Annotated in this window: 195 protein-coding genes, 3 tRNA genes, 1 other RNA gene and 2 pseudogenes (1 of these 201 cut by a window edge); 105 read left to right on the forward strand and 96 right to left on the reverse strand. The window is 65.5% G+C overall.

The genetic code is table 11. The features are described 5' to 3' along the window. The 9 genes from ACYVD7_RS07795 to asnS form a co-directional block, all read right to left on the reverse strand. On the reverse strand, positions 1 to 329 hold the 5' portion of the coding sequence (locus ACYVD7_RS07795) for a RidA family protein (RefSeq protein ID WP_460761257.1). It extends 112 nt beyond the left edge of the window; the window shows 329 of its 441 coding nt (coding positions 1-329); the start codon lies at positions 327 to 329; its stop codon lies off the left edge, out of view. After that, positions 326 to 991, reverse strand: coding sequence for a carbonate dehydratase (gene can, locus ACYVD7_RS07800; protein ID WP_460761260.1), 666 nt, complete (start codon positions 989 to 991; stop codon positions 326 to 328). The genes ACYVD7_RS07795 and can overlap by 4 nt, the downstream gene beginning before the upstream one ends. A gap of 50 nt (positions 992 to 1,041) precedes the next feature. Continuing rightward, on the reverse strand, positions 1,042 to 2,478 hold the full coding sequence (locus tag ACYVD7_RS07805) for an aldehyde dehydrogenase (protein ID WP_460761263.1): 1,437 nt from the start codon (positions 2,476 to 2,478) through the stop codon (positions 1,042 to 1,044). A gap of 58 nt (positions 2,479 to 2,536) precedes the next feature. Next, on the reverse strand, positions 2,537 to 2,980 hold the full coding sequence (locus tag ACYVD7_RS07810) for a PilZ domain-containing protein (RefSeq protein WP_460761266.1): 444 nt from the start codon (positions 2,978 to 2,980) through the stop codon (positions 2,537 to 2,539). Then, complete coding sequence (locus ACYVD7_RS07815) at positions 2,977 to 3,765, reverse strand: SDR family oxidoreductase (RefSeq protein ID WP_460761269.1); 789 nt, start codon at positions 3,763 to 3,765, stop codon at positions 2,977 to 2,979. Before ACYVD7_RS07815 ends, ACYVD7_RS07810 begins: the two co-directional genes overlap by 4 nt. Positions 3,766 to 3,768: 3 nt before the next feature. Then, positions 3,769 to 4,395 carry an FMN-binding negative transcriptional regulator gene (locus ACYVD7_RS07820; RefSeq protein WP_460761272.1) on the reverse strand — a complete coding sequence of 209 codons (627 nt, stop codon included), beginning with the start codon at positions 4,393 to 4,395 and terminating at the stop codon, positions 3,769 to 3,771. Between the two features lie 2 nt (positions 4,396 to 4,397). Beyond that, entirely contained in the window at positions 4,398 to 4,715 is a 318-nt protein-coding gene (locus ACYVD7_RS07825) for a hypothetical protein (protein ID WP_460761275.1), read from the reverse strand. Further along, positions 4,712 to 5,020, reverse strand: coding sequence for a hypothetical protein (locus ACYVD7_RS07830; protein WP_460761277.1), 309 nt, complete (start codon positions 5,018 to 5,020; stop codon positions 4,712 to 4,714). Before ACYVD7_RS07830 ends, ACYVD7_RS07825 begins: the two co-directional genes overlap by 4 nt. A 133-nt stretch (positions 5,021 to 5,153) precedes the next feature. Further along, positions 5,154 to 6,554, reverse strand: coding sequence for an asparagine--tRNA ligase (gene asnS / locus ACYVD7_RS07835; protein ID WP_460761279.1), 1,401 nt, complete (start codon positions 6,552 to 6,554; stop codon positions 5,154 to 5,156). 198 nt (positions 6,555 to 6,752) lie between these two features. Between asnS and ACYVD7_RS07840 the strand changes: the two genes are divergently transcribed. Beyond that, the gene (locus tag ACYVD7_RS07840; protein WP_460761282.1) at positions 6,753 to 7,085 is read left to right on the forward strand and encodes a HesB/IscA family protein; all 333 of its coding nucleotides are present in this window, start codon (positions 6,753 to 6,755) and stop codon (positions 7,083 to 7,085) included. Here ACYVD7_RS07840 and ACYVD7_RS07845 read toward each other — a convergent pair. Beyond that, positions 7,069 to 8,379 carry an MFS transporter gene (locus ACYVD7_RS07845; protein WP_460761284.1) on the reverse strand — a complete coding sequence of 437 codons (1,311 nt, stop codon included), beginning with the start codon at positions 8,377 to 8,379 and terminating at the stop codon, positions 7,069 to 7,071. The two genes, ACYVD7_RS07840 and ACYVD7_RS07845, sit on opposite strands and share 17 nt — an antisense overlap. Positions 8,380 to 8,527: 148 nt before the next feature. Between ACYVD7_RS07845 and ACYVD7_RS07850 the strand changes: the two genes are divergently transcribed. The 10 genes from ACYVD7_RS07850 to ACYVD7_RS07895 all read left to right on the forward strand — a co-directional run bounded on the left by ACYVD7_RS07850 (position 8,528) and on the right by ACYVD7_RS07895 (position 20,392). Continuing rightward, positions 8,528 to 10,279: a DUF885 domain-containing protein gene (locus ACYVD7_RS07850; protein ID WP_460761287.1), complete on the forward strand. Its 1,752-nt coding sequence runs from the start codon at positions 8,528 to 8,530 to the stop codon at positions 10,277 to 10,279. Positions 10,280 to 10,698: 419 nt separating this feature from the next. Further along, positions 10,699 to 11,118 carry a 30S ribosomal protein S6 gene (gene rpsF, locus ACYVD7_RS07855; RefSeq protein WP_460761290.1) on the forward strand — a complete coding sequence of 140 codons (420 nt, stop codon included), beginning with the start codon at positions 10,699 to 10,701 and terminating at the stop codon, positions 11,116 to 11,118. Positions 11,119 to 11,129: 11 nt separating this feature from the next. Then, positions 11,130 to 11,360 (forward strand): 30S ribosomal protein S18, encoded by a 231-nt coding sequence (gene rpsR, locus ACYVD7_RS07860; protein ID WP_031372470.1) that lies wholly within the window; start codon positions 11,130 to 11,132, stop codon positions 11,358 to 11,360. A gap of 127 nt (positions 11,361 to 11,487) precedes the next feature. Next, positions 11,488 to 11,940 (forward strand): 50S ribosomal protein L9, encoded by a 453-nt coding sequence (rplI, locus tag ACYVD7_RS07865; protein WP_460761292.1) that lies wholly within the window; start codon positions 11,488 to 11,490, stop codon positions 11,938 to 11,940. Between the two features lie 276 nt (positions 11,941 to 12,216). Beyond that, the gene (locus ACYVD7_RS07870; protein WP_460761295.1) at positions 12,217 to 13,629 is read left to right on the forward strand and encodes a replicative DNA helicase; all 1,413 of its coding nucleotides are present in this window, start codon (positions 12,217 to 12,219) and stop codon (positions 13,627 to 13,629) included. Positions 13,630 to 13,885: 256 nt separating this feature from the next. Next, entirely contained in the window at positions 13,886 to 15,013 is a 1,128-nt protein-coding gene (alr, locus tag ACYVD7_RS07875) for an alanine racemase (protein WP_460761297.1), read from the forward strand. A gap of 72 nt (positions 15,014 to 15,085) precedes the next feature. Then, a complete protein-coding gene (locus ACYVD7_RS07880) occupies positions 15,086 to 16,618 on the forward strand; it encodes a WS/DGAT/MGAT family O-acyltransferase (RefSeq protein ID WP_460761299.1) in 1,533 nt (510 codons plus the stop codon). Positions 16,619 to 16,872: 254 nt separating this feature from the next. Beyond that, positions 16,873 to 17,571 (forward strand): OmpA family protein, encoded by a 699-nt coding sequence (locus ACYVD7_RS07885; RefSeq protein WP_460761302.1) that lies wholly within the window; start codon positions 16,873 to 16,875, stop codon positions 17,569 to 17,571. Positions 17,572 to 17,786: 215 nt separating this feature from the next. Beyond that, positions 17,787 to 18,140: a transfer-messenger RNA gene (gene ssrA / locus ACYVD7_RS07890) on the forward strand. An 80-nt stretch (positions 18,141 to 18,220) separates the two neighbouring features. Next, a complete protein-coding gene (locus ACYVD7_RS07895; RefSeq protein WP_460761305.1) occupies positions 18,221 to 20,392 on the forward strand; it encodes a CHASE domain-containing protein in 2,172 nt (723 codons plus the stop codon). A 162-nt stretch (positions 20,393 to 20,554) separates the two neighbouring features. Here the strand turns inward: ACYVD7_RS07895 and smpB are convergent, their stop codons facing one another. After that, positions 20,555 to 21,085 carry an SsrA-binding protein SmpB gene (gene smpB, locus ACYVD7_RS07900; protein WP_460761307.1) on the reverse strand — a complete coding sequence of 177 codons (531 nt, stop codon included), beginning with the start codon at positions 21,083 to 21,085 and terminating at the stop codon, positions 20,555 to 20,557. 44 nt (positions 21,086 to 21,129) lie between these two features. Here smpB and ACYVD7_RS07905 point away from each other — a divergent pair, with 44 nt between their 5' ends. Continuing rightward, positions 21,130 to 21,576, forward strand: coding sequence for a type II toxin-antitoxin system RatA family toxin (locus ACYVD7_RS07905; protein WP_460761310.1), 447 nt, complete (start codon positions 21,130 to 21,132; stop codon positions 21,574 to 21,576). Next, positions 21,573 to 21,845 carry an RnfH family protein gene (locus ACYVD7_RS07910; protein ID WP_460761312.1) on the forward strand — a complete coding sequence of 91 codons (273 nt, stop codon included), beginning with the start codon at positions 21,573 to 21,575 and terminating at the stop codon, positions 21,843 to 21,845. Before ACYVD7_RS07905 ends, ACYVD7_RS07910 begins: the two co-directional genes overlap by 4 nt. Before the next feature lie 150 nt (positions 21,846 to 21,995). Here ACYVD7_RS07910 and ACYVD7_RS07915 read toward each other — a convergent pair whose 3' ends face one another. Then, positions 21,996 to 22,394 carry an outer membrane protein assembly factor BamE gene (locus ACYVD7_RS07915; protein ID WP_460761315.1) on the reverse strand — a complete coding sequence of 133 codons (399 nt, stop codon included), beginning with the start codon at positions 22,392 to 22,394 and terminating at the stop codon, positions 21,996 to 21,998. A 222-nt stretch (positions 22,395 to 22,616) separates the two neighbouring features. Here ACYVD7_RS07915 and fur point away from each other — a divergent pair, with 222 nt between their 5' ends. Further along, positions 22,617 to 23,018, forward strand: coding sequence for a ferric iron uptake transcriptional regulator (fur, locus tag ACYVD7_RS07920; protein WP_460761318.1), 402 nt, complete (start codon positions 22,617 to 22,619; stop codon positions 23,016 to 23,018). 56 nt (positions 23,019 to 23,074) lie between these two features. On the opposite strand, the gene ACYVD7_RS07925 is transcribed toward fur, so the two are convergent. Both ACYVD7_RS07925 and recN read right to left on the reverse strand, forming a co-directional pair. Further along, the gene (locus ACYVD7_RS07925) at positions 23,075 to 23,470 is read right to left on the reverse strand and encodes a hypothetical protein (RefSeq protein ID WP_460761320.1); all 396 of its coding nucleotides are present in this window, start codon (positions 23,468 to 23,470) and stop codon (positions 23,075 to 23,077) included. A gap of 136 nt (positions 23,471 to 23,606) precedes the next feature. Continuing rightward, positions 23,607 to 25,274 (reverse strand): DNA repair protein RecN, encoded by a 1,668-nt coding sequence (recN, locus tag ACYVD7_RS07930; RefSeq protein WP_460761323.1) that lies wholly within the window; start codon positions 25,272 to 25,274, stop codon positions 23,607 to 23,609. A gap of 223 nt (positions 25,275 to 25,497) precedes the next feature. Between recN and hrcA the strand changes: the two genes are divergently transcribed. The 18 genes from hrcA (at position 25,498) to ACYVD7_RS08020 (ending at position 50,721) form a co-directional block, all read left to right on the forward strand. Further along, a complete protein-coding gene (gene hrcA, locus ACYVD7_RS07935; protein WP_460761326.1) occupies positions 25,498 to 26,556 on the forward strand; it encodes a heat-inducible transcriptional repressor HrcA in 1,059 nt (352 codons plus the stop codon). 146 nt (positions 26,557 to 26,702) lie between these two features. Further along, positions 26,703 to 27,203 (forward strand): nucleotide exchange factor GrpE, encoded by a 501-nt coding sequence (gene grpE, locus ACYVD7_RS07940; protein ID WP_460761872.1) that lies wholly within the window; start codon positions 26,703 to 26,705, stop codon positions 27,201 to 27,203. Between the two features lie 108 nt (positions 27,204 to 27,311). Continuing rightward, positions 27,312 to 29,225, forward strand: coding sequence for a molecular chaperone DnaK (gene dnaK, locus ACYVD7_RS07945; RefSeq protein ID WP_460761329.1), 1,914 nt, complete (start codon positions 27,312 to 27,314; stop codon positions 29,223 to 29,225). A gap of 151 nt (positions 29,226 to 29,376) precedes the next feature. After that, the gene (locus tag ACYVD7_RS07950; protein WP_460761332.1) at positions 29,377 to 29,979 is read left to right on the forward strand and encodes a TMEM175 family protein; all 603 of its coding nucleotides are present in this window, start codon (positions 29,377 to 29,379) and stop codon (positions 29,977 to 29,979) included. 82 nt (positions 29,980 to 30,061) lie between these two features. Further along, complete coding sequence (gene dnaJ, locus ACYVD7_RS07955; protein WP_460761335.1) at positions 30,062 to 31,195, forward strand: molecular chaperone DnaJ; 1,134 nt, start codon at positions 30,062 to 30,064, stop codon at positions 31,193 to 31,195. A 185-nt stretch (positions 31,196 to 31,380) separates the two neighbouring features. Next, complete coding sequence (locus ACYVD7_RS07960) at positions 31,381 to 32,859, forward strand: diguanylate cyclase domain-containing protein (RefSeq protein ID WP_460761337.1); 1,479 nt, start codon at positions 31,381 to 31,383, stop codon at positions 32,857 to 32,859. 50 nt (positions 32,860 to 32,909) lie between these two features. Next, positions 32,910 to 33,620, forward strand: coding sequence for a 4-hydroxy-tetrahydrodipicolinate reductase (gene dapB / locus ACYVD7_RS07965; protein WP_460761875.1), 711 nt, complete (start codon positions 32,910 to 32,912; stop codon positions 33,618 to 33,620). Between the two features lie 135 nt (positions 33,621 to 33,755). Next, positions 33,756 to 35,990 (forward strand): DUF1631 family protein, encoded by a 2,235-nt coding sequence (locus ACYVD7_RS07970; protein WP_460761339.1) that lies wholly within the window; start codon positions 33,756 to 33,758, stop codon positions 35,988 to 35,990. 213 nt (positions 35,991 to 36,203) lie between these two features. Beyond that, on the forward strand, positions 36,204 to 37,328 hold the full coding sequence (gene carA, locus ACYVD7_RS07975; protein ID WP_460761342.1) for a glutamine-hydrolyzing carbamoyl-phosphate synthase small subunit: 1,125 nt from the start codon (positions 36,204 to 36,206) through the stop codon (positions 37,326 to 37,328). Continuing rightward, entirely contained in the window at positions 37,325 to 37,768 is a 444-nt protein-coding gene (locus tag ACYVD7_RS07980) for a DUF6973 domain-containing protein (protein ID WP_460761344.1), read from the forward strand. Before carA ends, ACYVD7_RS07980 begins: the two co-directional genes overlap by 4 nt. Positions 37,769 to 37,775: 7 nt before the next feature. Then, a complete protein-coding gene (gene carB, locus ACYVD7_RS07985) occupies positions 37,776 to 41,027 on the forward strand; it encodes a carbamoyl-phosphate synthase large subunit (protein ID WP_460761347.1) in 3,252 nt (1,083 codons plus the stop codon). A gap of 208 nt (positions 41,028 to 41,235) precedes the next feature. Further along, on the forward strand, positions 41,236 to 41,700 hold the full coding sequence (gene greA / locus ACYVD7_RS07990) for a transcription elongation factor GreA (RefSeq protein WP_460761877.1): 465 nt from the start codon (positions 41,236 to 41,238) through the stop codon (positions 41,698 to 41,700). Positions 41,701 to 41,703: 3 nt separating this feature from the next. Then, on the forward strand, positions 41,704 to 42,633 hold the full coding sequence (locus tag ACYVD7_RS07995; protein WP_460761349.1) for a phosphoglycerate mutase: 930 nt from the start codon (positions 41,704 to 41,706) through the stop codon (positions 42,631 to 42,633). Next, entirely contained in the window at positions 42,630 to 44,348 is a 1,719-nt protein-coding gene (gene recJ / locus ACYVD7_RS08000) for a single-stranded-DNA-specific exonuclease RecJ (RefSeq protein WP_460761352.1), read from the forward strand. The genes ACYVD7_RS07995 and recJ overlap by 4 nt, the downstream gene beginning before the upstream one ends. A 170-nt stretch (positions 44,349 to 44,518) precedes the next feature. Next, positions 44,519 to 45,647, forward strand: a protein-coding gene (gene prfB / locus ACYVD7_RS08005) for a peptide chain release factor 2 (protein WP_460761354.1) whose coding sequence is annotated in 2 segments (ribosomal slippage) — positions 44,519 to 44,593 and positions 44,595 to 45,647 — 1,128 coding nt in all. Because the reading frame shifts where the segments join, the coding sequence is not laid out codon by codon here. A 177-nt stretch (positions 45,648 to 45,824) separates the two neighbouring features. Further along, a complete protein-coding gene (gene lysS / locus ACYVD7_RS08010) occupies positions 45,825 to 47,333 on the forward strand; it encodes a lysine--tRNA ligase (RefSeq protein ID WP_460761357.1) in 1,509 nt (502 codons plus the stop codon). 161 nt (positions 47,334 to 47,494) lie between these two features. Beyond that, the gene (locus ACYVD7_RS08015; protein WP_460761360.1) at positions 47,495 to 48,556 is read left to right on the forward strand and encodes an HD domain-containing phosphohydrolase; all 1,062 of its coding nucleotides are present in this window, start codon (positions 47,495 to 47,497) and stop codon (positions 48,554 to 48,556) included. 14 nt (positions 48,557 to 48,570) lie between these two features. Next, a complete protein-coding gene (locus ACYVD7_RS08020) occupies positions 48,571 to 50,721 on the forward strand; it encodes an ATP-binding protein (RefSeq protein WP_460761362.1) in 2,151 nt (716 codons plus the stop codon). A 189-nt stretch (positions 50,722 to 50,910) separates the two neighbouring features. Here ACYVD7_RS08020 and ACYVD7_RS08025 read toward each other — a convergent pair whose 3' ends face one another. After that, on the reverse strand, positions 50,911 to 51,795 hold the full coding sequence (locus ACYVD7_RS08025; RefSeq protein ID WP_460761366.1) for a crotonase/enoyl-CoA hydratase family protein: 885 nt from the start codon (positions 51,793 to 51,795) through the stop codon (positions 50,911 to 50,913). Between the two features lie 195 nt (positions 51,796 to 51,990). After that, a complete protein-coding gene (locus ACYVD7_RS08030; RefSeq protein WP_460761368.1) occupies positions 51,991 to 53,667 on the reverse strand; it encodes a long-chain fatty acid--CoA ligase in 1,677 nt (558 codons plus the stop codon). Between the two features lie 230 nt (positions 53,668 to 53,897). Here ACYVD7_RS08030 and ACYVD7_RS08035 point away from each other — a divergent pair, with 230 nt between their 5' ends. Further along, the gene (locus ACYVD7_RS08035) at positions 53,898 to 54,344 is read left to right on the forward strand and encodes a YybH family protein (RefSeq protein ID WP_460761371.1); all 447 of its coding nucleotides are present in this window, start codon (positions 53,898 to 53,900) and stop codon (positions 54,342 to 54,344) included. 111 nt (positions 54,345 to 54,455) lie between these two features. Here the strand turns inward: ACYVD7_RS08035 and ACYVD7_RS08040 are convergent, their stop codons facing one another. The 3 genes from ACYVD7_RS08040 to acnA all read right to left on the reverse strand — a co-directional run bounded on the left by ACYVD7_RS08040 (position 54,456) and on the right by acnA (position 58,537). Then, positions 54,456 to 54,845 carry a VOC family protein gene (locus ACYVD7_RS08040; protein ID WP_460761373.1) on the reverse strand — a complete coding sequence of 130 codons (390 nt, stop codon included), beginning with the start codon at positions 54,843 to 54,845 and terminating at the stop codon, positions 54,456 to 54,458. A gap of 110 nt (positions 54,846 to 54,955) precedes the next feature. Continuing rightward, a complete protein-coding gene (locus ACYVD7_RS08045; protein WP_460761376.1) occupies positions 54,956 to 55,561 on the reverse strand; it encodes a pyridoxamine 5'-phosphate oxidase family protein in 606 nt (201 codons plus the stop codon). A 210-nt stretch (positions 55,562 to 55,771) separates the two neighbouring features. Continuing rightward, the gene (acnA, locus tag ACYVD7_RS08050) at positions 55,772 to 58,537 is read right to left on the reverse strand and encodes an aconitate hydratase AcnA (RefSeq protein WP_460761379.1); all 2,766 of its coding nucleotides are present in this window, start codon (positions 58,535 to 58,537) and stop codon (positions 55,772 to 55,774) included. 796 nt (positions 58,538 to 59,333) lie between these two features. Here acnA and ACYVD7_RS08055 point away from each other — a divergent pair. The 3 genes from ACYVD7_RS08055 to acnB are packed head-to-tail and all read left to right on the forward strand — an operon-like array spanning position 59,334 to position 62,680. Beyond that, the gene (locus ACYVD7_RS08055) at positions 59,334 to 59,600 is read left to right on the forward strand and encodes an AbrB/MazE/SpoVT family DNA-binding domain-containing protein (protein WP_460761382.1); all 267 of its coding nucleotides are present in this window, start codon (positions 59,334 to 59,336) and stop codon (positions 59,598 to 59,600) included. Beyond that, positions 59,597 to 60,010, forward strand: a complete 414-nt coding sequence (locus ACYVD7_RS08060; protein ID WP_460761385.1) for a type II toxin-antitoxin system VapC family toxin — start codon at positions 59,597 to 59,599, stop codon at positions 60,008 to 60,010. The genes ACYVD7_RS08055 and ACYVD7_RS08060 overlap by 4 nt, the downstream gene beginning before the upstream one ends. Positions 60,011 to 60,049: 39 nt before the next feature. Continuing rightward, on the forward strand, positions 60,050 to 62,680 hold the full coding sequence (gene acnB / locus ACYVD7_RS08065) for a bifunctional aconitate hydratase 2/2-methylisocitrate dehydratase (protein ID WP_460761388.1): 2,631 nt from the start codon (positions 60,050 to 60,052) through the stop codon (positions 62,678 to 62,680). A gap of 102 nt (positions 62,681 to 62,782) precedes the next feature. On the opposite strand, the gene ACYVD7_RS08070 is transcribed toward acnB, so the two are convergent. The 4 genes from ACYVD7_RS08070 to ACYVD7_RS08085 form a co-directional block, all read right to left on the reverse strand. Next, a complete protein-coding gene (locus tag ACYVD7_RS08070) occupies positions 62,783 to 63,205 on the reverse strand; it encodes a hypothetical protein (protein WP_460761390.1) in 423 nt (140 codons plus the stop codon). Between the two features lie 207 nt (positions 63,206 to 63,412). Further along, positions 63,413 to 64,012 (reverse strand): lysogenization protein HflD, encoded by a 600-nt coding sequence (locus ACYVD7_RS08075; protein ID WP_460761880.1) that lies wholly within the window; start codon positions 64,010 to 64,012, stop codon positions 63,413 to 63,415. Between the two features lie 95 nt (positions 64,013 to 64,107). Then, entirely contained in the window at positions 64,108 to 65,295 is a 1,188-nt protein-coding gene (gene mnmA, locus ACYVD7_RS08080; protein ID WP_460761393.1) for a tRNA 2-thiouridine(34) synthase MnmA, read from the reverse strand. Next, complete coding sequence (locus ACYVD7_RS08085) at positions 65,292 to 65,771, reverse strand: NUDIX hydrolase (protein WP_460761396.1); 480 nt, start codon at positions 65,769 to 65,771, stop codon at positions 65,292 to 65,294. Before ACYVD7_RS08085 ends, mnmA begins: the two co-directional genes overlap by 4 nt. A gap of 122 nt (positions 65,772 to 65,893) precedes the next feature. Here ACYVD7_RS08085 and clpS point away from each other — a divergent pair, with 122 nt between their 5' ends. Both clpS and clpA read left to right on the forward strand, forming a co-directional pair. Beyond that, the gene (gene clpS / locus ACYVD7_RS08090; protein ID WP_460761399.1) at positions 65,894 to 66,214 is read left to right on the forward strand and encodes an ATP-dependent Clp protease adapter ClpS; all 321 of its coding nucleotides are present in this window, start codon (positions 65,894 to 65,896) and stop codon (positions 66,212 to 66,214) included. A 139-nt stretch (positions 66,215 to 66,353) separates the two neighbouring features. Next, a complete protein-coding gene (gene clpA / locus ACYVD7_RS08095; protein ID WP_460761402.1) occupies positions 66,354 to 68,636 on the forward strand; it encodes an ATP-dependent Clp protease ATP-binding subunit ClpA in 2,283 nt (760 codons plus the stop codon). 103 nt (positions 68,637 to 68,739) lie between these two features. On the opposite strand, the gene infA is transcribed toward clpA, so the two are convergent. The 5 genes from infA to trxB all read right to left on the reverse strand — a co-directional run bounded on the left by infA (position 68,740) and on the right by trxB (position 73,015). Beyond that, positions 68,740 to 68,958, reverse strand: a complete 219-nt coding sequence (gene infA / locus ACYVD7_RS08100) for a translation initiation factor IF-1 (RefSeq protein WP_031372296.1) — start codon at positions 68,956 to 68,958, stop codon at positions 68,740 to 68,742. A 139-nt stretch (positions 68,959 to 69,097) separates the two neighbouring features. Next, positions 69,098 to 69,853, reverse strand: coding sequence for a leucyl/phenylalanyl-tRNA--protein transferase (aat, locus tag ACYVD7_RS08105; RefSeq protein WP_460761405.1), 756 nt, complete (start codon positions 69,851 to 69,853; stop codon positions 69,098 to 69,100). Positions 69,854 to 70,048: 195 nt separating this feature from the next. Next, a complete protein-coding gene (locus ACYVD7_RS08110; RefSeq protein ID WP_460761408.1) occupies positions 70,049 to 71,191 on the reverse strand; it encodes a GNAT family N-acetyltransferase in 1,143 nt (380 codons plus the stop codon). Positions 71,192 to 71,194: 3 nt separating this feature from the next. Then, positions 71,195 to 72,058 carry a hypothetical protein gene (locus tag ACYVD7_RS08115; protein WP_460761410.1) on the reverse strand — a complete coding sequence of 288 codons (864 nt, stop codon included), beginning with the start codon at positions 72,056 to 72,058 and terminating at the stop codon, positions 71,195 to 71,197. A 3-nt stretch (positions 72,059 to 72,061) separates the two neighbouring features. Further along, positions 72,062 to 73,015 (reverse strand): thioredoxin-disulfide reductase, encoded by a 954-nt coding sequence (trxB, locus tag ACYVD7_RS08120; protein WP_460761414.1) that lies wholly within the window; start codon positions 73,013 to 73,015, stop codon positions 72,062 to 72,064. 592 nt (positions 73,016 to 73,607) lie between these two features. Between trxB and ACYVD7_RS08125 the strand changes: the two genes are divergently transcribed. From ACYVD7_RS08125 to ACYVD7_RS08150, 6 genes are all read left to right on the forward strand, one after another. After that, on the forward strand, positions 73,608 to 75,962 hold the full coding sequence (locus ACYVD7_RS08125) for a DNA translocase FtsK (RefSeq protein WP_460761417.1): 2,355 nt from the start codon (positions 73,608 to 73,610) through the stop codon (positions 75,960 to 75,962). A 267-nt stretch (positions 75,963 to 76,229) separates the two neighbouring features. Beyond that, on the forward strand, positions 76,230 to 76,862 hold the full coding sequence (gene lolA / locus ACYVD7_RS08130) for an outer membrane lipoprotein chaperone LolA (RefSeq protein ID WP_460761419.1): 633 nt from the start codon (positions 76,230 to 76,232) through the stop codon (positions 76,860 to 76,862). Positions 76,863 to 76,975: 113 nt separating this feature from the next. Then, positions 76,976 to 78,322: a replication-associated recombination protein A gene (locus ACYVD7_RS08135; protein ID WP_460761422.1), complete on the forward strand. Its 1,347-nt coding sequence runs from the start codon at positions 76,976 to 76,978 to the stop codon at positions 78,320 to 78,322. A gap of 49 nt (positions 78,323 to 78,371) precedes the next feature. Further along, positions 78,372 to 78,761 carry a fluoride efflux transporter CrcB gene (gene crcB / locus ACYVD7_RS08140; protein WP_460761425.1) on the forward strand — a complete coding sequence of 130 codons (390 nt, stop codon included), beginning with the start codon at positions 78,372 to 78,374 and terminating at the stop codon, positions 78,759 to 78,761. Beyond that, a complete protein-coding gene (locus ACYVD7_RS08145) occupies positions 78,761 to 79,090 on the forward strand; it encodes a DUF190 domain-containing protein (protein WP_460761428.1) in 330 nt (109 codons plus the stop codon). The genes crcB and ACYVD7_RS08145 overlap by 1 nt, the downstream gene beginning before the upstream one ends. Then, positions 79,087 to 80,283: an MFS transporter gene (locus ACYVD7_RS08150; protein ID WP_460761430.1), complete on the forward strand. Its 1,197-nt coding sequence runs from the start codon at positions 79,087 to 79,089 to the stop codon at positions 80,281 to 80,283. The genes ACYVD7_RS08145 and ACYVD7_RS08150 overlap by 4 nt, the downstream gene beginning before the upstream one ends. Positions 80,284 to 80,448: 165 nt before the next feature. On the opposite strand, the gene galE is transcribed toward ACYVD7_RS08150, so the two are convergent. Continuing rightward, positions 80,449 to 81,510, reverse strand: a complete 1,062-nt coding sequence (gene galE, locus ACYVD7_RS08155) for a UDP-glucose 4-epimerase GalE (protein WP_460761882.1) — start codon at positions 81,508 to 81,510, stop codon at positions 80,449 to 80,451. A 208-nt stretch (positions 81,511 to 81,718) separates the two neighbouring features. On the opposite strand from galE, the gene ACYVD7_RS08160 reads away from it, so the two are divergent. The 11 genes from ACYVD7_RS08160 (at position 81,719) to ACYVD7_RS08210 (ending at position 95,199) form a co-directional block, all read left to right on the forward strand. After that, complete coding sequence (locus ACYVD7_RS08160; RefSeq protein ID WP_460761432.1) at positions 81,719 to 83,014, forward strand: nucleotide sugar dehydrogenase; 1,296 nt, start codon at positions 81,719 to 81,721, stop codon at positions 83,012 to 83,014. A 5-nt stretch (positions 83,015 to 83,019) separates the two neighbouring features. After that, a complete protein-coding gene (locus ACYVD7_RS08165) occupies positions 83,020 to 84,027 on the forward strand; it encodes an NAD-dependent epimerase (RefSeq protein ID WP_460761435.1) in 1,008 nt (335 codons plus the stop codon). Between the two features lie 84 nt (positions 84,028 to 84,111). Further along, entirely contained in the window at positions 84,112 to 84,729 is a 618-nt protein-coding gene (locus ACYVD7_RS08170; RefSeq protein WP_460761437.1) for an XrtA/PEP-CTERM system exopolysaccharide export protein, read from the forward strand. Further along, entirely contained in the window at positions 84,726 to 86,318 is a 1,593-nt protein-coding gene (locus tag ACYVD7_RS08175; protein ID WP_460761439.1) for an XrtA system polysaccharide chain length determinant, read from the forward strand. The genes ACYVD7_RS08170 and ACYVD7_RS08175 overlap by 4 nt, the downstream gene beginning before the upstream one ends. Further along, complete coding sequence (locus ACYVD7_RS08180; protein ID WP_460761441.1) at positions 86,315 to 87,064, forward strand: P-loop NTPase family protein; 750 nt, start codon at positions 86,315 to 86,317, stop codon at positions 87,062 to 87,064. The genes ACYVD7_RS08175 and ACYVD7_RS08180 overlap by 4 nt, the downstream gene beginning before the upstream one ends. Further along, positions 87,051 to 88,391, forward strand: a complete 1,341-nt coding sequence (locus ACYVD7_RS08185; protein WP_460761444.1) for a hypothetical protein — start codon at positions 87,051 to 87,053, stop codon at positions 88,389 to 88,391. Before ACYVD7_RS08180 ends, ACYVD7_RS08185 begins: the two co-directional genes overlap by 14 nt. A gap of 28 nt (positions 88,392 to 88,419) precedes the next feature. Continuing rightward, the gene (locus tag ACYVD7_RS08190; RefSeq protein ID WP_460761446.1) at positions 88,420 to 89,544 is read left to right on the forward strand and encodes a glycosyltransferase family 2 protein; all 1,125 of its coding nucleotides are present in this window, start codon (positions 88,420 to 88,422) and stop codon (positions 89,542 to 89,544) included. A 211-nt stretch (positions 89,545 to 89,755) separates the two neighbouring features. After that, the gene (locus ACYVD7_RS08195) at positions 89,756 to 90,955 is read left to right on the forward strand and encodes a glycosyltransferase (protein ID WP_460761449.1); all 1,200 of its coding nucleotides are present in this window, start codon (positions 89,756 to 89,758) and stop codon (positions 90,953 to 90,955) included. After that, the gene (locus ACYVD7_RS08200; protein ID WP_460761452.1) at positions 90,945 to 92,108 is read left to right on the forward strand and encodes a glycosyltransferase family 4 protein; all 1,164 of its coding nucleotides are present in this window, start codon (positions 90,945 to 90,947) and stop codon (positions 92,106 to 92,108) included. The genes ACYVD7_RS08195 and ACYVD7_RS08200 overlap by 11 nt, the downstream gene beginning before the upstream one ends. After that, positions 92,105 to 93,484 carry an O-antigen ligase family protein gene (locus tag ACYVD7_RS08205; protein WP_460761456.1) on the forward strand — a complete coding sequence of 460 codons (1,380 nt, stop codon included), beginning with the start codon at positions 92,105 to 92,107 and terminating at the stop codon, positions 93,482 to 93,484. The genes ACYVD7_RS08200 and ACYVD7_RS08205 overlap by 4 nt, the downstream gene beginning before the upstream one ends. A 137-nt stretch (positions 93,485 to 93,621) precedes the next feature. Next, on the forward strand, positions 93,622 to 95,199 hold the full coding sequence (locus ACYVD7_RS08210; protein ID WP_460761459.1) for a right-handed parallel beta-helix repeat-containing protein: 1,578 nt from the start codon (positions 93,622 to 93,624) through the stop codon (positions 95,197 to 95,199). Positions 95,200 to 95,337: 138 nt separating this feature from the next. Here the strand turns inward: ACYVD7_RS08210 and ACYVD7_RS08215 are convergent, their stop codons facing one another. Then, entirely contained in the window at positions 95,338 to 96,936 is a 1,599-nt protein-coding gene (locus tag ACYVD7_RS08215; RefSeq protein ID WP_460761461.1) for a phenylacetate--CoA ligase family protein, read from the reverse strand. A gap of 133 nt (positions 96,937 to 97,069) precedes the next feature. Here ACYVD7_RS08215 and ACYVD7_RS08220 point away from each other — a divergent pair, with 133 nt between their 5' ends. Next, complete coding sequence (locus ACYVD7_RS08220) at positions 97,070 to 97,660, forward strand: serine O-acetyltransferase (RefSeq protein ID WP_460761464.1); 591 nt, start codon at positions 97,070 to 97,072, stop codon at positions 97,658 to 97,660. A gap of 437 nt (positions 97,661 to 98,097) precedes the next feature. Further along, a complete protein-coding gene (locus ACYVD7_RS08225) occupies positions 98,098 to 100,302 on the forward strand; it encodes an NEW3 domain-containing protein (RefSeq protein WP_460761466.1) in 2,205 nt (734 codons plus the stop codon). 108 nt (positions 100,303 to 100,410) lie between these two features. Here ACYVD7_RS08225 and ACYVD7_RS08230 read toward each other — a convergent pair whose 3' ends face one another. From ACYVD7_RS08230 to ACYVD7_RS08260, 7 genes are read right to left on the reverse strand one after another with little or no spacing between them, the layout of a single operon-like run. Continuing rightward, positions 100,411 to 101,124, reverse strand: a complete 714-nt coding sequence (locus ACYVD7_RS08230) for a YdcF family protein (protein ID WP_460761469.1) — start codon at positions 101,122 to 101,124, stop codon at positions 100,411 to 100,413. Between the two features lie 58 nt (positions 101,125 to 101,182). Further along, positions 101,183 to 102,700, reverse strand: coding sequence for a lipopolysaccharide biosynthesis protein (locus ACYVD7_RS08235; RefSeq protein ID WP_460761471.1), 1,518 nt, complete (start codon positions 102,698 to 102,700; stop codon positions 101,183 to 101,185). Positions 102,701 to 102,738: 38 nt separating this feature from the next. Continuing rightward, the gene (locus tag ACYVD7_RS08240; RefSeq protein ID WP_460761474.1) at positions 102,739 to 104,511 is read right to left on the reverse strand and encodes a glucosamine inositolphosphorylceramide transferase family protein; all 1,773 of its coding nucleotides are present in this window, start codon (positions 104,509 to 104,511) and stop codon (positions 102,739 to 102,741) included. Then, positions 104,508 to 105,353, reverse strand: a complete 846-nt coding sequence (locus ACYVD7_RS08245) for an alpha/beta fold hydrolase (RefSeq protein ID WP_460761477.1) — start codon at positions 105,351 to 105,353, stop codon at positions 104,508 to 104,510. The genes ACYVD7_RS08240 and ACYVD7_RS08245 overlap by 4 nt, the downstream gene beginning before the upstream one ends. Further along, positions 105,350 to 106,153 carry an alpha/beta hydrolase family protein gene (locus ACYVD7_RS08250; protein ID WP_460761479.1) on the reverse strand — a complete coding sequence of 268 codons (804 nt, stop codon included), beginning with the start codon at positions 106,151 to 106,153 and terminating at the stop codon, positions 105,350 to 105,352. The genes ACYVD7_RS08245 and ACYVD7_RS08250 overlap by 4 nt, the downstream gene beginning before the upstream one ends. 60 nt (positions 106,154 to 106,213) lie before the next feature. After that, a complete protein-coding gene (locus tag ACYVD7_RS08255; RefSeq protein ID WP_460761482.1) occupies positions 106,214 to 109,537 on the reverse strand; it encodes a non-ribosomal peptide synthetase in 3,324 nt (1,107 codons plus the stop codon). Beyond that, positions 109,534 to 116,178, reverse strand: a complete 6,645-nt coding sequence (locus ACYVD7_RS08260; RefSeq protein WP_460761484.1) for an amino acid adenylation domain-containing protein — start codon at positions 116,176 to 116,178, stop codon at positions 109,534 to 109,536. The genes ACYVD7_RS08255 and ACYVD7_RS08260 overlap by 4 nt, the downstream gene beginning before the upstream one ends. A 236-nt stretch (positions 116,179 to 116,414) precedes the next feature. Between ACYVD7_RS08260 and ACYVD7_RS08265 the strand changes: the two genes are divergently transcribed. Next, the gene (locus ACYVD7_RS08265; RefSeq protein ID WP_460761487.1) at positions 116,415 to 116,834 is read left to right on the forward strand and encodes a hypothetical protein; all 420 of its coding nucleotides are present in this window, start codon (positions 116,415 to 116,417) and stop codon (positions 116,832 to 116,834) included. A gap of 159 nt (positions 116,835 to 116,993) precedes the next feature. Further along, positions 116,994 to 117,794, forward strand: a complete 801-nt coding sequence (locus ACYVD7_RS08270; RefSeq protein WP_460761489.1) for a hypothetical protein — start codon at positions 116,994 to 116,996, stop codon at positions 117,792 to 117,794. A gap of 153 nt (positions 117,795 to 117,947) precedes the next feature. Here ACYVD7_RS08270 and ACYVD7_RS08275 read toward each other — a convergent pair whose 3' ends face one another. Next, entirely contained in the window at positions 117,948 to 119,342 is a 1,395-nt protein-coding gene (locus tag ACYVD7_RS08275) for a TIGR03013 family XrtA/PEP-CTERM system glycosyltransferase (RefSeq protein ID WP_460761492.1), read from the reverse strand. Between the two features lie 249 nt (positions 119,343 to 119,591). Then, positions 119,592 to 120,278: a hypothetical protein gene (locus ACYVD7_RS08280; protein WP_460761494.1), complete on the reverse strand. Its 687-nt coding sequence runs from the start codon at positions 120,276 to 120,278 to the stop codon at positions 119,592 to 119,594. A 215-nt stretch (positions 120,279 to 120,493) separates the two neighbouring features. Between ACYVD7_RS08280 and ACYVD7_RS08285 the strand changes: the two genes are divergently transcribed. From ACYVD7_RS08285 to ACYVD7_RS08310, 6 genes are all read left to right on the forward strand, one after another. Beyond that, entirely contained in the window at positions 120,494 to 120,928 is a 435-nt protein-coding gene (locus tag ACYVD7_RS08285; RefSeq protein WP_460761497.1) for a heavy metal-responsive transcriptional regulator, read from the forward strand. Between the two features lie 40 nt (positions 120,929 to 120,968). Then, complete coding sequence (locus ACYVD7_RS08290; protein WP_460761499.1) at positions 120,969 to 122,762, forward strand: copper resistance system multicopper oxidase; 1,794 nt, start codon at positions 120,969 to 120,971, stop codon at positions 122,760 to 122,762. Beyond that, positions 122,759 to 123,658 carry a copper resistance protein B gene (locus ACYVD7_RS08295; RefSeq protein ID WP_460761502.1) on the forward strand — a complete coding sequence of 300 codons (900 nt, stop codon included), beginning with the start codon at positions 122,759 to 122,761 and terminating at the stop codon, positions 123,656 to 123,658. The genes ACYVD7_RS08290 and ACYVD7_RS08295 overlap by 4 nt, the downstream gene beginning before the upstream one ends. A gap of 124 nt (positions 123,659 to 123,782) precedes the next feature. Next, positions 123,783 to 124,505 carry a translesion DNA synthesis-associated protein ImuA gene (gene imuA / locus ACYVD7_RS08300; RefSeq protein ID WP_460761505.1) on the forward strand — a complete coding sequence of 241 codons (723 nt, stop codon included), beginning with the start codon at positions 123,783 to 123,785 and terminating at the stop codon, positions 124,503 to 124,505. 4 nt (positions 124,506 to 124,509) lie between these two features. Beyond that, entirely contained in the window at positions 124,510 to 125,943 is a 1,434-nt protein-coding gene (locus ACYVD7_RS08305) for a Y-family DNA polymerase (RefSeq protein ID WP_460761509.1), read from the forward strand. 43 nt (positions 125,944 to 125,986) lie between these two features. Continuing rightward, positions 125,987 to 129,085 (forward strand): error-prone DNA polymerase, encoded by a 3,099-nt coding sequence (locus ACYVD7_RS08310; protein ID WP_460761512.1) that lies wholly within the window; start codon positions 125,987 to 125,989, stop codon positions 129,083 to 129,085. Positions 129,086 to 129,161: 76 nt separating this feature from the next. Here the strand turns inward: ACYVD7_RS08310 and ACYVD7_RS08315 are convergent. The 4 genes from ACYVD7_RS08315 to ppsR form a co-directional block, all read right to left on the reverse strand. Beyond that, a tRNA-Glu gene (locus tag ACYVD7_RS08315) sits at positions 129,162 to 129,237 on the reverse strand. An 88-nt stretch (positions 129,238 to 129,325) separates the two neighbouring features. After that, positions 129,326 to 129,401, reverse strand: a tRNA-Ala gene (locus ACYVD7_RS08320). A gap of 45 nt (positions 129,402 to 129,446) precedes the next feature. After that, positions 129,447 to 129,944: a DUF1249 domain-containing protein gene (locus tag ACYVD7_RS08325; RefSeq protein WP_460761514.1), complete on the reverse strand. Its 498-nt coding sequence runs from the start codon at positions 129,942 to 129,944 to the stop codon at positions 129,447 to 129,449. A 205-nt stretch (positions 129,945 to 130,149) separates the two neighbouring features. Then, positions 130,150 to 130,971 (reverse strand): posphoenolpyruvate synthetase regulatory kinase/phosphorylase PpsR, encoded by an 822-nt coding sequence (gene ppsR / locus ACYVD7_RS08330; RefSeq protein WP_460761517.1) that lies wholly within the window; start codon positions 130,969 to 130,971, stop codon positions 130,150 to 130,152. A 144-nt stretch (positions 130,972 to 131,115) separates the two neighbouring features. Between ppsR and ppsA the strand changes: the two genes are divergently transcribed. After that, positions 131,116 to 133,488, forward strand: a complete 2,373-nt coding sequence (ppsA, locus tag ACYVD7_RS08335; protein WP_460761519.1) for a phosphoenolpyruvate synthase — start codon at positions 131,116 to 131,118, stop codon at positions 133,486 to 133,488. A 10-nt stretch (positions 133,489 to 133,498) separates the two neighbouring features. Then, positions 133,499 to 134,431, forward strand: coding sequence for a mechanosensitive ion channel family protein (locus ACYVD7_RS08340; RefSeq protein ID WP_460761522.1), 933 nt, complete (start codon positions 133,499 to 133,501; stop codon positions 134,429 to 134,431). 108 nt (positions 134,432 to 134,539) lie between these two features. Here the strand turns inward: ACYVD7_RS08340 and orn are convergent, their stop codons facing one another. Continuing rightward, a complete protein-coding gene (orn, locus tag ACYVD7_RS08345; protein ID WP_460761885.1) occupies positions 134,540 to 135,106 on the reverse strand; it encodes an oligoribonuclease in 567 nt (188 codons plus the stop codon). 64 nt (positions 135,107 to 135,170) lie between these two features. On the opposite strand from orn, the gene ACYVD7_RS08350 reads away from it, so the two are divergent. Then, complete coding sequence (locus tag ACYVD7_RS08350; protein ID WP_460761524.1) at positions 135,171 to 135,626, forward strand: DUF2721 domain-containing protein; 456 nt, start codon at positions 135,171 to 135,173, stop codon at positions 135,624 to 135,626. Between the two features lie 63 nt (positions 135,627 to 135,689). Here ACYVD7_RS08350 and tadA read toward each other — a convergent pair whose 3' ends face one another. The 9 genes from tadA to folD form a co-directional block, all read right to left on the reverse strand. Continuing rightward, on the reverse strand, positions 135,690 to 136,172 hold the full coding sequence (tadA, locus tag ACYVD7_RS08355) for a tRNA adenosine(34) deaminase TadA (RefSeq protein WP_460761527.1): 483 nt from the start codon (positions 136,170 to 136,172) through the stop codon (positions 135,690 to 135,692). Positions 136,173 to 136,254: 82 nt separating this feature from the next. Next, entirely contained in the window at positions 136,255 to 137,820 is a 1,566-nt protein-coding gene (gene guaA, locus ACYVD7_RS08360; RefSeq protein ID WP_460761530.1) for a glutamine-hydrolyzing GMP synthase, read from the reverse strand. Continuing rightward, positions 137,817 to 138,338, reverse strand: a complete 522-nt coding sequence (locus tag ACYVD7_RS08365; protein ID WP_460761532.1) for a hypothetical protein — start codon at positions 138,336 to 138,338, stop codon at positions 137,817 to 137,819. The genes guaA and ACYVD7_RS08365 overlap by 4 nt, the downstream gene beginning before the upstream one ends. Positions 138,339 to 138,362: 24 nt before the next feature. Next, positions 138,363 to 139,820 (reverse strand): IMP dehydrogenase, encoded by a 1,458-nt coding sequence (gene guaB / locus ACYVD7_RS08370; protein ID WP_460761535.1) that lies wholly within the window; start codon positions 139,818 to 139,820, stop codon positions 138,363 to 138,365. 115 nt (positions 139,821 to 139,935) lie between these two features. Next, on the reverse strand, positions 139,936 to 141,210 hold the full coding sequence (locus tag ACYVD7_RS08375; protein WP_460761538.1) for a TRAP transporter large permease: 1,275 nt from the start codon (positions 141,208 to 141,210) through the stop codon (positions 139,936 to 139,938). After that, positions 141,210 to 141,686 (reverse strand): TRAP transporter small permease, encoded by a 477-nt coding sequence (locus tag ACYVD7_RS08380; RefSeq protein WP_460761542.1) that lies wholly within the window; start codon positions 141,684 to 141,686, stop codon positions 141,210 to 141,212. The genes ACYVD7_RS08375 and ACYVD7_RS08380 overlap by 1 nt, the downstream gene beginning before the upstream one ends. Positions 141,687 to 141,755: 69 nt before the next feature. Beyond that, the gene (dctP, locus tag ACYVD7_RS08385) at positions 141,756 to 142,742 is read right to left on the reverse strand and encodes a TRAP transporter substrate-binding protein DctP (RefSeq protein ID WP_460761544.1); all 987 of its coding nucleotides are present in this window, start codon (positions 142,740 to 142,742) and stop codon (positions 141,756 to 141,758) included. Between the two features lie 9 nt (positions 142,743 to 142,751). After that, on the reverse strand, positions 142,752 to 143,621 hold the full coding sequence (locus ACYVD7_RS08390; RefSeq protein ID WP_460761547.1) for a TRAP transporter TatT component family protein: 870 nt from the start codon (positions 143,619 to 143,621) through the stop codon (positions 142,752 to 142,754). 22 nt (positions 143,622 to 143,643) lie between these two features. Beyond that, entirely contained in the window at positions 143,644 to 144,534 is an 891-nt protein-coding gene (gene folD / locus ACYVD7_RS08395) for a bifunctional methylenetetrahydrofolate dehydrogenase/methenyltetrahydrofolate cyclohydrolase FolD (RefSeq protein ID WP_460761549.1), read from the reverse strand. A 154-nt stretch (positions 144,535 to 144,688) separates the two neighbouring features. Here folD and ACYVD7_RS08400 point away from each other — a divergent pair, with 154 nt between their 5' ends. From ACYVD7_RS08400 to ACYVD7_RS08410, 3 genes are all read left to right on the forward strand, one after another. Further along, on the forward strand, positions 144,689 to 144,997 hold the full coding sequence (locus tag ACYVD7_RS08400; RefSeq protein ID WP_460761551.1) for a DUF1244 domain-containing protein: 309 nt from the start codon (positions 144,689 to 144,691) through the stop codon (positions 144,995 to 144,997). A 4-nt stretch (positions 144,998 to 145,001) separates the two neighbouring features. Beyond that, positions 145,002 to 145,811 carry an alpha/beta hydrolase gene (locus tag ACYVD7_RS08405; RefSeq protein WP_460761554.1) on the forward strand — a complete coding sequence of 270 codons (810 nt, stop codon included), beginning with the start codon at positions 145,002 to 145,004 and terminating at the stop codon, positions 145,809 to 145,811. A 184-nt stretch (positions 145,812 to 145,995) separates the two neighbouring features. Continuing rightward, a complete protein-coding gene (locus ACYVD7_RS08410; protein WP_460761556.1) occupies positions 145,996 to 146,205 on the forward strand; it encodes a hypothetical protein in 210 nt (69 codons plus the stop codon). A gap of 216 nt (positions 146,206 to 146,421) precedes the next feature. On the opposite strand, the gene ACYVD7_RS08415 is transcribed toward ACYVD7_RS08410, so the two are convergent. The 11 genes from ACYVD7_RS08415 to ndk all read right to left on the reverse strand — a co-directional run bounded on the left by ACYVD7_RS08415 (position 146,422) and on the right by ndk (position 157,681). Next, positions 146,422 to 147,510, reverse strand: a complete 1,089-nt coding sequence (locus tag ACYVD7_RS08415; protein ID WP_460761558.1) for a DUF2272 domain-containing protein — start codon at positions 147,508 to 147,510, stop codon at positions 146,422 to 146,424. A gap of 16 nt (positions 147,511 to 147,526) precedes the next feature. After that, positions 147,527 to 148,654, reverse strand: coding sequence for a molybdopterin-synthase adenylyltransferase MoeB (gene moeB / locus ACYVD7_RS08420; protein WP_460761561.1), 1,128 nt, complete (start codon positions 148,652 to 148,654; stop codon positions 147,527 to 147,529). 165 nt (positions 148,655 to 148,819) lie between these two features. Then, entirely contained in the window at positions 148,820 to 150,043 is a 1,224-nt protein-coding gene (locus tag ACYVD7_RS08425) for a molybdopterin molybdotransferase MoeA (protein WP_460761564.1), read from the reverse strand. Between the two features lie 59 nt (positions 150,044 to 150,102). Beyond that, positions 150,103 to 150,723: a molybdenum cofactor guanylyltransferase gene (mobA, locus tag ACYVD7_RS08430; RefSeq protein WP_460761566.1), complete on the reverse strand. Its 621-nt coding sequence runs from the start codon at positions 150,721 to 150,723 to the stop codon at positions 150,103 to 150,105. A gap of 138 nt (positions 150,724 to 150,861) precedes the next feature. Then, positions 150,862 to 152,262 carry a ribosome biogenesis GTPase Der gene (gene der / locus ACYVD7_RS08435; protein ID WP_460761569.1) on the reverse strand — a complete coding sequence of 467 codons (1,401 nt, stop codon included), beginning with the start codon at positions 152,260 to 152,262 and terminating at the stop codon, positions 150,862 to 150,864. Between the two features lie 177 nt (positions 152,263 to 152,439). Then, entirely contained in the window at positions 152,440 to 153,642 is a 1,203-nt protein-coding gene (gene bamB / locus ACYVD7_RS08440) for an outer membrane protein assembly factor BamB (protein ID WP_460761888.1), read from the reverse strand. A 2-nt stretch (positions 153,643 to 153,644) separates the two neighbouring features. Continuing rightward, a complete protein-coding gene (locus ACYVD7_RS08445; RefSeq protein WP_460761572.1) occupies positions 153,645 to 154,274 on the reverse strand; it encodes a YfgM family protein in 630 nt (209 codons plus the stop codon). Positions 154,275 to 154,370: 96 nt separating this feature from the next. After that, positions 154,371 to 155,159 (reverse strand): helix-turn-helix domain-containing protein, encoded by a 789-nt coding sequence (locus ACYVD7_RS08450; RefSeq protein ID WP_460761575.1) that lies wholly within the window; start codon positions 155,157 to 155,159, stop codon positions 154,371 to 154,373. Beyond that, the gene (gene pilW, locus ACYVD7_RS08455) at positions 155,159 to 155,992 is read right to left on the reverse strand and encodes a type IV pilus biogenesis/stability protein PilW (RefSeq protein ID WP_460761577.1); all 834 of its coding nucleotides are present in this window, start codon (positions 155,990 to 155,992) and stop codon (positions 155,159 to 155,161) included. Before pilW ends, ACYVD7_RS08450 begins: the two co-directional genes overlap by 1 nt. Beyond that, the gene (gene rlmN / locus ACYVD7_RS08460) at positions 155,979 to 157,241 is read right to left on the reverse strand and encodes a dual-specificity RNA methyltransferase RlmN (RefSeq protein ID WP_460761580.1); all 1,263 of its coding nucleotides are present in this window, start codon (positions 157,239 to 157,241) and stop codon (positions 155,979 to 155,981) included. Before rlmN ends, pilW begins: the two co-directional genes overlap by 14 nt. Before the next feature lie 14 nt (positions 157,242 to 157,255). Further along, a complete protein-coding gene (gene ndk, locus ACYVD7_RS08465; RefSeq protein WP_460761582.1) occupies positions 157,256 to 157,681 on the reverse strand; it encodes a nucleoside-diphosphate kinase in 426 nt (141 codons plus the stop codon). A 266-nt stretch (positions 157,682 to 157,947) separates the two neighbouring features. On the opposite strand from ndk, the gene ACYVD7_RS08470 reads away from it, so the two are divergent. The 3 genes from ACYVD7_RS08470 (at position 157,948) to ACYVD7_RS08480 (ending at position 162,398) form a co-directional block, all read left to right on the forward strand. After that, on the forward strand, positions 157,948 to 158,568 hold the full coding sequence (locus tag ACYVD7_RS08470) for a TetR/AcrR family transcriptional regulator (protein WP_460761585.1): 621 nt from the start codon (positions 157,948 to 157,950) through the stop codon (positions 158,566 to 158,568). 101 nt (positions 158,569 to 158,669) lie between these two features. Then, positions 158,670 to 161,045 (forward strand): 3-hydroxyacyl-CoA dehydrogenase/enoyl-CoA hydratase family protein, encoded by a 2,376-nt coding sequence (locus ACYVD7_RS08475; RefSeq protein WP_460761587.1) that lies wholly within the window; start codon positions 158,670 to 158,672, stop codon positions 161,043 to 161,045. A 144-nt stretch (positions 161,046 to 161,189) separates the two neighbouring features. Next, positions 161,190 to 162,398, forward strand: coding sequence for an acetyl-CoA C-acyltransferase (locus tag ACYVD7_RS08480; RefSeq protein ID WP_460761589.1), 1,209 nt, complete (start codon positions 161,190 to 161,192; stop codon positions 162,396 to 162,398). A 123-nt stretch (positions 162,399 to 162,521) separates the two neighbouring features. Here ACYVD7_RS08480 and ACYVD7_RS08485 read toward each other — a convergent pair whose 3' ends face one another. Together ACYVD7_RS08485 and ACYVD7_RS08490 are read right to left on the reverse strand one after the other, a co-directional pair. After that, positions 162,522 to 162,860: a tRNA-binding protein gene (locus ACYVD7_RS08485; protein ID WP_460761592.1), complete on the reverse strand. Its 339-nt coding sequence runs from the start codon at positions 162,858 to 162,860 to the stop codon at positions 162,522 to 162,524. 95 nt (positions 162,861 to 162,955) lie between these two features. Continuing rightward, complete coding sequence (locus ACYVD7_RS08490) at positions 162,956 to 164,251, reverse strand: NAD(P)/FAD-dependent oxidoreductase (RefSeq protein WP_460761595.1); 1,296 nt, start codon at positions 164,249 to 164,251, stop codon at positions 162,956 to 162,958. A 50-nt stretch (positions 164,252 to 164,301) separates the two neighbouring features. Between ACYVD7_RS08490 and ACYVD7_RS08495 the strand changes: the two genes are divergently transcribed. Continuing rightward, complete coding sequence (locus ACYVD7_RS08495) at positions 164,302 to 164,730, forward strand: hypothetical protein (RefSeq protein WP_460761598.1); 429 nt, start codon at positions 164,302 to 164,304, stop codon at positions 164,728 to 164,730. A gap of 23 nt (positions 164,731 to 164,753) precedes the next feature. Here ACYVD7_RS08495 and galU read toward each other — a convergent pair whose 3' ends face one another. The 8 genes from galU to cmk form a co-directional block, all read right to left on the reverse strand. Further along, on the reverse strand, positions 164,754 to 165,674 hold the full coding sequence (gene galU, locus ACYVD7_RS08500; protein WP_460761600.1) for a UTP--glucose-1-phosphate uridylyltransferase GalU: 921 nt from the start codon (positions 165,672 to 165,674) through the stop codon (positions 164,754 to 164,756). Then, positions 165,674 to 167,587 (reverse strand): polysaccharide biosynthesis protein, encoded by a 1,914-nt coding sequence (locus ACYVD7_RS08505; protein WP_460761603.1) that lies wholly within the window; start codon positions 167,585 to 167,587, stop codon positions 165,674 to 165,676. Before ACYVD7_RS08505 ends, galU begins: the two co-directional genes overlap by 1 nt. Continuing rightward, entirely contained in the window at positions 167,584 to 168,591 is a 1,008-nt protein-coding gene (locus ACYVD7_RS08510; protein WP_460761605.1) for an MraY family glycosyltransferase, read from the reverse strand. Before ACYVD7_RS08510 ends, ACYVD7_RS08505 begins: the two co-directional genes overlap by 4 nt. 3 nt (positions 168,592 to 168,594) lie before the next feature. Next, positions 168,595 to 169,770, reverse strand: coding sequence for a lipopolysaccharide assembly protein LapB (gene lapB, locus ACYVD7_RS08515; protein ID WP_460761609.1), 1,176 nt, complete (start codon positions 169,768 to 169,770; stop codon positions 168,595 to 168,597). A gap of 4 nt (positions 169,771 to 169,774) precedes the next feature. Then, complete coding sequence (locus ACYVD7_RS08520) at positions 169,775 to 170,038, reverse strand: lipopolysaccharide assembly protein LapA domain-containing protein (protein WP_460761611.1); 264 nt, start codon at positions 170,036 to 170,038, stop codon at positions 169,775 to 169,777. 115 nt (positions 170,039 to 170,153) lie between these two features. Next, complete coding sequence (locus tag ACYVD7_RS08525; protein WP_460761614.1) at positions 170,154 to 170,456, reverse strand: integration host factor subunit beta; 303 nt, start codon at positions 170,454 to 170,456, stop codon at positions 170,154 to 170,156. 174 nt (positions 170,457 to 170,630) lie between these two features. Continuing rightward, complete coding sequence (rpsA, locus tag ACYVD7_RS08530; protein WP_460761618.1) at positions 170,631 to 172,319, reverse strand: 30S ribosomal protein S1; 1,689 nt, start codon at positions 172,317 to 172,319, stop codon at positions 170,631 to 170,633. 170 nt (positions 172,320 to 172,489) lie between these two features. Next, positions 172,490 to 173,161 (reverse strand): (d)CMP kinase, encoded by a 672-nt coding sequence (gene cmk, locus ACYVD7_RS08535; RefSeq protein ID WP_460761620.1) that lies wholly within the window; start codon positions 173,159 to 173,161, stop codon positions 172,490 to 172,492. A gap of 331 nt (positions 173,162 to 173,492) precedes the next feature. On the opposite strand from cmk, the gene ykgO reads away from it, so the two are divergent. The 9 genes from ykgO (at position 173,493) to ACYVD7_RS08580 (ending at position 180,422) form a co-directional block, all read left to right on the forward strand. Beyond that, complete coding sequence (ykgO, locus tag ACYVD7_RS08540; RefSeq protein ID WP_010342887.1) at positions 173,493 to 173,618, forward strand: type B 50S ribosomal protein L36; 126 nt, start codon at positions 173,493 to 173,495, stop codon at positions 173,616 to 173,618. A gap of 196 nt (positions 173,619 to 173,814) precedes the next feature. Continuing rightward, positions 173,815 to 174,150 carry a hypothetical protein gene (locus ACYVD7_RS08545; protein ID WP_460761623.1) on the forward strand — a complete coding sequence of 112 codons (336 nt, stop codon included), beginning with the start codon at positions 173,815 to 173,817 and terminating at the stop codon, positions 174,148 to 174,150. A gap of 128 nt (positions 174,151 to 174,278) precedes the next feature. Further along, entirely contained in the window at positions 174,279 to 175,331 is a 1,053-nt protein-coding gene (locus ACYVD7_RS08550) for an agmatine deiminase family protein (RefSeq protein WP_460761625.1), read from the forward strand. 68 nt (positions 175,332 to 175,399) lie between these two features. Further along, on the forward strand, positions 175,400 to 175,873 hold the full coding sequence (locus ACYVD7_RS08555; RefSeq protein ID WP_460761628.1) for a DUF1697 domain-containing protein: 474 nt from the start codon (positions 175,400 to 175,402) through the stop codon (positions 175,871 to 175,873). Between the two features lie 33 nt (positions 175,874 to 175,906). Beyond that, positions 175,907 to 176,794, forward strand: a complete 888-nt coding sequence (locus ACYVD7_RS08560) for a carbon-nitrogen hydrolase (protein WP_460761631.1) — start codon at positions 175,907 to 175,909, stop codon at positions 176,792 to 176,794. A gap of 16 nt (positions 176,795 to 176,810) precedes the next feature. Next, positions 176,811 to 177,335, forward strand: a complete 525-nt coding sequence (locus ACYVD7_RS08565) for a GNAT family N-acetyltransferase (protein WP_460761633.1) — start codon at positions 176,811 to 176,813, stop codon at positions 177,333 to 177,335. Between the two features lie 166 nt (positions 177,336 to 177,501). After that, positions 177,502 to 178,092 carry a TetR/AcrR family transcriptional regulator gene (locus ACYVD7_RS08570; RefSeq protein WP_460761636.1) on the forward strand — a complete coding sequence of 197 codons (591 nt, stop codon included), beginning with the start codon at positions 177,502 to 177,504 and terminating at the stop codon, positions 178,090 to 178,092. 20 nt (positions 178,093 to 178,112) lie between these two features. Continuing rightward, entirely contained in the window at positions 178,113 to 179,051 is a 939-nt protein-coding gene (locus tag ACYVD7_RS08575) for an alpha/beta fold hydrolase (RefSeq protein WP_460761639.1), read from the forward strand. A gap of 153 nt (positions 179,052 to 179,204) precedes the next feature. Then, positions 179,205 to 180,422, forward strand: coding sequence for a TraB/GumN family protein (locus tag ACYVD7_RS08580; protein WP_460761642.1), 1,218 nt, complete (start codon positions 179,205 to 179,207; stop codon positions 180,420 to 180,422). A 247-nt stretch (positions 180,423 to 180,669) separates the two neighbouring features. Here ACYVD7_RS08580 and ACYVD7_RS08585 read toward each other — a convergent pair whose 3' ends face one another. Genes ACYVD7_RS08585 through ACYVD7_RS08595 form a run of 3 tightly spaced genes read right to left on the reverse strand, consistent with a single transcriptional unit; the run spans position 180,670 to position 188,384 of the window. Next, positions 180,670 to 183,774: an efflux RND transporter permease subunit gene (locus tag ACYVD7_RS08585; RefSeq protein WP_460761645.1), complete on the reverse strand. Its 3,105-nt coding sequence runs from the start codon at positions 183,772 to 183,774 to the stop codon at positions 180,670 to 180,672. A gap of 55 nt (positions 183,775 to 183,829) precedes the next feature. Continuing rightward, positions 183,830 to 187,309 (reverse strand): efflux RND transporter permease subunit, encoded by a 3,480-nt coding sequence (locus tag ACYVD7_RS08590; protein WP_460761648.1) that lies wholly within the window; start codon positions 187,307 to 187,309, stop codon positions 183,830 to 183,832. Between the two features lie 13 nt (positions 187,310 to 187,322). Then, positions 187,323 to 188,384: an efflux RND transporter periplasmic adaptor subunit gene (locus tag ACYVD7_RS08595; protein ID WP_460761650.1), complete on the reverse strand. Its 1,062-nt coding sequence runs from the start codon at positions 188,382 to 188,384 to the stop codon at positions 187,323 to 187,325. A 403-nt stretch (positions 188,385 to 188,787) separates the two neighbouring features. On the opposite strand from ACYVD7_RS08595, the gene ACYVD7_RS08600 reads away from it, so the two are divergent. Together ACYVD7_RS08600 and ACYVD7_RS08605 are read left to right on the forward strand one after the other, a co-directional pair. Beyond that, entirely contained in the window at positions 188,788 to 189,180 is a 393-nt protein-coding gene (locus tag ACYVD7_RS08600) for a c-type cytochrome (RefSeq protein ID WP_460761653.1), read from the forward strand. 11 nt (positions 189,181 to 189,191) lie between these two features. Next, entirely contained in the window at positions 189,192 to 189,638 is a 447-nt protein-coding gene (locus ACYVD7_RS08605; RefSeq protein WP_460761656.1) for a c-type cytochrome, read from the forward strand. A gap of 97 nt (positions 189,639 to 189,735) precedes the next feature. On the opposite strand, the gene ACYVD7_RS08610 is transcribed toward ACYVD7_RS08605, so the two are convergent. Both ACYVD7_RS08610 and ACYVD7_RS08615 read right to left on the reverse strand, forming a co-directional pair. Continuing rightward, complete coding sequence (locus tag ACYVD7_RS08610; RefSeq protein ID WP_460761658.1) at positions 189,736 to 190,071, reverse strand: hypothetical protein; 336 nt, start codon at positions 190,069 to 190,071, stop codon at positions 189,736 to 189,738. Next, positions 190,047 to 190,538, reverse strand: a complete 492-nt coding sequence (locus ACYVD7_RS08615) for an MBL fold metallo-hydrolase (protein ID WP_460761661.1) — start codon at positions 190,536 to 190,538, stop codon at positions 190,047 to 190,049. The genes ACYVD7_RS08610 and ACYVD7_RS08615 overlap by 25 nt, the downstream gene beginning before the upstream one ends. A 94-nt stretch (positions 190,539 to 190,632) precedes the next feature. Between ACYVD7_RS08615 and pdxR the strand changes: the two genes are divergently transcribed. Next, on the forward strand, positions 190,633 to 192,078 hold the full coding sequence (gene pdxR, locus ACYVD7_RS08620; RefSeq protein WP_460761663.1) for a MocR-like pyridoxine biosynthesis transcription factor PdxR: 1,446 nt from the start codon (positions 190,633 to 190,635) through the stop codon (positions 192,076 to 192,078). 90 nt (positions 192,079 to 192,168) lie between these two features. Here pdxR and ACYVD7_RS08625 read toward each other — a convergent pair whose 3' ends face one another. Then, positions 192,169 to 193,941: a transmembrane repetitive protein gene (locus tag ACYVD7_RS08625; protein WP_460761666.1), complete on the reverse strand. Its 1,773-nt coding sequence runs from the start codon at positions 193,939 to 193,941 to the stop codon at positions 192,169 to 192,171. Positions 193,942 to 194,007: 66 nt separating this feature from the next. Continuing rightward, complete coding sequence (locus tag ACYVD7_RS08630) at positions 194,008 to 194,601, reverse strand: NfuA family Fe-S biogenesis protein (RefSeq protein WP_460761668.1); 594 nt, start codon at positions 194,599 to 194,601, stop codon at positions 194,008 to 194,010. A gap of 199 nt (positions 194,602 to 194,800) precedes the next feature. On the opposite strand from ACYVD7_RS08630, the gene ACYVD7_RS08635 reads away from it, so the two are divergent. From ACYVD7_RS08635 to ACYVD7_RS08645, 3 genes are read left to right on the forward strand one after another with little or no spacing between them, the layout of a single operon-like run. After that, a complete protein-coding gene (locus ACYVD7_RS08635) occupies positions 194,801 to 195,142 on the forward strand; it encodes a 4a-hydroxytetrahydrobiopterin dehydratase (RefSeq protein WP_460761671.1) in 342 nt (113 codons plus the stop codon). A gap of 11 nt (positions 195,143 to 195,153) precedes the next feature. Next, positions 195,154 to 195,585 (forward strand): energy transducer TonB, encoded by a 432-nt coding sequence (locus tag ACYVD7_RS08640; protein ID WP_460761674.1) that lies wholly within the window; start codon positions 195,154 to 195,156, stop codon positions 195,583 to 195,585. A 29-nt stretch (positions 195,586 to 195,614) separates the two neighbouring features. Further along, on the forward strand, positions 195,615 to 196,028 hold the full coding sequence (locus ACYVD7_RS08645; protein WP_460761678.1) for an MmcQ/YjbR family DNA-binding protein: 414 nt from the start codon (positions 195,615 to 195,617) through the stop codon (positions 196,026 to 196,028). Positions 196,029 to 196,046: 18 nt separating this feature from the next. Here the strand turns inward: ACYVD7_RS08645 and ACYVD7_RS08650 are convergent, their stop codons facing one another. After that, complete coding sequence (locus tag ACYVD7_RS08650; protein WP_460761680.1) at positions 196,047 to 197,006, reverse strand: RluA family pseudouridine synthase; 960 nt, start codon at positions 197,004 to 197,006, stop codon at positions 196,047 to 196,049. A gap of 698 nt (positions 197,007 to 197,704) precedes the next feature. Between ACYVD7_RS08650 and ACYVD7_RS08655 the strand changes: the two are divergent. Continuing rightward, a pseudogene (locus tag ACYVD7_RS08655) lies at positions 197,705 to 200,605 on the forward strand (Rne/Rng family ribonuclease); the annotation flags it as partial. A gap of 871 nt (positions 200,606 to 201,476) precedes the next feature. On the opposite strand, the gene ACYVD7_RS08660 reads toward ACYVD7_RS08655, so the two are convergent. Continuing rightward, entirely contained in the window at positions 201,477 to 202,160 is a 684-nt protein-coding gene (locus ACYVD7_RS08660) for a response regulator (protein ID WP_460761683.1), read from the reverse strand. Between the two features lie 170 nt (positions 202,161 to 202,330). Here ACYVD7_RS08660 and ACYVD7_RS08665 point away from each other — a divergent pair, with 170 nt between their 5' ends. The 4 genes from ACYVD7_RS08665 (at position 202,331) to ACYVD7_RS08680 (ending at position 204,542) form a co-directional block, all read left to right on the forward strand. Continuing rightward, positions 202,331 to 203,284, forward strand: coding sequence for a M28 family metallopeptidase (locus ACYVD7_RS08665; protein WP_460761686.1), 954 nt, complete (start codon positions 202,331 to 202,333; stop codon positions 203,282 to 203,284). A 63-nt stretch (positions 203,285 to 203,347) separates the two neighbouring features. After that, positions 203,348 to 203,821, forward strand: a complete 474-nt coding sequence (locus ACYVD7_RS08670; RefSeq protein ID WP_460761689.1) for a hypothetical protein — start codon at positions 203,348 to 203,350, stop codon at positions 203,819 to 203,821. A 58-nt stretch (positions 203,822 to 203,879) separates the two neighbouring features. Next, a complete protein-coding gene (locus tag ACYVD7_RS08675) occupies positions 203,880 to 204,203 on the forward strand; it encodes a hypothetical protein (protein WP_460761692.1) in 324 nt (107 codons plus the stop codon). An 84-nt stretch (positions 204,204 to 204,287) separates the two neighbouring features. Continuing rightward, a complete protein-coding gene (locus tag ACYVD7_RS08680; protein WP_460761695.1) occupies positions 204,288 to 204,542 on the forward strand; it encodes a hypothetical protein in 255 nt (84 codons plus the stop codon). A 348-nt stretch (positions 204,543 to 204,890) separates the two neighbouring features. On the opposite strand, the gene ACYVD7_RS08685 is transcribed toward ACYVD7_RS08680, so the two are convergent. The 3 genes and pseudogenes from ACYVD7_RS08685 to ACYVD7_RS08695 all read right to left on the reverse strand — a co-directional run. Further along, entirely contained in the window at positions 204,891 to 206,312 is a 1,422-nt protein-coding gene (locus tag ACYVD7_RS08685) for a coniferyl aldehyde dehydrogenase (protein WP_460761890.1), read from the reverse strand. 180 nt (positions 206,313 to 206,492) lie between these two features. Beyond that, positions 206,493 to 206,580 (reverse strand) — tRNA-Ser (locus tag ACYVD7_RS08690). A 204-nt stretch (positions 206,581 to 206,784) separates the two neighbouring features. Next, positions 206,785 to 207,705, reverse strand: a pseudogene (locus tag ACYVD7_RS08695) (LysR substrate-binding domain-containing protein); the annotation flags it as partial. Positions 207,706 to 207,820: 115 nt separating this feature from the next. Between ACYVD7_RS08695 and ACYVD7_RS08700 the strand changes: the two are divergent. Further along, the gene (locus ACYVD7_RS08700) at positions 207,821 to 208,402 is read left to right on the forward strand and encodes an FMN-dependent NADH-azoreductase (RefSeq protein ID WP_460761698.1); all 582 of its coding nucleotides are present in this window, start codon (positions 207,821 to 207,823) and stop codon (positions 208,400 to 208,402) included. A gap of 616 nt (positions 208,403 to 209,018) precedes the next feature. Here ACYVD7_RS08700 and ACYVD7_RS08705 read toward each other — a convergent pair. Continuing rightward, complete coding sequence (locus ACYVD7_RS08705; RefSeq protein ID WP_460761701.1) at positions 209,019 to 211,874, reverse strand: M16 family metallopeptidase; 2,856 nt, start codon at positions 211,872 to 211,874, stop codon at positions 209,019 to 209,021. Positions 211,875 to 212,168: 294 nt separating this feature from the next. Next, positions 212,169 to 213,665: a serine--tRNA ligase gene (gene serS, locus ACYVD7_RS08710; protein ID WP_460761704.1), complete on the reverse strand. Its 1,497-nt coding sequence runs from the start codon at positions 213,663 to 213,665 to the stop codon at positions 212,169 to 212,171. Positions 213,666 to 213,788: 123 nt separating this feature from the next. Here serS and ACYVD7_RS08715 point away from each other — a divergent pair, with 123 nt between their 5' ends. Continuing rightward, complete coding sequence (locus ACYVD7_RS08715) at positions 213,789 to 214,421, forward strand: energy transducer TonB (protein ID WP_460761706.1); 633 nt, start codon at positions 213,789 to 213,791, stop codon at positions 214,419 to 214,421. A gap of 336 nt (positions 214,422 to 214,757) precedes the next feature. On the opposite strand, the gene aroA is transcribed toward ACYVD7_RS08715, so the two are convergent. From aroA to serC, 4 genes are all read right to left on the reverse strand, one after another. Further along, entirely contained in the window at positions 214,758 to 216,074 is a 1,317-nt protein-coding gene (aroA, locus tag ACYVD7_RS08720; protein ID WP_460761707.1) for a 3-phosphoshikimate 1-carboxyvinyltransferase, read from the reverse strand. Between the two features lie 73 nt (positions 216,075 to 216,147). After that, positions 216,148 to 217,302, reverse strand: coding sequence for a histidinol-phosphate transaminase (gene hisC / locus ACYVD7_RS08725; RefSeq protein WP_460761710.1), 1,155 nt, complete (start codon positions 217,300 to 217,302; stop codon positions 216,148 to 216,150). After that, the gene (pheA, locus tag ACYVD7_RS08730) at positions 217,299 to 218,510 is read right to left on the reverse strand and encodes a prephenate dehydratase (RefSeq protein WP_460761713.1); all 1,212 of its coding nucleotides are present in this window, start codon (positions 218,508 to 218,510) and stop codon (positions 217,299 to 217,301) included. Before pheA ends, hisC begins: the two co-directional genes overlap by 4 nt. Then, positions 218,510 to 219,595 (reverse strand): 3-phosphoserine/phosphohydroxythreonine transaminase, encoded by a 1,086-nt coding sequence (gene serC, locus ACYVD7_RS08735; protein WP_460761716.1) that lies wholly within the window; start codon positions 219,593 to 219,595, stop codon positions 218,510 to 218,512. Before serC ends, pheA begins: the two co-directional genes overlap by 1 nt. Positions 219,596 to 219,813: 218 nt before the next feature. Here serC and msrP point away from each other — a divergent pair, with 218 nt between their 5' ends. Beyond that, on the forward strand, positions 219,814 to 220,779 hold the full coding sequence (msrP, locus tag ACYVD7_RS08740; protein ID WP_460761719.1) for a protein-methionine-sulfoxide reductase catalytic subunit MsrP: 966 nt from the start codon (positions 219,814 to 219,816) through the stop codon (positions 220,777 to 220,779). A 251-nt stretch (positions 220,780 to 221,030) separates the two neighbouring features. Continuing rightward, positions 221,031 to 221,708, forward strand: coding sequence for a protein-methionine-sulfoxide reductase heme-binding subunit MsrQ (locus tag ACYVD7_RS08745; protein ID WP_460761722.1), 678 nt, complete (start codon positions 221,031 to 221,033; stop codon positions 221,706 to 221,708). Between the two features lie 43 nt (positions 221,709 to 221,751). Here ACYVD7_RS08745 and ACYVD7_RS08750 read toward each other — a convergent pair whose 3' ends face one another. Then, positions 221,752 to 222,558, reverse strand: a complete 807-nt coding sequence (locus ACYVD7_RS08750; protein WP_460761724.1) for an FHA domain-containing protein — start codon at positions 222,556 to 222,558, stop codon at positions 221,752 to 221,754. A gap of 100 nt (positions 222,559 to 222,658) precedes the next feature. Here ACYVD7_RS08750 and ACYVD7_RS08755 point away from each other — a divergent pair, with 100 nt between their 5' ends. Further along, on the forward strand, positions 222,659 to 222,934 hold the full coding sequence (locus ACYVD7_RS08755) for a polyhydroxyalkanoic acid system family protein (protein WP_460761727.1): 276 nt from the start codon (positions 222,659 to 222,661) through the stop codon (positions 222,932 to 222,934). A 323-nt stretch (positions 222,935 to 223,257) separates the two neighbouring features. Here ACYVD7_RS08755 and ACYVD7_RS08760 read toward each other — a convergent pair whose 3' ends face one another. Continuing rightward, positions 223,258 to 223,986: an FFLEELY motif protein gene (locus ACYVD7_RS08760; RefSeq protein WP_460761729.1), complete on the reverse strand. Its 729-nt coding sequence runs from the start codon at positions 223,984 to 223,986 to the stop codon at positions 223,258 to 223,260. Positions 223,987 to 224,088: 102 nt separating this feature from the next. On the opposite strand from ACYVD7_RS08760, the gene ACYVD7_RS08765 reads away from it, so the two are divergent. The 3 genes from ACYVD7_RS08765 (at position 224,089) to ACYVD7_RS08775 (ending at position 227,096) form a co-directional block, all read left to right on the forward strand. Beyond that, entirely contained in the window at positions 224,089 to 225,336 is a 1,248-nt protein-coding gene (locus ACYVD7_RS08765; RefSeq protein WP_460761732.1) for a patatin-like phospholipase family protein, read from the forward strand. A gap of 135 nt (positions 225,337 to 225,471) precedes the next feature. Then, the gene (locus ACYVD7_RS08770) at positions 225,472 to 225,972 is read left to right on the forward strand and encodes a phasin family protein (RefSeq protein WP_460761734.1); all 501 of its coding nucleotides are present in this window, start codon (positions 225,472 to 225,474) and stop codon (positions 225,970 to 225,972) included. Positions 225,973 to 226,154: 182 nt separating this feature from the next. Further along, positions 226,155 to 227,096 carry a restriction endonuclease gene (locus ACYVD7_RS08775; RefSeq protein WP_460761737.1) on the forward strand — a complete coding sequence of 314 codons (942 nt, stop codon included), beginning with the start codon at positions 226,155 to 226,157 and terminating at the stop codon, positions 227,094 to 227,096. A gap of 134 nt (positions 227,097 to 227,230) precedes the next feature. Here the strand turns inward: ACYVD7_RS08775 and ACYVD7_RS08780 are convergent, their stop codons facing one another. After that, positions 227,231 to 227,425 (reverse strand): hypothetical protein, encoded by a 195-nt coding sequence (locus tag ACYVD7_RS08780; RefSeq protein WP_460761741.1) that lies wholly within the window; start codon positions 227,423 to 227,425, stop codon positions 227,231 to 227,233. A 181-nt stretch (positions 227,426 to 227,606) separates the two neighbouring features. Then, positions 227,607 to 229,598 carry an SDR family oxidoreductase gene (locus ACYVD7_RS08785; protein WP_460761744.1) on the reverse strand — a complete coding sequence of 664 codons (1,992 nt, stop codon included), beginning with the start codon at positions 229,596 to 229,598 and terminating at the stop codon, positions 227,607 to 227,609. Positions 229,599 to 229,759: 161 nt separating this feature from the next. Between ACYVD7_RS08785 and ACYVD7_RS08790 the strand changes: the two genes are divergently transcribed. Both ACYVD7_RS08790 and ACYVD7_RS08795 read left to right on the forward strand, forming a co-directional pair. Next, the gene (locus ACYVD7_RS08790) at positions 229,760 to 230,017 is read left to right on the forward strand and encodes an acyl-CoA-binding protein (RefSeq protein WP_460761746.1); all 258 of its coding nucleotides are present in this window, start codon (positions 229,760 to 229,762) and stop codon (positions 230,015 to 230,017) included. 25 nt (positions 230,018 to 230,042) lie between these two features. After that, entirely contained in the window at positions 230,043 to 230,669 is a 627-nt protein-coding gene (locus tag ACYVD7_RS08795; RefSeq protein ID WP_460761749.1) for a TetR/AcrR family transcriptional regulator, read from the forward strand. Positions 230,670 to 230,686: the final 17 nt, after the last annotated feature.

The raw sequence follows: 230,686 nt of genomic DNA on the forward strand, positions 1-230,686 counted from the left end.
TCGGGGAAATGCTCGGCCCACACGGCGTTGTAGACCTTGAAGTCGCGCGCCATGTCGGTGAGGTACACGGTGACGTCGACCAGGTCATCCCAGCCGGCGCCGCTGGCCTCGAGCACGGCACGCACGTTGGCGAAAACAGCGCGGGTCTGCGCGGCGATGTCGTAGCGACGCACACGGCCGTCGGCGAAGTATTCGTTGCCGACGATCTCGTTCGTCGCGGGATCGCGCGGACCGATTCCAGACAGGAACAGCAGCTCGCCGACGCGACGCGCGTGCGGGTAGGTTCCGACGGGCTTGGGGGCGCTGGCGGCGCGGATGACTTCGCTCACTCTGCTTCTCCACGCTTCCCGCTCAGTCGCGCCAATGCGGTCGCATAGGCGACGGCAAGCTCGTCCGGCGAGGAAACATCCATGCCCATGTTGCGTACTCGGCCGTCCAGCAGGCTGTAGACCCAGCCGTGCACGGACACGGCCTGGCCGCGCGCCCAGGCGTCCTGCACGACGGTGGTCTGGCAGAGGTTGACCACTTGTTCGATGGCGTTGAGCTCGCACAGGCGCGCGTGCTTCATCGAGTCCGTTTCGACCTCGTCCAGCAGCGTCATGTGTTTCTGCGCCACGTCGCCAACATGCCGGATCCAGTTGTCCGCCAAGCCCACGCGCGTGCCGGTAAGCGCCGCATGCACGCCACCGCAGCCGTAATGGCCGACGACGAGGATGTGCTCGACCTTCAGCACGTCCACTGCGAACTGGACTACCGACAGGCAGTTGAGGTCGCTATGCACCATCACGTTGGCGATGTTGCGATGGACGAAGACCTCGCCTGGCGCGAGACCGAGGATCTGGTTCGCTGGTACCCGGGAGTCGGAACAGCCGATCCACAGGTAGCGGGGTGCCTGCTGCTGCGAGAGGCGCTTGAAGAACAGCGGGTCGTCGCGCCGGACCTGTTCGGCCCATTCGCGGTTGTTGCGTAGCAGTTCGTCCAGCGTCGTCATCGTGAACTCGTATGTGAACTAGTCATCTAGGGCCGGTCATCTGGGGCCGCTCATCTAGGGCTGGCCCCAAGGGCGATGCCCACGTTTTTGGCTTCGGTGAAGAAACGCATCGCTTCCAGTCCGCCTTCGCGACCGAGCCCGGATGCGCCGGTGCCGCCGAAGGGCGTGCGCAGGTCGCGCATCAGCCAGGTGTTGATCCAGACCATGCCCGCGCGCAACTGCGCGGCGACGTGGTGGGCGCGATCCAGGTCGCGCGTCCACACCGATGCCGCCAGCCCGTAGTCGCCGGCATTGGCCAGTCGCAATGCTTCGTCGTCGGTGTCGAAGGCCTGCAGGGTAACGACGGGACCGAAGATTTCCTCGCGATTGCTCGCGCACTCCGGGCCGAGGTTCTCGATCACCGTCGGCGCGACGAACCAGCCCGGGCGGTCCAGCGCGTTGCCCCCGCACAGCACGTGGCCGCCTTCCTCGCGCGCGCGTGCAATCGCGCCGGTGACTTTGTCGAAATGCGCCTGCGACACCAGAGGACCGAGGTTGTTGTCCTCGTCGATTGGATCGCCGATGCGCAGCGCGAGTGCGCGCTCGACCAGCGCGTCGCGGAATTCGCTGTAGATGCGGCGTTCCACCAGGATGCGCGAACCACACAGGCAGATCTGCCCGCTGTTCTGGAACGCCGAACGCACGATGGTGTCCAGGTGTCCGCGCCAGTCGCTGTCGGCGAAGACCAGCGTGGGATTCTTTCCGCCCAGTTCCAGCGACACCTTCTTGAGCAGCGGTGCAGCAAGAGCAGCGATGCGTTTTCCGACCGCGGTGCTGCCGGTGAAGGAAATCGCTTTAACTTCCGCATGCGTCACCAGCGGCTCGCCGACTTCGGGTCCCAGGCCGTGCACGATGTTGAGAACGCCACGCGGGAATCCGATCTGCGCCGCGAGCGCGCCCAGCATCGTCGCCGTTACCGGTGTGACTTCGGACGGCTTGGCCACAACCGTGTTGCCAGCCGCAAGCGCCGGCGCAATCTTCCAGGTGAACAGGTACAGCGGCAGGTTCCACGGCGAGATCGTCGCGACCACGCCCAGCGGCGCGCGCAGCGTGTAGTTCAACCCGGCCTGTCCATGGTGCGATTCGCTGGCGAACTGCGTCGCTGCGTGCGCGAAGAACCGCAGGTTGGAAATGGCGCGGGCAATTTCGACCTCGCGTGCCAGCCGGATGGGTTTTCCGCCGTCGCGCGATTCGGCGTGCGCAAAGTCGTCAAGGCGGGCCTCCAGTGCGTCAGCAAGCCTCTCCAGCCATCGGGCGCGCTCGCTGTTGGGCAGCGACGACCAGGCCGGGAACGCACGTTGGGCGGCGTTGATGGCGGCTTCGACATCCGCGGCGTCGCCACGGGGGGCCTGCGCGAAGGGTTGCGCATTGGCTGGATCGAAAACGTCCAGCCAGCGGTCATCCGCCGCCTGTTTTGCTTCGCCGTTGATCCAGTGAGTCAGACGCATCCAACAAGCTTAACCGGCGCGCCCTTGCGGCGCAGCCCCAGCGCGTGGTCTGGGGGGCTTATTTCGCCGGGTGTTCCGGGGGAATCGCCTGCGGGTCGTGGTATTCGATGCCGACCTGGGTCTTCGTCACCCGTGCGATGCGCCCGGGCACGATCACGGCGAGGCTTTCGTTGTCCTGGTAGAAGAACAGCCGCACGACCTGGTCCTCGATGAGGTCGCAGCCGTCCGGACGGAATATCCCGCAACCGCCCTCGGACATATCGAGCAACTGCGCGAACCAAGCGGATTCGCCGTGTACGACCATGACCCGCGCGGCGAACGGAACGCGTTCGGCATCGCGGCGATCGTCGGCTGACTCGGAAATCGTGGAGACGGCTGGCATGATCGGGACGTCCTTTTCCTGGTTCAGTACCGGCACGGCGTCGATTTCCATCGGCGTCGGCGTGTCCCGGGCGGCGACCGGTTTCGGCGCCGCACGCGACTTGTGCTTCTTTCGACTCATAGTGACCGGGTGCGGCCGCCATCGACGGGAAGGTTGATGCCGGTAATGTACGCGGCCGCCGGGGAACAGAGGAAGGCGATGGCCGCTGCGGTCTCTTCCGGTCGGGCGAAGCGGCCCATCGGAATCTCGCTGACCATTTCCTCGAAGATTTCCTGCGGGCTGCGGCCGGTCCTGGCCGAACGCGTGGCGATGATCTGATCGGTGCGCGCGGTCTGGGTCGCGCCGGGCAACACGTTGTTGACGGTGATGCCCTTGCCAGCCAGTTCGGTTGCCAGCGTCTTGGCCCAGCTGGCCACTGCCCAGCGCGTGGTGTTGGACACCCCCAGGCCACGCAGCGGTTCCTTCACCGAGGTCGAGATCAAGTTGACGATGCGGCCGTAACCATCGCGCTCCATGCCGGGGATCACGGCCTCGGCCAGCACGTGGTTGCCGAGGAGATGCTGGCGGTAGGCGGCTTCGAAGTCGCCGATTTTCGCGCCACGCAATGTGCCCGGTGCCGGACCGCCGCTGTTGTTTACCAGGATGTGCACCGGCTGGTTGGCGCACAGCGCGTCGACCTGGCTGCGCAGGTTGTCCAGGTCGGACGTGTCGGCGGCGATCCAGCCGTGAATCTGCGCGGCGTGCGGGCGCGGCAACTGCTTGTCGACTTCGCGCAGGACCTCGGCGCGGCGGGCGAGCAGGGTGACGTCGGCGCCCAGCTCGGCCAGCGCCTTCGCGGCGGCCAGCCCGATGCCCTGGCTGGCACCGCAGACGAGGGCGTGCTTGCCGTTGAGGTTGAGATCCATGGCTCAGGTTTCCGAAGGTGTACGGGCGCGCATCAGCGCGGCGATGTCGCGGCTGGCTTCGCGCGGTTGCTGGACGAGTTGCTCGGCCACGGCGATGCGGTTGGCGACGGGATGGTTCTGGTTGAGTTTGAACTTCTGCGCCACCGATTCGACGCGGAAGCGGAAGCCGACGATGCCGCGCAATTGCACGCGATGGTCGTCTCGACCGATCTCGAAGCGCCAGTCGCGCCCGACGCGCGCCTCGTGCTGGCGGGTGAGGCCATCGACAAGCGCCGCGAGCGAGGCCTCGTCGTCGAAGGTTTCCAGCACCCCCTGCAGGTGCGCGACGGCGTAGTTCCACGTCGGCACGCGCGCCTCGGCTTCCTTGTCCGGATACCAGGACGGCGACACGTAGGCGTTCGGACCGTGAACGATGACGGTCGCGGGACCAGCATGCGTTGCCTGCGGGTTCGGGCGCGCCCAGTGGCCCTGCAACTCGATGTCGTTGCCTTCGCGGCGAAGCAGCACCGGCAGGTGGCTCACCGCTGGCACACCGTCGCGCACGGTGATGAGGGTGATGAAGTTGTCGCGCTCGATCAGCGCGTCCAGTGCGGCCAGATCGGTCTCGACGAAGGACGCGGGCTGGTACATGGTCAATGCCGGGCAGGCAGCTGCACGATCATCTGGCTGCGCAGGGTCTCGTCATCGTCGCCCTGCGGTGGTGCCAGTTCTTCCAGCGCAAAGCCGCGGTCGGCGGCATCGTCCTCGTCCAGTCCGTCCAGCGCGACGAACTCGGCATCCATCAGCGCGGCGCGTGCGGTGTCCTCGCTGTCATAGGGCAGGGTGTTGCCATCGCTGTCGAAGACCTCCGCGGTGCCGGCTTCCAGCACGCGCAGACGCGCCCACACCACCGTGCGGCCGAGCGTGGCCAGCCACCATTCCAGATGCATCGTCTCTTCGCCGCGGCTCATGCCGTCACCACCGTCGAAAGCGCCCACAACAGTCCCGCGAGGATCAATGCGATGATGATCGTCAACAGCGACACACGTGCCGGTGCTGCCAGACCGTCCAGATTGCGGTCGTTGGCGTCGCGATAACCGGCACGCAGCAGCCAGCCCAGCGCGATCGGCTTGAGGAATGCGCCGCCACCGAACATCTCCACGATCGCCGGGTGGCGGTCGCGGATGTGCACCAGCGTCAGCGGCCAGAAGATGACGAACGCGCACGCGCCAGCGATGGCGGTGGCTACGAACAGCAGGGCGAGGAACAGGATCACGCGTCAGAACTCCGGGACTCCAACGCCGTCATTCCCGCGAAGGCGGGAATCCAGCGTCGTTCGTCAAACTCGCAAAATGCGTCAGAAAGCAACGTCCCTGGATTCCCGCCTTCGCGGGAATGACAGGCAAAAATCAGAACTCCGCACTACCCGGCGCACGCGGATACGGAATCGCATCGCGGATGTTGCTCAACCCGCACACGTACACGACGAGTCGCTCGAACCCCAGGCCGAAGCCCGCGTGCGGCACCGTGCCGTAGCGGCGGAAATCGCGGTACCAGCCGTAGTGCGCCGGATCCAGTCCGAACTGCGCCATGCGGGCGTCGAGCACGTCCAGGCGCTCCTCGCGCTGGGAGCCGCCGATGATCTCGCCGATACCCGGGGCCAGAACGTCCATCGCGGCGACGGTTTTGCCGTCGTCGTTCAGGCGCATGTAGAAGGCCTTGATGTGCTCCGGGTAGTTCATGACGATGACCGGGCGGCCGACGTGTTCCTCGGTCAACCAGCGCTCGTGTTCGGTCTGCAGGTCCAGGCCCCATTCGACCGGGAACTCGAACTTCTTGCCGGACTTCTGCAGCAGCGTGATCGCATCGGTGTAGTCGATGCGTTCGAACGGGGCGTTGACGAAGGCTTCCAGGCGCGTGATCGCATCGGGCTGGACGCGCTCGGCGATGAAGGCCATGTCGTCCATGCGCTCGTTGAGCACGGCGCGGAACAGGTACTTGAGGAAATCCTCGGCGACGTTGGCGTTTTCGGTCAGGTCGGCGAAGGCGATTTCCGGCTCGATCATCCAGAACTCGGCCAGGTGGCGCGTGGTGTTGCTGTTCTCCGCGCGGAACGTCGGGCCGAAGGTGTAGACCTTGCTCAGCGCGAGGCAATAGCCTTCGACGTTGAGCTGGCCGGACACGGTGAGGAAGGTTTCCTTTCCGAAGAAGTCGCGGCCGAAGTCGACATTGCCCTTGCCGTCGCGCGGCAGGTTGGCCATGTCCAGGGTGGAGACGCGGAACATCTGGCCGGCGCCTTCGGCGTCCGACGTGGTGATGATCGGCGTGGAAATCCAGTAGTAGCCGCGTTCGTGGAAGAAGCGATGCACCGCCTTGGCCAGGCAGTCGCGGATGCGCGTGGTGGCGCCGAACAGGTTGGTGCGCGGGCGCAGGTGGGCGAATTCGCGCAGATATTCCAGCGAGTGCTGCTTGGGCTGCATCGGGTAGGTCAACGGATCGTCGACCCAGCCGACGACCTCGATCTTCGATGCCTGGATCTCGAACGCCTGGCCCTGGCCCTGCGACTGCACCAGCGTGCCGGTGGCGATCACCGCGCAACCGGTGGTGAGGTGTTTTACTTCGGATTCGTAGTTGGGCAGGGCGGCAGGCGCGACGACCTGGATCGGCGCGAAGCAGGAGCCGTCGCTGACATTGACGAAGCTCAGCCCGGCCTTGGAGTCGCGCCGGGTGCGCACCCAGCCGCGGACCGTGACTTCGCCGCCGGCAGGCAGCTTGCCCGCGAGCGCATGTTGCACGCTAGTAATAGTCATGGGCTGACCACCGTCATGCCTTGAATCCTGGCCGTTGCGGGCCGATATGGGGAAAGGCGGCAGTTTACCCGTCCGGAGAAGAAATGAACCGGCGGTTCGCCACTGCCGCGCGCGCGGCCCGCGTTGCGACCGCGCGGAGGTTGCTCGACTTATAATTTTTCGGCCCCGGTCCGGGCCACAAACCAACGGAATCCCCAAATGGCTGTCACCCTCGCTCCCGCCGCACTTGCCCGCGTGCAGCGCTATCTCGTCGAATCGCCGCAGTCGCTTGGCCTGCGGTTCGGGGTGAAGCGCACCGGTTGCTCCGGCTGGCAGCACTTCGCCGACCTGGCCCAGGACCAGCGTGACGGCGACAACGTGTTCGAGCAGGAAGGCGTACGCATCTTCGTCGACGCCGACAGCCTGCCGATGGTCGATGGCACCGAAATCGACCTGATCAAGCAGCGCCTGGGCGAACAGTTCGTGTTCCGCAACCCCAACGCCAGCGCCGAATGCGGCTGCGGCGAGAGCTTCACTACCGAGGCTCAGTAAGCCCCAGCGTCTCGCGCATTCGCACGGCGACCACGACGCCGGAGCCGAACGTCAGCAGCGCCACCAGTCCCATCGCCGCTGTCAGGCCGAACGCATCGGCCGTCACGCCCGCGACCAGCGCCCCGGCGGCGTAGCCCAGGTCGCGCCAGAACCGGTACACGCCAACCGATGACGCCCGCCAGCCTGGATGGGCGACATCGCCGATCGCGGCGAGCAGGGTGGGGTAGACCATCGCCGTGCCGAGGCCCAGCAATGCCGCGCCCGTGGCGAAGCCGGCAAATCCGCCGGCCAATATGATCCCGCCGATGCCCACGGCCTGCACCCACATGCCACTGGCGATCAGCCACTTGCGCCCGACCCGGTCCGACCACGCGCCGGTGAAGAGCTGCGCGATGCCCCAGGTTGCGGGATAGATCGCCGCGAGAATGCCGATCGTCGCCAGATCCATTCCCGCCGCCGCGAAGAACAGCGGGAACAACCCCCAGACCATGCCGTCGTTGAGGTTGTTGACCAGCCCGGCCTGACTGACGCTGGAGAGATCGCGGTCGCGCAGGGTAGTGCGCCAGAAGACGTCCGCCGGTGTGGGGGCCGTTTCCGGAGTTGCAGCGACATCCGGACCGGCCGGACCTGCGCGGTCGCCGATCCCTCCGTGCAGGCGGGACTCCAGCGCGACGTGGTGCCGGGTGTCGCGCACAAGCAGCGTGGAAAGCAGCAATCCAGCAGCGACGAACCCCACGCCCAGGTAGAACGGCTCAGGCCGCAGGCCATATCGCGCGGCAATGAACCCGGTTGCCCACGCACTCACGGCAACCGCGAAATAGCCGGCGAATTCGTTCAATCCCATCGCCAGGCCACGCCGGTTGGGCCCGGCCAGGTCGATCTTCATAATCACCGTGGTCGACCAGGTGAGTCCCTGGCTCACGCCGAGCAACGCATTCGCGAACAACACCCACGACCAGGTCGGTGCCCACATCAGCAGGAAAGGCACCGGCGCCGCGATCAGCCAGCCGGCCACCAGCACGTGCTTGCGCCCGAAGCGGTCCGACAGGCGCCCGGCCAGGTAGTTGGTCAGCGCCTTGCTGATGCCGAACACGACGATGAAGGACAGCACCGCCGTTCGCGCGGCGAGATGGAATTCCTGTTCGGCGAGCGGCGAGAGCAGCGTGCGTTCCAGGCCAACCATCGCCCCGACGAACGCATTCACCAGCACCAGTAGCGAGAACTGCGGCAGGTTTTCGCGCAGCCCCAGGCGCAGGCGGGCAGGGTTGTCGGAGTAATTCCGTGTCGGTGTCATCGCGCCAATGTTGGCAAACAATTGCTATCTGCGCTGGCCCACGATGTCGCCCTTCCCGGGTCTGTGCGCTGCGACCCCCGACTTCCGACAGGGGCAGTTGCGACGACGCGCGCGCAGACTCGGGGCTTTCCGATAGGGGAGCCGCTCCATGTTCCTACGCTTTGCCGCTGCCGCGGCGATGGTTCTCGCCTTCGCGTCACCTGCGCACGCGCAGGCCAATGACGCCACCGCGACGCTCAACAAGCTGTTCGCCGACGAATGGGAGCGCGGCCTTCGCGAGAACCCGATCAACGCCAGTTTCCAGGGCGACAAGCGCTTCAACGACCGCTGGCCCGACGCCAGCAAGGCTGCCATTGAAGCCAGCAGTGCCGCCGATCGCGCCGCACTGGCGAAAGTGGAAGCCATCGACCGCAGCAAGCTGTCGACGGCCGACCAGCTCAACTACGACACCTTCCTCTGGCTGCAGCGCAAGGCAGTGGAGCGGCAAAAGTTCCATCCGTACCTGCAACCGATCAGCCACAGCGGTGGCGTGCAGACACTCGACGGCTTGGCCGAAGCGCTGCCCTTCGCGTCCACCCGCGACTACCGCGACTGGCTCAAGCGCATGGACGCTTTGCCGGTGTTCATCGACCAGACCATCGCGCTGATGCGTGAAGGCGTGAAGGCGGGCAACATGCCGCCGAAGGTGCTGATGCAGCGCGTTCCGCGCCAGATCGCCGCGCAGGTGGTCGACGACCCGACCAAGAGCCCGTTCTACGGCGCATTCCGCAAGTTCGGCGACGCCATCCCGCAGGCGGATCGCGCCAGCCTGCAGGCCGATGCGCAGCGGATCATCCGCGACCGCGTCGTCCCGGCCTACCGCACGCTGCAGACCTACTTCAACAACGAGTACCTGCCCAAGGCCCGCGATTCGATTGCCGCCGCCGACCTGCCCGACGGCAAGGCGTATTACGACTTCCTCGCCGCCTACAACACCACGACCAACCTCACAGCCGACCAGATCCACGCATTGGGCCTGAAGGAAGTCGCCCGCATCCGCCAGAAGATGGAGGCGATCCGCGAGGAAGTCGGCTTCAAGGGCTCGCTCGCCGAGTTCTTCAACTACCTGCGCACCGACCCGAAGTTCTTCAAGAAGACGCCCGACGAGCTGCTGACCGCCTATCGCGCGATGGCCAAGCGGATCGATCCCGAGCTGGTGAAGGTCTTCAAGCTCATCCCACGCCAGCCCTATGGCGTGCGCCCGATCCCGGACAACATCGCGCCCGATACCACCACGGCGTATTACAACGCCGGTGCCCCGGACGGCAGCCGCCCGGGCTACTACTACGTCAACCTGTACAAGCCCGAGGTGCGCCCGACCTGGGAAATGCTGCCGCTGTCGCTGCACGAGGCCGTCCCCGGCCACCACTTCCAGTTCGCCCGCTCGCTGGAGCTGCCGGACGCGCCGATGTTCCGCAAGACCGCCTATTTCGTCGCCTACAGCGAGGGCTGGGGCCTGTACGCGGAGCAGCTCGGCTTCGACATGGGCCTGTATGACGATCCGTACGACCGCATGGGCCAGCTGGCTTATGAGATGTGGCGTGCGGTGCGACTCGTCGTCGATACCGGCATGCACGCCAAGGGCTGGACCCGCGAGCAGGCGATTGCCTACTTCAAGGACAACGCCCCCAAGACCGACCAGGACATCGTCAACGAGATCGACCGCTACATCGGCGATCCCGGCCAGGCGCTGGCCTACAAGGTCGGCCAGCTGAAGATCTCCGAGCTGCGGGCACGTGCCAAGGACAAGCTGGGCGAGAAGTTCGACGTCCGCGAGTTCAATGACGAGGTGTTGTCGACCGGCTCGGTGCCGCTGGAGGCGCTGGAACGGCACATCGACGAGTGGATTGCCGGCAAGTGAGGGGTAGGGCGGGTCTCGACCCGCCATCGAGGCGCCGGTTCCCCCGTTCGTTTCTGTTCTGCGGGCGGGCCTGCGGGTTGAGCCCGGCCCCATCGTGAGCCGGGCACTGCGGTTCGGCGGGTCGAGACCCGCCCTAGGGCAGTCTGGGCTGAAGGCGGTAACCCCGGGTGTTGGCTGGATATCGTGGTTCGGCGGGTCAAGACCCGCCCTACGCGGGTTGGGGATTCGGTGGGCTATGCCCGGTCCCCGCACCGCTCGGGACCGGCCGGTTTGCACGTAACCCATTGACCCTGCCATAATTTCCGGCTCCCGCAGCTCAGGCCAGCGGGAGACCTTGCCCCACCGCGGCCATCCCGGCCGTCCGGGGGGCTGTCCGGAACCGGCATCGCCGGCGCCCGGCATCCACAAGGAAAACAACAATGCGTCATTACGAAGTCGTGTTCCTGGTCCATCCGGACCAGAGCGAGCAGGTGCCCGCCATGATCGAGCGCTACAAGTCGCTCATCGAAGCCGGCAGCGGCAAGATCCACCGTCTTGAAGATTGGGGCCGCCGCCAGCTGGCCTACCCGATCGAGAACCTGGTCAAGGCTCACTACGTCCTGCTCAACATCGAGTGCTCGCAGAGCGCGCTGAATGATCTGGTCGACGGTTTCCGTTTCAACGACGCGGTGCTGCGCCACCTGGTCATGAAGCGTGATGCGGCTGACACCGAGCAGTCCCTGATCATGAAGTTCAAGGACGAGAAGGGCGACAAGCCCGAGCGTCGTCGTCGCGACGATGAGAGCGACAGCGCGATCGGCAATGCCGATTCCGCCGCCGACGAAGCCGAAGCCGCCTAAGGAGCACTGACATGTCCAAGTTTTTCCGTCGCCGCAAGTTCTGCAAGTTCACGGCCGAAGGCGTCAAGGAGATCGATTACAAGGATCTCAACACCCTGCGCCAGTACCTGACCGAGACCGGCAAGATCGTCCCGAGCCGCGTCACCGGCACCAAGTCGAAGTACCAGCGCCAGCTGGCAACGGCCGTCAAGCGCGCCCGTTTCCTGGCCCTGATCCCGTACACCGACAACCACAACGCCTGATCCTTGCCTCCCTCTGCCGCATGCGGCGGAGGGTTGGGGTGAGGCCAGTCCTCACCCGTTCGGACAGCCAATTTCGGACAGCCACCGCTGCGGCGCCTCGCGTCGCTAACGAATACGGAGCACCACCATGCAGTTGATTCTTCTCCAGAACGTCACCAACCTCGGCAAGCTCGGCGACAAGGTCGACGTCAAGCCGGGTTACGGTCGCAACTTCCTCGTCCCGCAGGGCAAGGCCGTGCCGGCCACCGTCGCCAACCTGGCCGATTTCGAAGCCAAGCGCGCCGAGTACGAAGCCAAGGCCAAGGCCCAGCTCGATGGCGCCGAAGGCCGCAAGGCCGCGCTGGACGGCGTGGAAGTCACCCTCACCGCCAATGCCTCGACCGAAGGCAAGCTGTACGGCTCGATCAGCCCGCGCGACATCGCCGAAGCGCTGACCAAGCTGGGTCACAAGGTCGAGAAGTCGGAAGTCGTGCTGGGCGAAGGCCCGCTGCGTCGCACCGGCGAGCACGAAGTCGTCGTGCACCTGCACGCCGACATCAACGCCAACGTCAAGGTCATCGTGGTCGGCGAAACCGCCTGATCGGTACCTGAAGGTTGTGCGGAACGGGCGCCGCGAGGCGCCCGTTTTCTTTTGTTCGGGGAATTTCCTCCCGGCGGCGACCGTCCGTCGGCGGGCATGACGACGCGCCTGCCACACTGCGACAGTGTCTCAGGTTCTGCGATTCCCACCGGTTATCCACAGACTTGTCTGCAACGCATCGCATGCGGGACGACTAGGATGACCGCCCAGCTACATCCCGAATTACAACAAGAACCGGGCCGCAACGACGGTCCGACCAGGGGAGTCATTGCACCGATGAGCGCACGCCAGGGAATGCGCCCCGATCCCGCGTTTCAGACCCGCCGTGAACGCAACATCGAGCAGCTGCGCGTCCCGCCGCAATCGGTCGAGGCCGAGCAGGCCGTGCTCGGCGGACTGATGCTGTCGCCCGATGCCTATGACCGCATCGCCGACGCGCTTACGCCCAACGATTTCTATCGACGCGACCACCAGCTGATCTACCGCGCGATCTGCGAGCTGGCGGAAAAGAACCGTCCCTACGACGCCGTCACCCTGGGTGAGTGGTTCGACTCCATGGGCCTGGGCGAGGAAGTCGCCGGTGGCGCCTACCTGATTGAGCTGGCCAGCACCACGCCCAGCGCCGCCAACATCACCGCCTACGCCGACATCGTCCGCGACAAGGCCGTGCTGCGGCAGCTGATCGACGTGGGCACGGAGATCGTCAACGACGGCTTCATGCCTGAAGGCCGCGACACCAGCGAAATTCTGGAAAGCGCCGAAAAGCAGGTGCTCTCCATCGCCGAAGGCCATTCGCGCGGGCGCCAGGACTTCACTGCGGTCAACAAGGCGCTGTCGGAAGCCTTCGAAGTCCTCCAGTCGCGTTACGAGAACGGCGGCGGCGTCACCGGCATGCCGACGGGCTATACCGAGTTCGACGAGATGACGGCGGGGCTGCAGCCCACCGACCTGATCATCCTTGCCGCGCGACCGTCGATGGGCAAGACCACGCTGGCGCTGAACATGGCCGAATACGCGGCGATCAAGACGCGCAAGGCCGTGGCCGTGTTCTCGATGGAAATGTCGGCGAGCCAGCTGGCGTTGCGCCTGATTTCCTCGGTCGGTCGCATCAACGCCACGCGACTGCGCACCGGCCAGCTCGAGGACGAGGACTGGAGCCGCGTCACCAGTGCGATCCGCATGCTCCGCGACGTCAAGGTCTTCATCGACGACACCCCGGCACTGTCGCCGGTGGCGCTGGCCGCCAAGGCCCGCCGCCTCAAGCGCGAACACGACCTGGGCCTGATCGTGATCGACTACCTGCAGCTGATGCAGGTACCGGGCAACAGCGAAAACCGCGCGACGGAAATCTCCGAGATCTCGCGCTCGCTCAAGGCACTGGCGAAGGAATTGAACGTGCCGGTGATCGCGCTGTCGCAGCTCAACCGATCGCTGGAAACGCGTACCGACAAGCGCCCGGTGATGGCCGACCTTCGCGAATCGGGCGCCATCGAGCAGGACGCCGACGTCATCGTCTTCATCTACCGCGATGACTACTACAACAAGGAAAATTCGCCGGACAAGGGCCTGGCCGAAGTCATCATCGGCAAGCAGCGTAACGGCCCGACCGGGTCAGTGAAGCTGAAGTTCTTCGGCGAATACACGCGCTTCGACAATCTCTCCCACGATTCGGTGGGCAGCTTCGAATAGGGTGTCCGTAGTTCGCGGCAGAACGCGTAGGGCGGGTTTTAACCCGCCATTCCTGCTGAAGATCCGTCATCCCTGCTGAAGGCGGGTCAAGGCCCGCCCTACAAGCCAGTGGGCAGTGTGCAGATCCGCATCGGAGTGGAATCGCCTCGGCTGACGCTGGAGCCGCGTTTCCAGGTTTCCCGAGCCGCTTAGAATGGCGCCATGGTTCCGGCGATCTTCGCCACCGTCCCAGAGCGCCGTGCACACGACCCCGAACATGATGCCGCCCGCCGTCAGCGAACGACCCACCCGGATCGTGGTGGACCTCGATGCGCTCGCGCACAACCTGCACAGCATCCGCGCCCACGTGGGCGTGCCGGTGATGGCGATCGTCAAAGCCAATGCTTACGGACACGGCCTGGTGCGGGTCGCCCTGCACCTGCAGGCGCAAGGCGTGGAGCAGCTCGGCGTCGCGTTCGTGGAGGAAGGCGTCGCACTGCGCCAGGCCGGTGTCACCGTGCCGATCCTCGTGCTGGGCGGGATCTTCGGGCCGCAGGTCGCGCAGTTCATCGTCCACGACCTGGAGATCACGGTGTCCTCGCTGGACAAGTTGCGCCAGGTGGAAGCCGCGGCGCAGGCGCTGGGTCGCAAGGCGGTGGTGCACCTGAAGATCGACACCGGGATGGAACGCATCGGCGTGCACAGCTATTCCGCGCGCCCCTTCATCGAGGCCGCCATGGCGTCGACGTGGTGCACGATCAAGGGCATCTACTCGCACCTGGCCTGCGCGGATGATCCGGCGTCGCCGATGACGGGGGAGCAGCTGGAACGCTTCCTCGAAGCCTGCGCACACATCGAGCGGATCGGCGCGCCGATGCCGCTGCGCCACCTCGCCAACTCCGGTGGGATCCTGCATTTCCCGGGCACCCACCTGGACATGGTGCGCCCCGGCATCCTGCTGTACGGCGTACTGCCCGATCCCACCTCGCAGCGCACCGTCGACGTGCGCCCGGTGATGTCGCTGGTTTCGCAGGTGGTCTATTTCAAGGTGGTCAAGGCCGGTCATCCGGTCAGCTACGGCGCGACCTGGGCACCACAGCGCGATACGCGCGTGGTGACCATCCCGATCGGCTACGGCGATGGCTATCCGCGGGCGCTGTCGTCGCGTGGCGAGGTGCTGGTCCGTGGACACCGCTATCCCATCGTCGGCCGCGTGTGCATGGACCAGTTCATGGTCGATATCGGCCAGGACAGCGCCTTCAACGAAGACGAGGTCGTGCTGATGGGCACGCAGGGCGACGCGTCCATTTCCGCCGAGGCGCTGGCGCAGCGGGCTGGCGTGATCCCGTACGAGATACTGGTTGGCCTCAACGAGCGCATCCCCCGCGAATACAGGGGTGCCTGACGTTCGACTGTCTGCGCGCGTTGACCGTCCGCGCCTGGCCGTGATTCACTCGACGCGAACAGGGAGAAGCGCATGGCCACCGCACGACCGGGCAAGACGACCGTCGACGAAAAAGCGGTGAAGGCGCGCGCCAAGCGAATCCGCGCGAGCAGGCGCGATCCCATGGCCAAGGTCGACACTGCCTGGTTGCGCATGGAGCAGCCGACCAACCCGATGATGATCACCGGCGTACTGATGTTCGCCGAGCAGATGTCGGTGACCGACCTTCGCCGGGTGATCAAGCAGCGCTGGCTGGCGTACCGCCGCTTCCAGCAGAAGGCCGTGGACACGGCTGCCGGCGCGTTCTGGGAAACCGACAACGACCTGGACCTCGACTGGCATGTGCAGCTCACTGCGTTGCCGGGTCGTGGCGGCAAGCGTTCGCTGGAGCGGCTGGTCAGCCAGTTGTCCTCCACGCCACTGGATACCGGCCGGCCACTCTGGCAGTTCCACCTGATCGACCGATATGACGGCGGTTCGGCGCTGATCGCCCGCATCCATCACAGCTATGCGGACGGCATCGCGCTGGTCCAGGTGCTGCTCTCGCTCACCGACACCACCCGCGAACCTGCCAAAGGCAGCAAGCTGCAGGACGCCTGGCTGAAGAAGGACGGCGCCGATGTCGCCCGCCGCGTGGGCGCCGCCGAGCGCTACATGCAGCTGGGCAGCCGGATGGTCGAGAAGGGCATGGAGATGTACCGCGACCCCACACTCGCCGCCGTGCTGGCGAAGGAGGGCGGCGAGATCGGTCGTGAACTCTTGCATGCGGTGACCCTCGCCGACGATCCGCCTTCGCTGCTGCGCGGCAAGCTCGGCGTGAGCAAGCGCGTGGCCTGGGCCGAGCCGCTGGACCTCGAGGAGGTCAAGGCGGTCGGTCGCGCCTGCGAATGCACGGTCAACGACGTGCTGATGGCCACTGCCGCCGGTGCGTTGCGCGACTACATGATCGAACGCGGCGACAACGTCGATGGCCTCACCCTGCGCGCCACCGTGCCGGTGAACCTTCGCCCGCTGGAACACGCGAAGAAGCTGGGCAACCACTTCGGCCTGGTGTTCCTTGAGCTGCCCGTCGGCGAGGCCAACCCGATCCGTCGGGTGGAGCGCGTTGCCGAGTGCATGAATAACCTGAAGAATTCAAGGCAAGCCATTGTTTCATTTGGGCTTCTTGCCGCATTAGGCATGGCGCCTACGGCCGTGCAGGGCCTGGCGCTGGACCTTTTCAGCCGCAAGGCGACCCTGGTGGCCACCAACGTGCCCGGTCCGCCGCAGACGCTCTACATGGCCGGCTGCGCGTTGAAGGAAATGATGTTCTGGGTGCCGCAGACCGGTTCGATCGGCGTGGGCATTTCCATTCTCAGCTACAACGGCCGCGTGCACTTCGGCCTGATCGCTGACGCCAAGCTGATCCCGGATCCCGACCGGGTGATCCAGCGCTTCGGCAGCGAGTTCGACAAGCTGCTGTATCTGTCGCTGATGAGCGACTGGGATGAGCGGCTGGATGCGCCCTCCGCCGACGCGCTGCTCGCGGCAGACACGCGCCGGGCGATTGAATTCCTGACGACCTAGCGTAGTCGCTCGCGGCGGATTCAACAGAAGGCTGCGCGGTTTCCGTGCAGCCTTCGTTGTGCGTGCCGCGACGATCCATCGCGCGCGACGATTGCCTTGTATTGCCCGTGTGAAGCCTGCGTCATCGCCCACGCGGCGACAGTGTCGCCATCACCGTGCCACGACGTCGACATGGCTAGCGTTCAGTCCTGTTCAGCAAACAGGCGTCACCGTTCGTCCCCGCGAATGAGTCCGCCCCCCATGCAGGAGAACCCATGATGAAGACGCAGCTCAAGTACGGCATTACCGCAGTGGCATTGACCACGATGCTGGCCGCGTGCGCGACCACCGGCGGCGGCAGCTACGGCGACCAGCCACAGCAGCAGGACCAGCCCGGCATGAACAAGACGCAGAAGGGGGCCTTGATCGGCGCGGCCGTTGGCGTGGTTGCGGGACTGCTGAGTGGCGGTGATGCCACCGAACGTCGCCAGCGCGCGCTGGTTGGTGCAGGTGTCGGCGGACTCGCCGGTGGCGCCATCGGCAACTACCAGGACCGCCAGGAACGCGCACTGCGTGAACGCATGCAGGGCACGGGTGTCGGCGTGGTCCGCCAGGGCGACAACATCACGCTCAGCATGCCGGGCAACGTCACCTTTGCCTTCAACGAAGACAGCCTGCAGCCGCAGTTCTACCCGGTGCTGGACGACGTCGCGCGCACGCTCGCCGAGTACAACCAGACGATCGTCGAGGTCGCGGGCCATACCGACAGCGTCGGCAGCGATGCCTACAACCATGACCTGTCGGTGCGACGCGCGAATTCCGTTGCCAACTATCTCAGCAGCAGGGGTGTGATGCAGCAACGCCTGATCACCGTGGGTGCGGGCGAATCGCGTCCGATTGCCACCAACGACACTGACGCCGGCCGTTCGCAGAACCGTCGCGTCGAGATCACGCTGGTGCCGGTGCGCGGTTAACCCCGGCAGGCCGGATGAATGGAATGACTGGAAATGGGGCGGGCAACCGCCCCGTTTTCGTTGCGGTGGCGGAACGGGCCCTGCCTCGCTGCGGCGCGGCGCGGGGCACACCAGCGTCGCCTTCGCTCACGGCAGCCGGACGACGAGTTCACGTCGATCGCTTGTGAACCCGGCCTTCGCCCCTATACTGACCGGGTCAGCTTTTAGCTGTCCCCGGGGGTGCACTGGCTTCGACGGGGGTCGCAAAATCGCTTGGCGCATGCCGAGGGGGTAGCTTTCCTCGTAAATCCAGCTGCAAAACTCTAGTTGCCAACGACGACAACTACGCTCTCGCCGCTTAAGGCGTAAGCCCCGAAACTGCTTGTGTCCGTGCTCGCAGCGTAGGGTCATCATCACGGAATCGCTGGAAGTGGCTGCCTGTCAGCTTCCGGTCAACCTAAAGCAGGCTGGTCCCCGGGCGCGCTTTGCACGCCGTGCTGTCCGGGGACGAGACCTAACGGCGAGCTAAGCATGTAGTGCCGGGGATGGAGTGCCTTCGGACGGGGGTTCAATTCCCCCCACCTCCACCAACCTCGAAAAAGCCCGCTTCGGCGGGCTTTTTCCTTTTACGGCTTGCCCACGGCACCGTGGCAAGGCAGGCTGGCCCGCGATGGAAGCCGCCTCGTCCACACCTTCGAGCGCCCCTGCCGGATTGATTCCGCGCCGCGGCTACCTGTTGGCGTTGGCCGTGCTGGTCGGTTCGCTGCTGCTGGTGGTGACGGCCTGGTGGGTCGCGCGCGAGCGCGAAGTCCATGCCGCGGAAACCCGGTTTGGCGTCCGCACGGCGGAGGTCGCCGATCGCCTGCATCGGCGCCTGGTCAATTTCGAACTGGTCGCACGCGGCGGCACGGCGCTGTTTGCATCCATGGCACGACCGACGCCGCGGCAGTGGGCGGACTATGTCGATGGCATGAACCTGACGTCGCGCTTTCCGTCGGTGTCGGGATTGGGTTTCGCGGGCTACGTCAGCAACAACCGCCTGGACGACCTGCAGATCGAATGGCGCGATTCCGGTTACGGGCAGCTGCAGGTCCGGCCGCACGGAATGCGTGCGTACTACGGCCCCGTGCTGTACCTGGAGCCGCGAACGATGGACAACGTCGCGCAGGTAGGCCTGGACATGCTGGCCGATCCGCCACGCGGCACGGCGATGCGCACGGCCCAGGAAACCGGGACGGCGCAACTCAGCGGGCCCGCTACCGGTGTCCCGGCCACGATGCTGGTGCTGTACATGCCTGTGTACCGCTCGACGGATTCGCCGAAGACGCCGGCGGCGCGCGCACTGTCGATGCAGGGCTGGGTGTTCATTCCGTTCGACCTGGCGAAGTTCGTCGACGCATCGCTGGGTAGCAGCTTCAACGATGTCCGCTTCCGCATCCTCGATTCCAATGGTCGCTTGCTTCACGCGAGCCACGCGGAGGACAAGCGGACCCCGGCCTTCACCACTCACGCCGAGATGGAGTTTTACGGGCAACCGTGGCGGATCGACTTCGAATCGGCACCGAAGGGCGTGGCGGCGCCCGGTCTGCGCGCGTTGTGGGGCATGCTCGCGTTGGGCGTGCTGACGAGCGGCCTGTTGTTCGGCATGGTGTGGACGCTCGCTCGCACCGAGGATCGCGCGCACGCGATCGCCCTGCGCCTGACCGAGGATTACAGGCGCAGCGAGCAACGTTTCCGCCGGTCCATGCACTATTCCGCGATCGGAAAGGCGCTGTTGGACGGCGAAGGCCGCATCGTCGCCGCCAATCCTGCATTGGGCCGGATCGTCGGCCGCAGAGAGGACACGCTGGTCGGGCTCTCGTTCGAATCGTTGTTCGACAACGATGAGACATCCCTTCGCCCGCACGACAACGGCAGCACCGATACCGACGGCGTGCATCGGGTCACCCGGCACCTGAGCCGGGAAGGCGACTTGCCACGCCAGGCGCAACTCACGTATTCGCGGATGCCTGGCAACGTCGGAGAGGACGTCACCGGGCTGGTGCAGGTCGAAGACGTCACCGAGCGGGTGCGTGCGCAGGCCCAGGTGCAGGCGCTCAACCGCACGCTGGAGGCCCGCGTCGCGCTGCGCACGCGCGAGCTGAGCCAGGCGAACCACGAGCTCGAGGCCTTCGCCTACAGCATCTCCCACGACCTGCGTGCCCCGTTGCGGGCGATCGACGGCTTCAGTCGCATCCTGGGGGAGCGCTATTCCGGGCAGCTCGACGAGTCCGGTCGCGATTACCTCGCGCGCGTGCGCAAGGCGGCTTCCCGCATGGGCGAGCTGATCGACGCGATGCTGAAGATCTCACGCCTGAGCCGGGTGGAATTGCGCACCGAGACCGTCGACCTGAGCCGAATGGCCATAGACGTGCTGGACGAGTTGCGTGCAAGCGAACGCGCACGCGAGGTCGCAGTGCACATCGCGCCCGGCCTGCAGGCAGTGGGCGATGCGACGCTGCTGAGGAACCTTCTGGTCAACCTGCTTGGCAATGCGTGGAAGTTCACGCGCGGACGCGAGCGTGCGGTGATCGAATTCGGCGCCGTGCTGGGCGCGGGTGGAAACCGGGAGTTCTACATCCGCGACAACGGCGCCGGGTTCGCGCAGGCGTATTCGGAAAAACTGTTCCGCCCGTTCCAGCGGCTGCACTCGCAGGAGGAGTTCAGTGGGGATGGCGTGGGGCTGGCGTCGGTGAAGCGCATCATCGAACGCCACGGCGGCACGATCCGCGCCGAAGGAAAGGAAGGGGAGGGGGCCGTGTTCCGTTTCACGTTGCCGGGTGAGCGCAGCAGCGAAAATTGATTTGAAACTCCCGCCGAAGCGCGATTCTTCGTGAATTGCGCCAGATCCAGCCCCAAAGTCGGGGGCGATTCGCGCCACCGGCGCGAATGGGGATGAGGCACGGCTGGGACCCATGGTTTGCAACGCAAATCCTGGGGGGTTACCGGGCGTGCAGCCCGGTAACTACGCGTCCTTGTTGTGCCGTCGCATCACGCGCTGCTTCTCGCGCGCCCAGTCGCGCTCCTTGCTGGCTTCGCGCTTGTCGTGGTTCTGCTTGCCCTTGGCCAGCGCGACTTCCGCCTTGACCTTGTTGCCCTTCCAGTACAACGCGGTGAGCACGACGGTGTAGCCATCGCGCTGGATGCGTCCGATCAGGTTGTCGATCTCGCGCCGGTGCAGCAGCAGCTTGCGGGTACGGCGGTCTTCGGCAACGACATGGGTGGACGCGGAGATCAGCGGAGTGATCTGTGAGCCGTACAGGAACATCTCACCCTCGCGGATCATCGCGTAGGCGTCGACGATGTTGGCGCGGCCGGCACGGATGGCCTTGAGTTCCCAGCCTTGCAGGGCCAGGCCGGCCTCGAAGCGCTCCTCGAGGTGGTATTCATGACGCGAGCGCTTGTTCAGGGCGATCGTCTTGAGCACCGGGCCCTTTTCGCCTGCGCCGCCCTTTCCCTTATCCTTGCCGCTCTTGTTGCTCGAATTCTTCGCCATAGCGGGCCATTGTCGCTGATGAGGCCGCCCCAAGCGAAATATCCATGCCAACCATCCGCCGTTCCGCCCTGGTCGAACACTCCACCGCGCGCATGTTTGCGCTGGTGAACGACGTCGCCGCCTATCCGCGCCGCTTCGACTGGTGCGATTCCGCGCAGGTGCTGGAAGCCGACGAGTCGCACCTGGTGGCCCGACTGGACCTGGGCCTGGGGGCGCTGCGGACGTGGTTCACCACGCACAACACGCTGGTCCCGCCGCACCACATCGACATGAAGCTGGTCGACGGGCCGTTCCGGAAGCTGACCGGACGCTGGGAATTCCACGCGCTGGACGAGTCCGCCAGCAAGGTCACGCTGACGCTGGATTTCGAGCCGACGGTGAAGCTGCTGGCCCCGGCGATGGCGTTGGGATTCCAGAGCCTGGCCGACCGGATGGTGGATGACTTCGTGCGGGTTGCGGACTCGTCCGAAGAAGCCGGCGCCCCCGCGTGAAGATTGAGTTGCTGCGCGCGTGGCCGCGGCGTTTCGAGCGGGTCGAACTGGAGCTGCCGGAGGGGAGCCGGGTCCGCGACGCCATTGAAGTCGCCGGGTGGAGCACCGATGCCGAGGTGGTCGCCTATGCGGTCTTTGGCCAGCGCATCGAGGCCGACACGCAGCTGCGCGACGGTGATCGCGTCGAGCTGCTCAGGCCGCTGCAGGCCGATCCGAAAGATGCGCGTCGCCAACGTGTCGATGAACGCCGGCGGCAGGGTGGAAAGTAGTGCCGGCCGCCGGGATTGGCGCGCTGCGCAGTTGTCACCCGGTCGACCAGTGGATTTCCTGCCCCGCAAATGCAGAAGGACGAAGCCGGGGCTTCGTCCTTCCATTCGCAATCTGCGGTTACGCGGCGGGCCGCGTTCGCTCGCGCCAGGTCAGTGGCCGCGCTTCTTCTTGTCTTTGTCCTTGGCCAGGTTGCGTCCGAACTGCTTCGGTGCGGCCTTGGCCAGTTCCTCGTCCTGCTCGGGAAAGTAGTCGCCTTCCCAGCGGGCGAGGGTGTCGCCTTCGAAATGCAGGGTCAGGTTCTTGACCTCGGTGCGACCGATGCGGCCGACACGCTGGGTGGCGGTGTAGTCCCAGCGCTCGTGATGGAAGGGGTCTTCGATCGACGGCGTGCCCAGCAACAGGATCACCTGCTGCTTGCTCATCCCGGCCTGCAACTGTTCGACGTTGGTCTTCTCCAGCAGGTTGCCCTGGTAGATCGGCTGCTTGTAAAGAATGCCGCAACCGGCGGTGGACAGGGCAACAATGAGGACCAGCAGGAGCTTGCGCATCGGGTTCTTCGCGACAGGCGGGGCAGTCGAAACAGGGGCCGATGATACACTGAAGCACTCGCCGCGCGGCCCGGGCCGGGGCGTATTCATCCGCTGTTGCAAGCCTGCACTTGCAGGTTGGGCCGCCAGTGGATCGGCGATGCCGGTTCTTGGTCGCCCCAGGTGTCGATCGGCCATGTGTGGCCGGCGCGGGATGACAGGACCCGAAAACAGGAAGCCTCGATGGAATCGCAAGACCTTCGCAACGCCGGACTCAAGGTCACCCACCCACGCGTGCGGATCCTGGAACTGCTGGAGCAGTCCAAGCCCCGCCACATGACCGCCGAAGACATCTATCGCCACTTGCTGGACCACGGCGAGGACATCGGTCTGGCGACGGTCTATCGGGTGCTGACCCAGTTCGAGGCCGCCGGCCTCGTCCTCAAGCACAACTTCGAGTCCGGCCAGTCGGTGTATGAGCTGGACCGTGGCCATCACCACGACCATATGGTCGACATCGATACCGGCAAGATCACCGAATTCGAAAGCCCCGAGATCGAGGAGCTGCAGCGGAAGATCGCGGCGCAACACGGTTTCGAGATCGAGGAGCACTCGCTGGTGCTGTACGTCCGGAAGAAACGCTGAGGCGTGCTGGCAACAAAAAAGCCCGCAGATGCGGGCTTTTCTCTTGAGCGGATGGATCAGTGCTTTCCGGCGGCTTCCAGCAGGGCGTTACTGCTCTTGTCGGGGTGTTTGCTGGACTTGTCCGTGCTCCGCCGCTTGGTGCACTGCGCGGAGCTCATGACGTCCTGCCCGAGAGACATGATCTTTCCCAGTGCGCCACTACCCGGGTCCGCCACGTAGCAGCGGTACTGGGTGCCGTCGGCCAGCGTGGCCTTGTAGCGCGTTGCTGATCCATCCTTCTCCAGGTCGCTGACCTTGATCTCTTCCTCGTCGTAGCCCAGGGCGTCAGCCGTGGCCCGGATGAGCTTCTCCGGGTCCGCCGTCTTGCTGCCGAAGAGGTTTACCGCGCTTGCCGAGAAGGGAAGGGTGAGCGCGACGGCGAGCGCGAGGACAGGCAGTGCTTTGTTCGTCATTGTTCAAAGTCCTTTTCAAGTGGACGGACGTTGACATCACGTCGATCCCAACGTCCTTGTGGGTGCCAGCCGGACTCGGCCGACTGGCGGATTATTGCATGCATGTGTGATCGGCGGCTCATTCCGCCGACGGCGATTAGGCAACGTCGGTGATCAATCGCCGTGCGGCTGCGCGGATTTCGCTGCTCACTTCGACACCTCCCAGCATGCGCGCGATTTCCTCTTCGCGATCTTCTGCTGACAGCGCTTGCACAGCGCTCTGAGTGACGCCTTCGCTGGCCGCCTTGCTGACGCGGTAGTGCGCGTGGCCCTGCGCAGCGACCTGCGGCAGGTGGGTCACGCACAGTACCTGTCGCGATGCGCCCAGCGCGCGCAATTTCTGGCCGACGATTTCGGCCACGCCGCCGCCGATGCCGGAATCGACTTCATCGAAGACCATCGTCGGCACCGCGTCCAGTCCCAGCGCGGCCACTTCTATCGCCAGCGAAACGCGCGAGAGCTCGCCGCCGGAAGCCACTTTGCGCAGCGGGCGCGCCGGCTGGCCGAGATTGGCCGCGACCAGGAATTCGACGCGCTCGCCGCCTTGCGGATCGGGGCGATCGGCTTCAATAGGTTCGATCGCGATTTCAAAGCGTCCACCGCCCATACCCAACTCGCCGATGAGCTTTGAGGTGGCCGTCGACAGCGATGCGGCGGCTTCGCGGCGACGCGCGCCGAGGGTATCCGCAGCCGCGCGCCATTGCGAGCGCGCTAGCGTGAGCTGGGTTTCCAGTTGCTGCAGGCGTTCGTCGGCGCCGCGCAGGGATTCGAGTTCGAAAGCAATCGCGTCGCGCTGCGCAGCCAGCTGTTCCGGTGCGACGCGGTGCTTGCGGGACAGTTCGTGGATGCGTCCCAGGCGCCTTTCCAATCCGGTGAATGCGTCCGGATCGACGTCCAGGTCGCTGCGCACGCGATCGAGCAGGACCAGCGCTTCGTCGATCTGGATCGTGGCATTGTCGAGCATCGCGTCGACTTCGGTCAGGCGTGGCTCGTGTTCGGCCACGCGCTGCAGGTCGCCACGGACCTGATGCAGGCTGCGCGACAACGAAGGCCCTTCATCGCCACCCAGCTGCACGAAGGCGCCATCGCACGCCGCGATCAGTCCGGCTGCGTGGGCGATGCGGCGGTGGTCGGCTTCCAGCTTGGCGAGCGCTTCGGGTTCCAGCGTCTCGCGGTCGAGCTCGACGAACTGGTGTTCCAGCCAGCCGATGCGATCGGAGACATCGCCCTGCGCCAGCAGGGTTTCGCGTTCGCGCAGCAGATCGGCCCAGTGCTTGGCTGCGGCTTCCACGGCGGTGCGCTGTGTGTCGGTGCGGCCGAAGGCATCCAGCAAAGCCAGCTGGCTGGAGCGCGCCAGCAAGGCCTGGTGCTCGTGCTGGCCATGAATTTCGACCAGCAATCCGGCCAGATCAGTGAGCTGCGCGACGGTGACCGGGCGCCCGTTGATCCATGCCCGCGATCCACCATCGGCGCGGATGACGCGGCGGATCTGGCATTCGTCGGCTTCGTCCAGCTCGTTTGCGCGCAGCCAGGCGCGGGCGGGGGAGGCGTCGTCCAGCACGAAACCGGCCGCGAGCTCCGCGCGCTCGGCGCCGTGGCGTACCACGCCACTGTCCGCGCGAAGCCCCGACAGCAGGCCCAGTGCGTCGACCAACAGGGACTTGCCGGCGCCGGTTTCGCCCGAAATCACGGTCAAGCCGCTGCCGAAGTCGAGTTCGGCACTGTGGACGACGGCGAAATCCTTGATGGCGAGGTGGGCGAGCATGGGGTGCGATTGTGCCTTGCGGGAATTGGGGCGGGTAGCCGTCGCGGTCGCCTTGTGGCTCGGCGCGGCGCGCGACAGGACACCGTGTCGCCGTCGCGGAGGCTGAGATCGTGGGCCATTGCGGCGCGACGGACCCTTGAGAATGTCGAGCGATGCGGCCTTTTTCGTGACATATCTCAACAATCGGCTTGCGAACGGCCCTCGGGGTGCTTATATCGCCTCCATGAGTCGCCATCCCGCCGACATCGCCAGCCTGGATCCGCGCGCGCGGCAGCTGCTGCGCACGCTGATCGGTCGCTACATCCAGAGCGGCGAGCCGGTCGGTTCGCAGACGCTGGCGCGGCATGCCGGGTTGGACGTGAGTTCGGCGACGATCCGCAACATCCTCTCGGACCTGGAGGAAGTCGGCCTGCTCAGCGCGCCGCACACCTCGGCCGGGCGCATTCCCACGGCGCAGGGCTACCGGCTGTTCGTGGATTCGCTGCTGCAGGTCCGGCCGTTGCCCGAGGGCGAGATGGCGCGACTGCGCAGCGAACTGCCTGCCGGCTCGGGTACGCAGGCACTGCTGGGCAGCGCATCGGAGCTGCTGTCGGCGATGACGCATTTCGTCGGCGTCGTCAGCGTGCCGCGACGCGAACAGTTCGCCTTCCGCCGGATCGAATTCGTTCCGCTGGACGGTCAGCGCGTGCTGGCGATCGTGGTGTTCGCCGACAATGAAGTGCAGAACCGCATCATCCAGACGCGTCGGGTCCACGATGCCGGCGAGCTGGAACGCGTGGCGAACTACCTCAACACGCACTTCTCCGGCCGCACCCTGGCCGACATCCGCACCGGCCTGCTGCATGAGCTGCGCAGCGCCCGCGACGAGATGGAAAGCCTGCTGGCACAGTCGGTGGAGCTGGCCGAACAGGTCCTCGCCCCGACGCACGACGACATGGTCCTGGCCGGACAGACCCGCCTGATGGGCGTGCAGGAGTTGGCCGACCTGGACCGCTTGCGCGAGCTGTTCGACGCCTTCGCTCGCAAGCGCGAAATCCTGCAGCTGCTGGAACGCACGGTCCGCGCGCAGGGCGTGCGCATCTTCATCGGCGAGGAAACCGGGCTGGCGCCGCTGGAGGGCATGTCGCTGGTGACCGCGCCTTACACCGCGGGCGGTCAGGTGCTTGGCGTGCTGGGCGTCATTGGCCCGACCCGCATGGCCTATGAGCGGGTGATTCCCGTGGTGCAGGCCGCCGCCGAGGCACTGGGCGCCGCGATCCAGCCGGACCCGCAGGGCGGCTGAACTTTTGATCTTGTCGACGGATTGGTCGACCAGCCCCGGCGATTTGACCGCCGGGACGGTTGAAACCCCAATCGGCGGTCCCCATAGCTCCCCCGTTGCGCAACGTCGCGCAAGGATGAGCCACACGCCAGATGACTACCGAACCGATGCAGGCCAACGGCGAGACCCCGACCGTCGGCAATGAAACCCCTTCCCCGACCGCTGAAATCGAGAGCCTGAAGGCCGAACTGGCCCAGGTACGCGACGACTCCCTGCGCGAACGCGCCGAGCTGGAGAACCAGCGCAGGCGCCTGGCCCGCGATATCGACATGGCGCGCAAGTTCGCCAACGAACGCCTCCTCGGCGACCTGCTGCCGGTGATCGACAGCCTGGAAGCCGGTCTAACGGTCAAGGCGGACACCGCCGAACACCTGCGCGAAGGCATGGAACTCACGCTGCGCCAGCTGCTCAAGGTCGCCAACGACAACGGCCTGGTCGCGGTCGATCCGGCAGGCCAGCCGTTCAACCCCGAGCACCACCAGGCCATGGCCATGGTCGACGAAGCCGGGCACGCCCCGGGCCACGTCGTGCAGGTCTACCAGAAGGGCTGGCTGTTGAACGAGCGCCTGCTGCGTCCCGCACTGGTGACCGTCAGCAAGCACGACTGAATTTTCCGGGACGCCGGGCCTTGAACGGCACCCGGGCATCCCCCAGATAGCGCACATCAGCGGTCACGTACCGCCACCACGCACAAAGATTCGCGAGAGGAAACAGCAATGGCAAAGATCATCGGCATCGACCTGGGCACGACCAATTCGTGCGTCGCCGTCATGGAAGGCGGCAAGGCCCGCGTCATCGAGAACGTCGAAGGCGATCGCACCACGCCGTCGATCGTCGCGTTCACCAAGGACGGCGAAGTGCTGGTCGGCGCCTCGGCCAAGCGCCAGGCCGTGACCAACCCCAAGAACACCTTCTACGCGGTGAAGCGCCTGATCGGCCGCAAGTTCACCGACGCGGAAGTGCAGAAGGACATCGGGCTGGTCCCGTACACCATCGCCCAGCACGACAACGGCGATGCCTGGGTGTCGACCGCGGACGGCAAGAAGATGGCGCCGCAGCAGATCTCCGCTGAAGTGCTGGCGAAGATGAAGAAGACGGCCGAAGCCTACCTCGGCGAGACCGTCACCGAAGCCGTCATCACCGTGCCGGCCTACTTCAATGACAGCCAGCGCCAGGCGACCAAGGACGCCGGCCGCATCGCCGGGCTCGACGTCAAGCGCATCATCAACGAGCCGACCGCGGCCGCGCTGGCCTACGGCATGGACAAGAAGGGCGGCGACCGCAAGGTGGCCGTGTACGACCTCGGCGGCGGCACGTTCGACGTGTCGATCATCGAGATCGCGTCCGTCGACAGCGAAATGCAGGTCGAAGTGCTGTCCACCAATGGCGATACCTTCCTGGGCGGCGAAGACTTCGACAAGCGCGTCATCGATTACCTCGTCGACGAGTTCAACAAGGACCAGGGCATCGACCTGCGCAAGGATCCGCTGGCCCTGCAGCGCCTGAAGGATGCTGCCGAGCGCGCCAAGATCGAGCTGTCGTCCGCGCAGCAGACCGAAGTGAACCTGCCGTACGTCACCGCCGATGCGAGCGGTCCGAAGCACCTCAACATCAAGCTGACCCGCGCCAAGCTCGAAGCGCTGGTCGACGATCTGGTCAAGAAGACCATCGAACCCTGCCGCATCGCGCTGAACGACGCCGGCCTGCGCGCCAGCGACATCAGCGAAGTGATCCTCGTCGGTGGCCAGACCCGCATGCCCAAGGTGCAGCAGGCGGTCACTGACTTCTTCGGCAAGGAACCGCGCAAGGACGTCAACCCGGACGAAGCCGTCGCCGTTGGCGCCGCGATCCAGGGCGGCGTGCTGCAGGGCGACGTCAAGGACGTGCTGCTGCTCGACGTGACCCCGCTGTCGCTGGGTATCGAAACCCTGGGCGGCGTGTTCACCAAGATCATCGAGAAGAACACCACGGTGCCGACCAAGGCCTCGCAGACCTTCTCGACCGCCGAGGACAACCAGTCCGCCGTGACCGTGCACGTGCTGCAGGGCGAGCGCGAACAGGCCCGCTTCAACAAGTCGCTGGCCCGCTTCGACCTGTCCGGAATCGAGGCCGCGCCGCGCGGCATGCCGCAGGTGGAAGTGTCGTTCGACATCGACGCCAACGGCATCGTCCACGTCACCGCCAAGGACAAGAAGACCGGCAAGGAACAGAAGGTCGAGATCAAGGCCGGTTCGGGTCTGTCGGACGAGGAAATCCAGAAGATGGTGCAGGACGCCGAAGCGCACCGCGAGGAAGACAAGAAGTTCCACGACCTCGTGCAGGCCCGTAATCACGCCGATGGCCTGATCCACGCTGCACGCACTGCAATCAAGGACAACGGCGACAAGGTGCCGGGCGACGTCATCGGCCGTGCCGAAGGCGCGATCGCCGAGCTCGAAACCGCGATGAAGGGCGACGACCAGGCGCAGATCGAGGCCAAGTCGAAGGCGCTGGAAGAAGCCGCACAGTCGCTGTTCGCGGCGGCGTCTGCCGGCCAGCCGGGCCCGGAGACGGGCGCAGGCAACGCGGGCGGCAAGGCTGACGACGTGGTCGACGCCGAGTTCACCGAGGTCAAGGACGGCGACAAGTAAGTCGTCGCCCACCCCAGGACGATCGCCAGCATTGCTGGTTTGACCCACCGCCCGCGTGAACCGGCAGCCGCCGGTCAGCGCGGGCAGTGGCGTATCTGGGGCAGGGTGGTGTTGTCGAGTCGGAAAGCGAGTCGGGAGACGGGACGTAGCGATGACCAAAGGGCGACTCGAGGCATTCAGCGACGGCGTCATCGCCATCATCATCACCATCATGGTGCTGGAGATGAAGGTGCCGCACGGCGCCGATTTCGCATCGCTGCGGCCGTTGTGGCCGGTGTTCCTGAGCTACGTGCTGAGCTTCGTCTACGTCGGCATCTACTGGGCCAACCACCACCACTTCCTGCATACCGCGCGCCACGTCGATGGCCGAGTGCTGTGGGCTAACCTGCACCTGCTGTTCTGGCTGTCGTTGTTTCCGTTTGCGACTGGCTGGATGGGCGAGAATCACTTCGCCGCCGCGCCGGTCGCGCTTTACGGTGTGGTGCTGCTGATGGCCGCGGTGGCATGGCTCCCGTTCCAGCTCACGTTGATTGCGGCGAACGGCGGCCCGGACGCCGAACTGGCCCGCGCCATCGGCAAACGCGACTGGAAAAGCACGATTTCCCCGCTGTTGTACATCAGCGCGATCCCGCTGGCGTTCGTCCGCCCGTGGATCGCAGGACTGCTTTACGTGACGGTGGCACTGATCTGGCTGGTGCCCGACCGCCGCATTGAAACGCACATCGACAGGCACGAAGCGAACACGTCCGAATGATCTGACCTGAATAGTCTGGTCTGAATAAGCCGTCCTGAATGAGCACGAATGAACACGAGTACGCACGAATGAGCACGCCCGAATGAGCAAGCGCGACTATTACGAAGCCCTGGGCGTGTCCCGAGACGCCACCGACGAAGACCTGAAGAAGGCCTACCGCCGCTGTGCGATGAAATACCACCCGGACCGCAATCCGGGCGACCACGCCGCCGAAGCCTCGTTCAAGGAGTGCAAGGAGGCCTACGAGGTCCTGTCCGATGCGTCCAAGCGACGCATGTACGACCAGCATGGCCATGCTGCGTTCGAGCACGGCATGGGCGGCGGTGGCCCGGGTGGTCCGGGTTACGCCGACATGGGCGACATCTTCGGCGACATCTTCGGCAACATTTTCGGCGGTGGCGCCGGCGGCCGCGCACAGCAGCGTCGTGGCGCCGACATCGGCTATGTGATGGAACTGTCGCTGGAAGAAGCCGTCGGCGGCATCGAAAAGCAGATCGAGATCCCCACGCTCGACGAATGCGACACCTGCAAGGGCAGCGGTTCTGCTGACGGCAAGCTGGAAAGCTGCGGGACATGTCAGGGTCGCGGCCAGGTGCGGTTCCAGCGCGGCATCTTCTCGATGCAGCAGACCTGCCCGCATTGCGGCGGGCGCGGCAAGACCATCGCCAATCCCTGCGGCGACTGTCACGGCCAAGGTCGCGTCGAGCGCACCAAGACCCTGCAGGTGAAGATTCCTGCTGGCGTCGACAACGGCGACCGCATCCGCCTGACGGGCGAGGGCGAAGCCGGCCCGGCCGGATCGCCGCCGGGCGACCTCTATGTCGAAGTTCGCGTTCGTCCGCACGAGATCTTCGAACGCGACGGCGACGACCTGCATTGCGACGTGCCGATCCGCATCTCGCAGGCGGCACTGGGCGACACCGTGCGCGTCCCGACGCTCGACGGCGAAGTCGAACTGCGCATTCCCGCCGAGACGCAGACGGGCAGGAAGTTCCGATTGCGCGACAAGGGCGTGAAGTCGGTGCGCAGCCGCGCACCGGGTGACCTGTATTGCACGGCGGTGGTTGAAACGCCGGTGAACCTCACCACCGAGCAGCGCGAGCTGCTGGAGAAGTTCGAAGCCACGTTCGTGGGCGATGGTGCGCGCAAGCACTCGCCGCGGTCGTCGACCTTCATCGATGGTGTGAAGGGCTTCTGGGACCGGATGACGTCCTGAGGCTTGATGGAATTGCAGCCGAGGGGACGCAATCCCCCGGCCGCGATCCGGTCCATGCGTCGGCCCATGCTTCGACGTATGCGGCAATGACATCGCGCCGGCAACAAAACCGCTTGCGCGAACCTCCCACGCGCCGGTAGCGTTCAGGTATGGGGAGCGGCTTGGCCGCACGGAGTGCAAGGCGGGTGGAAGGACTCAACGACGCAGGCCTGCGGGTTCCAGGCTTTGACGAGCAGATGGGCGTCCCCGTGTCGGGGCTGCCGTTCGCGGCTTTCGTGTTCAGCGGTGACCGGTTGCGCGGAGTGAATTCCGCGGCGCTGCAGTTGCTGCGACAAGGGCCGGGCGCACGCCTCGAGGACATCCACGCGATCCTCGACCCGCATGACCGCCTTGGCGAAGCCATGCGCCGGAGCCCTTCGTCCTCGATTCCGCAACTACGCGTGGAAGCCGTCCTGCCGGATCGCTCGCGCCTGCCGCTGGAGCTCCACCTCCTGAAGCTGGCCGGCGGGCACATGTTGGTGATGGCGCACGACAACAGCGCCCACCGCGACGTGGAGCAACAGCTGCAGCGACGGCTGTTGTTTGAGCGCCTGCTCACCGAGGCCTCCGCCGCGCTGATGCGCAGTGGCGCGGACGAGCTGGACGGCGTGATCGTCGACATGCTCGGTTCGATCGGGTCGTTCTTCGGTGTCGACCGTTCCTACGTTTTCCTGATCGACGACGCCGCGCAGACCCAGAGCAACACCCACGAATGGGTCGCTCCCGGCATCTCGCGCGAAGCGCACAACCTGCAGGACCTGCCGCTCACCACGTTCCCCTGGCTGCTTGCTCAACTGCGCGCCGACCACGTGTTCCGCGTGGAGTCGGTGGCGAACCTCCCCGACGAGGCCATCAGCGAGCGCACCGAATTCGAGCGCGAGGGCATCCAGTCGATCCTCATCGTGCCGCTGCGGGTCGGATCGCGGTTGCATGGGTTTGTAGGGTTCGACGCCGTCCGTTCGCAGGTGCAATGGGGCGAGCAGTACGTCATCGGCCTACGCCTGATGGCACAGATGCTCGCCAGCTCGCTGGAAGCACGCACGTTGTCGCGTCGCCTCCATGAGCAGGCGTTCCACGACGCCCTGACCGGTCTGCCCAACCGCAAACTGCTGGAAGACCGCTACGCCCAGTTGTCGCGGCGCCTGCAGCGCGTGGGCGGCACGGTGATGGTGGCGTTGGTGGACCTGGACGACTTCAAGCAGGTCAACGATCGCTACGGCCACGCGGCGGGTGATTGCCTGCTCAGGTGCGCGGCCGCCCGGCTGGGCGCGGTGATGCGCGATGCCGACACGCTGGCGCGGTTGGGCGGCGACGAATTCGTCGTCCTGGCCGAGGAAACCTCCGTCGGGGCGACCACCGAACTTGCCCGCCGCCTGCTGGGCGCGGTCGAGGCGCCCTTCGTCTGCGAAGGCAATCCGCTGTCGATCGGCATCAGCATCGGGCTGGTGCGCGAGACCTCGCCCGACCAGGACCTGGGCAAGCTGCTGCGCACGGCCGATGTCGCGATGTACAAAGCCAAGGCCAAGGGCAAGAACAATTGGGTGGAAGCCACGCGCGTGCCACCGCTGCCAGCACAATCGTTGCCGTCACACTCCGTGCTGGACGAGCCACCGGTCGAATCCTGATGACCACCGTGGCTGTCCCTCCTTCACCAATGACTGACGCCACCCCCACCATGCCTGAACCCATTCGTCTCCTGATCCACGGTGCCACCGGTCGCATGGGGCAGGCGCTGCTGCGCCTGGCCGCGGAGCGCGAGGACCTGGCCGTTGTCGCTGCGGTTTCGCGCACGGGCGTGGCCAGCGAAGCCGGCGTCACCCCGTGGTTCGCCTCGACCGACCTGCCGAACGTGCCGGATTTCGACGTTGCAATCGATTTCAGCCTGCCGGAGGGATTCGACGCGGTCCTCGCGGCCTGCGTCGCGCGCCGCGCCGCGCTCGTGTCGGGAACCACCGGACTGGCCGATCCGCAGCGTGCCGCCCTGCAGCAGGCAGCGGGGGAGATTCCCGTTATCTGGTCGGCGAACTTCAGCCTGGGGGTGGCGGTCCTGGGAGATCTCGTCCAGCGGGCTGCGGCGGCGCTTGCAGGCTGGGACTGCGACATCGTCGAATCCCACCACGTGCACAAGAAGGACGCACCGTCCGGCACGGCGCTGGCGCTGGGCGCCTCGGCCGAGCAGGGTGGGGGGCGCCCGCGCTATGCGTCGCTGCGGGCGGGGGACATCGTGGGTGAACACCTGGTCCAGTTCACCACGATGGGTGAACGGATCGAGCTGGTCCATCGCGCCACCAACCGTGACATTTTCGCCCGAGGCGCCCTGCATGCCGCCGCCCGACTGGCCGGCCGGCCGGCCGGCAGTTACCAGTTACGCGACCTGCTGGGATGACGTCCCGGGTCACGTGACGACATGCACGGAAATAATGTGCCGACGGACGGCAACCGCCCGGTTCATGACGTGCGTCACCATGAACTTTGCATCAGTCGATAGGATGCGCTTTGGGGGAATCCACGGGATGTTTGTATGACGATTGAAGGCGAGTCATTTCCGGCAGGAAGCCGGGACCCGCAGCTCCTGCTGGCTGCGATGCAGCGCATCGCCCAGGAGCAGATTGGTGCGGCCCTCGATCGGGTCCTGCGCCGCACCGACGATTACCTCTTCGACTCCAGCAACAGCGGCGGCTCCGAGCTCACCGCCCTTCGTGACCTCCGTCGCGCCCGTTCGCAGATCGCCCAGCGTTTCGACCAGGTCATGGTCGTGGGCTTCCGCCGCCTGCAGGATTCGCCGATCGCAGCCAAGGCGATGGGCAGTTCCTCCCTCAGCCTGGTGTCCGACGACGCCCTCGAGGAGCAACTGGCCACCGAACAGATGGTGGAAAACCTCAACCGGGCGTACGCGCCGAACCTGGAGTTGCTCGAGAAGCGCCTCGCGGCGCTGACCGAGCGGCCGGTGCTGGCAGCCAAGGACAACCCGGTCGGCCCCAAATACCTGGCGGAATCGCTCAGCAACTCGATGGAGGCGCTGGATGTCTCCACCAACGTCCGCATCGTGCTGTTCAAGTTCTTCGAACGCGAATTGCTGACGTCGCTCGGCAACCTGTACGAACGCCTCAACGGCGGCCTGGTTTCGGCCGGAGTCCTGCCACACATCAAGGCAACCAAACGCGCCGAGCCCCCGGTGCGTCCGGCTGGATCGCCCGACGCCCCGGAACCCGACCAGCAGACGGTCGCCGTGGCGAACGCCGTGGCGTCCCAGTTCGGCATGACCGGTCCCGGCGACCAGGCGATGTTCTCCAACCTGCTGGGCTTGCTGCAGTCCTGGCGTACGGCCATGAATCCGCGTCCGGCTGAAGTCGGTCCGTCGATGAGCACGTCCGACGTCATGACTGTGTTGTCGCTGCTGCAGCGCGAGCAACCACAGGCTTTCGACACCGCTCCCATTGCTGCTGCCGCTGAAGGTGGACGTGCTTCCCTGGCCGACCAGCTGCGTCGCTCGTTGTTGTCGGGCGCGCGTCGCCTCGGGATGGGCGGCGAAAACCTCAGCCTTTCCAACGTTGACGAAGATGCCGTCGACCTGGTCGGCATGCTCTTTGACGTACTCCTCGACGAGCGCCATTTCGAGCCCGACGTCCGTTCCAAGATCAACAAGCTGCTGGTGCCGTACATCAAGGTCGCGGTGAAGGACCGCCGCCTGTTCCTGTACAAGGCGCACCCGGCCCGGCGCCTGCTCAACGTCGTCGCCGAGGCGAGCGAAGGCAACCGCGGCGAGAGCCCGCAGGAACGCGAGCTGATGTCCCGCGTCGACGGCACCATCGACAAGCTGGTCTCCGAATTCAACGAGGACATCGCGATCTTCGAAACGCTGGAGCAGGAGCTGCGTTCCTACATGGAGCAGCACCGCAAGCGGATCGAGGTGACCGAGCGCCGCGCCGCCGAAGCCCAGCGCGGCCGCGAACGCCTGGAGCAGGCGCGCGAAGGCGTGTCCGTCGACCTCGCCGTCATCCGCGATACCCGCCACCTGCCGCCGGTGTTCGACGGCTTCATCAACCAGTACACCGCGCACCACCTGGCCCAGATAGTTTTGCGCGATGGCAAGGACTCGCCGCGCTACGGCCAGGCCATCAACGCGGCCACCAGCCTGATGGTGGCCTTCGACCATGCCGAGCTGGGCGCCCCATTGTCATCGCTGCCGCCGCTGGATCGTCCGGTGCTGAACGAGATCCTGGAAAGCTCGGGGCTCCATGGGGCCGGCGCTGAGGAAGTCCTGGCAACCCTGCAGCGCGCACTGGCGCGATTGTCCGCCGGTGACAGCGCGGCGGCCGAAGCCGAGCAGTTGCCGACCTCGCCGGCTTTGCAGCCGGTCGCGGAAACCTCTTCGAGCGACTCGCCGGAACTCGAACTCATCGCCGGCAAGGACAAGCTGGATTTCGAGCCGGAAATGGCCGAGCGCATGCGCGCGCTGGAAATCGGCACCTGGATCCAGCTGACCAGCGAAAGCGGACGCGTGGAGCCTGCCAAGGTTTCCTGGGTCAGTCCGATCTCCTCGCGCCTGCTGTTCGTGAACCGCCGCGGCATCCGCGTGCTGGTCGCCTCGGCAGAGGAACTGGCCGCAATGGCCCTCCTGGGCCGTGTCCAACTGCGCGATGGTGGTCCGGCCTTCGACAGTGCCATGAGCCAGGTCATTGGCCGGCTGAAGGTCGCCTCGCTGCCGGAAATGCCGCCCAAATCCACGGAAAACGGGGCCGGCGCGGCCCACTGACACGGCCGGGCGCGTCCATGCGCCCCAAATCGGATGCAATTCGTGCTGGCGTATTCATGACGCCATCGCTACAATTCTCGCTCGCCTGAACCCCACCCGCCGGACCGGTCCTGACCCGAGTCCGCGGTTTGCTGCAACCTGAGTTTTCGTACTGCGAAAACACACGGTTGCCGGCCTGGTGGGGTCAGTCCCCCAGCTGCCAAGGCGATCTCCGTGACCCAACCCGCAATCCTTGCACTCGAAGACGGCACGATCTTCGAGGGCATTTCCGCAGGCGCGCCCGGCCTTTCCGTCGGCGAAGTGGTGTTCAACACCGCGATCACCGGCTACCAGGAGATCCTCACGGATCCGTCCTACGCCCGCCAGATCGTCACCCTGACGTACCCGCACGTCGGCAACACCGGCATGACCGACCAGGACGACGAGGCCCACAAGGTCTGGGCGTCCGGCCTGATCGTGCGCAACGTGCCGCGCCGCCCGAGCAACTGGCGCAGCCAGGTATCGCTGCCGGAATGGCTGGCGAAGCGCGGCATCGTCGCGATTTCCGACATCGACACCCGCAAGCTGACGCGCCTGCTGCGCGACACCGGCGCGCAGAACGGCGCGGTGATGGCCGGGGACATCAACGTCGAGAAAGCGCTTGAAGCCGCACGCAAGTTCCCGGGCCTCAAAGGCATGGACCTCGCGAAGGTCGTAACCACTTCCAGCGCGTACGAGTGGAAGGACGGCCAGCTCGATCTCGACAACAACGTCTTCGTGCAGGCCGATGCGAAGCACCACGTCGTCGCCTACGACTTCGGCGTGAAGCACAACATCCTGCGCATGCTCGCCGAACGCGGTTGCCGCGTGAGCGTGGTGCCGGCGCAGACGTCCGCCGCCGACGTGCTGGCGATGAATCCCGATGGTGTGTTCCTGTCCAACGGCCCGGGCGATCCGGAGCCGTGTGATTATGCAATCGCCGCGATCAAGGAATTCGTCAATCGCAAGGTGCCGACCTTCGGTATCTGCCTTGGCCACCAGTTGCTTGGCCTGGCCAGCGGTGCGAAGACGATGAAGATGAAGTTCGGCCATCACGGCGCGAACCACCCGGTGCAGGACCTCGACGGCAATCGCGTGATGATCACGTCGCAGAACCATGGCTTCGCCGTCGATGAGGCGACGCTCCCGGCGAACGTGCGCGTGACCCATCGCTCGCTGTTCGACGGCAGCAACCAGGGCATCGAGCTCACCGACGCGCCGGCCTTCAGCTTCCAGGGACATCCGGAAGCGAGCCCGGGACCGCACGACGTGGGTCCGCTGTTCGACCGTTTCATCGCTTCGATGCAACAGGCGAAGTGAAGGCTGTCGTCGCCAAGCCGCCCCGCAAGCGCCGCTGGCGCCGGTTGTTCGTTGTCGCGGTGTTGCTCGGCGTCTATCCCGCCTTCGTGATGGTCGCGACGTACTCGCACTTCTTTGCCGCCGATCTGCCCGGCGGTCGCAACGGCCCGGCCGATGCGTACCGTCATTCGCTCGCCAGCGCGATCGTCGCCTACACGCTGTCGCCGCGCTGCGTGGACTGGGTGACGGCAGTGATGGAGCGGGGTGGGGAAGGCAATGCTTCACGCGCAATGGATGCGCACAACAACCAGCTCGGCGCGCGCATCGGCGCGACTGCCGGCAGCTGGAATGCGATGCAGCAGGCCGTGCTTGCTGCCGTGAAGAACGGTGCGATCGATGCCCGATCGCCCGACCAGATCACCTGGCTCGCGCCCAGCGCGTGGCGGGACCGACTTTACTGAGGACACCATGCCCAAGCGCACCGACATCAAGACCGTAATGATCATCGGCGCCGGTCCGATCGTGATCGGACAGGCCTGCGAGTTCGACTACTCCGGCGCCCAGGCGTGCAAGGCCCTGCGCGACGAGGGTTACCGAGTGGTGCTGGTCAACAGCAACCCCGCAACGATCATGACCGACCCGAACATGGCCGACGCCGTGTACATCGAGCCGATCAACTGGCAGACGGTCGAGAAGATCATCGCAAAGGAAAAGCCCGACGCACTGCTGCCGACCATGGGCGGCCAGACAGCTCTCAACTGTGCACTCGACCTCGCCGACAACGGCGTGCTGGAGAAGTACGACGTGGAGCTGATCGGTGCCTCGCGCGACGCCATCCGCATGGCCGAGGACCGCGAGCTGTTCCGCGTCGCGATGAAGGAAATCGGCCTGGAATGCCCGAAGGCGGAAGTCGCCAGGACGCTGGAACAGGCGCTCGACATCCAGACCCGCGTCGGCTATCCGACCATCATCCGCCCGAGCTTCACCCTCGGCGGCAGCGGTGGTGGCATCGCCTACAACCGCGAGGAACTGGTCGAGATCGTCACCCGCGGCCTGGAGCTGTCGCCGACCACCGAAGTGCTGGTCGAGGAATCGGTGCTGGGTTGGAAGGAATTCGAGATGGAAGTGGTCCGCGACAAGGCGGACAACTGCATCATCGTCTGCTCGATCGAGAATTTCGATGCGATGGGCGTGCACACCGGCGACTCGATCACCGTCGCTCCGGCACAGACCCTGACCGACAAGGAATACCAGCGCCTGCGCGATGCCTCGATCGCGGTGCTGCGCAAGATTGGCGTCGATACCGGCGGTTCGAACGTGCAGTTCGGCATCAACGCCAAGAACGGCCGCGTCGTCGTCATCGAGATGAATCCGCGCGTGTCGCGTTCCTCGGCGCTGGCGTCGAAGGCCACCGGCTTCCCGATCGCCAAGATCGCGGCCAAGCTCGCGGTCGGCTACACGCTGGATGAGCTGCGCAACGAGATCACCGGCGGCAAGACCCCGGCGTCGTTCGAACCGACCATCGACTACGTCGTCACCAAGATCCCGCGCTTCGCCTTCGAGAAGTTCCCGCAGGCCGATGCACGCCTCACCACGCAGATGAAGTCGGTGGGCGAGGTGATGGCGATGGGCCGCACCTTCCAGGAGTCGCTGCAGAAGGCCCTGCGTGGCCTGGAAACCGGCAAGGTCGGGCTCGACCCCACCGGCCTGGACCTGGCCAGCGAAGACGGCATCGCCACGCTCAAGCGCGAACTGAAGGAGCCGGGCCCGGAACGCATGTTCCACATTGGTGACGCCTTCCGCGCCGGCATGAGCGTGGAAGACGTGCATGCGCTGTCCTTCGTGGACCCGTGGTTCCTCGACCAGATCGAGGAAATCATCGCGGCCGAGAAGGACGTCGCCATCGGCGGCCTGGCCGCGCTGGACGCCAAGCGCATGCGCGCACTCAAGCGCATGGGCTTCTCCGACGCGCGCCTGGCCCAGCTGACTGCAACCGACGAAACCGCCGTGCGCACGCTGCGTCGCGCGCTGAAGGTGCGTCCGGTGTACAAGCGCGTGGACTCGTGCGCGGCAGAATTCGCCACCAGTACCGCGTACCTGTATTCGACCTACGAGGACGAATGCGAGGCGCAGCCGACCGACCGTAACAAGATCATCGTGCTCGGCGGCGGTCCCAACCGCATCGGCCAGGGCATCGAGTTCGACTACTGCTGCGTGCATGCCGCGCTCGCCCTGCGCGAGGACGGCTATGAAACCATCATGGTCAACTGCAACCCCGAGACCGTGTCGACCGACTACGACACCTCCGACCGTCTGTACTTCGAGCCGCTGACGCTGGAAGACGTGCTGGAGATATGCGACCTGGAGAAGCCCAAGGGCGTGATCGTGCAGTACGGCGGCCAGACGCCGTTGAAGCTCGCGCGTGCGCTCGAAGCCAACGGCGTGCCGATCGTTGGTACGACGCCCGATTCGATCGATCTGGCCGAGGACCGCGAGCGCTTCCAGAAGCTGGTGCAGGACCTGGGCCTGGCCCAGCCGCTGAACCGCACCGCGCGCAACCCGGACGAGGCGCTGCTGCTTGCCTCGCAGATCGGTTATCCGCTGGTCGTGCGCCCGAGCTACGTGCTCGGTGGCCGCGCCATGGAAATAGTGCATGACGACGCCGACCTGACCCGCTACATCCGTGATGCGGTGAAGGTGTCGAACGATTCGCCGGTGCTGCTTGATCGGTTCCTCGACAACGCGGTCGAGGTCGACGTTGACGTGATCGCCGACAAGCACGGCAACGTATTGATCGGCGGTGTCATGGAGCACATCGAGGAAGCTGGCGTGCATTCGGGCGACTCCTCGTGCTCGCTGCCGCCGTACTCGCTGAGCCCGGCCGTGCAGGAAAAGCTCCGTGCGCAGGTGGTCGCGTTGGCCAAGGCGCTGAATGTCGTCGGCCTGATGAACACGCAGTTCGCGATCACCTTCGACGAACAGGGCAACGACACCGTCTACCTGATCGAAGTGAACCCGCGTGCCTCGCGCACCGTGCCGTTCGTGTCCAAGGCCACCGGCATGGCACTGGCGAAGATCGCCGCACGCTGCATGGTCGGCCAGACGCTGGCAGAGCAGGGCGCGACGAAGGAAATCATCCCGGACTACTACTCGGTCAAGGAAGCGATCTTCCCGTTCGCCAAGTTCCAGGGCGTGGATCCGATCCTCGGCCCGGAAATGCGTTCCACGGGCGAAGTCATGGGCGTGGGCCGCAACTTCGGCGCCGCGATGGCGCGTGCCCAGGAAGCCGGTGGCATCAAGGCGCTGCCGGAAACCGGCAAGGTCTTCATCTCCGTGCGCGACCCGGACAAGACTCGCGTGCTGTCCGTGGCGCAGGACCTGATCAAGCGCGGCTACACGTTGGTGGCCACCGAAGGCACCCACGCGTTCATGGCTGCGCAAGGCCTCGCATGCGAACGGATCAACAAGGTTGCCGAAGGACGTCCGCACGTCGTCGACCTGATCAAGAACGGCGAGATCGTCTACATCGTGAACACCACCGAAGGGCGCCAGGCGATCAACGATTCGTTCTCCATCCGCCGGGAAGCGTTGCAGCAGCGCGTCACCTACTCGACGACCGTTTCCGGCGCGCGTGCGCTGGTGAACTCGCTTGACTATCGCGGCACCGGTCCGGTGTGGTCGCTGCAGGAGTTGCACGCGGAGATCAACGGCGCGGCGTGACGCTGTAGCTGTTGTAGCTTTTGTATTGCTCGTCATTCCCGCGAAGGCGGGAATCCAGAGGCGTTGCCTTTGCCGCCAGTCGTGCAGAGAATCAAGGTCACTGGATCCCCGCCTTCGCGGGGATGACTATCTGATAGAGAATCCGGCTATCTGAAAGGTAGCCAGCCGCCAGGTCGGCCATAAGGAACAAAGAGAAATGCGAGCACCCATTACCCTGAAAGGCGCGCAACGCCTGCGCGCCGAGCTGGACGAGCTGAAGTCGGTCAAGCGTCCGGCCGTGATCAGCGCGATCGCCGAAGCCCGCGCGCACGGCGACCTCAAGGAAAACGCCGAGTACCACGCGGCCCGCGAACAGCAGGGCTTCATCGAAGGCCGCATCAAGCAGCTCGAAGCCGAGCTGTCGCATGCCCAGGTCATCGACGTGTCGTCGCTCAATGCCGGCTCGCGCGTCGTGTTCGGCGCCACCGTCGAGCTGGCCGATGCCGAGACGGACGAAGAAAGGAAGTACCAGATCGTTGGTGACCTGGAAGCCGACATCAAGCTGGGGATGATCGCGATTTCCTCGCCGGTGGCGCGCGCCCTGATCGGCAAGCACGAAGGCGACATCATCACCATCGAGGCGCCGGGCGGCACCCGCGAGTACGAAATCATCGGCGTCAGCTACCTGGGCTGATCGATGAACACGACGACGCTGCTGCTACCCGAACGTGCCAGTTTCGGCGCGCAGCGTCTGTCCGAGGAAGCCGCGAAATCCCTGGGGCGTGCCGATCGCGAGGCCGCCTCGGGCGACCAGCGCACCCGTGTCTTCGACATCCTGCCGCGCGGCTGGCCAGTCGCCGCCGTCACCCGTCAGCGCGACGCCGGCGACGCATCGATTTCCGCCTGGCTACGCGCCGATCCCGCATACATCCACCCGGACATCAACGGTGCGCGATTGCTGGCCTATGGCGAAGGCCTGTCGTTGAGCAACGACGAGTGCCGCGAACTGCTGCGGCCGCTACGCCCGCTGTTCGGTGACTCGGGTTTCCAGATCGACGCGCCGGTTCCTTCGCGCTGGTACCTGGCACTCCCGCGCGAAGCCCGCCTGCCGACGTTCACCGGTCCGGACGACGCGCTCGGCGCGGACCTGTTCGAACACCTGCCCGATGGCCCGGAAGGGCGCCGCTGGCGTGCATTGCTGAGCGAGGCGCAGGTCGTCCTGCACAACCATCCGGTGAATGCGCAGCGTGCCGCAGCGGGCAAGCCGCCAGTGAATTCGCTGTGGTTCTGGGGCGGCAGCATCCTGCCCGACCATGTGCGAACACCGTTCTCCGCCATGTCCAGCGATGACGACGCCTTCCGTGCATTCGCCGGTGTCGCCGGCGTGCCGGCGATGGCCTTGCCATCGCGATGGCAGCCGGGGGAGGGCGAACGCGTGTTCGACCTGCGCCACATCCGGGACCTGGCAGCGCTGCAGTCGCATTGGCTTTTGCCGATGCTTGGCGATGTTCGCTCAGGCGCGATCGCGCAGGCCACGCTCGACTTTGCCGACGGTACGCGTTTCGTGCTGCGCGCCAACCAGCGCTGGCGCTTCTGGCGCCGCCCGTTGCGCGCCATCGCGGCATGAAGGCCAATCCCAGGTTGCTGCGTCGCGAGCGCGTGGATGCGGGCGTCTGGCCGGAGGGATTCCCGAACCTGCTGGCGCGCCTGTATGCCGCGCGAGGCGCCGTCAACGCCGATCAGGCGCAGCCGCGGCTCGCCAACCTGCTGCCGCCAGACCTGCTGGGCGGGCTGGATGCCGCTACCGCGTTGCTGGCCGACGCCATGGCGAACGATCGCCATATCGTTGTGGTGGGCGACTTCGACTGCGATGGTGCGACGGCCTGTGCGGTGGGCGTGCGCGGCCTGCGCATGCTGGGTGCGCGTCGCGTCTCGCATGCGGTGCCCAACCGCGTTGTGCACGGTTACGGCATGACGCCGGGACTGGTCGAAGACCTCGCGGCGCTGCAGCCGGAACTGGTAGTCACGGTCGACCATGGCATCGCCTGCCATGCCGGGATCGCGGCAGCCAAGGCGCGCGGCTGGGACGTGCTCGTTACCGACCATCACCATCCCGCCGAGACGCTGCCGTCGGCGGATGTCATCGTCAACCCGAACCAGCGCGGCGACGCGTTCCCGAGCAAGGCGCTGGCCGGCGTGGGCGTGATGTTCTATGTGCTGCTCGCGCTGCGCCGCCGCCTGCGCGACGCGGGCCACTTCGCCGATGCCGTGCCGGACCTGTCGGCGCTGCTCGACCTGGTCGCGGTCGGCACGGTGGCTGACATGGTGCCGCTCGACGTCAACAATCGCGCCCTCGTTTCGGCCGGGCTGCGACGCCTGCGCACGGGGCAGGGCTGTGCCGGGCTGAACGCGCTGATCGAAGTCGCCGGCCGCGATCCGTCGAAACTCACCGCCAGCGACATCGGCTATGCCATCGCGCCGAGGATCAATGCCGCCGGCCGCCTCGAGGACATGGCCCTCGGCATCGAATGCCTGCTGACCGATGACGTGACGCAGGCGCGCGACATCGCCGCGACGCTCAGCGAGATCAACAGCGAGCGCCGCGCCGTCCAGCAGCAGATGACCGATGAGGCCGAGCGGGCACTCGACACGATCGCCCTGGACGACACGATCAGCGAACGCATCGCGGTCTGCCTGTTCGACGCCGATTGGCATCCGGGCGTCGTCGGCCTGGTCGCCTCGAAGATGAAGGAACGCCTGCATCGCCCGGTGATCGCCTTCGCGCCGGTCGAACCCGGCAGCGACCGCCTGCGTGGCTCGGCGCGTTCGATCCCCGGCTTCCACATCCGCGATGCCCTGGCTGATATCGACGCGCGTCATCCTGGGCTGATCGAACGCTTCGGCGGTCATGCGATGGCGGCCGGACTGTCGCTGTCATTGTCGGCACTGCCCGCGTTCGAACAGGCGTTCCGCGACTGCGCCGCCCGCTGGCTCACCGCGGAGCAGCTGCAGGCCGAGATCGTCAGCGATGGCGAGCTCCAGGTCGCCGAATTCAACCGCCGCCATGCCGAACTCCTGCGCGATGCCGGGCCTTGGGGGCAGGCGTTCCCGGAGCCCCAGTTCGACGGCGAGTTCGAAGTGCTCAATTCGCGCGTGATCGGCGAACGCCACCTCAAGCTGGAACTTGGCCATGCCGGCCTGCGCCTCAACGCCATCCATTTTGGCGGTTGGGACGGGCAGCGCCCGACGGGACGCATCCGCATCGCCTACCGCCTGGAACCCGACGACTACCGCGGCGGCGACGCCGTGCAGCTGGTAGTGGTCCACCGCGAGCCTGTGTAGGGCGGGTCTTGACCCGCCATCCGGGCAGCCAGCAATGTCTCGACTGTCCAGACAGGCCGAAACGGTTTCAATCCAGCGCCCCTGCACACGACCCACTGGCTCCGCCATGGCGGCGGGTCAGGACCCGCCCTACAATTAGCGGCTCCCCTCAGCCAACCAAGTTGCAACCCATGATCGAGCTGAATCCCGTCCGCCAGCGCATCGCCGACCTCCGGGACCGGCTCGATTCGCTCAGGGGGTATCTTTGACTACGACCACAAGGTCGAACGTCTCGAAGAAGTAAACCGGGAGCTGGAAAGCCCCGACATCTGGAACAACCCAGAAAACGCCCAGACCCTCGGCCGCGAACGCTCGCAGCTGGAGAAGGTCGTGAACGGCATCCGCGACCTCACTGATGGCCTGGTCGGCGGTAACGAATTACTCGAACTGGCCGAGATGGAAGACGACGAAGGCACCGCGCTGGCGGTGGTCGACGATGTCGAACGCTATGCCAAGGACGTCGAGAAGCTGGAGTTCCAGCGCATGTTCTCCGGCAAGATGGATTCGTCGAATGCCTTCGTCGACATCCAGGCCGGCGCCGGTGGCACCGAGGCGCAGGACTGGGCGGAAATCCTGCTGCGCATGTACCTGCGCTGGTGCGAATCGCGTGGCTGGAAGACCGAGCTGATGGAAGCCAGCGGCGGCGACGTTGCCGGCATCAAGTCCGCCACCGTCCGCGTCGAAGGTGATTTCGCCTACGGCTGGCTCAAGACCGAAACCGGCGTGCATCGTCTGGTGCGCAAGTCGCCCTTCGACTCCGACAATCGCCGACACACCAGTTTCACCTCGGTGTTCGTGTCGCCGGAAGTCGACGACAACATCGACATCGAGATCAATCCGGCGGACCTGCGGACCGACGTGTACCGCTCGTCCGGCGCCGGTGGCCAGCACGTCAACAAGACCGAGTCCGCGGTGCGCATCACCCACGTCCCGAGCGGGATAGTCGTGGCGTGCCAGACCGGCCGCAGCCAGCACCAGAACCGTGACAACGCGATGAAGATGCTCGCCGCCAAGTTGTACGAACTGGAAATCCAGAAGCGCAACGCCGAACGCGACGCAGTGGAAGCCACCAAGTCCGACATCGGCTGGGGCAGCCAGATCCGCAACTACGTGCTGGACCAGAGCCGCATCAAGGACCTGCGCACCGGCATCGAACGCAGCGACACGCAGAAGGTGCTGGATGGCGACCTGGACGAATTCGTCGAGGCCAGCCTGAAATCCGGACTGGAAGTCGGTGCGAAACGCAGCGACGCGGCCTGATCCCCAGGCCCGTCGCTATCCGCGCGCCCGCGGCGGCAACTGCACCAGTTCAAGGGGTCAATGCGATGCCGGTGTGAAGCGTCGGCATCATGCAAATCCGCCCGACGACCCGCCCCACTGTATAAAAAGCACTCCCGCCGTCGCGGGAAATGACGATCACAAGCGAACCCGACACCCATGACAGACGAAACGACCCTGCCGCCCGACGAGAACCACCTGATCGCCGAGCGTCGCGCCAAACTCACGGCGCTGCGCGGGCAGGGCGTTGCGTACCCGAACGACTTCCGTCGTGCCGACTACGCGGGCGACCTGCAGGCGCAGTACGCCGATGCGGAGCAGTGGTCCGCCGAAGCGCTCGAAGGCAAGGCCCACCGCGTCGCCATCGCCGGCCGCATCCTGCTCAAGCGCGTGATGGGCAAGGCCAGCTTCGTGCAGATCCAGGACGAATCCGGCCGCATCCAGCTGTTCCTGCAGTCGAACACCCTCGGCGACACCTACGAAGCCTTCAAGGGCTGGGACGCCGGCGACATCATCGCGGCCGAGGGCGTGCTCACGCGCACCAAGACTGGCGAACTGTCGGTGAAGGCAGACGTGCTGCGCCTGCTGACCAAGGCGTTGCGCCCGCTGCCCGACAAGTTCCACGGCCTCGCCGACGTCGAGCAGCGTTACCGCCAGCGTTACGTCGACCTGATCGTGTCGCCGGAATCTCGTGAGGTCTTCGTCAAGCGCTCGCGCATCATCCGCGCGATGCGTGCGTGGCTGGACGCGCGCCGCTTCCTCGAAGTCGAAACGCCGATGATGCATTACATCCCCGGCGGCGCTGCGGCCAAGCCGTTCGTGACCCACCACAATGCGCTGGACCTGCAGCTGTTCCTGCGCGTCGCCCCGGAGCTTTACCTCAAGCGGCTGACCGTCGGTGGCCTGGAGCGCGTGTACGAGATCAACCGCAACTTCCGCAACGAAGGCGTCTCCACCCGCCACAATCCTGAATTCACGATGCTCGAGCTGTACGAGGCCTACGCCACGTACAACGAGATCATGGACCTCACCGAGAACCTGATCCGCGACGTCGCCAGCGAAGTGCTGGGCACCACGGTGATGGAGTGGGACGGTGTCACCATCGACGTCGGCCCCGCGTTCCGCCGCTGGCGCCTGGACGAAGCCGTCCGCGAGAAGAACCCGGAAATCAGCGTTGCCGACTGCCGCGACCGCGATGCGCTGGCCAGGCACTGCGAGCGCCTGCGCGTCCCGGTGAAGGCCGGCTACGGCTGGGGCAAGCTGCTGCTGGAGATTTTCGAGAAGACGGTCGAAGGCAAGCTGGAGCAGCCGACCTTCATCACCCATTACCCGGTTGAGGTCTCGCCGCTGGCGCGCGAGAGCGACACGGAGAAGGGCATCACCGACCGCTTCGAGCTCTTCGTGAACGGCAAGGAGCTGGCGAACGGCTTTTCCGAGCTCAACGATCCCGAAGACCAGGCCGCACGTTTCCAGGCGCAGGTCGAAGCGAAGGAAGGCGGCGACGATGAAGCAATGCACTTCGACGTCGACTACATTCGCGCACTCGAAGTCGGCCTGCCGCCGACCGGTGGCCTGGGCATCGGCATCGACCGACTGGTCATGTTGTTGACGGGCTCTGCCTCGATCCGCGACGTGCTGCTGTTCCCGTACATGCGTCCGGAAGCCTGATTCCGCAGCCGCCCCGCGCCAATGCGGGCGCGGCTGCACATTCAACACGCAATCATTCGCGCAATATCCGCCCGGCCGTTCCTGTCACCTGGACGCCGGGCGCGCTATGCTCCGTGCAGGCCGCCAGGAATGCGGCATCGATCACACAAGGGGGATGATGCGTGGATGTCGTGATTGTCGATGATCAGACTTCGGCGCGGACGATGTTGCGCCACATCATCGAGGACATCGCAGCCGAGCTCCGGGTGCATGACTTCGGCGAGCCTGCGACCGCGCTGGACTGGTGCGAAACCAACCAGCCGGACCTGCTGCTGCTCGACTACCGCATGCCGGGCATCGACGGGCTGGAGTTCGCCCGCCGCTTCCGTCGCACGCCGCTGCATCGTGATATCCCCATCATCCTGGTCACGGTCGTCGGCGACGAACCCGTCCGCCAGGCCGCGCTGGACGCCGGCGTCATCGATTTCCTGGTCAAGCCGGTCCGCCCGCGCGAGCTGCGGGCGCGCTGCCGCAACCTGCTGCAGCTGCGGCAGCAGTCCGAGAACACCAAACAACGCGCCCTGTCGCTGGAGCAGCGCCTGCTGGCCAGCATGCACGAGGTCGAGGAGCGCGAGCGCGAGACCCTGCAGCGGCTGGCACGCGCGATCGAATACCGCGACGCCGGCACCAGTTCCTACCTGGAGCGCATGGCGCACGTCGCCGGGCTGATCGCGGAAACGCTCGGCCTGCCGGAAGACGAGGCGCGCATGGTCGAGATGGCCGCGCCGTTGCACGATGTCGGCAAGATCGCGATTCCCGACTCGGTGCTGCTCAAGCCGGGCCCGCTGACCGAGGAAGAAACCCGCGTGATGCGCCAGCATCCGTTGATCGGTTACCAGCTGTTGGGTGGAAGCCACAACCGTTTCATCCAGGCCGGCGCGGTGGTCGCGCTGCGCCACCATGAGCGCTTCGACGGCACCGGCTATCCCGATGGACTGGTGGGCGAGGAGATCCCGCTGGAAGCACGGATCGTGGCGGTGGCGGATGTGTTCGACGCGTTGATATCGCCACGTCCTTACAAGCATGCCTGGGACATCGACGAGGCATTGGCTTATCTGTGCTCGCAGCGCGGACGACTGTTCGACCCGCAGTGCGTCGATGCGTTGATGCGTGCCCGCGGCAGGCTGGACGACGTGTGCAGCCGCTATTCGCAACGGCAAGGACGGCCGGGCGTCCCAGGTTGATCATGGAGTAGCGGATGCTCGCTTTCCTGCGCCAGTTGAAGTCGCGCCTGTCGGATCGCAGCGACAGCGAGCACGGACAGGCCATCGTCCGCACGGTCATCACCGGACTGTTCGCGATCTACATGGGCTGGCGCGTGCTGAACCACGACGCCAGCCCGTCGCTGTCGCTGACCTGGCTGATCCTGCTGGGCGAACTGGTGGTGTCGGTGGTGCTGCTGGGCGCGATGCTGCGCAATCCCGGCATTTCGCATGTGCGCCGCGCGGTCGGAATGGTGGCGGACTACACGGCGCTATGCCTGGTGATGTGCCTGGAGGGCGAACCCGCGGCCCCGCTGTACTCGATCTACCTGTGGGTGACCGTGGGCAACGGCATGCGCTACGGCCACCGCTACCTGCGAGCGGCGACGGCCATGGCGACCGTGTCGTTCTTCTGCGTGATCACGTTTTCCGACTACTGGCACACCAACCCGTTCCTGTCGTGGGGCCTGCTGATCGGGCTGGTCGCGGTGCCGCTGTATTTCGATTCCCTGCTGCAGGCGCTCACTCGCGCCGTCGACGAAGCCCGCCGTGCCAACGAAGCCAAGAGCCGCTTCGTCGCCAACATGAGCCACGAACTGCGCACGCCGCTCAACGGCATCATCGGCATGGCCGAACTGCTGTCGACCGGCAAGCTGGACAAGGAGCAGCGCGAGTCCTCGGAAATCATCCACACCTCCGCGCAGGCGCTGCTGCTGCTGGTGGACGACGTGCTGGACATTTCCGCCATCGAAGCCGGCAAGCTGCGGACCCAGGCGCAGGACTTCGAACTGCGTGCCCTGGTCGACCGGGTACGCCGGATGGTCGCCCAGCAGGCCAGCGTGAAAGGACTGGAGTTGCGCTGCGAGTGCGACACCGGGTTGCCGCTGGTCCTGCGCGGTGACTCACAGCACCTGCTGCAGGTGCTCCTGAACCTGTTGAACAACGCGATCAAGTTCACTGCCAGCGGCGTCGTGGCCCTGCATGCACACGAACTCTCCCGCAATGCGGACGTGCTGCAGGTGCGTTTTTCCGTACGCGACACCGGTGTCGGCATTCCCAGCGAGGCGCGCGAGCGCATCTTCGATGCCTTCGAACAGGTCGACAGCGGCCGCGACCGGCGCTTCGGCGGCAGCGGGTTGGGCGTGACCATCGCCAAGACCCTCACCGAGCTGATGGGCGGCCGGATCGGCGTGGACGACAACACGGGCGGCGGCACGCACTTCTGGATCGACGTGCCGCTGGCGATGGTGGTGCAGGAAGTCCACGATGCGCCGGCGGACCCGCGCACCGGCGCGGCCAAGGTCATCGCCTTCGACGATCCCTTCGTGCGCCACCGCGCGCGCGTGCGCAGCCTCTCGATCCTGGTCGCCGACGACCAGCAAGCCAACCGGATCGTCCTGCAGCGCCTGCTCGAACGCGCGGGCCACCGGGTGACGCTCGTCGAGGACGGCGAACAGACCCTGGACCGGCTGGCCGAAGAAACCTTCGATGCCGTCGTGGTCGACCTGCACATGCCCGGACTGAGCGGCTTCGACGTGCTGCGACAGGGGCGGGTGCTGCAGGCGGGCGGACGACGCACGCCCTTCATCGTGCTGTCCGCCGACGCGACCGTGCAGGCGCGACAGGAATCGGAGCAGGCGGGCGCATTCGCGTTCCTGACCAAGCCCGTGGTGGTCGCGCGCCTGCTCGACACGCTGGCGCGGGCGGCGCTGGGCGCCAAGGAGCTGCGCGAGGCGGGCGAGGGCACCACAGTCGCGGGTTCGACAATCGCCACGGTGCTCTATGAACTGGCCTCGATGCAGTTGGGCGATGCGTTCCTGCGGCAGTTCGTGGAGCAGTGCCTGCGCGACGTGGGGCGCTGCATGGGCCAGATCCAGCAGGCAGCGGCGGACCACGATGGCGAGGCCCTGCATGAAGCCGCACACGCCATGCGCGGCGTCGCCGAGAACCTCGGCGCAAAATCGCTCGGCGACCGTTGCCGGCAGTTGATGGGGAACAGCGTCGCGGCGCTATCGCGGGATGGCGGGCGGTTGGTGGGCGACCTCGATCGGCTGGTCGAATCCACGGCGCAGCAGGCGCGCGTGGAGTTGCGACGGCTCACCACGTCCGGGGAAAGCCACGGCGATCACCAGCCCGGTGGGGACTGAGTCGATCGCGGCCGAACGGGCTTCCGGGCTCCTTGAGGCACGCAGCTTGAGGCAGGCAGCCTGAGGCAAGCCGTTCGAGGTACATGCCACTCAAGGGGTCAGGCGGAAGCCGACCAGTGCGCTGGCCGATTTCGACGCATGACCCCTGGACTCACCCAGGCCGAGCCTTGGCGCTTCACCAGGCCTTCCTCACGCAATCGCTTCATCCTGGCGACGGTACTGCGCGCGGACCAGGCGTTCCATCGTGCGCAGGGATTTCTCGCCCAGTTGCAGTGCGGTGTCCACCCAGATCTCGGTGATCCGCATCATTTCCTCCAGCGTCACCGGCTGCGATAGCGAGCGCACGCGCTGCATCGCGGCACGCGCATGCGGGATGCGGCGGTTCGTCTTCACGATCTCCTCGACGGCGCGGACGCCTTCGCCCTTGGGCACCAGCACGTCCACCAATCCCATCCGGTACAACTGTTCGCTCTCATAGACGTTTCCTTCGAGCATCAGCTTTTCCGCCTGCACCGCGGGAATGCGCTTGCACAGGAAGGAATAGGCGCCCATGCCGGGGAAAAGGTCGAAGAGCACTTCAGGCAGGCCCATCAGCGCGCCTTCCTCGGCGACGATGGTGTGGCAGCTCAGTGCGGCCTCGAACCCGCCGCCCAGCGCGTCGCCCTGCACCAGCGCGATGGTGTGCGCACCTGCGCCCAACCCGGTGTGGAATGCGTGCACGCCGCGCACGCACTGGCGCGCGTAGCCGAGCAGTCCTTCGCGATCGCCCTGGCGGATCAGCCGGCAGAACAGTTCAAGGTCGCCGCCCAGGTTGAAGGCGTTGTTTTCCGATGCAAGCACGACATGCGGAAGTCTCGTTGCTCCGCCACGCATGGTTTCAGTACGTAGGCGACGCGAGAGGTCGCGCTGGTAGTCGAGGATGTCGTCGACCAGGCGCGGCGAGAAACATGCCCGCCCCGGCGACTGCACGAGATGGGCATGCATGTACAGCCAGTGCACGGCGTTTTCTGCATCTTCGTCCGTGCGGAGGGTGGAGTTCCGGTCGTTGCGGAAAAACGGGTGAACGGCAGACATGGCAATCCCCTGGGAGAAGCCGTCCGGCCGGTCGCGTTTCAGGACGGCGTGGGTTTTAGATAACTCCGGTGCGTCCGACGCCCCGATTCTATGCCCGTAACGCAACACGCCCGCAAGGCGAGGCCGTTGCGGGCGTGGAAAATGCGAAAAAGCTGACGGAAGGCGCGGATCAGACTGCGAGATCAGGCTGCGAGATCAGGCTGCGGGCTTGTCCCGCAATTCGCGACGCAGGATCTTGCCGACATTGGTCTTGGGCAGTTCGGTCCGGAATTCGACGTACTTGGGATGCTTGTAGCCGGTCAGGTTGGCGCGTGCGTGCGCCTTCACGTCTTCGGCGGTCAGCGCCGGATCCTTCTTCACGATGACGACCTTCACCGCTTCGCCCGACTTCTCATCCGGAACGCCCACCGCGGCGACTTCCAGCACCCCGGGCATCATCGCGATGACGTCCTCGACCTCGTTGGGGTACACGTTGAAGCCGGATACCAGGATCATGTCCTTCTTGCGGTCGACGATGTAGAAGTAGCCCTTCTCGTCCATCTTCGCCATGTCGCCGGTGTGCAGCCAGCCGTCCTTGTCGATGACGTTGGCGGTCTCCTCCGGGCGCTGCCAGTAGCCCTTCATCACCTGCGGGCCGCTGATGCACAACTCGCCGACTTCGCCCATGGCGAGGGTCTTTCCGTCCTCGTCCTTGACGCAGGCATTGGTCGACGGGATCGGCAGGCCGATGGCGCCGTTGTACGCCTTCAGGTCCATCGGATTGATGCACGCCGCCGGCGAGGTCTCGGTGAGGCCGTAGGCCTCCACCAGCGTGACGCCGGTGACCTGCTTCCAGCGCTCGGCCACGGCGCGCTGCACCGCCATGCCGCCGCCCAGGGTCAGGTGCAGGTGCGAGAAATCGACCTGGTCGAAGCCCGGCGTGTTCAGCAGGCCATTGAACAGCGTGTTGACGCCGGTGATCGCGGTGAACGGGATCTTCTTGAGTTCCTTCACGAAGCCGGGCATGTCGCGCGGATTGGTGATCATCACGTTGAGGCCACCGAACTTCATGAAGACCAGGCAGTTCGCCGTCAACGCGAAGATGTGGTACAGCGGCAGCGCGGTGACGATGATTTCCTCGCCGTACTTCACGTTCGATCCCACCCACGCCGACGCCTGCTGCATGTTGGCGACGAGGTTGCGGTGGGTGAGCATCGCGCCCTTGGACACGCCCGTGGTGCCGCCGGTGTACTGCAGGAACGCGATGTCGTCCGACGCGATTTCCGTCGCGGGCAAGGTCTTGAGCTGGCCGAGCACCAGCGTGTCGCGGAACCGCACCGCGCCGGCGATCGCGTAGTCCGGAATCATCTTCTTCACGTGGCGCAGCATGAAGTTGACGATGGGGCCCTTCGGGAAGCCCAGCATGTCGCCCAGGCCGGTGGTGATCACCTGCTTGACCGGCGTCTCGGCGATCACTTCCTGCACCGTGTTGCCGAAATTGTCGAGGACCAGCAGCACGCTGGCGCCGGAGTCGACCAGCTGGTGCTTGAGTTCGCGCGCGGTGTACATCGGGTTGACGTTGACCACCGTCAGGCCCGCACGCAGCGTGCCGAAGATCGCGATCGGGTACTGCAGGCAGTTGGGCATCATGATCGCGACGCGATCGCCCTTCTTGAGACCGAGCTCGCCCAGCAGGTACGCCGCGAACTGCTTGCTGAGGCGATCGATCTCGCCGTAGGTCATCACCTTGCCGAGGTTGGCGAATGCAGGGCGGTCACGATAGGCGTCGATGGCCTTCTGCAGCACCGAGACAACGGATGGAAACTCGTTGACGTCGATCTCAGTCGGCACCCCTTCCGGGTACTCGGCCAGCCACGGACGTTCATTGCTCATCGCGATCCCCTTAGATTGGTGCGCCCAGGTTTGATGCGGCCTGTTCACGGCGTCCTTCCGTCGGCCGGCGTCGCGCCAAAGTTGCACGTGACGCGCGTACCGGCGAATGCGCTGCCGTACGGTTGACCCGATTGGAGCATAGGCCCCCAAGGCTGGCAAGGCGGCTACCCGGGCATCGTGATGGCGGTAGGCTGGCAACGATTGAAAGCCGCATCGTGAGGACGAAGCCGATGAGATTCCATCGCACGGGCGTGGCAGCGGCGGCACTGGCGCTGCTGATGATGGCGACCTGCCTGGGCGGATGCTCACGCACGCCACCGGAACAGGTGCTGCGCGACACGGTGGCTTCGCTGCAGCACGCCATCGAGAGCCGGGATGCCGGCGCGGTGGAGGACCTGCTGGCGGAGGACTTCATCGGGCCCGACGGCATGGATCGCAAGGCGGCGCGCAGGATGGCGCAGCTGATGTTCCTGCGTTACCAGGACGTCGGCGTCACCCTCGGGCCAGTGCAGGTGGAGCTGCGCGGCCGGCAGGCGACCGTACGTTTCACCGCCGCGCTGACCGGAGGCGCAGGGATGCTGCCGGACAGTGGGCGCCTGTACGACGTCGAGACCGCGTGGCGCCAGGTCGACGACGACTGGCGCCTGGTCAATGCGCAGTGGACGCCGAACCTGTAGCCGGGCGCCGTTCGGAGGAGCAGCGCCTCAGTTCCTGGCGCGTTTCGAAGCCGACAGCAACACCGCAAGCCGAGCGCAAAGCGGGTTGGTTGAAGTGAATTGAATGAATTGTCAGTCCGCGGACAGCGCGCTGATCGTCACGTAATACCCGTCCGGATCCCGAAGCGAAAACTCCAGGGTTCCCGTGTTCGGATTGACGTGGGGCTCTTCTTCCAGCGGGGAGACAAGCGCCCTTGCCCTTGGCAGGGCCCTGTCGAAATCGTCCACCCGAAAAAACAGCAGCAGCCCGTTGCCGGGCTTCGCGTGATCGGGGCTCAGCAGGGAAGGATGGTCGTGCGCACCCCATGCGTGGAGGCAGAGCAGGACCGTGCCATCCGAGTCGAGGATCTGCCCGAAGTAATCGTGGGCAGGCGGCGTTAATGGCTGGCCAAAGAGCGACTGGTACCACGTAGCACTGCGAGCCACGTCATCCACCCCAAGGATCGTCCACGTGCGCTTCATCGGGAGAGCTCCTGCAAGCCTGACACCGGGCAGGGCAGGGCTGCGAAGCCACCCCGGTTCGAATGAGCTACCAGTACCTTCTTCATGGGCAGGCGGACGACCACGACGGCTCAGTCCTGCGTTTCTTCGCGATCGCGCGCTGGTAGCGCATCGCGAAAGACTTCATACGTCTTCCATGCCGGGACCGGCGGCTCATGGTCCGGTCGAGGCGCGTGCACGGAGTGCTCCACCAGCTGCATCTTGTGCACATAGCGGGGGCAGTTGGGGAAGATCCTGTCGGCCGTGACGCGAACGATGAACACGCAGCCCGGGAACTCAGGGCGAAGCGGGTCATCCTCCGCGATCCGTGCCGTGCCGTTTACACGCAGTCGCTTTGGTTGCTCGAAATCCACGAACAACAATCCGATTTGCGGGTTGACGAGAACGTTTCCCCAGGTCCGGTACATGCCATTGCCGTCGTAATCCGGAATGGCCAGTGTCTGGTCATCCAGGACACGCACGAAACCCGGCAGCCCACCTTTGTACGAACAGTCCGGTTGGCCACCGGCGTCGGCGGTGGCGATGAAAAACATGCAACAGCGCTGGATGAAGGCTCGGTCCTCATCGGTGAAAGCCGAATGCACGGTGACCTGCTCTAGGCGGTCCGCGAGGGGTCGCGTTTCACGCGACGCCTGCAGTTTCCGCATGCCTTCGTGATACATCGGGGCGTTGGCCATGCGTCCTCCCGGTGTTCCTGTTGGAACCGTGCTTCCAGCCATTGCGAAGCCGGCTACGCCACCTTCTTCGACGCCAGCTGCCGCAGAACGTAATGCAGGATGCCGCCGTGGCGGGGGAAGCGGCGCGTTTATGCGGCACGGCCGCGTGCGCCGCTGAGCGCCCATGCGCGTGCCGCGCAAGGGCGGGGCTTCCGCCCGCTCCGGAAGCGACTACGCCACCTTCTTCGACGCCAGCTGCCGCAGCACGTAATGCAGGATGCCGCCGTGTCGGAAGTACTCGACTTCCTTCGGCGTCAGCATCAGCACCTTCACCTCGAACGTCGTCGTGGTGCCGTCGGACTTGCGCGCGCTCACCGTCGCCGTCTTCGCGGCGCCGTCGGCCAGCCCGGTGATGCTGACGACTTCGGAGCCATCCAGTCCCAGCGACTGCGCGTTCTCGCCATCCTTGAACTGCAACGGCAGCACGCCCATGCCGACCAGGTTGGAGCGATGGATCCGCTCGAAGCTCTGGGCCACGACGGCCTTCACGCCGAGCAGGTTGGTGCCCTTGGCCGCCCAGTCGCGCGATGAGCCCGTCCCGTATTCCTTGCCGGCGAACACCACCAGTGGCACGCCGTCGGCGCGGTACTTCATCGCGGCGTCATAGATCGCCAGCTTCTCGCCAGCGCCGCCGTCCTTTGCGTAATGGAGCGTGTTGCCGCCTTCCTCGCCGCCGAGCATCAGGTTCTTGATGCGGATGTTGGCGAAGGTGCCGCGCACCATCACGTCGTCGTTGCCACGGCGCGAACCATAGGAATTGAAGTCCGCCGGCTGCACGCCACGCGCCTGCAGGAAACGGCCGGCCGGGGAGTCCTTCTTGATGTTGCCCGCCGGCGAGATGTGGTCGGTGGTGATCGAGTCGCCGAACACGCCCATGACACGGGCGCCGTGGATGTCGTCGATCGAGCCGACCTGCATGCCGATGCCGTCGAAGTAGGGCGGGTTCTTGATGTAGGTCGACGCCTCGTCCCAGCGGAACGATTCGCCTTCGGGCGAGTCGATCTGGTTCCAGCGCGAATCGCCCTTGAACACGTCGGCGTAGTTCTGCGCGAACAGTTCCGGGCCGACGGTCGCGGCGATGGTGTCGCCGATTTCCTTGTTGCTCGGCCAGATGTCGCGCAGGAACACGTCCTTGCCGTCCGGCGTGTGGCCGAGCGGTTCCCTGGTCAGGTCGATATCGACCGTACCTGCCAGCGCGTACGCCACCACCAGCGGCGGCGAGGCGAGGTAGTTCATCTTCACCTCGGCGTGCACGCGGCCTTCGAAGTTGCGGTTGCCCGACAGCACCGATGCCACCGCCAGGTCGTTCTCGGCGATGCCCTTGGACACTTCGTCCGGCAGCGGACCGGAGTTGCCGATGCAGGTGGTGCAGCCGTAGCCGACCACGAAGAAACCCAACTGCTCCAGGTCGGCGAGCACGCCGGCTTTCTTCAGGTAATCGGTGACCACCAGCGAGCCCGGGCCAAGCGAAGTCTTCACCCACGGCTTCGCCTTCAATCCCAGCTTCACCGCGTTGCGCGCGAGCAGGCCGGCGCCGAGCATCACCGCGGGATTGGAGGTGTTGGTGCACGAGGTGATCGCCGCGATCACCACCGAACCGTCGTGCAGCTCGGCGTCCTGGTCCTTGATGCGGATCTTCGACTTCGGCTTGGCCGCGAGGTGTTGGGCCTGGGTCTGGTCGCCACCTTCGCCGACCAGCCGCGCCAGCGATTCCGCGCGCGGCTTGCGGTTGGCGGTCAGCCCTTCCAGGTTGGTGAGGAAGTTGTCCTTGACCGCTTCCAGCAACACGCGGTCCTGCGGGCGCTTGGGGCCGGCGAGCGAGGGCTTCACGTCGCCCAGGCTGAGCTCGAGCGTGGCGGAGTAGGTGGCATGCGGCGAGCTTGCGTCGTGCCACAGGCCCTGCGCCTTGGCGTAGGCCTCGACCAGCGCGATCTGCTCGGCGCTGCGGCCGGACAGGCGCAGGTAATTGATGGCCTCGACGTCGATCGGGAAGATGCCGCAGGTCGCGCCATATTCCGGCGCCATGTTGGCGATGGTGGCGCGATCGGCCAGTGGCAGGTGCTGCAGGCCGTCGCCGAAAAATTCGACGAACTTCCCGACCACGCCGAGCGAACGCAGCATCTGCGTGACGGTGAGCACCAGGTCGGTCGCGGTCGTGCCTTCCGGCAGCCTGCCGGTGAGCTTGAAGCCGACCACCTGCGGAATCAGCATCGACGAGGGCTGGCCGAGCATCGCGGCTTCGGCCTCGATGCCGCCGACGCCCCAGCCGAGCACGCCGATGCCGTTGATCATCGTGGTGTGCGAATCGGTGCCGAACACGGTGTCGGGGAAGGCCTGCATGACGCCGTCCACGTCGCGCGCCATCACCACGCGGGCGAGGTTCTCCAGGTTCACCTGGTGGACGATGCCGGTGTTGGGCGGCACCACCTTGAAGTTCTGCAGCGCCTTCTGGCCCCAGCGCAGGAAGCTGTAGCGTTCCTTGTTGCGCTCGAACTCGATCTTGCCGTTGAGTTCCAATGCGTCCGCGCGGCCGAACACGTCGACCTGCACCGAGTGGTCGATGACCAGTTCGGACGGGATCAGCGGGTTGATCTGCCTGGGGTTGCCGCCGAGCCTGCTCACCGCGTCGCGCATTGCCGCCAGGTCGACGACGCAGGGCACGCCGGTGAAGTCCTGCAGCACTACGCGCGCCGGCATGAAGGCGATCTCGGTGTCGGGTTCCTTTGTCGCGTCCCACTGCGCCACGGCTTCGATGTGGTCCTTGCCGACCGTCATGCCGCCGTCTTCATGGCGCAGGAGGTTCTCCAGCAGGATCTTCATGGAGTAGGGCAGCTTGGACAGGTCGAAGCGCTTGCCGAGCTCGGGCAGGCTGAAGTACGTGTAGGACTTGCCGTTGACCGCGAGTTGGGCGCGGGTGGCGAAGGAGTCGAGCGACATGGGGGGAGCTCCTTGTGGCGTGTTCGAGGGGGCGTTGTGGCGGGTCAAGACCCGCCCTGCGACGCAGTCCCGCGGCAGGACGGATCGATTATGAACGCGTCAGGGCGAAGGCTCGCGTCCACATCGTTACGGGAATGGGAAGGAGCGGACCGGGGTTCGTGAGCTGCACGGGTTGGGGCGGGTCTCGACCCGCCGCCCGCGAAGTCTGTCGAGGTCAGGAGCGAGGCGCTTGTCCGCCCGTTTGGTCGGTATGACGGGTAAGCGGTCTGGCGGGTCAAGACCCGCCTACGCAGGTATGCCGCGATACCTCCGAGTCGATTCCGGAACCCTCCGGAGGTATCAGCGGATACCTCGCGACCTGTCCGGGAACCCTCGCGAGATATGGATCGATACCTCCCGACCCATTCCGAAACCCTCACGAGGCCCGGGCGAACCCTCCGGACCTATTCCGGAACCCTCCGGAGGTATCGACCGATACCTCGCGACCCATCCGGAATGCCTCCGGACCCTTGCGCGATACCTCGGGAGGGATTCCGAGGCGACTGCGAGGTATCGGATGAACCCTCGGGAGGTATCGGGATACCTCCGACCGTCATCTCCGCGAAGGCGGGGGATCCCGCGCCTGCAGGTCGCTGAAGCCACGCCTCTGGATCCCGCCTTCGCGGGAATGACGAGTTCAGGTTTCCGGTTGTCCGCTGGTTACTTTGTTGTCGGCCCCCTGAATCCGTGCGCCGCGTCAATTGAGTATGAAGTCGCCGGTATGTAAAATTCATGCATACCTGACCGGAGCCCGCCCATGGAAGCGACCGTCGCCGAACGTGGCCAGATCACCCTGCCCAAGGCCGTGCGTGATGCCCTGGGGCTGACCAAGGGGAGCCTGCTGAAGGTGGAGCTGGAGGGCAACCGGATCGTCCTGCGCAAGAGCGTGGACGACGCCGTGTCAAAGGCCCGCGGCCGCTTCAGGCTCGACGGGTTCGATTCCACCGACCAGGCGATGCGCGCGATCCGCGCGCCCGCCGAGTCCGGCGAGCCGGCCGAACCCTCGGAGACGGCTGAGTCGTGAGCGCGACGACCATCGCCATCGATGCCTCGGTCCTGATCGACCTGCTGGCCAACGGCCCGCAGGCGGACGCTGCCGAGGCCTGCCTGCGCCAAGCCCTGAGCAATGGCCCGGTGGTGATCAGCGATGTCGCGCTGGCTGAAGTCTGCAGCGCGCTGCACGACGGCGCCGAGGCGCTCACGGTGCTCGAGGAAATGAGCATCCGTTTCAGCCCGATCGAATCCAAGTCCGCCCTGCGCGCCGGCGAGATGCAACGCCGCTACCGCCAGCGGGGCGGGGCACAGACCCGGGCGCTGCCCGATTTCCTGATCGGGGCGCACGCGCTGTTGCAGTGCGATGGCCTGATCACCCGCGACGACGCTTTCTATCGCCAGTATTTCAAGGGACTCAAGCTGGTCGTTCCTTCCGCTTGAATCCCGACCCTTTCAACACCGCCACACATGGAGTTCCTGATGCTCGCTTCCTACCGCCAACACGTCGCCGAACGCGCCGCCCTGGGCATTCCGCCCCTGCCGCTGACCGCGCAGCAGACCGCCGACGTGATCGAGCTGCTCAAGACCGTGCCGGTTCAAAGCGGGCCGGCGGGCGAGGGGGCGTCTTCTGAAGGCGAATTCCTGCTCGATCTGATCACCAGCCGCGTTCCGGCCGGCGTCGACGATGCCGCCAAGGTCAAAGCGTCGTACCTCGCCGCCATCGCCTTCGGCACCGAAAAGAGCGCGCTGATCTCGCGTGAACGCGCCACGCAACTGCTGGGCACCATGCTGGGCGGCTACAACATCCATCCGCTGGTCGAATTGCTCGACGATGCGCAGGTCGGCACCGTCGCGGCCGAAGCGCTCAAGCACACGCTGCTGATGTTCGATGCCTTCCACGACGTGCAGGACAAGGCCGAGAAGGGCAACGCCAACGCCAAGTCCGTGCTGCAGAGCTGGGCCGACGCCGAATGGTTCACCAGCAAGCCGGAAGTGCCGGAATCGCTGACGATCACCGTGTTCAAGGTCACCGGCGAAACCAACACCGACGACCTGTCGCCCGCACCCGACGCGACCACGCGTCCCGACATCCCGCTGCACGCGCTGGCGATGCTGAAGAACGCGCGCGACGGCATCGTGCCGGAAGAAGACGGCAAGCGCGGCCCGATCAAGTTCATCGAGTCGCTGAAAGACAAGGGCCACCTGGTTGCCTACGTCGGCGACGTGGTCGGCACCGGTTCCAGCCGCAAGTCCGCGACCAACTCGGTGCTGTGGTTCACCGGCGAAGACATCCCCTTCATCCCGAACAAGCGCTTCGGCGGCGTGTGCCTGGGGTCGAAGATCGCCCCGATCTTCTACAACACGATGGAAGACGCCGGCGCGCTGCCGATCGAGCTCGACGTATCGCAGATGGACATGGGCGACGTGGTCGAGCTGCGTCCGTTTGAGGGCAAGGCGATCAAGAATGGCCAGGTCATCGCCGAGTTCGCGGTGAAGTCCGACGTGCTGTTCGACGAAGTCCGCGCCGGCGGCCGCATCCCGCTGATCGTCGGCCGCGGCCTGACCGCCAAGGCGCGTGAAGCGCTGGGCCTGCCCACGTCGACGCTGTTCCGCCTGCCGCAGAACCCGGCCGATACCGGCAAGGGTTATTCGCTGGCGCAGAAGATGGTCGGTCGCGCCTGCGGTCTGCCGGAAGCCGGCGGCGTGCAGGCCGGCATCCGTCCGGGCACCTACTGCGAGCCGAAGATGACCTCGGTGGGTTCGCAGGACACTACCGGTCCGATGACGCGCGACGAACTCAAGGACCTGGCGTGCCTGGGCTTCTCCGCCGATCTGGTGATGCAGTCGTTCTGCCACACCGCGGCTTATCCGAAGCCGGTGGACGTCAAGACGCACCACGAGCTGCCGGCCTTCATCAGCAACCGTGGCGGCATCGCGCTGCGTCCGGGCGATGGCGTGATCCACAGCTGGCTCAACCGCATGCTGATGCCCGACACCGTCGGTACCGGCGGCGACTCGCACACGCGCTTCCCGGTCGGCATCTCGTTCCCGGCCGGTTCGGGCCTGGTCGCGTTCGCCGCGGCCACCGGCGTGATGCCGCTGGACATGCCCGAATCGGTGCTGGTCCGCTTCAAGGGCGAGATGCAGCCGGGCGTGACCTTGCGTGACCTCGTCAATGCGATCCCGCTGGCCGCGATCAAGCAGGGCCTGCTGACCGTCGCGAAGCAAGGCAAGAAGAACATCTTCTCCGGCCGCATCCTGGAGATCGAAGGCCTGCCGCAGCTCAAGGTCGAACAGGCATTCGAATTGTCCGACGCCTCGGCCGAACGCTCCGCTGCCGGCTGCACGGTGAAGCTCGACAAGGAACCGATCATCGAATACCTCACCAGCAACATCACGCTGCTGAAGTGGATGATCGCCGAGGGTTATGCCGACCCGCGTTCGCTGTCGCGCCGCATCAAGGCGATGGAAGGCTGGCTGGCCAACCCGCAGCTGTTGGAAGGCGATGCGGACGCCGAGTACGCCGCCGTCATCGACATCGACCTGAACGAGATCGTCGAGCCGATCGTGGCCTGCCCGAACGATCCGGACGACGTGAAGACGCTGTCCGACGTCGCCGGTGCGGTGATCGATGAAGTCTTCATCGGTTCGTGCATGACCAACATCGGCCACTTCCGCGCCGCTGCCAAGCTGCTCGAAGGCAAGCGCGACATCCCGACCCGCCTGTGGGTCGCGCCGCCGACCAAGATGGATGCGTCGGAGCTGACGAAGGAAGGCCACTACGGCACCTTCGGCACCGCCGGTGCGCGCATGGAAATGCCGGGCTGCTCGCTGTGCATGGGCAACCAGGCGCAGGCGCGCGAAGGCGCGACGGTGTTCTCGACGTCGACCCGCAACTTCCCGAACCGCCTGGGCCGCAACACCAACGTGTACCTGGGTTCGGCGGAACTGGCTGCGATCTGCTCGCGCCTGGGCCGCATCCCGACGCGCGAGGAGTACATGGCGGACGTCGGCGTACTCAAGGCCGATAGTGACAAGGTCTACCGCTACATGAACTTCGACCAGATCGAGGAATACCGCGAGGTCGCGGACAAGGTCGTGGCTGCGTAAGCGCGTCGAATCGGCCAGCAAAAAGCCCCGGCATGTCCGGGGCTTTTTTGTTTTATCTGGCGCCTGGTGACCGGAACCGCGCATTTCAAAGGTGTCTGTGAATCAGTATTCGTCGGTGCTTCCACTGATGGCCTGTTCCATCTCGTCGGCCGTCTGGCCGGCGACGATGACTGCGAGTTTCAGCACGTCGTCGTCCACCGAATCGGGCAGCTTCACGACGAACAGCAGGTGCTCGCCTTCGGCTTCCCAGCTGCCCATGCCCAGCTCGCTGCCGCGGTGCATCAGCTCCCAGAGTTCCCCGGGTTCAAGCCGGTCCTTGTCGATGGAAGCCGCGGCGGACACGATCCTGCGCATGCGCAGCACTCCCGTCGAGCCCGCCTCCTTGGCGATGTAAACCAGCTGCGAACGCTCTTCGAAATCGAGTCGCACGATCGACTCGCCGTTGACGCCGGTCTCGTGATCACCGAACGCCGCCTGTATCCGCGATTCGATCGGCTGCGGGTTCAAGCCACTGTCGATGACCATCGTCGCTTCCGCTTCCGCGTTCGTAACGGGCCCGGGTATGCGTCCGGGGCTCTCTGCCCATTCCTGTGTCGCGGGCGGTGCCTCAGCTGGAACAGCGGATTGGGCGTGCGCACTGGACGGAAAGACGAACGCACACGCAAGAAGCAGTGACACAGGAACGCAGGGGGACATCCAGGTCTCCGTTTGATGAAATCCGATGGCGGAAGATCAGGAGAGCAGCGCGTTGACTGTCGAACCCATCACCCGCTTGCGCAGCAGGAAATCCCACAGGCTGCCGCCCATCTGCCGCCACAGGACGGCAGAGCGCACCGCCGCCAGCAGCACCGCACGCACTTCGGCAACGACGGGCGCCTGTCCCAGGTAATGCGGGTTGCCCTGCACCAGCACGCGCGGGCGCAAGTGGCTCAGGGTGTCGGCGTACAGCGCGCCGAGGGCGTTGAGGACGTCCGGATGCGTGCTGCCCAGTTGCGCAGCGGTGCCGCCCTGTGCGCGGATGCCTGCCTGCACGCGCGACGCCATCTCGGCATCGCGCACGAAGCGGCGCTCCAGCTGGATGACCGCAAGCGCCAGTCGCTGCAGCTGATCGTCAGGCAACGAGCCGTCGAAGTAATCGCGCAGCACCAGCAAGCCAGGGCGTAGCGAGTTCGTGCCGCCGTAAACCTGCTCGGCCGTGCCCGCGTCGATGCGGAAGATCGAATCCAGCGCGGTGCCCATCACGTCGGCATGCGCCTGTCCGGTGTCGGCGATGCGGCGCACCTGTGCCAGCGCCTGCGCCAGACCGGCGAGCGCGAGCACGCGATCCGTCATCGGGTTGAAGGTGGGACTGGAACGGCCTTCGGTCATCTGTTTCGAGTCTCTTCGTATCGTTGTAGACGCCGGGTCACGGTGTGCAGGCAATCGCCTCAAGCCGCGATCCGGCGCTCGAGGATGGCGTCGGTCGAGGCGATGACCGCGCCACCGAGGCAGACATCGCCGTCGTACAACACCAGGGATTGCCCCGGCGTGACCGCGCGCTGCGGGTCGGCGAATCCGACATCAAGCGTGCCATCGTCGCGGACGGTGACTTCGCAGGCCTGGTCGGGCTGCCGGTAACGCGTCTGCGCCATGCATCGGAACTGTTGTGCGGGCGGCGCGCCGGAAATCCAGTGCGCGGTCTCCGAACGCAAGGCTTGCGAGAACAGGAAGCGGCTGTCCGGGCCCTGGTCGACGTAGAGCACGTTGCCGGCGACATCCTTGCCGACGACGTACCAGGGCGCGGCTTCGAACCCGCGCACGCCGCCGATGTTGAGGCCTTCGCGTTGCCCGAGGGTGAAATAGAAGACGCCAGGGTGCTCGCCGATGACGTGGCCGTCCGGCGTACGCATCTCGCCGGTACGGGCGGGCAGGTAGCGGGCGAGGAATTCGCGGAAGTCGCGTTCGCCGATGAAGCAGATGCCGGTGGAATCCTTCTTGGCGTGCGTCGGCAGGCCGGCGGCGCGTGCGAGTTCGCGCACGTCGGTCTTGATCATCTCGCCGAGCGGGAATTTCGTCGCGGCCAGCTGCGCCTGGCCGAGCTGGTGCAGGAAGTAACTCTGGTCCTTGCTGCGGTCGGCGGCCTTGAGCAGGCAGGCGCGGCCGTCGACCTGCACCACGCGGGCGTAGTGGCCGGTGGCGATGAACTCCGCGCCGAGGTCGCGTGCGGCGTCCAGGAAGTACTTGAACTTGATCTCGCGGTTGCACAGCACGTCCGGATTGGGCGTGCGGCCGGCGGCATATTCGGCGAGAAAATGGGCGAACACGCCGTCCCAGTACTCCCGGGAGAAATCGCGGAAGTGGATCGGGATGCCGAGCCTTCCGCTCACGGCCACGGCATCGCGGCGGTCGTCTTCGGCGCGGCAGTCGGTCGCTTTCGGCTTCCTGCCTTCAGCGACATTCGTGCTGTCCTGCACTTCGCCGCTGCCGTCGTCGGCCCAGTTCTGCATGAACAAGCCGGCGATGGGTTCACCCGCATCGCGCAGGCACAGGGCGGCCACGGAGGAGTCCACACCGCCGGACATGCCGACGATTGTGCGGACACCCGTACCTACGCCGCTGCCGGCCGCCTGACTCATGCCAGCTGCTGCATCAGGTCGAGCGAATGGCGGCGGCCGGAGAGGAAGTCCGCCACCGTGCGCCACACCAGCGGGCTGCGATGACGGTCAGACTGCGCCTGCAGTTCCGCCGGCGTGAGCCACAGGGCCTGGCGGATGCCTTCGTCGAGCGGACGCGAAGGATCGTGGCGGACGGGTTCGGCGGCAAACGCGAACCGGAGATAGTGGCGGCCGTCGCGTTCGCCCGGGCGGGGCGGTGCCTTCCACTGGTAGGCACCGACGAACGCGGTCAGGCGCACGTCCCAGCCGGTTTCCTCGCGGGTCTCGCGCAGCGCGGCTTCCTGCAGGCTTTCGTCGGGTTCCAGGTGGCCCGCCGGCTGGTTGAGCACCAGCTGGCCGCTGACGGATTCCTCCACGATCAGCAGCCGTCCCTCATTGACGACAACGGTCGCTACGGTGACATCGGGTTGCCAGAAGCGGCCTTCGCGATAACTCATTCCTGCTCCAAGGCGGGCCGGGCCCACCGATCCGGGATGCGCGGCGTCGCGCGGTCTGCGTTTCAATTCTGACGACTGCCGGCAACAGCGTCCAATTCCGCCACATTTCCTATAATCGCCACATGGCACGACAGACAGACCAAGAACAGCACCACGGCGTAATGGTGGAAACCGGAAAGCCGGAGGTGGCCCGCCCGCCGCTGTATTCCGTACTCCTGCTCAACGACGACTACACCCCGATGGACTTCGTGGTCGAAGTACTGATGCGGTTTTTCGCCCTCAACGCCGAAAAGGCGACGCAGGTCATGCTTCATGTGCACACCCGGGGGCGTGGGGTCTGCGGCGTTTTCACCCGCGAAGTCGCCGAGTCCAAGGTGGCACAGGTGAACGAATATTCAAGACTCAACCAACACCCCTTGCTCTGCACGATGGAAAAGGCCTAAAACGGAACGCGAGGACGTTGTAGTTGTTGAATGGCGCCAAACGCGTCACACAGCGTTCCGGTCGCCTGGGGGGGCTGGCATGGAAAAGCCGGTGACTGTCCCCATCTAGGGTCACAGTAGATCCGGAGGCCATAGCCCCATGTTCAGCAAGGACCTCGAGTACAGCATCGGCCAGTGCTACAAGCGCGCCCGCGAAGCGCGCCATGAGTTCATGACGGTCGAACACCTGCTGTTGGCACTGCTCGACAACCCCTCGGCGGAAGCAGTGCTGAAGGCCTGCCACGCCGACTTCGACCGGCTTCGCAACGACCTCGACCAGGCCATCGCCACGTCGGTGTCCAAGCTTGCCGACGACGACGGCCGCGATACCCAACCGACGCTGGGTTTCCAGCGCGTGCTGCAGCGCGCCGTCTACCACGTGCAGTCTTCCGGCAAGAAGGAAGTCACAGGCGCCAATGTGCTTGTGGCGATTTTTGGCGAGAAGGACTCGCACGCGGTCTATTTCCTCAACCAGCAGGACATCGCGCGCCTCGATGTCGTCAATTACCTCTCGCACGGCATTGCCAAGCACGGCGGCGAGGAGCCTTCTTCCCACCAGGAGGAAGGCGAGGCACGGCAGGGCGAGGCCGGGGAAAGCGAGGGCAAGGGCGACGCGCTGGCCGAGTTCGCGGTGAATCTCAACCAGCTCGCCCGCGAAGGTCGCATTGACCCGCTGGTGGGACGAGTCAACGAGGTCGAGCGCACCATCCAGGTGCTTTGTCGCCGCCGCAAGAACAATCCGCTCTACGTCGGCGAAGCCGGCGTGGGCAAGACCGCGATCGCTGAAGGGCTGGCCAAGCGCATCGTCGACGGCGAGGTGCCGGAGGTGCTGGCCGACGCGACCATCTATTCGCTCGACCTGGGCGCGCTGGTCGCCGGCACCAAGTACCGCGGCGACTTCGAGAAGCGCCTGAAGGCGGTGCTGGCGCAGCTGAAGAAGCTGCCCGACACCATCCTTTTCATCGACGAGATCCACACCATCATCGGCGCCGGTTCGGCTTCCGGCGGCACGATGGATGCGAGCAACCTGATCAAGCCGGCGCTGGCGACCGGTGAGCTGCGTTGCATCGGTTCGACCACGTTCCAGGAATATCGCGGCATCTTCGAAAAGGATCGCGCGCTGGCGCGGCGCTTCCAGAAGATCGATATCGTCGAGCCGACGGTCGGCGAGACGGTGGAAATCCTGCAGGGACTCAAGCCCAAGTACGAGCAGCACCACGGCGTGACCTACGCCGACGAGGCGCTGCAGGCGGCGGTCGACCTGTCGGTCAAGCACATCGGCGACCGGCTGCTGCCGGACAAGGCCATCGATGTCATCGACGAGGCCGGCGCGCGTCAACGCCTGCTGCCTGACAACATGCGCAAAACCCTGATCGACACCGAGGAAATCGAGACTATCGTCGCCAAGATGGCGCGGATCCCGACCAAGCAGGTGTCGGCGTCCGACAAGGACGTGCTCAAGAACCTCGAGCGCAACCTGAAGATGGTGATCTTCGGGCAGGATCCGGCGATCGAGACGCTGACGTCCGCGATCAAGCTGGCGCGGTCCGGCCTGGCCAATCCGGACAAGCCGATCGGCAACTTCCTGTTCGCCGGCCCGACCGGCGTCGGCAAGACCGAGGTGACCAAGCAGCTCGCGCTGCAGCTGGGCATCGAACTGGTCCGCTTCGACATGTCCGAGTACATGGAACCGCATTCGGTGAGCCGTTTGATCGGCGCGCCTCCGGGCTACGTCGGTTTCGACCAGGGTGGCCTGCTGACCGAGAAGATCGTCAAGACGCCGCACTGCGTCCTGTTGCTGGACGAAGTGGAGAAGGCGCATCCGGACATCTTCAACATCCTGTTGCAGGTCATGGATCGCGGCATCCTCACCGACACCAATGGTCGCGAAGCCAACTTCAAGAACGTGGTGATGGTGATGACGACCAATGCCGGCGCGGCTCAGGCCTCGCGGCGTTCGATCGGCTTCACCAAGCAGGACCATTCGACCGATGCGATGGAAGTGATCCGTCGCGCCTTCAGTCCGGAATTCCGCAATCGCCTCGACGCGGTGGTGCAGTTCCAGGCGCTGGGCTTCGACCACATCCTGCGCGTGGTGGACAAGTTCCTGATCGAACTGGAAGCGCTGCTCCACGAGAAGAACGTCACCCTGACGGCAACGCCGACGGCGCGCGACTGGCTGGCCCAGCACGGCTTCGATCCGCTGATGGGTGCACGCCCGATGGCCCGCGTCATCCAGGAGAAGATCAAGCGACCGTTGGCCGACGAGCTGTTGTTCGGCAAGCTGGTCGGCGGCGGCCGGGTCACCATCGACGTGAAAGGCGACGAACTGGTGGTCGATGCACAGGCCGAGCCTGAGAAGCTGCTGCCTGCGACGGTGTAGGGCGGGTTTTAACCCGCCGCAAGGTCGCGGCAAGGCAGGTCAAGACCCGCCCTAACAAAAAAGGCGGCCAATGGCCGCCTTTTTATTCAATCAGTTACCGCGATTACTTCATGCGGTAGGTGATACGACCCTTGGTCAGGTCGTAGGGAGTCATTTCGACCTTCACCTTGTCCCCGGTCAGGATGCGGATGTAGTTCTTGCGCATCCGCCCGGAGATGTGGGCAATGATCTCGTGGCCGTTCTCGAGGCGCACACGGAACATGGTGTTCGGAAGGGTTTCCGCCACCGTGCCCTCGAATTCGATCACATCATCTTTTGCCATGTGGTTCCTGGTTTCCGCAGAAGAACGGGCGCCAACGCGCCCGCGAAGCCGCGCATTCTGCCACAAAACCCTTGGGCAATTGCGATACGTTCCTGGCGGGGGCCGCTACATTCAGATGTAGCGACGCGAATCGAGCCAATCAGGGCTCGCGGGCACCCAGGCGGGTGGCGAGATCGCGGGAGGGGAGCTCCCCGAACCTCGCGCTCCAGCTACCGACGGGCTCCGGCTGGCGTCCCCACTGCGCGACTGCGGACAGGAAGCGATCCCGAGGCCACAACTGCGCACCCAAGGTCAGCAGATGGTCGTTCTCCACCTGGGCGTCGATCAGGGGCCAGCCCCAGTCATGCAGGCGCAGGGCGAGCCCCGCCAGCGCGACCTTCGAGCCTCCGGATTCGCCGCTGTACATGCTTTCCCCGAAGAACATCCGACCGACGCTGATGCCGTACAGGCCGCCGATCAGGCGGTCGCCCGCGTGGACCTCGATGGAGTGCGCGTGGCCGAGTTGGTGCATCCGCAGGTAGGCCTCCTGCATTTCCGCGGTGATCCATGTCCCACGCTGTCCCGGGCGTGGCGTGTCGGCGCACGCCTGGATCACCTGCGCGAAGGCGGTATCGGCGCGGACGACCCAATCGCTACCCCGCAACTGCCGGCGGAATCGCGACGACAGGCGGACACCATCGGTACTGAACACCGTGCGCGGGTCTGGACTCCACCACAGGATGGGCTGGCCTTCCGAGAACCACGGGAAGATGCCATTGCGATACGCGTTGAGCAGCCGGGCAGGCGAGAGGTCGCCACCAAAGGCCAGCAGTCCATCGGGCTGCTTCAACGCCGACGTCACCGGCGGGAAGGGTGCTTCGGGATCGTCGGGCAGCTGCGGCAGGCGGAGTGACATCGGCCGATCATTACCGCGGGCGCGATGGAGCTCAATGGGCGGTCGCGGCCGGCGTGGATACAGGAAGAGGAACAGCAGGTCCTTCGCTCTCTCGGGATGGCGGCTGGCGAACAAGGGAACTCGCGTCGGGTAACGGATAGCGACCTGGCGTGTGGCTTCCATACGCCTTGCGCCAGGAGCGTCAAACAGTCGCTGCTACCCCAGCACCGACTTGAACGGCGAGTGCGCTTGCAGCGAAGCCGAATAGCGACGGACGGATGCGGCTTCCTGTGCGCACCATTCGCGCAGGGCGTCGCGGAATCCCTCGTGCGCCAGCCAGTGCCGGCTTCGCACGAAGGTGGGCAGGAATCCGCGCGCGATCTTGTGCTCTCCCTGCGCGCCCGGTTCAAAGCGGGTGAGTCCTTCGCGCAGGCAGTACTCGATGCCCTGGTAGTAGCAGGTCTCGAAATGCAGGCCCGGCAGTGGTTCGTTCGCACCCCAGTAGCGTCCGTACAGCGTGTCACCGCCGCGCAGGCAGAGCGCACCAGCAATCGGTTCGGCGTCGCCTTCGGCGAGGACTCGTTCTGCGAAGAACAGCACCACCGACCGCGGCATGTGCGTCGCCAGGTGGCGCAGGAACGGCAGCGTCAGGGCAGGGTGATTGCCGTAGTCGGCGAAGGTATGGCGGTAGAAACGATGCATCGTTTCCAGATCTTCGGGACTGGCCTCATCGCCGTGGACGACGCGGAAGCGCACGCCCGCGCGCGCGACCTTCGCCCGCTCCTGGCGGATGTTCTTGCGGTGCTTGTGGTCGAAGTCCGCAAGGAAGTCGTCGAAGCTCCGCCAGCCTGCTTCATTGCGCCAGTGGTACTGCACGTCGATGCGCGCCAGCCACTGCGCATCGAACGCATCGTCATCGTCCGGCGTGTGGAAATTGACGTGGACGGAAGGCAACCCTTCGCGCGCGCCAGCATCCACGAGTGCCCGCGCGAGCAGGCGCCGGTGCTCGCCCGTACGCGCGAGCAGGCGAGGGCCGGTGACCGGCGAATAGGGCACCGCGCACAGCCACTTGGGGAAGTAATCCAGTCCGTGCTGCGCATAGGCGTTTGCCCACGCGTGATCGAAGACGAATTCGCCGTGCGAGTTGGTCTTCAGGTACCCAGGGGCAGCGGCCACGAGCCGTTCGCCTTCCCACAGCGAGAGGTGGCGCGGTGTCCACCCCCATTCCCCGCGCAGGCAGCCGCATTCCTCCAGTCCAAGCAGGAATGCGTGCGAGACAAATGGATTACGCCCGTCATGGAGGCCATCCCAGTCGGAAGCGGAAACCGCGGCTATCGACGGGAGTTCGACCTGGTGCACGCGTCACCGCCCGGCGAAGGGGTCCGGGTCGGGCGGGAATAGGGTCGCTTCAAGGACCTGCTGGTAGGGCTCGCCGGCATCGTCGTCGCAGGGCAGCCCCGCTGTCGGAACCTGCGCCACCAGCGACTGGAAAAACTGCTGCGTCGCAGCTGCATCGGCGCCGGTTGGCAATGTGGAGATAACCTCGGTCGTCGACGGGCAGGTTTGCACAGCGATCTCGACGGGAATGCCGTCCTCGAACCGCTCGCGTCCCGGAACGATCTGCGCCCAGGTAGTCGTGGGTCGAGTCGCCACCAATTCCTTGAGAACCGCGGTGAACACGTACGCCGCCCGCTGCTGTTCCGCCGGCGCCGAACGGATGTTCGCTTCCGCCACGAATTCCTCCAGGCTCGGGCGCCTGGCTGTTACGGCGTTCGCGCGTGCTGCTTCGAACTGGCGGTAGGCCGCTTCGGAATCGATCGGACCACCCCAACCCATCGCGGAGAACAGCGCAAGGAGCGTAAGGGTCTGGCGGCTGTCGCTGTCCTCGCCGGTCCGCAGGTACTCGATCGTCTTGCGCTGCTGGTCCGCGCCGAGCTTGCCTTCGCCCAGCTGGCAGATCGCCCACCAGCGTCCGATATGGTGTCGCGACTGCGGATCGCCTTGCGATGCCTTGCCCAGCATGGTCTCGTAGGACGCGAGCAGGCCGCGGTGGACGTCCCCGCGGTCTTCAAGCTTCCGGCGCGCCTTTCCGCCCAGGGCGGCCTTCCATGCGCTCAGTTCGGGTTCGTCTTTGCACAGGTAGCCGCCTGCGACAGCGCTGCCTGCGAAGCAGGTCAACACGGTCGCCAGGACCACTGCGCAACCGCGCGCTACGCGTCCCGGCATTACTCAGCCTTCCTTGTCCAGGAATTTCTCGGCGTCCAGCGCCGCCATGCAGCCGAAGCCCGCGGACGTGATTGCCTGGCGATACACCTGGTCGGCGACGTCGCCCGCCGCAAACACGCCCGGAACGGTCGTCGCGGTGGCTTCGCCGGCGAGGCCGGTGCGGATGGTGATGTAGCCGTTCTTCATCTCCAGCTGGCCTTCGAACAGCGTCGTGTTCGGCGTGTGGCCGATGGCGACGAACAGGCCGTGGATGGCGATGTCGCGGGTGGAACCGTCCTGCACGGACTTCACGCGCATGCCGGTGACGCCGGCATCGTTGCCGAGGACTTCATCGACGGTGTGGTGCCACACCGGTTCGATCTTGCCGGCCTGGATCTTGGCCTGCAGCTTGTCCTGCATGATCTTCTCGGCGCGCAGGGTGTCGCGGCGATGCACCAGGTAGACCTTGCGGGCGATGTTCGACAGGTACAGCGCTTCCTCGACCGCGGTGTTGCCGCCGCCGATTACGGCAACATCCTGGTCCTTGTAGAAGAAGCCATCGCAGGTGGCGCAGGCAGACACGCCGCGGCCCTTGAACGCGTCTTCCGAAGGCAGGCCCAGGTATTTGGCGGTGGCGCCCGTGGAGATGATCAGTGCATCGCAGGTGTACTCGCCGCTGTCGCCGATCAGCTTGAACGGACGGCGCGACAGGTCGGCGGTGTGGATATGGTCGAACACGACTTCGGTATCGAAGCGTTCGGCATGCGCCTGCATGCGCGTCATCAGGTCCGGCCCCATCAGGCCGTGCGCGTCGCCGGGCCAGTTGTCGACCTCGGTGGTCGTCATCAGCTGGCCGCCCATCTGCAGGCCGGTGATCAGCACCGGCTTGAGGTTGGCGCGGGCTGCATAGACGGCTGCCGTCCAGCCGGCCGGGCCGGAACCAAGGATGATCAGGCGGGAGTGCTTGGATGGGGTCATGGCTATTGATCGCGTGCTGTTGGACGCGCACGTACGGCGCGGAATGGAGGGTCAGGAGGAGTGCCCGACGTCGCGGATGGGCACGAATCCGGAGGTCCGTGGACGTCATAGAGTGGCGGTCGCGTCCCGGCATTACAAGGCAACGCGACGGATGCTTCGTTGCGATCAAGCTTCTGTTTGCCGCACGGCCTGGCCGCTCGTGCATTCGCGCCATGGCACTGCCCGGGGCGTGGCGATGGGTCGGAGGAGCCGATTAAAACCGCCGCCCTCGAAGGACTCGAAGGGACATGTCGTCGTGATGAAGGTGGTGGCTGGCAACCTCCGCAACGCGATTTCGCGGCGTGGCCAAGAGGCGCAGAGACTGCAATCCGCCCCGGCTGGACCGACCACCCGGGTGGTCATCCGAAGACAAACGAGTGCATGGCCCGAACGCGGGGAGCAGGCGCCCCCCTGCGTCCCCTGTTCATTCCCGGCTATGCTCCGGACCGATCGGTATGGGAGGCGGCTGATTTTCGCCCGCCAAGGTTCCAAGGAGCCGTTTTTTCCCGTATCTTCAACGACTAACAGAATCTAGCTCAGGCAGAACCTCACAGTGGCGCAAGCCCCCGCAGCAACCCGAAAGAAGGCGAAGGCGGAAAAGGCGCCGGTGTCACCGCGTCGCCAGCGGCTGATGCGCGACATCGCGCTGATCCTGATCACGCCGCTGCTGGTGTACCTGCTGGCGAGCCTTGTCACGTATTCGCCGACCGATCCGGGCTGGTCGCACTCGGGCAGCGTTACCGCGCCATTGCACAACATCGGTGGTCGGGTCGGTGCGTGGATCGCCGACGTGCTGCTGTACCTGACGGGCTATGTCGCGTTCCTGCTGCCGCTGATGCTCGGACTGATCGCGTGGATCGCGTTGTTCGGAATGGATGCGGATGGCGACGGCGATGCGGACCTCGGCCCTGCCTTGCGCCTGGTCGGCATCGTTGGATTTCTTGTCTCCGCCACGGGCCTGCTGGAACTGCGCGTGGCTGCGGCCGAAGCGTTTTCGGCGGGTAGTGGCGGCATCCTCGGCCAACTGGTCGGCAAGTCGCTGCTGCGCGGCTTCGGTCCGATGGGTGGAAACCTCTTCCTGTTGGCGCTGCTGCTGGTGTCGGTGACGCTGGCGACCGGGATTTCGTGGCTGACCGTCATGGACAAGGTCGGGCAATGGACGCTCGGCCTGGGCCCGCTGCTGAGCAAGCTGTTCCGTCGCGGCAGCCAGCAGGCGACCGAGTGGCAGCAAACGCGCGCCTTCAAGGAAGAACGCGAGGAAGCCCGCAAGTCCGACACCGAGCTGCGGGCCAAGCGCGCGCCGGTGAAGATCGAGCCGCCGCCGGCGCCTGTCGTCGAGAAGAGCGATCGCGCCAAGCGTGAGCAGCAGATCCCGCTGTTCCATGTCGGCGATGGCACCGGCATTCCGCCGCTGGCGCTGCTCGACGATCCCAAGCCGCAGCCGAAGGGCTACAGCGAGGAGACGCTCGAAACACTGTCGCGCCAGATCGAATTCAAGCTCAAGGACTTCCGCATCGATGCGCAGGTCGTCGGCGCCTATCCGGGCCCGGTGATCACGCGCTTCGAACTGGAACCCGCGCCGGGCGTGAAGGTCAGCCAGATCAGTTCGCTCGACAAGGACATCGCCCGCGGCCTGTCGGTGAAGTCGGTGCGTGTCGTCGACGTGATCCCCGGCAAGTCGGTGGTCGGCCTGGAAACGCCGAACACGACACGCGAGATGATCTTCCTCTCCGAGCTGCTGCGTTCGAAGGAATACGACAAGTCCGCCAGCCCGCTGACGCTGGCGCTGGGCAAGGACATCGCCGGTCGCCCGACCGTCGCGGACCTGGCGCGTATGCCGCACCTGCTGGTCGCGGGTACCACCGGCTCGGGCAAGTCGGTCGCGGTCAACGCGATGGTGCTGTCGCTGCTGTACAAGGCATCCGCCAAGGATGTGCGGATGCTGATGATCGACCCGAAGATGCTGGAACTCAGCGTCTACCAGGGCATTCCGCACCTGCTGGCTCCGGTCGTCACCGACATGAAGGAGGCCGCCAACGGCCTGCGCTGGTGCGTCGCCGAGATGGAGCGCCGCTACAAGCTGATGTCGGCCGTGGGCGTGCGCAACCTGGCCGGCTTCAACAAGAAAGTGAAGGACGCGCAGGACGCGGGGCAGCCGATGATGGACCCGCTGTTCAAGCCGAACGCGGAGCTGAGCGAAGCACCACGGCCGTTGGAACCACTGCCGTTCATCGTCATCTTCATCGACGAATTCGCCGACATGATGATGATCGTCGGCAAAAAGGTGGAAGAACTCATCGCGCGGCTGGCACAGAAGTCGCGCGCCGCCGGCATCCACCTGATCCTGGCCACGCAGCGTCCTTCGGTGGACGTCATCACCGGCCTGATCAAGGCGAACATTCCGACGCGCATCGCGTTCCAGGTGTCGAGCAAGATCGACTCGCGCACGATCCTCGACCAGTCCGGCGCGGAAACGCTGCTCGGCCACGGCGACATGCTGTACCTGCCGCCGGGCACCGCGCTACCCGAACGCGTGCACGGTGCGTTCGTCAGCGACGAGGAAGTGCACCGCGTCGTCGAACACCTCAAGCAGATCGGCGGCGGCCCCGACTACGTCGAAGGCGTGCTGGACGAAGTTCAGACGCTGGGCGAAGGCGTCGTCGTCGGTGCGACCGGCCTGCCGGAAAGCGGCGGCGGGGCAGGGGACGAATCCGATCCGCTCTACGACGAAGCCGTCCGCATCGTCACCGAGACCCGGCGCGCATCGATTTCCGGCGTGCAGCGTCGCCTGAAGATCGGCTACAACCGCGCCGCGCGCCTGATCGAGGCGATGGAAGCCGCGGGCGTCGTGACACCGCCGGAACACAACGGCGACCGCAGCGTTCTGGCGCCGCCGCCGCCGAAGTAATTGCAGTTGGCGGCGAAAAACCTTGCTCCCGCAATCCACTGACGAGCGATCCTCGGGGCATCGCGGTGTTCTTCGCCAGTTGACTGCAGGAATCGGCATCGCATGCCGACTTCGCCTGCGTCGGGCCCCATCAACACGCCATCGCCCCTGAGCCTCGGCGATAATTCCAGCTGAACGATCCACCGCCGAGGCGCTCTCCGCGAACCGGATCCATCCCTGTTCAGCCTCGTCGGGGCAGACTCGCCCCAGCTTCCATCGGAACCCACCATGCGACTGATCAATACGCGCCTTGTCGCCGCTGCCGTGATCGCCCTGTCTGCCGGCAACGCCTTCGCCGGCGCGCGCGACGACCTTGCGGCTTTCACCAAGGGCCTGAAGGGACTGGACGGCCAGTTCACCCAACAGGTGTTCACCTCGCAGGGCAAGTTGAAGGAATCCTCCAACGGCAAGGTCGCGTTGTCGGCACCGCGCCTGTTCCGCTGGGAATACGTGAAGCCGTTCCCGCAGCTGATCGTCGCCGATGGCAAGACCGTCTGGGTCTACGACCCGGACCTGCAGCAGGTCACGCGACGCCCGCAGGGTGCCGAAGAACAGAACAGCCCTCTGGCGGCGCTGATCGATCCCGGCAAGCTGGATGCGCAGTTCGTCGTGAAGGAAGCCGGAAGTTCCGACGGCATGGAATGGCTGAGCCTTGCGCCGAAGGACAATGGCGCCGACGCCGGATTCCGCACGGCCAGGCTCGGCTTTTCCGGCAATGCGCTGGTGAAGATGCAGGTGGTGGATGCGCTGGGCCAGCGCACCGAGATCAGCTTCAGCGGCTGGAAGCGCAATCCGACGTTCCCGAAGGACACCTTCAAATACGCACCGCCCAAGGGCGTGGACGTGATCGGCGAAGGCTGATTCACTGACGACAGCTTCCGGCGGTCATGCTCCTGCGGCCATGATCGCCGCCCAGGCTGGCCGCACAGCCAAGAAGCGAAGCCGCGGCCGCACCCGCGCCCTACAATGGGCCGATGCCACGCACGCCTTCGAAAACCGGCTCGCTGGAGCTGGAAACCCACCAGGACGACCTGCGCCCGCTCGCCGAGCGCATGCGACCGCGCACGCTGGACGAGATGGTCGGGCAGCGCCGCCTGCTCGCCGCCAATTCCGCGCTGCGAAAGGGCATCGAAGCGGGCCACATCCATTCGATGGTGCTGTGGGGACCACCCGGCTGCGGCAAGACCACGCTGGCATTGCTGCTGGCGCAGTACGCGAACGCGGAGTTCCAGGCGATTTCGGCGGTGCTCTCGGGCTTGCCGCAGGTTCGCGAAGTACTGGCCGAGGCCGCCCAGCGCTTTGCCGGCGGTCGGCGCACCGTGCTCTTCGTCGACGAGGTGCATCGCTTCAACAAGGTGCAACAGGATGCCTTCCTGCCGCATATCGAACGCGGCACGATCATCTTCGTCGGCGCGACCACCGAGAACCCGTCGTTCGAACTGAACTCCGCGTTGCTGTCACGCTGCCGCGTGCACGTGATGGAAGCGGTGTCGGCCGACGACATCGCCATCGCATTGCGGCGCGCCCTGTCGAGCGACGAACGCGGGCTCGGTACGCGCCAACTCCAGATCGACGATGACCTGTTGCAGCTCATCGCTACCGCCGCCGATGGCGATGTACGCCGCGGCCTGACCTTCCTCGAAATCGCTGCCGACCTGGCAGGCGAGGGCGGGGCGGTCACGTCGTCGACGCTGGAGCAGGTGCTGGCGGACCGCACGCGCCGCTTCGACAAGGGCGGCGAGCAGTTCTACGACCAGATTTCCGCCCTGCACAAATGCGTGCGCAACTCCAATCCGGACGCCGCGCTGTACTGGCTGGCACGGATGCTCGATGGCGGCGTCGACCCGAGCTACCTTGCGCGGCGCCTCACGCGGATGGCGGTCGAGGACATAGGCCTCGCCGATCCGCGTTCGCTGCAGATGGCGATCGATGCCTGGGAAACATGGGATCGCCTCGGCAGCCCGGAGGGCGATCTCGCCCTGGCGCAACTGACGATCTATCTCGCCACCACTGCGAAATCAAACGCTGCGTACGCCGCTTTCAACACGGCTCGCGACGACGTGCGCGAGTACGGCACGCAGGAAGTCCCGCTGCACATCCGCAATGCGCCGACGCGGTTGATGAAGCAGCTCGGTTACGGCAAGGGCTACCAGTACGACCACGACGCGGAAGGCGGCGTAGCGCTTGGCCAGACCGGCTTTCCCGACGCGATGGGCGAGCGCGTGTACTACCAGCCAGTCGAACGCGGGCTGGAGATCAAGCTGAAGGAAAAACTCGATGCGCTGCGGGCGGCGAGGGCGAAAGCGCGGGGCGCTGGCTGACGCCATTCGCCGACTCCGGCCACAGCACATCGCATGGCATGATCGCGGCATGAACTGGCAGGCATTCATCGCGGTAGGCGGGGGCGCGGCCCTTGGCGCGTGGTCCCGATGGGGACTCGGGCTGTGGCTCAATCCGGTGTTTCCGGCGGTACCCATCGGGACGCTTGTGGCAAATGTCGCCGGCGGCTACGTGATCGGCCTGGCGATGGCGTGGTTCGCGCTCAATCCTGGCGTCTCGCCGGAAACACGCCTGCTGCTGGTCACTGGATTCCTCGGCGCGCTGACCACGTTCTCCACCTTTTCGGCCGAAGCCGTGACGCTGCTGCAACGGCAGCAGTACGGCTGGGCCGCCTTGCACGTCACGCTGCACCTCGCCGGTTCGCTGCTGGCGACCGGGCTGGGGCTGTGGACGGTGCGCCTGTTGCGGGGGACGAGCTGATGCACGCCTGTGTGTACCTGAAGTTCTTCGTGCTGGAATCCCAGCGCATCCACGCCAAGCTGGCGTACGACTGGCTTCTGGACGAAGCCAAGGCACTCGGATTGCAGGGCGGTTCCGCCTTCCGCGCCATCGCCGGATACGGACGACACGGCATCCGCCACGAAGCGCATTTCTTTGAACTCGCCGGCCAGTTGCCGCTCGAAGTCGTCTTTGTCGTAAGTCGCGAGGACGCGCAGCGACTCCTCGATCGTGTCGGCGCAGAAGGCGCATCGCTGTTCTACTACCTGCTGCCTGCGCAGTGCGGCACGACGGGCAGCAACGACGCGTGAGCAGGCCAGCGCTCGGCTCCGCCTTGCGCGCGTTGCCCGGCAGCGTCTGGCTGCTGGGTTGGATCAGCCTGCTGAACGACAGCGCCAGCGAGATGATCTATCCGCTGCTGCCGCTTTTCCTTGCCGGAACACTCGGCGCCGGGCCTCGCGTGCTGGGCCTGATCGAAGGATTGGCGGAGGCGGTGAGCAGCCTGTTGAAACTGGCATCGGGTGTGTGGTCGGACCGGACGCGGCGCTCGAAGCCGTTCGTGGTCTGGGGCTACGGCGTTGCGGGACTCGCACGCGTGTTGATCGCCGCAGCCACGGGGTGGGGGTTCGTGCTGTTGTGCCGACTGGCCGATCGTATCGGCAAGGGCCTGCGCAGTTCGCCCCGCGACGCGATGTTGGGTCGCAGCGTTTCGCCTGGACAGCGCGGACTGGCGTTCGGCGTGCATCGTGCGATGGACAACGCAGGTGCCGTATTGGGGCCGCTGGCGGCTTCGGCATTGCTCGCGCTGGGGCTGGAACTACGCACCGTGTTCTGGTGCGCCGCAGTGCCGGCGGTATTGGTGTTTTTCGCCACCTTGCGGTTGCGCGAACCGCAGGTCGAAAGCACGGCTCCCAGACAGCAGTTCAACTGGCGCCTGCGCGATTTTCCGCCTGAATTCCGCCGCTATCTGGTGGTGCTCGGGCTGTTCATGCTGGGCAATTCCTCCAACCTGTTCCTGCTGCTGCGGGTACGCGAACTCGGCTTCGCCCAGCAGTCGATTCCATTGCTGTGGGCGCTGATGTCGCTGGTGGCGGCAGTGTTCCTGACGCCGCTGTCGGCGCTGTCGGATCGGTTCGGCCGGCGTCGCCTGATCGTCACGGGGTGGATCGCGTACGCCGCAATCTATCTGCTGCTGGGTGCAGTCGCAGTTCCGGTCTGGGGCGTGTGGGTTCTGTTCGCGGCGTACGGCCTTTTCATCGCCGCGACCGAGGGGGCGGAGAAGGCCATGGTTGCCGACCTGGTGGCGAGCGACCAATTGGGTGCCGCGTTCGGTTGGTACCACCTCACGCTGGGCGTGACGCTGCTGCCGGCGTCGCTGTTGTTCGGCTTGTTGTGGGATTCGGTTTCGGTGTTGTCCGCGTTTGCGTTTGGGGCAACGTGCGCGCTACTGGCGGCGGTGCTGCTGGCCACGTGGGTAGTACGGAGGCCGTGGACTGCGCGCTGACGAGGCAGGCTGAGAAAGCTGCCGAGATTGGCTGGTTCGGAACGCATTCTGGAAGGGGATTTCGGCGGAAAGGGTGTCTTCTCGGCACTTCCACAACTTCGCATAATGTATATTATGTAAATGTCAAAACCATTGCTTCGCCAAGCATCCGCGCCCCGACCCGATTCATTGCGCTTTGGAGGCGCGCTGCGGCCGAGTCCGAACAACTCCCTTTCCCCGCAGGTATCCCGCCGGATTCATCGACTGCCACCGCCAAGCGTCCCGGCACATCGCGTCGACGTCGAACTGGGTCCGCCATCCAAGCAGGCTGTGCGCGAGTGATGGATCCGCATAGACCTGCGCGACGTCGCCCTGGCGACGCGCAACGATTTCATAGGGAATGCTGCAGCCAGATGCCCGTTCAAAGGCATGCACCAGCTCCAATACGCTGATTCCGCGGCCGGTCCCCAGGTTGATGGTCAGGTTTCCGTCGCCGCGCATCAGGTAATCCAGCGCGTCCACGTGTGCCTTTGCCAGGTCCATGACGTGTATGTAGTCGCGGATGCCGGTGCCGTCTGGTGTCGGGTAATCGCCGCCGAAGATGCTCAACTTACTTCGCCGGCCTGCGGCGACCTGGCAGATATAAGGCATCAGGTTGTTAGGAACGCCCGCAGGATCCTCGCCGATCAGGCCGGAAGGATGCGCGCCCACCGGATTGAAGTAACGCAGGTTGGCGGCGCGGAAAGAACCATACGCCTGGCACACGTCGTTGATCAGTTGCTCCATCACCAGCTTGGTGCGGCCATAGGGATTGGTCACGTCCAGCCGGGCTTGCTCGTTGATTGGAACGCTCTGTGGATCGCCATAGACAGTGGCCGACGAGCTGAATACCAGCCTCTCCACGCCTGCTTCCTGCATTGCCTGCAGCAGGTTGATCGTGCCGGAAATGTTGTTCTCGAAATACGCCAGCGGGCGCGCACACGACTCGCCAACGGCCTTGAGCGCGGCGAAATGCATCACGGCATCAAACCGATGGCGTGTGAACAACCTGGTCACGGCTGACTTGCTTCGGAGGTCCAGGCGCTCGCACTCCACCGGTGCACCCGTGACGCGTTGCAAGCGCAACAGGACGCTCGGCGAACTGTTCGTGAAGTTGTCGGCGATGACGATGCGATGCCCCTGCTCTGCCAGCGCAACGCAGGTATGGCTGCCGATGTAGCCGGCGCCGCCGCATACAAGGATGCTCATTGAAGTCTGGCCGGCCATCTGGATTTGCCGAGTTGCCCCTGTCTCTAGGACAACGCGGAAAGGAGGCCCGGGCGTCCAGCCCTGCGGCCGCCGATCCCCTTCACGGCCCCGCCCGTCGCGCTTGTCCGCGATGCGGCGTGATTGGCGTTAACAACTAGACCAGATGCCGCACCACGGGCACGAAAGTCGACCCTCAGGGGAGGTCTGCTTGGCAAACAATGCCCCGTTAGCCTCGCTGGACGAGGCCCGCATCGCGATCCTTGGCCTGGGCTACGTAGGCCTGCCGCTCGCCGCGGCGTTCGGCAAGCGGTTCCCGACCGTCGGGTTCGACATCGACGCCGCGCGCGTGGCCGAACTCAAGGCCCATCGCGACCATACCCGGGAGGTCTCGGCAGAAGAGCTGCGCGAGGCCGCCCTGCTGGAGTTCAGCAGCGATCCCTCGTCGCTGGTCGGCTGCAACGTGTTCATCGTGACCGTGCCGACTCCCATAGACGAGTACAAGCGTCCTGACCTGCGCCCGCTCGAATCAGCCAGCCGGACGGTGGGCCGGGCGATCGGACGCGGCGGGATCGTGATCTATGAATCGACGGTCTATCCAGGTGCGACCGAGGAAATCTGCATTCCCATCGTCGAACGCGAGTCAAACCTGGTGTTCAACCAGGATTTCTATGCCGGCTATAGCCCCGAGCGCATCAACCCGGGCGACCCGCAACACCGGCTGGAAACCATCATGAAGGTCACCTCGGGGTCGACTCCGGAGGCGGCCGGGCTGGTCGACACCCTCTATGGGCGGATCATCAAGGCAGGCACCCACAAGGCGTCCAGCATCCGCGTGGCCGAAGCGGCGAAGGTCATCGAAAACATCCAGCGCGACGTCAACATCGCCCTGATCAACGAACTGGCCCTGATCTTCCATCGCCTCGACATCGACACCCACGAGGTGCTCGAAGCCGCTGGCACCAAGTGGAACTTCCTGCCGTTTCGCCCGGGCCTGGTCGGCGGCCACTGCATCGGCGTGGATCCCTACTACCTCACACACAAGGCGCAGCAGATCGGCTACCACCCGGACATGATCCTGGCAGGACGCCGCATCAACGACGGCATGGGCAGCCACGTCGCACGCCGGGTGGTGAAGCTCATGCGCCAGCGCAACCAGGACATGACCCAGGCACGCGTGCTGGTCCTGGGTCTGGCGTTCAAGGAAAACTGTCCGGACCTGCGCAACACCAAGGTGATCGACATCATTCGCGAACTGCGCTGCTACAACGCCAACGTCGACGTGCACGACCCATGGGTCAACGCCGAACACGCGCATGCCGAATACGGTGTGGACCTGATCGATGAACTCGTCGCCGGCCGCTACGACGCGGTTGTGCTCGCGGTGGCCCACGGCGAATTCGTCGCGATGGGTGCCGAGCGGATACGAAACCTCGGCGTACCCGGGGCGGTATTGTTTGACGTCAAACGCGCGTTGCCGCGCGCCAGCGTCGATGGGTGTCTGTAACTGCGATGCGCGTACTCGTCACCGGTGCAGCAGGTTTCATCGGCGCGAAGCTGAGCGAGGTGCTGCTTGCGCGCGGCGATGAGGTGCTCGGCTTCGATGACCTCAACGCCTACTACGACCCGCGCCTGAAACAGGCACGGCTGGCACGCCTGCTACCGCGCATGAATTTCCGTTTCGTGCGGGGCTCGCTCGAGGACCGCGCAGCTGTGGACGATGCCTTTGCCTCGTTCGGACCGCAGCGGGTCGTGAACCTGGCGGCGCAGGCCGGCGTGCGTTACTCGCTCGAAAACCCCCGCGCCTACGTCGACAGCAATGTCATCGGTTTCCTGAACGTACTGGAAGCCTGTCGTCATCGCGCCATCGAACACCTCGTGTATGCCTCCTCCAGCTCGGTGTATGGCGCCAATCGCAAGCTTCCGTTCTCGGTGGACGACAACGTCGACCATCCGGTGAGCATGTACGCCGCGACGAAGAAGGCCAACGAGCTGATGGCGCATACCTACAGCCACCTGTTCGGGCTGCCGACGACGGGGCTGCGCTTCTTCACCGTCTACGGCCCCTGGGGACGGCCGGACATGGCGCTGTTCCTGTTCGCCCGCAGGATCCTTGCCGGCGAACCGATCGACATCTTCAACCACGGCCGCCACAGCCGTGACTTCACCTACATCGATGACATCGTCGAGGGCATCGTCCGCACGCTTGACCGGGTCCCAACCCCGGCCCTGGACAACGCTTCGGCGTCGCCCTCGCCCGCCAGCTCCAATGCCCCCTATCGGGTCTACAACATCGGCAACCACCAGCCGGTGGAACTGTTGCGTTACATCGAAGTGCTCGAGGACTGCCTCGGACGCAAGGCCGAACGCCGGTTGCTGCCCATGCAGCCCGGCGACGTGCCCGACACCTGGGCCGACGTCGAAGCATTGCGCCGGGATGTCGGCTATTCGCCGTCCACGCCTATCGAAGTCGGGGTGGCGCGATTCGTCGACTGGTACCGCCAGTACCACGGGGTCTGAGGACAGGCGCCCTCCCCCATCAGAGTGGCCGGGTGCATTTGCGCTTGGCGTTGGTTCAGAACAGGGGTCAACCGGAGAATCGCCATGCGCGCTGCATCTGCCCTCAGGGCATTGGGTCTGTCGTTCCTGCTCGCCGGCTGCGCCAGCTCAGGGAGCCTCATGTCAGGCGCCCCGCCGGCCGCCGCTTCTGCCGTGGATGACTACCAGATCGGTGTCGACGACATGGTGCAGGTGTCGGTCTGGCGCAATCCCGACCTGAGCATCACCGCCCCGGTGCGGCCCGACGGCAAGATTTCGGTGCCGCTGGTCGGCGACATCGTCGCCGGCGGCCGGACGCCCGATGCCGTCGCCAAGGACCTGCAGGAGAAGCTGGCCGCCTACGTGCGCGAGCCGCAGGTCACCGTCATCCTCACCGAGTTGCGCAGCCACGAATACCTGTCGCGGGTGCGGGTCACCGGCGCTGTGCGCCAGCCTGTTTCGATTCCCTATCGCCAGGGCATGACCGTGCTGGACGCGGTTCTCGCCGCGGGCGGTGTCACCGAATTCGCTGCGCCTGGTCGCTCCAGCCTGCACCGGAAGACCGGCGACAGCGCGCAGGCCTACGGTGTCCAGTTGGACGACATTCTCAACAGTGGCGACCTCAGCACGAACTACAAGGTCGCTCCCGGCGACGTGATCACCGTGCCGGAGCGCGTTTTGTGAACAACGCGTACGGGCAACCGAGTCTGCCCGGCCCTGTAGCCGAACGCTTGCCGGCGTTCGTGATGCTGCCGCTTGCGTTCAAGGAATTCCGCCGCTACCTGCTGCCGTTGGCCACCATCTTCGCGTCCATCGCGCTTTTCTTCCTGCTCTGGGGGCTGCTCAATCCCTCCACCTACAAGTCGTCGGCGACGGTACTGGTCCAGGACAACACGCCGATCGCCCCACTCATGGAGGGGCGCACGGCGGCACCCAACGAAGCATCCCGCGCCATCATTTCGCGTGACGTGCTGTTCGGCCACCGGGTGATGGACGAAGTGCTACGTGCCGGTGGCTGGCTGGAAGGAAAACCCAGCCCGCTGGAGAGGGAACGATTGGTCAACGGCATCATCGGCCGTACGGAAATCGCGGTCACCGAACGCACGCAGACCCGTTCGACGGATCCGAAGCTGAGCCTGGTGAAGATCACCTACTCGGACTCCAACCCCAAGCGCGCCTACGCGGTCACCAAGCGCTTCTCCGAGGCATTGATCGAGCAGGTGCTGGAATCCAGGTCGCGTGCAAGCCTGTCTGCCTACCAGTTCATCGATGCGCAGGTGGAGAAGTACCAGCGGGCACTCGGCGACGCGGACAGCAAGCTCCAGGAGTACCGGAGCGCCAATCCGGACGCGATGCCAGGCGTGACCACCGACGTTTCCGCCCGCATTTCGGAATTGCGCAGGGCGACCGACAGCGCAAGCATGGACCTTGCGGACGTGGGTGCACAGGAACACCAGGTGATGGCCCAGTTGTCGCGCGAAAGCCAGCTCACCACCATTTCGCGTTCCGCCCAGGTCAATGTGCAGCTTGCCGGACTGCAGGCCGAAGAGAGTCGCCTGATGCTGAGTTACACGGACCAGCATCCGGATGTCGTCCGGGTCCGGAACCAGATCCGCGATCTGCAGGCGCAGATGCGAAACGGAGCCGGCGGCGGAACCACCGTCCTGCCCGGCTCAACCCCATCGATGAATCCGGTCTACCAGCAGCTGCGGACGCAATTGGCGGAGGTCCGGCGCCAGGGTGCCGCCGCCGCATCCCGTCTCGCCACCGCCCAGGCCCTGCTTGGCCAGGAATTCGAGCGCAGTCGAAAGATCATTGGGTCTGAAAGCACCGTCACTGCACTGACCCGTGCACACGACGTCAACCAGGAAATGTACGAGGACCTCCTCAAACGCCGCGAAAACGCTCGCGTTTCCATGAGCCTGGATGCGGACGGACGCAGCCTGGGCTTCCAGATTCAGGAACCCGCTTCGGTTCCGTTGATGCCCACGGGATTGCGCCTGATGCATTTCGCCGTGATCGGGCTGCTGCTGGCAATAGCAGTGCCGTTGCTGCTGTTGTCGATGCTGGTCAAACACGATCCCCGCGTGCGTACGCCGCTGCAGATCGAGCATGAGGCTGGTTTGCCGGTACTGGGCAGCATTCCCCTGCACCTCACGTATCACCAGCTCGATCAGCGCGCGAAGCAACACAGGTTGGGGTCGGCGTTGTTCGTCGCGGTGCCACTGATCTATGGACTGGTCCTGATCCTGAAGGTGGTGGATGTCCTATGAATGACTTCATCAGCCACCAGGAAATGTTGGCCAACGCGACTGACGTCGAACATGGAAAGCGCGTCGTGCGGCACGGTGAGACGACGGCCCTCACGCCCACGCAGTTGGCCGAACGCTCGATCATTCCCTATGTTGACGGCTCCAACCGGCAGCTGGTCGACTCCTTCAGGGACCTGCGCACGCGCTTGCTGGCGACTTCGAATGAAAACTTCATCACGCTGGTCGCGCCGGTCAGTGCGGCGTGCGGAGGCGGCTTCGTGGCCCGCAACCTCGCGCTGGCGGTCACATTCGACCCGACCCGGAGTGCGCTGCTGATCGACTGCAACCTTCGCCACCCTTCACAGCACCTCGCGATGAAGATCGACACTCCCAAGGGCGGCCTGATCAACTATCTCGAGAATCCGGACGCCGAAGTCGAAGGCATGCTTTACAGCACCGGGATCCCGCGCCTGAAGCTGATTCCGGCCGGCCAATCGACCTACGGCGCCACCGAGACGGAGTATTTCTCATCATTCCGGATGCGCCTGCTGCTGGACTCGCTGCGCAGCAGTTATTCGGACCGCTACATATTCCTCGACAGCCCGCCGGCCCTGGGGGCGCCCGATGCGCGCATCCTGTCGGAACTGGCGGATGTGGTGATCCTTGTCGCGGGCTACGGCCGCAATACGCCGGCCGACATCGTTGCCGCTGCGGGCAACTTCGATCCCAGGAAATTCGCCGGCGTGGTCTTCAATGAAAACGCCTGATCGCAGCGATGCCCAACCGTTCCCGCGGGTGCGTCCACGCCCTGCTGCGCTGTACGTGGCGGTCCTGGCCGCAGCGTTCGGGGGCAGCGCACAAGCGGCTCCCCACATCAACTACCAGATCGAGGTAGAGGCACTCCACAGCGACAACATCAACCTCAGCGAAGACAACCAGGCGGTGGAAACAGTCCTCATTCCCCGCTTGAAGTTCGACGTCAAGGAGGAAGGATCCAGGGTCGAGTTGCAGGCGCGAGGCGAATTCGAGCGCCGCCATTACAGCAGCAACCGGTTCTCCGATGAAAACCGGAGCGAATTCGCCGGGCAGCTCAACTGGTCGCTGTTCCCCGAACGCCTGAACCTCGTGTTCGAGGATTACCTCAGCGAGGAATCGATCAACCTGCGTGATGGCCGCTACCCGGGCAACCTGCAGCGGGTGAACGTATTCATCGCCGGCCCCAGCTACTTCGCGCGGCTTGGCGACGCCACCCGCTTCCAGCTCGACCTGCGTGCCGCCGACAGTTATGCCGAAGTGTCGCCAGGATTCGACGGCAAGCGCTACAGCGCGGCCGCGGCCCTGCAGCGCGACCTGAGCAGCACGTCGAAAGCATCGCTCAACCTGGTCTCCACAGAGGCGGACTTCGACGATCCAACGACCGTCGACTACAACCGCGAGGATGCATTTTTCCGCTATGACGGCATGCTCCGCGACATCGAGTACCAATTGGACTTGGGGCACTCACGGCTGAACCGCGAGTCAGGCAGCGATGCCTCGACTTCCATAGTGCGGGCTACCGTGCAATGGCAGATCAGTCCGCAAAGCCGGCTTCGCTTCCGTGGCCGCCATCAGTTCGCCGATGAGGTCCAGGACCTGGTCGTTCGGCTGAGCGATCCGGATGAGTCGATTGTTCCCGACCTCGTGACGGCCTCGTCGTCCCTCGTGACCGCCGGCGTCTATCGCCAACGCGATATGCAACTGGATTACCGGTTTACCGGGGAGCGTTTCGACTTTCGCCTGCGTCCGCAATACCGACGACTGCTCTACATCGACCGGCCGGATGGCGATCGCACCGAGCGCGCCGTGTTCTACCAGGTCGACTATCACCTGCGACCCAGGGTTACCGTGTACTTTAGTGGCGCCATCCGGAAGCGCGAGTTCCTGTCGCGGGATGAGCACGATCTTGATCACGTCTATCGCCTGGGCGTCGACTGCCAACTGACCCGGCACTGGGGATGGCGTGCAGAAGCAGTCAGGAACGAGCGCGACTCGAACCTTTCCGACCCGCGCTACAAGGAAAACGCGGTGATGTTGACGGTCTGGTGGAAACGCTGACAACAGGGTCCGCAGAATGTTCGAAGCATTGCTCTGGATCGCAATCGCCCTGCTGGCGTACATCTACGTGGGTTACCCGATCCTTGCAATCGCGTTCGCACGCATCCGGCCGCGCCATGTCGACAAAAGGGCCGTCTCCGCATCGGTGACGACCATCATCACCGCATACAACGAAGAGAAACACATCGAGCAGAAGATCCGCAATGTCCTGGCGCTGGATTACCCGAAGCACCAGATCGACATCATTGTCGCTTCGGATGCTTCCAGCGATGCGACCGACGGGATCGTGCTCGGCTTCAATGCCCCGAACGTACGCCTGCTGCGGGTAGAGGGGCGCCAGGGGAAGACCGCTTGCCAGAACGCGGCGGCGGCAATTGCGACGGGGGACATTCTGGTCTTCACCGATGCCACGACGTCGATCGAAGCGCATGCCCTGCAAGCGATGTCCAGCAATTTCCACGACCCGTCCGTGGGCTGCGTCGCCGGGCGCCTGACTTATGTCGCAAAGCAGGACGACGCCACCGGCCATGGCGGCACGTCCTACTGGAACTACGAAATCATGCTGCGAATGGCGGAGAGCATGCTTGGCTCGTTGATCGGAGTCTCCGGCTGCCTGTACGCCATCCGCCGCAGTGCCTACCGTGCCATCGCTCCTGGCTTGATCAGCGATTTCGTCGTCGCGATGATGGTGCGCGACCAGGACCTGCGCACCGTTCTTGAGCCCGATGCCGTGTGTTACGAACACACGCTTGATCATCCCGACCGCGAGCTGTCCATGCGCGTACGCGTTGGCATGCGCAGCCTGTCTGCGCTGGCGGCGCAGAAGCGGTTTCTCGATCCATTCCGTTTCGGAGCGTTCGCCTGGCAGTTGTGGTCGCACAAATTGCTGAGGTATCTGTCTCCGGTCTTCTGGATGGCCGCATTGCTGGCGAATGCGGTCCTCGCATCGCAGGGACGCTACCTTTGGTTGCTGGCGATGCAGCTGGCGTTGCTGCTCTCAGGGTTGCTCGGTTTCACGCCGCTGCGCCTGTTCACGAATTCGCGCCTCCTGGCGCAACCGTACTACTTCCTGCTGACCAACCTGGCGTCCGCCGTAAGCCTGTACCGGTTCCTGCGCGGGGAACGCATCGTGACCTGGACGCCTTTGCGCTAGGCCTGCTAACGCTATCCGTGCAGTCGCACCAGCTGGCCGTCGGCGGTGCCCCGTGGCGTTTAACTCAAGACCAGGTATTGGATTAATGCCGATGCAGTCGTGGGCTGACAATTGCCTTACCGGTCCCGACGGCTTTCCGGCCCCAGCCCCGCAAGCACCCTGCGCGGAGGCGCAGGAACCGTGGGGTCCTCCCCTGCGACGCGTGGTGTACGTGGTCTCCCAGTTTCCCAGCTGGTCGGAGACTTTCATCGTCCGTGAAATCAGTACGCTGATCGACGAAGGTGTCGACGTACGCATCCTCTCGCTCAAGCGCGGCTCAGAAACCATGGTCCAGGCGGACGCCGCCGCGTTGCTGGATCGCGTGCGCCAGCCACCCGGCTTGCCGGCGACGCTCTGGAATGTATTGCACGCCCTGTCGGTTCACCCGCTCCGGATCGCCGCGGCAACCGCAACCATCGTGGCCGATGCCTGGCGAACGCCGACGGTGTTGGCGAAGTCGCTGGCGACGCTCTTCCGGAGCCTGTGCCAGCTACGGTGGCTGCAAGGGTTCGATCCGCAGTTCATCCACGCGCACTGGTCGACCTATCCGGCAACCGCGGCCTGGACGCTGGCGCAGGTCACGGAACGTCCGTTCGGATTCACCTGCCATGCGCACGACGTATTCAGGAACCACCAGCTGCTGCCACGCAAGATCGAGGACGCCGCGCTGGCCGTGACCATTTCACGGCACAACATCGACTGGCTCGGCCGCCATGTCTCAGCGCTCGCGCCGCGCAAGCTGAAGGTCGTGCATTGCGGGGTCGACCTGCGACAGATTTCCTGGCAGCCCGGGGAGCGCTCTGGAAACCGGATTCTTGGCGTGGGGCGACTGGCTCCCGAGAAGGGGTTCCACACACTCATCGATGCGCTGGCATTGCTGCGCGACGGCGGCGCGGCGTTCCATTGCACCGTGATCGGCGAGGGCCCGGCGCGGCAGGACCTGCAGGCGCTGATTGATCGCCATGGTCTGCAGGAACACGTGGACCTGGCGGGAGCGCAGCCGCAGGAAGTCGTGCGGGAAGCGCTGGAAAGGGCGACAGTGTTCGCCCTCCCCTGCCAGATCGCGGCCAACGGCAGTCGCGATGGCATTCCGGTCGCCTTGATGGAAGCCATGGCGGCCGGTTGCCCGGTCGTCAGCTGTCCGGTCTCGGGTGTTCCGGAGCTGATCGCTGACGAAGTGCACGGCCTCCTCGCCCATGAAGGCAATGCAGTTTCGCTCGCCCAGGCGCTCAAGCGCTTGCTGGATGACACCGCGCTGCGCGAGCGACTGACGATCGCTGCACGCCAGCGCATCGAACTGGAGTTCGACGCGCGAAAAGAAGCGATCAGGCTCCATGGCCTGATGCGGAAGGCCATCAGCGATGCCGCGTGAGCGCCTCCTGGTGGTGATCGACGGCATGGAGGTTGGCGGCAGCCAACGCCAGGTCCAGCAACTGCTCAAAGGACTGGACCGGAAGCGGTGGGAACCCGAACTCGCCTACTTCCGCGAAAACTCCTTCCTGGTCGATGCGATCCGGCGCGACGGCATCCCCGTGCACTACCTACCGAAACGTCGCCGGGTGGACCTGCGGTTCCTGGCCGCTTTCGCGCGCCTGTTGCGCCACCGCAACTATGCGCTCATCCACGCATTCTCATTGACCGCGGAATTGTCCTCGGTGCTCGCGCGCGCGTTGTCGGGTCGTCGCCCGCTGCTGGTTGCTTCCGAGCGCAGCTTTGCGCTCGACCGACCGGCGTGGTTCTGGCGACTCAAGCGTTTCGTACTGGGTCAAAGCGCGGCCGTCATCGCCAACTCCAGCGCCGGTGCGCGCGCTACCGCCCGGCGTACCGGGATGCCTGACGCGATGTTCGCGATCGTCCCCAATGGCGTCGACATTCCCGCGCCCTTGGCCCCCGACGAGCGGGTTGCGATCCGACGCTCGCTCGGCGTGCCGGACGGACGCCTGCTGGGCGTGTTCGTGGGGCGGCTGGTGCCGGTGAAGAACCTGCCATGCCTGCTCCGTGCGCTCGCTGCGCTGGAATCCGGGCAACGTCCGCGCATCGCGCTTGTCGGCGGCGGTCCCTTGCTGGCATCCACCGAACAACTGGCGACCGAGCTTGGCGTATCAGCGGACCTGTGCTTTCTCGGCGAACGGACCGACGCGTCACAGCTCATGCAGGCGGCGGATTTCCTGGTGTTGCCATCCCACTTCGAGGGACTATCCAACGCATTGCTTGAAGCCATGGCCGCAGGCTGTCCCGTGATCGCGTCCGCGGTGGGAGGCTGTCCTGAGCTGATCGATGATGGACGCACAGGCCTTCTGTTTACTCCGGACGACGCCAACGCCCTGGCGGCAGCGATGTCGCGCATGAGCGACGCCGCACTGCGGTCGCGGCTCGCGCAAGGCGCCAGTGAACACGTGAAACAGCACCACAGTCGGGATGCGCTCGGGGCCGCGACATCAGCCGTCTACGAGCGTTGCCTTCGCAAGGCAAACCCCACGGACGCCCACGTGCTCGCGCACCCTGCCGGCGGTCAGGCGAAATGAACCTCGCGTTCCCGCCTCCGCAAGCAAGGCGAACCGAACCGGCGAGGCGAGCCGAACCGTTTCTCCTGTTCTATGCCATCCCGATCGCGCTCCTGCCGAACACCGCGCACCTGCCCTCGGATGTCAGCGTCGGCGTTTCGACCGCGCTGCTGGTGCTCGCCATGCTCCTGGGGCGGCGCGATCCATCGCACCTGCAGCGACCGGGCATGCTCGTGCAGCCGCTGGCCGCGCTGTTCCTCGCGATGCTGATCGGCTTCATCGCCGCGCAGTGGCACGACCTCTCGCACGCGGGCAAAGACCTGCGCGAAGCCAAAGTCGCGGTTCTCTTCCCGTTCCTGTACCTGGCATACCTGCGCTGTGGACTGGACCTGAGAGGCACCCGGCAACTGATCGTATTGGTGTTGCTGGTCGCCGTGGGCGCCGGACTCGAAGCCGTCTTACAGGGACTCCACTTCAACCTGGGTGCATTCTCCGAAACGCAGCGTGCGACCGGCCCGTTCGGCCAGATCAAGATGGCCAACCGCGCCGGCGTGTTCTTCGCGATGTTCCTCCCCATGCTGGTGGCGATCACGATCCAGCCGCGTCAGCGCCTATCCGTCCGTTTGGTGGCGGTTGCCGGCAGCGTGATCCTGGCGACGGCGATCATGTTCACCTTCTCGCGCCAGTCCTACCTGATCGGACTGTTCGTGATCATGATCCTGCTGGTGTGGCGCAGCATTCCCATCGCATTGCTTGCCGCTGCATTGCTGGTGGCCACTTCCGCCAGCTTCCTGCCCAAGAGTGCCGTCGAACGCGTCCAGCAGACACAGCAGGTCGACGCCAGTGGCGCAGTGACATTCGACATGAGCACTACCAGCCGCTTCACCATCTGGAATGGCACGATCGACATGTTGCGCGACCATCCCGCCGGCGTAGGCCTGGGACGCTTCGGCGACCATATCGGCGACTACACCACTTACGCAGGGAAGGACGCGCACAACGGATTCCTGTTGACCCTCGCCGAATGCGGTCCGCTGGGTCTGCTGGCGCTGCTGTGGGTGTTCTGGCGGTTGTGGCGATTGGCGCGCTGGCTGCGCCGTTCTCCCGCCGCCGCACGACCGGAAGCGCGTACGTTCGAACTGGGTTTCACGCTCGCCGTCGTTTCGATGGCCTTGGGCAACATGTACGGCAGTCCGTTCTTCGACAGCCTGATCATGGCCAACTTCTGGATCCTGTGCGGTCTGATGGAACGCTACGGCACCCTCAAGGCACGGGCTGCCGCGCTGGTAGCGGCGCATGAAATGCCCAGGGTCGTCCCGAAACCAGCCGACGTTCGCTTCCCGCTCGCGGCCCGCGCGCTGCCGGCGCTTGTCCGGAACAAGGCCTTGCGTCGCTGATGCTCGAGGCCGTGCCCGTGTCACGGAACCAGGAGGAAGGCGCCATCAACCCAGGTCGTCGCCATCGTGGTCGCCGGTGCAGTCGTGCGCATCACGGAAGGTGGCGGCTGGCGATCGCAGCCTGGGCCTTTGCGTGCATGGCTGCGTGCGCCGATGAGTTCGCCCCCGAAGCCGGTGGATTGGCCCCGTCAGGATTGCAGCCGTCTACAAGGGAACCATGTCCTTCGGATCGCCCCGGCAAAACGGATATCCCGATTGCAGCGACGGCAGCGCCGGATGCAACGATCTACTACGTCCGCACCGATGGCGGCGATGCGACCCAATGCACCGGCCGCGCCGACGCAGCCTATTCCGGCAGCGGCATTGCCCAAGCCTGCGCCTGGAAAAACCCCGACATCGCCCTGCCCCCGTCGGGTCCCGCGCGAATCGGCGGTGGTGACACCCTGCTGATCGGCGCCGGCGCCTACGAGATTGGCAGCGACGGCTACATGCAGCCGATTCCCAGCGGCCCCAGCACCTCCATGCCGACCCGCTTCCTAGGCAAGACCGGCACCCGCCTGGTCGGCGTTGCCGGCGTGCATCGCGTGCTCAATCTCGAAGGCAGTTCCAACGTCGAAATCGGCAACCTCGAGGTCACCGACGACAGCGATTGCGTCTACAAACATTCAGACCAAACGGTCGCCTGTAACGATGCAGCCCAATGGGCACGCGTGGGCCTCTACGCCCACAGGTCAAGCAACGTGTGGCTGCATGACCTCAACATCCATGGCATGGCCGCGCGCGGCATGAATGCCGGTGGGCTAAACAACTGGACGATGGAGCGCATCAAGCTCAACAGGAATGGCACTGCCGGCTGGGACGGCAATGTCGGTGACGATGGTTCCAACTCTGGAAGGATCGTCCTGCGTGATATCGAGATTGCATGGAATGGCTGCGGCGAGCGCGTCGCCACCGGCGAACCATGGGCCTGCTGGGCGCAGCAGAGCGGCGGCTACGGTGATGGCCTGGGCACCACCGACACCGGCGGCCAGTGGCTGATCGAAGACGCGTACGTTCACCACAACACCTCCGACGGCCTGGATCTGCGTTACATGGACGGCGCCGACGCGACCAACGTGACATTGCGCCGCATCCACGCGGTGGCCAACGCCGGCAACCAGGTCAAGGTCAAAGGCAATGCACTGATCGAGAGCTCGGTTTTGGTCGGCCACTGCAGTTTCTTCAAAGGCAAGTACGACATGCTTGAGGGCGACCTCTGCCGCGGCGATGGCAGCACGCTGCAGCTGGTGATGACCGGCCACGACACCGCGATCGTGCGCAACAACACCTTGGTCGGTGAGGGCGCCACGCAGATAGGTCACAGCGAGGGCGATTCGACCGACAGGATCTACATCCAGAACAATGTCGTGATCGGCTTCCCCTACTACCTCGGTCCCGGTTCGCAATCCATGTTCGACGGCGGCAAAGCCAAGGCTGCCAGGCACTTCTCCGGCAACCTGGCGTGGAACACCCGCTCCTGCCCGGCCAACACCACCTGCAACCAGAATCCAAAGCTGACCGGCATGGCCCTGGACCGCTTCGACGCCGAACCGCTTGCAGGCAGCCCTGTGATTGGCACTGCAGTTGCCACCTCCTGTGCAGGCCTGGACTTCCGGCGACGCTCGCGCCCCGCCACCAACGCCGACGTTGGCGCGATTCAGGCCAAACGCCCCTAGCGCAAACTGAAATTGCACCGCCCGGATTGCGGCGTCGGTGTCAGCACTGGTTGAGGGCAATGTAGTAGTGACGCACACGCCGTGCTGCAAATCGGGATCGACGCGTCGCGAAGATCAGGATGCCGACGCCAGCACTCGCTACTTGCCGATCAGGTTCACGACGGCGCGGAACTTACCGTTTGCCGAGCGCGGAATCTCGGCCACCTGGAAGACTTCTACCGTCACCGCACCCATGCGGTCCCTGATCCGCGACGCGATCGACTCGGCATCAGCATCCGAGTATCCCGGCGCGGGCACGACCTTGACGTGGACTTCGTCGAGTGCGACTTGGATGATCTGCGCCTCAAGCAGGCGCATGCCGCCCTTGAATACTGGATCCAACCGACCGACGTGCCGGCCATCGCTAGTCACCAGCACGTCATCGGCGCGACCCTCGATCGTCGCGAGCGACGGCGAATGGCGACCGCAGCTGCAAGGGGATTCGTTTGCACGCAAGGAGCCCCGGTCACCCGGGCGATAACGGATGAAGACCTGGTCGAAGTTCAGCAGCCCGGTGCACGCGAACTCGCCAGCTTCACCTGCAGGACAAGCGCGCCCGTCGTCGCCGAGCACTTCGACCACCGCCACGTCCATAGACAGATGCATGCGCCGGGCCTCGCATTCGAAAGCCGCGACCGACAGTTCGGTGTTCCCGTACGTGTCGCGAACATCGCATGAGAAGGCCTGGGCGATCCGTTCACGCTGGTGATCGAAGAGCGGTTCTGCGTTCGACGTCGCCACCTTCAGCCGCACGTCCGTGCGCCCACCTTGCAGCGCGTGGGCGGCAAGCGCGTCCATTGCCGAGGCGTAGCCGTACAGGTGGACAACCTTCCGGCGAACGATTTCGTCCAGGTACGCGTCCATGAACTTCGGGCTCAGGTGGTACGCGGACATGTAGAGCTGTTTCACCGGCGCGTTGTACACCCAGAACGGCGGACGATCGGTTTCGACCGGCACCACGAGTTGTCCGCCGAGCATTGCGTACCTGTCCGCCTTCGACACGCCACTCCACTCGCGGGCGCGACGCTCGAAGCATGCATACCAATCGCGGATCGTCTCGGTGGAGCGATACAACTTGAGTGGCATGCCGGTCGTGCCACTCGTGTACAGGACGTGCAGCGGTTTCGCGTTTGTCGCCACGAACGCATCCGGATCCTTGCGGATCGCCTCCTTGTCGAGGACCGGCAACTTCGCCAGGTCTTCGGTGGTCTTTACGTCCTCGATCGGGAACTCGCCCTTCGCGCGCAGCCGCGTGTAGTAGGGAACATGCGCGACCGCGTGGCGGAGCAGGTCCTGGAGTTTCGCGTTCTGCCATTCGACCAGGCGATCGTGCGACCAGCTGTCGCGCTCACGATATTCCTCAAGGTGCCGCGCGAACGAGCCGCCGTACCGCAGCTGGAGGACCTTCAGGCCATAGGCGCTGGCAAAGGCGTCTTTCACGCTCGCTGGCGCCGTGTTGTAAAGGCGGGAGAGCGGCCCGCCGGGCGTGAGCAGCGCCATGGGTGTCCTCATCTGCGAGCTGAGTGGCAGCTTGCACGACCCCGGCCATCGTTGGCAAACGCGAACAGGGCTGCGTCGCAGGTTAAAAGTACAAGCGGTCACCGGGATTCCTGCAGTGTGCTCAAGCCCCGGCAGTCGGCTGCCATCACCGCGATCCGGCGCTACGGGAACATGCGCGACCTCGACGACGTCGCGCATCGTGGCCGATTGGACTTGCGTGACACGTTGTCCGGAACGATCGACCATGTTGCTGCACACGCGGATGTCGAGGTCGTTGGTGTCGATGCACGTTGGGCCAAGGGGGCAAAGCCATGACAGCGCGGGAATGCCAATGAACTTCAACGAATACAAATTCCTCGTGCGCTCCGATCTCTACCGCATTACCGGGAGCGCCAGATGGACTCCTCTCCTGGGGTATGTGTTCCGGGGCGAGTCCTACCGATACAACTTCTGGCTGCGCACCTGCGCGTACGCGAAGGGCAATCCGTTGCTCAGGTACACGCTCTATCCATTCGCGCGCCTCGTGCTTGGGCACCTGGTGTACAAGCTGGGAATCTCGATTCCCTCCGGGACCCGCATCGGCAGTGGGTTCTACATCGGCCACTTCGGCGGAATCGTCGTCAGCCAGAAAGCCACGATCGGCCGGAACTGCAACATCTCCCAGGGCGTGACGATCGGCCGCGCCAATCGCGGCAGGAACCAGGGCTATCCGATCCTTGGGGACAACATCTACATCGGTCCCGGTGCGGTGATTGCGGGCAGCGTCCGCATCGGCAACAACGTGGCCATTGGCGCCAACTGCGTTGTCACGATGGATATCCCGGACAACTCGGTGGTGGTCGGCGTGCCAGGTCGGATCATTTCCCAGGAAGGCGCCGCGGGTTACGTCAACAGAACCGACTACGACGACAAGCTCGGCTGACCGACACGTTTGCGACTCAGCCCGCCCCAGCTCCGGGCCGCTGAATGCGGCCCGCGACCAACCGCTTGGCCCGCCGGCGGCAGAAAAGCTGGCACGGTTTAAGCCAGAACTCCGTCCGTGTGACACAGCTCTCACTTCAATGACCCGCATTTTTCTCGGGTGAAGGCTAATATTCGCGCGCGCGTCGCGCGCGCGAGAAAACCTGAATAGGGAAAGCCCTGTTCATGATTTTCACTTCCCCGAATCCCAGCTGAATCTGACGCCCAACGTCAGGCGCTTAAGCGCCTCAGACGCGCTTGGTCAGCTTCTGACGCGTGAAAACGGCATGAAGTGTGGGCGGTCGCACAAATCCCCCTCCCCCCCCTCCGTAGAGTCCGCCCCGGCCAAGGGAGGGACCTCTTGGCCACCTCCCCCTGTCATTACGGAGCAGTGCCCAGATGTCTACGCCCCTCGCCCGCGGTTGCAACCTGTCCAAGCTTTTCCTTTCGCTCTCGCTCGGCTTTGCTGCCATTGGCTCTGCCCAGGCCGCGATTTACTACGTCCGCACCGATGGTGGCGATGCCACCCAATGCAACGGTCTCGCCGATGCAGCCTATCCGGGCAGCGGCACCGCCCAGGCCTGTGCCTGGAAGAATCCCAACATCGCTATGCCCAATTCGGGCGCCGCGCGCATCGCTGGTGGTGACACCCTGCTGATCGGCGCTGGCAGCTTCCAGATCGGTAGCGGCGGTTACATGCAGAAGGTCCCGAGCGGTCCCAGCGCGACCTCGCGCACCCGCATCCTGGGCAAGGCCGGCACCAAGCTGGTCGGCGTCGCCGGTACCCATCGCGTGCTGAACCTCGAAGGCAGCTCGAACGTCGAAATCGGCAATCTCGAAATCACCGACAACAGCGACTGCGTCTATAACCACTCCAATGCCGCCGCGACCTGCACCAGCACGATGGCCTGGGCCCGCGTGGGTGTGTACGCCACTGCCTCCAACAACGTGTGGATGCATGACGTGAACGTGCATGGCATGGCGGCGCGCGGCTTCAACGCCGGCGGCCTGTCCAACTGGACCCTCGAGCGCGTCAAGATGAACAAGAACGGCAGCGCCGGCTGGGACGGCAATGTCGGTACCGGTTCGAACTCGGGCCAGATGATCCTGCGCGACATCGAGATCTCCTGGAACGGTTGCGGCGAGCGCGTTGCGACCGGCGAAGTGTGGGCCTGCTGGGCCCAGACCACGGGCGGCTACGGCGACGGTTTCGGCACGGTCGACACCGGTGGCCAGTGGCTGATCGAAGATGCCTTCATCCACCACAACACGTCCGACGGCCTCGACCTGCGTTACATGGACGGTGCCGACACGACCAACGTGACGCTGCGCCGCATCTACTCGGTCGCCAACGCCGGCAACCAGGTCAAGATCAAGGGCAACTCGCTGATCGAAAACTCGGTCCTGGTGGGCAACTGCACCTACTTCCGCGGCAAGTACAACATGGCCGAAGCCGACCTGTGCCGCGCCTACGGCAGCACCCTTCTGCTGATCCTGACCGGCAACGACACCGCGACCGTGCGCCACAACACCATCGCTGGTGAAGGCGATGCGCAGATCGCCTATGGCGAAGGCGCTTCCACCGACAAGGTCTATATCCAGAACAACCTGGTGGTCGGCTTCCCGTACTACGCCAACACCACCACGGCCACGCTGTTCAGCGGCGGCAGTGCCCCGGCGGCCAAGTCCTTCTCCGGCAACATGGGCTGGAAGGTTCGCACCTGCCCGACGGGAACCACCTGCACCCAGGACCCGAAGCTGACCAACATGGCCCTGGCCACCTTCGATGCCGAACCGCTCACCGGCAGCCCGGTGACCGACAAGGCCCCGATGATCAGCGGCATGTCCACCGACTTCCTGCTGCAGCCGCGTCCCTCCGGTGCCGCCAATGACGTGGGCGCCTACGAAATGCAGGCCGATGGAACCACGCCGCCCCCGCCGCCGCCCGCTCCGACCTGCACCCGTGCAGCGCCGACCGTGACCATGACGGGCCCGACCGCCGCGGTCGCCGCCGGCACGACGAACAACTACACGCTGAGCCTGAAGAACAACGACAGCAGCGCGTGCGCCAACACCTCGTTCGCCCTCGCCCGTAGCGTTCCGGCTGGCTGGACCGGCAACCTGTCGACCACCGCAATCGCACTTGCTCCTGGTGCCAGCGGCACTGCGACCCTCGCCGTGATCTCGAGCACCACCGCTGCTGCCGGCAACTACGGCATCGGCGTGGGCGCCAGCAGCGCCGTCGGCACGATCCACACCGGAAGTGCTTCGGCCACCTATGCGGTCGCCGCTCCTGTCGTCCTGACGGAAACCGTCAGCACGAGCAAGGCGACCTACAAGGCCGGTGAGACGGTGTCCATCACCGCTCGCGTCCTGAAGGGTGGCGTTGCGGTCTCGGGTGCGAGCGTCAGCTTCGACGCGCTGAAGCCGAACAACATCAACCACGTGATCCTGAGCGCCACCACCGACGCCAACGGCTACGCCCGCGTGTCCTTCGTCTCCGGCAAGGGTCCCAGCTCGATCGGTACCTACAAGCTGACCACGACGGCCACCAGCGGCAGCCTGACCACGAAGACGAACAGCACCTTCTCGGTCTACAAGTAAGTTCCTTCGTACCAACAAAGAGCCCCGGGAATCCGGGGCTCTTTTTTTGGCCGAACGCCGCGGGCTTGGCTCGGCGCATCTGGCCCACCAGCGGATAGGACTTCGCACTCACCGTCGCACCGCTGGCTCCTTCCGATCGCGCCAGCGGTAGTAAGCCAGCCCCGCCCATTCGTGCAGCGCGACTTCCGCGTTGGCCAGGGCAACAGTCCGGGGAACCAGCGCCCACGGCAGGCGCGATGGCAGGCGGCGGGCATCGGTGCCCAACGGGCAGACCTCGAAGCCGGCACTGGCGAATGCCCGCTGCGCGCGCGGCATGTGGATCAGCGACGTCACCAGCACGATGCGTCCAGGCAGGCGTGGTGACAGCAACGCGGCATGGCGTGCATTGCCCCAGGTGTCGCCCGACTCGGTTTCCACCCGCAGCGCGGTCGATGGAACTCCCTGCATCTGCGCATACGCCGCCATCAGTTCAGCGAGCGTCGCAACCCCGGGATGCGGCGCCCCTCCCTCCAGCACAAGCACGCGTCCTTCGCGTTCGTGCCACCAGGCCACGGCGCGATCCATGCGTCGTCGGCTGGCCAGGTTGAGTGCCGAGAAATCCGCGCGGCTGCGTGGCCTTCCAACGAGGCCTCCACCCAGGACGACCGCAATCGATGGCGGCTTATCCTGGCAAGCGCGTGGCATCGGGATCGGCCGCTCCAGCGGGCCGGCCAGGGCGTTCGCCCCGAGCGGTGTCATGACCACCAGCGCCGTAGCCGCCAGCAAGCCACAAGCCGCAACCACCCAGGGCCTGTGCCGACGATGAATCCAGGCCCAAGGCATGAGTACACCCGCGACCAGCAGCCATGCGAGCGGAGATAACAGCCACGTCGTCACGACGTTACGGCCGCTTTCTCAAACCCAACAGCATCCCACGCAGCCTTGAATCCAGCGCAAGTACTGGCAGCGCGAACAACACCACGAATAGCCCCCCCGCGGCGAACAACCGCGTCCAAGCGGCGTGCAGACCGAACAGGTCGCTGCCACGCGCCACCGCCACCAACACTGCCGCGCAGCACAGTGCCACGGCTGCCGTGCGCAAATCCGGAAGGCGCGCCAGTCCCTTCGGGCAAACCAGGAACTGTGCCGTGCTCAGCGCGCCGTAACTGATCGCGGTGGACCAGGCGGCCCCCATGTAGCCCATGCGGGGAATCAGGATGAAGTTCATGGCGATGTTCAGGAGCGCCGCGCCAAGCGTGATCGCCAGCACCTGCATGGTGCGCTTCTTCAACTGCAGGCCGTAGTTGGCGATGGCGAACAATGCATATGTGGACGCGGTGATTCCGATCACGATGAACACTTCGCCGGACGCCGCCTTGTCGGGTCCGCTCAACGCCACCAGCAGGTCCTGTCCTGATACCAACAGCATTGCGACGATCGCCACCACGGCATACGTCATCGGCAACAGGACGCGTTCCTTGAGCGCGCGCACGGCACTGCCGCCACCCGTCTCGTAGGCACGCATGACTACCGGCGTGAACGCTTCCGACAGCGTCGTGTCGATGAACACGGTGAGCTGCATTGCCAACGAATAGCCGATGGCGTAGATACCCACTACCGCGAAGTCGCCCGTGATGTGCTTGATCAGCACGCGATCCATGTTGGCCAGGACGCTGAAGGCCAACTCGTGGGCCATCAGCGGAAAACCGTAGACCAGCCCGTCACGGAACGCATGCATGTCGATCGTTTCGCGCGAGACATGCACGTTGCGGTACATCCAGTGCGCCAGCCACGCCAGCAACAGCACCGCCGCAACCATCTTGCCGCCGTACACCGCCAGTGCGCTGTGCTGCACCAGGACCACCGCGCCCAACACCAGCACCAGCTCGAGCATGCGACCAACGACGCGCGTGACCATGACGATGTCCGAACGCTCGCTGGCGCGCACGACCATCTGCACGATGTTGATGCCTACCAGCATCGGGACCATCGTGACCGCGCACCAGAAGAGCGGCGGGAATGTCCCCTCGCCCGCCCAGGACCACAGCACGAGTCCGGTCGCCCCCAGCGCCCATACCGTCCCGGACATGACCAGGGGCAACAACACCATGTTGGTGCCGAAGGCCCGCATCCGCTGCGCATCGCCGTCGTAGGGATAGAACCGCACGATCGCGTGCGGCGTTCCGAACTTGATGATCGCTACCCCAAGAAGCATCAGGGTGTCGTAGTACCTGAGGATGCCGAACTGCGTGTTGTCGAGGAACCGGGTCAGGATCGGGAACGAGATGAAACCGGCGAGCATCACCAGGCCATTCGAGATCGAGTAACGCAGGTAATGCGTGGCGATGCCCGGCCGCTGCCTGGGCAGCTCGAGCGTGTCTTCATCGACGCCCTGCGTGATTTCCGCTTGGCTACTCATCCCGCGCGACCAAAACCGCCATTGAGGTTCCTTTTGCGTCACTGCGGTGGCAGGCCACGATGCACCGTGCCGCCCGTGGCGGGCAAGGTGGCGGTGACCATCGGATCCAGTCGATCCGGGGGAGCGCCATTGTGCACATCGTGGTTTCCAGGACCGTCGGATACGTGCAGGTATGCGGTCCGGTTCGGCGGACGTCCCAGGACATCCAGGATCTCGACGCCCCCATCGACGTTGTAGGTATGGCATCCATCGACGCTACGCGTCAGATAGGGGGCCAGTCGCGAGAGCTGTCGTTCGCGATAGACCTTCGGCCCCAACTCCAGCACCTCGTTGAACACCAGGGCATTGCCGTAACCGGGTCCGCAATCCTGGGCCGGACGGATCAGGCGACCTTGATGGTGGAACAGTCGACCCGCCATCCGGGCACGGCGAACGTCGCAGGCAATCGGGGAAGCCGGATGCGGCACGAATGGCCCCTCCAGGTTGTCGGCAACGAAGAGGAACAATTCATCGCAGGTGTTGTTGCCGTTCTCGGCGACATTGGCGAACAGGTACCAATGGCCGTCGTGGTGATGCAACGTCGGGTCGACGCAAACCCACCCGGTGACCAGATCGCGTACGCGGGTCCACTCCATGGGAAAGCCGGTGGCCCGGTACAGGCTGACGCGCCGGTCATAGCCGGTTTCCACCGTCAGGTACCACTGCCCCTGCCACAGGAATGCCTGCGGGAACGACAGGTGACCCGGCTCATCAAGGGCGATACCCAGGCGGCGAGCGCCGCCGCCGGTCAATTCCAGGCAGGCGATGTTGGCCTTCTTGAGCTTCGGCTCGGCCATTTCCTCGACAAATACCAGCTTTCGCCCTTCCGCAATGACCACGAAAGGATCGCCCCACCAGCCCTTCGGCGCTTTCAGGAGGGCGTGCGACCCAATCGCCGGCGCTTGCGGGTCGAGTGCGGTTCCGCCCAGCCGCAACACCAGCGTCCAGCCGATGCGATCGTTCCGGAACCAACCCGTCAACCAGCGATGAGAGGCCCGCACGATCGACAGTAGCGCACGCACGCCGACAGCGCCTCCCATCGATGACGGCGACTGCAGCTGTACTGTCGCCACCGCGTGGAGATTTGCGGGCACATAACCCCCGGCGAGGCGGTGCAAGGCGCGCAGCAGCAAAGCGGGTAGCTTGCGGAAGGCATCTTCCCGTTGCACCAGGAACGAACTCTTCCGGGTCCGGCCCCAACTGACGGCCAGGTCGATCGGCGCCTGATCCTGTTCCTGCAGCATCAATGCCATCTGTGTCGCGGTTTCACCGCGCACCATCGGTGCAAGCAACGAGAGTCCAGCATGGCGCTGGTCGACGAGGCTCGCGTCCAGGCACCAGCAACCCCACGGCGCCGAGCCGGCCAGCGTCGCGGCCCATGCCGGCGGTCCGACCAGGATGACGAGGTCGGGATGCAATGCACTGATGCGCGCAGGCAGCGGCATGTCGTACGCATGCCATGCCTCTGCATGGCTTCCGGGATCGGTTGGCATCGGAACCGGGGCCAGACTCCGGTTGCCACTGAGCAATGCATGCTCGAGCGCGACGAAAGCGCGCACGTCCATGGCCACGCCTTGAACCTGCGGAAGGACCGCGGCGGAATCGGTAAGCGTGACCAGTTCAATCCAGTCGTAAACGGTCGCCAGTGCATGGAACGCGCTCACCCACCCGGGGACCTGCGGCGGTCCAACCAACACCACCCGCAGCGGTCGCTCGAAGCCTTCGGGGGCTGGATAGAGTGGCGTTTTCGCGGGAGTGTCGACGTCTTTCACGAAGGCTCCCGCCTTGGCAGCGTGCCCATCCAGCGCGTGATTGCGTCGATCAGGCGATCGCGTTGCCCACGCCCGAAATAGGTATGGTCGCAATCGGGCCAGTAATGCATGGCGACGCGCGGATCGCGCGCCGGAGGCCCGAACGTCCATTCGAACTGGCGCGGATGCAGGAACCGGTCGGCGTATCCTCCGCTGAAGATCCACAGCAATCGCACGTCACGCGCTACCAGACTCGCGAACTGCTCCCGTGCCTGCACATGGCTGGGCCAGGTGCGGAATGCATTCGAATCGAGGCTGGCATTCCCGCGCACGCGCCCCGATACCTTGCGAGCGAAATGCTTCCATTCCTTCGGCAGGCGGCGCAGCAGGCCCAGGATGCGTGCATAGCGGTACCACGGCCCGGCGAAACAGATGCCATCCAGCAACAGGACCGCGGTTACACGCGGATCCACGTTGGCGACATCCCACCCGGTATCGGCCGCACTGCAGATGCCGCCGACTGCAAATGTATGGCAACCGTGCAGTGCTTCGAGCTGGTCGATCGCCGCCATCGTCGCTTGCGTAGCGTCGCAGGCGGGCAGGCGCGGCGCTTCTCCCACGCCCGGGATGTCGTAACGGAAGCTGCGAATGCCGTGCGCGGCAAGGTGCTGCGCTAGCACGGCATGCAACCGGAACGGGCCTGCGCGCGGTTGCAGGCCGGCGCTCGGCAACAGCAGCGTCGGACCACCGGCGTGCATGCCGCTGAGAATGCCGATCAACTGCCCTTCCGGGCCGAAACGCACGAGCACGTCGTTCGTTGTCGTCGACGCGACACCTTTATCGATCTCCAGCACCGCATTCATGCCGGGACCTCCGCACGCATGGCCTGCCCCAGCTCACCGACCAGACTGCGCACCGGTGGCGTGAGGAAGAAAGTCGCATCCATCGCGGCACCCATGTTGAAACTGGGAGCGCCTGCGGGGAGGTGCAGCACGCGGGCGACATCCGTCGGAAGCTCGGCAAGATCCGCACGCACGATGGCCCACACGGGCGCGTCGCCGCGTCGCGCGCCGACATCCAGGCGCGCTTGCGCAAGGTCACCACGCAGGCGTTGCGATGCCGCAAAACCCATCAGCTGGCCATCCCCAGGATCGGTCAGGCGCGGCACGCCGCTGCGCGGTGGCGGACGGAGAGCCCGCTCGCCGACATCGCCGTCCACGAGTTCCTGCAACCACGATCCGCCATCGACGATGGGCTCCCAGAGCACGATGAGGTCGGCAACACCACCACGATCCAGCCAGCCGCGCAGCGCCAGCGCGCTCCCACGCCAGGCCAGCAGCACCAATCGCGTGATTCCGGTTCTCTCGCGCAACGCCGCTGCGGCCAGGTCGAGATCACGATGCATGGAAGCGAAGTCGAAATCCTCCCCGCTGCCTGACGAATCGCCCGTGCCGTGAAAATCGAAGCGCAGCGTGGGCAGCCCCATCGCCGCAAGCGCTCCGGCCACTTCGGCGATGAAGCGACGGCTGCGTGGCATCTCATGCAACAAGGGCGGCACCAGGACGACGCCCGTCGAAGGCGTCCCGGGCACGCCGTGGAGCGCCGCGTACAACTGGCGCGACGGCGGCCCCAGCCAGAAAGGTTCCCAGGCAGAAACGCTCATTGCGCCCACCTCCACCAGCAAGTTATCCGCGATGCGCAAGGCGATACGTCGCTCATGGACTCATCCTTCAGAACGTCCGAACAGCCGCTTCAGCCCGCTGCTGATGCGTACGCCGACTCCGGCCTTCACCGGTTGTACATCGGTGGGAACAGGCAGCGCTGCTGCAACCTGCGCCAGCGTTTCCACGCCCAGGCGGATCAGCTTGATGCGATGGCCCGTGTCGTGCTCGACCCGGGCAGCCATCTGCACAGCGAGCATCGAGTGGCCGCCCAGTTCGAAGAAGTTGTCCTCGGGGCCGGCGGGGGAGCCCAATAACTCGAACCACAACGCGGAGAGATAGCGGACACGCGGATCGACGTCGGCCTCCTGCGTGGGTTGCGGACGCGGAGCCGGTTCTTCCCTGGCAATGGGCGGCGGCAGCGCGTTCCGGTCGACCTTGCCGTTGGGCAACAGTGGAATCTCGGCGAGCACGACGAAATGCTGCGGCAGCATGTAGGCCGGCAGCAGGTTCCGCAGGTGCGCCCGCAAGGCCGCTTCTTCGATGACGACGCCCGGCGTGGCAACGAGGTAAGCCACGAGGCGCTGATCGTTCGCACGATCCTCGCGCACGATCACCAGGGCGCGTGCGATCTCCTCGCGTCCGGCGAGGTTGGCTTCGATCTCGCCCAGCTCGATGCGGTAGCCGCGCACCTTGACCTGGTGATCGAGACGGCCGAGGTGTTCGAGGTTGCCGTCCGCACGCCAGCGGCCGCGATCTCCGGTGCGATACAGCAGGCCGGGCACCGCGTGTCCGATCGCGCTAGCAGGCGCCGCGGTGAACCTGTCGACCAGGAAGCGTTCCGCAGTCAGTTCGGGGCGTCCCAGGTATCCCTTGGTGACACCCTCACCGCCGATGCAGATTTCGCCGGGGACACCAAACGGGCACAACTCACCGTGCGCATCGAGGATCCACACGCTGGTGTTGCCAATCGGCCGGCCGATGTGGATGTCCGGCGCCACCGCAGCGGGTGCAAGTGCGATGCGTGCGCACGTCGACCACACCGTGGTTTCCGTGGGTCCGTAGACATTCCACAACGAGCCACAGCGCGCCAGCAGCGACGCGGCCAGGTCGGGCGCCATTGCTTCGCCACCGCACAGCGCCTTGAACCCGGGTGAACCGGCCCAGCCGGCATCGACCAGCAACCGCCAGCTGGAAGGCGTGCCCTGCATCACCGTGACGTCGCTGCTTTCCAGCAACGTCCGCAACGCCGCACCGTCGCCAGCTGTCTCGCGATCGGCGAGCACGACCTGCGCGCCCACCGCCAACGGCAGCAGCAGTTCCAGCACGGCGATATCGAACGACAGCGTCGTCACCGCCAACAGCCGGTCGTGCGCATCCAGCCCGGGTTCGCGCCGCATGCTGTCGAGGAAATTGGACACCGCGCGATGCGGCACGATCACGCCCTTCGGACGCCCGGTCGAACCCGAGGTGTAGATGACGTACGCGGGATCTTCTGGCTGCGCCGCGGCGTCATCGCGTTCGAGCCGCGTGGCAGGCGCTGCATCGAGGCCTGCTGCGTGCTCATCGAACAACAGCACCGGCCGGCCGCGCAGGTCGAAGTTGCCGGCGTGTTCGCGCGTGGTCAACAGCATTGCCAGCCCGGCATCGGCCGCCATGTAAGCCAGGCGCTCGGCAGGAAACTGCGGATCCAGTGGCACATACCCGGCGCCGGACTTGAGGATACCCAGCAGCGCGGCAAGCATGTCCGGACCGCGATCGAGCGCAAGGCCGACGAGTGCGCCGCGCCGCACACCATGATCGCGCAGCACGTGGGCGATACGGTTCGCGCGGGCTTCGAGTCCGGCATAGTCGAGGGTGAGATCACCCGCCAGTAGCGCAATCCGCGCCGGTGTGCGATCGCATTGCGCCTCGAAGTGCTCATGCATCCTGCATTCGCGGTCATAGGCGACCGACGGAGGCTGCAGTGCAGCCAGTTCCTCGCGCGCCACCGCGTCGACCAAAGGCAGGCTCACGAATCCCGCGGCCTCGCGCTCGACCGCGGCGCGGAGCAGGGTTTCAAACGCGCGCAGCCAGCGGCGGATCGTCGCGGCATCGAACAGGTCGCGGTTGTACTGGCATTCGATCCTGAGCTGGCCGTGTGTCTGCACGGCGTTCACGAACAGCTCGAACGTCTCGAAGCTGCGCGGATTGCTGTCGAACTCCATGGCCACGCCAGTGAAGGCCGTGCTCTCGTGGTCGAGCGCCTGGTCGAGGTTGAACAGCACGCTCACCAGCGGCATCCGCGCGGGATCGCGCCGGACGCGCAGCTTCTTCAGCAGCGTGCCGAAGGTATGGCGCTGGTGTTCCAGTGCATCGAGCAGCGTGGCCTGTGCGGCATCGAGGAAGTGCGTGAAAGGCTGCGACGAGTCGATGTCGAAGCGCAGCGGCAGCGTGTTGACGCAGTGTCCAACCAGATCGTCACTGCCGACGATCGGCTGCCCTGCCGCAGGAATGCCGACCACCACGTCCGCCTGCCCGGTCAGGCGCGACAACAGTCCGGAAAAACCCGCGAGCAGGGTCGCGAACAGGCTCACGCCGCGACGCGCGCCCAGCCGGCGCAATGCGGTCAGGAGCGCTTCGTCCAGCACATGGTCTTCGCGTGCGGACGCAAAGCTTCGCAGTGCGGGCCGCGGATGGTCGGTGGGCAGCTCGAGTACCGGCGCCTCGCCAGGGAAACGGGACAGCCAATAAGCCGCGTCCGTCGCGTGCGCGGCGTCGGATTGCTGCTCCACCTCGTTCGCGGCGAATGTCGCGAAGCTGGACGCTGCCGGCAGCGATGCCCCCGCTGCACCGCGGTATTGCCCATACAACGCTCCGAGCTCACGCACCAGCACCCACCACGACCAGCCATCGCAGACGATGTGGTGCGCGGTCAGCAGCAGGAGATGTTCGGCTTCCGCCAGCCGCAGCAGCTCGGCGCGGAACAGCGGATCGCTGCCCAGCGCGAACGGTGTCTCCACGGAATTACGCAGGCGCTCCTCCACCGCCAGGTTTCGTGCCGCTTCATCCAGCATCGCGAGGTCGAGGAACGGGAACGGAATCTCGAATCGCTGCAACACGCCGAGGCTCTCGCCATCCGGTCCCACGTTCGCGCGCAATGCATCGTGCCGGTCGACCAGCGCCTGGAGCGCCGCGTGCAACGCGTCCACGTCCAGTGCGCCGTTGAACCGCAGCGAGACGGACAGATTGAACGACAGGGAGGCCTCGATCCCCAACTGGTCGGCAAGCCAGATTTCACGCTGCGATTCGGTCGTGGGTACGACCAGGGCCAGTTCGCCGCCGGCGAACGGGTCGTAATCGACCGCCTCGAGCACCAACGCGGTATCGGAAGCAACTGCGTTCATGTGCCCACCTTGAGGAACTTGCCCGGGCGGCCTGGATCGGCGACGAACCAGGCCGGACGTCCATCGGGCTCGCGGCCCAGTCGCGCGCCTGCGGTGATCGGACGCATCGTATCCATCAATGCGCGCAGCGACCGGCGTGGCAGGATTTGCATTTCCTGCAGCTCGAGCACCGACGCCTTGAACGCTTCGACGATGAGCCGGCAATCGCCCTCGTCGTGCGCGGTGGTGAGGAAACTCGGGAAGTTGTCGAGGATGTGCACGCCACGATTGCGCAGCATCGCGAACAGCAGGTCCTGCAGCGGGTGGTCCTCAAGGAACCGGATCTTCCACATCGAGGCGAAACGCGGCACTTCGATGGGGGCACCCACCGCACTGCAGAACGCATTGAGTTCGTCCGTCATCGCGGCAGTTCGCGCATTGAGCGCTTCCTGCAATGCCGGACCAGCATCGCGCATGTGTTCCAGAGACGCCTTGGCGGCAGCCAGCGCCAACGGATGCCGCACGAACGTGCCGGCGAAATAAGTGACGCCCACGCTCGGTGCCGAAGCGTCGCCGAACTGCCATGAGCCGCCGTCGATCGCATCCATGTATTCGCGCCTGCCGGCGATGGCCCCTATCGGATAACCGCCGCCGATCACCTTGCCGTAGGTCGCGATGTCCGCATGCACGTCGAACAGCGCCTGCGCGCCTCCCGGATGCGTGCGGAAACCGGTGACGACTTCATCGAATATCAGCGCCGCGCCATTGCTGCTGGTGATCTCGCGCAACTCGCGCAGGAACTCGACCGGCTGGAAGTCGGGACGACGGCTCTGCACCGGCTCTACCAGCACTGCCGCCAGTTCGTGCGCGTGTTCACGGATGATCTGCAGCGATTCGGCCGTGCCGTAGTCGAGCACGATGACGTGCTCGGCCGTGTTGGGCAGGATGCCGGGCGCCGCCGGCACCGCGCGCAGCTTCTTCGTGCCGCGCACGATCATCTCGTCGATGATCCCGTGATAAGAGCCGCTGAACAGAACAACGGTTTCGCGCCCGGTGACGGTGCGGGCCAGGCGCAACGCACCGAGCACCGCTTCCGAACCGGTGTTGCACAGCGCGGCGCGATCGTGCCCTGTGGCATCGCACAGAAGCCTCGCCACGTCACCGGCCAGCGGATGCTGTGGCCCGATGTCGTAGCCCGCCTCGAGCTGGCGCCGCACCGCGGCCAGCACGAAATCGGGCTGCCAGCCGAGCAGGCTCATGCCGAAGCCGTTGGTGGCGTCGACGTACTGGTTTCCATCGAGGTCCCACAGGTGAGCACCCTTGGAGCGCTCCACCACGACCTGGTAGACGATTTCCTTCAGCAGCGGCCGGAAGCCGTTGACCACCCGCGGGTCCGCCAGGTGCGGACGATGGAGTTCTGTGTAGGCCTTGGAACGCCGGGTGCGTGCGACGTAGCGATCGATAAAAGCATCCAGTTGCTCGCGTTGTCGCGGGCTCAGCTCCTGCCTGGCAGAGGTATCGATCCGCGCAATTGCACCGAACGCCTGCTTGACGTCGTAACGCGAGTGCGCGGGTTTCGCTGCTTCTTCCCCTGCAGCTGGCGTCGCGACTGCGGCACCATTGGCAGGCATCGGCAGCGCGGCGATTTGCTGCTGCAGGAGTTGCATCTGCTGCTGCAATAGCCGGCGCGCCAGGTCGCCATCGGATCCTGTCGGAGCAGCGTCACCAGACTCAGGCAAGAGCGGCTTCACCGCCACCGGAATCGACGTGGGCACGGCAGTCGGCTCGGGGGGCAGTTGTTCGTCGAGCATCGCCGCAAGGCGATGGAGGCTGCCGCAGTCGCCCATCAGCTGGCGGAAGGTCAGCTTGACCGTGAATCTCTTCTGCAAACGCAGCGCAACCTGCGTCAGCATCAAGCTGTCGAGGCCGAGCTCCATGAAGTTCGCTTCAGCATCGACGTCGGAGAGATCGAAGCCGGTGACGTCCTCGAAGATATCCTTGAGTTGCAGGACCAGGCTTGCGAAGCGATTGGGGGCTTCGCCCGTGGCCGGGTATGTGGCCGTGGCCTCAGCCGGTTCCTCAGCGACGACTGCCGCCGGTACCGCATGCACGGTGGCACCGGCTGGGTGCTGCACGACATTCGAAGCATTCGCTGCTTCCACCCAGAAACGCTGGCGCTCGAACGGATAGGTCGGCAGACGCACGCGCCGGCGCACGCTGCGCCGGTCGAACGCGGTGATGTCAACCGCTACGCCACGACACCACAACTGCCCCACCGCCGACCGGAAGCTGGAAGCCTCCACATCGGGAGCGTCGGCCAGCGACGCCACTGCCGCAGCCTGCTGCTTCTGAACCATAGGATGCTGGCGCGACAAGGCGCTCAGTGTGTTACGCGGGCCGACCTCGAGCAGCACCCGTGAGGATGCGGCGAGCAGCGTGCCCAGTGCCGCCGCGAACCGAACCGGCTCGCGCAGGTGCGATGCCCAATAGTCGGGCGAGGTCGCGCTGTCTGCATCCAGCCACTCTCCGGTCGCGGTCGAGACGATGGGAGTCGCCGGTGCGGAAAGCTTCAGCGCCGCCACCTCGGAGCGGAACGGCGCCACCACCGGCTCCATCATCTGCGAGTGGAACGCATGCGACGTGCGCAGTGCACGGCAGGCGATGCCATCTGCTTCCAATTTCGCCTGGAATCGTGCGATCGCTTCCAGCGGACCGGACACGACACAACTGCCCGGTGCATTTTCAGCAGCCAGCGACAGGTCTGGTGGCAGCCGTGCAAGCAGATCGTCCAGCGCCATCCGCACCGACAGCATGCCGCCCGCCGGTTGCGCCTGCATCAGCGCGCCGCGTCGGGCGACCAGCCGCAACGCATCTGGCAAGGTGAACACGCCGGCAAGCGTCGCGGCGACGAATTCACCAACGCTGTGGCCGATCATCGCCGTCGGCACGATGCCCTGGCTGATCCACAACTGCGCCAGGGAATATTCGATCGCGAAGGTCGCCGGCTGCATGATTGCAGTCGGCAGCAGCGCTTCAGGATCATCGGAGAACACGCGCTCGCGCAGGTCGAAATCGAGTTCGTCGCGCAATGCATCGGCACATTCGTCGAAGGCCACGTGGAAGGCGGCCTCGGTGTCGTACAGGCCACGGCCCATGCCCGGATAGGTTGCACCCTGCCCCGGGAACAGGAACACCACGTCGCCCGGTCGCGCCGGTTTGCCACGCGCGGCGGCCGCCGCGATTTCCGGGCTGCGCAACTGCGCGGCTGCACCGGCGACATCGTCGGCGACCAGCGCGATGCGATGCGCGAATGCCTTGCGCCCGGCGGCGAGGGTCCATGCCACGTCGGCCAGGTTGGCCTCGGGGTACGCATCAAGGTGTTCGGCAAGTTGCGCGGCTGCGCGCGAAAGCGCCGTCGGCGTACGCGCGGAAACCACCAGTAGTTGCGGCCCGTGCGCCGGTTCGGACGCGGGCAGCTCCGGGGCCTCCTCAAGCACCACGTGCGCATTGGTCCCGCCGACACCGAACGAACTTACGCCCGCGCGACGCGGCAGGTCCGTCGTTGGCCAATCCGCGTGCGTGGCGTTGACAACGAACGGCGAGCCGGAAAAATCGATCGACGGATTGGGCGATTGGAAATGCAGGGTGGCGGGAATGGTTTTCCCGTCGAGCGCAAGCGCGGTCTTGATCACGCCGGTAGCGCCGGCGGCGATCACCAGGTGGCCGATATTGCTCTTCACCGAGCCGATCCGGCAGAACTGGTTGTCGTCGGTGCCGCGGCGGAATGCCTTGGTCAGCCCCTCGATCTCGATGGGGTCGCCCACGGGCGTCGCGGTGCCGTGGGTTTCGACGTAGCTGATGCTGCGCGGGTCGACCTGTGCACGCGCGTGGGCCATCGCGATCACGGCGGCCTGCCCTTCGCTGCTCGGCGCGGTGAAGCTGGCCTTGCCGCCGCCATCGTTGTTAACCGCACCGCCGCGAATCACGGCGAACACGTGGTTGCCATCGGCTACGGCATCGGACAGGCGCTTGAGCAGTACGATCGCCGCGCCATCGCTGAACACCGTGCCTTTCGCATCCGCATCGAACGGCCGCGTGTGGCCATCGGGCGAGAGCATCGATCCTTCCTGGTAGAAATACCCGCTGCGCGGCGGACAGGTCACCGTGATGCCGCCGGCCAGCGCCATGTCGCAGTGACCGAGCCGCAGGCTGTCGACGGCCTGGCAGATGGCCACCAGCGACGTCGAGCAGGCGGTATGCACGCTGATCGCCGGACCGGTCAGGTTGAGCTTGTGCGCGATCCGCGTGGCGATGAAATCCTTCTCGTTGTCCAGCATCACCTGGAAGGCGCCGACCTTGTCGATCAGCTCCGGATGCGCCGAGACGTGGCGCTGGAAGTAGCTGGCGTTGAACATGCCGCCGAACACGCCCACCGGCACTGTTGTGGCATCGGGCACGTGGCCGGCCCGCTCCAGGCATTCCCATGCGATCTCCAGGAAGATCCGCTGCTGCGGATCCATCAGTTCGGCTTCCTTCGGGCCAATGCCGAAGAACGCCGCATCGAATTGCTCGACGCCGTCGATCACGCCGCGCGCCTTCACGTACGCCGGATCGTCGCGTTCGCCTGCGCTTACAGACGGATCGAGGTCGTCCGCGGCAAAGAAGGTGATCGAGTCGCGTCCCTCGCAGAGGTTGCGCCAGAACGCTTCCACGTCCGCTGCGCCGGGAAAACGCCCGGCCATGGCGACGATGGCGATGGGCTCGGCTACTTCGCCCCGCTGCGCGGCGGGGAGTCGTGCCGGCTCGATGCCGGCGGCGTCGCGACCTTCCAGCGATGCCGCGAGCGTTGCCGGCGTCGGATTGCGGAACAGCAGCGACGTCGGGATCACACTGCCCTGCCCGTCGGCCTGCCTGATCCGCTGCAGCAGCCTGGCCGCGAGCAGTGAGTCGCCACCGATCTCGAAAAATCCGTCGTGCCGGCCAACATTGTCGATGGCGAGCAGCTCACCGAAAGCTGCGCACAGGGACGCCTCGTACGCGCCCACTGGCGGCTCGTAGGCGTGCGCCAGCTCCGGGCGCAGGCGCGCAGGCGCCGGAAGCGCACGGCGGTCGAGCTTTCCGTTTTCGGTGAGCGGCAGCGCCTCAAGTTCGACGAATGCGCTGGGAACCATGTAGTCAGGCAATGCTGTCGCCAGGTGCGCGCGCAGTGTCGCCTGCGATGCTGGTGTGCCGGAAGGAACGACATAGGCCACCAGACGCGCTTCGCCACCGGCACCGTCGTCGCGTGCGATCACCGCACAGGCACGAACCGATTCATGCCGGGCGAGCACGCTTTCGATCTCGCCGGTCTCGATCCGGAAGCCGCGGATCTTGACCTGATGGTCGCTGCGACCGAGATACTCCAGATCGCCATCGGTCAGAACGCGCGCAAGGTCGCCGGTCTTGTAGAGGCGCACACTCCCGCCATCGGGGGAGTGCCAGTCGAAGAAGCGCTCTGCGGTCAATTCCGGCCGGTTGAGATAGCCGCGTGCCAGGCCGGCACCTGCGACATGGATCTCGCCGACCTCGCCAACGGCGACCGGTGAAAGTCCGGGATCGAGCACGAACAGCCGCAGGTCCGGGATGGGCTTGCCGATCACGCTACCGGCGTTGCGTTCCAGATCCGCGCTGCCGACCGGGCGATAGGTGACATGGACGGTGGTTTCGGTGATGCCGTACATGTTGATCAGCTGCGGGCGCTGGTCGCCATGCCGTTCGAACCATGGACGAAGCATCTGCAACTCGAGCGCTTCGCCACCGAAGATCACGTAGCGCAGGGACAATTCGGAAGGCGCAGTGGCAGAAGCGAGGTCGGCATGGATCAAGCTGCGGAACGCCGAAGGCGTCTGGTTGAGCACGGTGACGCGCTCGCGCACCAGCAGCTCATGGAACATCTCCGGCGAGCGGCTGAGCAGGTACGGCACCACCACCACGCGGCCGCCGTAAATCAGCGCCCCCCATATCTCCCACACCGAAAAGTCGAATGCGTGGGAGTGGAAGAACGTCCAGACGTCCCCGGGTCCGAAATCGAACCAGTCCCGGGTCGCGGTGAATAGACGTGCGACGTTGGCGTGCGTGACCTGGCAGCCCTTCGGCTTTCCGGTCGAGCCGGAGGTGTAGATCACATAGGCGAGGTTTTCCAGCTGCGCCAACGGCTCCGGATCATGGGCAGGCTCCGTCGCGAATTCAGCCCAGTCGCCATCCAGAATCAGGGTCGGAACGTCGGCTACGGGTAACGACGCGCGTTGCCCTGATGACGTCAGCAGCGCTGCCGGGCGGGCGTCCTCGAACATGAACTGCACGCGTTCCCGCGGGTATGCGGCGTCGACAGGAAGGTAGGCTGCGCCCACCTTCAGGATGCCCAGCAGCCCCACGACCATCTCCAGCGAGCGCTCCAGGCCGATCGCCACCAGGGTTTCCGGACCCACGCCCAAGGCGCGCAATCGGTGGGCGAGCTGGTTGGCTCGCGCATTGAGTTCGCGATAACTCAGGCTGATGCCTTCACAGGTAACTGCGATCGTATCCGGCCTGTCTGCGGCCTGCTGCTCGATCTGCTGCGGAATGCACTGCACAGGGTCAAATGGGCAGCTGCGCGGCAAAAGACCGTCGGATTGCTTGTTCATGCCCACCTTCCCATGCCCGCGCTCGCATCACCCAGGCGTCACCTGTCGTCCGTGGTGCGCACCCCTCCGGTCCGCTGCCGGCAGGCGGCCATGAAAGTCGCGCTGATGTGTAAGCAAACGTCGTGGGAATGGCCGTGCGGCCATCGGCGGGCCGCCTGCCAGCCTTTTCAGGGCTTTTCCAAGGGCTCTTTGCAGAGCCCGGCTGCTTGCTACGATAGGCCGATGGATGGCGCGCAATGAAAACCGACCTGACGCTGCTCTATTCCCAGCTTGGGCTGAGGCCGAACTGCAGCCTGGCGGAATTCCAGCTTGCCTACCGCCGGCGAATCTCCGAACTGCAACCCAACCGCCAGGCGGGCACTCCGCCACCTCCGGAGTCCTTGGCCGCCCTGCGCGATCTGATCGGGCTGTACACCACGGCCAGCCGTTTCCATCGCCGCTACGGGCGCCTGCCCGGTGCAACCCCGCATCGTCCCGGAGCGAGCAATCCACGGGGCACCAGCATCCAGCGAACCTACGCGGATTACGGAGCGCGCCCTTCCGACAATCGCGCATCACCATCACCGGCACCCCGAGTTGCGTTGGGACTGGCCGTCACGCTCCTCATCCTCCTGTTTGGCTTGCTGGCCCTGGCCTCGGGCGAATGGCTGAGGTGAGCAATCGCAAGCAGCGACTCAACACGGAAGCTTCGCCCCACGCGTGGGCAGGCCTGAAGCGCGTGGCCGCAGATGTGCCGACGCGCCGTTTCCCACCAGATAGGACGCTATCGCCAGGCCAAGGGTGAACGGCCGCACGCACAGGCAGCGATTCGAACCATGGACATCAAGAAGATCACGCTCGACCCGCGGACAATCACGTGGCGGCTGGCCCTGGTGGCGATGTTGCTGGTGGCCACCAACATGGGCATGCAGGCGTACAGGCTCTTCATGCATCGCGAGCATGTTTTTGGCCTGGCGATGATCAGCCTGGACGGTGAACACAACCTTCCTTCGCTGTTCTCCACCGCACTGTTGTTGTCCGCGTCCGGGCTGCTGGCCCTCATCACGATGCTCACGCGCGCGCACAAGGCGCCCGATGTATCGAAGTGGGCCATCCTGTCCATCGGCTTCCTGCTAATGGGTTTGGACGAAGACTTGGCGCTGCACGAACTGTTGATTGCGCCCATGCGTACCCTGCTCGGCGGCCAGCATCTTGGAATCTTTTTTTTCGCATGGGTGATCCCAGGCATCTTCCTGGTCGTGGGCCTGGGTTTGTTCTTCCTGTCCTTCATGCTCCGTCTTCCCCGCAGGACCGCGATCGCATTTGCGATTTCCGCCGCGATCTACCTGGGCGGCGCCTTGGGGGTCGAGCTCGTCGAGGGGTGGTGGCGCGAAAACCACGCATACAGGGACCTGATCTACCAGGCGATGGTGAGCTTGGAAGAAGGCATGGAAATGGCGGGCGTCATCGCCTTCATCCACGCACTGCTGCGTTATGTCGCCGGGCGCTATGGAGAAGTGCGGATCGGTATCGAAGGCGCCCATGCAGTGGCAGCGGACTCATTCGAATCCGTCACGAAACCTGCATCCGGGCTGCAGGAGATGTCCCAGACAGTACTTCGCCCAACGGGTGAATGACCCCTGCCGATGAAGCCCCGTTCTCGATGTGAAGCCCTGCTCGCGGCGGTTTGGAGCGCGTCACTCCGCCACCTTCCGGCAGTTCCGATTGACCGGTTGCCGGTTCCAAGTACGCCTCCGCAGCCCGGCGCACGGGCGGGCTCTTGACCCGCGTCAGCGCGAGCCGCGATGGAACAGCACGACTTCCACCGTCTGCAGCAGGATCATCAGGTCGAACACCAGACCGTGGTTCTTGACGTAGAACAGGTCAAACGTCAGTTTTTCCTCTGCATCGCTCACGGACGCGCCGTACGGATAACGCAGTTGCGCCCAGCCGGTCAGGCCAGGCTTAACGCAGTGGCGGACGTTGTAATAACGCACCTCCTGGCTGAGCATGTCGACGAACTGCGGCCGCTCGGGTCGTGGACCGACGAAGCTCATGTCGCCACCCAGGATGTTGAACAGTTGGGGGAGCTCGTCAAGGCGCGACAACCGAATGATCCGCCCAACGCGGGTACTGCGATCGTCATCCCGACTGGCCCATCGCGCCACGCCGTCCGCCTCGGCATCCACGCGCATGCTGCGGAACTTGATCAGCTCGAAACTGCAGCCATTCTCGCCAATGCGCGTCTGCCGGTAGAGGATCGGGCCCCGTGACTCAAGTGCGACGCATGCAGCCACCACCAGCATGAAGGGCCAGGCGAGCAGCAACAGCGTGCCAGCCGCGGCCAGGTCAAAGAACCGCTTGATTAGGCGGCGAGGCATCGAGTGGTCGAACCCTCCCGAAAACGCAAGCCACGAAGGATCCACGACATTCAGCTTGACCATGCCCGCCTCGCGCTCGAAAAACGTCGAGATGTCGGTGACGGTGATGCCCCGCTGCGCGCACTTCAACATCTCTTCCATCGGCAAGGCGCCGCGTCGTTCGTCGGGCGCCACTACTATTTCGTAGACCTGCAACCATTCCACGATTTCGGTCAAGGAAAAATCAGTGTTGAGCAGCAATTTGTCCGGCACGAGCACGGGCTGGCCGGGCAGAGGAAGGAATCCCACTACCACGAACGATTGCCTGTCGGAACGCCGTCGCATGCGGCTGTTGATGAGATCGGCATTCTTTCCCGCGCCCAGCACCAGCACGCGGCGCCTGAACACATCCGTCTTGAACACGCGATAGACGACCATGCGCAATGCCGTCACGCCGATGAAGCCAATCACCAACGCCATCGCCAGCACGCCGCGGCCGATGTAGGCAGCCGGAAGCAGGTAATACAGCACCAGCAACGCGATGCCGCCAAAAGCGAAAGACAGCAGCAGGCGGATGAGGAATTCCACGCGGGTGTGGCGCACATGTACCTGGTACAGGCCGAACGCCACCATCGACACGGTAATGAATGCGGCAAATATGAGTGATCGTGTCGGCGCCGACTGGAAGAAGACCACAAAGCCTTCCGCATTGCGCAGGAACCGCAGCCAGGCCGCGGACACGACCGCGAGCATCAGCAACCCCGTCTCGGCCAACCAGAGCAGCAAGAGCGCACGGCTCTTGCGACTGGCCGTGGCGATGCTCATGGCTTGGCATCCCGTGCGTGAAATGCGGAAAAAGCCGCCCTTGCTTGCCGACGCATACGCCCCCCTGCTCTTGGCTGCCACTCCGGGCATACAACGGCCATCCAACAGGTTGGCTCAATCAATGCAACGGAGAAATCGCGGCATCCCGGCCTCTGGACGATGTCCAGCCAGGATTCGACTGCCGAAAGATCGATCTTCGGACGGTTCAGCTACAACCACGAGGACGGACACAGAACCTGCAACAGGACTTCATCGCGGATCCCCTTCAACGCCCAGGCCATACTCAAGCTTCGGCCAGGAATCATCGGACCGGTCGTAAATGGCTTCGATCGCCAGCGGGGTACCGGGGCCATCACGGTCGATATAGACAACCCCCTGCGCATTGATCCGCAGGTATTTGCTGCCTCCTTCGACAGTGGCAACCCTGTCGAGCCGAAGCCATGCCGACGGCCTGCGCGATCCGTGCGCGAGCGCCGCAATCACGGTGTCCTCGAGTTGCTGCAACAGATGCGCATCGTTGGGGACCTGGTGCTCGCCCGCTGCGACGCCACCGATGCTGACCTCGGGACGGCTTACCCGCCGCAGCCGATTGTTGTATTGCAACCGGAAACGAAAACCGACCCAGTCGCCCGCGCCATTTACCAGTACGTCACCGGTGCCGCTGATGGCGTGACTGCCTGAATTGACTTCCTGAACGTCGAAGGCATCCAGTCGCATGTCCAGGGTGCGGACGCGGAGTTGCTTCGAAATCGCGTCGACCAGGGGGCCAGCGATCGCGTCGCTGATGGTGTCTCGGTCCCTCAGGATGATGCCGGACGCAACCGGCGGGCCAGGGGATGCGGCTGTCGCGACGTCTTGCGATATCCCCTGCGAATACACGTTGCCAGCGGCGCAGGAAGAGGCCAGCAGGACGGCGGCGACAATGTTGTAGTGCATCGCGTCACCCGGTTCACGTGGCGTGGCGAGGCGCCCATGATCAATGGGGACAACGCGATCCGGCTGCATTCCCGGCCCGGATGGAGGTCCTGTTCAGACGGAGCCACACCTGTGACCTCTCCAAATTGGCCAAAGCTAAGGGTGCGGGCGACAGATTGCTTGACTCTGGACCAAGGTCCAGAGTCCATACTGACCCGGCTTCCAGGGAAACCGCCATGCAGATTGGACAACTCGCGCACCAGACCGGCGTCGCCATCGACACGGTGCGCTACTACGAACGCCAGGGGTTGTTGCCGCCGCCGCAACGCCGCGCATCGGGTTACCGCGAATACGGGACCCAGGACGTGTCGCGACTGCGCTTCATTCGTCGTGCCAAGGATCTTGGGTTCACGCTGCAGGAAATCCAGGACCTGCTGGCGCTCAGTGCCACACGGCATGCCGATCGCGCTGAGGTCCGTGCACTGGCCAAGCATCGCCTGGCTGACATCGAACATCGGCTCCGGGAGCTCGAAGCCATGCAAGCGGCGTTGGCGGGCCTGATCCGGCACTGCTCCGGACATGGCCCTGTCGACAACTGTCCGATCATCGAGAACCTGCTCGCCGAGACCGAACCTCCACCGACGCCCAGAACCTCCTCCGACGCCCCCTGAAAATTACGTTGGAACAACCCGCTTTGGTGCCATTCCCCGCATGACTTCAAGTCCGTTCGATCCTTCCGCGTTTGACCTGCCCGACTCTGCGCGTCGCCGCTTGCTGCGCAACATTGCAATCGGTGGCGCCGCTGCGGGCCTGGGCCTGTGGCGCGCACCGGTATGGGCATTGGCCAGCGAAGGCCAGGCCACCGTGCTGGCTGGTACCGAATTCGACCTGAGCATCGGCAGCACGCCTGTAAACCTCAGCGGGCGCCCTGCCCGTGCCTTCACCGTCAACGGCTCCTTGCCCGCGCCCATCCTGCGCTGGCGCGAAGGCGACACGGTCACGCTGCGCGTTCGCAACACGTTGCCGACGATGAGCGCGATCCATTGGCACGGCATCCTGCTGCCGGCCAACATGGACGGCGTGCCGGGATTGAGCTTCCACGGCATCGAGCCCGGTGGCGACTATCTCTATCGTTTCCGCGTGAAACAAAGCGGCACCTACTGGTATCACAGCCATTCCAGCCTGCAGGAGCAGGCCGGCGTGTACGGGCCACTGATCATCGATCCCCGCGAACCAGAACCCTTCACGTATGACCGCGATTACGTGGTGATGCTGTCGGACTGGACCGACATGGATCCGCACCGCCTGTTCGCACGCCTGAAGAAGCGTAGCGACTACGACAATCTCCACAAGCGCACGCTGGGGGATTTCCTGCGTGATGCGCGCGAGCACGGCCTGGCGCAGACGATCGATGATCGCAAGGCCTGGGGTGCGATGCGCATGAGCCCCACCGACCTGGCCGACGTCAGCGGCAACACGTACACCTTCCTCGCCAACGGGCATACCTCGCAGGACAACTGGACCGCGTTGTTCAAGCCAGGCGAACGCGTGCGCCTGCGCTTCATCAATGGCGCGGCGATGACCTTCTTCGACGTTCGTGTTCCTGGCCTCAAGCTCACCGTGGTGGCCGCGGACGGCCAGAACGTGCACCCGGTGACTGTCGACGAATTCCGCATCGCACCGGCGGAAACCTTTGACGTGATCGTGCAGCCGGATGGCGACCAGGCCTACACCGTGTTCGCTCAGGCGATGGATCGCAGCGGCTATACCCGTATCACGCTGGCGCCGCGCATGGGCATGCAGGCGCCGGTTCCTGCACTCGACAAGCGTGCACTGTTGACCATGAGCGACATGGGCCACGGCGGCCATTCCATGAAAGGCATGGAAGGTGGCTGTGGTGCTTCGATGAAAGGCATGGAAGGCAGTTGCGGAGCCAATATGAACCAGGGTTCGCACGACATGTCGCACGGCAGCGGCACGATGCTTGCCCATCCCGCCAGCGAGTCGCACAACCCCGCGGTCGACATGCAGACCATGTCGCCGGAGCCGCGCCTGGACGATCCCGGAATCGGTTTGCGCGACAACGGCCGTCGCGTGCTGCGCTATGCGGACCTGCGCAACCTGTTCGAGGACCCGGATGGACGTGATCCGGGCCGCGAGATAGAGCTCCACCTCACCGGAAACATGGAGCGCTTCATCTGGGGCTTCGACGGCATCAAGTTCTCCGATGCGGAGCCGGTAAAGCTGAAATACGGCGAACGCGTACGCGTCACCCTGGTCAACGACACGATGATGGAGCACCCGATCCATTTGCATGGCATGTGGAGCGATGTCGAGGACGCCAGCGGCGACTTCATGGTGCGCAAGCACACCGTGAGCATTCCTCCGGGCACCCGGCGCAGCTACCGCGTCACCGCCGACGCATTGGGCCGCTGGGCCTTCCACTGCCACATGCTGATGCACATGGAAGCCGGCATGATGCGCGAAGTGCGGGTGGAAGAATGAGCGCGCTGCGGATCATGCTTCTACCGATTGCGCTTGCAGCTTCCGGGATCGCGCAAGCCCAGGATCACTCGCAGCACCAGAGCCACGTGCAGCAACAGCAATCGCAGCCGTCATCGGCCGATACGGTGAACGCGCATCCTCTACACGGAGCTGAAGCGACGCAGCAGGACGCAGGCGCTTACCATCCCCCTGCCCTCACCGATGCCGATCGCGCCGCCGCGTTCCCCGACCTGGGCGGCCACGACATGGGCAATCACATGGACGACGATCCGTTCGTGTGGATGGTGCTGGTCGATCGCCTGGAATGGCAGAAGAGCGACGACGCCCGCACCCTGGCCTGGGACACGAAAGCCTGGTTTGGCCACGATGACAATCGCCTGTGGCTGCGCAGTGAAGGCGAACGCGAGCACGACCGTACTGAAAACGCGGATATCGAAGCGCTGTGGGGCAAACCCGTTTCGCCCTGGTGGGATGTGCTGTTCGGCGTGCGCCATGACTTCGAGCCCGGTCCATCGCAGACCTGGGCCGCCATCGGCGTACAAGGGATGGCGCCGTACAAGTTCGAGGTCGAGGCCACCGCATACCTGGGCGAGCACGGACAGACCGCAGCGCAACTGGAAGTCGAATACGACCTGCTGCTCACCAACCGGTTGATCCTGCAGCCACGCATCGAAGCCACTTTGCACGGCCGGGATGACGAAGCACGCGGGATCGGTTCGGGCTTGAGCGAAGCCGACGCCGGGCTGCGTCTGCGCTACGAGATCCGTCGAGAGTTCGCGCCTTATGTCGGCGTCGAGTGGAGTCGCCGGTTCGGCACGACGGCCGACTTCGCCCGCGCCGCCGGTGATGGCATCGAAGACACTCGTTTCGTAGCTGGGGTCCGGATCTGGTTCTGAGCCGGATCATCGACTTCAATAAAGGCCCATAACTTATTGAATATGTGAGTCTTAATGAGTGAGACCGCATTGTTAGTATTATTACTAACATGCACTCGCCCTGCCCCAGCCGAAGCTTCCACCCATGGGCGCGCTGATCGCCCTCGACAGCCTGCTTGCGCAGCGTCGTGTCTGGCGCGGACAGGCCGCGATCGCATCGCCTGCACCGGCGCATCCCACGGGTCTGCCCGAACTCGATGCCGTCTTGCCGACGGGGGGCTGGCCGGATGCCGCATTGACCGAATTGCTGTTGTCCGCCGATGGCATCGGCGAACTGCAATTGCTGTGGCCAACGCTGGCACGCCTGAGCCAGCCCAAAGACGGCCTCATCGCGCTGGTCTCACCGCCCTATCACCCTTACCCGCCCGCCTGGCATGCCGCTGATATAAGGCTGGGCGCGTTGCAGGTGATAGCAACAGCCAACCCGCGCGAAGCCTTGTGGGCCACCGAGCAATGCTTGCGTTCCGGCGCATGTAGCGCGGTGCTGTGCTGGCCGCAGCAAGCCGATGACCGTGCGCTGCGGCGCTTGCAGGTTGCAGCGGAGACTGGCCAGGGGCTGGGCTTCGCCTTCCGGCCGATGAAAGCTGCAGCGAATCCTTCGCCCGCCGCCCTGCGCATCGCCATCGATTCCGCGCCGCGACAACTGCGCGTGCTCAAGTGCCGTGGCGGTCTGGCCCCGACACGACCCATCGCCTTGTGCGGCGCCAAGCCTGCTCGACACGCTTCTGGTGCCATCGCCGAACCTCCTCGACACGCTGCTGGCGTCGTCGAGAAGCTGCCAAGCAAGTTCGGCATTACGAGGGCATGACGCCATGCGCTGGGCCTGCCTGCTGCTGCCGCAATTGGCGATCGATGGTGTCCTGCGGCGTCATCAGGACCCTGATGCGCCGCTGGCGTTGATCAGCGGCCCCGCGCAACGGCGCGTGCTGCATGCCATCAATCCGGCGGCGCGTGCGCTGGGGCTGCGTCCCGGCTTGTCGCTCGCGGCCGCACAGGCCTTGAGCAGCGCTTTCGCCACGATCGAATACGACCCGCTGGATGCCAACCGCTGGCGTCAATTCCTTGCCGCCTGGGCCTACCGCTTCAGCTCGCAGGTCAGCACCGATCTCGACCACGCCATCGTGCTCGAAGTCGGCCGCAGCCTGCAGTTGTTCGGGCCGTGGCCGCAATTCGAGGCACGGCTTCGCGAAGAACTGCACGAACTGGGTTTTCGCCATCACCTCGTCGCCGCGCCCAATCCACATGCGGCGCGCGTGCTGGCCAACGTGCATGACGGATTGGCAGTCAGTGACAACACCCTGCTCAATGCATTGGGCCAGCTGCCGATCGAACGCGCCGGCTTGCCGCACGAGGTGGCGTTGGCGTTTTCGCGCATGGGGCTGCGCAAACTGCGACAGGTATTCGCCTTGCCGCGCGACGCCGTGACCCGGCGTTTTCCACCGATCGTGCTGCAGCACCTGGACCGCCTGCGCGGCGAGGAAACCCCGCTGAAGTGGTACCAGCCGCCGGATCTGTTCGAGGGCCGCATCGAGTTCGAGCACGATGTCGAATCCAGCCAGGCCCTGCTGTTCCCGTTGCGCCGGCTCACCGCCGATCTGGCCGCCTTCCTGGCCGGTCGCGATGGTGGCGTGCAGCGTTTCACACTGGTTCTGGAGCATGAGCGCATCGCCCACAGCGAGGTGGCCGTCGGTCTGCTCGCACCGGAACGCGAGCCGGCGATGCTGTTCGAACTCGCCCGCGGCCGCGTGGAGCAGGCGAAGGTGCCCGCACCCGTGCGAGGCATGCAGCTGATCGCGCACGAGCTGCCACCGTTCGTGCCAGCCGAGCGCGACCTGTTCGATCCACGCCCGCAACAGGCCGTGCCGTGGGTGCAACTGCGCGAGCGGTTGCGCGCGCGCCTGGGCGACACCGCCGTACACAACGTGGGCTGGCATACCGACCACCGTCCCGAACGCGTGCTTTGCAGAGCCGAGCCTGCCCGGCCTCTGCCTTCAAAAAAGCAACCGCTGAGCAGTGCAAAGCCGCCGTTCCGTCCCGGTTGGTTGCTGCCGCAGCCAGCACCCCTGCGCGATTACGTACAACGCATCATCGCCGGCCCCGAACGCATCGAATCGGGCTGGTGGGACGGCGAGGACGTGCGTCGCGACTACTATCTGGTGGAAACCTCGCAAGGCCAGCATGCCTGGGCCTTCCGGATTGCCGGCGAGCAAGGTGGTCCTTTCATGCTGCATGGATGGTTTGCGTGAAGCGGTCAGCCGCCACTGCAGCTGCAGCACGGGAGAGCGCGGCATGACCGCCCTCCCCGCTTACGCCGAGCTCCACTGCCTGTCCAACTTCAGCTTCCAGCGTGGCGCCTCCAGTGCGCGTGAATTGTTCGACCGCGCAAAGCAACAAGGCTACTCAGCGCTCGCCATCACCGACGAATGCACGCTGGCCGGCATCGTTCGCGCGCATGAAGCATCGCTCGCCACGGGATTGCCGCTGATCATCGGCAGCGAAATGCAGCTCGAGGACGGCCTCAAGTTCGTCCTGCTGGTCGAGAATGGCAACGGCTATCAAACCCTGTGTGGGTTGATCACCCAGGCGCGCCGTCGTGCCGACAAAGGTGCATATCGCCTGCTCAGGGAAGATTTCAACAGGCCCATGGATGGCTTGCTGGCGCTGTGGATTCCCGGCGCATCGCCCGATCCCGCCGACGGCGCCTGGCTGCAGGCGAGGTTCCCGCAACGCAGCTGGCTCGCTGTCGGGCTTCATCGTGGGCCCGACGATGAAGCCCAATTGCAGGCGTCGCTCGCGCTTGCGCGGCAGGTGGGAATGCCTGCGATGGCCTGCGGTGATGTGCACATGCACGCGCGCAGCCGTCGCGCCTTGCAGGACACCATGACCGCCATCCGGCATCACGTCACGCTGGTCGACGCTGGCCATGTCCTGTTCCCAAACGGCGAGCGGCATCTACGTACGCGCCGGGCACTGTCGGCGATCTATCCGGACGAACTGCTGGCCGAGTCGGTACGCATCGCCGAGCGCTGCCACTTCAAACTGAGCGAGCTGCGATACGAATACCCACACGAGCTGGTGCCGGCCGGGCATTCGGCAACCTCCTGGCTGCGCCAGCTCGCCGAGGAAGGCATTCGCAGACGCTGGCTGGAAGCCGACTCCACGGTGCAGCAGAAGCACAAAGCCTGCGAACTGATCGAGAAGGAACTCGCGCTGATCGCCGAGCTGGGATACGAATCCTATTTCCTCACCGTGCACGACATCGTCCGCCATGCACGCGAACAAGGAATCCTGTGCCAGGGCCGCGGTTCGGCGGCCAATTCGGCCGTCTGCTACGCCTTGGGAATCACCGAACTCCAGCCTGGCCTGATGGACATGCTGTTCGAGCGTTTTATCTCCAGGGAACGCAACGAACCGCCCGATATCGATGTCGATTTCGAGCACGAACGCCGCGAGGAAGTGCTGCAGTACGTGTTCAAGCGCTACGGCCGCGAACGCGCCGCGTTGACGGCGGTCGTCATCCGCTATCGCGGCCGCAGCGCGATCCGCGATGTCGCCAAGGTGCTGGGGTTGCCACCCGACCAGGTCGACGAACTCGCCAAGACCATGGACAGCTGGGGCGGCACGCCAATCCCTGAATACCTGCGCGAACGCGGTTTCGACCCGGATTCACCGCTGATGCAGCGCGTGATCGTGCTCACGACGCAACTGCTCGACTTCCCACGACACCTCTCCCAGCATCCGGGCGGATTCGTGATCTCCGAGCACCCGTTGTCTTCGCTGGTGCCGGTTGAAAACGCGGCAATGGACGACCGCACCGTCATCCAGTGGGACAAGGACGACCTTGATCTCGTCGGCCTGCTCAAGGTCGATTGCCTGGCGCTTGGCATGCTGACCGCCGTGCGCAAGACGTTGCAGCTGCTCGATGCGCATGGCCATCCCGGGTTGTCGATGGCGAGCATCCCCCCGGAAGATCCGGCGACCTACGAAATGATCTGCCGCGCCGACACCGTGGGTGTGTTCCAGATCGAATCACGCGCACAGATGGCGATGCTCCCGCGTCTGCAACCGCGCAAGTTCTACGACCTGGTGATCGAAGTCGCGATCGTGCGACCCGGCCCCATCCAGGGCGACATGGTTCATCCCTACCTTCGCCGCCGCAATAACGAGGAACCGGTCAGCTACCCGTCGCCGGCACTGGAAGAAGTATTCAAGCGCACGCTCGGTGTGCCGCTGTTCCAGGAACAGGTGATGCAGGTCGCCATCGTCGCGGCGGATTTCACTCCGGGCGAAGCCGATGCACTGCGTCGCTCGATGGCCGCCTGGAAGCGCCACGGCGGACTGGAACCGCATCGCGAACGACTGCTCAAGGGCATGCTCAAAAACGGTTACAAACTCGAATTCGCAGAGCGTCTGTTCGAACAGATCAAGGGTTTTGGCAGCTACGGCTTCCCCGAATCCCACGCCGCCAGCTTCGCCCTGATCGCCTACGCCAGCAGCTGGCTCAAATGCCATCATCCGGCGGCCTTTGCCTGCGGCCTGATCAATTCGCAGCCGATGGGCTTCTACACGCCCAACCAGATCGTGCAGGACCTGCGTCGCCATGGCGTGCGCGTGCTGCCGGTGGATGTGCGCCATAGCGAATGGGATTGCACCCTGGAGCACGCGAATGCCGGTTCATCCGAACTGGCACTGCGCCTGGGGATGCGCCTGATCAACGGCTTCAAACTGGACGTCGCCGAGCGAATCGAGATGGCACGCGCATCGCAGGCTTTCACCGATATTGCCGACCTGTGCGATCGCGCCCACCTGGACGAACGCAGCCGCAGCCTGCTCGCGGATGCCAATGCCCTGCGCGCCCTGACCGGCCATCGGCATCGCGCACGTTGGGCAGTGGCTGGCATCGAAGCACCACGTCCGCTGTTTGCGGGCATCGCCAGCCACGAGGCGGCCATCGCCTTGCCGCTTCCCAGCGCAGGCGAAGACGTCCAGACCGACTACGCACTCACCGGCATGACATTGGGCCGCCACCCGGTCTCGCTGTTGCGTCAGGCGCTCCATGCCCGCCGCTGCCAACGCTCGTCGCAGCTGGCCAAGGTGCCGCACGGAAAACAGGTGCGCTTCGCAGGGTTTGTCACGATGCGGCAGCGTCCGCAGACTGCCAGCGGCGTCACCTTCGTCACCCTCGAAGACGAAGACGGGCTGGTCAACGCGGTGATCTGGCAGCACCTGGCCGAGCGCCAGCGCCGTGAGTTGCTCGAATCGCGATTGATGGCCATCGATGGCCGCCTGGAGCGCAGCGATGGTGTGCAGCATCTGATCGCCACGCGGCTGGAAAATCTGACGCCGCTACTCGGCAGCCTGAGCACCAGTTCGCGCGACTTCCGCTGAGTCAGGCAATTTTCCGGATCAAGTAGACGCAGAAAAGAAAAAGGGCCCGGTTTCCCGAGCCCTGTTTCCTGAAAAGTGGCGTCCCCACGGGGATTCGAACCCCGGTCGCTACCGTGAAAGGGTAATGTCCTAGGCCTCTAGACGATGGGGACGCTGTAAAACTTTGCTTTCACCGAGATGCATTTCGCTGAAAGCCGGCCTGTTTTTTGAAACGTTTCCTGGAGCGCTATTTCCAGAAGTTGGTGGAGCCAGCCGGGATCGAACCGGCGACCTCCTGCATGCCATGCAGGCGCTCTCCCAGCTGAGCTATGGCCCCACGGCGCTGGAAAGACCGCAAGTTTAGGGGGGCGATTCAGGACCGTCAAGCCACCTTTTCGATTTTTTTCACATCCGCTGCCGCGCACAGACGCAAGGTCGCAACACCGTGCCCACTTTCGGCGAGGTACTGGAGCCACTTTCCGAGGAAGGTGTTCATCTTCAGGCGATGGCAGATCACTTCCGCCGGCGGTGGATACATGCCGATCACGTCCTGCCAGCGTCGACCGACGTAGCAATGCGTCGCTTCCAGCTGGTCTGCGTCGTGGTACAGGCGTAGATGGGCGGACGGGTCGGGTTCGCCGGTCACTGGATCGCGCATCGCATAGGTCATGCGCAGTTCGGTGGTGTAGCGGTGCTGCTCGATCACGTCCAGGTACAGCGGGACGCCGTCGCCGATGTCGGATTCGTAGTGACCCGGGGCAAGATCCGCCGGTTCGAACAGTCGCGTCAGGCGCGCATGGTTCTCGGTATAGAGCGCCATCAGCCAGCCGAACCGGCTCAGTCTCGGGATGCGCGCAGCGTGGGAAACCAGATGCACCATGGCGCCGATGCTACACATACCGGGCGCTTCGCGGCAGCGTTGACCCGCGCTACCAACGGGCCTATGGTCAGTGTTCTTCCCGGTGCTTTCCCGCCCCTGTCCGGCCTGGCTGAATCACGGTTCAGGTAGCGACCTCATCGCAATATCGCGATGACTATCGCACGGTCACCTGGCGCCATCGTCGCCTCCGCACCAGCAGGCGCCCTCAGAACATCTCGCGATGGATCCCCAGCGTCGTCAGCACTTTGCTGGCGATCTCCTCGATCGAGGTATGCGTGGTGCTGAGGGTTGGAATTCCCTCACCACGAAACATCATCTCCGCAGCCGCAACCTCGCGCTTGCAGGTATCGAATTGCGCATAGCGCGAATTCGGCCGGCGCTCCTGCCGGATCTGCTGCAGGCGGACAGGATCGATGGTGAGTCCGAACAGCTTGCTGCGATACGGCCGCAGGCGCGGCGGCAGGCGATCGTGTTCGAGGTCTTCCTCGGTCAACGGATAGTTGGCGGCGCGGATGCCGTAATGCAGGGCCAGATACACGCAGGTAGGCGTCTTGCCAGCGCGGGAAACGGCCACGAGGATCACGTCGGAACCGGCGTAATCAGTAGCCGCGCCGTCATCGTGGGTCAGCGCGAAATTCATCGCGTTGATGCGGCGGTGATACGTATCGAAATTCACCAGGCCGTGCGCCTGGCCGATGCGACGTTCGCGCGCCTCGCCCAGCTCCCGTTCCAGCGGCTCGATGAAGGGGGCGAACACGTCCAGCATCAGCGCCCCGCTCTCGGCCAACGCTGCGCTCACAGTGCCGTCCATGCAGGAATTGATCACCACCGGGCGCACGCCATGCTGCTCGCCGGCGGCCCGGACCTTGGCGGCGACTTCCTGAGCACGCTCGACGCTGCCGACGAAGGAATAGCGGTCGGTGACGAACCGGGTCTGGGTGAACTGGGTCAGCAGGCTGTGGCCGATGGTCTCGGCGGTGATCCCGGTGCCATCGGAAACATAGAAAACCGGCCGCACTCCAGGCATCACCCACCTCGCAAGGACTTGTAGTTACGGGAAAAACCATCTGCCCCGGTTTGTCTTGGGCGCGATGCAGCAGCGATAATAGCGGTTTGGCCTTGCCCGGCAGCCGCACCCCCGCAGGCCGCCCTTCCCCCTCGGAGATCCGCCTTGAACGAGAACATCCTCTGGCTGCACGCGCTTCGCCTGTCGGACCTGGCCCGCGTGGGCGGCAAGAACTCCTCGCTCGGCGAGATGATCGGCAACCTGGCCAACCTCGGCGTCTCCGTCCCGGGTGGCTTCGCGACTACGGCGGAAGCGTTCAAGGACTTCATCGCCCACAACAATCTGCACCAGCGCATCTTCGACAAGCTGGCGACGCTGGATGTCGAGGACGTCGCTGCACTCACCGCCGCCGGCGGCGAGATCCGCGGCTGGGTCATCGACGCACCGCTGCAGGATGAACTGGATGCGGACATCCGCAAGGCCTACAAGCAGCTGTGCGAGGAGAACGGTGGCAGCGATGTCGCCGTGGCGGTGCGTTCGTCCGCAACAGCCGAAGATCTCCCGGATGCCTCCTTCGCCGGCCAGCAGGAAACCTTCCTCAACGTCACCGGCGCAGACGATGTCGTGCACAAAGTGAAGGAAGTCTTCGCTTCGCTCTACAACGACCGCGCCATCGCCTATCGCGTGCACCACGGCTTCAAGCATGAGGACGTGTTCCTCTCCGCCGGCGTGCAGCTGATGGTGCGTTCGAACGTGGGTTCCTCGGGCGTATTGTTCACGCTGGACACCGAATCGGGTTTCCGCGACGTCGTCTTCATCACCTCCAGCTACGGCCTGGGCGAGATGGTCGTGCAGGGCGCGGTGAATCCCGACGAGTTCTACGTCTACAAGCCCACGCTGCAGCAGGGCAAGCCGGCGATCCTGCGTCGGTCGATCGGCGCCAAGCAGCTGCGCATGGTCTATTCCGACACGCCCGGCGAGCGCGTCCGCACCGAAGACACACCGGCCGAGCTGCGCAATACCTTCTCCATCAACGACGCCGACGTGCATGAACTGGCCAAGCAGGCGCTCGTCATCGAAAAGCACTACGGCCGCCCGATGGACATCGAGTGGGCGAAGGACGGCGTCAGCGGCAAGCTGTTCATCGTCCAGGCGCGTCCTGAAACGGTGAAGTCGCGCGCCAAGGCCACGCAGATCGAGCGTTACGCGCTGCTCAAGCGCGGCGAAGTGATCGCTGAAGGCCGCGCCATCGGCAACAAGATTGGCAGTGGCACCGCCCGCATCGTGCGCTCGCTCGCCGACATGAGCCGCGTGCAGCCGGGTGACGTGCTCATCGCCGACATGACCGATCCCGACTGGGAACCGGTGATGAAGCGCTCCGCTGCAATCGTCACCAACCGTGGCGGCCGCACCTGCCACGCCGCGATCATCGCGCGCGAACTCGGTGTCCCGGCGGTAGTCGGCACGGGCAATGCACTGGACACGATCAAGGACGGTGAGGAAGTCACCATCTCCTGCGCCGAAGGCGACACCGGCTTCATCTACTCCGGCGCCCTGCCCTTCGAGCGTAACGTCGCCGACCTCGACAAGATGCCGCCCGCGCCGCTCAAGGTGATGATGAACGTCGCCAACCCGGAGCGCGCGTTCGATTTCGCGATGCTGCCCAACGCCGGCATCGGCCTGGCGCGACTGGAAATGATCATCGCCAGCCATATCGGCATCCATCCCAAGGCGCTGCTCGAATACGCATCGCAGGATGCCGAGACGAAGAGGAAGATCGACGCGAAGACCGCCGGCTACGGCGACCCGGTCGACTTCTACGTGGACCGTCTTGCCGAAGGCATCGCGACGATCACCGCGTCGGTCGCGCCGAATCCGGTGATCGTGCGCCTGTCCGACTTCAAGTCGAACGAGTACGCCAATCTCATCGGCGGCTCGCGCTACGAGCCGCACGAAGAAAACCCGATGATCGGCTTCCGTGGCGCCAGCCGTTACGTGGATCCGAGCTTCGCCGAAGCCTTCGCACTGGAATGCCGCGCGGTGAAGAAGGTGCGCGAGCAGATGGGCCTGACCAACTGCTGGGTCATGATTCCGTTCGTGCGCACGCTCGATGAAGGCCGCAGGGTGATCGAAGTGCTGCGCGCCAATGGCCTGGTGCAGGGCGTCGACGGCCTGAAGATCATCATGATGTGCGAAGTACCGTCGAACGCGTTGCTGGCTGACGAATTCCTCGACATCTTCGACGGCTTCTCAATCGGTTCGAACGACCTGACCCAGCTGACGCTCGGCCTGGACCGCGATTCGGCGATCGTCGCCAACCTCTTCGACGAACGCGATCCGGCGGTGAAGAAGCTGCTGTCCATGGCCATCTCCGCGGCGCGCGCCAAGGGCAAGTACGTCGGCATCTGCGGACAGGGCCCGAGCGACCATCCGGACCTGGCCGAGTGGCTGATGCAGCAGGGCATCGAGTCGGTGTCGCTCAACCCGGACACCGTGGTCGATACGTGGCTGCGCCTGGCAAAGGCCAAGGCAGGCTGATCGCATCGCCATGGAACAGGAAGCCGCTGCAGTCACCCTGAAGGAACTGCACTCGCTGGAGCACTGGCGCGCGCTGGCCGAAGCCTATGGCCTGCGCCTGCTTGGTGCCGTGCTGATCCTGCTGGCAGGCATGTGGCTCGCCAAGCGGCTCGCGCGCGGGCTCGACCGCATCCTGGAGCGCACGCACACGGAAGCCACGCTGCGTGGCTTCCTGCGCAACATCGCTTACGGCGCCATGGTCGTGGTGGTGATCCTTGCGTCGCTGCAATTCCTCGGTTTCGCACCGGCATCGCTATTCGCGGTACTCGGCGCGGCGGGCCTGGGCATCGGCCTGGCGCTGAAGGACTCGCTCTCCAACCTGGCGGCCGGCCTGCAACTGATCGTGCAGCGTCCGTTCCGCGCCGGCGATCACATCATCGCCGCCGGACTGGAAGGCACGGTCGAGCAGGTCAAGGTATTCCAGACCCGCCTGCGCACGCCGGACAACCGTGTCCTGATCCTGCCCAACAGCCTGATCACGTCGGCAGCGATCACCAATTTCACCGCGGTGATGAAGCGGCGCATCGACATCACCGCCAGCGTCGGCCATGCCGAAGACCTGCAGGCGGCAAGGACACGCCTGAACGAAATCGCCCGCGCCAACCCCAAGGTGCTGCAGGAACCCGAACCCGCCGTCATCATCACCGGACTGGTGGCCGACAATCGCGTCACCATCGAGTTACGCGTCTGGGTACGTACCGCTGATGTGCAGCAGGTACGCAGCGACCTCACCGAAGCCGTCCGCGGGGCGCTGATCGAAATGGGCGTGGGACTACCCGCAGCGTATCGGGATGTGCGGATATTCCACCACGGTGGCGATGGCCGACCGCTGGACTCGACTCCAATGCTGCCGAGCGGCGCGCTGCCGACCGGCGTGACGGACGAAACACCCGACAGGCGCTAACGACAGTCGCGTTCCACGGGACGCAGATGGGCACGACGCCAGTCGATTCGCCCGCACTCACGGTTGCACAGCTCCGACGCATCGCACTTTCGCGATGCGACCAACTGATTATTCGTTGCCGCCCAGCTTGCCCATCGCCGCGCGGTAGTGCCGCAGCTCGACGATCGAATCATGGATGTCGCTCAGCGCGGTGTGCTTGCTCTCCTTGCGCACGCCGTTGAGCACCGTCGGCGCCCATCGCCGCGCCAGCTCCTTGATGGTGCTTACATCAAGGTTGCGGTAATGGAAGTACTTCTCGAGCTTCGGCATCTGCCGGTGCAGGAAGCGACGATCCTGGCAGATCGAGTTGCCGCAGATCGGCGAGGCGTTCGCAGGGACCCATTGCGTGAGGAATTCCAGCGTCTTGCGCTCGGCTTCCTCCATGCTCACGCCCTGTTCCAGCGCGCGCTGCCAGAGGCCGGAACGACGGTGCTGGTTGCGGTTCCACTCATCCATCGCCTGCAGGCGTTCCAGCGGATGGCTGATCGCGAACTCCGGCCCCTCGGCCAGCGTCTCCAGTTGCGCGTCGGTGACGACGGTGGCGATCTCCAGGATGGAGTCGTTGTCGGTGTCGAGCCCGGTCATTTCGAGGTCGATCCAGATCAGTCTCTGTTCCTTCTGGAAGTTGGCTGCCATGCGCTCGCACTGTTCGTGGGGACGTCGCATGATAAGCCCCTGCCCCGTCCCCAGCCCAGCGGCCATGCCCACCAACCCCGTCTACCACTACGCGATCCTCACCTCGATGCTGGCGCCGGCGTTCTTCCTGACCGCCACGGCGGCAATGCTCGCATCGGCCAACACGCGGCTGGCGCGCGTCGTGGATCGGTTGCGTTCGCTGATCGTGGCATGGGAGGAAACCGCTCCGGACCGCGTCGAGCGCGACGCGCAGATTTCGCGGCATCGTCAGCGGGCGCACCTGGTCCTTCGCGCGTGCCAGATGCTCTACGCGGCGTTGGGAAGCTTCGTCGGCACCAGCCTGACCTTGGCGATGGACGCGTTCCTCGGCTTCCGCCTGGGCGTATTGCCGACGTTACTTGCGGTGTTCGGCGTGCTGTTCCTGTTGGCCGCCAGCTACGCGCTGTGGCGCGAGGTGAGCCTGGCGGTGCGCAGTTTCGACGAAGAGCTCAACCACGAACTCGCCCGCAAGCGCGGCTGACCGGAAACCACCCGCTCAATCGACCGGGTCTCTCGCAGCACCACAGGCCGCTACGGCAGCGGATCAGATCGGCAGCTGGCCCCGCTTCACGCGGAAGTAGTTGGTGAGGCGCATGCTGGCTTCCTCCGCCAGCACGCCGCCGAGGACTTCGATGCGATGGTTGTGTCGCGGATCTGACAACAGGTCGAACACGCTGCCGGCCGCTCCGGTTTTCGGGTCATTCGCGCCGTAGACCACGCGACCGACCCGGGCATGGATCAGCGCCATTGCGCACATCGCACATGGCTCCAGCGTCACGTAAAGCGTGGTACCGAGCAACCGGTAATTCCCAATCTTCGCACCGGCCGCGCGCATCGCGACGACCTCCGCATGCGCGGTCGGATCGTTGTCGCTGATGTTGCGGTTCCAGCCCTCTCCGAGGATCTCGCCCTCGGAGGAAACGAGTACCGCCCCGACCGGAATCTCGTTGTCCTCATGCTGTGCGCGCTGCGCCAACGCCAGCGCGTGGCGCATCCAGTGTTCGTCGCGGGCAGTTTGTTCTGTCATTCCGAACGCAGTGAGGAATCTGGTTTACAGGCTGACGTCAGGGGAGAAGCAGGTCCCTCGCTGCGCTCGGGACGACACCGCTTTACTCCCATTCGATCGTAGCCGGCGGCTTGCCGCTGATGTCGTAAACCACGCGCGAAACGCCGCGCAGTTCGTTGATGATGCGGTTGGAGACCGTGCCGAGCAGCTCATACGGCAGGTGCGCCCAATGCGCGGTCATGAAGTCGATGGTCTCGACTGCGCGCAACGCGATCACCCACTCGTATGCGCGCGCGTCGCCGACAACGCCGACCGATTTCACCGGCAGGAATACCGCGAACGCCTGGCTGGTCTTGTCGTACCAGCCGGCCTTGCGCAGCTCGTCGATGAAGATGTGATCGGCCTTGGCCAGCAGTTCGGCATGTTCGCGCTTCACTTCGCCGAGGATGCGCACTCCCAGGCCCGGGCCCGGGAACGGATGGCGATAGACCATCTCGCGCGGCAGGCCGAGCTCGACGCCCAGGCGACGCACTTCGTCCTTGAACAGCTCGCGCAGCGGCTCGACCAGCTTGAGCTTCATGTCTTCCGGCAGGCCACCGACGTTGTGATGGCTCTTGATGACGTGTGCCTTGCCGGTCTTGCTGCCGGCGGACTCGATGACGTCGGGATAGATCGTGCCCTGCGCGAGCCATTTTGCGTTCGCGAGCTTCGAGGACTCCTCATCGAAGATCTCGATGAAGAGGTTGCCGATGATCTTGCGCTTGGCTTCCGGATCGTTGACGCCCTTGAGCTTGTCGAAGTAACGATCCGCCGCGTTCACGCGGATGACCTTGACGCCCATGTGTTCGGCGAACATCGCCATCACCTGGTCGCCTTCGTTCCAGCGCAGCAGGCCGGTATCGACGAACACGCAGGTCAGCTGCGTGCCGATGGCCTTGTGCAGCAGCGCGGCGACGACGGATGAGTCGACACCACCGGACAGGCCAAGGATCACTTCGTCCGAGCCGACCTGCTCGCGCACGCGCGCAATCTGGTCCTCGATGATGTTCGCGGCCGTCCACAACGTCTGGCAGCCGCAGATATCGGCAACGAAGCGGCGCAGCAGCGCCTGGCCCTGCTTGGTATGGGTGACTTCCGGGTGGAACTGCACGCCGTACCAGCGCTTGTCCTCGTTCGCCATCGCGGCGACCGGGATGCGGTCGGTAGTGGCGGTGATCGTCCAGCCCGGCGGCGCCTTCGCGACATGGTCGCCGTGGCTCATCCACACATCGATGCGCGGCTCGCCGTCGTGGTCGCTCAGGCCGCCCAGCAGGGCGTCGTGCACGATCAGGTCGACTTCGGCATGGCCGAATTCGCGCGCGTCGGCGGCCTCGGTCGCGCCGCCCAGCTGCGCGGCCAGCGTCTGCATGCCGTAGCAGATGCCAAGGATCGGCAGCCCGCTGTCGAAGACTTCCTGCGGCGCTTTCGGCGCGCCGAACTCCGTCGTGGATTCCGGGCCACCCGAGAGGATGATGCCCTTAGCCCCGTACTTCGCGATCTCCGCCGGGTCGTGGTCCCAGGCCCAGATTTCGCAGTACACGCCGATCTCGCGGATGCGGCGGGCGATCAACTGCGTGTACTGCGCGCCGAAGTCGAGGATCAGGATCTTGTCGTTATGGATGTTGGTCATGGCGAAGCGGGCGTCGTTGTCGTCGCCGGGGAAACGCCAGGCACGTTGGTGACAATTCTTGAGCGGACGAATTCCATCGAAGGCTGATCCTTGATCGCCGGCCATGCAAAGAGTTCGCCATCGTCGTGGCGCAGGATGGTGTTCACAATCGCCCCGCCGTCCAACTTCAAATGATCCTTGTTGAAGTAGTAGTAGATGTACGGTGCGCGGCTGGAATCATCCGGCACGTAGATGCCGCCTTCGTAATAGGCCGCGGGCGCGAATCCCTCGCGCCCCGTGCTTGCGCAATCGCCGGGGCCGCGATAGTAGACCCCGTGCGCGTCACGAAATTCCGGCACGTACTCACCCGCTTTCAGCGAATACGCGGCGCGGATCTTCAGCAGGCCTTGAACGATCGTGTAATGGAAATCCTCGTCGAATCGGATTCGCTCCGAGGACGAGACGGCGGACACCTCGACAGCCTTCCCGTGGAACCTGGGCTGCGGGACGGGCGTGGTCGTGGCTGCGGCCAGCGCCAACCCCAAAATCCAATCAAGCATGGTCTACCCTGCGCGGTAATTCGGCGGTTCCTTGGTGATCTGCACGTCGTGCACGTGGCTCTCGCGCGTGCCGGCGCTGGTAACGCGCACGAAGCTGGGCTTCTTGCGCATTTCCTCGATGGTCGCGCAACCGACGTAGCCCATCGTCGCGCGCAGGCCGCCAGCGAGCTGGTGGACGACGCCACGCAGCGAACCACGATAGGGAACGCGGCCTTCGATGCCTTCCGGCACCAGCTTGTCGGCGTCGCTCGCGTCCTGGAAGTAGCGATCCTTGGACCCCTGTTCCATCGCGCCCAGCGAACCCATGCCGCGGTAGCTCTTGTAGCTGCGGCCCTGGAACAGCTCGACTTCGCCGGGGGCTTCCTCGGTGCCCGCGAACAGGCCGCCGATCATCACCGTGGACGCACCAGCCACGATCGCCTTGCCGATGTCGCCGGAGAAGCGGATGCCGCCATCGGCAATCAGCGGGATGCGGTCCTGCAGCGCCTCTGCGACCATGTCGACGGCGGTGATCTGCGGCACGCCGACGCCCGCCACAATCCGCGTAGTGCAGATCGAACCGGGGCCGACACCGACCTTCACCGCGTCCGCACCATGGTCCATCAGGGCCAGCGCCGCATCGCCGGTAACAATATTCCCGCCAATGACCTGCAGCTGCGGGAACGTCTTCTTCACCCACTGCACGCGATCGAGCACGCCCTGCGAGTGGCCGTGCGCGGTATCGACCACCACGACATCGACGCCGGCCGCGGCCAACGCCTCAATGCGGGCCTCGGTATCGCCGCCGACACCGACGGCAGCACCCACCAGCAGGCGTTCGCTGCTGTCGTAGGCGGCGTTCGGGTTGTCGGACTTCTTCTGGATGTCCTTGACGGTGATCAGGCCACGCAGCTCGAAGAGGTCATTGACCACCAGCACCTTCTCGATCCGGTGCCTGTGCAGCAGCTGCACGACTTCCTCGTCGCTGGCGCCTTCGCGCACGGTGATGAGGCGATCCTTCTTGGTCATGATGTGGCGGACCGGATCGTCGAGCTTGGCCTCGAAACGCATGTCGCGGCTGGTGACGATGCCGACCAGCTGGCCGCCGTCCACCACCGGCACGCCGGAGATGTTGCGGGCGCGAGTGAGCTTGAGGACCTCGCCAATCGTGGTCTCGGGGCCGACGGTAAACGGCTCCTTGATCACGCCCGCCTCGAACTTCTTGACGTGGGCGACCTGCGCCGCCTGCGCCTGCAGGCTCATGTTCTTGTGGACGATGCTGATGCCGCCCAGTTGGGCCATCGCGATGGCGAGGCGGGCTTCGCTGACGGTGTCCATCGCCGCCGAGACGATCGGCAGGCGCAGGGTCAGGTTGCGGGTAAGACGCGTGGCAAGCGACACGTCCTTGGGCAGAACGGAAGAATGCGCGGGGACGAGCGAAACGTCGTCGTAAGTCAGCGCTTCAGCCTGGATTCGCAGCATGGGCGGTTCCGGGGTGGATGAAGCGCGCCATTGTAACCCATGAACGATGAGACGCGCCCAGCCGGGACGCTCGCGTTGCGGCACCGTGGCCGCAACGCCGCGTCCCAGCACTCGCCTACAGCAGGGCCAGCGACAGCCCCGGCCACCAGGTGATGATCGCCAAGGCCAGCGCCATCAGCAGGAAGAACGGCAAGCAGGCCTTGACCAGTTCGACCATCGGCTTGTTGAAGCGGTAGGCGGCGATGAACAGGTCCATGCCCACCGGCGGGGTGAAATAGCCGATCTGCAGGTTGGCCAGCATCACGATGCCGAAGTGCACCGGGTGGATGCCGTACTGGATCGCCACGGGCACCAGCAGCGGCGTCAGGATCACGATCGCCGAGAAGATGTCCATCAGCATGCCCACGATCAACAGCAGGCCGTTGAGCAGCAGCAGGAATACCCAGCCGGAATGGACGTGGGCATTCATGAAGGCGAACAGCTTGTTCGGCACTTCTTCGTAGATCAGCCAGTTGGACAGGGCCAGCGCCGCACCCAGGATCAGCAGGATGGCGCCGACCAGACGCATGGACTCGGCCATGACATCGGGCAGTTTCTTCCAGCTTATTTCCTTTTTAATCAAAACGGTTACGACGAAAACATAAAGTGCGGTGACAGCCGCCGCCTCGCTCGCGGCGAACTTGCCCGAATAGATGCCGCCCAACACGAGCACCGGCAGCGGCAGCTCCCAGCCGGCATCCTTCAGCGCCGCCCACAACTCGCGGCGATCGAAGCGATGTCCCTGGCGCGGAACGCCCCGGGCCACCCACACCGCATGCACGGCCAGGATCAGCAGCATCAGCAGGCCCGGCAGGATGCCCGCCAGGAACAGGTCCTTGATGGTCACCGGCGTCGCCAGTTCCAGCTTGCCGGCGATGAACCCGTACAGGATCAGCGGCAGCGACGGCGCGAACAGCAGGCCCAGACTGCCCGAGGAGGTGACCAGGCCGAGGCTGTAGGACTCCGGGTACTTCGCCTGTCGCAGTGCCGGGTACAGCAGCGCGCCCACGGCCACGATGGTCATGCCCGAGGCGCCAGTGAAGGCCGTGAAGAACGCGCAGGCGATCGCCGCGACCATCGCCAGGCCACCCGGCAGGTCGCCGAGCAGCGCGTTCGACAACCGCACCAGCCGCTTGGGCGCATTGCTCTCGCCCAGCAGGTAGCCGGCGAAGGTAAACAACGGGATCGCGCTGAGCCCGGCCATGTCGCCGAGCTGGTAGTAGTTCACCGCGACCGCGGTCAGGTCCACGTCGGCGACGTGGAAGCCAATCATCGCCACCGCCGCGATCACCGCGAACAGCGGCATGCCCATCGCCGCGAAGACAAGAACGACCAGGAGGCCCCAGAGCATCATGCGCCCACCTCCGGCGGCTCAGTGAGAGCCGCAAGAAGGAAGCGCACCGTCATCAGCGCGAAGCCGAACGGGAACACCAGCATCGGCCACCAGCTCGGCACGCCCGGCATGAACACCGTCGGCGCCTCGCGTTCGAGCTCGACCATGCCCCAGCCGTACCAGGCCAGCAGGCCGCTCACGACCGCGGCACCGACCTGCGAGATCGCCCAGACCACGCGATGCGGGATCGGCGGCAGCAGTCGCGGCAGCGCATCGATGGCGATGTGCTTGTGTCGGCGGGTCGCACCCAGCGCACCCAGCAGCGCCAGCCACAGCACGCCGATGCGGCTGACCGGCTCGGCCCACTCCAGGCCGCTCTCGAAAAATACCCGCAACCCGATCTGCGCAACTGCCACCAGCAGCAGCACGCCGAGCAGGGTCGCGAGCAGGAAATCCTCGGCGCGATGGAACGCGCCCAACAGCCGCTTAGGCACAGGGTGATCCTGATTCGTTAGGGAAGTTGAATGGCTTCGTCAGAAGCGGCGTCGGCAGAACCGGTACCGTCAGTTAGTGCCGTTGGCGGCCTTGCGCATCAGCGTGACCAGCGACGGCGACACCGATCCGTCAGCGCTCATCTGGTTGGCGACGATCTCGCCCACCTTGCGCCAGCGGGCGGTTTCGGACGGATCGAGCGGGCCAACGGTCAGGCCCTGCTTCCTCATCGCGGCAAGCGCGGCGTCGTTATCGTGATGGGTGGCAACGTCCAGGCGCTTTCCCGCAGCCGTGAAGGCCTTGCTGGCGACCGCCTGGTCGGCCGGGGTGAGTTTGTTGAAGGCCTTCAGGTCCATGACCATGTAGCCCACGACGAAGCTCAACGGCAGGTCGACCATGTGCTTGATCTTGCCGTTCCACTGCATCGCCACCGCGCCGCTGGGGGTGTTGGCGACGGTGTCGACCAGGCCGGTCTGCAGGCTGGTGAAGACGTCACCCAGCGGCAGCGGCGTCGGGCTCACGCCACCGGCCTTGAAGGTGCGGATCGCGATCTCGTCGTTGGCCGGAACCCACAGCTTGGCCTTCATCGCATCGGCATGGGACTTCACCGGGTGGGTGCTCATCAGGAAGGCGAAGCCCACGTTGGACGTGGCGAGCAGCTTGAGGCCCTTGCCTTCGAAACCCTTCGACAGCACCGGATCCACCTTCGCCCGCGCCCTGTCCACCTGCGACCAGGTGTCGAAGAAGAACGGCAGGCTGTAGATCACCGCATCGGGGTAGACCGCGCCCAGCTCACTGGACGTCAGCACGCCACCCTGCAGCTGGCCGAGCTTCATCTTGCGCAGCACGACCGAGTCGTTGCCCATCACGCCGGCGGGGAAATACTTCACCTGCACCCGGCCCTGGGTGCCGGCCTGCACTTCGGCAGCGGCCACGCGCAGTTCCTTCATCCATGCCGAACCTTCCGGCGCGATCGTGGCGATGCGGATGACCTGCTGGGCGCTGGCCGGGGCGATGGCCGCGAAGGACAACAACAAGATTGCAAACAGACGGTTCATGCGTGTTCCTCAGAAGTAGTCTTTGCCGCTTTCAAGCAGCTGTTTCGCGCGGTCCTGCGCCAATGTGTTCATCAGGGTGTAGCCAGGCGACTTGGGATCGGTGGCGATGACTTCGTTGAGCAGGCGGTCGTGGAGTTCCTGGTCGAACATCAACCGGGCGTAGAACTCCGCCATCAGCGTCTTGGCGTAGAGGTTGCGGCCCTGCGAGAGCTCGATGGCCTTCTCGAAATAGCCGCGACCCTTCGCGGGCTGGCCGCCGATGGCTTCCGGGCGCAGGGAATTGATCACGCCCAGGTAGACGTAGGGCTGACCCTGTTCCAGGTTGGGGTTGATGGCGATCGCGCGCTGCAGCAGCGCTTCGATCTTGGGCAGTTCGATGATCGCGCCCCAGTCCTCGGAGTTGGACTGCAGGAAGCCGGCCCAGCTCGAAGCCAGCGCGTAAAGCAGCTCGGCATCCTGGCTCTTGCCGACGGCCGCGGTGAACACGTCCAGGTCCTTGTCGAGCGCATCGCACAGGCCGGCGTCCTTCAGGCATGCCGCCGTTCGTGCGTAGTCCAGCGCCTTCTTCGACATCCGCTGCGCACGCAGCTTGTCGGTGCCGGTGAAGTTGCCGGCGTAGGCGCCATTGAGCTTGGCGGCGGCAAGGAGCGTGCCGGCGTTGGCAGGCTCGCCCGGCTTCTGGCCGACGATCAGGCTGTCCAGCAACAACAGGTAAGCCGGCAGGCCGTCGCGCACGGTGCCCGGATCCTCGCTGTTGAGGATTGCAGTGCCCAGGTTGCTGGCAAACCTGCTGCTCGCCTTGTCCACCAGCGAGGCGCAGCCCGCCAACAGGCATGCAGGCAACAGCACGAGGACCAGCGGGAGTCGCTTCGAAGTCATGGCCGGGGATTTTCCTGTTGGGTTACTGAACCGTCGCCGCGTCGGAGGCGTGGGCGGCCTCCAGGGTGTTCTGCATCAGCGTGGCCACGGTCATGGGCCCCACGCCGCCCGGCACGGGCGTGATCCAGCTCGCGCGCCGGGCCGCTGCGTCGAAGCCGACGTCGCCCACCAGCCGTCCGTCGTCCAGCCGGTTGATGCCCACGTCGATGACGACGGCACCCGGCTTCACCCATTCCCCGGGAATCAGCTGCGGCTTGCCGACCGCCACCACCAGGATGTCCGCGTTGCGCACCGACTGTTCCAGCACGGCCGGCGGAGTGAATTTGTGGCAGCTGGTCACGGTGCAGCCGGCGATCAGCAGCTCGAGCGCCATCGGCCGCCCGACGTGGTTGGAGACCCCAACTATCGTGGCGCTCTGCCCGCGGACCGGTCGGTCCGTGTATCCCAGCAAGGTGGTGATGCCGCGCGGCGTGCATGGACGCAGGCCGAACTGCCGCAGCGCCAGGTGGCCGACGTTTTCCGGGTGGAAACCGTCCACGTCCTTGCGCGGGTCGATGCGGTGGATCAGCTGGGTGGCGTCGCGATGCCCTGGCAGCGGCAGCTGGACCAGGATGCCGTGGACCTGCGGATCGGCATTGAGCCGGTCGATCAGGGCCAGCAGCTGTTCGTCGGTGGTGTCGGCCGGCATGTCGTAGTCGATGGCGCGGATGCCGACTTTCTGTGCCGCACGACGCTTGTTTTTTACGTACACGGCCGAAGCCGGGTCGTTGCCCACCAGCACCACCGCCAGCCCAGGAGACGCCTTGCCTGCCGCCACGCGCGCATCGACCTGTGCCTTGAGATTGTCGAGGAGGTCTTCGGCGATGCGCTTGCCGTCGAGGATCCGGGCGGGGCTGGATTCGGTAGGGGTCATGCCGGAAATGGGCTGCTGCGCTAGAGTCGGGGCGGCGCATTATCGCCGATTCGCGGAATCAACCCCGCTGTCAGGAAGCACACGCGAAACCGCGCCGCCCAGGGTCATGCGCCCGACGCCCCTCCCCCGACCGGCAAGCCCGGAAGCACCCGCCATGTCCGAATCCGATTACGAAACCATCCAGATCCAGGCCGCCGTCTACCGGCGCCTGCTCCAGCACCTGCTCGCCGACCGCCCGGACGTGCAGAACATCGACCTGATGATCACCGCCGGCTTCTGCCGCAACTGCCTGTCCGACTGGTATCGCGAAGCCGCCGAGCACCGCGGCATCAGCATGACCAAGGACGAATCACGCGAAGCCGTCTACGGCGAACCCTTCGCGCAGTGGAAGGCCAAGCACCAGCGCGAGGCCTCGCCGGAGCAACTGGCGGCATTCGAAGCCGCCCAGAAGCGGCGCGGCTGAGCGGATGCTCAAGTCGGTGCTGTGGATCCTCGCGTTGATTGCCGCGGCCTACCTGGCCGTGTGCGGCTTCATGTACACGCAGCAGCGCAACCTCATCTATTACCCGCAGCCCACTCGCACCGACGCGGCGCGGACCGATTTCGCGCTGGTTCGCGGCGACGTCACCCTGCGCGGCTGGGTCGTCAACCCGGGGCAGCGCGACGTGCTGCTCTACTTCGGCGGAAATGCCGAAGCCATCGAACGCAACCGCGACGATTTCCGAAGCTGGTTCCCGCACCACACCGTCTACCTGCTCGCCTACCGCGGCTACGGCGCCAGTGACGGCACCCCGGTCGAGGCGGACCTGTTCGCCGATGCGCTGGCGCTCCACGACGATGTCGTCGCCCACCACCCCGGTGCGAACGTCGATGTCATCGGCCGCAGCCTGGGGTCCGGTGTGGCTGCCCAGCTGGCCGCGCGACGGCCGGTTCGACGGCTGGTGCTGGTCACGCCCTACGACAGCATGGCCGAGGTAGGACAGTCGCTTTACCCGTGGCTACCGGTGCGGTGGCTGGCCCGGGACCGGTTCGATTCGGTTGCCTGGCTGGCCGATCACAAGGGACCGGTGCTGGTCGTCCGCGCGGGAGTGGACGCCGTAGTGCCCTTCGCCAGCACCCAGCGACTCATCGATGCCCTGCCCCGGCACCCCGACGTACTGGAGCTCCCGGGTGCCGACCACAACAGTGTCGGGGCCGACCCGCGTTACCGGGACTCGCTAAAAGCGTTCCTGGGGCCTGTTGACGCTATCGGAGCAGATCGCGTTGCGCCCCAGTGACCGCCAGGTGGTGTTGCGTGGCGCTGCGCCTTGCTGGTTGCAAGGTCAAGCCGCGCGACGCCGCATGGCGGTCACTGGGGCGCAACCCGAAGGGCCGGGCCAGGAGGCCCGGCGCGAACTGCTCTGATAGCGTTGGCAGGCCCTTGGCGAGTAATAATCGCAACGCGTCCCAGAGGAAGCAGACATGATCAACCAAGGCGAGTGCCCGAAGTGCGGCAAGCGGCTCCTGCATGTCCGTATCGAGAGCGTGTTCGGGGAATCCGGCGGTGTCAGCGACGTGCGCTGCCTCAGCTTCAGCTGCATCCACTGCAACACCGTGGTGAGCGTGCAGCTGGATCCGCGCAACAAGCCGCGCACGCGACGCAAGACCGGCGCGGAAGAACGCACCACCTGATTTCTTCGACGCGGAGGACGGTCCGCTATGCGGCGGACCGTGCGGTTGGGGCTTCAGTCCTGGACCTGGACGCACGCGGCGCCTGCTGCGTGCGCTGTCTTCGTGTCCGCGCCACGACGCGTCGCACGCGTTGCGTCAAATCAGTCATCGATACCCAGCCTTCGCGCGCCAATCGCACGGCAGAGCGTGCGCCACGCAATGAGCCGTGTTCCTTCGTCACTGACGCGGCACGTTCAACGCCGGGTCCGTGCCTTGCGCCGGACAACGCTGCATGCCTTCCGGCATCGGTAGCGGACACACGTCGCAACACTGCATGGGCGTGGGCTGCGAGGGCGCCAATGTCATCGGCGAAACCGGCGCGGGCAGCGCCTTCAGCTTGAGCAGCGCCACCCAGTCCTGGCGGTTGAAGCCGCAGGCTTCCTCGTTGCCGGCGTGGCAGTCGCTGGGACCGCGTCGCGGCAATCCCCATACCAGACCATTCCGGTTGAGCGGCAGCACGCGCATCGTCACGCCTTGCAGCACGTTGCCACCGACCAGGTAGACCTTGCTGTCGCCGCCGGGATTGACCGCAACGACGATGTCGCAATGCATGTTCAGGCCTTCAAGCGGGTGCTGGGCGAGGAAATCACGCAGCCCCTGCGGCCCGAGCGACGCCCGCATCCGCGCGAAGCAGAGCATGTCGCCCAGCGCTGGCGGTGTGGTGTCGGGATCGGCCAGCGTGTATGGACTGGACTCCGGGCGCTGGTAGGCGTCGCGCACGTAGTCGACATGGCTGGCCGAAGGACGGAAGCCCGGCACGCCTGCACGATTCATCACGTACGACACGAACACCGCCGACCAGGGGTTGTCTACCAGGAACGCCCGGCACGATGCCGACTGCATACGCGGTGCGTCGGGATAGCCGCAGTCGCCCGCGCCGGCGAATCCGGACACGCGCCAAAGCAGTCCACTGCCCTTCCAGTACTCGACCACGCGCTGCCATGCCGGCGTGCCGCCGTCGCGCAGGCGAGCGCCTTCGGCCTCGGACACCGCCATGTTGGCCAGTCGGCCATTGATGTCGATGAAGGGCGAGAACCACAGCGTGTTCTCGTTGCACGCCACGGCGGCGATGCGTCCGGCGTAGGTGCCTTGCGCCTGCGCTGCCTGGGAGCAGACCTCCCCGGCCTGCGCGCTGCTGGCGAAGGCCATGCCGATCAACGCCAGCACGATCAACTGTCCGACAGATTGCAACCGGGCTGGTCGCCGCTCAGTTGATTGCGATCCGATGAACTCCAACAGCGCCTTGCGGATGCCTGTCTTGCCCATCGGTCCCTCCCCAGGGTCAGCCGACTGCGCAGAACCTCGCGTAGTCGATGTAGCCGGGGAATTCATGCCCCGGCGCGCACACCGTACAGTCACTGTCAGGCCGCAGCCGCGTCTCGCGGAACCGCATGCCCAGAGCATCGAAGTTAAGCAGGCGTCCGGTCAAGGGTTCGCCGATGCCCAGGATGAGTTTGATCGCCTCGGTCGCCTGCAACAGGCCGATGACACCGGGCAGCACGCCCAGTACGCCGGCTTCGGCGCAGTTGGGCGCGGCTTCCGGCGGCGGCGGCTCGGGGAACAGGCAGCGATAGCACGGCGCCTGGCCGCGATGACGCCCGGCATCGAACACACCCACCTGCCCCGAGAACCGGTGCACGGCGCCGTACACCAGCGGCTTGCCCAGCTTCACGCAGGCGTCGTTGAGCAGGTAGCGCGCGGGGAAGTTGTCGGCGCCGTCGACCACCACGTCGGCGTCGCCAATCAGGCGCTCGACGTTCGTGGCGCTGATGCGCTCCGGGAAAGCTTCGATCCGCAGCCGCGGATTCAACGCCGACAGCGCGACGCGCGCCGATTCCACCTTCGGCATCCCGATGCGTGCGTCGGTGTGCAGGATCTGCCGCTGCAGGTTGCTGCGATCGACCACGTCATCGTCAGCGATCACCAGCGTGCCGATTCCCGCCGCCGCCAGGTAATACGCGGCAGGCGAACCCAGGCCGCCCGCACCCACCATGGCGACGCGCGCGGCTTCCAGCTTCCGTTGCCCGGCCTCGCCGACTTCCGGCAATCGCAGGTGACGCGAATAGCGGTCGTAGAAATCGGTGTCGATGTCGGGACGGGTGATCGGAAGGCCTTCCGCGATCCAGCGTGTCGTGCCGCCTTCGACCGAAGCGAGGTTCACGTAACCGCCTGCTTCCAGCGCGAGCGCCGCCTTCATCGAGCGTACGCCGCTCTGACAGATCAGCAGGACTTCGGTGACGCGGTCGGGAATCGTTGATGCGGGGTCCGCTTCGAGTTCGCCACGAGCGATGCCGGCGGCGCCCGAAGCGAATCCCGTCGCGCGTTCGTGCGACTCACGCACGTCGATCAGCAGCGCGCCGGCTTGCTGGCGCCGCAGGGCTTCGGCGGGGGAAATCGTTTCGATGCTCATGGCAGGCATTATCGCTCCGGGAAGCGATTTCTCGACGCGTTGCGGTAGGGCGGGTCTTGACCCGCCGCGCGGCAACGCGCCGGAATCGTGGTGCTTGTTCGGCGAGTCGAGACTCGCCTTACCGGCTGGAGTCGCGGGTGTTCGTTCGGCGGGTCGAGACCCGCCCTACAACGGCAGTACGTCCACCACTTCGCCCGCCGCGTAGCGACGCGGACCTTCCGGCACCACGATCAGGGCATTGGACTGCGCGGCCGCATTCAATCGATGCGAGCCCGTCGCGGGGTTGGCATCCACGTGCAGCACCCCGTTGTCGCCGGAAGACAGATGCCCACGAATGAACTCGCGCCGGGGATGCAACTTGTCCAGCGGAGCGACGAGTTGCGCCCGCCAGAGCGGACGAGCGTCCGCCCTGCCCTGCAGCCCGTCGATCAACGCGCGGCCGAACGTCAGGTAGGTCGCCAGCACCGATACCGGATTGCCCGGCAGTCCCAGCACGCGTGCCTGGTCCAGGCTGCCGAACAGCAGTGGCATGCCCGGTTTCATCTTCACTTTCCACAGATGGGTTTGCCCAAACTGCGCCAGCACCGCCGGCAGATGATCCTTCTCGCCCGCCGAGACGCCACCGGCGGTGATGATCAGGTCGAATGCGCAGCCGGCATCGCGCAATGCGATTTCGACCTGTTTCGGATCGTCGGGCAAGCGCGGCCACGCGGTGGGCTCCAGTTCGTCGGCGCGCAGCAGGCCCATCAGCAGTTCGCGATTGCTGTCGTAGATCTGGCCATGCGCCAGCGGCATGCCGGGCGGCACCAGTTCGTCGCCGGTGGTGAAGACGGCCACGGTTGGCCGACGCGAAACCGCAAGCGACGACTCGCCCAGCGATGCCGCCATCGCCACGCGCGCCGGCGTGAGTACGTCGCCTGCATGCAGTACGCGCTCGCCTTCGCGGACATCCTCGCCGGCGCGACGCACGTTCGCACCGGGCGGCGTGTCGGTCGGGATGACGACGTGGCCGCCTTCAACGCGGCAGTTCTCCTTGATCGCGACGGTATCGGTGCCCCGAGGCATCGGCGCACCGGTGGTGATGCGGACGCACTCGCCGGGTTGCAGTTCCATCTGGATGGCGACGCCGGCGAACTGCTCCGCCGCCAGTCTCAGCGGCACCGCATCGGCATTACCGGCGAGGTCGCCATGACGGAACGCGAAGCCGTCCATCGCACTGTTGTCGAACGATGGCAGCGCCAGCGATGCGTCGATGTCCCGCGCGAGGATGCGGCCGTGGCAGCGGGACAGCGGCAGCGATTCGGTTTCCAGGCGATGTTGCGCGGCGACCTCGCGCACGATCGCCATCGCTTCATCGAACAGCAGGCCGGTCGGAAAGGGGGATGTCATGGATCTGGATTCCTGCCGTGGGCATCGGGGATCGGAAACCAATCACCCGGAAAGCAACTTCATTGCGTCCCGGATGCATCGGGATTGCGTGCAGCGACCACGCCCGCAGCCATCAGGTCATCCGGAGTATTGAGGTTGCCGAAGCGTACTCCAGCGAAACGTACCGCGGGCATTGCGAGCATTGCCTGCAAGGCATGGATGGCCGTGTTGCCGCGGTGGATCGCATCGTCGATGGCCTCGCGGAGCGCGTCCACGTGCCAGAGCGCGACCAGTGGTTGCGGCCCGTCGTCGTCATGCGCGAACGCGCCATGTTCCGCCCGCTCGGCGATGAGCGTCCGCAGCAGGCAATCGTTGGTGCCTACGAGGTCGACGGGAATCGTGAGCAGCCACGGAGTGGTGCAGGCAGCGGCCAATGCATCCAGTCCCGCGATCGGGCCGTGATCGCCTGGAATGCGATCGGCGACCGCGTGCAGTCCAGCCAATGCATAGCGCTGCAGGTCGCGGTTGGCGCTGATCAGGGTCGCGGCAACTTCGTCAGCGAAGCGACGCTGCCAGCGCAGCACCTGCGGGAGACCGTCGCGTTCCAGCCATGCCTTGTCCGCGCCACCCAGCCGCGAGGCGCGGCCTCCGGCGAGGATGCCGAGGGTGATGAGCGACGGCGGAAGCACGGTGTCTTTCAAGCAACAGTCTCGGGTTGCCCAGGAGCGGATGACGACAGGCGATTCGCCCATGGGACGTCTCAGGCCGCAGCGGAGCACATGCCGTCTCCGCATATTTTCGCCGGCCAGGTATCGCCGGCCAGCTCTCACCTTCGAGACTTACTTCCCGCGCTTCACGTGCCGGATCATGCGCCGCTTCTTCGCCACCTGGCGCTCGGTCAGGACGTTCTTCTTGCCTTCGTACGGATTGGTGCCTTCCTTGAAGATGAAACGTACCGGCGTGCCCACCAGCTTGAAGCGCTTGCGGAAGAAGTTTTCGAGATAACGCTTGTAGCTGTCAGCCAACGTACGCAGGCGCGTGCCGTGGATGATGAACGTCGGCGGATTCACGCCGCCCGGGTGGGCGAAGCGCATCTTGGCGACGTGACCGCGCACCACCGGCGGCGGGTTGGTTTCGTAGGCGATTTCCATCGCTTTCGTCACTTCGCTGGTGCCGATCTCGGTCGTGGCGGACTTGTGCGCACGGTGGATCGCGTTGAACAGTTCGCGCAGGCCGGAGCCGTGTTTCGCGCTGATGCGCACCGCCTCGGCCCATTCGACGAAGGCGAGCTTGCGCATCAGCAGGTTTTCGGTCTGCTGGCGCTGGTACTCGGTCTGGCCGTCCCACTTGTTGACCGCGACGACCAGCGCGCGACCGGCGTCGAGTGCGTAGCCCAGCACGCTGGCGTCCTGGTCGGTCACGCCTTCGCCGGCGTCGAGCATCACCACGGCGACCTGACACTCTTCGATCGAGGCCAATGTCTTGACGATGGAGAACTTCTCAACCACTTCGTCCACCTTCGACTTGCGGCGAAGGCCGGCGGTGTCGACGAGGCGGTACAGGCGGCCGTCGCGCTCCATGTCGATGGAGACGGAGTCGCGCGTGGTGCCGGGCACCTCGGACGCGATCATGCGTTCCTCGCCCAGCAGGCGGTTCACCAGCGTCGACTTGCCCACATTGGGGCGGCCGATGAAGGCGATGCGGATGCGGTTCGGATCGTTGTCGAGCTCGACCGAGCTTCCCGCTTCCGGCAACCGCTTCTGGATGTCCTCGAGGAGTACGTCCAGGCCGACGCGATGCGACGACGAGATCGCGATGACGTCGGCGAAGCCGTAACGCGCGAATTCCGCCATCGCCGTGCGGACATCGAGACCGTCGGTCTTGTTGACCACCAGCACGGTCGGGCGCGCGGCCTTGCGCAGCCATTGCAGGATGTCGTCGTCGAGCGATGACGCGCCTTCGCGACCGTCGACAACGAACAGCACCAGATCCGCTTCTTCTGCCGCGGCGCGGGCCTGGCGCGCGGTGGCGCCGGCCAGGCCTTCGTCCACGCCGGCGATACCGCCAGTGTCGACCACGGCGAACGGGCGCAGGCCTTCGGGACGGCATACACCGTAGTTGCGGTCGCGGGTCACGCCCGGCTGGTCGTGCACAAGCGCGTCGCGCGTGCGCGTCAACGCATTGAATAGCGTCGACTTGCCGACATTGGGACGTCCCACCAGGGCGACGAGGGGAAGCATGGACAGGACCGGAAGGGGAATCAGGAAGGAGGAATCGTAAACGCTATGGCGCAAGCGCCCTAATGGGCGGCATATGGCCATCCGCGAACGCGCATTGACGGCGTCGCCGGGACCGCAGAAAAGAAAATCGGGAACCGCTGTTCGCGATTCCCGACTCAGTGGCCTGGGACTACGGGCTTACTGGCCCAGCCGATAGGCCGCCAGCTCGCCGTCGGTGTCCTGAGCGATCAGCACGCCGTCAACAACCACCGGGGTCGCGCGAAGGGCATGGCGGCTCACGCGGGTGCGGGCGGCAAGTTCGCCATTGTCGAGCTTGAGCCAGTGCAGGTAGCCGTCGAAGTCGCCAGTGACCGCGTAGTCACCCTGGACAACCACACCGGTCAGGTCACGGCGCGCCAACGCCGGCTGCTGCCAGAGCGAGCCACCATTGTTCTTGTCCAGCGCGTGTACAGCACCCGCGGCATCGGACAGGACAACGCGGTCGCTGCCCAGGCCGAGGCGGCTGTAGCCACCCTGGGTTGCGAGCCACAGCGGCTGGCCGCGGGGAGCATCGATGGCGAGCGTCTGCTTCTTGAAGCTGCTGACATACAGCGTGCTGCCGTCGAGCACCGGACGGCCGTCGACATCGGCCATGCGATCCAGCTCGGTGCGGCCTTCGGGTTGGGCAACGGGCAGGTTCCACAGGGTGTGGCCATCGGTCGCCGACAGCGCGCTCACGGTGCCATCGTCGTTGCCGACGAAGACAAAACCGGGGCCCAGGACGACCGCGTCATTGCCGCGAATGCTCAGGGTCGGGAGGTCGTGGATCCAGAACCAGCGGCGCTCACCGGAAGCGGCATCGAACGCTGTCACGCGACCGTCGCTGGAGTGCACGAACACGCTGCCCAGCCCGATCGTCGGTGCGGCGATCACTTCCGCCGGGACCTTCGCCTGCCACTTCTGCGCGCCGGTGCTGGCATCGAGCGCGATCACTTCGCCCTCGAGACCACCGACAACGACCAGGCCGTCGCCGGCGCCGGGGCCGCCGGAAAGGCGCAATTCGCTTTTGTAGTGCCAGATAGATGCGCCCGTCTGCAGGTCGAACGCGTGAACGCCGCCTTCGAGCGCGGCGGCATAGACCCGACCATCGGCGACCGTGGGGCCCTGATGGGCACCGATGCGACCTTCACCCTTGCCCGCCTGCGCCGACCACAGCCGGGTCACCGTTACCGACGGTGTGAACTCGGCGAGCTTTGCCGGTTCGTTCGGCTTGCTCTTTTCCTTGTCGCTGCCGAACCAGCCCTTCATCGTCGAGCAGCCACCCAGCGCAAGGGCGCACAGGAGTACGGCAGAAGCGCGAAGCACCGTCGCCTGCAGGCGCGGCTTCTTGGTCGTCAGCATCATCAGGACTGGGTCTCGGACTTGGGCGGCGTACCGCCAGCTTCGGTGAGTTTGAATTCGAGCAGGCGGCGTTGCGGCGTACCGACTTCGGATTTCAGCAGGGCCTTGTCGTAGGACTCGCGAGCCTTGTCGCGCTGGCCCAGGGCAAGCAGTGCGTCGCCACGGATTTCCAGAGCCACCAAGTCATCGGAACCGTCGACCAGCTTCAGCGCGGCATCAGCCTGTTTTGCGTCGACCAACAGGCGCGCTAGGCGCTGGTTGGCGACCGTGGCAAGCGTGGCGTCAGCGCTCTTGACCGCGCGCAGGGTGGCGATGGCGGCATCGCGCTGGCCGGCGTCGACTTGCGACTTGGCGAGTTCGAGCTGGGCCAGCGTGCGGAACGTGCCTTCCGGAAGCGCCTTCACCTTGGCGTCCGCAGCTTTGTCCTTGGCATCGATGGCGCTGATGGCGGCGGTGTAGTCCGTCGCGGCCAGCAGTCCCTTGTTCTGCTGCTGGTGCTGCCACCATTGCCAGCCGCCGATGGCGGCCAGGCCCAGTGCGATGCCCATGGTGAGTGCACTGCCGTTGCGGCGCAGCCATTCGCGGACGCGCTCGCCCTGTTCGTGTTCGTCTAGAAGTTCGTCGATCGCCATTCGTCAAATCGCCATGGAATCCCGCCCCGCCCGGAAGGCAGGGTCGTCGCTGATGGCCGGCTGCGAGCCGGCGGCTGGAATGACCCGCGACGCGGGTCAGTTGGCGACCGGCGCGAGGGAACCGTCAGAGGATAGCGTAAAGCGCGCCACATTCGCGCGGCTGAACGGCGTCAGGTCTACGACGGCGCCCTTCTGCCTGACTTCCACGGCACCAATATTGCCCAGCACGAGGCGGCCCACTTCGCCTGCGGCGTAGTTGCGCTGTTGTCCTGCAGCGAGCAGGCCCTGCTCGATCTGGTGGCCATCCGGCGCATACACCTGGACCCAGCTTTCGCCGTTGAAGCTGATCGACAACGCCGGCGTCGCAGTGGACGGCAGGGACGCCAGCGATGCCGCCAGCGGTGTGCGCTGCGATTGCGACGCGGCTGGCTCGACCTGGGTTTCCGTGGCCGAAGCCGGGACGTCCAGCGACTGCACCGCCGAGTTGTTGGTCAGGTGCGGACGCGCACCCAGCCACACCGAAATGGCGATCAATGCCGTGATAGCGACATAGACGACGCGACGACCGACCTGCTCGGCGAAGCGCTGGTAACCCGGGGTATGGGAATGGCTGACCAGGGTGGACGGAGCGACGCTGGCCACCGGGGTCTGCTCGATGAAGGATTCGATGTCGATGCCCAGCAGGCGGGCATAGCTGCGCAGCTGGCCGCGCGCGAAGACCGGTGCGCCCAGGGAGCTCCAGTCATCAGATTCCAGGTTGACGACCGCGCGCACGGTCATCTTCAGCTGGGACGCCACCTGTTCGATGGACAGTCCAGCCGCTTCACGCGCCTGTCGCAGCGCTGCGCCGCATCCGGAAGCCGGCGTCGTTTCGTCGAAGAGCATCATTGCCTTCCACCATCCCCTGTTGCGGAGTTTCGTGCTTCCGATGCATCGGGAAACTCCGTTTTCAGTCGCGCAACGTACTTCGCAGCGGCAGTCCTGTCGCCCAGTTTTTCTTCGATCTGTGACGCAAGCAACAACGACTGCGGGTCCGCTGGTGCAGCAGCGAGACGCCGTTCCGAAAATGCGCGCGCCTCGAAAGCGTTGCCTGCGCGGAATTCACGCTGCGCTAACGTTCCCAGCGCAACGGCATTGTCGGGGTCCAGTGCGATGGCCTGACGCAGGCTCAGGTCTGCACGGTCGCCCTGCCCCGCCTGGTCGGCGCAGGCACCCATGTTGGCCAATGCGCCCGCCGGGGAAGGATTGTTGGGCATCGAAAGCGCGCGATCGAAGATCGGCAGCGACTGCGCCGCCTGTCCCTGCGAGCACAGCCAGGTAGCGTAATTGGCCACGATGCCCGGGTTGGTCGGCGCGAGCTCCGCGGCCTGCCGGTAGTACTTGCCGGCGCCGGCGGTGTCACCCGAATTCGCCAGCACGACCGCCATCATGGTGTGGGCATCGGCTGACTTTGGATCTTGCTTCAAGGCCGACAGGGCGAACTTCTTCGCTTCGGGAAGGTTTCCGGCCGAGAGCTCCTCCTCGGCGAGCTGCAGCACCCGGCGGGAGTCCTGGTTGAAGTTCCGCTTCGTCTCGCTGGCAGTGACGTCGGGCGCGGTGCGGATGAACCCTCGCTGGTTCTCCAGACTGGTGCTGACGTAGGGATCATGGCGGCAACCCACCGTCGCGGCGGTGGCCACGAACAGCAGGCCCAGCATCAGCACGTCACGCTGCCGCATTACCTGCTCCCGGAGAGGTGGAACCTTGCGCCTGCAGGCGCTTGTTGAACTCGGCCTGGCGACGGGTCTTGTCCATCACCTGGCCCTTGAGCTGCCCGCAGGCGGCATCGATGTCGTCGCCGCGGGTGCGTCGCACCGGCGCGATCATGCCGGCGTTGTTGAGCAGCTTCTGGAAGCCGCGGATCGTCTCGTCGTCCGGGCGCTCGAAGCGCGTGCCGGGGAACGGATTGAACGGGATCAGGTTGACCTTCGCCGCATCCTTCATCTGCACGGCGCGGTCGAATTCGCGCATCAGCTTGACCAGGCCGCGAGCGTGCTCCGGCTGGTCGTTGACGCCCTTCATCAGGGTGTACTCGAAGGTCACCGACGTACCGCGCTTGCGCAGGGCATAGCGCACGCAGGCTTCCATCAGCTGTTCGATCGGATACTTCTTGTTGAGCGGAACGAGTTCGCTGCGCAGCGCGTCGTTCGGAGCGTGCAGCGACACGGCCAGCGAGACGTCACTCACCTCGCCCAACTTGTCGATCATCGGCACCATGCCAGCCGTCGACAGCGTCACGCGCTTGTTGGCCAGGCCGTAGCCGAGGTCGTCGCGCATGATGCTCATGGCGCGCACCACGTTATCGAAATTCGCCAGCGGCTCGCCCATGCCCATCATCACCACGTTGGTGAGTTTGCGCTGCTGGTGTGGGACGTTGCCGAGATGGCGCGCCGCGATCCAGACCTGGCCGATGATCTCGGCGGTCGACAGATTGCGGTTGAAACCCTGCGTCGCGGTCGAGCAGAACTGGCAGTTGAGCGCGCAGCCCACCTGCGAGGAAACGCACAGCGTGCCGCGTCCCTTGTCGGGGATGTAGACCGTCTCGATCGCGTTCTTCGGATCCATGCCGAGCAGCCACTTGTGCGTGCCGTCGGTGGATTCCTTGTCGAAAATCAGCTGCGGAGCGTGCACGACAGCGCGCTCCTCCAGCTTGGCGCGCAGCACCTTGCCCAGATCGGTCATCTCGGCGAAGTCGGTGACGTAGCGGTGGTGGATCCACTTCATCACCTGGTGCGCGCGGAACTTCTTCTCGCCGAGTTCTTCCTCGAAGAAAAGCTCGAGCGAGGCGCGGTCGAAGTCGAAGATGTTCGTCTTCGACTCCGACCGTGCAGTGTTGCCAACAGACTCGCGCAAAGCCGCCTGCGTAGCCTCGTCGGCAGCGGCGCCGGCGGGCATGAGGTCGAGGGCGATGTCGCGGGTCTGGTTCATTGCTCTACTTCAAATCAACGGGTGTAGACGTCGGTCGCCGGGAAGAAGTAGGCGATTTCGATCGCCGCGTTCTCCAGCGAGTCCGAACCGTGCACCGCGTTGGCGTCGATGCTGTCGGCGAAGTCGGCGCGGATCGTGCCCGCGGCGGCGTCCTTCGGATTGGTGGCGCCCATCAGGTCGCGGTTCTTCAGCACGGCGCCTTCGCCCTGCAGGACCTGGATCACCACCGGGCCGCTGATCATGAACTCAACGAGTGCATTGAAGAACGGACGCTCGCGGTGCACGGCGTAGAAGCCTTCAGCTTCGGCGCGCGAGAGCTGCTTCATCTTCGAGGCGGCGACCTTCAGGCCGGCCTTCTCGAAACGCGAATAGATTTCGCCGATGACGTTCTTGGCGACGGCGTCGGGCTTGATGATCGAAAGGGTGCGCTCCAGCGCCATGGGAAGTCTCTCCGGATAGGCGGGCCGCGGGGACAATCCGTGTTCGCGCCCGAGAATAACAGAAAAACCCGCGTCGAATCGCGGGTTTAGCCGAAATGGCTGGGGGAAATTCTAACGGATTGGCGACGGCTTTGCAGGACGCTCAGTCCGGGGGCGGACTGCCCGGCAGTTGACAATGCGGACCCGTATGGTCCAGCATCAAACGCACGTTTGAATCAACCCGTTGAACCCTCGCTTCGAAGCCCCGCGACTCGCACCCGGACGACATGGCTACCCCCCACCCCTTCTCCACCAAGGACCGCATCCTCGGCGCCGCCGAGGAACTGTTCGCCCAGTTCGGCTTCGCCGGGACTTCGCTGCGGCAGGTCACCAGCCGCGCGGACGTGAACATCGCGGCGGTCAATTACCACTTCGGCAGCAAGGAAAACCTGGTCAACGAGGTCTTCCGCCGCCGCATGGACGAGATGAGCCAACAGCGTCTGGCGGGCCTCAAGGTCGCCGTGAAGGAACATCCGGGCGAGCTGGAGCCGATCCTCGCCGCCTTCGTCGAACCCGCCCTGGCCATGGCCCAGGACCGCCACAACGGCGCATTCGCCCGGATGATCGCCCGCGCCTACGCCGAGAAGAACGACGCGCTGCGCAAGTTCCTGTCCGAGCACTACGGCCACGTCCTGCGCGAATTCGCCAAGGCGATCGCTGCCTGCATGCCAGGACTGAGCAAGGAATCCCTGTACTGGCGCCTGGACATCGTGGTCGGCGCGCTGACGTATGCGATGGCCGATTTCGGCCTGATCAAGCGCCCCGCCGGTGTCACCGAAGCGGCGCATCGTGACCGCGCCGCGCGCGAACTGATCGAGTTCGCGGCAGCCGGTTTCCGCAGTTCGTAGGGCGGGCTCAAGCCCGCCGCTGCTCTTTCCGACCAGCATTTCCGTTGTTCCATTTGTTGAAAACGGCGGGCTTGAGCCCGCCCTACAAGGACTTACGAAACATGTCTAACAAACTACTTGTCCGGCGCGCAGCCGTCCTGGGCGCTGGCGTGATGGGTGCGCAGATCGCCGCCCACCTGACCAACGCGGGCGTCGACACCGTCCTGTTCGACCTGCCGGCGAAGGAAGGCGACCCAAATGGCGTCGTCACCAAAGCCATCGCCAACCTGGCCAAGCTCAGCCCCGCCCCGTTCGCCGACAAGGCGCTGGCCGACCGCATCGTGCCGGCCAACTACGAGACTGGGCTGGAACTACTGAAGAGCTGCGACCTGATCATCGAGGCCATCGCCGAGCGCATGGACTGGAAGCAGGACCTCTACAAGAAGATCGCTCCGTTTGTGCCGGCCCACACTGTGCTCGCCAGCAACACCTCCGGCCTGGGCATCAACAAGCTGGCAGAAGTCCTGCCGGAAGAGCTACGCCACCGTTTCTGCGGCGTGCACTTCTTCAACCCGCCGCGCTACATGCACCTGGCCGAACTGATCCCGGCCCGCACCACCGACGCCGCCGTGCTCGAAGGCCTGGAAACCTTCCTGGTCACCACGCTGGGCAAGGGCGTCGTCTACGCCAAGGACACCCCGAACTTCATCGGCAACCGCATCGGCGTGTTCTCGATGCTGGCCGCGATGCACCACACCGAACAGTTCGACCTGGGCTTCGACACCGTCGACGCGTTGACCGGCCCGGCGATCGGCCGCCCGAAGTCGGCGACCTACCGCACCGCGGACGTCGTCGGCCTGGACACCATGGCCCACGTCATCAAGACCATGGCCGACACCCTGCCGGAAGACCCGTGGCACAAGTACTTCCAGGCGCCGAAGTGGCTGGCTGGCCTGATCGAGAAGGGCGCGCTGGGCCAGAAGACCGGCGCCGGTTTCTATACGAAGAAGGGCAAGGACATCCTCGTCCTCGACCTGAAGGCGCAGGATTTCCGCGTCTCCGCCGGTGAGCTCGATGCCGATATCGCCGCTCTGTTGAAGGAAAAGGATCCGGCGAAGAAGTTCGCCGCCCTGCGTGCCAGCGAGCACCCGCAGGCGAAGTTCCTGTGGGCGTGCTTCCGCGACACCTTCCACTACTCCGCCTATCACCTCGAATCGATCGCCGACACCGCGCGCGATGTCGATTTCGCGATCCGCTGGGGCTACGGCTGGTCGCTGGGCCCGTTCGAAACCTGGCAGGCCGCGGGCTGGAAGCAGGTCGCCGAGTGGATCGCCGACGACATCGTGAAGGGCTTGGCGATGAGCAATGCGCCGTTGCCGGACTGGGTGTTCGACGGCCGCGACGGCGTGCATGGCACCGCAGGCAGCTACAGCCCGGGCCGCAATGCGATGGTGCCGCGCTCGACCAACCCGGTGTATGCGCGCCAGCGTTTCCCGGATGCGCTGATCGGCGAGAAGTTCTCGCCGGGTCGCACGGTGTACGAGAACGACGGCGTGCGCCTGTGGGCGGACGAAAGTGACGACATCGCCGTGGTCAGCTTCAAGACCAAGCTGCACACGGTCAACGACCACGTGCTCAACGGCCTGCAGGAAGCCATCGCCATTGCCGAGCGTGACTTCCGTGGCCTGGTGATCTGGCAGCCGAAGGAGCCCTTCTCCGCTGGCGCCGATCTGTCCGGTGCGTTGGGCCTGCTGCAGGCCGGCGATCTCAAGGGCTTCGAGGCGATGGTCGCCAACTTCCAGAAGACCAGCCAGGCGATCAAGTACGCACAGGTGCCGGTCGTGGCCGCGGTGCGCGGTCTGGCGCTCGGCGGCGGCTGCGAATTCCAGATGCATGCGACGCGCACCGTGTTCGCACTGGAGAGCTACATCGGCCTGGTCGAAGCCGGTGTCGGCCTGCTGCCGGCCGGTGGCGGCCTGAAGGAGTTCGCCGTGCGCGCCTCCGAAGCTGCTGGCCCCGGCGGCGATGTGTTCGCGCAGCTCAAGACCGCCTTCGAAAGCGTGGCGATGGGCAAGGTGTCTACCTCGGCGTTCGAAGCGCGTTCGCTGAAGCTGGCGCGCGATTCCGATGTCGTCGTCTTCAACGCCTTCGAACTCCTGCACGTGGCGAAGCAGCAGGCACGCGCGCTGGCCGAGTCCGGCTACCGCCCGCCCCTGCCCGGCCGCCGCATCCAGGTCGCCGGCGATGTCGGCATCGCCACTTTCAAGATGATGCTGGTGAACATGCTGGAAGGCCGTTTCATCTCGCCGCACGACTACGAGATCGCCACGCGCATTGCCACCGCCCTGTGCGGCGGCGAAGTCGACCGCAACACGCTGGTCGACGAGGAATGGCTGATCCGTCTTGAGCGCGAACACTTTGTCGCGCTGGCGCAGATGCCCAAGACCCAGGAACGCATCGCGCACATGCTCAAGACCGGCAAGCCGCTGCGGAATTAGTAGTGAAGAAGATCGGGCATCCTGCCGCGACTTCTTCGCCTCTGGCGAAAAGCGTGGTTTTCGCCAGAGGCCGCGACGTCGCTTCGCGACGCCGCGCCGGCACATCCATGTGCCGGAACACCACCCTGCATTCGGAGTAATTCCATGATCAAACAAGTACAAGACGCCTACATCGTCGCCGCCACCCGCACTCCGGTCGGCAAGGCCCCGCGCGGCGTGTTCCGCAATACCCGCCCTGACGACATGCTCGCGCACGTGCTGCGCAGCGTGGTCGCGCAGGCGCCGGGCATCGACGTCAACCGCATCGACGACGCCATCATCGGCTGCGCCATGCCCGAGGGCGAGCAAGGCATGAACGTGGCGCGCATCGGCGTGCTGCTGGCGGGCCTGCCCAACACCATCGCCGCGCAGACGATCAACCGCTTCTGCTCGTCGGGCCTACAGGCCGTCGCGCTGGCGGCCGACCAGATCCGCCTGGGCAACGCCGACCTGATGCTGGCCGGCGGCACCGAATCGATGTCGATGGTGCCGATGATGGGCAACAAGGTCGCACTGTCGCCCAGCGTGTTCGCCAACAACGAGAACGTCGCCATCGCCTATGGCATGGGCATCACCGCCGAGAAGGTCGCCGAGGAATGGAAGGTCTCGCGCGAGGACCAGGACGCGTTCGCCCTCGCCTCGCACCAGAAGGCCATCGCAGCGATCCAGGCTGGCGAGTTCACCTCGGAAATCTCGCCGTATGAAGTCGTTTCCCACCTGCCGGACCTTGCCGGCAACACCATCCGCCTGAAGAAGTCGCTGGTGGAAATCGACGAAGGTCCGCGCGCGGACTCCTCGCTCGAAGGCCTGCTGAAGCTCAAGCCGGTGTTCCGCAACGGCCAGTTCGGCGGCACGGTCACGGCCGGCAACAGCTCGCAGATGTCCGACGGTGCCGGCGCGGTACTGCTGGCATCGGAACAGGCGATCAAGGACTACGGCCTGACCCCGCTCGCGCGCTTCGTCAGTTTCTCGGTCGCGGGTGTGCGTCCGGAAGTGATGGGCATCGGTCCCATCGCGGCGATTCCGAAGGCACTCAAGCAGGCTGGCCTGACCAAGGATCAGCTCGACTGGATCGAGCTCAACGAAGCCTTCGCCGCGCAGGCGCTGGCGGTGATGCGCACCAGCGAACTCGACCCGTCGAAGGTCAATCCGCTCGGCGGCGCCATCGCCCTGGGCCATCCGCTCGGCGCGACCGGCGCGGTTCGCACCGCGACGATCGTGCACGGCCTGCGCCGTCGCCAGCTCAAGTACGGCATGGTGACGATGTGCATTGGCACCGGCATGGGTGCGGCGGGGATCTTCGAAGCACTGTGATCGTGCGGTGACTCCATGATTCCGCGATCGCTTGCGGACGCGTTCTCGACAAAAGCAGAAACGGCCCCGCGGGGCCGTTTTTGTCATGGACTGCCATCCCGCAGAGGCCGCGCGCCTGCCGCATCAGGCCATCCGGGCGCCATTGGGCACCACGCGCTCGATGGTCGTGATCACCACGCCTTCGTCAGTGTGGAACCCGGTCAGCAGGAACTCCGATACGAACGGGCCCACCTGCTTTGGCGGGAAGTTGATGACCCCGACGATCTGGCGTCCCACCAGTTCGTCTGCGGCATACAACGCCTTCACCTGCGCGCTGGTCTTGCGAACGCCATGCGGACCGAAATCCACCCACAGCTTCCAGGCGGGTTTCCTGGCCTCGGGAAACGGCTCCACGCGCAGGACGGTGCCTGCACAGAGCATCACCTTCTCGAAGTCTTTCCACTCGATGGTCGGCGTTTCCACTTCATGTTCCCGATCAATTTGGCGGGTGACATGGTGACCCGCCGTCGATTCCGCAGCGTCATCGCCATTGGAACGCCGTCGCGCCATCGGCAGAGTCAGTGGTCGCGACCTTCGCGCACCGCTTTCCACGCATCCTTGAACTCCGCCCACCAGTAGCTGAGCTGCGCACCGACGAAGCCGGCGGGCTTGAGCGCGGATACCAACCCGTAGTCGGCGAATTCGCGCCAGCGGGAGTCGTTTTCGGCGATGGCGGAAGCAACCACCTCACCGGCAAATGTCGTCGGCGCCACCCCATGCCCGCCAAATGCCTGGGCCAGCCACAGCCCTTCGTCGATGCGACCAATCTGCGGCATCTGGTGGCGCGCGTAGCTCATCAGTCCGGACCACGCGAAGTCGGCGCGCACGCCGTCCAGCTGCGGGAATACCTTGAGCAGGTCACTTCGCAGCAGGCGCTCGACGGCATCCGGCGCGCGATCCAGGATCGAGATCCGCCCACCCCAGAGCAGCCGCGAGTCCGGGAGCGGCCGGTAGTAGTCGAAGGCGAAACGCGTGTCGTACACCGCGCTACGGGTGGTCATGATCTCGTCCATCCGCGATCCCAATGGCTCGGTGACCATGACGTAGGTCGCGATGGGCAACACGCCGGCATCGACCTTGCGCCGCAATCCGGCCAGATAACCGCCGCAGGCCAGCACGACCTGCTCGGCTTCGACCTCGCCCGTCGGCGTGCGTACGCGCCACCCGGCGCCGGCCCGATCCAGCGATACGACCGGGCTGCCCTCGAAGACCGACACGCCCTGCCCCACGGCCGTCGCGGCAATCCCACGGGCGTACTTGAGCGGGTGGAAGTGAAAAGCGTCCGGCTCGAACAGGCCGTCGTGGTATCGCGTGGTCCTGAGGCGCTGGCGGAGTTCCTCTTGCGGAAGCCATTGCCAGTCGACGCCGTAATTGTCGGCCAGCAGCTTCTGGCGTGACCGCAGCACTTGCTGGTCGCGGAACCAGTTGGCCCAGATCACGCCGGAATCGCTCACGTCGCAGTCGATGCCGTGAAGGTCGATGCGGCGACGGATCAGTGCGACGGCATCGGTGGTTCCTGCATACAGGGCGCGGGCGCGATGCGGGCCCAGTTCGCGCAGCAGGGCGTCCTCGCCGCGCGAGAAGCCGCCGAAGACGAAGCCGCCATTGCGTCCGGACGCACCGTGTCCGACCTCATCGGACTCCAGCACGACCACGTCGCGGACACCGCGCTCAGCCAGGCCCAACGCGGTGTTCAGACCAGCGAAACCGCCGCCGACGATGCAGACCTTCGCGACGCGCTTTCCCGCAAGCGGGGGCGACGGGGCCCGTTCTGTGACGGTAGCGCGGTAATAGCTGACGGGTGGTCTGGACATCGCGGGCACTCAGCGGGTTTGATGGCAACGGTCCACGAGAGGTCGCGTCCTTGGAAATCCATCGCGCCGATAAAGCCTATCGCAAGCGCGCCCTGTGGCTGCTGGCTGGCATCACGGTGCTGTGCGCCGTGCTGCTGTGGCTGCTGCAGGCGTGGCTGCAGGACCTCACCACGCGCCTGGATCGGGTGGACCCGCAGACCGCGAAACAATGGGTGCGCATGCTGCTCGCCGGACTGGGCATCGGTCTGTCGATGCCGGCGATCGCACTGGGCCTGAACCTGCGGCAGATCGGGCTTGCCTCGCGCCTGCAGGGCCGCTTCCCGCCGGCAGAATGGAAAACCTTGCGCGACGTACGCGTATTGCGCGACGCAGCGGCGCTCGCCTGGGCACGCAAGGTGGAACTGGCGGGCTCGGCGGTACTCGCGCTGGCCGGTCTGCTGATCGTTTGGGCGATCTGGTCCTGGTGGCGCTTCAGCTAGCTCGGCACCACGCCAACAGCGACTTACTCGAGGTCTTCGACGCCAAGTTCGTCCAGCGCGTTCTGCATCAGCTTGCGGGCCGAGTCACTCAGCTTCTCGTGGTCCAGCGCGTAGCGGATGGTCGCTTCGATCAGCCCGAGGTGCGTGCCGCAATCGAAACGCGTGCCCTGGAAGCGGTAAGCGTTGACCGTCTCCTCCGCCAGCAGCGTACTGATGGCATCGGTGAGCTGGATTTCGCCGCCGGCGCCAGGCTGCGTGGATTCCAGCAGCTCGAAGATCCGCGGACTCAGCACGTAGCGGCCAACGACCGCGAGGTTGCTCGGCGCGACCTCGGGCTTGGGCTTTTCGACGATTGCCGTGATCCGGCCCTGCCGGTTCTGGAAGGTCTGGGTCGCGACGATGCCGTAGTTGCTGGTCTGCTCGCGCGGCACGTCCTGCACGGCAATGACGCTCTGCTGGGAGGCCTCAGCCACGTCCGCCATCTGCTTCAGCGCGCCAGGGCCGCCCCGGTTCCAGATCAGGTCGTCAGGAAGCAGCACCGCGAAAGGCTGGTCGCCGACGATGGGCTTGGCGCACAACACCGCGTGGCCCAGCCCCAACGCTTCGGCCTGGGTGACGAACACGGCGCGCACGCCGCGCGGCAGGACATTGCGGATGAGTTCGAGCTGCTCGGTCTTGCCGGAACGCTCGAGCTTCTGCTCCAGCTCATACGCCTTGTCGAAATAGTCCGCCACCGCATGCTTGTAGCGATTGGTGACGAACACCAGGGTTTCGCAACCCGCTTCGACGGCCTCATCGACCGCGTACTGGATCAGCGGCCGATCGACGATCGGCAGCATTTCCTTGGGCACGGTCTTGGTTGCCGGCAGGAAGCGCGTACCGAGTCCGGCCACTGGGAAAACGGCCGTGCGGATGCGGCCTTGCTTACTGACACCCCGGGACATCAAACCTTCCTGGCATTGCGAGTTGGGAAGGCAACCACGGTCGATGCGGTCTGCAACGGCCCATGCTCACCGATGGGTTGGAATTCTGGCACGGTCGCGCGCAACAAGGCAGCCAGTGCCTCGGTGTCGTAGCGCGAACAGGCATCACGCATCTGCGCAATCGCGCTTTCCAGGTTGACCGCGGATACCTGGCGTGGCTCGGCCTGGAGGATTTTCGGGTGCGCAGTGGGGCGGTAACGCTCGTCGGCGTGGAAGAGCGTTTCGTGCAACTTCTCGCCGGGACGCAAGCCGGTATAGACGATGGCGATATCGCGACCCGGCAGCTTGCCGGCAAGGCGGATCATCTGCTCGGCCAGCATGCGGATCGGCACGGGCTCACCCATGTCCAGCGTATAGATCGCTTCGTGCGTGCCGATAGCGGAGGCCTGCAGGATCAGCTGGCAGGCTTCGGGGATCGTCATGAAGAAGCGGGTGACTTCCGGGTCGGTGACGGTCACCGGGCCACCGGTGCGGATCTGCTCGCGGAACAGCGGAACCACGCTGCCAGCCGAATCCAGCACGTTGCCAAAGCGCACCGTTACGAAGCGCGTGGAGCGGCGATCAGCCATCGACTGGCAGGCCATCTCCGCCAGGCGCTTGGTGGCGCCGAGCACGTTGATGGGATCGACGGCCTTGTCGGTGGAGATGAGCACGAAGGTACCCACGCCATTGTCGCGGCAGGCCCGCGCGACGGTTTCCGTCGCCAGCACGTTGTTGCGCACGCCCTCGCGCAGCTGGGTTTCCAGAAGCGGGACCTGCTTGTATGCGGCGGCATGGAACACGGCGTCGGGTTCGGCCAGGCGCAAGGCGTACTTGATCACTGCCGGGTCGCCGCAGTTACCCAGCACCGGGATGTATTCGAGGTCGGGGAAGTCGCGGCGCAGCAGCGACTCCGTGGTGGTCAGTGCGAGTTCGTCGATCTCGACCAGCGCGATGCGGCGTGCGCCGTGACGCGCGCACTGGCGACACAGCTCCGAACCGATCGAACCACCTGCCCCCGTGACCAGCACGGTGCGTGCGCCCAACCAGCTGCGGATCGCCTTCCAGTCCGGCATCACCGGCTTGCGGCCGAGAAGGTCCTCGATCGCGACTTCCTTGAGTTCACCCGGCAGCGATCGGCCTTCGAGCATGTCCTGCAGGCGCGGCACCATCCGGAATGGCAATCCAGTGCGCTCGCACGCGGCGAGCACGCGCTGGAGCTGGCTCGCATCCGCCGACGGCATCGCGATCACCAGCAGCTTGGCTGCGGTCTCACGGGCGATTTCCGCGACGTCCTGCACCTTGCCGAGCACCGGCACGCCCTGCACCTTGCTACCGCGCAGGACGGAGGCGTCATCCAGGAAGCCCACCGGGTGGTAGGTACCGACGCGGCGCAGGTCGCGGACCAGTGCCTCACCCGCGCGGCCGGCGCCGAGGATCAACGTACGCACGCTCGCGGATTTGTTGCCGCTTTCCAACCGGCTGTCTTTCCACGCGCGATAGAGCAGACGCGGCGCACCCAGCATCGCCATCAACCCGAGCGGATACAGGACCAGCACGGTGCGCGGGACCATGTCCAGGCGGTTGTAGAGGAACAGGCCCAGCACGATCGCGAACAGACCGAGCACGCAGGCCTTGAAGATGTTCCACAGGTCCGGAACGCTCGCGAAGCGCCACAGGCCGCGATAGAGGCCGATCTGCCAGAACACCAGGCCCTGCGCCGCCAGCACGAGGGCGATTTCGGTCGACCACAGGGGAATTTCGGGCGGGTGCGCGACGATGCCCCAACGCAGCCGGTGGAGGCCCTGCCATACCAGCCAGACCATTGTCAGGTCATGGATGATCACGGCCTGGCGCGGCAGAGCGTTCTTCCATCGTTCGAGCCAGGAACTCATTCCCCGTCCTTTTCCAGTTCAGTCCGGATTCTGATCTTTCCGGGCCGGCAGGAGTATTGCAACGCCCACCAGAGCGCCATTGCCAATACCAGCCAGGCCAACGCAATTCCCTTCGCCTGCGTCGTTGGTCGTGACTGCAGCCCCCATGCCAGCAGCCACGCAACCGCCGTCCAGCCTGCGTATGCGAACGTCACGATGGCGTGAGTGCCGGACCGCGCGGCCCATGCCTGGTAGGCATGCTGGGCATGTGCAGTCCACCAGCGCTCTCCCCTCAACACGCGTCGAGCCAGCGTCAATCCACTATCGACGAGGAACGCCGACAGCGGCAACAGCAACAGCAGCCAGGCGAAGCGCGGCATCCCTGCCGCCGCCACAATCAGCAGCGCAGCAAGGGTAAAACCCAATGCACCGCTGCCGACATCGCCGAGGAATATCCGTGCCCGGGGAAAGTTGAAAGGCAGGAAGCCAAGACACCCGGCGACGAGCGCCAAACCCAGCCATGCGAAAGCTCCGCCGCCCAGCACCGACAATCCACCGGCCACCAATGCGGCCTGGCTGGCAGCGATACCGTCGATGCCATCCATGAAGTTCCAGACGTTGGTCAACACCATGACTGCAACAAACGCGGCAATCGCCAGCAACAGGTCACCCCAGGTCGCGGCAACGCCCAGTGCCAGCACACCCGCGGCAATCGCCTGTACGCCCAGTCGCACCCAGGCGGATAACGGCCGGTGGTCGTCCAGCCAGCCGATCGCGGCCACCGCGACCATGCCAATCAGATAGGCCGCGAGCAACACGATCTGCTGCGGATAGCGCCAGGCCAGCGCGCAGGTAGCGACCAGTAGTGCGACGACAATCGCGATGCCACCGCCACGCGGCGTAGGCACGACATGCGCCCTGCGTTCGCCCGGATGGTCGACCAGGTTGCGTTGCAGCGCGTAACGACGTGCCAGCCAGGTACCGATGAAGGCGATGGTGAAATTGAGGAACAGCCAGAACGTCATTCCTCACACCACCGCATAGTTCAAGAGCGGTTTCACAGTGCCCCATTCCTTGCAGCTCGGACACTGCCAGTGGTGGCTGCGCGCACCGAAACCGCATCGCGTGCAACGGTAACTCGGGTTGCGTACCAGCAACTGGTCGGTGATGTGCTTGAGGTCGTGCAGCGTCGCCAGCGGATCCGCCGCTTCGGCGATGGTGAGGTCGATCAATGCCGCTTCGCCGCGCACCGACGGACGATCCTTGAGTTGCCGGGCCAGGTACGCGCGTGCCGCGGGGACGCCTTCATCGGCTTCCACCATCCGCGTGAGTGCGAGCACGGGCGAGATGCCACGGTAGTGCTCGCACATCTCCGCGAGGAACGCGCGTGCACCGGGACCATCTCCGACACGTTCGTAACTCGACAACAGCGACGGCAGGATTTCGGGAAGGTAGTCCGGATCGTTGCGGGCAACGCGTTCGAATGATCGGATGGCGCCTGCGTCATTGCCGGCATCCAGCTCGATGCGTCCCTCGATCATGCCGGCACGCACCGAGTTGGCATCGGCCTCGTAGGCGCGGGCGACGGCTTCGCGGGCGGCATCCGTTTCACCGGCTGAGCGATGACGGTCGGCCAGTTCGCATTCGAACTGCGCCACCAGCTTGCCCATCGGCTCGCCAGTGGCGGCTTCAAAGCGGCGCGCGTTCTCGATCGCCTTGCCCCAGTCGCGCTCGGCCTGGTAGATGCCGATGAGGTGCTTCAGTGCCAGCGGCGCCATGTCCAAGGCAACCAGATCGCTGAAGACGGTCTCCGCGCGATCCAGCAGGCCCGAGCGCATGTAGTCCTCGCCCAATGCAAGCAGCGCCTGCACCTTCTGCTGGTCGCTCAGCCCGGGACGCTGCACCAGCGCCTGGTGCAGGCGGATCGCGCGATCGACTTCGCCGCGTCGGCGGAACAGGTGTCCGAGTGCGACCTGGGTTTCGAAGGTGTCCTTGTCCAGTTCGGCGATGTGCAGGAACAGTTCGATCGCCTTGTCCGGCTGCTCGTTGAGCAGGTAGTTCAGGCCGCGGAAATAAGTCGTGGAGAGCTTGCTTACCTGGCTGTCGCTATGGCGCTCGCCACCGCGGCGCCCGATCACCCAGCCGCTGACCGCCGCGATGGGCAGCAGCAGGAAGAACCAGAACCACTCGTTGATGAATTCCATCCGATCAGGGCCCTGGCTTGGCGGCGGTGGACGACGTCTGGCGCTCGGCGCGCGCGACGCGGCGACGCAACGGCAACACCACGCTGGCGGCGATGGCCAGTCCACCGAGCAGCACACCGAGCAGCAGCGCAACCAGCAGTGCCACGCCTAGCGTCGTGGAGAGCTGGACCGGGCCGAAATCGATGATCGCCGTCTGGCGATTGAGCGCACCCACGATCGCGCCAAGCGCGATGCAGGCCACGGCAATGAACAGGCGAATCAGGCGCATGACGTCCTCCGGACGGCATTCCGTCGTCGTGCATGCGTTAGCTTAACGGACGCATCGCTCTGATGCGATGCACAAACCACCCAGGCAGGCGTGCGCTTGCCGGAGGCCTGGGGCCTCAATCTTCTTCGTCGATGGGAACCACGTCGCTGACGCGCTCGCGCAGTTCCTTGCCCGGCTTGAAGTGCGGGACATGCTTGCCCGGCAACGCGACCGACTCACCCGTCTTCGGGTTACGGCCCAGGCGCGGCGGGCGGAAATGCAGGGAAAAACTGCCGAAGCCACGGATCTCGATCCGCTCCCCGGTGGACAGCGATCCGCCCATCATTTCGAGCAGCGCCTTCACCGCCAGATCCACGTCGTCGCCCTTCAGGTGCGCCTGACGCTGCGACAGGATCTCGATCAGTTCGGACTTGGTCATGACGTGGCTTGAACTCCCCTGACTTGCCGGCGGACGCACCCCATTGCGCCCTCCTTACATCGATCCTGCATCGGCGCGAGTCGCCACCGGATGCCGGACCGCCTTACATACCGAAGGCGACCCGGGATTCCGGGCCGCCTTCGTTGTATCAACAACTTACCTCAACCGGGGCGATTACTCGCCCTTGTTGCCCAGCTGTTCGCGCAGCAGCGCACCCAGCTTGGTGGTACCACTGGAAGCGTCGGAAGCGGCACGGTTGTAATCGGCCAGGGCTTCGGCCTGCTCGGCCTGGTCCTTCGCCTTGATCGACAGCTGCATGCTGCGACCCTTGCGGTCGGTGCCCACGATCTTGGCTTCGATCTCGTCGCCGACCTTCAGCACCTTGCTGGCATCGTCCACGCGGTCGTGGGAGATGTCGCGGGCCGAGATGTAGCCTTCGATGCCGCCGTCGAGTTCGACGGTGGCGCCCTTGGCGTCGACTTCCTTCACGATGCCCTTGACGATCGAGCCCTTGGCGTTGGTCGCCACGTAGGTGCCCATCGGGTCCTGTTCCAGCTGCTTGACGCCGAGCGAGATGCGCTCGCGCTCCGGATCAACGGCCAGCACCACGGCTTCCAGCGTGTCGCCCTTCTTGAAGTTGCGCACGATGTCTTCGCCGGTGGTGTTCCAGCTGATGTCCGACAGGTGGACCAGGCCATCGATGCCGCCGTCCAGGCCGATGAAGATGCCGAAGTCGGTGATCGACTTGATCTGGCCCGACACCTTGTCGCCCTTCTTGTGCAGCACGGAGAAGGTTTCCCACGGATTGCTGGTGACCTGCTTCATGCCCAGCGAGATGCGGCGACGCTCTTCATCCACGTCGAGGACCATGACCTGCACTTCGTCGCCGACCTGGACGATCTTGCCCGGGTTGACGTTCTTGTTGGTCCAATCCATCTCGGAGACGTGCACCAGGCCTTCGACGCCCGGCTCGATCTCGACGAACGCGCCGTAATCGGTGACGTTGGAGACCTTGCCGAACACGCGGGTGTTGGCCGGGTAGCGACGGGCGATGTTGTCCCACGGATCCTCGCCCAGCTGCTTGAGGCCCAGCGAAACGCGGTTGCGCTCCTTGTCGTACTTGAGCACGCGGACGTCGAGCTCTGCGCCGACTTCCACGACTTCGGACGGATGACGCACGCGCTTCCACGCCATGTCGGTGATGTGCAGCAGGCCGTCGATGCCGCCGAGGTCGACGAACGCGCCGTAGTCGGTGAGGTTCTTGACCACACCCTTCAGCACGGCGCCCTCGACCAGCTTCTCAAGCAGCTGCTCGCGCTCTTCCGAATGCTCGCTCTCGACCACCGCACGGCGGGAGACGACGATGTTGTTGCGCTTGCGGTCCAGCTTGATGAGCTTGAACTCGAGTTCCTTGCCTTCGAGGTACGACGAATCGCGCACCGGGCGCACGTCGACCAGCGAACCAGGCAGGAAGCCGCGGACATCCTTGATGTCGACGGTGAAGCCGCCCTTGACCTTGCCGCTGATGCGGCCGGTGATGGTGGCGTTGGCCTGCAGGGCCTCTTCCAGTTCGTCCCACACCATCGAACGCTTGGCCTTCTCGCGCGACAGCACGGTTTCGCCAAAGCCATTCTCGATGGAGTCGAGGGCGACCTTGACTTCGTCGCCCACGCCGACGTCGATTTCGCCAGCGTCGTTCCGGAACTGTTCGATCGGCACGATGCCTTCGGACTTGAGGCCGGCGTTGATCACCACGACGTCGCCGCGGACTTCCACGACGGTGCCGATGACGATGGAGCCCGGCTTCAGCTTCGCCAGGTTGGTCTGGCTCTGTTCAAACAGTTCGGCAAATGATTCGGTCATTGAAAAATACTCAGTTGGACACACGGATCGCGGAGGGGACGTGGGCTGGTAAAAGCCCGCCAAAGTCCGGCGACCCACCCGTTGTGCGGCAGGGCGGAATGCCTTGCCAATGGATGGAAATCCCATCGCAGGATTGCGATGAGGCCTGTCTGCTGCGAAAAACGACCCGTTCAGTGCCCGGGCAACAAAGCCAGGACCTGTTCGACGACCGCTTCGATCCCGAGACCGGTGGTATCGATGCGGACGGCGTCATCGGCCGGCCTCAACGGCGCCACGGAGCGTTGGGCGTCACGGGCATCGCGGGCGAGAATCTCCCGGAGCAGACCGCTCAATGTAACCGAAACTCCTTTTTCCATCAACTGCTTATAGCGTCTTTCGGCCCTTTCCTCGGCGCTGGCGGTCAGGAAAACCTTGTGGGCGGCGTCAGGGAAGATGACGGTACCCATGTCCCGTCCGTCAGCCACCAGGCCGGGGAGCCGGCGGAAGGCACGCTGGCGGTCCTTCAGGGCCGCCCGGACTTCGGGGATGGCGGCAATGGCCGAGGCGGCGGCGCCGGCTGTTTCGGTGCGCAGCTCGTCGGTCGCGTCCTGGCCGTTGACCAGGACCCGTAGTTCGCGGCCGTCGTCGTGGAATTCGACCCGGGTGTCGAAGGTGCAGCGCACCAGCGCGGCGTGGTCATCGAGGTCAATCGCCCCCCAACCCGCGGCGACCCCAACCGCCCGGTACAGGGCACCCGAGTCGAGGTAGTGCCAGCCAAGCCGCTGGGCGACAAGGCGGCTGATGGTGCCCTTGCCGGAACCGGAAGGGCCGTCGATGGTGAGTACGGGGATGGTGTCGGTCATCCGGGCATTATGGATGGGGGCGCCCGACCTGGCTTCAGTCGCCATCTCCGGACAGCTCGGCAATGCGTCCTCGCGTCATGCCGATCGCGGGCGCCAGAGCCGGCGGGGTTGGTTCTCGCGCCGACGACCGTGTCGATGACCGCACCGGAGAAACCAGCGAAAACCACGGAATTCGTGCCTGCGCGGGAAGGATGGATGCCCAGCACCGGCCCTCCCGGCAACTTCAGCCACGCAACCACTTGATCCGCCGGCAATTTATCCGATAGAATCGCCGGCTTCGTTGTGTTCCACCCGTTTCTCCACCCCATTTCCCATTTCGTCCGAGGTTGTCATGAAGGTCCTGTCCTCCCTGAAGTCGGCGAAGGCCCGTCACCGCGACTGCAAGGTCGTCCGCCGCCGTGGCAAGGTCTTCGTGATCTGCAAGTCGAACCCGCGTTTCAAGGCGCGCCAGCGCTGAACCGCACCAGCGACGATCCGTCGTCGTGACGAAAAAGCCGCCGCAAGGCGGCTTTTTCGTTTCCGCAGGCAATACTTGGAAGCCGGGCACGCGCCATCGCCCGCGAGCGGCGTTGCACCGGACTGTGACGCCATCTTGCTGCCGTCGGGCGCAGGCTTGTGGTTCAATCGCCCATCCATCGGGGAGTACCAACGCCATGAAAGCCCGTCTCGCCGCAGTCACCTTTACCGCCTTCGCCCTCGCCGGCCTAGCCAATGTCGCTTCGGCCGAAACGCTGCTCGTCGAGCGCGTGCAGGAGGAAAACTCCGCCGCAATGCCCAAGCGCGGCCAGACCATGGCCCAGGTCGAAGCCAAGTACGGTGCGCCGTCGCAACGGCTGGATCCGCGCGGCGGCCAGAAACGCGCCTGGCCGACGATCAACCGCTGGTCGTACGCGGCCTTCACCGTGTACTTCGAGAACAGCCGGGTAATTGACGTGGTCGCCAACAAGGCTAGCGAGGAAGAAATCGGCCCGAAGCCGGCGATCAAGTAATCCGATTGCCCGCGCACAGCTGTACGGCGCGTTTTCACAGCTAATCCGGGGCCGCCCCCGAGCGGCCCGCGCAGCAATGCGACTCGAACGGCGGGCTATCATTGCCCGCCTTTTTCGTCTGCGATGCCATGAACCAGAACGCCGTGCGCTTCCCCGCCGAGTGGGAGCCCCAGTCCGCAGTCCTCATCGCCTGGCCGCACGCCGACACCGACTGGGCACAGCGCCTGGGCGAAGTCGAGGAAACCTACATCGCGCTGGTCGCCGCCATCACCCGCTACCAGCCGGTGCTGATCTGCGTCGCCGACGACGACCTGCAGACCTACGCCGAAGCCCGCCTGCGTTCCAACCGCATCGACCTGTCACGTGTGCGATTCCTGCCCGTGGCATACGACGACACCTGGCTGCGCGATTCCGGACCGATCACGTTGATCGAGAGCCCGCTGCGTAGCCCAGAGGCCTTCCGCCTGCTCGACTTCCGCTTCACCGGCTGGGGCGGCAAGTTCGAAGCCAGCCGCGACGACCAGCTGGTCGAAAACCTCGACAACGCCGGCACGTTCCACGCCAGCTCGCGCCAGCCGATCAATTTCGCACTGGAAGGCGGCGCCATCGAAACGGACGGCGCCGGCACCCTGCTGAGCACCTGGCAGTGCCTGCACGAGCGCCACCCCGACGCCAGCCGCGAGGACATCACCGCCAAGCTGGCCGGCTGGCTGCACCAGGACCGCGTGCTGTGGCTCGACCACGGTTACCTGGAAGGCGACGACACCGACGCGCACATCGACACCCTCGCCCGCTTCGCCGGACCGGACGCCATCGTGTTCCAGGCCTGCGACGACACCAGCGACTCGCACTACGCGGAACTGAAGGCGATGGCGGACGAAATCGCCGCCCTGCGCACCCGCGACGGCCAGCCCTACCGCCTGTTTCCGCTGCCGTGGGCGAAGCCGGTCATTGACGAAGGCCGCCGCCTGGCCGCGAGCTACGCCAACTTCCTGATCATCAACGGCGCGGTGCTGATGCCAGCCTATGGCGATGAAGCCGATGCTGCCGCCCAGGCGGTGCTGGCGCAGGCATTCCCGGATCGCGACATCATCGCGGTGCCCTGTCGCTCGCTGATCTGGCAGAACGGCAGCCTGCACTGCATCACCATGCAGCTGCCCGCCGGCGTCGTGGCAGCCTAGGCGCGATCGCACAACTCGCGGCAAACCCCATGCCACGTTACGTAGCCTTCCTCCGCGGCGTCAGCCCGATGAACGCGAAGATGCCGGAGCTCAAGCTGTTTCGAGGCGGCCGGGTTCGCCAACGTCAGGACCGTCCTGTCCAGCGGCAACGTGGTGTTCGATGCCTCGGCGCGCTCCGACCTTGCATCGCGCGCAGGGCGGAAGCCGCGATGTTGGAGTCGCTCGATCGCAGCTTCTGGACCCTGGTACGTCCCGTCGCCCGCCTCCAGGCCCTGATCGATGCCGATCCGTATCGCGCCTTCCGCCTGCCCGCCACGGCCAAGCGCGTCGTGACGTTCACGCGCGAGCCGATCGACTCCCCGCCCACGCTGCCAATCGAAAAGGACGGCGCCCGCATCCTCGCCATCCAGGGCACCGAAATCTTCACCGCCTACGAACCCATGCCCGGAAACCCCGTGTTCATGGCCCTGATCGAGAAAACCTTCGGCACGCAAGTCACCACCCGTACCTGGGACACGGCGAAGAAGTGCGCCGCGGCCTGACCCAGCAGTCAACATGGCATCTACAATCCGCCCATGAAGAAGACCACCCTGCCCGTCGCTCTGATCCAGGAACGCAACCATGGCGACGCCGAGGCGAACCTGTCAGTGATCGAAACCCGCGTCGCCGAAGCCGCCAAGCGCGGCGCGCGACTGGTGCTGCTGCAGGAACTCCACAATGGCCCCTACTTCTGCCAGCACGAATCCGTCGACGAGTTCGACCTGGCCGAAACCATTCCCGGCCCGAGCACGCAGCGCCTGGGCGCGTTGGCGAAGCAGCACGGCGTGGTGCTGGTGAGTTCGCTGTTCGAGAAGCGCGCCGCCGGCCTGTACCACAACACCGCTGTGGTCTTCGAGAAAGACGGCTCCACCGCCGGCAAGTACCGCAAGATGCACATCCCGGACGACCCGGGCTTCTACGAGAAGTTCTATTTCACGCCGGGCGACATCGGCTTCGAACCGATCAACACGTCGGTCGGCCGCCTGGGCGTGATGGTGTGCTGGGATCAGTGGTATCCCGAAGGCGCGCGTCTGATGGCGCTGGCCGGCGCGGAACTGCTGCTGTATCCGACCGCGATCGGCTGGGATCCCGACGACCAGCAACCGGAAAAGGATCGCCAGCGCAACGCGTGGATCCTGAGCCATCGCGGACACGCCGTCGCCAACGGTCTGCCGGTGCTGTCGTGCAATCGCGTGGGCCACGAGGTGTCGCCGCTGGGTACCTCCGGCATCCAGTTCTGGGGCTCCACGCACGTGCTGGGGCCGCAGGGCGAATTCCTCGCCGAAGCCAACCAGAACGAACCTGAAATCCTGATGTGCGAAGTCGACATGGAACGCAGCGAGCACGTCCGCCGCATCTGGCCGTTCCTGCGCGATCGTCGCATCGATGCGTACGGCGACCTGCTCAAGCGTTATCGCGACTGATACGGCGGCGACGCCGGTGAGTTACCTCATTCTCCGTCCCGCGATGGCTGGCGATATCGCCGCCATCACCGCGCTCTACGCGCAGGAAGTGGTTGATGGCGTCGCCACCTACGAATACGCGCCGCCAAGCGAAGCTGAGATGGCGCGACGCTGGCGGGCAATCGTCGATGACGGGTTCCCGTACCTCGTCGCGGAACTGCAGGGCCGCTTCGCCGGTTACGCATACGCCAGCCGCTACCGGACGCGCGACGGCTACCACTGGACGGTCGAGGACACGGTGTACGTCCATCCGGACGTGACCGGTCGCGGCATCGGCCGCGCGCTGCTGCAACAGCTGATAGACGAGTGCACCGCGATGGGCCAGCGCCAGATGGTCGCGGTGATCGGCGACCGCTCCAACCTCGCGTCGATCGCACTTCATGAGCGCCTGGGTTTCCGGACTGTCGGGATTTTTGAAGGGCTGGGTCGCAAGCACGGTCGCTGGCTGGACGCCGTGCAGATGCAGCGCGGTTTGGGCGACGGGGCGAACTCGGCGCCCTGAGCGGCCCGCTCGCAGATTCGGGACGACCATTGCCCGCAACAGGCTGAGACTTGGCTTCTTCGTCATTCCGGACGACCGGCCCGAGAGGGCTCGAACCCACGGAACTGATTCCGACGAGCGGCGACAATAAAACGAACGGTCGTGCTATTGTCGCCTCATGAACGCAATGACCGCTACCAGTAAGGGTGCCGCCACCCGCGAAGCCATCATTGATCGCGCCTACGAGATCGCGCGTTTCTCCGGGGTGGAAGGCCTGTCCATCGGCCCGCTCGCCCAGGCGGTAGGCATGTCGAAGAGCGGCGTATTCGCCCATTTCGGCTCCCGCGAGGACCTGCAGCTGGCCGTGCTCGAATCCGCTGCCCGCCGCTTCGGCGAAGCGGTCTTCATCGCCGCCCTGTCCAAGCCCCGCGGCCTGCCCCGGCTGCGGGCGATCATGCACAACTGGTTCAACTGGGGGCGCAGCAACGCCGGCGGGTGCGTGCTGGTGGCATCCGTCGCCGAGTACGACGATCGACCCGGTCCGCTGCGCGACCAGGTGGTCCGCCAGCAGCGGCAATGGCACGAGATCCTGCGTGGCGCCAGCCAGCTGGCGATCGACGAAGGCCACCTGCGCGATGGGAACACGGACCAATACGCTTTCGAGCTGTATGCCATCGCCCTTGCCGCCCACCACCAATCCGGCCTGTTCGGCGAAGAACAGACCTACGCGCTCGGCGAACAGGCCGCCGAGCGCTGGCTCGCTGCCAACTCCGCCTGAACTCCCCTCGAGGTGTCGCCATGGCTACTGCCATCTCGCTTCGCACGTCGTCAATTAGCACGATCGTTCGTAATATTTTGCCGCTTTACACGGCGCGACTCGGTTTCCTGGTCGGCAGCTGGTTCGCGCCCGAAGCCGCCATCCGCCGCGCCGGAAACCTGTTCACCCGACCGTTCGCGTCGTCGCGTTCGCGGGCGCTGGCCACACCCACCGAAGGCGCGCGCGAGTCGGACCTCGACGTCGACGGCACGCGGATCCACACCTATGTGTGGGGTGATCCGGCCCGCCAGCCCTACGTCCTGTTCGCACATGGCTGGTCGAGCCATGGCACGCGCATCGCCCCCTGGGTGAAACCGCTGCAGGACGCCGGCTACGCCGTGGTCACCTTCGACCAGACCGCGCACGGAAAAAGCGGTGGCACGCATACCACCCTGCCGGAATTCGCATGCAATCTGCTTGCTGTCGCGCATCGATTCGGGCCGGCTGCGGCGGTCGTGGGGCATTCGTTCGGCGGCGCGGCCACTGCGGTGGCATTGGCGAACGGATTGGATGCCCGGCGCGTCGTCCTGATCGCGCCGGTAGACGATCCGCTGCTGATGGTCGAGCGCTTCGCACGCTTCGTGTGGTTGGCGCGGGGTCTGGGACGCCGCATGTTCGCGCGGTTCGAACGGAACATGCGCTTCAGCGTCGAAGACCTGCAGGCTCGCCATATCGTGCCAAGGATCGGCCGCCCTGCCCTGATCGTGCACGACCTGGAGGACCGCGAAGTCCCGTGGTCGGACGGCGAGCGCTATGCCCGCCTCTGGTCTGATTCGCGGCTGCTGAGCACCACCGGCCTGGGCCACAACCGCATCGCCGACGATGCCGGCGTGATCGCTTCGGCACTGCGTTTCCTGCGCGGCGAGAGCGTGGGCGACCGCGTGGTTTCCAGCCCCAACCTGCCGTACGGATTCGCCTGAACGGATTCGCCTGAACGATTCGTTAGACCACGACGGTGAACCGGCGCGGGCAGCAGGAAAACCGGCGCGGGACCCGGACAACCCCGCGCCGGAACGACTATGCTGCGCGGCCGCCGGTCAAATCCCGGCGTTCCGCAACTGCATTGACCGTCGATGACCGCCGAAACCACCGCAACGACCGAAGATTTCCTCGCCACGCAGCCGCACGCCATCGTCGAGCGCGACGGCGTGCGCTACACGCTGCTGGGCACCGCGCACGTGTCGCGGGCGAGCGTCGACGCGGTGAAGGAAGCCGTCGGCAGTGGTCGTTTCGATGCGGTCGCGGTGGAACTCGATCCGCCGCGCCTGCAGGCGCTGACCGATCCGGAAGCGCTCGCAAAGCTCGACCTCATCCAGGTGATCCGCAACGGTCGCGTGGCGATGTTCGCCGCCAACCTCGCGCTGTCCGCCTACCAGCGTCGTCTTGCCGAACAGCTGGGCATCGAACCGGGCGCGGAACTCAAGCAGGCCGTGCTGGACGCGCGCGAACGCAACCTGCCCGTGCACCTGATCGATCGCGAAGTCGGCCTGACTTTCAAGCGCGCCTCGGCGAAGCTCGGCTTCTGGGGCCGCATCAAGCTCGGCAGCGGGCTCGCCGCCGGTCTCTTCGCCGACGATGAAGTCGGCGCCGAGGACATCGAGAAGCTCAAGCAGGGCGACATGCTCGAATCCAGCTTCAGCGAATTCGCAAGCAGCAGTCCCGAACTCTACGAAGCCGTGATCGGTGAGCGTGATCGCTACATGGCCGCACGCCTGCGCGAGACGCATGGCGACGCGCGCGAAGTACTGGCCGTCGTCGGCGCAGGCCACCTGCAAGGACTCGCGAAGCATCTCGCCGAAGAAACCCGGGACCCCGAAGCGCTGCGCGTCGAGCTGGAAGCGGTAAAGGCGAAGCGCAAGATCCCGTGGATCACGCTGGTCATCATGGGCCTGATCCTCACCGGCATTGCCTGGGGTTTCTGGCACGGCGGCTGGGCAGTGGGCGCAGACCTGCTCAAGCAATGGGTGATGTTCACATCCGGACTTGCAGCGCTGGGTTGCATCGTGGCCGGCGGACATCCGCTCAGCGTGATCACTGCAGCACTGGTGGCGCCGCTGAAGCCGTTCCGTCCGGGTGTACCCACCGGCGCGGTCTCCGCACTGGTCGAAGCGCAGCGCCGGAAGCCGGCCTATGGCGACTTCCTGGCATTGCGCGACGACGCGCAGACGGTGCGCGGTTGGTATCGCAATCGTGTCGCGCGCGTGGTGCTGAACTTCCTGCTCACCAACCTGGGCACCATGATTGGCGTGTGGCTCGCCGGATTCAGCATCGCGAGCAAGCTGGCGCATTGATGCCGCGCGGGGAACCGTCGGTCGCGTGAAGCGGGACGACATGCATCGGTTGTGTAAGGCGGAGTGACCAGCTTCGCTGTTGGAAGCCAGCTAGTTGCCTTGGCCGGTTTGGCTGAATCAACCTCACACATCGATTGGCGGGTCGAGACCCGCCCTACGCAACACCTCTGCGTGCAATTCCTGCACCGAACGCTTGGGATCAATGCCCCAAACGAAACGGGCGACCCGAAGGCCGCCCGTCCGTCGATCATTCCGCGGCAATTGCCGCCACCGCTGCACCCGGAATCGGGGCATCGCCCTTGCCGCGCGCACGGCGGATGGTTCGCGTGGTGTTGGCGCGCAGGTCGTCCAGCACCGCATAGATCGTCGGCAGGAACAGCAGGCTCACGATGGTCGAGAACGCCAGGCCACCGGCGATGGCGCGTGCCATCGGGTAATAAGCCGGACCGTCGCCGCCCATCTTGGTACCGCCGATCGCGATCGGCACCATCGCCAGGATCGCCGTGCCCATCGTCATCAGGATCGGACGCAGGCGTTCCTTGCTGCCTTCGACCAGCGCCTCGGTGCGCGACAGCCCACGGCGACGCAGATTGTTGATGTGCTCGATCATCACGATGCCGTTGTTCACCACCACGCCCATCAGCACCAGGATGCCGATGAAGGCCATGATGTTGAACTCGGTGCCGGTGATCCAGAACAGCCAGAACACGCCGAATACCGAGAACAGCACGCCGCTCATGATCGCCGACGGGAACAGCAGCGATTCGAACACTGCCGCCATCACGATATAGATCAGGACCAGCGCGATACCGAGGTTGAAGAACATCTGCCCCATCGCCTCGTCGTCGTCACCGAAACCGCCACCCTCGAAGGTGTAGCTGTATCCGGCGGGGAACGACACCGACTTCAACGACTCCTCGATCGCCTTGCGCGCATCCGGCATCGTCACCTTGTCGGGGAGGCCCGCGGTGATCGTCAGCGTGGTCTGGCGGTTCGCGCGCTTGATGGATGTCGCAGCCGGCTTGACGTTCACGTCGACCATCGCCAGCAGCGGCACGGTCCGGCCATCGGGGGCACGCACGGTAAAGGACGCGATGTCCTCGACGCCATAGTGCTCCGCACCGGCAAAGCGCACCCACACCGGCACTTCGCTCTCACCGCGACGGAATTCGCGAAGCGGCGCACCACGCAAGGCCAGACCGACGAACTGCGACACCTGCTGCGCGCTGAAACCGAACGCCGCGGCACGCTCGCGGTCCACGCGGACGTTGAGCTCGCTGTTCGTGTCGCCGATGTCGACCCGCACATCGCGCAGTTCCTTGCGCCTGGACAGGATCGGGACGATGTCACGACCCAGTTCCGTCAAGGTCTGGGTCGAATCGCCCACCAGGAACACCTGCGCCTTCTGCCCCGGTTGGCCACCGCCGCCAGGACCGTCCTGGTTGCCCGCGCCAATGGTGGCACGTGCCGACTTGGGCAATTCCTTGACGATCTTGTCGACCATCGGCTTGATGGCCCCCGCGCTGTCGTCGAAGGTGATCCGCGTGCCGGCAAAGCCCTGCTCGCTGTAATAGGAATAGATCTGCTGGATATGGAAGCGCTTGCGGTTGGCGTCGAAGTAGTCCTCTACTCGGGTGATTTCATCCGCCATCTGCTCCTTGGTGTAGCTGCCGTTCCACTGGTAGTAGAACTCGGTGTCCCTGCCCTCTTCGCCACCGAACATGTTGACCTTGGTCATCTTCATCGGAACGAAGCTGACCATGATGATCAGGATGATGCCGAGGATGCTCTTGCCGCGGTGTTCGAGCGTCCAGCGCAACAGGCCGGCATAGCGGCGCTGCATGCGAGGGATCAGGCCACTTTCGCTACGTACGGCCGGCGGCATCTTCAGGCGAGCCGAGATCATCGGGATGAGACTCACCGCCACCAGCCACGACGCCAACAGCGACACCGAGATGGTGATCGCGATCTGCGACATGTAGATGCTGATGAAGTTGCGGTCGCCGAACAGGTTCGGCACGAACACGATGCAGTGGCACAGTGTGCCCGCCGACAGCGCGATCGCGACGTGACGGGTGCCCAGGATCGAGGCCAGGCGCGGCTGGCCGGGCATCCGCTCGCGTTCCTGGTAGATGCTCTCCACCACCACGACCGCGTTGTCGACCAGCATGCCGACTGCGAGCAGCAAGCCCATCATCGACAGGATGTTGAGAGTGACGCCGGCGAAGTACATGAAGCCCAGAGTCATCACGAAGCAGATCGGGATCGCCAACGTCACCATCAGCGTCGATGGCCAATGGCGCAGGAAGAAGAACAGCACCGCGATCGAGAGGATCAGGCCGATGCCGCCGGCTTCGGCGAGTTCCAGCAGCGAAGTCGTGACGTTGTCGCCCTGATCCTCGATGATCTTGACCTGGATGCCCTGAAGCTCCGGTTCCTGCTGGATCTCCTTGACCTCGGCGAGCGCGTTCTTCGAGACCTCGACCAGGTTCGCATTGCGCTCCTTGAAGATGTCCAGGCCAACGGCCGGACGTCCATCAAGGCGGCGGCCAATGTCCTGGCGCGCGGGCTTCAGTCGTACATCCGCGATATCGCTGAGGCGGATTCCGTTGGCGATCACCAGATCGCGCAACTGCTGCAGGTCGGTCAATTCGCCCATCGGCTGGACGCGCAGACGACGACCGCCATCTTCGATCTCGCCGGCCGACACCGAGAAATTCAGCGCCTGCAGGCTCTTGGTGAGGTCGTTGAGACTGATGCCGTGCGCAGTGAGACGGTCCTGGTGGATCGCGACTTCGACTTCATTCGGCGGCGCACCCGAGATGTCCACGCGGGCGACGCCGGGAATGCGTTCCAGACGGCGCTTGAACTCGCGATCGATCAGGTCATAGGCGCCGACGAGGTTCTGCGTCTGGCTCGCCAGGCGCACTTTCAGCACGGGCTGATCGCTGGTGGAGAACTTGAGGACGAAATAACGTTGCAGGTCGTCCGGCAAGTCCTTGCGGATCGCATCGATCTTTTCGCGCGCCTCGGATGCGGCGATGGCGGCGTCGCGACTCCAGTCCTTGAACTGGAGGAAGACCTGGGCGCCGTCCGCCTTGGCTTCCGAATCCATGCGCTTGATGCCGCTCATGGTCGAGATCGCTTCCTCGACCGGGCGCAGCACGGTGCGCTCGACTTCCTCGGGCGTCGAGCCGGCATACGGCAGCTGCACGAAGATGAAGGGCGGCGACACCTCGGGGAAGGCTTCCAGCGGCAACCGCGCCGCCGCGATCAGGCCGACCACGAACAGCGACACGAAGAACATGATCGCCGTGACCGGCCGCTTGATGCTCAGCTCGGCAATGCTCATGCGACGTGCCTCCCCGGGCAGCGGTTGGAAAGTACGCAGGGGAATACGGAAGCAATCATCCTGCCGCCTCCGGATCGCCCGCCAGGGCGGCCGCGTTCTCGGCCTTCTCGCGGCGCGAGCGCAGGCCGCGTTCGCGGTAGTACTCGTCCGCGCGGCGGTCCAGCAGGTCGTACACCACCGGGATCACCACCAGCGTCAGCAACGTCGAGACCAGCAGGCCACCGATCACGGTGATGGCCATCGGCGAGCGCACTTCCGCGCCTTCGCCAAAAGCCAGCGCGAGCGGCAGGAAGCCGAACAGCGTGCAGGAGGTGGTCATGACGATGGGACGCAGTCGCGAACGCGCGCCCTCGACCAGCGCGTCGCGCTTGGCGACGCCTTCCTCGCGCAACTGGTTGACCTTGTCGATGAGGATGATGGCGTTCTTCACCACCAGGCCCACAAGCAGGATCAGACCGATGAACACCACCACCGACACCGGCGAGCGCGTCAGCAACAGCGCGAGCACTGCGCCGACCAGTGCCAGCGGGATGGTGAAGAGGATCACGAACGGGTGCAGTAGCGATTCGAACTGCGACGCCATCACCAGGTAGACCAGGAAGATCGCGAGGCCGAAGGCGAACAGCAGCGACTTCACCGATTCCTGCATTTCCTCGCCCTGCCCGCCGATGTGCATGCGCACGTCGGCACCCAGCGGCTCGGCCTGGACCATGCTCTGCACTTCCTCGACGGCACCGCCAAGGTCGATGTCGCGCAGGCCAGCCGACACGATCGCCACGCGGACCTGGTCGGCGCGGTGGATCTCGCTGGGGCCGGTGGTCGCAACGACCTCGGCAACGGCATCGAGCGTCACCGGCCGCGTGCTGCCAGGATTCACGATCAAGTGGCGGATGCTGTCCACCGAAGCGCGATCGGACTCCTGCGCACGCACCAGCACGTCGATCTTGCGGTCACGGAAGCTGTAGCGGGTGGCGACGTCGCCACGCACCTTCTTCACCACCACGTCGGCGATCTGGCGCGTAGTCAGGCCAAGCGAAGCAGCGCGTTCCTGGTCGAAGCGGATCTGGATCTCCGGGAAGCCCTGCTCCACCGTCGACTTCACGTCGGTGTAGTGCGCGCTCTTGCGCAGCATCGCCGCCATCTGCTGGCCAGCACGCTGGATGGTCGCCAGGTCGTTGCCGCGCAGCTCGATTTCCAGCGGTGTGGACAGACTGACGAGTTCAGGGCGCGAGAAGTTGACCTGGGCGTTTCCGTGTCCCGCCATCGTTGCGCGCAGGCGGTCGGTCTCCGCGGCTTCCAGTTGCTTGCTGCCACCGTTCGCCATGACGACAGTGAGCTTGCCAATGTTCTCGCCACTCTCGGTCGGGTTGGCATCCAGTCGCGTGCCGGTGCCGCTCACGCCGTAGAGCACGGAAATGCCTTCGTCGCCGACGTGCTGGCGCTGCAGTTCGCGCACGAGTGCGTCGGTATCGCGCAACGGCGTGCCCGGGGGCAGCTTCACGGTCATCTCGAAGCGGTCCTGCGCCAGCTGCGGGATCAGGTCCGCACCCAGCATCGGAACCACCAGCAGCGTCAGCACGAAAGCGACGGTTGCCGAACCCACCACCAGCCACGGCCTGCGCAGTGCCGACGGAAGCAGTTTCAGATAGCCCGCTTCGGCGCGGTGGTACGGCGCCATCGCCAGGTCGCTCGCCTTGCGCATGACCGGACCGACGACGGCGCTGATGCCGCGCCAGATGCGCACGAAGAACCACGAAATGCCGAACATGCCGCCGCGTGAAGCGGCACCGATGCCGCGTTCGACTGCGGCCACCGGCTTGAGCACGCGCGACGTCGGCTGCCAGCGCGGATGGGGCGCTTCTTCCGGGAACGCCAGCGGTGCGCGGCCCTTGAGTGCGCTCAACATCGGGATGAGCGTCATCGCCACGACCAGCGAGATCGCGATCGCCAACGCCACGGTGAGCGCCTGGTCGCGGAACAGCTGGCCAGCGATGCCCTGGACGAACACCAGCGGCAGGAACACCGCGATGGTGGTCAGCGTGGAGGCCACGACGGCCATGCTGACTTCACGCGTGCCCGCGATCGCCGCATCGAGGATGCCCAGGCCGCGTTCGCGCGCCTTGGCGATGGATTCAAGCACCACGATCGAGTCGTCGACGACGAGACCCGTCGCCAGCGCCAGGCCGCCCAGCGACATCACGTTGAGGCTGAGTCCCAGCTGGTCCATGAAGAAGAACGTCGCGATGATCGACACCGGCAGAGAGAGGCCGATCACGAACGTGCTCCAGCCGTCGCGCAGGAACAGGAAGATGATGAAGACGGCGAGCAGTCCGCCGATCACGGCATCGAGCTTGACGTCGCTGATCGCGTGGCGGATGAACTGCGACTGGTCGTCGATGGTGGTGAGTTCGACGTCCGGCGGGATCTGGTCCTTCAGCTCCTTGAGCCGCGTCTGGATCGCGTCGGCGGTCGAGACCGTATTCGCATCGCCTTCCTTGTAGATGGCCAGTTCGACGGCTTCGCGGCCGCCCATGCGGATGATCGCTTCACGCTCCTTGTGACCCTGGCGGACCTCGGCGATGTCCTTCAGCCGAACCGGCATGCCGCCGGCAACGGTCGAGGAACCCGACGAATTCGCACTCTGCACCGATTGCGCAGCGGCCATCGCGGCAGCATTGCCGGTCGACGCGGCAACGCGCGCCATTTCGGCCGCCGCATTCGCGGCAGCACCGCCACCAGCGGACTGCGTGGTCACCAGCATGTCGCGGATCTCGTCCACGGTGGCGAACTGGTTGACGGTACGCACGAGATAACGCTGCGAGCCCTCTTCCAGGCGTCCGCCGGAGATGTTGATGTTCTCCTGCTGCAGGCGCTGGATGACGGTTTCGATCGGCAGGTTGAGCAGCGCGAGCTTCTGCTGGTCGATGTCGACCTGGATTTCGTCTTCCAGGCCGCCGCCAACCTTGACTGCGGCCACGCCATCGACGGGCTCGAGCTTCTTCTTGAGATCTTCCTCGGCGTAACGACGCAGGGCGCCGAGTGCGCGGACGGAATCACCGTCGGTCTTGGAGGTCAATGCGAGACGCAGCACTGGTTCGGTCGACGGATTGAAGCGCAACAGCACCGGCTTCTTGGCTTCCAGCGGCAGCTGCACGACTTCCATCTTGTCGCGCACTTCAAGGCTGGCCTGGTCCATGTCGGTGCCCCAGGCGAACTCGAGCACGACGTCGCTCTGGCCGGTGCGCGACACCGACTTGAGCTTGCGCAGGCCCTTCACCACGCCGACGGCTTCTTCCACCGGCTCGGTGATGAGCGTTTCGATTTCGGTCGGCGCGGCACCGGTGTACTCGGTGCGCACGGTGAGCGTGGGATAGCTGAGGTCGGGCAGCAGGTTGACCTTCAAATTGAACAGCGCGATCAGGCCGAACAGCACGAGCGTGATCATCACCATCGCCACGGTGACGCGGCGGCGCGTGGCGAATTCGATCAAACCAGTCGAAGCGGGCCCTTGCGAGGCATCGGGGGTGTGGCTCACGGACGCCTCCGGCTCAGCGCTGCGCGGTAGCGGTGGCGGGCGGCGCGGCATCGGCCTTCACGCCTGGCTGACCGATGACCTGCACTTCGGAACCGTCACGCAGCGCGCTCTTGCCCGCGACCACGACCTGTTCGCCCTGCTTGATGCCGCTGCGGACTTCGGCCCACTCGCCATCCATGTAGCCCAGCTTCACCGGCACGCGTGCGCTCTTCTTGTTGCGCACGACGAAGACAGCCGGATCGGATTCGTCTTCCAGCAATGCAGCGCGCGGCACGACGAGTGCATCGGTACGCTGGTCGTAGTCGATCTTGATGCGTCCGAACATGCCCGGACGCAGCTGGCCGCCGGCATCGAAGGCGCAGACCACGCGGAACGTGCCGCTGCCCGAATCCACTACCGGCGCGACGCGGTCGACGGTGCCGGTGAAGGCCTTGCCCGGCAGCGCGTCCACGGCCAGCTGCACCGGCAGGCCGGCCTTGAGCGTGGCGAGTTCGCGTTCGGGCACGTTGAGCACGGCCTCGATGCGGGAGACATCGACGATGCGGATGATCGGCGAGTTGATCTGGACGAAGTTGCCGACCTTGATGGAACGCGATGCGACCACGCCGGAGATCGGCGCGGTGACGTTGCCGTAGGCCAGTTCGAGATTCGCGGCCTTGTTGGCGGCGCGCGCGTTCTCCAGGTCGTAGCGGAGCTGGTCGTTGTCGCTGGCGCTGACCAGCTTCTGCTGGGCCAGCTGGCTGGAGCGGGCGTAATTGGCTTCGAGCTTGCGCAACTGGGCCGCCGATTGCGCGGCCTGGAGGGCGGCGCGTGCAGTGTCCAGCCGGACCAGGGTCTGGCCGGCGTGGACGAGCTGGCCTTCCTCGACCAGGACCTGCAGGGCGACGCCAGAGACCTTGGCGATCACCTGGGCCTCACCGCGGGCTTCCAGCGGCGCGGTACCGGCATAGCTGGCCGCCACGGGGCGGCGGGAGGCCTGGACGACCTCGACCGGGACGGCCTCCGGCCCCTTCTTTTCCTTCTCCTTTGCCTTGGCATCTCCGCCCTTGCAGGCGGTCAAGGCGAGGGCGCTCACAAGCACGAGGCTGGAAATCAAGGCAAAAACGGGGCGTTGGAAGGTCTGCTGACGCATGGGGGCTGTCCCTGGAGGCTCTTTGGATTCGGCTGTATGCCGGTGTTGTAGATATGTATATCACCCACCCGTTCCCCGGCCATCGGCCGAAGGTCATGGTGACTGCAGCCACGGAAACGAAGTCCGGGCTGCTCAGGACCGCAAACCACCCTCGGCATTGCGGTCACCGATATCTTTCTCGATGCACGTTCGGCCTGTTTGGTTGCGCGCGACCGTGTCCATGCGCCGGTCAGATTCCGTTGCGGGCGGGCTCCCCGCTATACTTGCCGACTTGTGCGCACCGCTCCGACCCGGGTGCGGCACGACCCGATTCCTTTCAAGCCATAACGAGAGTGCGGATTACATGATGCGACCGCTGACGATCGCCGCCTGCCTCGCCCTCCTTGCTTCGGCCGTCGCCTTCGCCGACGAACCCAAGCAGGAGCCGGCAGCCACCACCGCCACGCCCGCAGCCGCACCGGCGGCCGCCACCGCCACGGCTCCCGCAGCCAAGGGCGATGCCGACAAGGGCAAGCAGCTCACCTACACGTGCCAGGGTTGCCACGGCATCACCGGCTACAAGAACGCGTATCCGAGCTACCACGTGCCCCGCATCGGCGGCCAGTCGGTCACTTACCTGACCAACGCCTTGACCGAATACAAGAAGGGCAACCGCAAGCACCCGACGATGCAGGCCCAGGCGCAGAGCTTCTCTGACCAGGACATCGCCGACATCGCCGCCTATCTGTCGAAGAAGTGAGCAGACCCACAATGACGAAGAAGATCATCGCCATCGCCCTGCTCGCCGCCGTCGCCCTGGCCGGCTGCAGCAAGTCCGAGGAAGCCGCCGAAGGCGGCGAAGCCGAAGCCACCCACGAAGCCAAGTCGTCCTCGGCAGGCATGCCGGCCGGCATCGCCGAAGCCGGCGAGAAGCTGGCCAGCGTGAAGATGGGCGCGAACAACCAGTCGTGCGTCGACTGCCACGGCGCCGAAGGCAACGCTCCGAACGCCGAAGACCGCCCGAAGATCGGCGGCCAGTACCCCGACTACATCGAGCACGCCCTGGTCGCCTACCGCGAAGGCAAGCGCGACAACATCACCATGGCCGGCCAGGCCAAGGACCTGAACGACCAGCAGATCGCCGATCTGGCTGCGTATTTCAGCTCCCGCGAAGGCCACCTGCGCGACCTGGATCCGCACACCAATCCCACAAACTGATCCGTTCCAGCGATCAGATGCTGCAGATCAGACGGCCCGCGAAAGCGGGCCGTTTCCTTTTGCGGACTGCGTGAATTTCGAGGCCCGGATTGCGGCTTCACGCCGCCAGCGTCCCCAGGTAGCGTTCGAACGACGCATCCACCGCCGCGCGCGCGCCGCCGATGATGTTGCGGCTCCACGTGTAACCGAACACGTCATCGACCGCGTAGCCACGCAGCAGCGACTGCATGTGCCGCACGTCGCCTGCCACCATTGGCATGTAGTTGGGATAGCTGTACATGAAGGTGACGTGGCGGCGATCCGACACCACCTGCATCGCATCGCCGGGGAGCAGCGTCGCGCCGCGTGGTCCGCGTTTCCAGTGGAGGCCCGCGCTGCCAGGGAAATGACCGCCCAGGCGCAGCAAGGTCACATCGTTCGAGAGCGCCAGCATGTCGCCATTCCAGAATCGGATGTGGGCGAAGGCCGATGTACCCACTCGCGGTCGGCTTCGTGCAGCAGGATCGGCACGCCACCCAATGCGTCGCTCCACTCCACCATCGCTGTGTAGAAGTGCGGGTGCGAGATGACGATCAGGTCGACGCCACCGCGTGTCTTGAGCACTTCGACGGCTTGCGGCGTGACCAGGCTGACACACTCCCACAGGATGTTCCCGGCATCCGTCGGCAGCAGCAACGCGCGTTGCGGTATGGCGAAGTCCGACGGCAGGCTGATCCCCAGCAGGCCGTTGTCGTCCTCGATGCGCAACGTGTATTTCGCAGCCAGCGCGTCGTGCGTCGTCCACGCCTGACCGTTCCAGCCGACGTACTGGCGCTCGTCCTCGCAGACCGGGCACGCCGGCGGTGGGGTTTGCGACTCGGCGTATTGGGTTCCGCAGGTCTCGCAGATGTAGTGCGCCATGACTCCTCCGATTGGACTCAGCGGCAGGACACCGCTTCAGGCTCCAGTCTGGGCATAATCTGGCCCTCATCTCGTGCCAGTTTCAGGAGATTAAATGGAACCAGTATTCCCCTTCGACCTGCACCTGCCAGCCCATGGACACGCAGGACTGGCGCAGGCGCTGCACCAACAGCTGCGTGCCGCGATCCTCGATGGCCGGCTCGGTGCAGCCACGCAGCTGCCTGCCACCCGGCAGGTCGCTGCAGGGCTGGGCGTCGGCCGCAACACCGTGGTCGCCGCCTATGACCTGCTGATCGCAGAGGGCTACGTGATTCCCAGGACGGGCGCCAAGGCCGTCGTGGCCGATATCGCCCGACGTCGACCGGTTCGGCCGCAGCACCGGACTACCCTCGCCGACCCACGCGTGAATCCCATCTGGCGGCAGTCCGCGCTGGAGCCGTCGCGGGTGCGCGAACTGCCGCCGCGCAGCTTCCGCCTGGGCATTCCCGATCACCGTCATTTCCCGCACGACATCTGGCGCCGTCTATCAGCGCATTCGCTGCGGGCGTGGTCGAAGAGCGGCTTCAGCTACGCACCGTCGGAGGGCATCATCGAACTCCGCGAAGCCGTCGCGCACCATGTCGCCTTCGCGCGCGCGGTCGCCTGCGTAGCCGACGACGTCGTGATCACGTCGGGCGCGCAACAGGCGTTCGACCTTCTGGCGCGATTGCTGGTCACGCCAGGAAAAACAAAGGTCGCCGTCGAGGAGCCCGGTTATCCGCCGATACGCGCGGCCTTCATCGCCGCCGGCGCTGTACTGGTGCCGATTCCCGTGGATGACGAAGGCCTGTGCGTGGATCGGTTGCCGGCGGATGTCCGGGTCATCAGCGTCACGCCATCGCACCAGTCACCTACCGGCGTGGCGCTGTCGCTGCAACGTCGCACCGCGCTGCTCGATTTCGCCGGCCGCCACGGCGTCGTCATCATCGAAGACGACTACGACGGCGAATTCCGCTTCGGTGGACGCCCGCTGGACGCACTGCAGACGCTGGATCGCGACGGCCTGGTCTTCTACGTCGGCACGTTTTCCAAGAGTCTGTTTCCGTCGCTGCGCAAGGGTTTCGTCGTTGCACCGCGCTGGGCGCGCGAAGGCCTGGTCACGGTCAAGCATTGCGCCGACTCACACAGCGACACGATCACGCAGTTCGTGCTTGCCGCCTTCATCCGCGACGGCCACCTGGCACGGCACGTCAGGCACATGCGACCGATCTATGCAGAGCGGCGCGAAGCCCTGCTCGCTGGGCTTCGCCACGAACTGCAGCAGTGGCTGGAACCTATTCCGTCCGAAGCCGGCCTGCACCTGGCGGCGCGCATCCGCGATCCTGCGCAGGCCGCGACGATTATTGCCAAGGTCAGGAAACATGCGCCGGGCGCGCAGTCGCTTTCCGAGTACGCGCTGGCGCCACTCGAGCGACCCGCGATCACGTTCGGTTATGGCGTGATCGATGCCGCGGAGATCGCGCCTGCGCTCAAGCGCCTCGCGCAATCGCTCGAGGCGTGATCATAGAGGCGTGATCATAGAGGCGTGATTCTGCCCCGATCCTCGAGGCATGCCCGGTGCGGCGCATCGTGTAGTGGCAACAACCTAGCGTCACGGCGTCGTTTTCGGCGGCGGCTTCACGCTGCCGTTGTCTTCCTGCAGGTGCGGCTTGAATGGCACGTTCGGCGGCGGGCGCGCGGTCGCCGGCTGATCGTTGAGATTGGGATCGCTGATCCCGCAACCGCCGCCCAGCGCCAGCATCGAGACGACGCACTGGATCTTCTTGCTGGTGCCGGGAATCGGAATCGAGACCGTCTTGATGCCCTTTCGCACCCACTCGGCCAGCAGCGTCTCGTTGGGAATCCAGTATTTGTCGAACGCGGTGGGTTCGTAGTCGTTGGGTTTGCGCTTGAGCCAGGTGCCGGAACGATCAAGGTCGACGATGCGATCGTCGAGGGTGCCCGGCGGGTGCCCCGTGTTGACGGGTTTCTCGGTCAGGCGCGGCCCGCCTTCCGCGTTGTACAGGCCGGACGGCTCACCGCGCTGCCCACCAGGTACGTTGCGCGTGGACGCACCCCAGTCGTCACTCTTCGCGGGCGATGGGAACGCGCCCGGTGCGGCGATGGGCTTGGGCCCCTGCCCCGACGTGGCCGTCGAAGGCGCCGACCCGGCGGGTCGCGTGGCCGTGGCGGGGCTCTGCGAACTGGAGGCAGCGGTGGTGGATGAAGAGGATGCCGCGGCCGGAGATTTCGTCGCGTTCGCCGCCGCGGGCGCCGTCGACTTGGAGGTTTGCGTCGAAGTCGATGTCGACGCCGTTGCGGATGTCGCCGCCGGTGCAGTCGCGTTCGCCGGACGCGGCGCGGGGATGTCGCGCGAACGCACGGTCGTGTCCGGCGCACGCAGCGCCGGTTGCACAACGGGGCGCGTGGCGATTTCGGTAGCCCTGACCTGCTGCAACGGCGCAGCGACTTCGCGCACGGTCACGTCGCGCACGCGCGCCTGCACCTGCGGCGCGACGATCTGAGGCTGCGGCAGTTCACGACTGATCGGCTGCAGCGGTTCGGGTACGTCGACGGGGCGCACCTGCGCGGTGGGCGCGGTGATGTCCGGCACGCTCACCTGCGGTTGCGCCGTACGGGGCGTAGGCGGCGGCAGCACGAAGTCGGTCGGTTCCGGCGTTGGTGCGCTCACCACGACGGGCTGCTGTACCGGCGGCGTCGGTGGAATCTGCGGCTCGGGGATGTCGCGTTGCTGGACATCGGGAACAGGTGCTTCCAGTGACGGGGCTTCCAGCGCGGGACTGGGCAGTGCCGGGCTGGCGCTGCTCGCCGAAGCCGCGGCGGCCTCCGCTGCCGACGATGCGGCTTCCTGCGCCTCCTCCGGTTGCTGCTCGGGTTGCTCCTGCGTCTGGCCACCGCCGATTTCGTCGGGCGTACCGCGACCGATGAACTCGACCTGCACCACTTCTTCTTCACCGCGACGCTTGCTGGCTTCGTCTTCCAGCGCCATGAAGCGCACATACATGAGCCACAGCAGCAGGCCGCCGAAGACCAGGTGCCACAGCACGGTGAAGAACGCCGCGAACCAGCGCACCTTGCGCTCTTCCGGCTCCGGCGGTGTCCACTCCTGTCGCCACAGCGTCGCGAACGCTTCCCATTGCGTGAGTTCGCCGGTGCGGCGCGGACGCGCCCTGGGCGGACGCTGGGCAAGCAGATCGACGATGGCCTGCGACGGCACGCCGGTAACGGCGCCGACGCGGGCGGTCATGGTGGCGAACCAGTTCTTCCAGCCGGCCGGGAATTCTCCCGGCGCGCGCATCAGATGCGGAGCGGCCAGCAGCAGCCGGCGCTGTATGGCGAGGATTATTTCGGCAGCGGAGGCCAAGCGCCGCGGCCTAGGGCCTTACGGCCGTTGGGCAACCCGACATGCGACGCATGGGTTGCCGTGCCCTCACGCCGCGTCGCGCGGAATGTAGGGCGCCGAGCCGGTGTCGTGGTCGGTCGCATCGCGCACCGCCGTCACGCCCGGCACCTTTTCCAGCAAGGTCTTCTCGATGCCCTGCTTCAGCGTCACGTCGGCCATGCCGCAGCCATGGCAGCCACCGCCGAAGCGCAGGACAACAACACCTTCAGCGGTGACTTCCTGCACGGCGACGTTGCCGCGATGCGAGGCGAGCTGCGGGTTGATCTCGTTTTCCACGAGCCACTGGACACGTTCGACCAGCGAGGCCGAATCGGCCGGCACCACACCCTTGATCTTCGGCGCGCGGATCTGCAGCTGGCCGCCGGTGTCGCGGGTTTCGTAGTCGATCTCCGCACCGTCCAGGTAGCTGACGCTGGCCGCGTCCAGCCACAGGGTGAAGCCTTCGCAGTCCACGGCCCATTCGTCGCCCTTCAGGTCGCCGGGCTCGGCGAATTCCAGGCGCACGTCGGCACGCGCGGTGCCTGGATGCATCGCCGACAGGCGCACGCCCAGGCCCGGCAGGGCCTCGCGCTCGATCAGCTTGCGGAAATGGGTCTGGGCGGATTCGGAAATATTGATCATCGGTTCGTGGGCTCTGGCACCGCGCCGGTGTGGGGACGGGATAGCTGATCCGGGCGGGCTTACGCAACTGCCTGCGGCAGGCAGGAGCGACGGGCTATTCTAACGGGGTCAGCGCAGCCGCAAGCCGGCCCGCGCATACTCAACGACCACAGTCGATGTGCTCTGTTCAGTCGACTCGCGCATCCAAGGAAAGCACACCATGAGCGACCTCGTCCCCCTCGCCCAGGCCCACTGCCTGCCCCGTCGCGGCAGCGAGCACAAGCTCAGCGAGGCGCGCGTACGCGAACTGCTGCCACAGACCCCCGGCTGGGAGCTGGCCGAGGAAGGCCACGCGCTGACCAAGACCTTCGCCTTCCACAACTATTACGAAACGATGGCTTTCGTGAACGCCCTGGCGTACATGGCCCATCGCGAGGACCACCACCCGGACCTGGGTGTGCACTACAACCGCTGCGTGGTGCGTTTTTCCACCCACGATGTTGGCGGGCTGAGCGAAAACGACTTCATCTGCGCCGCACACACAGAAGCCCTTCTAGGCTGATCGAGGCCACCATGCCGACGACCGCATCTCCACTGTCCCTTCGCCATGCGCGCGCCGGGTTGGCGTGGTCGCTGGCTGCTGGCTGCCTGTTGTTGGCCGCTTGCGGCAAGGCGCCGCCCGCCGAACCCATTCCGCCGCCACCCACGCCGCCGATGGCGCGCGAGACGCCGCCGCCGGATTACCCGCCCGAACTGGCGTGCAAGCGGATCGGTGGCGAAGTCGTACTGGACGTGTCGCTCGCCGCGAACGGCGTTCCGGTGAACGTGACGGTTTTCCGCAGCAGCGGGGTCAAGGCGCTGGATGATTCGGCAGTGACGGCGGTGCATGAGTGGAAGTTCAAGGCCGCGACTGTCCACGGCCAGCCCGCACCCAGCAAGCTGCAGGTGCCCGTAACGTTCGCGCCACCGAACCCGCCCCCGGATGGCTGCGACCGCTACCTGTAGTCGCAACCCGTCGAAGACCCGCGCTCCGTGTGGATACCGAAACGCTGAAAGTCCACTGCGGCAGCAAGCCGGGAGCGCAGGCGCACCTGTACGCAGCACCCAGCAACATTCTGGTGTTCGCCGTCGAAGGCCGGAAGTTCGCCTATTTCAAGACCAGCGATCCGGAAAAATGGCGCTTCAGCGTACGCGTCACCCCGGATCGCTTCATCGAGCTCACCGACGTGCCCGGCATCAAGCCCGCGCGTTACTTTGCCCGCTTCCATTGGGTAACCATCGTCGACGTGCGCCGGGTTCCCGAGGACTACCTCAGGGAACTGGTCGCCTGGTCGTACTGGAAGGCGATGGATGCCCTGCCGAAGTCGCGGCGACTGGCATTGACGGGTGTACCTGACGCATCTGTCCGCAATTCTGGCACCCGCAAGTCGCGCGCCAGAACCACCTGATCAGCGCGACCCGAGCCGTCAGGCCAGCCTGTCCAGCACGTCGATCAGTTCCGGCGCCAGCGGCGCGTTCAGCAGGTACGGCGCCTTGCCGCCATCCAGCGCGAACTCCAGCGTCGAGGCATGCAGGAACATCCGCTTCAGGCCCACCTGTTCGCGCAGGCGCTTGTTGGCATCGGGATCGCCGTACTTGTCGTCGCCGGCAATCGGGTGGCCGATGTGCTGCGAATGCACGCGGATCTGGTGGGTGCGGCCGGTTTCGATGCGCACTTCGCAATACGACTGCCCGCCGCGGCGTTCCAGCACCTTGAAATGACTGAGCGACGGCTTGCCGGCGGCATTGACCTGCACGTGGCGCTCGCCGCCCTGGCGCAGGCCGATGTGCAGCGGCGCGTCCACCGTCATCACGCCGTCGGGCATGCGACCGGTCAGCAGGGCGAGGTAGCGCTTGGCGATCCCGCCTTCCTCGCGCATCAGCGCCTGCAGCTCGGTCAACGCCGAACGCTTCTTGGCCATCACCAGCAGGCCGGAGGTATCCCGGTCCAGGCGATGCACCAGCTCCAGCGACTGATCCGGCCGCAGCGCCCGCATCGTCTCGATGGCGCCAAAGGAAATGCCGCTGCCGCCGTGGCTGGCCACGCCGGAAGGCTTGCTCAGGGCGAGCAGGCGGGCGTCCTCGAACACGATCGCCGCCTCCATCGCCTTCAGGAAGCCGGCCGGCGGCGCGCCCTTCTCGCTCGGCTCGCCAAGGCGGACCGGCGGAATCCGAACTTCGTCCCCGGCTTCGAGCTTGCGCTCCGCCTTCGCACGGCCGCCATTCACCCGGACCTGCCCGGACCGGACCAGCTTGTAGACCAGCGAACGCGGCGCGCCCTTCAGCTGCCCGAGCAGGAAGTTGTCCAGGCGCTGGCCTTCGCGGTCTTCCGGCACGCGAACGGTACGGGCACCCGGGGTGGGTGCTGGGGAGTCTGAACGGGTCATTGAATGGCTTGTTCTGCTACACTGAGGACGCGAGTAAGGTTTTGATTTCGCTGGGAGTTGCCGTAACCCGCCGGTCATCCGGCATAGGCATCGGGGTCGAAAGCCCCGCTCCCGCGATCCGGTCCGCGCCTGACCACTGCCCTGGGGGCAGCCATGTTAGCAGCGACGAACCGGCGGAACCGGCCCTCGCCCGATGGGTCAAACCATCGTGAGATGAACACGACCCGCGCGACGGGGCCCGCAGCCAGGATTGGCAGGGGAAAGAGTCTCAGCACGGCACGGCCGTCCGACTCGCCCCTCGATCCGCCCTCGGACTCCAGTCGCCGGCCTTTCAGGAACGAATAGCAAGAGCGCTCCCGCGGTCCGCCGTGGTGTCGTAGCGCTGGAAAAAGGAAGCCGACGGCGCGTGCCCCGCGCGGTCAGCCACACCAGGCGGCCCGGGACAGCCCCGCGCCAGTCGGCTTGCGGTATCCAGAAGCGAAACGCCCGCGGCGTTCTGCATGTCGCCCGATGCATTGCATCGGCGACGCGGTTCATGGATGGACCAACCGTCGGATTGACCCTGTCAGTCCAGCGGAACCGTTGTGTACGGACCCCAAGTACCCCAGGGGGTTTGCCCGCAGCGGAGATCGCGACCGTGCCGGAGGCACTTCGCGACGGGCGCGTGGGAGCGCGCGAGGAACGCAACAATGAAGCGAATGCTCATCAACGCGACGCAGGCGGAAGAACTGCGCGTCGCCATCGTCGACGGCCAGACCCTGTACGACATCGACATCGAACAGCCGTCGAAGGAACAGAAGAAGTCCAACATCTACAAGGGCAAGATCACGCGTCTTGAGCCCTCGCTCGAAGCGGCCTTCGTCGAATACGGCGCGGAACGCCACGGCTTCCTTCCGCTGAAGGAAATTTCCCGCGACTACTTCCAGCCCGGTGTCGACCACAACAAGGCCGGCCTGAAGGAACTGCTGAAGGAAGGCCAGGAAATCGTCGTCCAGGTCGACAAGGAAGAGCGCGGCAACAAGGGCGCCGCCCTGACCACGTTCATCTCGCTGGCCGGCCGCTACATGGTGCTGATGCCGAACTCGCCCACCGCGGGCGGCGTCTCGCGTCGCATCGAGGGCGAAGACCGCGCCGAGCTGAAGAAAGCGATGGACGCGCTGACGATCCCGGACGACATGGGCGTCATCATCCGCACCGCCGGCGTCGGCCGCGATGCCGAAGAGCTGCAGTGGGACCTCGACTACCTGCTGCAGGTCTGGAAGGCCGTGGCCGAAGCCGCGCTGACCAAGCCCTCCCCGTTCCTGATCTACGCCGAATCGCGCCTGATCATTCGTGCCCTGCGCGACTACATGCGCCCGGACATCGGCGAGATCCTCGTCGACACGCCGGAGATGTACGCCGAAGCGCGCGAGTTCGTCGAGCAGGTGATGCCGCACAACCAGCGCAAGCTGAAGCACTACACCGACGACACCCCGCTGTTCAACCGCTTCCAGATCGAATCGCAGATCGAGAACGCCTACGAGCGTGAAGTGCGACTGCCTTCCGGCGGCGCGCTGGTGATCGACCAGACCGAAGCGCTGACCGCGATCGACGTGAACTCGGCACGCGCCACCAAGGGCGGCGACATCGAGGAAACCGCGTTCCACACCAATCTGGAAGCCGCTGAAGAAGCCGCCCGCCAGCTGCGCCTGCGCGACCTCGGCGGCCTGGTGGTGATCGACTTCATCGACATGGCATCGACCAAGCACCAGCGCGAAGTCGAGAACCGCCTGCAGAACTCGCTGCGCCACGACCGCGCTCGCGTCCAGCTGGGCCGCATCTCGCGCTTCGGCCTGATGGAGATGTCGCGCCAGCGCCTGCGCCCGTCGCTCGGCGAATCCAGCCAGATCGTGTGCCCGCGCTGCGAAGGCCACGGCCGCATGCGCAGCGTCGAATCGCTGTCGCTGTCGATCCTGCGCCTGGCCGAAGAGCATGCGATGAAGGAGAACACCGGCCAGGTGCTGGTGCAGGCTCCGACCGAGATCGCCAACTTCCTGCTCAACGAAAAGCGCCGTGCCCTGAGCGAGATCGAGAAGCGCCACGATTCGCCGATCGTGATCGTCGCGGACGAGCAGCTGCACACGCCGCATTTCGAAGTCACGCGCATCCGTGAGAACGAGATGGGCGAAGAAACCAGCAAGCCCAGCTACCACCGCGGTACGCCGCGCAAGCTGCCGACGCACGCGCTGACCAAGGCCCACCTCAACATCCCGGCCCTGCCGGCGGTGACCAACGTCAAGCCGACCTCGCCCGCCCCGTTGCGCGAACCGCGCGAAGAGCGCGAAACGCCGGCACCGGCACCCGCACCGGTGGCACAGCCGCCGCGCTTCGCCGAACCCGCCCCGCAGAAGGGCGTGATCGACCGCATCCTCGGCTTCTTCCGTGGCAGCAAGCCGATCACGGTCGAACCGACCCTCGCCGAGCGCATGCAGCAGGAGCGCGCCCGCAACGAACGCGGCAACGGCCAGCGTCGCGATGACCGTCGCGACGGTTCCCAACGCGGCGGAAAGGGCCGCGACGGCGGCCGCCGCGACGAACAGCGCCGTGACGCTCGCGGCGGGCAGCAGCAACAGCCCAAGCAGCAGCAGGCACAGCAGCAGCCCAAGCCGCAGCAACAACAGCAGCCCAAGCAGCAGCAACAGCAGAAGCAGCCGCGCCCGCAGAACGAAGAACGCGCGCAGCAGCCGGGCCAGAACGCGCAGCAGCGCCCGCCGCGCGACCAGCAGCCCCGGTCGCAGCAGCCAGCCCGGACTGAGGCCGCCAAGCTCGAAGTCGCACGCGACACGCTGAAGCCCGACATCGCCGCCACCGCAGCGGACGAGATCGCAGCCATCACGCAGATCGCACCGGCGGCAGTTGCCGTCGCAGCAGCGACCGACGCAACGGAATCCACCGCGGTACACGCCGTCGGCGCGCCGGAAGGTACAGCTGCCAGCGAAGCCGGCGGTGATGGCGGCAGCCGTCGCCGCCGTGGTCGTCGTGGTGGTCGTCGCCGTCGTCGTGGTGCAGGCGAAGGTGCCGCAGCCGGCGAAAACATGTCGGGCGACGACGCACTCAACGATGACGCGCTGGGCGACCTGGGCGACGACGACGCGGAAGATGGCGACAACGAGCGCATGTCCTTCGACGGCGACGAACCGTCGGCGCGAACGCTGGTCCAGCGTTCGCAGCCCGAGTTCGACTTCGACGACATCGCTCCGGCGGTTGCAGCAACGCCTGCTCCCGCGGCTCCCGCTCCGGTTGTCGTTCCGGCTCCTGCACCGGCTGCTTCGGCTCCAGTCGCCTCGGCTCCGGCGCCGGCCGCACCGATGACACCGGCTCCGATCGCCGCGCCCAAGCCTGCAGTCACGGCGTCGGCGCCCAGCATCCACGTCGCGCCGCTCGCGGTCGCCGTGGCCGCCGCGATCGACGCCCTCCCGGTCCAGCCCATTCCTGCCCAACCCAGGACCACCGAAAGCAGCCAGGCGAATGTGCCCGCCGCACCCTCGATCGCTGCAGCGCCGGTCATCGCCGCCGCGGAACCTGTGCGTTCGCCCGTTGAGCCGGCAACCGTCCCGTCGACCGTCGTGGTGACCGAAGCGGTTGAAGTCACGATCGTCGAAGACGCGGTCGTGCCCTCGCCGCAGCCTGTGATGCCGGAGCCGGTTGCCCCGATCGCGATCGAGGAAGCCAGGACTGCTGCGACCACCAACGCGCCTGTCGCCGCGACACCCGTGGCTGCCCCGGCTGAAACTGCCTACGTCGAAACCCCGCAGGCTGAAGCTGCTCCGGTTGAAGCAGCTCCGGCTGAAGCCGCACCGCCGGCCGAAACCGCTTCCATCGAGAACGTTGCAACGGAGCAGTTCAGCGTCGACAAGGCGGGGAGCAACGGCATCGACGCCATCGCCAACACGCTGCCCTCAGACCAGGATGCGGGCCTTGCCAGCAACGAGGCGGACGCGGCGGCATCGCCGACGCTCGATTCTGCCGATGCCACGCAAGCCGACGCGTTCCCGCGCACGGCTGGCCTGTTCGACAACGTCCCGCACCCGGTTGTGCCCAACGCACAGCCGTCGGCGTCGACCGATGAGACCAGCGGCGAACACAACGCCTGACCGCCCGGCAAGTAGCAGTAACAACGACGGCCGCGCATATCGCGGCCGTCTTTTTTTTGGTGCCTCAGAAAAACTTGCCGTCATCCCCGCGAAGGCGGGGACCCAGTGACTCTGGGAGAACCTCTGGACCTGCCGTCCCGAGCGCAGCGAGGGATCTGCTGTCTTGCCGCGAAAACAGATCCCTCGCTGCGCTCGGGACGACATTTGCGTTGTTCAGGTCTTCCCGCCGTCCTTGACAGCAAGGCACTGAAGGGCCAGCCATCATCCGTCTTGAAGCGCTTCCGCCTTCGCGGACAAATACAACAGTCGAGCTGCCCCCCTCACCCGGCAAAGCGTGTCATTCGCTCAGGACACCAGCGACCCCCGCCCCGCACAAGCCGGCCTGGGCCGGGTCCAACAATCCGTGCTGCGTCAGCAGTCGCGCCAGTGCCACGGTGTCGCTGATGCCGAGCTTCGCGAACAGCCGCGTCTTGTGGGTGTTGACGGTTTTCGGACTCAGGCTGAGGCGCACCGCGATGTCCTGCTGGCGCAGCCCCTGTACCAGCAGCATGGACACTTCCAGCTCGCGTCCGCTGAGCGCATCGAACGGACAATCGCCATTGCCGATGCGCGACAGCGCGATGTTCTGCGCGACGCTGCCGGTGAGGTAGCGCTTGCCGCGTGCGACGTCGCGGATCGCGCGCAGCAGTTCGTCGGGATCACCTGTCTTGGCGACATAGCCGCTGGCGCCGACTTCGAGCACGCGCCGGGGCAACGGCCCATCATCCAGCACCGATACGACAACCACGCGTGTATCGGGGTTGCCCTTGCGGATACGTTCGATGATTTCGAAGCCGCTCATCCCGGGCAGGTGCAGGTCGCACAGCACCACGTCGGGTGCCAGCCTGCGTATCTGCGGAAGCGCCTGTTCGCCACTGCCGGCTTCGCCGACTACTTCGATGTCGGTGTGTCCCGACAGGATCATGCGCATGCCGCTGCGCACCAACGCGTGGTCGTCCACGATGAAGACACGGATGGTCATCCTTTCCCTTGGCTACAGCTCCGTTGCGTGGAGCCTACGTGGCGAAAACCGGCCACGCAACCGATGCGCCCACCCTGAAGCAAGGTGCTGAAAGTCGCCTGGATGCACGTGCCGGAAGCGCGAGCGTGAGGCACACTCCGGGTCCGTACCGCGACATCTCCAGTGATCCCATGACCCGATCGAACCTTGGCCTCCGCAGCGCCCTCGCCCTCGCCTGCCTGTCGGCCCTTGCCGCCTGCGATCCGCCGGTAGCGCAGAGCGCTGCACCTGCCGCCGCAACGACGGCAGCTGCAACCACTCCCACCAACGCCGCAGCGACGCAATGGCTGGACAGCGTCAAGGCGATCAGCGAAGCCGACGGCGAAGGCCGTCGCGCCGCGATCGGGCAATCGCTCGACACGATGGGGATCAGCTGGCGCCAGGAACCGTTCGACATCGACGGTTCGCACGGCACCAACCTGCTGGCCGACGTCAGCGGTGCCACCAACCAGCCGCAACTGCTGATCGGCGCGCACAGCGATCGCGTCGAAAAGGGCAAGGGTGCGACCGACAACGCTTCGGGCAGCGCCACGGTGCTGGCGCTGGCGCAGCGATTCAAACTGCACCCGTTGGCGAACCACCGCGTTGCCATCGCCTTCTGGGACCTGGAGGAAAAGGGATTGCTGGGTTCCAAGGCGCACGTCGCCGCCGATGCCAAGGGCGCCAGCAAGCCGGCGTTGTACGTCAACTTCGACGTCTTCGGCTGGGGCGACACGCTGTGGCTGATGTCGCCCGACGCCGACAGCGCGCTGGTGCGCGCCAGCAACGCGGCGGCTTCGAAAAACGGCTTGAAGCTTTCCGCCGGCGAACACTATCCGCCCACCGATCACCTCGCCTTCCTCAAGGCGGGCTGGCCGGCGGTGTCGTATTCACTGGTGGGTGGCGACGAAGTGGCCCTGGTCCTCGACGCCTACGCAGGCAAGCAGCTCAGCGTGGTTCCGAAGGTCATGCAGGTGATCCATTCCGACGGCGACACCCTGGCGCAACTGGATGCGAATGCCGCCGCGCGCGGCGTGGATGCGGTCGAAGCCGCCCTGCGCCAGTGGGATGCGGGCAGCCAGAGCGACACCCACGGCAGCAACTGATCGCAGGGGGCGGCGCCAGCTCCGCTGCCACCAATCACCAATTAGGCCTGCTTTGGACGATCCATGTACCCCAAACTTTTTTCAGTCGCGCTGCTGGTCGCATCTCCGGTTGTGCTCGCCAAGCATCCCAGGAATCTGACCCCCATCGAAAATGGCCCCAAGTACGTCCTTGCTGAGGACTTCGTTGCTACCGAAAAGGCCGCCACGTTTACCCTCAAGTCTGGATCGTACGTGGCCGCTTTCGAGGACAGTAAGGCGCTTTACCTCCTGGGCGACGCAAATTGCCTGGAACTGCATGTTGTTCCTCCCAAGCAACCGGAGCACGCGTACACGATGCCTTTCAGTTGTGGCATCTACTACCCAAAGGCAGATAGCGAGCAAGCACTCTTCTTCTACATCCGCGGAACCTCCCCGCGTACTGAGTTCGGGTTGATCGTCAATGCGATCATCAAGGCCGGAGAAGGGAGCTTTAACTACCCGATATCCAGGAAGAACGTGATTGGTCTGCGCCCGCGGCTCCACGGGGCGCAGCCCTGACAATTCACCCAAGGCGAAGCCGCTTCGCGGCTCGCCCTAATCCAGGTGTTAGCAGTCAATGACAGATCATCGGCTCTTCAAACGCATCTTCATTCTTGCGCTTGTCCCGCAACTGGCACTGTGTGTTTGTTACTGGATCTTCGGAGTTGACTACAGCGGCGGAGAAAGCGAATTCCAAAGATTGCTTTCCATCGTCTATATCCCTGGACTCTACTTGGTGTCGCCTGCGCTCCTGCTTGGCTGGCCCGGAGTCGGCCTTCTCCAATTGGCTTTTCCTTTAGCTGGAGCGATCCTTTACTCGCTGGTCATAGCCGCAATCGTGTATGCCGCAAAGCGCAGCTATTTCTCCGCCTTCTTCAGCCTCTTCCGGAGCGGAACCTAGCGGGTTGACGGCTAAAAATTCATCCAAGGCGAAGCCGCTTCGCGGCTCGCCCTAACTCAGGTGTTAGACCTCATAGGAAAGTTCATGGCGACCGTTCTATTGCTAACAGCTCTTACGCTGCCAGTTGTGCTGTTCTGGCTACTCAAGTCTCGCTCTCGTCCAGGCGGGTTCATTGCAGCGACCATTGCCATTGCGTCCGGCTGGGCACTCAACCTGGCCTGGGCTTTCGTTGCTCACGAATCCGTTGCAATCGCCGCTGCTTTTGGCTGGGTCTGCCCCACCATCCTGGTGGGACTCACCTGGCTCGTCTGGCGTTTTGCAAAACGCCGCGCTGCATGAGCCCTGACAATTCATTCAGCCCTAAGCCGCTTCGCGGCTTGGCCTGATTCAGGCGTTAGCCGTCACATGGGGATCCGAGTAGGCGCCTGGGATATTGCGAGGCTTGCGCTGCTTGTCAGCGCACTCGTGTTTTTTGCCTTCGGCCAGAGCAGCAGTGCCTGGAGCAATGTCGGCTGGCTTGCGTTTTGTTCCAGCTTTGCCGTTGGCTGGGCGCAAACCAACTTCGGTCGCAAGAGCCCCATGCCCGACAAGGTCATTCCACGGACCGTCTTTCTAATCGCGCTTGCATGCATTGCCACTCGCATCTGGGGTGCCTTGCGGCAGTAGCGAGCTCGAAGCAATACCCGACTATCGCCGCACCAGCAGCCGGATCACCTTCTCCGGGAATCCCGAATAAGGCGGACGCAGCTTGTCGGTCAGCGTCCAGCGCGACTGGCGGAACACCGGCATGGCCTTGCTGAAGGTAAGGAAGCCTTCGCGGCCGTGGTAGTGGCCCATGCCGCTGGCGCCAACCCCGCCAAAGGGAATGTTGGTGCAGGCGTACTGCAGCAGTGTTTCGTTGACGCAGACACCGCCCGCGACGGTGTTGCCGAGCAGGTGTTCGGTCTGCGCGCTGTCGTCGCCGAAGTAGTACATAGCCAGCGGTCGGCCGTGCGCGTTGATGTAGTCGATCACTTCCTCGAAGCGACCGTAGGTCCGGATCGGCAGGATGGGGCCGAAGATCTCTTCCTGCATCACGCGGGCATCGTCGCCGGGTTCGATCACCAGCGTCGGCGGCAACAGGCGGCGTGCCTCGGCGGCGGCGGCGTCCTTGAGCGTCGCCAGCTCGATGATTTCCGCGCCGCGTTCACGCGCATCGTCCAGGTAGCCGCGCAGCCGGCGATAGTGGCCGTCGTTGATGATGGTGGTGTAGTCGGCGCTGGATTCCAGGTCGGCGTAGCGCGACGCCACTTCCCTGCGCATCGCCTGGACGAATTCATCGCGGCGCGCCTTCGGCACCAGGACATAATCGGGCGCGATGCACGTCTGCCCACCATTGAACAGCTTGCCGGTGGCCAGGCGCGCGGCGGTCACGTCCATCGGCGCGTCCACGCCAATCACGGCCGGCGACTTGCCGCCGAGTTCCAGCGTCACCGGCGTCAGGTTGGGTGCGGCGGCCGCCATGATCTTGCGACCCACCGCGGTCGAACCGGTGAACATGATGTGGTCGAAAGGCAACGCCGCGAACGCGGCGGCGACATCGGCGCCACCCAGCGCGACGGCGACACGTTCGGGCGGGAATACCTCCGCCAGAAGCTCGCGCAGGAACTGGTTCGTGCGCGGGTTGTATTCGGACGGCTTCAGATAAACGTGGTTGCCCGCGGCAATAGCAGTGGCCAACGGCACCAATGAAATATTGACCGGATAGTTCCACGGACCGATCACGCCGACGACACCCAGCGGCACCTGTCGCACCTGCGCACGCGCCGGCCACAGTTTCCAACCGACACCGCGACGCTGCGGGCGCATCCAGCGGCGCAGGTTGGCGATCATGTGGTCGATCTCGCCGAGCACCGTCATGCCTTCGGCCAGCAGGCTCTCGTGCGTCGACCGGTTGCCGAAGTCGGCACTCACCGCCGCGGCCATGTCGTCCAGTCGGGCATGGAACGCCTTGCGCAGGCGCGTGAGGTCGTCGCGACGCTGCTGGTAGTCGGGTCGCTTTTTCAGCCAGGCATCGCGCAGGCGCTGCAGGGTCGGCGCGAGGTCGCTGACGGGCGTGGTGGCGGGCATGTCCATGGGGGCGTTCCGGCGGTAGCTATACGCCGAAGTATGGCCGAGAAGTGCACCGGCGGTGCGGGCCAGTCGCGGGTTCAAGACCGGCGGACTCACCGCCCTGGATCATGGACACCGGCGGTGTCCAGTCCGATCCGGGCGCAACACTCGCCACGAGCACTGAACCACTTCAATCAGTGGCGGAAGCGGTGAGATTCGAACTCACGGATGGTTGCCCATCGCCGGTTTTCAAGACCGGTGCCTTAAACCGCTCGGCCACGCTTCCGTTGTCATGTTGCACCCCGACGGCGGTGTCTCGGCGCCGTCGGGGCCGCGCATTCTCTCACGCCGGCTCGGGCGTGCGCTCGCCTGACTTGGGTGTGGACTTCGCCGGCGTCGGCTTCTTTGTCGCAACGCCTGAAGCAGCCGCGTCCTTTGCGGCGTCCTTCTTCGCGTCGTCCTTGCCGGGGCACGGCTTGCCGGGAATGTCGCCGCACTGCAGGCGCGCGGCCTCGACCAGCGGCGGAACGCGTTCGGCCAGGAAGTCGATGAAAACGCGCACCGCCGGCAGCATGCCGCGACGCGACGCGAACACGGCATGGAAGATGCCCTGTGGCAGGCGCCATTGCGGCAGCACGACTTCCAGTTCGCCACTGCGCACGGCGTCGGCGCACACGGTCTCCGGCAGCATGGTGATGCCGACGCCCTGCTTGGCCAGCGCCATCAGCATCGGGAAGTCGAAACCGGCTACGCGCGGCTTCAATTCGACGCGCTTCACTTCACCATTGGGACCGTGCAGTTCCCAACGCTGGTGGGCTTCGTCCTCGTTCATGCTCAAGGTGACGTGCTGGGCCAGTTCATCCGGATTGGACGGACGACCCATGCGCTTGAGGTAGCCGGGACTGGCGACCAGCAGTTCCTGGATCTGGCCGAAGTTGCGCATCACCAGGCTGCCGTCGTCATCCAGCCGCGTACGTACGCGCAGTGCGACGTCGACGCCTTCGTTGATGATGTCGACGCGGCGGTTGCTGACGTGCAGTTGCACGCGCACCTGCGGGTATTTGGCGAGGAAATCCGGCAGCAGCCTGGGCATCTGTTGCTGCGCCATGCCCACCGGCACGCTCACGCGGATGACGCCGCGCGGTTCGGCGCTGAGGCGATCGACGACTTCGCGCGCGGCCTGCGCCTCGGCCAGCATCGATTGGGCATGCCGGTAGACGCTGTGGCCGACTTCAGTCACGGCAAAGCGACGCGTCGAGCGTTGCAGCAGGCGCACGCCCAGGTCGGTTTCCAGCTGGCTGATGCGACGGCTCAGGCGCGACTTGGGAATGCCCAGCGCGCGTTCGGCGGCGGCGAAGCCCTGGTGGTCGACGACGGCGGCGAAGTAGTAGAGGTCGTTGAGGTCCTGCATGGCTATTATCCCGAAATCAGAACAGTCAGTGATATTAGACTACGTTTATTCCAATATCGCAACAGTGGAAAGTGGCGTCCAACGCGGCCCCGGCCGCATCCAATCGGGAAAGGCCATGAAACTGCTGCATATCGACTCCGCCGCCACCGGCAACGGCTCCGTCACCCGCGAACTAACCGCCGCGATCGTCGCACGCTGGCAGGACGCCCTGCCCGGGCTGGAAGTCAGCTACCGCGACCTCGACGCCCAACCGCTGCCCCACCTGACCGGCGAAGTGCTGGGCAAGGTCGACCCGGCCGTCGCCGCCGAGAGCGAGCGCGCGCTCCAGCAGTTCCTGGACAGCGACGTGATCGTGGTTGGCGCGCCGATGTACAACTTCAGCGTGCCGTCCACGCTGAAAGCCTGGATCGACCGCGTCGCCGTCGCCGGCCGCACCTTCCGCTACACCGAGAAGGGTCCCGAAGGCCTGGCCAAGGGCAAGCGCATGGTGATCGCCAGCGGTCGTGGCGGCCTGTACGGCGACAACAGCCCGGCGGATTTCCAGGAGGCCTACCTGCGCCAGGTGTTCGGATTCCTGGGCGTCTCGGAAATCGAGTTCGTCCGTGCCGAGGGCGTGGCGTATTCGCCGCAGCATCGCGCCGATGCGCTGCAGGGCGCGAAGGCGGCCATCCGGGCGCCGCTGCGCGAGGCCGCGTAACACCGGTCCCGTCATGGTCACTCGAAGCGACAAGGCCCGTGGATGCGGGTCTTGTTTCGCGTGGGTGCGATGCGGCGGAAGTGGCCAGGATGCAGGCGGCCTGCGCCTTCTGCGGCGGGTCAAGACCCGCCCTACGGATTCGGGGTTCCTGGAACCCTCGCAGTCGATTCCGGAACCCTCGGGAGGGACTTTTATTCCCTCCCAAGGGATTTTTATTTCCTCGCGAGCGTTTCCTATTCCCTCGCGAGGGATTTTTATTCGCTCCCGAGGGTTTCCGGATCCCTCCGGCGCGATGCCTCGATACCTCGCGAGGGTTTCCGGATCGCTCGCGAGGGTTCAAGAATCGACTGCGAAGGTTCCGGAATCGACTGCGAGGGATCCGGAAAGGGTCGCCTTCGGACAAAAAAGAACCCCGCGAAAGCGGGGTTCTTTTCAGGGCGCCTGTAGCCCCGAGGCGTCGTCATCCCCGCGAAGGCGGGGATCCAGTGACTTTAGTCGCTGACAGTAAAGGGCGCTGGATTCCCGCCTTCGCGGGAATGACAACCAGTAGTTTTCCGAGGCTCGACCAAAGCCGGCATGCGGGTCTCTCCTTGCCAACTGTCGTTGCAGCCGACGCCTACTTCAACGTCGCCGAATCCAGGTCCAGCGTGTCGGCCTTGATCACCTCGAGGTCCGGGTGCTTGGCCTTCAGCGCTTCGAGGAACTCCTTGCCATCGCCGGCCACGACCACGTTCGCGGTTTCCGGCGAGAACAGGCGCTTGGCCACGGCCTGCACCTGCGCCGGCGTCACCGCTTCGACATCGGCAACGTAGTCGTTGAGGCTGGCCAGCGGCAGGTCGTTCAACGCGCGATCGACCAGCTCGCCCGCCAATCCGTCGTTGGTCTCGGTGGCGCGGCCGAAACCGCCGATCAGCACCGCCTTGCGCGCGGTCATTTCGGCCTCGCTCGTCGGCTCGGCGCCCAGGCGCTTGAGTTCGCCCAGGGTGAGATCGACCACTTCCGGCGCGGAGACATTCTTGGTCTGGGTCGAGGTGATCGCCGGACCTGCACCGACGCGCGTGGACACGTCACTGCGCGCGCCGTAGGACAGGCCGCGCTTGATGCGGATTTCCTGGTTGAGACGGGAGGAATAGCCGCCGCCCAGGATGCTGTCGGCCACGATCGCCGCGAAATAATCCGGATCCTTGCGGGTGATGCCGCGCTGCGCGGTCACCACGGCCGCCTGCCCGGAATCGGCACGATCGACCACGACCACGCGCGCTTTCGCGCCGACGGCCGCATCGATGGCACCGGCGGACGCCGCCATGCTGACCGGATTGGTCCAGCTGCCCAGTTGCTCACGCGCGAGCGCGAAGCCGGCATCTGGCGAGATGTCGCCGGTCAGCACCAGCACGGCGTTGTCCGGGTGCCACCAGTTTTCGTGGAGCGTCTTCAACGTTGCCGAATCGATGGTCGCCAGCGATTTCGGCGTGCCACCCTGCATGCGGCCGTACGCGGCATCGCCATAGATGACGCGGTTGGCGGCGATCGCCGCCAGCGTGCCGGGATTGCGCAGCGCCACGGTCAGGCCGTCGAGCGCCTGGCGACGCTGGCGTTCCACTTCTTCCGCGGCGAAGGTGGGCTTGGTGACCACGTCGACCAGGATCGGGAACGCCTGCGCCAACCGGTCGCTGCGCACGTTGAGGTAGACGGTGGAATCGTCCCAGTCGGCGCCGGCGTTGAGCGTCGCGCCAAGGGCTTCGATGTCCTGCGCGATCTGCGTGGCATTGCGCTTGCCCGCGCCCTGCGTGATCACGCTGGCGGTCAGCTCCGCGGCGCCGACGGCCGATTCCGGATCTTGTGCGGCGCCGGCCTTCACCAGCAATGCGGCGGAGACCAGCGGCAGCGAATGATCGGCGGCGACAATCACGCGAAGGCCGTTGTCGAGCGTGGCCTCGCTGAAGGCGGGCATCGTCGCGGACACGGGTGCGGCCGGTGCCGGGGCTTTCTCACGCTGCGCTTCCGGAGCGAGCGTGAACACATGGATGGCCGACTTCGGCACCGACAGGTCGTGCATGTCGACCGTGTCGGCCACCTTGATCGGCGTCGCCGGTGCGCCGCCGGCCTTGGCGGACTCGTCCAGGTAACGGATCGCCACGCTCTGCTTCTCGTCAAGGTACTTGCGTGCGACGCGCTGCACGTCGGCCGCGGAAACGCGCTGCAGGTCGCCCAGCAGCGTGTTCACGCGATCGGCCGAGCGGTACACGATCGCGGCGAAACCCACCGCGCTCGCCTTGCCGTCGGCGGTTTCGCGCTCGCGCAGCGAATCGGTGACCAGCTGGTTGCGGGCTTCGTCGAGTTCGGCAGCGGAGACTTCACCATCGCGCAGGCGCGCAACCTGCGCGCGCAGCGCGGCCAGGCCCGCATCGGCGGTCTTGCCGTCGGCCATGATCGCCAGCAGCGTCATCACGCCGGCGTCCTTGGACGGCTGGAAGTTGGTGCCGGCCTGCGCGGCCAACTGCTGTTCGTACACCAGCGACTGGTGTAAACGCGAGCTGTCGCCCTTCGACAGGATCGCGTCGAGCACCATCATCGCCGGCAGGTCGGCATCGGCGGCGGCGGGCGCCGGATAGGTCAGCGCAACGGCGGGCAGTGGCGTGTTGGGTTCGTACACCAGGTAGTCGCGCGCGGCAGTGCGCGCCGGCTCGACCGCGGTCACGCGCGGGACCGCGCGCTTGGGCTGCTTGATCGGCCCGAAGTACTGGTTGATCCACTTGTCCAGCTGCGCCGGATCGAAGTTGCCCGACACCACCAGCACCGCGTTGTCCGGACGGTAATAGGTGGCGTGGAAGGCACGCACGTCGTCGACGGTGGACGCGTTGAGCTCATCGATGTTGCCGATGCCCGGACGCGCGTAGGGATGCACGTCGTAGGACGTCTGCGGCACGTACAGGCCGAACAGCTTGCCGTACGGGCGCGCCATGTAGCGCTGGCGGAATTCTTCCTTGACCACGTCGCGTTCGGACTTGAACACCGCTTCGTCGACGACGAGCGAGCCCATGCGTTCGGCTTCGGCCCACAGCAGGCGCTGCAGGTGGTTGGCGGGGATGACTTCGTAATAGAAGGTGAAGTCATCGGCCGTGGCGGCATTGTTGAAGCCGCCGACGTCCTCGGTCATGCGATCGAAGGTTTCCGACGGCATGTTGCGGGTCGATTTGAACAGCAGGTGTTCGAACAGGTGCGCGAAGCCGGAGCGGCCCTTCGGATCGTCCTTGGAACCGACGTCGTACCAGACCTCGACCGCGACGTTGGCGGTAGTGGTGTCGCGGATCGCGTACACCTTCAAGCCATTGGGGAGAGTCCGCGTGGTGTAGGCCAGCGGGGCGATCTGTTCGCTGGCGGAGGCGGACGCGGGCGTCAGGGCGTGGGCCGCCGGCGCCAGCAACGGCAGGGCCAGCGCGAGGGAAAGCGTCAACGTCGACAGGCGGGGCATCGGAAGGCTCCTGGAACGAGAAACTGGGAAGGGGGAACTGGAACTAGGGGGGGAATCAGGCTTCGCGACCCTAGCGCGCCTGCGCCGGGGGCGCCCGGCACGAAAGTCATGCGACGCGGGCCGCTGCGGCACTTACACAGCGCACCACCCGGCCCGGGGAACCTCTGAACAAGTCTTGCCCTGTCATCCCGAGCGCAGCGAGGGATCTGGTTTTCGCGGCGAACAGCAGGTCCCTCGCTGCGCTCGGGACGACATCTGACTTGTTCAGACACTCCTTGGGGCGAGAGCCGAACGTCAGGCGATGCGCTCTACGCCGCCCATGTACGGACGCAGCACGTCCGGCACGGTGATCGAACCGTCGGCGTTCTGGTAGTTCTCCATCACCGCGATCAACGCGCGACCGACGGCAACGCCCGATCCGTTGAGCGTGTGCACCAGTTCGGGCTTGCCGGTGGCCGGGTTGCGCCAGCGCGCCTGCATCCGGCGTGCCTGGAAGGCGTCGCAATTGGAGCAGGAGGAAATTTCGCGATAGGTGTCCTGCGAAGGCAGCCAGACTTCCAGGTCGAAGGTCTTGATCGCGGAGAAACCCATGTCGCCGGTGCACAGCAGCACGCGGCGATACGGCAGGCCGAGCTTTTCCAGCACGACTTCGGCGCAGCGGGTCATGCGCTCGTGCTCGGCGTGGCTTTCCTCGGGCTTGCTGATGGACACCAGTTCGACCTTCTCGAACTGGTGCTGGCGGATCATGCCGCGCGTGTCGCGGCCGTGGCTGCCGGCTTCGGCGCGGAAGCACATCGAGTGCGCGGTCATGCGCAGCGGCAGCGCGTCGGCTTCGAGGATCTCGTCGCGGACGATGTTGGTGAGCGGGACTTCGGACGTGGGGATCAGGTAGCGCGTGAGTCGCCGCCCAATCTCTACATGCAACGCATACAGAACCCCTTGGTCGCGTGCCTTCGAAACAAATTCCGGTGAAACGTGCGACCAGGCGCTAAAGCCACACTTCATCAATATTTCGTTGATCAAGCTCAGAACGGTTCGGAGATCCCCTCTATCCAACCAGTCAGAAATCTCTTGGAGATCCGCCGTCTTGACGACCAACGAGGTGGAATCAGCTCTCAGCGAGAACAGGTCCTCCTCGAACTTCGGCAACTGCCCCGTGCCGCGCATCGAATCGGCATTCACCAGCAGCGGGACATTGGTTTCCTGGTAACCGTGCCCGTCGGTGTGCAGGTCGAGCATGAACTGCGCCAGGGCACGATGCAGGCGCGCCAACTGGCCGCGCAGCACGGTGAAACGTGCGCCGCTGAGCTTGGCCGCGGTGGCGCCGTCGAGCCAGCCGTTGCGGGCGCCGAGTTCGACGTGATCCTTGACCGGAAAGTCGTCGAACTTGCGCGGCGTACCCCAGCGGTGCTGCTCGACGTTGTGCGATTCGTCGTGGCCCAGCGGGACGGACTCGTGCGGGATGTTGGGGATGCCAAGCGCGACGGCTTCGATCTGTGTGCGGATGGTTTCCAGGCGGACTTCGGAGGCCTTGAGCTCGTCGCCGAACACGGCGACTTCGGTCATCAGCGCGGCGACGTCCTCGCCCTTGGCCTTGGCCTGCCCGATCGCCTTGCTGCGCGTGTTGCGCAGGTTCTGCAGCTCCTGCGTGCGGATCTGGATCTGCTTGCGCTCAGATTCCAGCGACTCCAGCGACTCCAGCGCGGCGGCATCGAGGACGAAACCACGGGTTTCGCGCAGGCGCGCGGCGAGTTCGGCGGGGTTGTGGCGCAGCAGGTTCGGATCGAGCATGTCGGGGCGGCAAGGTGATGAAGGTCGCGATTATCGCAGCCGAGGCACTGGTTTGCCCGGCGGTTAACATCCGGATCGGCAAGATCGTCCGATTTTCGACTCCATTGGCACCCGATGACCCCCATGCCCAGCACTCCAACGCCACAACGCCCCTCCTTCGACTGGGCTGCGTGGAAGCCTTCCCGACGTGCCCTGTTGTGGGTGCTCGGCGCGTTCGCGCTGGGGCTGATCCTGTTCCTGCTGGTGTGGAAGAACAGCGGAAACAGCGACTTCTACCGCGCCGGACCGGTGGCGCCGACGGCAGCCGGCCCCGACTACGCACCCCTGCCCGCCCCAACGCCGGCAGGCAGTTCCGATTCGGCCAGCGGCATGGGCGAAGCACCGACGCCGCAAGTGGATGACGAAGGCCGCCCGCGGCTGGTCGAAACCACTCCTCCGCCCGCGCCCGCCGCACCCCCGCCGCCACCGCGACCGGCGGCGCCCACCGCCTCCACACCCGCCCAGGTGATTTCATCGCCGGCACCGCGCTATCCCGCAATGGCGTTGCGTCGCGGGGAAAGCGGCAAGGTGCTGGTCAGCGTCGAAGTGGGCCCGGATGGCGTGCCCGCAACGGTGGAAGTAGCCAAGAGCAGCGGTTCGCGCGACCTGGACCGCGCCGCGATGGAGGCCGTGCGGCGCTGGCGCTTCAGTCCGGCGATGGACGGCGAGCGCCCGGTCAGCTCGCGGGTGCAGGTGCCGATCAGTTTCGAGCGGTAGTCCGGGGCTGCGAGCCAACGCTCGATTCCCCGGACTTTCGATCAACCCCCAATTCCCGCGCATCCTGAGCGTAGCGAAGCGCCCTTCGACTTCGCGCCTGCGGCGCTACGCTCAGGGTGAGCGGTGTGACTGCTGATCAACGCGGTGTGACTGCTGATCAACTTGGATCTCCGCTCATCCTGAGCGTAGCGAAGCGAAGTCGAAGGACGCGCCTGCGGCGCTACGCTCAGGGTGAGCGGCGTGACTGCTGATCAACGCAGCGTGACTGCTGATCAACTCGGATTTCCGCTCATCCTGAGCGTAGCGTAGCGAAGTCGAAGGACGCACGCGCGACGATCACTCCTCGCGCAATCCCATCCCCGCATTCACCGCCAGCGCGACAAAGCCGGGGAACGACGTAGCCACGTTCGCAGTGTCATCGATGCGGATCTCACCGCTCGCAACCTGCGCGGCAATGGCGAAGCTCATCGCCACGCGATGGTCACCGTGGCTGTCCACGCGACCGCCACGCAGCGAACCGCCGGTGATGATCGCGCCGTCGGGTGTTTCCTCGATTGCACAGCCCAGCGCGCGCAAGCCGGTCGCCATGGTGGCGATGCGGTCGGATTCCTTCACCCGCAATTCGGCGGCGCCACGGATCACCGTGCGCCCGTGCGCGCAGGCCGCGGCGATGAACAGCACCGGGAACTCGTCGATCATGTCCGGGACGATGTGCTCCGGCACCTCGATTCCACGCAGTGGTGCGTGACGAACACGCAGGTCGGCCACCGGCTCGCCGCCCTGTTCGCGTGGGTTCTCCTCGACGATATCGGCGCCCATCGCCCGCAACGCAGTCAGCAGGCCGGTGCGGCGCGGATTCATGCCGACGGCTTCGATCCGCACTTCTGAACCGGGAATCACGCACGCGGCCACAATGAAGAACGCAGCGGAAGAGAAATCCGCCGGCACATCGACATCGGTCGCGACCAGGCGGTGGCCGCCGGACAGCCGCGCGTAGCCCGGCGAGAATTCGATCGGCCAGCCGAACGCGGACAACATGCGTTCGGTGTAGTCGCGGGTGGGATGCGGCTCGCGAACGACGGTCTCGCCCTGCGCGTACAGGCCGGCCAGGAGCAGCGCGGACTTCACCTGCGCACTCGCCATCGGCGTGGCGATGTCGATGCCCTGCAATGCGGCGCCGCCGTGGATCCGCAGCGGTGGCAGACCACCGGCTTCGGTGTCGATTCGCGCACCCATCGCCGCCAACGGTTCGGTCACGCGCCGCATCGGCCGTTTCGAGAGTGAGGCATCGCCGACCAGCGTGCTGTCGAACGCCTGTCCGGCGAGCACACCGGCCAACAGGCGCATGCCGGTGCCGGCGTTGCCGCAGTCAAGTGCCTCGGAATTCGCACGCAGGCCGTGGAGGCCGACACCATGGACGATGCGCTCGCCTTCGCTGGGGGCGTCGATGCGTACGCCGAGCTGGGCGAACACACGCGCGGTGGCGCGGGTGTCCTCACCTTCCAGGAAGCCGCGCACCTGCGTGATGCCTTCTGCCAACGCGCCCAGCATCACCGCGCGATGCGACACCGATTTGTCGCCGGGAACGCGCAGTGTTCCGTGCAGGGGGCGACCGGGTGAGGCGATCCAGCCCTTTTTTTCGCGGGAAGTCATGTGGCGTTGCGTCCGTTCAAGTTCTTCAGGAATTCTGCGGGGTCACGATCACTGATTCCGGTCACGGATCGGATCACGCGATGGGATTGGCCAGCACGCCATCCAGGACCGCGAGGAAGCGTCGGTTCTCGTCGCGGTTGCCTACCGTGATGCGCAGACAATCCGGCAGGCCGTAGCCACCCATCGGCCGCAGCACCACGCCGCAGGCGATCAGGTCGGATTCCACCTTCGCGGTGCGCTCGCCGAATTCGACCAGCACGAAGTTGGTCTGCGAGGGAAACACGCGCAAGCCACGTTCCTGCAGCGATTGCGCGAGCGATGCACGCTCCTCCGCATTGCGCTGCACCGACCACGCCAGGTGCGCGGTGTCGTCCAGCGCGGCCTCGCACGCGGCGAGCGCGGGAAGATTGACGTTGAAGCTTTCGCGCACGCGTTCCATCACCGCCACAAGTCCTGGCGCGCCAAGCAGGTAGCCGACGCGCAGGCCCGCCAAACCGTAAGCCTTGCTGAAAGTCCGGGTGACGACGAGATTCGGATGCCGCGACAACAACGGCAGTGCGCTGGCGAAATCCGGCGCGTCGGCCATCTCCGCATAGGCTTCGTCGAAAACGACGATGACCTCGGCGGGAACGCGGGCGACGAACGCTTCCAAAGCATCCCGGCCAAACCACGTACCGGTCGGGTTGTTCGGGTTGGCGACGTACACCAGCTTCGTCGCAGGGGTGATGGCGGCGAGGATCGCGTCTAGATCGTGTCCGAGCGGCATCACCGCGTGATCGCGCGGCAACGCGTCGACCACGCACGCATTCGCGCGCGCGCATTGCGTGGCCAGCGAGAACACGGCAAACCCATAGCGCGAGAACACCACGTCATCGCCCGATCCGGCGAACACCTGCGCCAGCTGCATCAGCAACTCGTGCGAACCGTTGCCGAGCAGGATCTGGTTGACCGCGACACCATGCGTGGCCGCCAGCGCGCGCTTGAGATCGGCGCCCAACGGATCGGGATAGCGATGCAGCGAATGCAGGCAATCCAGGATCGCCGCGCGCGTGGCCGGCGATGCGCCATACGGGTTTTCGTTGGAGCCCAGCTCGATCAGCAGCTCTTCGCCGAACCTGCGCCGCAACGCGACCAGGTCGTGTCCCGGGTCGTAGGCCTTCAGCCCCTGCACGCCGCGCGACGCGCGCGACGCAAACCAGACTTCGTCATGCATGACAGCAGCACTCATGCAATCGCCACCGGATAGGAACCCAGCACCTTCACTTCCTGTGCGAACTCGCTCACTTCATCCAGCGCGCGACGCATCGCGTCTTCCTGCGCGTGACCGGTGATGTCGATGAAGAACGCGTACTGCCACAGGCCGGTATGACCGGGACGCGATTCGATGCGATTCATGCTCAGGCCGTGTTTCGCGAACGGTTGCAGCACGTGGTACAGCGCGCCCGGCTGGTCCTTGATGAAAACGAGCAACGAGGTGCGATCGTTGCCCGACGGCGGAAACAGCTCGCGTCCCAGTACGAGGAAGCGCGTGGTGTTGTCCGGGCGATCCTCGATGGGGCCGGCAATCGACTTCAAGCCGTAGACATTGGCGGCGCTGACGCCGGCAATTGCCGCCGCGTCGTCGGCACTGCGGGCGCGACGGGCGGCTTCGGCGTTGCTGCCCAGGGGGATCTTTTCCGCCTTCGGCAGGTACTGGCGCAGCCATGCCTTGCACTGGGCGAAGGATTGCGGATGCGAGTAGACGCGTTCGATATCCTCGATGCGTCCACTGCGCGAAAGCAGGTGCTGGTGCACACGCAGTTCGATCTCGCCGCAGATGCGCAGCTGCGACGTCAGGAACATGTCGAGCGTGGACTGGATCGTGCCCTGCGTGGAGTTTTCCACCGGCACGACGCCGAAATCGGCATGACCGGCTTCCACTTCCTGGAACACTTCCTCGATGCTGCCCAGCGGCAGGCCGTGGATGGAGTGGCCGAAATGCTTGTATACCGCCTGCTGCGAGTGCGTGCCTTCCGGGCCGAGGAAGCCGATTTTCAGCGGTTCCTGCTGGGCGAGGCACGCGGACATGATTTCGCGGAACAGCCGCACCAGCACTTCGTCGTTGAGCGGGCCGTCGTTGCGGTCCACCACGCGGCGCAGCACCTGCGCTTCGCGCTCGGGACGGTAGTAGTCGACGGCGGCCGCGAGCTTGCCCTTGGCCTTGCCGACCTGGTGCGCCCAGTTCGCGCGCTGTTTGATGAGCGCCTGGATCTGCTGGTCGATGCCGTCGATCTCGGCGCGCACGACGGCCAGGTCGGGCTTGGCTTCGGGCGGTGCGGACGCGGCTTCGGGCTTGGCGGTGCGAGTTGCCTTCTTCACCTTGCCCCTGGATGCCTCGCCGGAACGCGAAACCGGCGACTTGCTGCCCGCCTTCCCCTTCGGAGTCCTTGCAGCCATTACCCGTGCCTCCGCTGGAAATCGCTCATGAAATCGGCCAGCGCCTGCACGCCGGCTTCGGGCATCGCGTTGTAGATCGAGGCACGCATGCCACCCAGCGCCTTGTGGCCCTTGAGCGAGATCAGCCGGGCTTCCTTGGACTCCTGCAGGAAAGCGGCATTGAGCGCTTCGTCGTGCAGGAAGAACGGCACGTTCATGCGCGAACGCACCGAGGGCGCGACTTCGTTGCGATAGAAGCCGCCGGACTGGTCGATCACGCGGTAAAGCAGCGACGACTTGCGCGCGTTGCGGCGCGCGAACTCCTCGACGCCACCTTCGTCCAGCATCCATTTCACCGTCAGGCCGAGCAGGTACCAGTTCCAGCTCGGCGGGGTGTTGAGCATCGAGCCAGCCTTGGCGTGGGACCGGTAATCGAGGATGTCGGCGCGCGGCTGGCCTTCGCGTTCCAGCAGGTCGCGGCGGACGATGACGACGCTGATGCCGACCGGCCCCAGGTTTTTCTGCGCGCCGCCGTAGATCACGCCGAATTTCGACACGTCCAGTGGTTCGGAGGCGATCGAGGAGCTGAAGTCCGCGAACAGCGGCACGTCGCCGACATCGGGAATGTCGCGGAATTCGATGCCGTGGATGGTTTCGTTGGCGGTGTAGTGCACGTAGGCGGCATCGGCGGACAGTTGCCAGGTGTCGCGTGCGGGGACATCGCGGAAACCGCCGGACTCGCTGCTCGCGGCGATATTCGCGGCAACGCCCGCGCGAGCCTGCCTGAGTGCGGTCTTGCCCCAGTGACCGGAGATGACGTAATCCGCCGACTGGCCCGGTGCGGCGAAATTGAGCGGAAACAGCGCTTGCGCCGTGGTGGCGCCGCCGGCCATGAACAGCACCGCGTAGTCCTCGGGGATGGACATCAACTGGCGAAGATCGGACTCCGCCTGCTCGGCCACCTGCATGAACTCGGGGCCACGGTGGCTCAACTCCACGATCGACGCGCCCACGCCATGCCAGTCCAGCATCTCCTCCTGCGCCTGCCGCAGGACCGTCTCGGGCAGCGTGGCGGGACCAGCGGCGAAGTTGTAGGCGCGCGACATCGGGGTTCCTTCAGGGAGGGCCCGGGCGGGTCCCGCACTGCGTCGGCAAGCGCCGATCCGCGCGACGGGCTCCGTTCCACGGGCTGAACTGGTGGGCGGAAAACGGTGAACGCGGAGTATGCCGCAGTGCAGCAGCCAAAAGAGCAAGGGTTACGCGCGCAACTTTTCGCCCACTTATCGCCTCTGGTCATATAGTCCCAATGAACCCGGAGCTGGCCATGTCCCTGCGTGATGCCTTGCGGATTGCTTCCGCCCAGATCACCGATGAAGCCGTCTACCACGACCGCCGCAGGTTGCTGGCGGCACTGGGCGCCATGCCGGCGCTGGCGCTGTCGGGCTGCAGCGAGGCCGCCCCGCCACCGTCGACCGTCGTGATTACGCCCGAACAGGCAAAGTCGGGTTTCCGCACCGACGAAACTCTCACGCGTTACGAGGACGTCACCACCTACAACAACTTCTACGAGTTCGGCACCAACAAGGACGATCCGTCGAAGGCGGCGCGCACGCTGCGCGTGAAGCCCTGGAGCGTGGCCGTAGGCGGGCATTGCGCCAAACCGGGCGTGCTGTCGCTGGACGACCTGCTGAAGGGATTCACGCCCGAAGAGCGCATCTACCGCCTGCGCTGCGTGGAAGGCTGGTCGATGGTGATCCCGTGGCTGGGCGTCCCGTTGGCGGACGTGCTCAAGCGTTACCAACCCACGTCGAAAGCGAAGTACGTCGCCTTCACCACGCTCAAGGATTCAAAGCAGATGCCCGGCCAGGGTTACGACTCGCTCGACTGGCCGTATCGGGAGGGCCTGCGCATCGACGAGGCCATGCATCCCCTCGCCTTCCTCGTCACCGGCCTCTACGGCAAGGAATTGCCGCAGCAGAACGGCGCCCCGCTGCGGCTGGTCGTCCCGTGGAAATACGGCTTCAAGGGCATCAAGTCGATCGTCGCGATCACATTCGTGGAGCGGATGCCGCGCACGTCGTGGAATGACGCGCAGTCGAGCGAGTATGGGTTTTTCAGCAACGTCAATCCGCAGGTGGACCACCCGCGCTGGTCGCAGAAGACCGAACGCCGCATTTCCGGGACGAAGAGCAAGCTGTTTGCCGATCGCATTCCCACGCGGATGTTCAATGGCTATGCCGACCAGGTGGCGGGGCTATACGCGGGGATGAACCTGCGGCACTGGTTCTGAATCAAAGCGTCGCGATTGTCCGTAGCCTCGAGCTGTTCGGCTGCGCTTTGCCCAACGGCTCCATTGCTCGACTTCCTTTCTCCTGCGTCCCATTGATCCGTCATTCCCGCGAAGGCGGGAAGTGCTTCACAACGGCGGAGCCAGTAATCCATGGACTTCGTTTGCTTCAGCATAGACACGCTTCATGCGTAGGCAACATCCCTGGATGCCTTCGCGGGAATGACGGCCAACCCCCAAGACCCTGAGATCAGATGCCGCACTCGTCCACAGCAAAGCACCGCCCGCCCAAGCGCCCCACCTCGCCACGAATCCTCGTCGCCAAGACACTGCTTCACCTGCTCGCGCTGACGCCGGCCGCCATCCTGGCCTGGCAGGTCCGGCTGGAGTTCCTGACCGGCAGTGGCGGCCTCGGCGCGGACCCGGTCGCGGCGATCGAGCATCGGCTCGGGATCTGGGCACTCCGCCTGCTGATGGTCACGCTGGCGATCACGCCCCTGCGGCAGCTCACCGGACAGGCGGTGCTGGTGCGCTTCCGGCGCATGCTCGGGCTGTACGTGTTCTTCTACGCGACGTTGCATTTCAGCGCGTACCTGGTGCTCGACCTGCGCGGCTACTGGACGCAGATCTTCGCGGAGATCGCCAAGCGGCCGTACATCACTGTGGGCTTCACTGCGTGGTTGCTGCTGATTCCGCTGGCGGTGACTTCGACCCAGGCGGCGATCCGGCGCCTGGGCCGCAACTGGGCGCGACTGCACAAGCTCGTCTACGCCGTCGGCGTGCTGGCGGTCCTGCACTTCTGGTGGCTGGTGAAATCCGACATCCGCGAACCCGCGCTGTATGCCGGCATCCTTGCGGTGCTGCTGGGCTGGCGCCTGGTGCGGCACCTGCGCGAAAAGCGGGCGGTTCTGCACCGCTCCGCCACAACCTAGGTATTGCCCCGACGCTATCCGCGCAGGGTTCCTGTCTGCCCGGTCAGCGCGCGCCGTACAACAGCAGCAGGCTGAGCGCGCCCGCCAGCAGCAGCGCGGCCAGCAGCAGCCACGGCATGCGCCGCACGCTGGAGGCAGGCTTTACGGCCTGTGGCGCGGCGACGACTTCCTCGGCTTCGTCGTTCGGATCGCCGCCGGTTGCGACTTCGCCCTGGGCACCGCGGCGCGGCGCTTCCACCACGAAGCGGTGCGAATCGAATACCACCTGGTCACCCGGTCGCAGCAAGGCGTTGCGGACCGGCCAGCCGTTGACCAGGCTGCCGTCGTGCGAACCGACATCGCGCAGGACCACGCCCTCGCGATGCGGCTCGAGCCGTGCATGGCGATCGGCGAAGGAAGCCTCGTCGATGCGGATGTCGCTTTCGGCTACGCGACCGACCAGCCGGGGCTGGTCCAGGGTCACGCTGCGCCCGTGGTGGGCGCCGCCGACGCCGCGCAGCACGATGCGCGGATCACTGCTTTCGGGTACGTGGACCGCCAGGTCAGCCGGCGCCGACGGTGGTGTCTCGCCGGCCAGCAACCATTCGACGCCGTCGACGAAAACCGCATCGCCGGCACGCAGCAACGCCATGCGCCGCACCGGCCGACCGTTGACGTGCAGGCCGCGCGAGCCTTCGCGCACCAGCAGCCAGACGCCGCGGCGATCCACGCAGAACTGCGCGAACGCGCCGGAAATGTCGTCGACGATCGTCGGCTTGTCGGCATTGTCGCGACCAATGTTATGGACGCCCTGACCCAGTAGAAGGTCGGGCTGCTGCGAGTTGGGGAATCGAAGTCGGAGTGCGCTCACTGCGCGGGAATCTAACATGCGTGGTTTCGGCGACAAGACGGGCCGGCTTGGATGCCGTGCGCCCGAGCCCCACAATAGGCGACGCACAGGGGAGCCCTACATGCCGAGCATCGACATCCACCACGCCCATTCCATGCCGCACGCCAAGGCCCGCAAGGCCGTGCAGGAAGTCGCCGACAAGCTCGCCGACCGTTTCGGCATCGTCTACGAATGGGCCGGCGACACCCTCAACTTCAATCGATCCGGCGTCGACGGCAAGATCGCGCTGGACGCCAAGAGCCTGCGCGTGACCGCGGACCTGGGCTTCCTGATGTCCGCCTTCAAGGGACCGATCGAAGCCGAGATCAAGCGCGTGCTGGACGAGCGCTTCAGCTGAACCCGGGGAAGGCCTGAACAACTCGACTTTGTCATCCCGAGCATGGCGAGGGATCTGTTTTTCCCAGCAAAACAACAGATCCCTCGCTGCGTTCGGGATGACATCCGAATTATTCAGAGGCTCCTGAACTCCCCGGCACGCCTCGGCTGGACCTCGCCAGCCGGGACCCGCTTCGGCCGTAGCGCGTTCGGCTGATGGCTTCGGCTGGACGCTGGCTGGAGGTTCGGCTGGAATGTTCCCGCGCAATCCAGACCGCGCCAGCGGCGAGCCGCCGCCTCGCACGTCGCCGGTGACCCTGCCGATCCGTTACGCCATCGCACGGGCTACTTCATGCTCCCGCGGAAGGGATTGAGGTCGGCCGAGAACAGGCGTTCGCATACGGCGCGCTCGTCCGCTTCGATCTCGTCGATGAAGCCACGTACGTCGCCCAGCTTCCCGAACGCCCCGAAGCCGCGCTCCAGGAAACCCTGCAGTTCCGCCAGCCCCGCCGCCCTGGCCGGGCCGCGCGAGAGCTTGAGCAGCATCGCCACGCCGGGCATGCGCATCGCACCGCCCAGGCCCAGCCCGACGCTGGAAATCAGGTCGATCTGGTGCCGTCGCAGGCGCTGCAGGCCGGCCGCCCGATAAACCTGCGAATACAGCGCGGCGTCCAGCTTCCGCCGGCGCCCGGTCGGGGCAGCTTCAAGGAAATGCGCCAGTCGCAGGTCGAAGGCATGGGTCAGCAAGCCCAGCTCAATGGCATCGGCCAATGTTCCCAGGACCGCGCCCGGCAGCAGCTTCTGCATCATCGGCAGGACCCGGGCGATGTCGGCGTCGCGACGGCTGAAATCGCGGTCGTTGTAGACGTCGCTGAGGAAGAACTGTGCCGCCGGACGGCGCTGTGGGTCCCTCAGGAAGCGGTCGAAACTGGCTTCCAGGCGCTCAGCCTGCCAGCGACGCACTTCCGGCAGCCAGCGCAAGGCATTGCGCGGCTCGCGGTCCGGGTCGTGCAGGGCCTGGTGGCGGGACAGCAGGCAGCCCAGGCGCAGGCTCAGGTCTTTGGTGCGGGACATTGGGCGGGATGATCGGGGGCGTTCCGGGATGCCGCAAGCGTCGCGGTTCTGCTCGGGGACCCTGGGCTACACTCCGGGCACTTCGAAACCATACCTTCGCGCATGCTCTCCCTGCACACCGCCCGCAACCGCCCACGCAAACCCGGATCGACCGAGCCGCGCATCGGCCTGGCGGTGGCTGGCGGCGGCCCCATCGGCGGCATGTACGAACTCGGTGCCCTGCGCGCCCTGGACGAGGCTATCGAAGGCCTGGACCTGACCCGGCTGGATTGCTACGTCGGCGTCAGCAGTGGCGCCTTCCTCGCCGCCGGCCTGGCCAACCGGCTCGGGACGGCCGAGATGTGCCGGATCTTCCTCACCGGCGACAGCGACGACGTGCACTTCCGCCCGGAAACCTTCATGCGCCCCGCCTTCATGGAGTACACGCGGCGCGTCTCCAGCCTGCCGCGGCTGGCGGTGGACTGGTGGCACGAGCTGCTGTTCGCGCCGGGCGCGCTGCGCTGGCCGGACTTCATCACCCGCTTTGGCGGACTGGTGCCGACGGGCCTGTTCGACAACGCCGAAGTCGAGCGTTTCCTGCGCGACGTATTCACCCGCCGCGGCCGCACCAACGACTTCCGCGAACTGCAGACGAAGCTGTTCGTGATCTCCGTGGACCTCGACAGCGGTGAAGCCGTCCGCTTCGGTGGCGAAGACTGGGACGACGTACCGATCTCGCAGGCGATCCAGGCCAGCGCTGCACTGCCCGGCCTGTATCCGCCGGTGGAAGTGCGCGGCCGGCATTTCGTCGATGGCGCCCTGCGCCGGACGATGCACGCATCGGTCGTGCTGGAACGCGGCATCGACCTGATGCTGGGCGTCAACCCGCTGGTGTCGTTCAACTCCGGGGTGGATTCGGACATGGCCGCGCGCAATGCCGGACGTCTGGCCGCGGGAGGATTGCCGGCAGTCCTGTCGCAGACCTTCCGCACGCTGCTGCAGTCGCGCATGCAGATCGGATTGGCGAAACACGCGCAGCAGTTCCCCGACGTCGACCAGATGATATTCGAACCCAATGCGCGCGACGGCGAACTGTTCTTCACCAACGCCTTCAGCTTCACCAATCGCAAGCGCGTCGCCGACATCGCCTACCGCAACGTGATGGCCGACCTGCGCCAGCGCGGGGAAGTGCTGGCACCGGTCCTTGCCGCGCATGGCCTCTGCGTGCGCGCCGACGTCGTCAACGACGAGAAGCGCTCGATCATCGCCGGCCTGAAGCGCCAGCCGCGTGCCACCGAAACCACCGCGCGCCTGCGTCGCGCGCTGGATGACGTCGACCATATCGTCGCGCGCAATCGCGCCACGGGCTGAGCGGGCGACGAATATCCGGGCTTGCAGCACGCCCGGATCCCAGGTCCTCGCACCGATGTTGCATACCTTGGTGTGAAAGCTCTAGACAACACCGCGATCTTGGGCCATCACCCCACACCCCTCTGAGGGAACGTCATGGCCAAGTTCAAGAAGACCGCGAAGACCACTTCCACCAAGAGCAAGCAGACCAAGCAGGAACAGGCCGAGCAGCTGACCAAGACCCTCAGCGAATCCGCCCAGCAGGTGTGGCTGGCCGGCGTCGGCGCCTTCAGCCGCGCGCAGACCGAAGGCACCAAGCTGTTCGAGGCCCTCATCAAGGAAGGCCTGAAGCTCGAGAAGAACGCCCTCAAGTTCGCCGGTGGCCAGGCCGACGTCGTCCGCGGCGCGGTCGAGAACACCGTGGGCCAGGCGCGCGAACGCGCGACCGACACGTGGGATCGCCTGGAAAAGGTCTTCGAAGACCGCGTGCAGCGCGCCCTCACCAAGCTGGGCGTGCCGGGCCGTGACGACCTGTCCGACCTGAGCAGCAAGGTTGACGCGCTGACCGCCGAGCTGCGCAAGCTCGGTGGCAAGCCGGCCGCGAAGAAGGCTGCCAAGACCGCACGCAAGCCGGCTGCCAAGAAGGCCGCCCGCTAAGCAACCGCATTGACGGCATGGCGCCTCGCGCGCCTGCCGCACGTTTCAGGCCCGCCAGAATACCCGGACGCAATTCCCCTCCCCTGCGCCCCGGACTGGCGGGCTTTTTCTGTGGTGCGGTTCCGCGCCATCACGCGGCTGACGTATAGTTCTGGCCCTCAGCCACGCGCGGAAAGGACCACATGCTGACGGCCGCTTCGATAACGATCGCACTGGGCGTTGTGGCCGCGGTAGGCGGCGCAGCATCGGCCTGGGTCTGGCTGGTCCAACGTCCCCGCGTCGAGCGCGAGGATGGCCTCCGGCTGCTGGCCGCCATGCGCTGGCGCGAATTCTCGAAGATGGTCGTCGACGCCCTCCACTCACAGGGCTACAAGCCCGAAGCCGCTGGTGAGGCCGCCGAGCGCGGACAGGACTCCGTCCTCCACCTCGTGCGCAACGAGAGCAAGTGGCTGCTCGCGTGCAAGCAAGGCAACAACTACAAGGTCACCACGACGGTCGTGGGCGACATGGCCGACGCGATCCGCTTCCACGGCGCGGCCGGCGGCGTGGTGGCCACGCCTGGCTCAGCCGACAAGGCCGCCCGAAAGCTCGGCGAAGGTCGCATCGACATCATCGACGGCGAAGGCCTGTGGCCGCTGATCCGTTCGCAGCTCGCCCCGGGCGTGCGCGAGGAAATCTGGGCGAAGTCCCGCCACGGTGCGGTACGCCAGACCACCATCGCCTGGGCCGGTGCATTGACCCTCGGCTTGCTGATTGCCGTGCTGATGCCCGCTCGCGAAGAAACCCACGACAACGTCGCAAGTACCGCCAGCGCCGCTGCCCCAGCCAACCCGGCAGCAGCCGCAACCGCGACCGCGCCGTTGCTGGCCCCGCTGCCCGTCAGCGAAGACGAACAGCGCAACGACGTCATCCAGATGGTGTCGACCTTGCCAGGCGTGGAAAAGGCGCTGTGGACCACCCGCTCGACGCTGATGGTCTACCTGGCCGACGAGAACGCAGACCCGGTCGACGGCATCTGCCAGGTCATGAAGAAGTACGACGGCCTGCGCACCTCGCGCCTGCACCTGCAGCCGCCCGCAGGCGCGACGCGCCCGGCGCGGTTCCTGCAGTGCGCTACCTACTGAGACTCAGCAAGAGCAACGGCTGCAGACTGATCAGCGCGGCTTGGCCGCGCCATGGTTGTCGTTGGGCCGCTTGAAAGTCATCCACATCTGCCGGCGCCATGCCGGCAGCGATGTTTGCAACCGTTAGCGTCCAGCTATCTGCTGATCCGCCGTAGTCGCCCCGACTCGTTGCTGACCGTGTCCGCATCGATGATCGTGTAGCGGAACGTGTGGCCCTTGGCCATCCCGGTCTCATAGGTAACGAACACGTCCTTGCCCTTGCGGCGGAACGTCACCTTCTCCACCCGGCCCATCGCCCGCGCTTCGCCTTCGCGGAAGGTGAGGGTCATCGGAAATGGTTCGGTCACCGCCCAACTACCCTCCAACGGCCCCGGATCGCGTCCGGAACAGCCCGCCAGGGTCGTCATCAGCGCCAGCAACAGGGCGCCTCGAAATCCGTTCATCGCACCCCACCCACATCACTCCCGTCCGGGGCGCATGCCTGCGCAAGGACGCCCCGGTCGCGGCGGTTCACCAGTGCACGCCGCGCATCAGCGCCGCGAAGGCGATCTGCTCGTTGCTCGGGGCCGCTTCGCCCTTCAGGGCCGCCCGGTCGCCCTTGGCCGCGGCCGAGTCCGGGAACAGCTCGAACGCCGTGCTCATCACCACCTCGTAGGCCTTCGGCGCGACCGCATTCAACATCGCACTGAAGATACCCAGACGCGTCGCGATCCGGCTCGGGCGTTCGATAATCCCCTTCACCACCAGGTCCGCCGCTTCGTCCGGCGTCAGCGTCGGCACGCTGTCGTACATCTTGGTCGGCGCGATCATCGGCGTCTTCACCAGCGGCATGTTGATCGTGGTGAAGGAGATTCCCTTGCCCGACAGCTCGCCCTGCGCGCAGCGGCTGAACGCATCCAGCGCCGCCTTCGACGCCACGTAGGCGGAGAAGCGCGGCGAATTGGCCAGCACGCCGATCGAGGAGATGTTGATGATGTGGCCCTTGCGACGATGCGTCATCGTCGGCATGAAGCCCATGATCAGGCGCAGGCTGCCGAAATAATTCAGCTGCATCGTCCGCTCGAAATCGTGGAAGCGGTCGTAGCTGAGTTCGATCGAACGGCGGATCGACCGACCGGCGTTGTTGATCAGCACGTCCACGTGGCCATGGTCCTTGATCACCGTCGCCACCAGCCGGTCGCAATCGGCCATGTCGGACAGGTCGGCGGTGTAGGCGAAGACCTTGCCGCCCGCCTTCTTCATCTCGTCGCGCGCCTTGAACAGTTCCTCTTCGCCACGCGCCACGATGACGGTGATCGCACCCGCCTCGGCCACGCGCTGCGCCGTGGACAGGCCGATGCCGGAAGAACCACCGGTGATGACGACAACCTTGCCCTTGACCTTGCCCTTGAGCGAACGGTCGACGAACAGGTCCGGGTCGAGGTGGCGTTCCCAGTAATCCCACAGCCGCCACGCGTAGCTGTCGAGCGCCGGCACCTTGATGCCGCTGCCGCGCAGCGCACGCTCGGCTTCGCGGTTGTCGAAGCGCGTCGGATAGGTGATGAACTTCAGGGTTTCCTTCGGAATCTTGAAGTCGCGCAGCAGCATCCCGACGAAACGCTTCACCGGCGGCAGGTTGCCGACGGCCGCACGGATGCCGCTGGGCACGAAGGCGAACATGCGCGCGTCGATGCGCATGGTCATCTCAGGCGCGTGGCCGGCGCGGCAGAAGGTGTTGAGCACTTCGCCCACGCGCATGGGCTCGGGGTCGGTCAGGTGGAAGCAATGACCGTCCAGCTTGGGCTTGTGCGCGATGTGGTCCATCGCGTCCACCACGTAGTCGACCGGCACGATGTTGATGCGCCCGCCTTCGATGCCCAGCGTCGGCATCCACTGCGGCAGCATCTCGCGCAGTTTCTTGATCAGGGTGAAGAAGTAGTACGGGCCGTCGATCTTGTCGATCTCGCCCGTCTGCGAATGGCCCACCACCATGCCCGGCCGGTAGATGCGCCACTTGATGCGCTTCTCCTTGCGGACCAGGCCCTCGGATTCGTGCTTCGTCGCCAGGTAGGGATCATCCAGGCCTTCGGCCTCGTCGAACATGTCCTCGCGGAACACGCCTGGATACAGCCCCGCAGCAGCAATCGAACTGGTGTGGTGGAAGCAGCCGGCACCGATCGCGGCCGCCAGGTCCAGCGCGTTCTGCGTGCCTTCGACATTCGCCTGGCGCTGCGCCGCCGCCGCAACGGTGACGTCGTAGATGGCCGCCAGGTGGAAGAAATGTTTCACCTTGCCGGTGAGCGCCCTGGCCTGCGCCGCCGTCACCCCGCACTTCGCGCCGGTCATGTCGCCATTGACGACGACGACACGCTTCATGTCCCAGCCCATCCTCGAAGCGATGGCGTCGAATTTCTTCTGCGAGTCCTTGCGCACCAGCACGTGGACCGTGCCCTTTCGCTCGAGCAGCCTGCTGACCAGGTAGCGGCCGATGAATCCGGTGGCGCCAGTAACGAAGTAGCTCATGCTGCTCTCCAGATTTGGACTGCGTGGCGCGCCGGCCTGTCATAGGCCGTCGATCTGGTCGCTACGTTGCCAGAGGCCGCGACGGCCGACAATTCCCCTACGTATTGACCCTGTCAGACGCCCATGCTGTTATGCCGCATCACCTGCACGGAACACCCGCCATGGCCGACCTGAAAGCCCAGTTCGAACAAGCAGCCAAGGACGTCCATTCGCTGTCCGAGCGCCCGGACAACGACACGCTGCTGCGCCTGTATGCGCTGTTCAAGCAAGGTGCCGAAGGTGACGTGTCCGGCCCGAAGCCGGGCTTCTTCGATTTCGTCGGCACCGCCAAGTACGAAGCCTGGGCCAAGCTCAAGGGCACCGGACAGGAAGACGCGATGAAGAAGTACGTGGACCTGGTGAAGAAGCTGCGCGGCTGACCGCAAGCCACCTTCCCGCCCGCCCATGGCCCGCCAGACCCGCCAGCGCATCCTCGATGCCAGCCTGGTGATGTTCAACACGCAGGGCGAGCCCAACGTCACCACCAACCATATCGCCGACGAGCTGGAGATCAGCCCGGGCAACCTGTATTACCACTTCCGCAACAAGGACGACATCATCGAGCAGCTGTTCTCGCGCTTCGAGGAGCGCATGGACGCCGCGCTCGCCGCGCCCGAAGGTCGCCTGCCCGGCCTCGAGGACATCTGGCTGCAGCTGCACCTGGTGTTCGAGGCGATCTGGGACTACCGCTTCCTCTACCGCGACCTGGTGGAGATCCTCAGCCGCAACCGCCGCCTTCGCCTGCGCTTCGCACGCATCCTCAAGCGCGCCGACGAGCAGGCCCACGCGGTCATGCGCGGGCTCTCGCAGGCAGGCGTGATGCGCGCGTCCGGCGCCGAACTCGCTGCCGTCGCGACCAACGTCCTGGTGATCGCCACGTTCTGGCTCAACTATGCTTCCGCGCGTGGCGACAAGGACGAGCACGAGGCCATCCGCGCCGGCATCGTGCAGGTGATGATGCTGATGGCACCGTTCCTGCGCGACGCCGAGCGGCTGCACCTGAACAACCTGACGCGGGCATACATCGACTGACGCAGGCGGGCCTCGGT

It is taken from the genome of Lysobacter fragariae, from assembly GCF_054779775.1.

Bases quoted from the DNA above. Each gene is read 5' to 3' on its own strand.
- can (WP_460761260.1), bottom strand. From the start codon at position 991: ATGACGACGCTGGACGAACTGCTACGCAACAACCGCGAATGGGCCGAA.
- ACYVD7_RS07805 (WP_460761263.1), bottom strand. From the start codon at position 2,478: ATGCGTCTGACTCACTGGATCAACGGCGAAGCAAAACAGGCGGCGGAT.
- ACYVD7_RS07810 (WP_460761266.1), bottom strand. From the start codon at position 2,980: ATGAGTCGAAAGAAGCACAAGTCGCGTGCGGCGCCGAAACCGGTCGCC.
- ACYVD7_RS07815 (WP_460761269.1), bottom strand. From the start codon at position 3,765: ATGGATCTCAACCTCAACGGCAAGCACGCCCTCGTCTGCGGTGCCAGC.
- ACYVD7_RS07820 (WP_460761272.1), bottom strand. From the start codon at position 4,395: ATGTACCAGCCCGCGTCCTTCGTCGAGACCGATCTGGCCGCACTGGAC.
- ACYVD7_RS07825 (WP_460761275.1), bottom strand. From the start codon at position 4,715: ATGAGCCGCGGCGAAGAGACGATGCATCTGGAATGGTGGCTGGCCACG.
- asnS (WP_460761279.1), bottom strand. From the start codon at position 6,554: ATGACTATTACTAGCGTGCAACATGCGCTCGCGGGCAAGCTGCCTGCC.
- ACYVD7_RS07840 (WP_460761282.1), top strand. From the start codon at position 6,753: ATGGCTGTCACCCTCGCTCCCGCCGCACTTGCCCGCGTGCAGCGCTAT.
- ACYVD7_RS07845 (WP_460761284.1), bottom strand. From the start codon at position 8,379: ATGACACCGACACGGAATTACTCCGACAACCCTGCCCGCCTGCGCCTG.
- ACYVD7_RS07850 (WP_460761287.1), top strand. From the start codon at position 8,528: ATGTTCCTACGCTTTGCCGCTGCCGCGGCGATGGTTCTCGCCTTCGCG.
- rpsF (WP_460761290.1), top strand. From the start codon at position 10,699: ATGCGTCATTACGAAGTCGTGTTCCTGGTCCATCCGGACCAGAGCGAG.
- rpsR (WP_031372470.1), top strand. From the start codon at position 11,130: ATGTCCAAGTTTTTCCGTCGCCGCAAGTTCTGCAAGTTCACGGCCGAA.
- rplI (WP_460761292.1), top strand. From the start codon at position 11,488: ATGCAGTTGATTCTTCTCCAGAACGTCACCAACCTCGGCAAGCTCGGC.
- ACYVD7_RS07870 (WP_460761295.1), top strand. From the start codon at position 12,217: ATGAGCGCACGCCAGGGAATGCGCCCCGATCCCGCGTTTCAGACCCGC.
- alr (WP_460761297.1), top strand. From the start codon at position 13,886: ATGATGCCGCCCGCCGTCAGCGAACGACCCACCCGGATCGTGGTGGAC.
- ACYVD7_RS07880 (WP_460761299.1), top strand. From the start codon at position 15,086: ATGGCCACCGCACGACCGGGCAAGACGACCGTCGACGAAAAAGCGGTG.
- ACYVD7_RS07885 (WP_460761302.1), top strand. From the start codon at position 16,873: ATGATGAAGACGCAGCTCAAGTACGGCATTACCGCAGTGGCATTGACC.
- ACYVD7_RS07895 (WP_460761305.1), top strand. From the start codon at position 18,221: ATGGAAGCCGCCTCGTCCACACCTTCGAGCGCCCCTGCCGGATTGATT.
- smpB (WP_460761307.1), bottom strand. From the start codon at position 21,085: ATGGCGAAGAATTCGAGCAACAAGAGCGGCAAGGATAAGGGAAAGGGC.
- ACYVD7_RS07905 (WP_460761310.1), top strand. From the start codon at position 21,130: ATGCCAACCATCCGCCGTTCCGCCCTGGTCGAACACTCCACCGCGCGC.
- ACYVD7_RS07915 (WP_460761315.1), bottom strand. From the start codon at position 22,394: ATGCGCAAGCTCCTGCTGGTCCTCATTGTTGCCCTGTCCACCGCCGGT.
- fur (WP_460761318.1), top strand. From the start codon at position 22,617: ATGGAATCGCAAGACCTTCGCAACGCCGGACTCAAGGTCACCCACCCA.
- ACYVD7_RS07925 (WP_460761320.1), bottom strand. From the start codon at position 23,470: ATGACGAACAAAGCACTGCCTGTCCTCGCGCTCGCCGTCGCGCTCACC.
- recN (WP_460761323.1), bottom strand. From the start codon at position 25,274: ATGCTCGCCCACCTCGCCATCAAGGATTTCGCCGTCGTCCACAGTGCC.
- hrcA (WP_460761326.1), top strand. From the start codon at position 25,498: ATGAGTCGCCATCCCGCCGACATCGCCAGCCTGGATCCGCGCGCGCGG.
- grpE (WP_460761872.1), top strand. From the start codon at position 26,703: ATGCAGGCCAACGGCGAGACCCCGACCGTCGGCAATGAAACCCCTTCC.
- dnaK (WP_460761329.1), top strand. From the start codon at position 27,312: ATGGCAAAGATCATCGGCATCGACCTGGGCACGACCAATTCGTGCGTC.
- ACYVD7_RS07950 (WP_460761332.1), top strand. From the start codon at position 29,377: ATGACCAAAGGGCGACTCGAGGCATTCAGCGACGGCGTCATCGCCATC.
- dnaJ (WP_460761335.1), top strand. From the start codon at position 30,062: ATGAGCAAGCGCGACTATTACGAAGCCCTGGGCGTGTCCCGAGACGCC.
- dapB (WP_460761875.1), top strand. From the start codon at position 32,910: ATGCCTGAACCCATTCGTCTCCTGATCCACGGTGCCACCGGTCGCATG.
- ACYVD7_RS07970 (WP_460761339.1), top strand. From the start codon at position 33,756: ATGACGATTGAAGGCGAGTCATTTCCGGCAGGAAGCCGGGACCCGCAG.
- carB (WP_460761347.1), top strand. From the start codon at position 37,776: ATGCCCAAGCGCACCGACATCAAGACCGTAATGATCATCGGCGCCGGT.
- ACYVD7_RS07995 (WP_460761349.1), top strand. From the start codon at position 41,704: ATGAACACGACGACGCTGCTGCTACCCGAACGTGCCAGTTTCGGCGCG.
- recJ (WP_460761352.1), top strand. From the start codon at position 42,630: ATGAAGGCCAATCCCAGGTTGCTGCGTCGCGAGCGCGTGGATGCGGGC.
- lysS (WP_460761357.1), top strand. From the start codon at position 45,825: ATGACAGACGAAACGACCCTGCCGCCCGACGAGAACCACCTGATCGCC.
- ACYVD7_RS08020 (WP_460761362.1), top strand. From the start codon at position 48,571: ATGCTCGCTTTCCTGCGCCAGTTGAAGTCGCGCCTGTCGGATCGCAGC.
- ACYVD7_RS08025 (WP_460761366.1), bottom strand. From the start codon at position 51,795: ATGTCTGCCGTTCACCCGTTTTTCCGCAACGACCGGAACTCCACCCTC.
- ACYVD7_RS08030 (WP_460761368.1), bottom strand. From the start codon at position 53,667: ATGAGCAATGAACGTCCGTGGCTGGCCGAGTACCCGGAAGGGGTGCCG.
- ACYVD7_RS08035 (WP_460761371.1), top strand. From the start codon at position 53,898: ATGAGATTCCATCGCACGGGCGTGGCAGCGGCGGCACTGGCGCTGCTG.
- ACYVD7_RS08040 (WP_460761373.1), bottom strand. From the start codon at position 54,845: ATGAAGCGCACGTGGACGATCCTTGGGGTGGATGACGTGGCTCGCAGT.
- ACYVD7_RS08045 (WP_460761376.1), bottom strand. From the start codon at position 55,561: ATGGCCAACGCCCCGATGTATCACGAAGGCATGCGGAAACTGCAGGCG.
- acnA (WP_460761379.1), bottom strand. From the start codon at position 58,537: ATGTCGCTCGACTCCTTCGCCACCCGCGCCCAACTCGCGGTCAACGGC.
- ACYVD7_RS08055 (WP_460761382.1), top strand. From the start codon at position 59,334: ATGGAAGCGACCGTCGCCGAACGTGGCCAGATCACCCTGCCCAAGGCC.
- acnB (WP_460761388.1), top strand. From the start codon at position 60,050: ATGCTCGCTTCCTACCGCCAACACGTCGCCGAACGCGCCGCCCTGGGC.
- ACYVD7_RS08070 (WP_460761390.1), bottom strand. From the start codon at position 63,205: ATGGTCATCGACAGTGGCTTGAACCCGCAGCCGATCGAATCGCGGATA.
- ACYVD7_RS08075 (WP_460761880.1), bottom strand. From the start codon at position 64,012: ATGACGGATCGCGTGCTCGCGCTCGCCGGTCTGGCGCAGGCGCTGGCA.
- mnmA (WP_460761393.1), bottom strand. From the start codon at position 65,295: ATGAGTCAGGCGGCCGGCAGCGGCGTAGGTACGGGTGTCCGCACAATC.
- ACYVD7_RS08085 (WP_460761396.1), bottom strand. From the start codon at position 65,771: ATGAGTTATCGCGAAGGCCGCTTCTGGCAACCCGATGTCACCGTAGCG.
- clpS (WP_460761399.1), top strand. From the start codon at position 65,894: ATGGCACGACAGACAGACCAAGAACAGCACCACGGCGTAATGGTGGAA.
- clpA (WP_460761402.1), top strand. From the start codon at position 66,354: ATGTTCAGCAAGGACCTCGAGTACAGCATCGGCCAGTGCTACAAGCGC.
- infA (WP_031372296.1), bottom strand. From the start codon at position 68,958: ATGGCAAAAGATGATGTGATCGAATTCGAGGGCACGGTGGCGGAAACC.
- aat (WP_460761405.1), bottom strand. From the start codon at position 69,853: ATGTCACTCCGCCTGCCGCAGCTGCCCGACGATCCCGAAGCACCCTTC.
- ACYVD7_RS08115 (WP_460761410.1), bottom strand. From the start codon at position 72,058: ATGCCGGGACGCGTAGCGCGCGGTTGCGCAGTGGTCCTGGCGACCGTG.
- trxB (WP_460761414.1), bottom strand. From the start codon at position 73,015: ATGACCCCATCCAAGCACTCCCGCCTGATCATCCTTGGTTCCGGCCCG.
- lolA (WP_460761419.1), top strand. From the start codon at position 76,230: ATGCGACTGATCAATACGCGCCTTGTCGCCGCTGCCGTGATCGCCCTG.
- ACYVD7_RS08135 (WP_460761422.1), top strand. From the start codon at position 76,976: ATGCCACGCACGCCTTCGAAAACCGGCTCGCTGGAGCTGGAAACCCAC.
- crcB (WP_460761425.1), top strand. From the start codon at position 78,372: ATGAACTGGCAGGCATTCATCGCGGTAGGCGGGGGCGCGGCCCTTGGC.
- ACYVD7_RS08145 (WP_460761428.1), top strand. From the start codon at position 78,761: ATGCACGCCTGTGTGTACCTGAAGTTCTTCGTGCTGGAATCCCAGCGC.
- galE (WP_460761882.1), bottom strand. From the start codon at position 81,510: ATGAGCATCCTTGTATGCGGCGGCGCCGGCTACATCGGCAGCCATACC.
- ACYVD7_RS08165 (WP_460761435.1), top strand. From the start codon at position 83,020: ATGCGCGTACTCGTCACCGGTGCAGCAGGTTTCATCGGCGCGAAGCTG.
- ACYVD7_RS08170 (WP_460761437.1), top strand. From the start codon at position 84,112: ATGCGCGCTGCATCTGCCCTCAGGGCATTGGGTCTGTCGTTCCTGCTC.
- ACYVD7_RS08180 (WP_460761441.1), top strand. From the start codon at position 86,315: ATGAATGACTTCATCAGCCACCAGGAAATGTTGGCCAACGCGACTGAC.
- ACYVD7_RS08185 (WP_460761444.1), top strand. From the start codon at position 87,051: ATGAAAACGCCTGATCGCAGCGATGCCCAACCGTTCCCGCGGGTGCGT.
- ACYVD7_RS08200 (WP_460761452.1), top strand. From the start codon at position 90,945: ATGCCGCGTGAGCGCCTCCTGGTGGTGATCGACGGCATGGAGGTTGGC.
- ACYVD7_RS08205 (WP_460761456.1), top strand. From the start codon at position 92,105: ATGAACCTCGCGTTCCCGCCTCCGCAAGCAAGGCGAACCGAACCGGCG.
- ACYVD7_RS08210 (WP_460761459.1), top strand. From the start codon at position 93,622: ATGGCTGCGTGCGCCGATGAGTTCGCCCCCGAAGCCGGTGGATTGGCC.
- ACYVD7_RS08215 (WP_460761461.1), bottom strand. From the start codon at position 96,936: ATGCGCGACGTCGTCGAGGTCGCGCATGTTCCCGTAGCGCCGGATCGC.
- ACYVD7_RS08220 (WP_460761464.1), top strand. From the start codon at position 97,070: ATGAACTTCAACGAATACAAATTCCTCGTGCGCTCCGATCTCTACCGC.
- ACYVD7_RS08225 (WP_460761466.1), top strand. From the start codon at position 98,098: ATGTCTACGCCCCTCGCCCGCGGTTGCAACCTGTCCAAGCTTTTCCTT.
- ACYVD7_RS08230 (WP_460761469.1), bottom strand. From the start codon at position 101,124: ATGCCTTGGGCCTGGATTCATCGTCGGCACAGGCCCTGGGTGGTTGCG.
- ACYVD7_RS08235 (WP_460761471.1), bottom strand. From the start codon at position 102,700: ATGAGTAGCCAAGCGGAAATCACGCAGGGCGTCGATGAAGACACGCTC.
- ACYVD7_RS08245 (WP_460761477.1), bottom strand. From the start codon at position 105,353: ATGAATGCGGTGCTGGAGATCGATAAAGGTGTCGCGTCGACGACAACG.
- ACYVD7_RS08250 (WP_460761479.1), bottom strand. From the start codon at position 106,153: ATGAGCGTTTCTGCCTGGGAACCTTTCTGGCTGGGGCCGCCGTCGCGC.
- ACYVD7_RS08255 (WP_460761482.1), bottom strand. From the start codon at position 109,537: ATGAACGCAGTTGCTTCCGATACCGCGTTGGTGCTCGAGGCGGTCGAT.
- ACYVD7_RS08260 (WP_460761484.1), bottom strand. From the start codon at position 116,178: ATGAACAAGCAATCCGACGGTCTTTTGCCGCGCAGCTGCCCATTTGAC.
- ACYVD7_RS08265 (WP_460761487.1), top strand. From the start codon at position 116,415: ATGAAAACCGACCTGACGCTGCTCTATTCCCAGCTTGGGCTGAGGCCG.
- ACYVD7_RS08270 (WP_460761489.1), top strand. From the start codon at position 116,994: ATGGACATCAAGAAGATCACGCTCGACCCGCGGACAATCACGTGGCGG.
- ACYVD7_RS08275 (WP_460761492.1), bottom strand. From the start codon at position 119,342: ATGAGCATCGCCACGGCCAGTCGCAAGAGCCGTGCGCTCTTGCTGCTC.
- ACYVD7_RS08280 (WP_460761494.1), bottom strand. From the start codon at position 120,278: ATGCACTACAACATTGTCGCCGCCGTCCTGCTGGCCTCTTCCTGCGCC.
- ACYVD7_RS08285 (WP_460761497.1), top strand. From the start codon at position 120,494: ATGCAGATTGGACAACTCGCGCACCAGACCGGCGTCGCCATCGACACG.
- ACYVD7_RS08290 (WP_460761499.1), top strand. From the start codon at position 120,969: ATGACTTCAAGTCCGTTCGATCCTTCCGCGTTTGACCTGCCCGACTCT.
- ACYVD7_RS08295 (WP_460761502.1), top strand. From the start codon at position 122,759: ATGAGCGCGCTGCGGATCATGCTTCTACCGATTGCGCTTGCAGCTTCC.
- imuA (WP_460761505.1), top strand. From the start codon at position 123,783: ATGGGCGCGCTGATCGCCCTCGACAGCCTGCTTGCGCAGCGTCGTGTC.
- ACYVD7_RS08305 (WP_460761509.1), top strand. From the start codon at position 124,510: ATGCGCTGGGCCTGCCTGCTGCTGCCGCAATTGGCGATCGATGGTGTC.
- ACYVD7_RS08310 (WP_460761512.1), top strand. From the start codon at position 125,987: ATGACCGCCCTCCCCGCTTACGCCGAGCTCCACTGCCTGTCCAACTTC.
- ACYVD7_RS08325 (WP_460761514.1), bottom strand. From the start codon at position 129,944: ATGGTGCATCTGGTTTCCCACGCTGCGCGCATCCCGAGACTGAGCCGG.
- ppsR (WP_460761517.1), bottom strand. From the start codon at position 130,971: ATGCCTGGAGTGCGGCCGGTTTTCTATGTTTCCGATGGCACCGGGATC.
- ACYVD7_RS08340 (WP_460761522.1), top strand. From the start codon at position 133,499: ATGGAACAGGAAGCCGCTGCAGTCACCCTGAAGGAACTGCACTCGCTG.
- orn (WP_460761885.1), bottom strand. From the start codon at position 135,106: ATGGCAGCCAACTTCCAGAAGGAACAGAGACTGATCTGGATCGACCTC.
- ACYVD7_RS08350 (WP_460761524.1), top strand. From the start codon at position 135,171: ATGCCCACCAACCCCGTCTACCACTACGCGATCCTCACCTCGATGCTG.
- tadA (WP_460761527.1), bottom strand. From the start codon at position 136,172: ATGACAGAACAAACTGCCCGCGACGAACACTGGATGCGCCACGCGCTG.
- guaA (WP_460761530.1), bottom strand. From the start codon at position 137,820: ATGACCAACATCCATAACGACAAGATCCTGATCCTCGACTTCGGCGCG.
- guaB (WP_460761535.1), bottom strand. From the start codon at position 139,820: ATGCTGCGAATCCAGGCTGAAGCGCTGACTTACGACGACGTTTCGCTC.
- ACYVD7_RS08375 (WP_460761538.1), bottom strand. From the start codon at position 141,210: ATGCTCTGGGGCCTCCTGGTCGTTCTTGTCTTCGCGGCGATGGGCATG.
- dctP (WP_460761544.1), bottom strand. From the start codon at position 142,742: ATGAACCGTCTGTTTGCAATCTTGTTGTTGTCCTTCGCGGCCATCGCC.
- ACYVD7_RS08390 (WP_460761547.1), bottom strand. From the start codon at position 143,621: ATGACTTCGAAGCGACTCCCGCTGGTCCTCGTGCTGTTGCCTGCATGC.
- folD (WP_460761549.1), bottom strand. From the start codon at position 144,534: ATGACCCCTACCGAATCCAGCCCCGCCCGGATCCTCGACGGCAAGCGC.
- ACYVD7_RS08400 (WP_460761551.1), top strand. From the start codon at position 144,689: ATGTCCGAATCCGATTACGAAACCATCCAGATCCAGGCCGCCGTCTAC.
- ACYVD7_RS08405 (WP_460761554.1), top strand. From the start codon at position 145,002: ATGCTCAAGTCGGTGCTGTGGATCCTCGCGTTGATTGCCGCGGCCTAC.
- ACYVD7_RS08410 (WP_460761556.1), top strand. From the start codon at position 145,996: ATGATCAACCAAGGCGAGTGCCCGAAGTGCGGCAAGCGGCTCCTGCAT.
- ACYVD7_RS08415 (WP_460761558.1), bottom strand. From the start codon at position 147,510: ATGGGCAAGACAGGCATCCGCAAGGCGCTGTTGGAGTTCATCGGATCG.
- moeB (WP_460761561.1), bottom strand. From the start codon at position 148,654: ATGAGCATCGAAACGATTTCCCCCGCCGAAGCCCTGCGGCGCCAGCAA.
- ACYVD7_RS08425 (WP_460761564.1), bottom strand. From the start codon at position 150,043: ATGACATCCCCCTTTCCGACCGGCCTGCTGTTCGATGAAGCGATGGCG.
- der (WP_460761569.1), bottom strand. From the start codon at position 152,262: ATGCTTCCCCTCGTCGCCCTGGTGGGACGTCCCAATGTCGGCAAGTCG.
- bamB (WP_460761888.1), bottom strand. From the start codon at position 153,642: ATGCTGACGACCAAGAAGCCGCGCCTGCAGGCGACGGTGCTTCGCGCT.
- ACYVD7_RS08445 (WP_460761572.1), bottom strand. From the start codon at position 154,274: ATGGCGATCGACGAACTTCTAGACGAACACGAACAGGGCGAGCGCGTC.
- ACYVD7_RS08450 (WP_460761575.1), bottom strand. From the start codon at position 155,159: ATGCTCTTCGACGAAACGACGCCGGCTTCCGGATGCGGCGCAGCGCTG.
- pilW (WP_460761577.1), bottom strand. From the start codon at position 155,992: ATGCGGCAGCGTGACGTGCTGATGCTGGGCCTGCTGTTCGTGGCCACC.
- rlmN (WP_460761580.1), bottom strand. From the start codon at position 157,241: ATGAACCAGACCCGCGACATCGCCCTCGACCTCATGCCCGCCGGCGCC.
- ndk (WP_460761582.1), bottom strand. From the start codon at position 157,681: ATGGCGCTGGAGCGCACCCTTTCGATCATCAAGCCCGACGCCGTCGCC.
- ACYVD7_RS08470 (WP_460761585.1), top strand. From the start codon at position 157,948: ATGGCTACCCCCCACCCCTTCTCCACCAAGGACCGCATCCTCGGCGCC.
- ACYVD7_RS08475 (WP_460761587.1), top strand. From the start codon at position 158,670: ATGTCTAACAAACTACTTGTCCGGCGCGCAGCCGTCCTGGGCGCTGGC.
- ACYVD7_RS08480 (WP_460761589.1), top strand. From the start codon at position 161,190: ATGATCAAACAAGTACAAGACGCCTACATCGTCGCCGCCACCCGCACT.
- ACYVD7_RS08490 (WP_460761595.1), bottom strand. From the start codon at position 164,251: ATGTCCAGACCACCCGTCAGCTATTACCGCGCTACCGTCACAGAACGG.
- galU (WP_460761600.1), bottom strand. From the start codon at position 165,674: ATGTCCCGGGGTGTCAGTAAGCAAGGCCGCATCCGCACGGCCGTTTTC.
- ACYVD7_RS08505 (WP_460761603.1), bottom strand. From the start codon at position 167,587: ATGAGTTCCTGGCTCGAACGATGGAAGAACGCTCTGCCGCGCCAGGCC.
- ACYVD7_RS08510 (WP_460761605.1), bottom strand. From the start codon at position 168,591: ATGACGTTCTGGCTGTTCCTCAATTTCACCATCGCCTTCATCGGTACC.
- lapB (WP_460761609.1), bottom strand. From the start codon at position 169,770: ATGGAATTCATCAACGAGTGGTTCTGGTTCTTCCTGCTGCTGCCCATC.
- ACYVD7_RS08520 (WP_460761611.1), bottom strand. From the start codon at position 170,038: ATGCGCCTGATTCGCCTGTTCATTGCCGTGGCCTGCATCGCGCTTGGC.
- ACYVD7_RS08525 (WP_460761614.1), bottom strand. From the start codon at position 170,456: ATGACCAAGTCCGAACTGATCGAGATCCTGTCGCAGCGTCAGGCGCAC.
- rpsA (WP_460761618.1), bottom strand. From the start codon at position 172,319: ATGACCGAATCATTTGCCGAACTGTTTGAACAGAGCCAGACCAACCTG.
- cmk (WP_460761620.1), bottom strand. From the start codon at position 173,161: ATGACCGACACCATCCCCGTACTCACCATCGACGGCCCTTCCGGTTCC.
- ykgO (WP_010342887.1), top strand. From the start codon at position 173,493: ATGAAGGTCCTGTCCTCCCTGAAGTCGGCGAAGGCCCGTCACCGCGAC.
- ACYVD7_RS08545 (WP_460761623.1), top strand. From the start codon at position 173,815: ATGAAAGCCCGTCTCGCCGCAGTCACCTTTACCGCCTTCGCCCTCGCC.
- ACYVD7_RS08550 (WP_460761625.1), top strand. From the start codon at position 174,279: ATGAACCAGAACGCCGTGCGCTTCCCCGCCGAGTGGGAGCCCCAGTCC.
- ACYVD7_RS08555 (WP_460761628.1), top strand. From the start codon at position 175,400: ATGAACGCGAAGATGCCGGAGCTCAAGCTGTTTCGAGGCGGCCGGGTT.
- ACYVD7_RS08560 (WP_460761631.1), top strand. From the start codon at position 175,907: ATGAAGAAGACCACCCTGCCCGTCGCTCTGATCCAGGAACGCAACCAT.
- ACYVD7_RS08570 (WP_460761636.1), top strand. From the start codon at position 177,502: ATGACCGCTACCAGTAAGGGTGCCGCCACCCGCGAAGCCATCATTGAT.
- ACYVD7_RS08575 (WP_460761639.1), top strand. From the start codon at position 178,113: ATGGCTACTGCCATCTCGCTTCGCACGTCGTCAATTAGCACGATCGTT.
- ACYVD7_RS08580 (WP_460761642.1), top strand. From the start codon at position 179,205: ATGACCGCCGAAACCACCGCAACGACCGAAGATTTCCTCGCCACGCAG.
- ACYVD7_RS08585 (WP_460761645.1), bottom strand. From the start codon at position 183,774: ATGAGCATTGCCGAGCTGAGCATCAAGCGGCCGGTCACGGCGATCATG.
- ACYVD7_RS08600 (WP_460761653.1), top strand. From the start codon at position 188,788: ATGCGACCGCTGACGATCGCCGCCTGCCTCGCCCTCCTTGCTTCGGCC.
- ACYVD7_RS08605 (WP_460761656.1), top strand. From the start codon at position 189,192: ATGACGAAGAAGATCATCGCCATCGCCCTGCTCGCCGCCGTCGCCCTG.
- ACYVD7_RS08610 (WP_460761658.1), bottom strand. From the start codon at position 190,071: ATGCTGGCGCTCTCGAACGATGTGACCTTGCTGCGCCTGGGCGGTCAT.
- ACYVD7_RS08615 (WP_460761661.1), bottom strand. From the start codon at position 190,538: ATGGCGCACTACATCTGCGAGACCTGCGGAACCCAATACGCCGAGTCG.
- pdxR (WP_460761663.1), top strand. From the start codon at position 190,633: ATGGAACCAGTATTCCCCTTCGACCTGCACCTGCCAGCCCATGGACAC.
- ACYVD7_RS08630 (WP_460761668.1), bottom strand. From the start codon at position 194,601: ATGATCAATATTTCCGAATCCGCCCAGACCCATTTCCGCAAGCTGATC.
- ACYVD7_RS08635 (WP_460761671.1), top strand. From the start codon at position 194,801: ATGAGCGACCTCGTCCCCCTCGCCCAGGCCCACTGCCTGCCCCGTCGC.
- ACYVD7_RS08640 (WP_460761674.1), top strand. From the start codon at position 195,154: ATGCCGACGACCGCATCTCCACTGTCCCTTCGCCATGCGCGCGCCGGG.
- ACYVD7_RS08650 (WP_460761680.1), bottom strand. From the start codon at position 197,006: ATGACCCGTTCAGACTCCCCAGCACCCACCCCGGGTGCCCGTACCGTT.
- ACYVD7_RS08660 (WP_460761683.1), bottom strand. From the start codon at position 202,160: ATGACCATCCGTGTCTTCATCGTGGACGACCACGCGTTGGTGCGCAGC.
- ACYVD7_RS08665 (WP_460761686.1), top strand. From the start codon at position 202,331: ATGACCCGATCGAACCTTGGCCTCCGCAGCGCCCTCGCCCTCGCCTGC.
- ACYVD7_RS08670 (WP_460761689.1), top strand. From the start codon at position 203,348: ATGTACCCCAAACTTTTTTCAGTCGCGCTGCTGGTCGCATCTCCGGTT.
- ACYVD7_RS08675 (WP_460761692.1), top strand. From the start codon at position 203,880: ATGACAGATCATCGGCTCTTCAAACGCATCTTCATTCTTGCGCTTGTC.
- ACYVD7_RS08680 (WP_460761695.1), top strand. From the start codon at position 204,288: ATGGCGACCGTTCTATTGCTAACAGCTCTTACGCTGCCAGTTGTGCTG.
- ACYVD7_RS08685 (WP_460761890.1), bottom strand. From the start codon at position 206,312: ATGCCCGCCACCACGCCCGTCAGCGACCTCGCGCCGACCCTGCAGCGC.
- ACYVD7_RS08700 (WP_460761698.1), top strand. From the start codon at position 207,821: ATGAAACTGCTGCATATCGACTCCGCCGCCACCGGCAACGGCTCCGTC.
- ACYVD7_RS08705 (WP_460761701.1), bottom strand. From the start codon at position 211,874: ATGCCCCGCCTGTCGACGTTGACGCTTTCCCTCGCGCTGGCCCTGCCG.
- serS (WP_460761704.1), bottom strand. From the start codon at position 213,665: ATGCTCGATCCGAACCTGCTGCGCCACAACCCCGCCGAACTCGCCGCG.
- ACYVD7_RS08715 (WP_460761706.1), top strand. From the start codon at position 213,789: ATGCCCAGCACTCCAACGCCACAACGCCCCTCCTTCGACTGGGCTGCG.
- aroA (WP_460761707.1), bottom strand. From the start codon at position 216,074: ATGACTTCCCGCGAAAAAAAGGGCTGGATCGCCTCACCCGGTCGCCCC.
- hisC (WP_460761710.1), bottom strand. From the start codon at position 217,302: ATGAGTGCTGCTGTCATGCATGACGAAGTCTGGTTTGCGTCGCGCGCG.
- pheA (WP_460761713.1), bottom strand. From the start codon at position 218,510: ATGGCTGCAAGGACTCCGAAGGGGAAGGCGGGCAGCAAGTCGCCGGTT.
- serC (WP_460761716.1), bottom strand. From the start codon at position 219,595: ATGTCGCGCGCCTACAACTTCGCCGCTGGTCCCGCCACGCTGCCCGAG.
- msrP (WP_460761719.1), top strand. From the start codon at position 219,814: ATGTCCCTGCGTGATGCCTTGCGGATTGCTTCCGCCCAGATCACCGAT.
- ACYVD7_RS08745 (WP_460761722.1), top strand. From the start codon at position 221,031: ATGCCGCACTCGTCCACAGCAAAGCACCGCCCGCCCAAGCGCCCCACC.
- ACYVD7_RS08755 (WP_460761727.1), top strand. From the start codon at position 222,659: ATGCCGAGCATCGACATCCACCACGCCCATTCCATGCCGCACGCCAAG.
- ACYVD7_RS08760 (WP_460761729.1), bottom strand. From the start codon at position 223,986: ATGTCCCGCACCAAAGACCTGAGCCTGCGCCTGGGCTGCCTGCTGTCC.
- ACYVD7_RS08765 (WP_460761732.1), top strand. From the start codon at position 224,089: ATGCTCTCCCTGCACACCGCCCGCAACCGCCCACGCAAACCCGGATCG.
- ACYVD7_RS08770 (WP_460761734.1), top strand. From the start codon at position 225,472: ATGGCCAAGTTCAAGAAGACCGCGAAGACCACTTCCACCAAGAGCAAG.
- ACYVD7_RS08775 (WP_460761737.1), top strand. From the start codon at position 226,155: ATGCTGACGGCCGCTTCGATAACGATCGCACTGGGCGTTGTGGCCGCG.
- ACYVD7_RS08780 (WP_460761741.1), bottom strand. From the start codon at position 227,425: ATGACCCTCACCTTCCGCGAAGGCGAAGCGCGGGCGATGGGCCGGGTG.
- ACYVD7_RS08785 (WP_460761744.1), bottom strand. From the start codon at position 229,598: ATGAGCTACTTCGTTACTGGCGCCACCGGATTCATCGGCCGCTACCTG.
- ACYVD7_RS08790 (WP_460761746.1), top strand. From the start codon at position 229,760: ATGGCCGACCTGAAAGCCCAGTTCGAACAAGCAGCCAAGGACGTCCAT.
- ACYVD7_RS08795 (WP_460761749.1), top strand. From the start codon at position 230,043: ATGGCCCGCCAGACCCGCCAGCGCATCCTCGATGCCAGCCTGGTGATG.